Below are 230686 nucleotides of genomic sequence, written 5' to 3' on the forward strand. Positions count from 1 at the left end.
ATCTTTGAGACCGGGGATAGAAGTGATCCTTTCGTTCACATCTTGGAAATAGACGATATATTCTATCCCTAATTGAAAATGCCCGACTAACGCTCCGCCTAAAATTCCCAAAATACTGGAATACACGCAGAGAACCGGAACCATTAAAGAAAAACCTAATACTCTTGGAAAAACCAGAAATCGTATAGGGTCTATAGACATCACTTCAAGAGCGTCGATTTCCTCGGAAACTTTCATTGTACCTATCTCCGCGGCAATGGCGGAACCGATGGAAGCGGCCAAGATAAGCGCCGTCATAAATGGGGACATTTCGCGAGTAAGGGTAATCGTGAGAAGAAGTCCGATCTGTCCCTCGGCTCCAAAATCTTTCAGACCCAATCCTGTGTTTAAAGTGAGAAGCATTCCGGTAAAAACTGCAACCACAGATACCACGAACAAACTCCCGACGCCCGCAATAAACATTTGGTCTAAAATTTCTTTCCGCTTTTCAATCGTGAATCTTAGATTTAAAAAAGTTTCCGCGATCAAAACGATCGTATAACCTGCCGCGTAAAGAGTATCGTTTGCTTTTTCTTTAAAGGATCCCAACATTTCGATTAGAGCCTAATCCACCAAAAAATCTGCACCGTGGTCTTATCCTTACTTCTTTCCAATCCGAATAGACCGTATAAAAATTGATAAGAAGTTTTTTCCGGAGTAGAGCTGTATTCTACGAGCAAAGGTACGTGAATATGCAGTTCTTCTTCGTTCCATCTCTGGGTATAAAGTCTCATTAAAAAAGAGAGCCTTTTTTCTCCATTGGACAATTTTTGATATTCAACGATGGACCAGACCGGATCCCAGATCCTTTCCACAAGTTCCGATTTTATCGGAAATAAAGAAAGAAAATTCCAGGTCAGGTTACCTTCTCTGTCCTCATGCCATCGGAAGAGAGGCCAGAGTTTATAATAATTTTCTTCTCTTCCCCACTGCACGTATGTTCTGTTGGTTCTCCACCAAAACGGGATAAAATAGGTTTCGGAAGATTTGAGATGATGACTGTCAGTGCTCAAGCGAAAATAGAACGGAGTAAAAAATCTGGTCTCCTTATACGCAAATCTGTAATAGCCGTAAAAAGGAAATAAAATTAATTTTCTGTAATCTTCGTCGTCATTATAACCGTATTGAAACAGAAAAAATAGGACATTCAGGTCTTTTTCATGAGTTCTTTTATCGTACCCATACGAGAATAAAGATCCTATAATGGGAAACCAAAAAAAAGCCCGAGCTTTCATATTCCCGAATTCCGAATCCTTGGAAAGGTAAAAAGGCCAGAACATTTTATAAGTAAAAGGTTCCCTTTTATCCTCGTTGATATTTCCCCATTGAAAAAACGGCCAAAGCACAGAATAACGTTCATATTTTCCCTTATGGATCTTGTGAGAATAAAAAGGGAAGATCCTGAGATCATTCCTAACTTCGGAACCTCCCCACATAACGAAGGGCCATAAAATCCCATGAGCGTTATAATTCTTATACTTCCAATTGGAATAAAGAGGGAAGAGTGCAAAATTCAACTCCGAATAACTTGCCTTACCTCTAAGTTTTCCGTATAAGGGAAAAAAACCGAAATAGGATTCTCTAGCCGTTTCACCTTTTCCCCATATCAGAAGTGGGGAAAGAGTGTCCTCGTCCCAACCGATATCGTCGTGGTAGGTTTCCGTTCCACTGAAAAAGAATAAAAAACTCCAAACCCTCCAGTAATCCGTTTTTTCCGAATAGTAGATTGGGAATAAAAAAGTATTATAACGATAATTGGATTTGGTTTCCTTATATGTAGAGAAGAATGGTCTAAAGATCTGTTCTTCTTCTCCCAATCTTTTTTCGGATTGGTATAAGAACCAAAATTGTTTGTATTCGGACGGAAAAGGAGAAACCGGTTTAAAAGGGTATTCCGAAAATAGGCTTTCCGTACAAACTAGGAAGAAAAGGATCAGTATTAGATTCTTATTTATCATTCTTCCCGGAAAATCCTAAAAGCAACAGGGGATAGATCATTGAAAATTGCAGTTTTATTTGGCGGAACTTCCACAGAACACGAAATTTCCCTGCGCACAGGCACTTTCATAAGTAAAACTTTGTCTTCCATGGGACATTCGGTCAAACCCATTCTGATTTCCAGAGACGGCAGATGGGTGATCCCTAAAGAATATCGACCTGAGTTCCCGGAAGGAAATTCCAAAAATCCGGAAGAGTATTTAAAAGAATTCGAAGAACTTCATTCGACTAACGCCGGAGCGTTCAGCTCTTTGGATTGTGATGTAGTTTTTTTAGGATTACATGGAACCAGCGGAGAAGACGGTTCTATGCAAGGTTTTTTAAAAGTTCTCGGCATTCCATTCACCGGTTCCGATGTAAAAGCCTCCGCTTTGGCAATGGACAAGATTAGAGCAAACCGATTATTCCAACTTGCAGGAATGTCCGTTGCACCCTTTTGGGAATTGAGAAAAAAAGAATATTCTGAAAATCCGACTTTGGTCGAAAACTTCGGTTTAGAATATCCGCTTTTTCTAAAACCGGTGGAAGGAGGCTCTAGTTTTCATACATTTAGGATAGAAGGACCCGAAGATCTACGTCATAGATTACCGGAATTTTTCGATGCGGAAGAGCACGCGATCTTACAGAAATTCTTAAAAGGAACGGAAGTTTCCTGCGGGGTTTGGGAAAAGAAAGAAGGTTCCAGAAAAATATTAGAGGCGCTTCCTCCTACGGAGATCATTCCAGGGGGAGAATTTTTCGACGTTGAATCCAAATATAAACCTGGACTTTCTCAAGAAATCACTCCGGCTCGTTTACCGGAAAAGGTCATCTCTAAGATCCAGGAAGAGTCCATCCTTGCTCACAAAACACTTGGATGCGAAGGATATTCTAGAACTGATTTTATCGTCGTTGGGGAAATACCGTTCGTTCTGGAAACAAACACGTTACCCGGAATGACGGAAACAAGTCTAATTCCTCAACAAGCAAAAGCTGCCGGAATACCCATCCAGACATTGTATCAATCTTTGATCGACCAGGCCTTGGAAAGAGCCGGGAAGATTCCAGTAGGTTAATAAAGATAAGAGGTTCGCACGGAGGCCACTGAGTTCACGGAGTAATTATATTTGTTGGAATTCCAATATGCGACTTTCATTGTCTTGTAGGAACTCCTACATTTCCACTCTCTGCCTGAAAAAAAACCTTTGCGTCTTCGCGTCTCTGCGTGAAAAAAACTCTCTGTGTTCTCCGTGCGCTCTGTGCGAGAAAATCTCAGTATTCTCCGTGTTCTCTGCGTGAAAAAATCTTTTAGATTTCTGACTTGATTTTAGATTCACTTCAGTGTATTAATAATTAAGACAATGAATATTCTTCCTAAAATAACCATAGGCGAGATTCAAAATATGCAAATCGAAGAGCAGTTGGATGCTCTTTCCAGTATTTGGGACCAGATTGCTTTAAAAAATCCTGCTATTGAAGTCTCTCAAGACGACAAGCAATTATTGGACGAAAGATTTGCAAATGAACAAAATTCAACCGGAACATCTTGGACAGAGCTTAAAAAACGGATACTAAATTCTAAAAAGTGACAAGTTTAGAAGTCAGAATTAAGCCTAGCGCCCAAGAAGATATTCTTCATTCAGTAAATTATTATAATAGTAAAAAAGAAAATTTAGGTTTCGAACTTATTTTAGAAATCGATTCTTCCTTAGAACGGATCAAGTATTTTCCAGAAATTGCTCCGGTTGTTTATAAAGATTTTAGACAGATATTGACGCGTCGATTTCCATTTCGGATCTTTTATGAGATTTCAGAAAACTATATTGATGTTTATGCCGTTTTACACCAAAGCAGGGAGTTTAGAAGGTTACTTGAGTTAAGTTCGCACGGAGGCCACTGAGTTCACGAAGTAATTATATTTGTTGGAATTCCAACTTGCGACTTTCATTGCGGTGTAGGAACTCCAACATACCTCTGAGGCTTTGTGACTCTGTGTGGGAAAATCTCAGTGTTCTCAGTGAGCTCTGTGCGAAAAAAAAAACTATCTAATCTGAAACAAAGCCAGCTTCGCAAAAAAGTTCGGACTGAATTTTACCTGTTTTAGATCGGTGAAGAATGCTCTATCCTCTACGGTAAAACCTCGAATATCGCAGAACTCCTGAAAATCCAGAACGGAAAGAAAATGTAAGTTAGGAGTATTGAACCAACGATAGGGAAGAAGATCCGTGACCGGAGTTTTCCCTTGGAAAAGGATCCGAAAACGAACTTCCCAATAACCGAAATTCGGGAACACAATAATAACACGTTTACCGATCCTCAAACATTCCTTGATGATATCGCCCGGATGTCTAGTCTCTTGGATTGTCTGGTTTAAGATCACATAATCAAAACGTTTGTCTTCATGGTGACTTAAGCCCTCGTCAATATCCCCATGGTGAACGTAAACACCTTTGCGGATACATTCTACGATTGCATCTTCGTCCTTCTCTATCCCTTGGCCTCGGATCCCTTTTTGTTTTAAAAGATACAGAAGGTCCCCGTTCCCGCAACCAAGGTCCAAAACTCTGGAACCTGGTGAGATCGTATCCAGAATATAAGCGAAGTCCGGTCTTTCTCTTAGAGTAGTGCTACTTAAGATTTTGGAATCTATCATTCGTTCACCGGCATGTTTAAAAAACCTCGGATCACATCCTCTTGTCTTTGGTTGGGAAGAAGAAAACTATCATGACCTTCGTTCGTGGTTAGTTCCACATAAAAAACTCTTTTATCGGAAGCTTCTAAACTTTTAACGATCTCTCTGGATTGAGATGGAGGGTAAAGCCAATCCGAACTATATGAGACCACTAAAAATCTACATTGAGCCGGGCTTAATGCCTTAGTAAGTTCTTGGCCCTTCCCCAGACTGAAATGATCTAGGGCTTTGGTCACATAGATATAAGAATTCGCGTCAAAACGATCTACAAAACTTTCTCCCTGATAGATGAGATAACTTCCCACTGCAAAGTCCGAGTTTAATAGGTTTCCTCTTGGCGGGTTCCTACCGAATTTCTCTCTCATCTTATGGTCGGAAAGGTAAGTGATATGGCCCATCATTCTCGCTAAAGCAAGACCCTTTCTGGGAGTCGCATTCTCATCATACAATCCGTTATTCCAATTCGGATCGGAAAGGATTGCTTGTCTTCCGACTTCATTAAAAGCGATTTGCATCGCTGAATGTTCCGGAGCAGAAGCTAAAATAATACAGTTCTCTAGAACATCCGGATACGATATGCTCCACTGTAAAGCCTGCATTCCGCCCATCGAGCCGCCTGCCACACAGAGTAATCTTTGTATCCCGAAAGATTCCACTAAAAGTTTTTGGGCAGCCACCATATCTTTGATGGAAACGAAAGGAAAACTGGAACCGTAAGGTTTACCGCTGATAGGATTGATACTCATAGGTCCGGAAGAACCCTTACATCCGCCGATCACATTGGAAGATATTACAAAATATTGATTTGTATCAAATGCTTTGCCTGGACCAATATACTCATCCCACCATCCGGGACGTTTTTCTCCCTCGGAATGAAAACCTGCCGCATGAGCGTCTCCTGAAAGAGCGTGGCAGATCAGGATCGCATTATCTTTATTCGGAGAAAGTGTTCCGTAAGTTTCATAAGCAACTACGGTAGGGGAAAGAACTGATCCGTTGTCCAGACGTAGATCACCCAACACTGCGGTTTTAGGTTCTACTATGCCGACGGATTGTTTTGATCCCATGATTTACGTTCCAAATAACTAAGCCACTTTCCTTTTTCAGACGATCCTAAGCAAGCTTAGGAAACTAAAAAGAGAAAGTGGCTGATTTTTAGACGATTTTTTAGACGGAGTCGGAAGTCACACCTTTTTCAGGGCTTCGTCCAGGTCCGTAATAATATCGTCTATATGCTCCAGACCAACCGAGAGTCTGATAAACTCAGGAGTTACACCCGCTGCCAATTGTTCTTCCGGACTCAACTGTTGGTGTGTTGTAGAAGCCGGATGGATTGCTAGGGATTTTGCATCTCCTACATTTGCGAGCAAGGAGAATAATTCCAGACCGTCTATCAACTTCTTCGCTTCCGGAATTCCACCTTTTACGCCGAAACCGATGATCGCTCCGAACAATCCTCTAGTATGGTATTTTTTCGCCAGAGTATAGTTCTTGTCAGTTGAAAGACCAGGGTAGTTCACCCAAGACACTTTCGGATGTTTAGAAAGATATTCCGCCACCTTTTGTGCATTCTGAGAATGTTGGGTCAACCGCAGCGGAAGGGTTTCAATACCTTGGAGGATATTAAATGCATTAAAAGGAGAGATTGCAGGTCCTAAATCTCTTAAACCTTGGACACGGGCCTTTATAATGAACGCAATATTTACTCCTCCAAAAGGTTCAAATTTGCCGAAAACATCCCAGAATTTCAGGCCATGGTAACTTGGATCGGGCTCTGTGAAGTTCTTAAACTTACCGTTCCCCCAATTGAATTTCCCTGAATCCACAATGATCCCGCCGATAGAAGTTCCGTGACCTCCCAAAAACTTGGTCAAAGAGTGAACGACCACGTCCGCCCCAAAATCGATAGGGCGAACTAGATAAGGAGAAGGGAGGGTATTGTCAATCACCAGTGGAACCCCTGCATCGTGAGCCACTTTCGCAACCGCTTCAATGTCCAGAGTATCCAACTTAGGATTTCCTAAGGTTTCGGCAAAGACGGCTCTGGTCTTGTCATTGATCGCTTTTTTGAAATTTTCCGGATTGGACTGGTCCACAAAATGGACTTTGATCCCAAGTTTCGGAAAAGTATAATGAAGAAGGTTATAAGTCCCTCCATAAAGGGAAGAAGATGCTACAATTTCCTGTCCAGCTTCTACTATATTCAAAAGAGCTAATGTTTCTGCGGATTGCCCGGACGCTGTTGCGAGTGCCGCCACTCCGCCTTCTAATGCGGCAACTCTTTGTTCTAAAACGTCGGTGGTAGGGTTACCGATCCTTGTATAAATATTACCGAATTCCTGGAGACCGAATAATCTCGCAGCATGGTCCGTGTCCTTGAAAACGTAGGATGTAGTTTGATAGATAGGCACTGCCCTGGATGTGGTAGTAGGATCCGGAGTTTGCCCTCCATGAAGAACGATTGTTTCTGGTTTATAATTTCTTGCCATCTCTAGGACTCCTTTGTACAAATAGTGGAAATATTTCCTATAATGTCTATCAAAAATTTAATAAATAGGATAGAAAATTCGTTATAGCGAATAGATGCGAGAATCGGAGGAACTCGAAATATTTTACCAAAATTCATCCCTTAAGAAATGAAAATTCAGGTTTTTTGGAAAATATTTTCTGAAATACGAGAAATATTCCTGTTTTATTGGTTTTTCAACGGAAGGTTCTGATAGAATCGGATAGTCATTTAGATTCCACGTAGACGATACGATACTAGTGGTACTATTTTTTGGATGAATTGAAATACAATCCGCGGAGAAATTCCGGCTTAAATATGAAATTAAACTTTTTGAATTTGTGTAAAAGATCTCTTATACTTCCGGGGATTTTACTTCTTTCTTTTTATCTTCTTCCTAGCGAAGAACTTCAGGCCCAACTCTGGATGCCACCTGGAAGACAGTTTATGCAACCTCCTGATCCATTCACATTCGATGCAGGGGTAAATAAGTTTAATAACGACTATTATCTGTATTTTGCTCCAACCTTAAATTTGAATTTTGGGGGAGAATTCGGACTCTCTCTTACTGCTCCAATGAACTTTCTTGCTTACGACCAGGATCCGAAAGATCCAACCTTAAAGGTGGGGAGCATTCGGAAGATAGATTACGACCAAAAAAGCGATTATCTTAGGTTGATTAATAATATTTGGTACGGGACTTACGGACTTTATAAACCCGGGGAGACAACTTTCTCTTTTTATGCCGGAAAACTTTTCGATGGATATATAGGTCACGGAACCATAGTGAACCGTTATGTGAATAACCAAAGGATAGACATTTACAATGTAGGTCTGATGGCGGATTTTAATAACGATTACGGAGGAGTACAGGTATTTACAAATTCCGTTTATACTCACGAGATTGGTGCCGCAAGAGGGTATGTTCGTCCATTTGCAATTGCATTTAAATTATTCGATCTGTTCACCGGAAGATCTCAGTTATTCGGAATGTTACAACTTGGACAAGGAAACGTAGCGGACGAAGCCGGAAGAAAAAAGGTCTACGAAGAAGCCGGAGTGGACCCGGAAGATAGAGAGAAATATAGGGCATTGGTTGAAGACCAAAAGACTCATCAGATGAGAGAAGAAATGATCCCGATCGAGAAAAAGCCGGAATCTCGTAAGGAAAAATTAAAAGAATTCTTTAATCAGGACAATTTTGCAAATAGATTCTCGATCGGATACACAACCGCATTCGACACTAAGGCTCCTACCCAGCTTTCATTCGATACAACGGGACGTTTACGATTGGATTCAAATAATAACCCGTTAGTAGAGCAATCGGAAAGATTGATCATCCAGGGTATGGATGCAGAATACAAACTCATCAGTACCAAATATGTGGAGATCACTCCTTACTATGATGTGAACACCATCAAACTTTTAAATTCCAAGGGAACTCACACCGGAGCAATCTTCCGTTTCGGCGGAAAAGACATCTACGCTAAGATCAAACCGGAATACAGGAATATGGATGCGAATTATATTCCTATGTATTTCGATAGCTTTTACGAGTTGGAAAGATACCAATCTAATGTGAACTCCCAACTTCCTCTGACCAAATTGGAAGCTGCCAAACTTATGGATCCGGATGCCGCAAAGCTGAAAGGTTATTTCACTTCCGTAGTATTCAGTTTTTATAGAATTTCCTTGGAAGCAAACTATGAGAATTATTCGGGCCCGAATAACTCCAGGATCTTTGTTGGTTTGTATTTCCCGATCGGTTCCTTATTTATGATCTCCGGATATTATACGCGTAAGAATTTCGATCAGAATAAAGATGCATTCAAGGTGGATGATAATTCCGTCGGAGCGATAGAAGCCGCTTTGAATTTAGGGTTTATTTCCATCCGAGTGCAAGATATCCGCAGATGGGTGTATGATAGCACCTCGAATAGTTTTGTAGCACAAGACGAACAAAAGATATTGTTTTCTAACTCTTTGTCCTTCTAAAAAGAACCGCTCTATCTTAATGATCTTTATAAAATATTTTATTGTAATGAAGAGTCTTTACCTGAGAGCGAAGCCAGGATTGTGAAGCGCCCCGGAGGTTTGCACAGGACGTGCAAGCGAAGAGGAAGGTAAAGACTCTTTATTACAGGCTATTTAAAAAAAAATTTTGAGATAGCGGTTCTTATGAAAGGACGGAGCTTTCCCATTGAGAAAGGAAGAATGACACTGCCTGTTCGGATCTCAAAATGGAAGAAGAAAGTCTAATTGATGGAATATTTAATTTTTTGAATATTTCCAATTCTGTTTTTGTCCAACCCGGTTCCGGTCCTACTAAAATTGAATATTCTTTTTCCTGAAAGGGAAAAAACTCTCGGATGGCTTTTCCTTTTTTATCCAGATAATAGAACCTATGGGAAGAAGAACGTACTATTTCGGAAATAGAACCTTTCTTCTCAAAACTTGCCTTTTTGCCCGGAGGAACAAAACCGAGTGTTAACTTTGGAAAAAAAATATTCCCACCTTGTTCCATCCCCAGGAGCAGTTTTGCTTTCATATTCTCCTCTTTCCAAACAGGGGAGGTAAGATATTCCGTTCTGGAAAGTGCAGCGAGTCGGAATTCTAAACCGGAAACTCCCCAGACTCCTGATAATTCTAAGATCTTTTCTACCGTCGGGGGTCTTTGGACGGAGACGATCAGTTGGATGCCGGGATTTCTTCTTTTAGGTTTAAGTATGGGAGTGTAAGTTCCCAAAAGTTCCGCTGCGTTTACTTTTAGAATTTTAAAAATCCCTAAACTACTATTTAGGAGGCCGGCTTTGATCTTATCACCTTCCTTCTTTTGTAAAACTTTTAGAATATGAGTGACTCGAACTTGGTTTGAGATCTTGAATTTCCCAGGATCTGTTTCCTGAGAAGGATCCAGTAGAAGATAATTCATAAAAGCCTAAATTTCTACTTGGGGAGCTTTGTCTTCTTCTTCGTGAGGATTTGGACCGGAGGGTTCCTGGGTTTCCGGAGAATCCCAATGCGGAACCGAGTCATTCCAGTTTTGGGAGGAAAAGAAACAGGCTCTTGCGATACCGATCAGGATCAGAATGAATAGAATATATTTTGCGAGTAGGGGACCGAATCCGGTTCGGTGAAGATCACCGTAATTTTCGAAGGATTGTGAAGGTTCTCCGGGGTTTTGCCATCCGTACGTTCGATTCTTTCGGAACTTGGCTTTAAACGATTCGAATTTATCTTCTAAAAAACGAAAAAATCCCCGTACAGAACGAGGATTTTTGAGACCGGAGTTTCCTCCTGGGAGATCGTATCTTCCGCCTCTAAAACTGGCCGGGTCTTCCGGATCAAAGACGAAAGAATGATAACATCTAGGACACCGAACTGTCAGTTTTCCCAAATCTATGGGAATCCTGAGTTCGGTGCCGCAGGAAGAACAAGGAAGAATATACCGCACTTAGTATTTCAGGGATTCCTTGAGCGTGTCTACGTTCTCTTTGTAGTTCTCATTACCCAATTGGTCGTTGTAATCGAAAATTTTGGTAAACAATCTGTCGAATGCATCCAAGTGTTTAATGTAGAACGTCTTTTTGAAAGAGTTGCGGATCGGGTGAGTTTTGGTATTTTCCACGTTTGCAAGAACGTATTTACCGACTCCTTTTTCGCTAGGAGTTTCGGGACGATTCCACTCAGGATAATTGTTCTTTTGGTAGAAAAGTTCAATCTTATCATTGTGTCCTGGCTGGTCGTTTGGGGCCCTGTCAATGATCTCGGAAACCGATTTATCTTCGATCAGGAAGTTATTCTTATAAACTCGGCTGATAATTTTAGCGATTTTACGAGGAGGTTCCATTCTTGGATCCGGATCGTTGGTATTCGGTCCTTCGAAGTAAATCTCCATATACTTGGAAAGTCCGCCTTGAACGACTTTACCTTGTCCTCTTTCCTCATCCTTAATGAAATCGTAAACTTCTACTCGGATACAGTTGTTTGCCGCATCTTCTTGCGCGTTGCTATTAGCAGGCACACATTCGTCGTTGTTTGCTTTTCCTTTAAACAGAACCGTACGGAAAGGAAGAATACGTACTTTCATTTTCATGAGTACTGTATGACGTTTCAGTCTTTCATTTAGAGAGGTAACTCTCTGATCCAGACCTTTTTCAGTTTCGAGAATAGCCGCGCCGACCTGGCCGTCTTCCTTCTTTTGGGCTTGGTTGTCTTGAGCGTTGAGTATGCCTGCGATTGAAAAAATTGCCAGGCAAAATGCGATTTTGCGTTTCATTGTACCCTATTTCCTTGGTCTCTTCTGCGTTTGGATTCCCCGAAAAGTCGAGAATACCCTGTCTCTAGTATCGGTAAAATAGACTCCCGATTAAATCCAAGACTTACATTTTCGCACGGAAAACGTTTATTTTCCGGATTTTGAACTCGTTTCCAAATACAGTTCATAGGGGGGAGGAGTCGGTTTCAATCCTTTTTCGATCAGATTGGCCGCCCATCTCCTTTCTACAAAATCGCAGAAATCCCGTAAATCCCGCCCTGAATAAGAGTCCAGTCGTTGTGAAATTGTTAAACGTTCGCTTTCCTGTAAATGTTTAGCATAATTTCCTAATATCGCAGCCCTTTCTTTTTCATTCGGAAGAGGGAAGAATACCGATCTGTCAAATCTGGAAACCAATGCCTTATCCAGGTCCTGTTTTCTGTTTGTGGCACCCAGGGTAATTGATTTTTGTCCCCCTTCGAAACCATCCAGTTTTCGTAATAATACGGACAGAATATTTCGGGTTGCCTCGAATAGACCATCGTCCCTGGACCCGGCCAAGGAATCTATTTCATCTAAAAACAAAAGACAAGAAGGGAATAGGGAGGCCACGTCGAAGACATAAGCCATGTTCTGCGCGCTTTCCCCATAATATTTACTTAAAATCGATTCCACAGGGACATAGATGAGAGGGATCTCGGTCATACAGGAGATCACCTTTGCCATGCTAGTTTTTCCTACTCCTGGTTCTCCTTCTAAAAGGATCGCCCTTGGTTTTGTCCTGCCGGGGAATTTTCGAGTCAGTTTGGAAAGTTCCTCAAGGGTTTCAGGAGATTTGAGCGGAAGTATAATGGATTCTAAAATTTGCCTTTTGACATCCTCATAACCGGCAATGGTCTCGAACGTCATCCAATCTCCTTTCTTCTTTGCCTCGATCGGATCGAATACGTCTATTCCTAGTCGTAATAATAGTTCTTTGGGATTCTGAACGGATTCTTGTTTGGAAAGTCTGAGATATTTGAATAGATCGATCGCGGAAAAAATTTCCTCTCGATGGAAATCTCCCTTTTTCGTGATCTCAATTTTGCTTTGGTTCCTTCCTGAATAAAATCGGAATTTGGCGTTATCTAAAATGTTTTTAGTTTCGAATAAATTTTCATTCAATGCTTGTAGGCAAACGTATCCAGGTTCAAAAGTATGGATTCGCAGATTTTCTACATGATTCCGAACGATTTGGATACAATCCAGAAGCTGGCTTTTATCCGCACCTGGGATGGGAAATTCGATCCGAAGATCCTTTTTGTCGGGAACAAATGCGGGAAGTTCGACATCCTTGACACCCAGACCTTTTAGTTCCGAATAAAGCAGGTTTTTTGCCTGGGTAAAATCCAGAATATTTCCGGAATTTCGGGTGGATAGCGGGGTCAAATCTTCAGATTTCATTCTTTCTTCCCTAGAATTTCTCTTGTATAATCTTTCGGTTCTGTCGAAGAATTTAGAAAGAACCTTTGGAGGCAAGTCCTAATGGGTGAAGGCTCCCTTTCACAAGACGATATAGACGCATTACTAACCGGGTCCAGTCCGGGAGGGGGGGGCGGCGGCTCTGCTGATTTTAATCTAAGCGGAGAATTGGATTCCCTCTTAGGAGATGCCGGTGGTGGGGCTGGTGCTTCTACCTCTCCTGCTTCCGGAGGAACCCCTTCCTTCGCGGATATTGCTGCCGCTTTGGGACCTTCTTCCACACCTGCTCCGCCAAAGGCAAGTCCTCGCTCTAGCTCCGTTTCTTCCAATACTGCAAACTTAAATCTATTACTAGATGTTAACGTGGCTCTTACTGTGGAATTAGGTAGGACCAATATGTACATTAAAGATGTTCTCGGTTTGAACGAGGGCGCTGTTGTGGAATTAGACAATGCCGTCGGAGAGGATTTGGATATTTTGGCAAACGGTAAACTGGTTGGGAAGGGAAAACTGGTTCTATTGGACGATTATTACGGAATTCGAATTACCGAGATAGTAGATCCTTCCAGAAGAATGATCTAAACAGGATCTACGTATCCGGAAAGAGATTTCCGGATACGATCAGAACGTTTACGCCTTTTTGTCCTCGCTTCCGAGTACTGACTTCATTACGGATTTAAAATTAGATAGGTTTAACGGAAGAACAAGCTCCGTTCCATCCTGCCCGATTTTTTCTACCTCTTTGATAAATCTCTGAGCGATCCTGAGTTTTACCGCTTCTTTTCCACCTTTTGTTTTGATGGAAGAGGCAAGTAGTTGGATCCCTTTTGCGGTTGCAGTTGCAATAGATTCAATTTCCACTGCTAGGCCTTCCGCCTCATTGATCCTTTTCTGCTTTTCTCCCTCGGATTTATTGATCGCTTCTTCTTTAACACCCAAGGACCGATTGATCCTGGAATCTCTATCTCCTTCGGAAAGAGAGATCTGCGCCTTCTTTGTGATCTGCGCTTTTTTCTCTCTTTCCATTGCTTCGATAATGGATTTAGGAGGAGCGATATTTACTATTTCGTAACGATTCACTCGGACACCCCAAGGTTCTGCCGCTTGGTCCAGCACTTCAAGGATCTTGCTATTAATGACTTCTCTTGTTTCGAATGTAGTGTCCAGGTCCATGGTTCCTATGATCGCTCTCATTGTAGTTTGTACAAGCTGAGTGACTGCGAATCTGTAATCTTCTATCCCGTAACTCGCCTTCTGAGGATCAAGAACTCTCAAATAAAGGATCCCGTCCATTTCCACTTTAACATTGTCTTTCGTAATGCAGGTTTGGGGAGGAACGTCGATAGCCTGCTCTTTTAGGGTATGATAGTATGCATCATAATCTATAAACGGGATGAGAATATGAAATCCGGCGTGGAGTGTCCTGCTATACTTTCCGAGCCTTTCTACGATGATACATTCCTGAGCCGACACAATTCTCAAGGAACGATATAGTTTATAGGCAAAGTAGAGTAAAAACCCGAGCCAAAATATCCATAAAAATAATGAAACAAACATATTGAATATTACTCCTTCTCTCCGTCCAGTCCTGGAAATTTATTGGTTACCTTGGAAATCCCTTCGAAAAAACCGACAATGTTTGCCATTTCCGTAGGAAGAACCGTGGTTTTTGCTTTTTCTAAAATGAGTCCAAGGCCTGACAGATAGTCTTCCGTGATTTGAAGATTGACCGCTTCCGGTCCGCCTTCGTTACCGGTGGCTTCTGCGATCATTTGGATCCCTTTTGCTTTGGCTTTTGCAATGAATTCGATCTCTTTTGCTTTACCTTCGGCTTCGTTTACCTTTTTGATCTTTTCCCCTTCGGAAAGATTGATCGCTTCTTGTCTTTCTCCCATGGAACGGTTGATACGAGAAAGTTTTTCACCTTCTGAAATGGTGATCTCTGCACGTTTGACTCGTTCCGCTTTTACTTGTTCTTCCATCTCATGAAGGATTTCTTTAGGAGGAGAAATGTTTTTGATCTCGTACCGAGTCACTTTAATTCCCCAGGGATCCGTTGCCTCGTCTAAAGCTCTCACCACATTCGCATTGATAACGTCCCTTTCGGAGAATGTATGATCCAATATCAGTTTACCTATCTCCGACCGAAGAGTGGTTTGAGCCAACTGAATGGTCGCGTTCCGGAAGTTTTCGATCTCGTAAGATGCTTTGTAAGGATCCATGACTCTGATATACAGGATACCATCCACCAAAATGGAAACGTTGTCCTTGGTAATACATGTCTGGGGAGGAATATCGATCGCGATCTCTTTTAAGAGCTGCTTGTATCGGATCTGGTCCATGATCGGGATAAGAAAATGAAAACCTGCACCAAGCGCTCCTCGGAACACTCCCAGTCTTTCCACGACGAAACTATATGTTTGTGGAACTACGATACAGGTCTTCATAATCAGATAGATCGCTGCGATAACGATTAGCGTAAAAAATAGAAATGGGTCCATTTGTAAATTTCTAACTCCTATTCAATTATGATTATATTTCCGGAAGCTCTATAGGCTCCACAACGAAGGTCAGATTTTCTCTTTCTAAGATCCTCGCTCTTTTACCTGCTTGGATCCGTTTAGATTTACTGATCGCATCCCATTCCGTTCCTTGGAATACGACCCTTCCACCTTTCCTTTCCACAAGAATATCCTTGGAAACTAGAACAATTCTTCCGGGACCTTCCTCAGGAATGAGAGTGGCTTTTTCAGACGAAGAAGGAAAGAATTTTCTTAGGAAACTTCCTCCCAACCAGATCAAAATTCCCGAAAGAGCAGCCCAAAGGATCGCTTGGGTCCAAAATCCAATTTCATAAAAATAGGAAATACTTCCTATGATCGAGGCAGAAAGTCCTAAAAAGAATACGAAGGTTCCCGGAACAAAAAGTTCCGCCACCATTAGAATCACTCCGGAGGCAATCCAAAGATAAGAAAGGTTATGTCCGTCTTGTAAAAAGTCCATGGTTTTAGGTAGAAGAAGGGAGAAAAATTCTATTTTCAAAAACATTCCCGTCCGTATTCTTAGCGGGAGTGATGAGAAAATTTTGGATTCGTCTGGGAATCGGACTATTGATCTTATTCCTTGCTCTTCAGTTAATCCCCGTCCAACCTCCGTTAGGAAAGAATGCTAATGAAATCAAAACGGAAGAACGCGTCAAAAAGATTTTTCGAAAGTCTTGCTATGACTGCCATTCCGATTTGGTGCAATGGCCTTGGTATTCTAAGGTTTTTCCGGTTTCTTTATATATCTCTCATCATATAGAAGAAGGCAGGGAAGAATTGAATTTTTCCGAATGGGAGACCCTAAAACCGGAAAAAAAGGCGGATCTAGCGGAAGAAATTCTAGAAGAAGTGGAAGAAGGCCGTATGCCTCCTAAGGATTATATTTTCTTACATTCTAACTCGAAACTGGATCAGGAAGAGATAGAGGTCCTAAAAGACTGGCTCCAAACGTTTGCGGAAAATCAATAAGGCATCAAAATCATTTTAATGAAAACACCTGAGGACAAAAACTCTAAACTCTGGGGAGGAAGATTTAAAGAAAAAGCTTCTTCTATTATGGAAAGGATAGGAGAATCCATTTCCTTCGACCAAAAATTGTACAAAGAAGATCTAGAAGGAAGTAGGGCTCATGCCAAGATGCTTTCTAGAATGGGTATCTTAAACTCTCAAGAATTGAAAGACATACTAGACGGATTAAATCAGGTAGAAGAAGAAATAGAATCCGGAAATTTCAAATTCAGTTCGGAGCTGGAAGATATTCACATGCATGTGGAATCCAGACTTACGGAATTGAAAGGAGAAGTTGGGAAAAAATTACATACTGCAAGATCCAGAAACGATCAGGTCGCTCAAGACACAAGGCTCTATGTTAGAAACCGGATCCAAGAAATTTTATTTCGTTTGGATTCTTTGAGAGAAGCACTCTACGAACAAGCTTCCAAGAATATAGACACAATCATTCCGGGATATACTCATCTTCAAGTCGCTCAACCGATCCGCGCCTCTCATTTTTTATTGGCATATTTTTGGATGTTTACCCGCGATTTAGAATTTTTTGAATTCGCGGGTAAGACTGCAAACATTCTAGTACTTGGCTCCGGCGCAATGGCTGGGGTGAATTACCAAAACGATAGAGAGTTTTTAGCGTCCGAATTAAAAGCGGATTCGGTTTCTCCGAACAGTATGGATGGTGTTTCGAATCGGGACCATCTGCTTCAGTTCTTATTCGCTGCGGTCCAAACAATGTCTCATGCTTCCCGTTTTTGCGAGGATATCGTTCTATATTCTTCTCAGGAATTCGGCCTTGTAAAGCTGCCTGATTCTTTAACTACCGGATCTTCTATTATGCCCCAGAAAAAGAATCCGGATATTGCGGAGCTTATCCGTGGAAAGTCCGCAAGGGTGGCGGGTAACTTAAATCATCTGATCGGGCTCTTAAAGGGATTGCCTCTTACCTACAATCGTGATTTACAAGAAGACAAGTTAGCCGTTTTTGATGCTGTGGAAACAGTTCTTTTGAGTCTGGAAGGATTAGAGGCAATGGTTTCCGAAATGCAATTCCGACCCGAAAGGGGAGAAAGATCCTTGAAGGAAGGGTTCGCCACCGCGACAGATTTGGCCGACTTCCTGGTAGGAGAAAAAAAAGTCCCATTCAGAACGGCGCATGAACTTGTAGGAAGACTTGTCTCCGAATGTGTGGAAAGAAAGGAGAATTTGTTCACGATCTCCGAAGAGGTCAGAAAGGAAATTTCTCCTTATTTTGTTGGAGAAGAATATTCCAAGGCGGTGAGTCTGGAACTTTCCACGGACAAAAAATCGAGTTACGGTGGAACTTCCAAAACTCGACAGTTGGAACAATTGGAACTCGCGAAACAATCTATTAAATCAATCCAAAGGAATATGAAATGAATTATTGGAATATAAAATCGAGATCAAAGTTAAGGATTACCGGATCTCTAACATGGTTTACGATTTTATTATTTTCTTTTGCCTGTAAGGCAAACCCTTATGCGGAGCAAAGATATGTACCGGAAGCGTATAGTCCGGTCGAAGTTGTCGTTAGAAAAGAAGAAAAACCTCGTACAGCTCTACCTGAAAAACCTGCAATTTATGCTCTAATAGAAACTACACAAGGAAACATGCTTTTCGAACTCTACGATAAGGATGCTTCTAAAACTGTCCAAAACTTCATCGATCTTGCCCAAGGAGAGAAGGAATTTACACTACGAAATGGACAACCTCAAAAAAGACCGTTCTATGATGGATTGGCCTTCCATCGAGTGATCGAAGGTTTTATGATCCAAGGCGGATGTCCTTATGGTGACGGTTCCGGAACTCCGGGGTACAGATTTGCAGATGAGATCAATGCAGCGAGTCTGGGCTTAGACCAGATGAAAATCGGACAATCCCAATATTATACAGGATATTTGTACAGATATATCGGTGGAGAGCTTGGAATTCGTAGCCAAAGAGAAGCGGACGAGAGAAGAGAAGAGCTAGAAAGCAATTTGGAGAAGGCCAAAAATCTTTCCGTCATGGAGATACTCTACAGGTTAGGGTATCGTTATAATAATGTAGTTAAAAGTAAGAAGGCAATCAAAGGCGCATTGGCAATGGCAAATGCAGGACCGAATACGAACGGTTCTCAATTTTTTATCAACCAAGTAGACACTCCTCATTTGGACGGATTGCATACGGTTTTTGGACAGATCGTTCAAGGCTCCGAAGTGGTAGATAAAATTATCGCTTCCGGAAACGGTAAAACTACCATCCGTAAAGTGTCCATCTACGATAAGAGGACAAAATAATGAGTACTTCCCTGGACCAAAATCCACTTTTTCTTTCGGTGGCCCGAGAGATACAGGGCGCCGGGTCCACGGGAAAAATATTAGAAAAACTTTCCGGATTGCAGGTGGATGATTCTCGAGGCGGAGAAATGTTCCCCGAACTCCGGAATAAAAAGGACACTGCTTGGGATTTCCGCTCCGTAATTTCCCTAGTTCGTCTGATACAGCAAAACAGGCAATCTGTCAGCCATTCTTACGAAGAAGCAATGGCCCGTTATAGCAAAGTAAACAACTTAACCGCAAAACGAAAAGCAAACGAGGAAGAGGTTAGGCTCAAACAAACTCTTACCGACTATATCCTAAAAATCGAATCCAATTTTGAAAAGAACGATAGAGCGGATGAATCCATCGTAAAAGAGATGACCCGCTTTTTCGATAGTCTGGAATCAGCGGAAAAACTCTCCGAATCCAATATCGCCAGTTTGAACTTATCTCCCAAATCCGTGGCCCAAATCGGACCAATTCTGGAAAGATATGAGGAATGCTACCAGGAATATAGTAAGCTCAAACCTGTGCTTGGGCGACTGATCCGGATCGCGGACTATATTATAGAAGATGCCGAAGGCTAAAGCCTCTCGTTTACTACATAATTTCTTCGTATTTTTTAGTAGGTTTTGTCTTTTTTTGCCGAAATCTAAAATGTAGAGCTGAAAGCTCCTTCTCTAGGCCCGAGATATCGACGCCTAGAATAGTGGGATTGAAATTTTAGAATGAAACGAATTCTGATCATACCGATTCTTCTGAGTGCATTTGGCCTCGGATCCTATCCGAACAGAAATGCAAGGGGAGAAGTTTCCGAAAATTATATCCAAGCCCAAGGGATTGTGGATATCAAACTTCCTAAAATGCAATTCCGAGAAAAGGAACCGATCTCTGCCGTACTTTCCGTTCGAAATACCGGAAACGAGGTCCTCCGAATTTTCCCTTATGGAAAAGATCTTCGTTCCTTCCAAGTAATCGTAAGAGATGAAGACGGAAGAACCGTCACAAGAATGGAAGAAGAAAGAAAACAAGATCCAGTTTTAAGAAGAAGGAACAAAGTCGAAAATCTTGTCGGAGACGAGGTGAAAGAGATCATTCTTCATAAGGACGAAACATTCTCCAAAGAGATCCGGATCGATCATTTATACGAGTTAGAGCCCGGAAAAAAATATTTCGTAACGGCTTACTTCTATCCTAATATCACCGAATACGGGGACCATTTTGTACGATCGGAAAGCCATCCCTATTTCAGCGTAGAAGAACGTAAAAAAGATTGGGTTGTTCCGGGAGTTCCTTACCAAGATCCAGCAACGGACGGACTAGAACCGGAAGAAGTGATCCATCTATTCTTAGGCGCTGAAAAGAAGAAAAACTGGAAACTCCATTTTAAATGGATCCATTTTCCGGAATACATTCAAGCTTATGACAGATTTGCCAGGGATTGGCAACAATCGGAAGAAGCCGAAAAAGATTTCGTTCTAGAAGAATTTAGAAATTATCTAACGGAAAACAGATCGGGTATGTTACAATACTATAAGATCCTGGGAACGGAAAAGGTGAATTCCAATCTTTCCAAAGTTAGAGTTGCCGTGGAAAGAAGAGTGAATAAGGTTCCTGTTCGATACGAATACGAATTTACTTTGAGAAGAATGCCGGAAGAAACCGGAATGTTTTGGAAAGTAGCTAATCTATTAGCAAAGGTAAGAAAATGACCGAGATATTATCCCAAGACGAGATAGACGCATTATTAAACGCGATCTCCAGCGGAGAAGTGGCCGAAGATGAGTATTCATCCGTAGGGGAACAAAAAAAGGTCAAAATTTACGACTTCAAACGTCCCGACAAATTTTCAAAAGACCAAATCCGCACTCTGCAGATGATGCACGAGACATTCGCTCGTTTGGCAACTACCGGACTTTCCGCTCAGTTACGAGCCTTAGTTCACGTTCACGTGGCTGCTGTGGATCAGTTGACTTACGAAGAATTCATTCGTTCTATTCCGAATCCAACCACACTTGCTGTGATCAATATGGACCCGCTCAGAGGTTCCGCAATTTTAGAAATAGATCCTTCTATTTCATTTACGATCATCGACCGTCTTTTCGGCGGTAAGGGAGAGACTGCAAAGATCTCCCGAGAACTTTCCGAAATTGAGATGAGCGTAATGGAAGGGATTATCGTTCGTATTCTCGGGAACATGAGAGAGGCTTGGTCCACGGTAATCGATCTTCGACCTCGTTTGGGTAACATCGAAACAAACCCTCAGTTCGCACAGGTTGTACCTCCGAACGACATGGTGGTTTTGATCAATTTAGAGACCAAAATCGGAGAGGTAGAAGGTTTAACCAACCTTTGTATCCCGTACATCACGATCGAACCTATCATTAACAAACTTTCCGCTCAGTATTGGTATTCCTCCATCCGTAAAGGTGAATTGGACGAAAACCGAGCGATCATCCAAGAACGTTTGGATCAGGTCCAAATCCCTGTGATCGCAGAAGTAGGTTCGGTAGATATTTCGATTCTAGATTTTATGAACTTAACTGTGGGCGATGTGGTTAAATTGGAAAACACCACAACTAGATCCGATATGCTCGTAAAAGTAGGGGAACGTAAGAAGTTCAAATGTCTTCCCGGACGTGTGGGAAATCGACTCGCTATCCAAATCGGAGATAGGGTAGAAGATATTCCGGACGAATTACTCGGTTCTACCAGGTCGGAACAAGAATACTGATCGAATATTTGTTAATCTGATTTTTTGATCAGGATTAAGGATTCTCACAAAATACAAAAAAAGCGGGAATCATCCCGCTTTTGCTTTTTATAGAATATAGAAATCGGAAAACGATTACTTTCTCCAGTGAATACATTCACCGGGACATTCATCCATCTCTTTCTGAACAGTTTTCCAATCCTCTTCCGGGATCGGAGCTTGGTTTACATTCTCTCCTCCGATATGAGTTTCGGAAGTATCGTTATCGTCCATCTGAAAGTACTTAGGTAGATTGTCTGCACACTGGTTGCAAGAAGTACAGTTGTCCTTATCTACATAGGCTATTTTGGTCATTCTGTCACTCCTTTGGAACTTTTAGTTCGGCTATTTGGCGGTCTAGGGCTACAATTTCTAGACTGGGGCTATGGCGCAATACCTTTTCAATCCGGATTCCCCCATTGATTACCAGTCTCAGCAGGATTTAAGGTATTCTATAAATTAGACAAGTTCCTTCCCGAATAATTCAATCGATCGGTGTAAAAATGTGGACGGAAATTTCTTTCGTCGATATTCTTCCCAAACCTAATCCAAGGGAGAATCAGAACTAAATGAAACGGATTGCCATAACCTTCTTTCTGGCCCTCAGCATTGTATTTGTAGATTGTAAGAAAGCCAAAGAAGATCTCCAAGGTGGAGTAATCACATTCACTAAGGGAACAGTAAAAATTTACGATAATGCCGGGAAAGAAAAACCCGTATCCATAGATACTTTCCTTTTGCCGGAAGACAAGATAGAGACAGGAAAGGATTCTTATGCGGACCTTCAATTGACGGAAGGTGTCCTAGTTAGGATCAAAGAAAACACAAGTCTTACTCTAAAGAAAATTTTTATCGATTCTGCAAACGGAGAAACCTTCGCGGATATGGGACTGACTAAGGGGAAAATTTTCACCAAGGTTGCGGGAAAGCTTAGTAAAACTTCCAAGTTCACAGTTTCCACCCCTACGGTTGTTGCTTCCGTTCGAGGAACCGAGTTCATCGTAGAAGAATCCGGCAAAGGTTCAAGTACCAGAGTCTCCGACGGTTCTGTAGAAGTTGCGGACGCGGATAATCCGGAAAACCAAGCAGTGGCGGATGCAGGAGAAAATGTTAGCTCTAACGGAGATACATTCAAAGAACAACCTTTAACAGAGGATGAAGCCCAAGAGTTAAAGGATGATTCCGCTACCATTCAGTCCATTACGGAAGAACAAAGAGCGCGTATCCAAGAGATCCTGAAAGATTTCCAGGAAAATAAGGCTCGTATCCTCCAAGGATTGGAAGAGCAAAAACAAAGAAATAGAGAACTCATCGAAGGCGCAAAAGAAGAAAATCGAAAACTTTTAGAAGAAGCTAAGAGCGCCGGCAAAGAAGAAAAAGAAGCCATCCAAAAAGCAGGCAAAGAAGAGAAAGAAAAAGTAAAATCTTCTATGGACGATGCCAAAAAGGAATTGGAGAACCAGCGTAAGTCTTTAAAAGACCAGGCAGCTCCTAAATAATTTGGATTTCCATTCTAAAACACAAAGGGCCGTTTTCGAAAGAAAGCGGCTTTTTTTATTCTTCTTCTTTGGAACGAAGTTTGTACCAGAGTATGGTAGTGGTGAAAAGTAAGGTGAATGAGTTTGCCAGAATGATCGGAAAATCATTTTTTAAGACACCGTAACAAAGCCAAAAAAACACTCCCACAGAAAGGACCAGATACATATTCCTGGAAATATCCCTAGTCCTTTTTTCCAAGATCACTTTGATTAACTGCGGAAGAAATGCCAGAGTAGTCAGAGTACAAGCTATAAATCCAAGTAAAGAGATCGGATCCATCATTTGTTTGTATACTCTCTTGTGACGATTGTCTTAATCCCACCTCTCAGGTTATAGTCTCCTTTAACCTTGATATATTTAGGATCCACGGATTGGACCAGATCTTCTAAGATCCGATTTACCACATTCTCATGGAAAATTCCCAGGTTCCTATAGGCGAGAATATACTCTTTCAAGGATTTCAGCTCTATACATTTTGCCTTTGGTATATAGCTGATCTCGATCACTCCGAAATCCGGCAATCCGGTTTTAGGACAAACCGCGGTGAATTCCGGAATGGTAAAATCGATTGTGTAATCCTTACCTTCGTAAACATTGGCGAAAGATTCTATCTCGGGAAGTTTCAGACTGGGGATATGGTCCTGTCTTCCCTCATAAGCGGAAATTCCGATCGACTCTTGTTGATGGCTCATGATTCCCTCTTTAAAACCAGAGTTTTCCGGACTTTGTCTCTGGGAATCTTTTTACATCTCACATAAAGGAAACGTTAAGGATACCTTGGAATGAAGCACCAAAATGTAATTGGGATCGTGGATTTTGGAGGGCAGTACGCCCATTTGATCGCGTCCAGAATTCGTCGTTTGGGGGCTTATTCCGAAATTTTAGGTAACGACGAACCCTTAGAAACGTATTCCAAACTTTCAGGTATTATTCTGTCCGGAGGACCGGAAAGTGTATACGAACCGGATTCTCCCTCTCTGCCTGTCGAAGTCCTAAAACTTGGAATTCCAGTTTTAGGGATTTGTTACGGCCACCAACTCATGATGAAACTACTGGGTGGAGAAGTGAAAAAAGCAGGTATTGCAGAATATGGAAGAGCCGCTTTAGATTTTATCGATACTTCCAAAACGAAATTACTCCAGGGTTTTGCAGGAGGAGAAGTAGTGTGGATGAGCCATGGGGACGAGGTGACTCGTTTGCCATCCGGTTTTACTCGCACAGCATCCAGCCAAGACTGCGAATATGCCGTAGTGGAAAATCCCACCCAAAAATGGTTCGGAATCCAACTCCACCCGGAAGTGACTCATACGGAAAAAGGTTCCGTTCTTCTCGAAAACTTCGTAAAAATTTCGGGAGCGGAAGGCACCTGGGATCTTAAACAATTTTTAGACCTAAAAGAGAAAGAATTACATTCCATCGTTCCTCCTGATAAAAAGATCTTCTTACTCGTCTCCGGAGGAGTGGATTCCACTGTTTCGTACCTTCTTCTTTCCAGAGCTTTAGGAAAAGACAGAGTCAAGGGAGTTCTGATCGATACGGGATTTATGAGAAAAAACGAGGTTTCCGATCTCCAAGCAAAACTTGCTCCGCAAGGAATCCAATTGCATGTGCACGATTCTTCCGAACTTTTTTATTCCGCTCTAAAAGGAAAAAAAGATCCGGAAGAAAAACGTAAGATTGTAGGAAATCTATTCTTACAAGCGCAAGCAGACTGTGCGAAAAGTTTAGGACTGAACGCGGACGAATGGTTGCTCGGACAAGGAACCATCTATCCGGATACGATAGAAAGCGGCGGAACAAAACATTCTCATACGATCAAGACCCATCATAACAGGGTAGAAGCCATCCAGAAATTAATGGAAGAAGGTAAGGTCGTAGAACCGATCAAGGATCTATACAAAGACGAAGTAAGAGAACTTGGAAATTACCTAGGACTTCCGAAAGAATGGACCGGAAGACATCCTTTCCCAGGCCCGGGACTTGTGGTCCGAATGATCGCCCAAGAAAAACCGATCGAGACTTCTGTTCAAAAACAATTGGATGAGCTAGTCGGAAAGGAATCTTCTTTGAGCGCAAAACTTCTTCCTGTAGCCTCCGTGGGAGTGAAGGGAGACCAAAGATCTTACGCACATTGTGCTGCCATTTCAGGCGACAAGACCTGGGACGAGTTGGATAAAATTTCCACAGCGATCACTAACCAAATTTCTTCCGTAAATCGAGTCGTACTATTTTTAGGAAAGTCCGAAGACTTCTCCAAAGCAAATTTCCAATTCCAGGCAATCGACTTGGACCAGAAAGATTCTGATATCTTGAGAGAAGCGGACGCAGCAGTGGAGAAGATACTACAAAAAAGAAAGATCTACGATCAGATCTGGCAAATGCCTGTGGTACTTCTTCCTTTGGGCTCCGAAACAGGAAAAAGAAGTATCGTTCTTAGGCCGGTGGATTCTCAGGAAGCAATGACTGCGAGTTTCTTCCGACTGGAAAAAGATGTTTTGGATGAACTTGTTTCCGAAGTCCTGAAAATTCCGGGGATCGAATATTTGTTTTTCGATCTGACAAACAAACCTCCCGGCACCATAGAGTGGGAATAGTTCGGCTAAGAGATCCCGCTTTTAAAGTTCGGATCGAATTTTGGGATAAGGAACTTTTTACCGTTCCAGATCAGATCCCAATTTTCAGAATTTTCTCTCCATTCCAGTTCCGGATCTAAAAGGATTTCGGTGGAGAGCCTTCCCCAGATCTCACTCCGAAAAGGGTGAAGTAGATTTCCAAATGGATCGAATTTCAAATTTTCCGGCTGGAATTGGATCCCTTTTTCTCCTCCATAATACAGTCGATCTCCGACTCTATGTTTGAACAGAACCGGATAATGTTCCGTTTGCACAAAATTCATTTCGTTGCCGCAAGGAGAGATATAGGAGCATTCTGGGTATTTGCCGGTCCGGTTTTTTTCTAGATGAGTGAAAAAGAAGTCTAAAAACTTTTTGTCCGTAAGTTCGGAATCCTCGTGGAAAAGTCTAGCATTCGAGTCGATTCGATAGAAATAGATCCTCAAAGTCTTTCCTCCACTTTTCTATTGACACCTTGCCCATCCGCAAAATCATACCTCATATCGGCGTCGTGGCCAAGTGGTAAGGCATGGCTCTGCAAAAGCTTGATCCCCGGTTCGAATCCGGGCGACGCCTGGCAGAGTCTCTCAAACGCCTGGATGGTGGAATCGGTAGACACCCAGGACTTAAAATCCTGTGAGTTCACGCTCGTGCGGGTTCAAGTCCCGCTCCAGGTACCAAACTTACTCTAATCTAAAATCGCAAAGATCTCCTAAATCTAAAATTGGCAGATCCATTGTGTTTTCCGGATCGAAACCTCCAAAACGGATCTTAAAACTCCTAAAAAATACGATATCCGGAAAGATCGTAATTTTTGAAAGTTCCATGGTCTCTTTCCAGACAAAGGAATTCCAACCGGGTTTCAGACCCATTTCACGAGTTCCCAAATCATATTTTCTATGAGACCAATAGAGTTTGTCCTCATCAAAAGATTCTTCCGAAAATACAGTGACTTCCATCTTAGTCGGCGGATTTTTCCATTCGGGAGAGATATAGATCCCGAACGAATAATCTTCTTCTCTGCGTTTGGATGGATTTGGGTATTTATGGGTAAGACATCCTTCTACAGAAAATTCAGAATTTCCTTCCGAGGCAGAGACTTGGATCGTTTCTGAAATTCTTTTTTCTCTTTCCTCGGTTTGGTTCCTAAAAGGAAGGATACGCCTTTCTATCTTTTTAGCAAGTGGAGAAGACGAGGCAAAAACCTGTCTTCCATACGCGAGTTCCGCCGGAATAGAAAGTCTCCAGATCCAAAAGGAAGTATTTAAAAGAAATGTAAAACTTAAGAAGATTACAGAAGCTTTGGAAAATTGAGAGGTGGTTTCCTTCTCTCTTCCCCATAAAATCCCGGTCAATGCGAAAAAGGGAAGCGCAACCTCATCGTCCAAAAGATAACATTGGAAAAACCCAGCCACCCAGATGAAGCCAACACCGATCAAAGGAAAATTTCCTTCTTCCAAACTGGATGTTGCGATCTTTCTAAAGAAAAGATAGAAAAAGCCGATCCATAAAATTCCGGAAAGCCATCCGCCCACGATCGCAAATTCTAATATATCATTATGAGCGTGTTTATTCGGAGTAATATACAACTCGTACCAAAGTTGTTCATTCTTTTGGATAAATGTTTTGGAAACCTCTGAACTGGTTTCCTTAAATCTTCCTCCTCCGGTTCCCAAAATCGGATTTTCTGCGAGTAGAGGAAAGCTGAGTTTATAGATCCAATATCTTTGGTTTTCGGGTGTTTGGATCTCTGTGAGTTGGGCGAGAGTTCTTTGTAATAACCAATTTTTTTGATAAAAGAATCGAACTGCTGCTCCGAGTGAGACCAAAACGGAAATTAGAATAAGGACTCGCACCGGTGTGATCTTTGGAAATTTACCTGAGAGATCTTTCCATTTGCTTAGAATAAAATACACAGTGACCGCTAAAACTCCAAGCCATGCGGACTTACTTTGGTTGAGTAAAAACACCCAGGATGCTAATAGGAGAAGGACCCCGAATCCAAAGCTACGTTTTAGATCCTTCTTCTTGATCTTTTGCAAAACAAGAAGTACAAGTCCTGGAATATAAAAAGAAATTAATCCGCCATAGGTTAAATGAGTGTTCATCAAACCGATCGGAAGATACGTTTCTAAACCGAAAAGTGGTCCTGCCGGATGTTGCCTTCTATCTCCGGGCGCAGGTGTAAAACCGTTGGAGATAAATTTTCCGAGTCTATATTCGCTGAATACGGAAGCGATCCCTGAGATCAAAACCAGTAAAAACGAGATCCATAAATATTTATAGATCAGCTTTCTATTTTTTTCGTCGGAGGAATGTACTGCCGCTATCGGGAATAGGATCGAAAGCCAAAAGTCTCCCGCCTCCGATTGTCTTGTGAACGTTTTCCAGAAATGGGAATATTCTTCGAAGTGTACCAGAGAGGAAATGAATACTAAAGTATAAGCACCTAAGATAAACGCCCAGGGCAGAAGATACACTCTGATCTTTTGGAAATTTTCCTTAGGTGAGAATATAAAACAGAAAATGCTCAATCCCGCCAGGATTTGAGAGGCGGAAACGGAAAGTGGAAAAGCTAGTAAGAATAATAATAAGGAATATAAAGAGACTTTTCCGGAGGTCTCGGATATTTGAGAAAAGAAGATACGTTTCACCGGTCCCCAGAGTTTCCTTTTCCTCTCAGATTTCCAGAAAAAACCGCTGACAAAGAAGGAAAACCTCCTATTTTAGGAATTCATTCGCCCCGGCGATATTCATGTATGGCAGAATCCGTTAAAACAAAGGAATCTTCTTCCCCTAAAAAAAAGAAATCCAAACCTAAGACGCCTCTCAGTAGAAACGAGGTCCGGGATAGATTTCTAAAAAAACTTTCCGTTGCGATCATCACCTATAATGAAGAAGCGAATATCGGAGATTGTATCAAATCCTGTAGGGATATCGCGGACGAGATCATAGTTTTAGATTCCAATAGCACTGATAAGACCAAAGAGATCAGCGAGTCTTTTCCTGAGGTGCGTTTTTCCTCTCAGAATTTTAAGGGACATGTAGAACAGAAGAATGATGCGATCTCTCTCTGTAAGAATGAATGGATCCTGTCTTTAGATGCGGACGAACGTCTGAGTGAGGAACTTAAGAGATCCCTTCGTACATTTTTAGAAAGCCCGGAAGATCCGTCTTTGAACGGACTCAAAGTTTCCAGACTTACCTTTCATATGGGAAGGTTTATCCGTTTTTCGGGATGGTATCCTCAGACCAAATATCGTGTTATCCGAAAGTCCAAGTCGACATGGACAGGGGAAAATCCACATGATTACTTGGTGGTGGAAGGTAAGGGCAAAAAGATAAAAGGGGATATCCTACATTATAGTTTTGCGGACCTTGCCCAACAAGTGGATACGATCAATAAATTTTCCTCTATCGTTTCTTGGACTCGTTGGAAGAAAAATAAAAAATTCTCATTAGCCCGAACGATCGTCAAACCGTTCGGCAAATTTGTGGAGATCTACTTTTTCAAACTCGGATTCCTGGATGGTTTCCCTGGATTTACGATCGCGATCTCTTCCGCATATTCCACTTTTTTAAAGGAAGCAAAGATCTACGAATTGGGGAAAAATTTGATAGAACGCCCTTCAAATCTACGAAAAGATTACGGGAAATAAAGATGGCTAAGGGCAAACAAAAATCTGGGTTTTGGAATAAGCTCTTTTTCTGGAGAAAGAAAAAGACAGTCTCTGCCGAAACGGAAAAGGAAGTCGTTAGAGATAGTAGGGGTTATACCTGGGAATTAAAAGACCTAAGAGAAAAGGCGGAGCGCTTTTTTGTGACCCGTAAAAAACTTTCCGGAACTATTTTTGAGAGTCCCTCCCTAAGGCTGACTAAAAATAACCGCAATCTATTTCGTTTAGAAGGGAAAGAAAAATCAGGCAGAGAATATTCTTTAGTAATCTCTACCGGAAACTATCTAACGGAACAAGCAGGAAAGATCAGCGGTGTGATTTTTTTAGGAGAAGCGGAACTAAACCGTTTATTGAGCGGAGACCATAAGAGTCTAAAAAGTATCTTATCCGGGATCAATACTCCGAACTGGGACGAGGAATCATGGGCCGTTCTCCAGGAAGAACCGGACCTAAAACGCTCTGCCGATTCTTGGAAAGAAATTTTAACTTGGGAGCCGATCTGGAAACAACAGATACTCATCAATTTACGCCCAAGTACGATCGCGGTGTTACTGGTATTTTTAGGTAAAGAATTCGAAGATATGTTCCAGGCAAATTCTTCCGAAAGAGTGAAACAAATCGTTTCCAAAGAGCTGTATTTTTTAAACGTAAGCGGGATTAGGAATTCTCCGCATTCCGAAAATTTGACACTGTACGAATTCGATTCCGCTAAAAGGGAATTTGAGTCGGTGCTTTCAAAAATTCGGTCTAAAAAGGATAAATGAGAATGAACTTAAAAGAGATCGCATCCAAACAGATCCAGGACTCGATTGAAACCAAAAAAGCGGTATTGGATACACTTCTTCCGGAGATCGAAGAAGCGGGAAAGATCGCTTCCGAAGTATTAAAAAAAGGGAATACGATCCTTTTTTGTGGGAACGGTGGGTCTTCTTGTGATGCGTCTCATATAGCAGCGGAACTTGTGGTACGTTACAAATCCGGGAACGAAAGAAGAGCTCTTCCTGCATTGGCATTGAACGCAGATTCTGCGGTGCTTACCGCTTGTTCCAACGATTATGGATATGAGTTCGTATTTTCTCGCCAGGTAGAAGCATTCGGAAAACCGGGTGATTTATTGGTTGGACTTTCCACCAGTGGAAATTCCAAAAACGTGATCGCAGCTCTCGAGTCCGCTAAAAAGATCGGAATGAAAACGATTTCTCTTTTAGGAGGAGATGGCGGAAAGATGAAAGGAATGGCGGATCTGGATCTGATTATTCCTAGGAAAGAAACGGCGCGTATCCAAGAATCTCATATTCTGATCGGTCATATTCTTTGTTCCATTGTGGAATACGAACTCTTTCAGTTAGGATAAAACTTGGAAGGTAACCACCAAGCCGAATTAATTCTTTCAATCCAAGACCTGGACGTAAAGATCGGGTCTTCTTATATTCTTAAACACTTCGATTTCCAAATTTCTAAAAAAGAAATCCATGCACTCGTGGGGGAATCCGGAAGCGGAAAATCCACATTTGCAAGTACAGTTCTCGGACTCCTAAATGAAGAAGCTTCCATAACCTGGAAAAATTTTTCGATCTTCTCGCAAAACATACCAAGCGGAGATTTCTCTCTTTGGAAAAATTGGCGAGGAAAACGGATTAGTTTGATCCCACAAACCGCGGCAATCGGACTTCATCCTTTTTTAAGTATCGGTTCTCAGATCCTGGAATATTTTTCACTGATCCACCCTGAGTTTGCGAATGAAGAAACTTGCCTCCGATTATTAAAAGAATTCGGGCTTTCCGATCCCAAAGCTGCATGGAAGGCGAGGCCTCACCAACTTTCCGGTGGAGAAAGACAGAGAATTTTAATCCTATTTTCGGTATATTCCGGAGCGGAACTCATTTTGGCAGATGAACCTACCTCGGCTTTGGACCCGATTACCGGGAAGGCCATCCTAGAACTTTTAAAAACCAGGGTGAAAGATCTGGGAGCGGGACTTCTATTTATTAGCCACGATCTTAGTTCTGCGAGAGAATTGGCCGATACTATAACTGTGATGAAATCCGGAGAAAAACTAGAAACCCTAAAAAGACAAAACGGTCCCTGGGAACCAAGTTTAGAGTATTCCAGAAAACTGTTTACTTTGGATGAAAATCCCGCTTAAATTGCAAAACTTATGATCCGGTCCTTCTACTTATACATTCTGATCGTAGTGGCAAGCGTTTATCCGTCGTTTGTCGGGGCAGAAAGTATCCATTTAGAAGAATATGATATTTCCAGGTATCCTAAAGTAGAATTAAGACTGAGAGCAGGAAAGGGAGTATCCCTAGATCAGGAAATCCTTACCGTTTCGGAACAAAAAGAAAATCGTTCCAGGAGAGTGGGACCGCTCAAGATCCAAAGACCGGATGGCACAAGGCCCATCCATGTATACCTGATCACTCAGATGACGAACTCATTCGATCATAATGTACAAGCCACTGAGATCTTAAAAACAATCGTGGAAAGAGCGGATTCTGCAGACAGATTCAGTTTTGTTTTTTTTACGGACGATGTATTTTTCTCCAAAGACGATTTAAGTAAATCGGATGCCTTGAAAGAAGCCAAGGTTCCGGGTGGGAAGTCTAACAGGAATACTTCCGCCAATCTGGACTATGTTTTCCAAAAGATCTCTCCTCGTTTGAAAGAGACGGATTATATTCTGACAATCTTTTACGATAATGATCTGATCCCATCCAACGAGGCTCAGAACGGGGAATACACTCCGAATATTCCGATCAACGTTCTTACTTTTCCGTCCAACGGGGGGAAGTTTTTAGCCAAAAGATATGGGGGAACATTCTACTCTTTGAACTCTCCTGATTTCAGGACCCAAGTGTTCGGGGACCTGGATTATTTCAGAAAAGAACCTTGGTCCTTAATTTACGAGTCTCCTTTTCAGGACGAGTGGCAATTCCAAGGAAGTGGAAATCTGGAAGTAGAACTGGAGACTAAAAATTCCAGGCGATTGAGTTTTTCGTATGACCTTCCGTTTCGGACAAGGCTTGCGGTTTTCTTATTACATCCTTCTATTTTTCTTCCTAGCTTTACTTTCTTACTCGTTCTCACCTTGGTTGCTCTGATCGTAGTATTAAAAAAGGGCAAAAAGCAGAATCCGGAAGGAACTGTGAGTGCGGAAGAGAGACTTCATACGATTGAATTCGAACAAGACGCGTACCGGAAAATGTACGGTAATCAATACCAGCTTGTTTACTCGGAGGAAGATAGGATCGAGACCGAAAGGGCTGCCCCCGTTGCTTTAAAGGAATTCGAACAAGGTGAATCTTACGAAAAAGCGACCCTAGTTTTTAAAGAAGGAAGAAATCCAGGGAAACAATACTCTCTTGCAAGAGCGGAGACCAATATCGGAAATTCGGATCTTTGCGATTTGGTCTTATACGAACAATCCGTCAGTAAAAATCATGCAAGGATCAGAAAGGTCCGTAACCGCTACATTTTATACGATCTGGTTTCGGAAACAGGGACCTTCTTAAATGGTAAAAAAATTCTGAGACCGAGGATCTTATACGATTTTGACGAGATTGGAATCGGCAAGGCTCTACTCGTTTTCCGAGGCAAGTAATAGATTCGGGGCCTTCTTCCCGGAACCTTCTTTACGAAAAACCCCTGATTTTTAGCATGGAAGAGAACTTCCGTCAGGAAGTCTAATCTTTACTCTTGAATTATCCCCTGGGGGATTTACACACCATGAAAACGATGTTCGAAAAAATCTGGGAAGACCATTTGGTCGGTGAAATGGACGGAGGGTCTTATCTTCTTTATATAGACCGACATCTGATCCATGAGGTAACAAGTCCCCAGGCTTTCGAAGGTATTCGTATGGCCGGAAGAAAGGTTCGTCGCCCGGAAGCTACTTTCGCCACCATGGACCATAACGTTTCCACTCGGATCCGCGATCTGGAATTGGCTGATCCAATCTCCGCTAACCAGATGAAAACTCTGATCAAAAATTGTAATGAGAACGGTATTACTCTTTATGATCTAAACCATCCGGACCAAGGGATCATCCATGTGATCGCACCCGAAATGGGTCTTACTCATCCTGGTATGACGATCGTTTGCGGAGATTCCCATACTTCTACTCATGGCGCATTCGGTGCCTTAGCTTTCGGGATCGGAACTTCCGAAGTAGAACATGTGCTTGCTACCCAAACTCTTTTGCAAAGAAGAGCGAAGACCATGGAGATTAGAGTCGATGGTCAACTTTCTCCTCATGTTACCGCAAAAGATATCGTTCTTGCGATCATTGGAAAGATCGGTACTGGCGGAGCGACCGGATACGTGATCGAATATAGAGGTTCCGCAATTTCTTCCTTAAGTATGGAAGCTCGTATGACTGTTTGTAATATGTCCATCGAGGCGGGAGCAAGAGCAGGACTTATCGCTCCGGACCAAATTACTTTCGATTATCTGAAAGGAAAGGATTTCGCTCCAAAAGGTACGGAATGGGATCTGGCTGTCCAAAAATGGAAACGTTATGTGACAGATGAGGGCGCAAAATTCGACACTAGTATCGTATTAAAAGCGGAAGAGATCGCTCCCCAAGTGACTTGGGGAACTTCTCCTGGGCAGGTAGTTCCTGTGACCGGTATTGTTCCGGATCCGAAAGATGCACCGGATGCAGTAGAAAAGATCAGTATCGAAAACGCATTGAAATATATGGACCTGAAGCCTGGCCAAAAGATGGAAGATGTTTTTGTGAATAAGGTATTTATCGGTTCCTGCACAAATTCCAGGATTGAAGATCTAAGAGTGGCCGCGGCAACCGTAAAAGGAAAGAAGGTTTCCAATAAGGTCCAAGCAATCGTAGTCCCAGGCTCCGGAAGAGTGAAACGCCAAGCGGAAGCGGAAGGTCTGGATAAAATTTTCATAGAAGCAGGCTTTGAATGGAGGCAACCGGGTTGTTCCATGTGTCTTGCTATGAACGACGACGTTTTAGAACCGGGAGACAGATGTGCTTCTACTTCCAATCGTAACTTCGAAGGAAGACAAGGAAAAGGCGGAAGAACTCACCTAGTAGGTCCTGCAATGGCCGCCGCAGCCGCAGTTGAAGGACATTTTGTAGATATTCGGAATTGGAAATAAGGATACTAACTCATGAAACCCTTTACACAACACGAAGGTTTAGCGGTCCTAATTGATCGCCCTAATATAGATACGGACGCAATCATTCCGAAACAATTTTTAAAGAAGATAGAACGTACTGGTTTTGGGACCCATCTCTTCCATGATTGGAGATACCTGGACAACGAGGGAACCAAACCGAATCCTGAGTTCTCTTTGAATTTTGATAGATACAAGGGGGCTTCCATCCTTGTCGCCAGAGACAATTTCGGATGCGGCTCTTCCAGAGAACACGCTCCTTGGGCACTGGAAGATTACGGATTTAGAGCGATTATTGCTCCGTCTTTCGCCGATATTTTTTATAATAATTGTTTCAAAAACGGTATGCTTCCGGTTGTTTTAAAAGCGGAAGAAGTGGACGAAATTTTCAAGATTGTGGATAAGACTCCGGGAGCCAAAATTAAGATCGATCTGGACAAACAGAATGTGATCAGTCCTTCCGGGAACGTCTATAATTTCGAAGTGGACTCTTTCCGTAAATATTGTTTATTTAACGGATTGGACGATATCGGTTTAACTCTACAGCATGCGGCAGAGATCTCTTCCTATGAGGAGAAAAACCGAAAAGATCTTCCTTGGTTGTACGCTCCTCATCAGTAATTTTCTAAATACAATAAGGACCCTAGAAGACTATGTTCGACGAAATTTCCCGTTCCATAGATGAATTCGGCAATAGCCTTCTGGGGGCTTTGAATAATGTACAAAACGCTTTCGGAAGAGAGTTAAGCGTAGCTAAACCCATCAAGGAGAACGTTCTCCAGATGATCGGTAATACTCCACTTATCCGGCTCAACCAGATCGGTTCCCATATTCCGAATGTGGAAATTTATCTAAAAGCGGAGTTTTGTAATCCAACGGGAAGTGTAAAGGATAGGACCGCACTTTCTATGGTGCTTGCCGCAGAAAGAAGAGGGGAACTGAAGCCGGGCGGTTCTATTTTCCAAGCAGGATACAATACTACCGCAATTTCTCTGGCTTGGATCTCTACGCTTCGCCAATACAAATTTAAAGTATTTTTAGCTCCCGATACGGACCAGGAAAAGATCAAAGAATTAAAATCCTATGGGGCCGCTGTGGAAGTGGTCCAGCTTGCAAAAGGGAATTGGGACGATTCTCTTTTAGAAACCGCAAAGGCAGCAAAAGACAAAGAGAAAAACAGCGTGATCCTGAACGAGTTCAAGGATATGGCAAATACGAATGCTCATTTTCTGTTTACCGGTCCTGAGATCTGGAGAGATCTCGCTGGGAATGTCGATGCGTTCGTTGCAGGAGGAGGCTCCGGAGGAACTCTTTCCGGTGTAGGAAGATATTTAAAGAGTAAAAAACCTTCTCTTAGAGTTATCATGGGAGTAAGTAAAAATTCTCGCTTCATCCGTAAGATGGTAAACGGAGATTCCAGTATACGACTTCCTGAATCCTTCGATCCAAAAGTTACGGACCAATATATCGGTGTCGATAGAGACGAGGCGCTTCGTTATCAATCCGAGTTGTACCAAAAAGAAGGGATTTTTGCAGGACTAACTACGGGAACTACACTCGCATCCGCAATTCATTATGCGGAAAGTCTTCCTACTCGTGAGGACCAAAAAACTCCAAGTTATAAGATCGTTGTACTTTCTCCGGACCGACTCTAATTGGAATGGAAGAATCTTATTATTCCGCCTTACGTGAATCTTTAAAAAAAGAAAGAAAAGCGGAGCTGGATAAGTATAAAGAAAAAATTTCTTCCTCCGATCTCAATCAAAGAGTCCAAGACGGTTTCACCGTATTTCCATTAGTATTCGAAGACGCAGAGCTCAGTGCAGACGGAAATTGGAAGGTTTTACTAAAACCGACTAAGTCCAAAAGTATTCCCGAACTATTCAGACCCGGAACTCCCGTACGCATCGTAAAAGAAGCTGAGGAATATATCTCCGTCTTACTAAAAGCGAACGAAGACTCTTACCAGGTCTATATGGAAGAAGTCCCGGACTGGGTAGAAGAAGGTAAACTCGCTTTGGAAATCCTTCCGGATGAAACGAGTTTTAAAGAATGGGATCGCGCATTAGAAAAAGTGATCTCCGCCAAAAAAGGTTCCAGAGAGAAATACTTTGCGGATCTATTCTCCAATCAATTACAAGTTTCTAAACCGAATTTTAAACCTCTTTCTAATCTATCGGAACATCTAAACGATTCCCAAAAAAAAGCTGTATCTGCAATTTTACAAACGGAAGATTTTATTTTAATTCACGGTCCTCCAGGCACTGGGAAGACTAAAACGATCGTAGAAGCGATCCGCATCTTAGCCTCCGAAGGGAAAAGGATATTAGCTTCCGCGCCTACAAACTCCGCATCGGATCTGCTTGTTGAATCATTAGAAAAACTGAAAGTACCTGTTTTGAGGATCGGTCATCCCGCTAGGATGCATCCGGACATTCTTCAGAACTCATTGGAGATGAAATTAAATCGTTCTTCGGAAGCGAAACTGATCGAAAGGGATAGAAAAGAAGTCCAGGAATTATTGAAGAAGGCCCGTAAATACAAAAGAAGTTTCGGAAAGGAAGAGGCGGAGGAAAGAAAAAGTCTTTATAAAGAAGCGGATACATTGCGAAAAAGTATCAAAGAAAGACAGAAGGTGCTGATCCGATATTTATTAGAGTCCCATCCGGTGATCGTATGTACTCATACGGGGGCTTCTTCTTACCAACTTCATAATTTACATTTTGATTATGCGATTTTGGATGAAGGAAGCCAGGCAATCGAACCATCTTCTTGGATCCCCATCTTAAAAGCTGAGAAGTTTGTAATAGCAGGAGATCCGTTTCAGCTTCCTCCTACCGTTATCTCGGAAGATCCATTGCTTAAAGTTTCTTTAATGGAGAGACTTCTTCCCGTTTTCGAAGATAAGGAAAGAGTATTTCTTTTAGACACACAGTATAGAATGACCGATCCGATCCAGGCTTTCCCGAACCGTATGTTCTATCAGAATAAACTAAAATCAGGATTGGAACCAAGTCTTAGGAAAAATATTCCTTTTGATTCCGGAGAGCCGCTCGGCTCTAGCCTCATTTTTTTAGATAGTTCCGGAACGGATACCGCCGAAGAAAATTCGGAAGGTAGTTTGGGGAATCCTTGGGAAGCGAAGTTCACGGTAAATATGGTGAAAAAAATTTTGGATGCGGGATGGTCTCCTAAAAATTTGATCTTACTTTCTCCTTATAGATACCAAAGATATCTTCTGAAACAAAAATTGGAGGAAATACTTCCGGAGTATTCTTCTCAATTGGAAGTGGAGACTGTGGATTCTTTCCAAGGAAGGGAATCGGATGCAGTGGTTTTTAGTTTGGTTCGTTCCAATCCGGAAGGTCAGATCGGATTTTTAGCCGAAACCAGAAGATGGAATGTAGGAATGACCAGAGCTAAAAATCTTTTAGTGATGGTGGGTGACGGTTCCACCCTAGGGCAAAACGAATTTTTTAAAGACTTACTCGAAACTGTAGAATCGGAAGGAGAACTTAGAACAGCCTGGGAGTTTATGGACTAAAACTTACCAACTGAATTTTTTTCGGATGGGAATGTATAATGCCCCGATCCAGATCAATGTAAAGATTACATGCGAAAGTAGAATATGGGAAGGATCTTGAACCGAACATATAAATTTTAAGGATAGATTGGAAGTTGCTAATAAAAGGTTTAAGAATAAAAATCCGGAAAGCCCTGGTCGAGAACTCGCCATTTTTTTTAGGAGAAACCAAGCCCCGGCTCCGAATAGAATGGAAGTCATTGCTAAAGTTCCCGAGCAAAATCCTAAATGAATATGGGCTGAAGTTTCTTCCGTTAAAATTCGGTTTATAATATAAATAGCCCAACCTGCAAGAAAGAGCCCTGAAACCCAAAAAACCCAGACGGAGGTTTCCTCCGGGAAAGCAAGTTTGCTGAAAAGATAAGCGGAGAAGATTCCCCAAACTAATATTAATGCAGGTTCAGGCCACCAACCCGGGAAAGCATGGCTACGGCCAATTACGTTGGAAGCGGACCATCCCAAGGCAATTCCCAAAAAAATTAGACCCAAACAGGAAAGAAAAAGGTTGGTTCTATTCAGACTCCCTTTTTCCAGGTTGGAACTCAATGTTTGAATCAGTTTGTTAGTCTTGTCCGTTTCTGAATTTGACATGCTTCCTCCCGATTTAGATTTTCCGTATGAAAGTAAGAAAGATTGGACATCCTTAAAAAATCCAGTCCAATAGCTTTCTTTATACGACTCACAAATTGATTCGAGTCAAACTGCATAAGGTTACATGGCGGAAAAGCAAGATATCTGGCAAATTCTTTCGGAAAGAATGCGCATGTCCCAAGAAGGCGATTCCAAGGCGTATGAACTCCTACTATCCAAATGCAGGGAAATATTAAACAATCATTTAAGCTCCAAGGTACGTGACAAGGAAGATAGAGAGGATCTGATCCAGGATATTCTAATCGGTATCCACAAGGCTAGGGCTACCTATAGAAGGGAGAAACCGTTTGCACCTTGGTTTTTCTCCATTGCCAGATACAAGACCATAGACTATATCCGCAGAAAAGGGACCAGAGATAGAATAGTCTCTACGGAAATGGAAGGTTTTGCGCAAGAGGAAAAAACCTCCATAGAGGACAGGTGGGAGGTCCTTCAAGGACTGGAATCTTGGCTGAATGTTCTAGACCCTAGACAAAAAAAGATTCTGACTATGGCAAAGCTGGAAGGGAAATCGGTGCGAGAAATCTCCGAATCCACAGGTCTTTCCGAATCCAATATAAAAGTGATCGTCCATCGTTCTCTCGAAAAGTTGAAACGTTTTTTTTCGGAGTCAGAGAGAACGATAGAAGGCTCCAAAACGTCCAAGAAATAGCAAATGCCCGATAAAATCAAGATCGCCAGGATATCCTCTCTCCAAGAAATTTCGGCAGAGGACTGGAATCTTTTAGGAGATCCAGAAAATCCTTTTTCCAATCATGAATTTTTCCATTCTCTGGAACTTTCTTCTTGCGTAGGTAAAAAGACAAGTTGGCATCCGGAGTATTGGATGGCAGAAGACGAGATAGGAATTCACTCCGCTCTTCCTTTTTACCGTAAGTTTGATTCGTATGGTGAGTATATTTTCGATCATTCTTGGGCAAATTTTTTCTCCCAAAACGGGCTTTCTTATTATCCCAAAGGTCTTGTAGCCTATCCATTTACTCCTGTGAACGGTAAAAAAATATTAAGAAGAAATAATGTATCTGCGGAAGAAGCGTTAAATGTATTACTTCCTCCCTTATTAGAAAATGCGAAACAAGAAGGACTCTCCGGTATTCATTTCCTATTTTTAGAGGAAGAAGAGGCTAGAGCTTTAGAAAAACAGGGATTTTCCACTCGGATCACTCATCAATTTCATTGGAAGAACCGGGGTTATACCAGTTTCGAAAATTTTTTAGGGGATTTTAGATCGAAAAAAAGGATCCAGATCAAAAAGGAAAGAGAGACCATCAAAGAATCGGGAATTCGGATCTTATGTAAAGAAGGGAAAGAAATCTCCGAGAAAGATATGGACTCTATCTATACTTTTTATACGGAGACTTATTCCCGAAAATGGGGATCTCCTTACCTGAACCGAAAATTCTTTAAGATCATTTTAGATAAATTTTCACAAAATCTGGTATTATTTTTAGCGGAGAAGGACGGGGATACGATTGGCGGAACATTCAATCTGAAAAAAGGAAAGAAGTTGTATGGAAGATATTGGGGCTCTTCTTCCCATTATCCTTTTCTACATTTCGAATGTTGTTATTACGCTCCTATTGAATATGCAATCAAGAACGGATTTGAGATTTTTGAAGCCGGGGCACAGGGGGAGCAGAAATTTTTAAGAGGATTTCCTGCCGTTCCTACTTATAGCTCCCATTTTATTTTCCATGACCAGGCTCGAAATGCGATTGAACGTTTTTTAGAAAGCGAAAGAATGCATATGCAGGAAATGATAAGGGAAACCAATCTTTCTTCCCCATTGAAAGAAGAGGCCTTGAGGGGAGAATCCGAATACCAATGAGCGATTTAAAAACCGAAGAACAGGTTCTCACAAAGGAGAAACTGAAACTTAAAAAACCGGCAAAGTATAGGGTAGTGATCTTAAACGACGATTATACTCCTATGGAGTTTGTGGTTTGGATCCTCCGCGTGGTATTTTATCGGACTGAAGTCGAGAGCGAACAAATTATGCTGCAGGCGCATACGACCGGAAAGGCTCTTTGTGGAGTCTATTCTCATGACGTGGCTAGAACTAAAGTGAACGAGACACATTTGCTTGCAGAGGAACATGGACATCCGTTGCATTGCCAGATGGAAATTGAAGAAGGGGAAGAATCATGACCTTATCCGAAGAACTGGAAAAATCTCTGGGCCAAGCGAGAACGGAAGCCCTTAGAAGAAGAAACGAATATATAACTCTTGAACATATTCTTCTTTCATTAACCTACGATCCTGTTGCAGCGGAAGTCCTTCTTGCCTGCGGGGCGGACTTAGACCAGTTACGTTCCGAGCTGAAAGAATATTTAGATACCGAAATGGAATCGGTTCCGGAAAGTTTCGGAGAAATAGAGCCCGAATATACGATAGGAGCACAGAGAGTTCTTCAGTTAGCTGCATTTCATGTACAATCCACTCAAAAGAAAAAATTGGATGGAGGTTATGTTCTCGCTTCTCTATTCAGAGAGGATCAGTCCCACGCGGTTTTTTTCTTAGCAAGACAGGATATTTCCCGTTTCGATGTGGTTCGTTATATTTCTCATGGAATTAAAAAATCCGGCGAGAAGGTAGGAGAAGGAGCTCCCGCAGACGAGACTTCCAAAAAACAAAGCGGAGATCCTTTGTCTGATTTCTGTGTAAATTTGACGGAAAAAGCGAGTTTAGGTAAATTGGATCCGCTTGTCGGAAGAGCCGAGGAGATTGAAAGAACCATTCATATTCTCGCGAGACGTCGCAAAAACAATCCGATATTTGTGGGAGATGCCGGAGTCGGAAAGACCGCAATCGTAGAAGGACTTGCACTCCAGATCGTAAACGGAAAGGTCCCGGATGTATTAAAAAATACGAAAGTATATTCTTTGGACATGGGACTTCTACTCGCGGGAACCAAGTTCAGAGGAGAATTCGAGGAAAGACTGAAAAATGTTGTGCAGGCGATTTCCTCCGACCCGGACAATGTACTATTTGTGGATGAGATCCATACGATCATAGGTGCGGGAGCTGTTTCCGGCGGATCCTTGGATGCTTCCAACCTTTTGAAGCCTGCACTTTCTAACGGGGAACTTCGTTGTATCGGAACTACAACATACAAGGAATATAAGGCGATCTTCGAGAAGGACCATGCTTTGTCTAGGAGATTCCAGAAATTAGAAGTAAACGAACCGAGTGTAGAAGAGACCATCCAGATATTAAAAGGACTTTTGCCGAAATACGAACAATTTCACTCCGTAAAATATTCTCACCAAGCGGTAGAAGAAGCGGCAAGACTTGCGGAACGTTACATCTTAGATCGTAAACTTCCCGATAAAGCGATCGATCTCATAGATGAGGCAGGTGCAAAAGTTAAACTAAGGGAAAGTTCCAAGTCTAAGATCGTGAGCGTAAAAGAGATAGAGGAACTTGTATCCAGAATTTCTAAAATTCCTCCTAGAACGGTAAAAGCCGATGATAGGGAAAAACTAAAAGCTTTAGATGAAGAATTAAAACGTAAAATTTACGGACAGGACCAAGCAGTGATAGAGCTAGTCCAAGCGATCCGACTTTCCAGAAGCGGGTTGTCTGAGCCGGGAAAACCCGTGGGTTCTTTTTTGTTCGCGGGTCCTACAGGTGTAGGGAAAACCGAATTATCAAAACAACTCGCGGCAATTTTGGGTGTGGAATTCATTCGATTCGATATGAGTGAATACATGGAGAAACATACCGTTTCTAGACTGATCGGTTCTCCTCCCGGTTATGTTGGCTTCGAACAAGGTGGTCAGTTGACGGATGCAATCGTTCGCACTCCGCATTGTGTTCTTCTATTAGATGAGATCGAAAAGGCGCATGAGGATATTTATAATATTCTTCTGCAGATCATGGATCACGCTACCCTCACGGACAATAATGGTCGGAAAGCGGATTTCAAACAGGTTATTCTGATCATGACGACAAATACGGGTGCCAGAGAAAGGGCTTCCAATCCATTAGGATTCGATAATACAGCTTTGACTGATAGAGGGCTAAAAGCGATCGAAAAGCAGTTTTCTCCTGAGTTCAGAAATAGGCTTACCGCTATTATTGAATTCTCCGCTTTGGAAGAAGGCACCGTTTCTAAAGTGGTTCGCAAACAGCTAGAACTTCTGGAAACTAGACTTAAAGAAAAAAGTATCCAAATCCATTATGGAGAGGAAGTCCTGCATTGGATTGCCAGAAAATCCTATGATCCTCTTTTCGGGGCAAGGCCTGTACAGCGGTGGATAGATTCCAATATTTCCAAAAAACTCTCGGAAGAGATCCTGTTCGGAGAATTAAAAAACGGCGGCGTTGTGAATTTGGAAATACAAAACGAGGAACTAAAATTAGTCTTCCGTTCTAGAGAAAAATAATGTCTTTTAGAACCGTTAGACCTATTCCCAAAAGTTTCCTTCTATTTTTAATTCTACTTCTTTTTACTTCCGTATCTTGCAAGAAGAACGTTCTATTCATCGAGGGAAGGGAAGTTTCCACACAAAATCTTGTTGCTCCCAAGTTCGGCATAGATCCGAACACTTTGTTTGCCCAGTCCAAAAAAATCATGATCTCCACCGATTCCGTAGACGCCTCCAAGGTTGGATTGGAGATCTATAAAAAGGGTGGGAATACGATCGATGTGGCCGTCGCTTCTTCTTTTGCGGTTTCCGTTACACGTCCCTCATCTACAGGAATAGGGGGAGGCGGATTTTTAGTTTATCATCATGCGAAAACCGGAAAATCGTACGCTTTCGATTTTAGAGAAAGGGCGCCTTCTTTAGCGAATCGTAATATGTATAAGGGACGTCCCAAGGAAGAATCCTTGCTCGGATACAAATCCGTAGGAGTTCCCGGAATGGTGGCCGGACTTGTGCAGATCCATAAGAAGTTCGGAAAACTGCCTTTAAGGGAGGTTTTAGCGCCGGCAATTCGATTGGCGGAAGAAGGATTTGTGGTATATCCGGATCTTTCGGAAGCAATCCAAGAATCGGAACAGGACATGAGCCCTGGAATGAAAAAGATTTTTATACCTGGAGGAAAAATCCCGGAATCCGGAGATGTACTCGTCCAGAAAGATCTTGCAAAAACTCTAAGGATCATTTCGGAAACGGGAGACAAGGATTTTTATACCGGAGCAATAGCGAAAGCCTTCGCAGAAGAAGTTTCTGCTAATGGGGGCTCCATTCATTTTACCGATCTGAAAAATTATATGGTAAAGGAGGAAAGACCGTTAGAGATTACTTATAGAAATTATCATATTCTCACTATGTTTCCTCCTTCTTCCGGTGTTCATCTTTTTACAATGCTAAAGATGTTGGAAACGAAAGAACTTCATTCTATGTTCGATTTTTCCACAAGTGATTATTATCACTTCCTAGCGGAAGTTATGAGAAGAGGATATTCAGATCGAGCGGTCCTCGGAGGAGATCCAGGATTTACTAAGATCCCGGTAGACACATTGATTTCTTCCGAGTATGCCAAAGAAAAAATTTCGGATTTCAATCCAGTGAAGGCGACGCCTAGCTCCACATATTTAAACAGACTGAACTTAAAAGCGGAATCTCCCGAAACCACTCATATTTCAGTAGTGGATGCCGAAGGAAATGCGGTCTCAACCACACATTCTATCAATTATCGATTTGGCGCGGCTGTTGTATTGGATGGATACGGATTTGTTCTAAATGACACAATGGACGATTTCAGCCGTTCCCCGGGAGAACCGAACGTCTACGGTCTCATCGGTGCGGAAGCAAATTCCATCCAACCGGGAAAAACACCTCTCAGCTCCATGTCTCCTACCATCGTTCTTAAAAATGGGGAGACATTTTTGGTCACGGGTGCACCGGGGGGGTCGTACATAGTAAATGCGGTTTTACAATCCATATTATTTAATTTAGACTTAAATCTTACATTATATGAATCCGTTGCCAGGGGAAGGATACATCACCAATTCTTTCCGGATGCACTTTCTATCGAAGGGCCCGCGACTGATACTGCAACTTTTAACCAGTTAAAAGCGAAAAAACATGAAGTCCGTCTTGGAAATAATATGGCAAAATTGTTCTGCGTAAAGAGAGAGAATGGTACATTGTATGGTGCGGCAGACCCAAGGGGAGACGGGATCCCTCTGGGGGATTAATATTAAAAAAAAGAAATATAGGAATATAAAATGAATCGATCCGCCAAAACTCCGGTATTTCCGAATCTGCGTCATGCTGTAAAAGCAAAACACGGTTTGGAAAAGGAAAGTATGCGTATATTTTTCGACGGAAGGATTGCTACTACTCCTCATCCGGAATCCTTGGGTTCCAGCTTGACAAACCATTTTATCAAGACGGATTTTTCGGAACCTCAACTTGAATTCGCTACGAACCCTAGACCTAGGATTGAGGCGATCGTAAGAGAATTACAAGATCTGCATATATTCACTTCCAGACATTTGAAAGATGAATGGATCTGGCCTTTTAGTATGCCTCCGATTCTTCCTAAAGAAGATAAGGATATTCCTCTCGGACAATACGGTCATTCTTTTTCCGGAGAATGGAAAACCGTCTATCGGAACGGATTAGGTCTGCGATATGGAAGAAGGATGCAAACCATCTCGGGAGTTCATTATAATTTTTCCTTCTCAAATCTGTTTTTAAAACAAATTTTAGGAAAAGAGATCCATGCATTCACCAAGGAAGAGATTTCGGAATTATATCTTTCCGTTACCCGGAATTTTATGCGAAGGGTTCCTGAAATTTTATATCTAACCGGAGCTACTCCTGTTTTTGACGAAACCTTTCTGCCTGTGAATAGCGATTTCCCTTTTGTAAAACATAAGGAACATACTTATTATGCTCCTTATGCTACTTCGTTGAGAATGAGCGAGATCGGATATACAAGCAAAGTTCAGGATGAACTTCCTATTAATTACAATTCTTTAAAAGAATATATAGACGGGATGTGTTACGCAGTCAGCACTCCCTATTCAAAATACCAGGGATTTGGCGGAATTCCGAACCAACTGAACGACCATTATCTGCAGATAGAAAACGAATTTTATTCTCCGATCCGTCCTAAACAGATTCCTAAAAACGAAGAAAGACCCCTCGACGCTCTCCAAAGCAGAGGAATCCAATACATTGAGATCCGTTGTTTGGATCTCCAACCTGAATCGCCTACGGGAATCCACAAACCAAGTCTTGGTTATATACAAATGGTATTGTTGGATGGTTTGTTAAAGGAAAGTAAATCTATAGACCAAAAGGAAAAACTAAGGATCAGAGAAAATACAAAAAGGATCATTTGGGAAGGGAGAAAACCTGGGCTAAAAGTTTTAGATGATGACGGGCAAGAAGAAGATTTTATATCCCGTGGAAAGGAATTTACCCAAAGTCTTTTACCTATTGCGGAAGAATTGGATCGTCATACGGGAAAAAGATTCTACCAAGAAATTTTAAACATTATGAATAGACGTTGGGAAGACGCTTCGTGTACTCCTTCCGGAAAACTAATGGATCGTATCTTGAACGAAAACTGGGAATTTAGGGATCTTGGGATCCATCTGGCTAAAGAAAATTATAGAAACCAATCACAGATGGAGCTAACTCCGGGCAAATTTAATATGTTTATTAAAGAAGTCCAAAAGTCATTGGCGGAAAAAATAAAAATAGAGGAATCCGAAAAAGTAAAGAAGAACCCGACCGCAAGGATCTGCAACCATTGAAATACAAACTGGAACCGGGACAAAAACTAGATCCGAATGAATTCATCCTGAAAGGATTTGAGGATCTGGAGATTTCCACTCAGATTGTGATCCGAGATGCACTCAACCGGGGATTGGAAGTAGAGATCTTAGATCGTCCTAGCCATTTTATCCGACTTTCAGGAAAAGGGAACACAAGGCTCGTAAAGGAAGCCTCCAAAACGGAGCTGGATTCCTATATGACCTTCCTGGTGATGGAAAATAAGACCATCACGAAACGTATTTTAGAAGAATCGAATATACTTGTGCCCAAGGGAACTGCAGTCTCCGACCTGAATTCCGGACTCGAATTTTTAAACAAAAATTCGGATAGAAAGATGGTGGTAAAACCGGTGACTACAAATTTCGGGATCGGGATCAGTATTCTTCCACCTTCTTCATCAGCGGAAGATAAGAAGAAGGCCTTGGAAATAGCGCTCGGATTTTCAGAAACCGCTATCGTAGAGGAGTTTGCGGAAGGAAACGAATATCGGTTTTTAGTGATCGGGGACGAATGTGTCGCAGTATGTAATCGTATTCCAGCGAACGTTACCGGTGACGGTAAAAAAAACATCCGAGAACTGATCGAGGAAAAAAATTCAGATCCAAGAAGAGGAGTGGGGCATGTGACCCCTCTGGAAAAAATACGATTGGATGAAACTGAACTAAATGTTCTAAACGAGTCCGGCAGAAAACCCGAATCCGTCCCGAAAGCCGGAGAGATCGTATTTGTTCGTAAAAACTCCAATATCAGCACAGGTGGAGATTCAGTGGATGTGACTGATAACGCACATTCTTCCTATAAAAAACTAGCGGTAGAAGCTGCAAAAGCTGTCAAAGCGAAGATCTGCGGTGTGGATATTATAGTAAAGGATCTGGAGTCTGAGGGGGATTATAGGATCTTAGAGTTGAATTTCAATCCTGTATTATATATTCATAATTATCCCTATTTGGGCAAGAATAGAAAGGTAGGAGAAAAAATTTTGGATGTATTAGGTTACGGTCCTTAATTTCTGGATCTTACTTTTTACATAGTCTACGATGTCTCTTGACTCGTACATTTTGATATCGCCGTCTACCAGAAAAGGAACCTGAGAGAGTCCTCCTAAACGTAGGACCTCCTCTCTGCCTGGGGTTCCTCTGCTGGCCTCAACCAATTCGTAGTCCTTACCTTCTTTCAGGCCCATTTCCGAAAAATGACCGCGAACAAAAGCGCAGTAAGGACAAGTATCGTATTGGAAGAGTTTCATCATATTAGGCACCGATCTTTTTTTGGAGTTCTCCGCTTCTTGCCATTTCTACAACGATATCGTGACCGCCGATAAATTCTCCGTCAATATATAACTGAGGAATAGTAGGCCAGTTTGCGAATTCTTTGATCCCTTCTCTGATGGACATATCGGAAAGAACGTTAAACGAGTTATAATCAGCACCCAGGCTTCTTAGAACGTTGGTCACTCCGGCGGAAAAACCGCACATAGGAGCGTCAGGGGTCCCTTTCATAAACAGAAATATTTTTTTAGAAGCGATCAATCCTTCGATCTTATCTTGTAATTCTTTATCCATGATACTTGTTCCTATCTGTTAATAATTATGATACTTTAGTTTCCAGACCTAAGGCATGGACTTCGGCTTTCAGCTCGTCCTTTAACGTGGCGTATACCATTCTGTGTTGTTCCACGACGGACTTTCCGGCAAATCCGGAAAACTTTACGATCGCTTTGATATGTACTCCGTCGTTGTACGGATCTTGGATCTCTACTTCCGAGCCCGGAAGTCCTGCTTGGATTTTTTCCCGAATTTCTTGGACAGTCATCTGTTATATCTTAGACTCTTTTACTATCAGCACTTTTTAGAATCTCTTCCCGGACAATCTTTTTTCTAAGGGGTAGAAGTCTTTAATTCCAAAGCATGGACTCCCCATTCTTTTAGGAATGGATCCATGATCCGGTAAACGGACCTATGCTGTTCCAAAAGGGATTTTCCCCGGAACTCGGGACTCGTGATAAAGATCCGGATATGAGTCCCACTTGTTTTTCCGGTCGGGTTTCCGGAATGACCTGCATGTTGTTCCGAAAAATCCTCTATCCGCAGTTCGGAAGGAGAGAGTCCGTTTCTCAAAAGTTTTTCCATTTCTATAAATATATCTTGCATACCTTTAGGTCCTCGTACCGTATCCACGGCTTAGTAAAAATACGGAGATGGAATAAAGTAGAATGGTCCCTACCACTAAAAGTCCGATAGCTTCTAACGGATCTATATCGCTTACTCCTAAAAATCCATAACGGAATGCGTTTACCATATACAGAATAGGATTGAACTTAGAAATGATCTGCCAAGTGTCCGGAAGCATTTTGATAGAATAGAATACTCCGCCCAAATAGGTTAAAGGAGTCAGTATGAATGTGGGAATGATGGTTACGTCGTCGAATTTTTTGGCATATAAAGCATTCAAAAATCCTCCCATAGAGAACATCAAAGCGGAAAGTGCAACTGTGATCACTACTATTCCCGCGTCGTACAGTTTTAATTCGGTGAAAAATAAGGACACTAACGTTACGATAAATCCTACTAAAACTCCGCGGATCACTCCGCCTATAGAATAGCCAAGCACGATCAAATAAGCCGGAGTAGGGGAAACTAGAAGTTCCTCTATATTCTTTCCGAATTTCGCTCCGAAAAAGGAAGATACCACATTATTGTATGCGTTCAGTATGACCGACATCATTACTAGTCCGGGAACGATAAACTGGATATAGGTATGACCTCCTACATCTCCGATCTGAGAACCCACCAATTTTCCGAAGATCAGGAAGTATAAGGAAATTGTAATACCCGGCGGGATCAATGTTTGGATCCAGATCCTTAGGATGCGGACCGTTTCTTTTCGAACGATTGTGGAGAATGCGTTGAATTTTTCTTGGAAGTTCACAGTTTTTTCTCCACGAGTTTCAAAAATAGTTCCTCCAATCGATTCGACTTATTTCTCATACTTGTGATTTGGATCCCACTTTTGTCTAAAAGTCGAAATAGTTCGTTTAATGAATTGTTCTTTCCGACGTCCACTTCCAAGGTGAGATCATCCACTTTATTCAAATGGAATCCGTTCAGATCTATCGCGGACGAGAGCGGTTGTTGTAGATCCAATACGAATGTTTGAGTATCCAGTTTTACCAAAAGTTCTTTCATGGAAGTATTCTCCACGATCTTTCCTTGGTCTATGATCGCTATCTTCTTACAAAGATTTTCGGCTTCTTCTAAGTAATGTGTGGTAAGAATGATCGTGATCCCGGATTCGTTCAGTTTTACTAAGAAGTCCCAAAGAGAACGTCTGAATTCGATATCAACACCGGCGGTTGGCTCATCCAAGATCAAAACTTTCGGATTATGCACTAAGGCTCTTGCGATCATAAGCCTTCTTTTCATTCCACCGGACAGTCTACCTGCACCTTCTCTTCTTTTGTCGTAGAGTCCAAGTTGTCTTAAATAATTACGGGTTCTTTCTACCGCCACTTTTCTGGAAAGTCCGTAATATCCCCCTTGGTTGATAACTATATCTTCTACTTTCTCGAATATATTAAAATTGAATTCTTGGGGTACCACACCGATATAAGATTTTGCTAATGTAAGGTCCGTGTCTATATCCGCTCCGTAAATTTTCACTTTTCCGGAAGTTTTGTTCACTAAGGAACTTAAGATACCGATCGTAGTGGATTTACCCGCACCGTTCGGACCTAAAAGGGCAAAAAAGTCCCCTTCGTCCACAGTCAGATCGATCCCTTTTAAGGCCTGCACTCCCCCGGCGTAGGTCTTCACCAAATTTTTTATTTCTAAGGCTTTATTCATCCGCGAAAAAACGCTCCAATTCTATGATTTTGAACAAGCCCTGTTTCGACAATCTTTTGGCTTTAGGAAGAGCTTAAGATTTCTTTGGCTTTCCTGGCAGCGTTTCTTGCGATTTCAGGCAAAGCGGGATGAACATAAATCATCTTTAGCAAGTCCTCTAGAGTCCCACCCATAGTCATCAGGAGTATAAAAAGATGAATGAGATTTGACGCCTCTTCTCCTAATATATGGGCTCCGAGTATTTTTCTGGATTTAGGACTTACCAATATTTTGACGAATTGGTCTTCGGATAGTCTAGCCATTCCGGTGGCGCTACTGGAATAAGGATTGATTGCAGAGATATATTCGATCCCTTCTTCCTTTAATTGTTGCTCCGTTTTTCCCACGGCTGCCACTTGAGGGTGTGTGAAGACGGAGTGAGGAACGGGAGGATATTCGACCGGAGTTCTATGTTTTTCTACGTATAAGGAGTTAAATAGAAACTCTCCTTCAAAATTAACGGAGTGGCGGAAGAAATACTTTCCGTTGATATCCCCCATAGCATAAACTCCGTCCGCAGTAGTTTCCAGATATTCGTTGGTTTTGATATATCCTTTTTCATCGGTTTGGATATCCGTATTTTGGAGGTCTAACCAATCCGTATTCGGTTTGATGCCGGTAGCAATAAGAAGTGCATCTCCTTCTAAAGTATACGTTTCTTTAGAATTTTTGCATTCTAAACGGAAGATCCCGTTTTGGTAGTCTACCTTCTTTACTTCCGTTCCTAAACGAACATCTTCTCTTTTAGAAAATGCTTTTTCGAAACCGTCGATGATATCCTTGTCTTCATGAGAGAGCATTCTTTTACGAACAATAAAAGTGGTTTTAGATCCGAAGGCAGAATATGCAAATCCAAGTTCAAGACCGATATAACCTCCGCCAAGGACTAAAAGTTTTTTTGGAAGTTCCGTTCTTCTAAGCGCTTCTCTACTAGTCATATAAGGAGTTCCCGCGAGGCCTGGAAGATCCGGGATAGAAGGCCTACATCCCGCAGCGATAAAAATACGATCAGCTGTGAGTAACTCGCCGTTTACTTTTACTACCTTATTTTCCACGAACCTTCCTTCGTAGGGATAAAAGTCTATGTTCGGATTTTTTTCATAAGCGGGTATGATACTGTCGGAGTCGGCATCCACTGTGGCGGAGATCCTTTCCACCAAAGTTTTAAAATCTACGGTGAATGGACCGGGGATCCCTAACTGGAATTTAGAAGCTTCCTTTGCCTGGGCTAAAATTTCCGCAGGATGGATGAGCATCTTAGAAGGGATACAACCCCTGTTCAAGCAAGTTCCTCCCAAACGATCTTTTTCTAAAATGGCTACCTTATAACCAAGTTTAGAAGGAGGTGTGACTAGTTTTGTTCCTCCTCCTGAGCCTATTACGAGAATATCATACTTTTTCATGGGGTTAATTCAATGGAGAAGGAGAAGCTTTTAAACGAAAAGGATTCTTTTAAAGAGAACCACAGATAATTCCTAAAAATTTACCGGAGTATTCTCTCTTATTTATAGTCCGCTGCGCTGGCTTCGATAGCCTGGTCCCTTGTCTGGGACAGGCTATTATATAGTATTAGATATTGTTTGTACCGAATTCGGAAAAATAAAAAAGAAGTTCTTTTACCATTTATCCCGCAAAGTTCGAAGTGCAATGAATAATGTTTTAGGATCCGAAGCTAAGGATGGGTCTTGCATTTTATTACGTATTCCTGAGACTAAATTTTCTTTCGGGTCAAATACAAGGAAGAAGGGATTGAATGTTCTTTCTTCCGAGAAATTTGTGGTCCAAAATTCTTGGTCTTCCTTTAATTTTTCCGCCTTGGACAATGCCTTTGAAGCCGCTTCATTATAAGGATCAATCGAAAGACTGAATTTCAGATTGTTTTTAAGATAATCATGACCTGGATATAATCTAACGTGTCCGGGAAGATCTTTAAATTCTTTCAGAACAGTTTTGTATAGAGTTTTAGGATCACCGCCTCTAGTACAATTTCCTACCCCTGAATTAAAGATCGTATCTCCTGTAAATGCCGCATATGGGGAGCCGTTCTGTATCTGCAAAAGGCAAACATGCGCGAAAGTATGTCCGGGAGTGTACATAACTTTTAGATACGAATTTCCGTCCGGACTTTCTAAAATTTTTTCTCCTTCTTTTAACGAGTAAGAAGCATGAGGGATTTTTCCAAGTCCAGCGGGGTGAGCCAAAACTTGGGCTCCATATTTGGAAACAAGCCCGTCGTTTCCACAAGTATGATCATTATGTTCGTGAGTGTTTAGAATATAATCCAGACCCCAGGACTTGTTTTCCAGAACTTGGGTGATCTGATCCGGATCATAGGGATCAATAGAAAGTGTTTTTTTGGAATTCGGTTCTCTGACTAGATACGTAAAATTTCGGAGAGGACTATCCGTATAGATCCTTAGAACTTCCAACATGGGTTTTAGACAAGAGTAGAAAAGTGATTATTGGATAATGTCCAGGTGTTTGTCTAGATTCGCGATCCTTAAGATAGTCATCACGTCTCTACTCAGGTTTCTGAGTTTGAGATGCCCGTGCCTTTCTGTGACGTATTTTTGGGTATTGAAGATGGCGCCGATCCCGGAAGAGTCCAAGTAAACATCCCCTTCGAAGTCTAAGATGATATCTTTATGCCCCTCGTCAAACTGGCGGATGATGAGTTCCTTTAACGCAAATGCGTTCTTTAGGCTTACATTCCCTTGGATCTTGACTACACAAGACCCTTGTTCCAGGGATACGTCTGTTTGAAAACCTTCCAATGAGTGGCTCCGATCTCTATTTCTCTGACTATCCTCGGGCTAAGAAAACAACGGATCTTCTCAGAAAACTGAGAATAAATTTCCAAACCGGGAGGGAACCCGATCCATTAGACTAAATTGTGGCAAAGCGGAGGTAAACTCTTTTTTAGAGCAAAATCCGATCTAAATCTATTTCAAATAAAATAAGAAATCGCTCGCAAAAACTACTGATTCGGGAAAACTAAGTGCTCGATTTTGTAGCGAAACTAGAGGTTTCGGACGATATTTAAAACTGTATGCGGATCAAATTCTGGGGAGTGCGGGGCTCCATTTCTTCCCCCGTTCAGGGAGACCTGATTCGATCGAAAATTTTGAGGATACTAAGTCTAGCATCTCCGTCCGACCTGCAAAGTCCGGAAGCGATCGAGGATTTTTTGGATTCCTTGGCGCTTTCCAACTGGAGCACCTACGGTGGAAATACTACCTGTATCGAGATCCGGGATAAGGAAGATAAACTTGTTATCATAGACGGAGGAACAGGACTCAGAGAACTGGGAAACTCCATCTTACATGAGGGTTACGGCTCCGGAAGAGGGAAAGCGATTTGGATCTTCACACACACTCATTGGGACCATATCCAAGGTATTCCATTCTTCGTTCCTTTGTATACTCCAGGCAATAAATTTGAGTTTGTAAGTTCCGTAGAAAATCTGGAAGAAAGATTGAGATACCAACATACATTCACTCATTTCCCTGTTCCTTTCGACGGTTTCCAAGCAGAAAAGACGTTTCGTCATGTACCCGAGGGAAGGGCCTTTCGAGTAACGGATTCAGTCACTGCAATTTCCAAAGCGGTGCGCCATCCGGGAGGGAGTTTTTCCTATCGATTTGAAGAAGACGGTAAGGCACTGATCTTCGCATCCGATGCCGAATTCAATTTGGACGAAATGGAAAATATAGAAGATTATCTGAATTATTTCAGAGGTGCGGACGTTCTGGTATTCGATACTCAGTATACTTTCGAAGAGTCTTTACAAAAGATCGATTGGGGGCATAGCACGGCTTCCATGGCGACGGACATCGCGCTTAGGGCGAATGTTAAAAAATTAGTAATGTTCCATCATGATCCTTCTTACGATGACGAAAAATTGGATGCAGTATATCTGCGCGCGATTAAATACAAAGAAATGTTTGATCCGGATAACCAATTGGAGATCATCATGGCGAGAGAAGGTCTGGAAATCCAAATTTAATCTTTAATTCAATCGATCAGGGAGATATCGAATGAGTGAATATATTATCGGTATAGATGCCGGAACCACCGGTATACGTACTTTTTGTTTTAATAAATCCGGAACAGTGATCTCAAGTGCGTATTCCGAATTTAAACAATACTTTCCAAAACCGGGTTGGGTGGAACATGATCCTGAAGAGATCTGGGCTAAAACGGAAAAGCTCATTCTGAAGGCGATCCGCAACGGGAAGTTAAAACCGGAAAAAGCGGTCGCTATCGGGATCACCAACCAAAGAGAGACCACCGTATTATTCGATAAGGAAACTGGCGTTCCGGTTTACAATGCGATTGTATGGCAATGTCGTAGGACCTCCGACTTCTGCTCCGGATTAAAAAAAGGAGGTTTAGAACCCATCTTCCGAAGAAAGACAGGCCTTGTCGTCGACGCTTATTTCAGCGGTACAAAGATCCGATGGATCTTGGACAATGTAAAAGGTGTTCGTGCAAAAGCGGAAAAAGGAAAGGTTCTATTCGGGACCATTGACACTTATTTATTGTATCGTTTGACGGCGGGTAAAGCGCATAAAACGGATCATACAAACGCGAGTAGAACTCTCATCTTCAATATTGAAAAGAAAGAATGGGATAAGGAACTATTAAAGATCCTGCAAATACCGGAAGCGATCTTGCCGGAAACTCATAATTCCTCAAGCCTATTCGGAAGAACGGAAGGTGTAAAAGGTCTGCCGGATGGAATTCCGATTTCTTCTCTCGTAGGAGACCAACAGGGAGCGCTATTCGGCCAATTATGTACAGAGCCCGGAGAAGCAAAGAATACGTACGGAACGGGATGTTTCCTACTTTTCAACACGGGAAACAAATTACAAATTTCTAAAAATAATCTGATCACAACTCTTGCCTGCGGGCCGGAAGGAAAAACGGTCTATTGTTTAGAAGGTTCCATCTTTATCGGTGGGGCAGTGATCCAGTATCTCCGGGATAATCTCAGATTCTTTAAGGAATCCAAACTTTCCGAAAAGATGGCTGCTTCCGTGACCAAGGAGGATGAGGTAGTATTTGTGCCTGCATTCTCCGGTTTAGGAGCGCCTTATTGGGATATGAACGCTCGAGGTGCGATCTTAGGGCTGACAAGAGATACCACCCAAGAGCAGATCACCAGAGCGGCCTTAAAATCCATCGCATTACAATCTTATGAATTAGTGGAAGCGATGGAGAATGATACCGGTTCCAAATTGAAAGTCCTAAAAGTGGATGGGGGAGCTACTGCCAATAACTGGCTCATGCAGTACCAAGCGGACATTTTAGGAAAGAAGATCGTAAGACCTTCTAATCTTGACACAACCGTTTTGGGTGCGGCGTATCTTGCCGGACTGGAAAGAGGTTTTTATTCCTCCGTAAACGATCTGAAAAAGACCCAAAAAACGAGTAAGGAATTTTCTCCAAAGTTAAGCGCTAGTTTGAGAGAAAAAGAGATCCGAATTTGGAAAAATGCCGTAAAAAGGATTCTTACTTCCGAAACCTAATTAGTATGAAAAAGAGAGCAGGCTAAACTCCAAGGGCTTTCTTTCGGAGTTGATGCCTGCTCCTACGATCAATTTCGCCTGATCGTACCTTGGGATTTCCAAAATTGAATCCGCAGATATTTTAAAAAACTCATACTGGACTCTTTCCTTTTTGGAAAGATAAATATCGATCCGGATCACTTCCATATATTTTAGGAAGCGCAGTAGGATCTTGTCATTTGTAATTGTATAGAGTTCTATTTGGTTAGAACTGCGATTCAGATTGTATTTTTCTCCGGAGATTGCCTTGAATTCTATTTCTATTTTAGAAGTTTCCTCTTCGGCGGAATGTTTATAATCCGCGACGTTGATTTCAAGGGCCTCTACTTTTGGGGAAGGACTCTTATACACGGGGAATGTCCCTTCTTCATAATAGATCCTTCTGGAAAAACGACGGAAAATCTCTTTTTCCACGATTTCCGGAAAAGATTCTCCCGGTTCCGGTTTTTTACTCGGACTTTCTAAGATCTGTTTCCATTTGTTTTTAGAAACATTTTTCTCTACGATTTTTCGGACAGGAGGGGAAAGTTTTGGAACCGAATATTTTAAGATCCTTTCATCCAATTTATTTAAAATAGAATTTAAGAATGGTCCGTGAATAAGCGGAAGTATTTCAATGGAGAAGATCCTATCCCTTAAAAATTTTGCGAATTCTATTTCGTACGTGAAAAGATTGGAGACTAAACTTTGTTCTTCCGTTGGAGTTCCTGCATACAAGATCTTTACCAAACGAAATAGATAGGTTTTACTTTCCCGATCAAAATACAAATCTTCTATTTTTTGGATTACTTTCTCTTCGTTCAGTTCAGGATTCACTATATCTCTGAGAGAAAGATATTTGGTGGAGAACATTCTTTTTCGGAACATTCTGTAGAGTGTAAACGTTCCTGTCTGAACGCTTCCTATTTGGGTTTGTTGATTTTCCCTCAGGATTAGAATAGGAGTTGTTGGAGTTCCTACAACCCTGTAGGGATTGGAACGAATGGGATATCGATCTCCTTCAAAAACTTCCTCCGACTCTTTCGGAAATTTCGAATCTTCAGAATAAAGTAGCCCATTCGTTAACTTCAAATAGGGAGGTGTTTGTATCGCAGAGCTTGGAGTTGTTTTACGATCATACTCCAGCTCATATAAAAATTTAGGAATAATTGCAGGTTGGGAATATAAATAAGGAAGTTCTTCGATCTCGGCGACTGGAAAGTCGTAAAAAGGAGAAATTTTAGAATGGACCCTTGCTACCGAATCCGGATTACAAAATAGAAAATGATAATTCTCTCCCTCGAAATAAATCATGGGAACTTACGAAAAGGTTAATCTTCTTCTATTAATAGGTCCGGATGTAAAACGGAAAGACCTGGTGCCTTCGTTTCTCTTTTGGAAAGTTTGGAAACCAGTTGTTTTTTAAAATTTGTCCAGTCGTAGGTTTCTTTTAAGGAATCCAATTCTTCTTCGAAACCGTACTGTAAAAAGTCCAGTGTTTCTTCTTCCGTGAGTCCTGTGACAAGACTGCTGTCGGAAACCACCCTTAAAATTTTACGAATATCTCTCTCGTTCCAGAGTAGGATTCCGGAAAGTCTTACGACCCAATATTCATGGTCCATTCTTACAGGATCGCGGATTTATTGACTTTCTTCAAGAGTAAATTAGGATCTTAAAATTTTCTGATCACCAAAAGACTCATATCGTCCTGAATCCTTCCACCAGTATGTTTCACCACGTCTAAAAACAGATCGTCTATCAATTTGCGAATATTCTTCTTCGGAGCGGTTTCCAGAAACTTATACAAATTTTCTCCATAATATCCGCCGATACTTCGATTCTTTTGTTCAAATAGACCGTCCGTAAAACAGAATAAGATATCGTCTCTATCCATTTTGAAACTTTGAGAAAGTTTCGGTTTTTTCAAAGGAGAATTCATTACAGTGGAAAGGAATTTTCCGTCCGTACCTACTACCTGAGTTTTATCTTCTTTTCTCTTATATAGAACGAGACTTGGGTGGATCCCTGAATGAGTAAAATTTCCCTTATGATCCGCCTTCATCAATAAGAAAGTAGCGTATAGGCTTCGGTGGATATGGGGATAGGTATTCGTCCTTTCTTCCAGATGTTCCAGTATCTGGTCTATGATCTCATGAGGGGTCTCGAACTTATGGACGAGATGGCTCATTTGGTTCATGATCATTAGGCTGAATAGACCGGCGACATAGCCGTGACCGGAAGTATCTCCGATCCCCATCCAATAATTTCCTTCTTTGTCCTTTAAGAAATTATAGAAGTCGCCGCCGATCGGGTTATAGGTCATACATCTTCCGCGGATCTCGTAATTTTCATCGACGTAGTCCAAAGGTAGAACGTAGTTTTGCATTCTACTATCCCCTCTGCGAAAACGTTTGATGATCTTACCGAATTCCTGTTCTCTTGGAAGGATCTTCTCGGTTAGAAACAAAACGAATGCGGAAAAATTAATGAATATGGTAAAACAACATACTAAGATCAGAACGATCGGTATTTTGACAGGCGGCGTATAAAATTTCAGTCCTATTCCTAAACAGCCAAGAATGGAAAGATTTAGGACGATCAAAACCGGCCAGGCATCTTTCACGTATTGTTTGATCGTAGTGGAACTTCTCATTTTACCTTAAAATAAGCGTGGCCTTGGTATTCCTTCTTGGAATAATTCCTGCGAGCAATCCGGAAAAACTCGTCTTCCGCATACGGAGAATTTGTACCTTCTACAACTCCGAAAGGTTTTTCCCTATATCCGGATTCATAGATCATAGGTATCAATGAATCGTTTGAAGGATCGTAATGATATAATAGTTTGTGAGAAGTTTCCAGGAAATTTATTTCCGGACCCGAGATTTGTTTTCCATCTTTCCAAACGGATTCTTCTTTTTTGATCTTTCGTGTCTCCAGAAGAAGCCAATTTCCTCTGGACTCGTATTGTCCGGTACCTTCTATTTTTATCCGACGGATTTCTCCCTTTTCTTCGATCTCCCTAAAGTAGTATTTTTGGAAAGTTTTTTCCGAATGCGAAAATTCCAATCTTTCCGTTTGGTTTTCCTTATAAGTGACCGAGGTCAAAGGGGAGAAGGGAGGGAGGTTTTTGTTATAGATACCTTTTAATACTATATCGTTAGAAGATTCGGGCCTTTCCGGTAGTTCTCGGATCCAGGAAGGAGGAAAACATCCGATGATATGTGAAAGAAGTACAATTATTCCGAGGAGTCGAAGTCTATCTTTCATAGGAAAATCCGAGAAAAAGAAAATTACATTATTTGAAAGTTTCCTTTTCCGCTTCTACTTCCAAATTCCTTCCAATGCCGGAGAAAGGCAAACCGGAAATTATTCTCCTTCCTCATCGGACTAGGAAACTTGGAGATTTAGGAACAAATTTTAAAACTGGAAGTAAATAAATTCTCCGCCTCCATCCCCGAATATACCCATTAATAAAAGTATAATGATGGAGAAAGAAGGTAATAACCAGCGGAATCTGATCTGTATTTTCTCTTTGATGTTCGGGTAATATTGAACGGTATTCCAGAGAAACGTGAATAGAATGAATGCAGCCAATTCTTCCCAGCGTACCAATGCTTTTCCGCCTATGATATTTAAAAATCCTGTAAAATAGTCCCAAGCTAAATTCAGGGAATTTTTACCGGCTGCTGCCGTTCGGAAGAAGATACCTGAGATCGCAAATAAATGAACGATCAATGCAACTTTCCAGAACCGTTTCCAGCCTTTCGGTTCTTCTTCTTTTTTAGGATCTCCTGGTGAGAAAAATCTTTCCACTCCCAAGATTAGACCTAAATAGGCACCCCAAATTATATAACCGAAATTCGCTCCATGCCATAGACCTCCCAAAGTCATAGTGATCATGGAATTCATTTGGGTTCGCCAAAAACCGCCTCTGCTTCCACCTAACGGAATATAAAGATAGTCTCTTAGCCAAGTGGATAAGGTAACATGCCAGCGTCCCCAGAATTCCCTAAAACTTGGAGAAAGGAAAGGCCCTCTGAAATTTTCCGGGATCTCATAACCTAGAAGGTATGCTGATCCTCTTGCGATATCCGTATACCCGCTGAAATCGCAATAAACTTGGCAGATAAATCCCAATGTGGAAATATATAAACTGAAAAAATTATATTCTCCCGGGTGCTGATAAATCCCGGAAATGATACCTGCGATATTATCCGCAATCACTACCTTCTTAAACAGACCCGACAGAATGAGAAAGATCCCCCATTGTACTCGACTGAAATCGATAGCCGGTTTGTCCAGTTTCGGAAGGAAGTCCGTGGTTCTCATGATCGGGCCAGCGATCAATTGTGGGAAGAATAGAATGAATAAGAAATAATCTAAAGCGGAGATCCTTTCCGGAACATGATCCCTGTGAATATCCACCTGAAGAGCGATCAACTGGAATGTATAAAAACTAATCGCGAGTGGAAGAGGAATATGGATCCCTTTTCCGAATTCGGAAAACTGCAAAGAACCTGTAAAGAAATCCAGAGTGTCCAGGAAAAAGTAAAAATATTTAAAGAAGGCTAGGTTAATAAAATTAAGAATTATGATCCAAACCAGAGGTTTTGTCGTGGATTTTCCTTCTCTTTTATACTTCCAAAGTATGAGTGAAAAATAAAAGTTTAGCGCGATCACTATCAAGAAGTGAATGGAAAAAGCAGGCCCCGAGTAAAAATAGAAAAGAAGAGAAGAAACTAAAAGTAGGGGTTTTCTTGCTTTTTGAGGAAGAGACCAATACAATAAGAAAGTGAGCGAAAATAAAGCTAGATAGGGTAGGGAGTTAAAAAGCATTTTAGATTTTTTTTATGAGAACCTTATTCGGGTGAGAATAGATAATGCAATTTATGGTCCGGAGAGATCCGGAAAGGTAATAATGATTCCAATATCGTAGGACCGGTGTCGGTATCGCTATCTATCTGGTAGAAGTTTTCCGGCTGAGCTCCTTTATAAGAATAGAAAACGATCCTTGGAGTTTGCGAAGATGAAGCTCTATAACCCGGAAGTTTGGTCACTTGCACTACCGCGTCTTCGAAATAACCGATAGAATCTATGAGTCCGGTTTCCAACGCTTGGTTTGCAGAGTAAATTCTTCCATCGGCTAGTTTTCTAAGTTCCGATTCCTTTAATTTAGGTCTTCCTTTTTTGATAATACTCAAAAACCTTTCGTAATTCTCCATGATAATGTCTTGGAAAACTTTCTTTTGTTCCGGAGTAAATTCTTCTACAGGATTTCCGGTGGCCTTGTTCGGACCGGAACGGATCGTGCTGCTTTTAATTCCTAATTTATCCAATGCTTCCTTCGCATTGATCCCGAATCTAAGAACCCCGATGGATCCGGTGATCGTAGTCGGATGGGCCTGGATATGATCCGTGGCCATACTTAAATAATATGCACCGGAAGCTGCCGTGTCCATGAATAGGGAAAGAACAGGGACATTTTTCTTCTTTTTGAATTCTAAAATTTCATGATGGATTAGATCGCTTGCAGTTACGGATCCGCCGGGAGAATCTATTTTTAGGATCACTCCTTTGATCTCAGGATCTCTAGATGCCATGGACAAATAGGTTTTGACCCTGCTGACAATACTGTCCTTTTCTCCGGATAAAAGTCCGCCTGAGGATTTTTTATCGGAAATTTCGCCTTCGATCGGAATAAGTAGAATTTTATCAGGGCTATCCGTAGAAGAACCGGTGACTAATTTTTCTTTCGGGATAGGTGAAGTTTGGTTCGGAAACGAAAGGAACAAACATTGGCTTAAGAACAAGATTCCTAATACAAATAGTAGGGATTTGCGCAATAGGAATTTCATCTGAGAGCCTCGGGCCCATTCTGGGAGGCCTAGGTATCGCTTCAATTCCTTTCCATTTTGTTTGGCGCCCAAAAAAAAGTCTCAGATCCGTTTTTTACTTTCCCTCTCAGCTAGTTTTCCCAACCTCCTTCCCGCAATGTATGAATTTCGGACGGAGAACTCTCGTTTTTTGACCGACGGTACCCAATGGCTTTCCTGGGACTGGACCCATCCGATTACCAAGGAAAGTTTTCCCATCATTCTCCCGTATGATAAAAGTTTAAGTATATTCGAATCCGGTAATTTTCTCATGTTCCCTTGGGTGAACCGCCATGCATCCTCCGAATTCGTTCTAAACGGAAAAGAGTGGCATGCAAAGGAATTGATCCGTGATTCCAACGGCTTTCCGGTTCACGGTTTAGTACATTCTTTAGAAAGAAAAGTTTTGAAACTCAAGAATAACCAGAAGGGTGCGGAGTTCAGAGTGATCTTCCCGGAAGAATGGAAGGATTCTCCGCTTTCCGGAGTTGCCATCCGAGAAGAATATTCAGTCGAAGAGACTTCTTCCGGGACTCTTCTAAGTGTGAAGACTCGATTTAATAATTTAAGATCCGATTCTATCCGATTTGCATACGGTTATCACCCGTACCTAAATTTAGGAAAAAATGATGAAGATTGGAAACTACATATACAGTTGGATAAAAATTTGGAATTAGGGGAGAACTTAGTTCCGATCCAACCTTTGCTTTCCAATCCAATTTCTTCCATTTTGGATGGAGAAAAGATCCCGAACCTAGATCATTTATTCTACGGGAAAGAACCGAGAGTAATTTTGGAAAACCGTATCAAAAAGTACTCTATCACAGTTTTAAGTCCTCCACCGGAAGAAGGACAAATACCATTAAAGTATTATCAAATTTATACAAAACCGGATCGTTCCGCGATCGCTGTCGAACCTTGTAGCTCGCCGGGTAATGCACTTTTGTCCGGACAGGATCTGAAAGAGCTAAAAGGTCACTCCGAGGCATTCGGAGAATTCAGGATTTTGGTGAGATCGTTATGATTCGGCCTTATAATCGCTTTCTTCTTGACAAGGAAGGGGTCATTTTCAGTCTAAGTTTTAGGGGAGATTCCACGCCGTGAGTAAACCGTTAATCGTTCAAAGTGATAAGACTATGCTTTTAGAGGTGGACAATCCTGAATTCGAAGCCTGCCAGTTAGTCGTAGCTAAATTTGCGGAATTGGAAAAAAGTCCCGAATATCTACACACTTATAGAATTTCTCCTCTTTCCTTGTGGAACGCCGCATCGATTAAGATGAGCGCAGACGAGATCGTAGAATGTTTGGAAAAATATTCTAGATACTCCGTTCCGAAAAACGTAGTCAACGAGATCAAAGAACAGATCGGAAGATACGGAAAAGTAAAACTAGTCAAGGAAGAGAACGGAGATCTTTGTATCATCTCCAATGAAAAAGGTTTTTTACAAGAGATCTCCAATCATAGAGCGGTCCAGCCCTATATTGAGAAGACAGAAAACGAAAAGATCTATATCAAAAAAGAATTTAGAGGCCATATCAAACAAGCCTTGATCAAGATCGGTTTCCCTGTAGAGGATCTCGCAGGTTACGACGAAGGAAACAAATACGGATTCAACCTGAGACCTACTACCAAATCGGGTAGAAAATTCGGTATGAGAGACTACCAAAGAGCCTCTGTGGAAGTATTCCATGCGGGTGGAGGGAACGAGGGTGGTTCCGGAGTGGTGGTTCTTCCTTGCGGTGCAGGTAAAACGATCGTAGGGATCGGTGTGATGCAGATCGTGGGAGCGGAAACGTTGATCCTTGTTACAAACACACTTTCGATCCGCCAGTGGAAAAACGAAATTTTGGACAAAACGGATATTCCTGAATCGGATATCGGGGAATACTCCGGAGAAGTGAAGGAGATCAAACCGATCACCATCGCGACTTATAATATTCTCACACATAGAAAGAAAAAAGGCGGGGATTTCACTCACTTCCATCTATTCAGTGCGAATAACTGGGGACTCATCGTTTATGACGAGGTTCACTTACTTCCTGCTCCTGTGTTCAGAATGACTTCCGAATTGCAGGCGAAAAGGAGATTGGGACTCACAGCAACCCTAGTCCGAGAAGACGGGTTGGAAGAAGATGTATTCAGTTTGATCGGACCTAAAAAATACGATGTGCCTTGGAAGGAACTGGAAAGTAAATCCTGGATCGCCGAAGCAAAGTGTAAAGAGATCCGTGTTTCTATGGAAGACGATCTTCGTATGAGATATTCTATCGCAGATGATAGAGAAAAATTCCGTCTCGCCTCCGAAAATCCGGAGAAGCTGAAAGCGATCGGAATGATCATGAAAAAACACTCTGAATCTCATCTACTCGTGATCGGGCAGTACATCAATCAGTTGGAAGAGATCTCCAAGACATTCAAAATTCCTCTGATCACAGGAAAAACTCCTTTGGGTGAAAGACAGGAATTGTACGATGCGTTCAGATCGGGAAGGATCAAGTCCCTAGTCGTGAGTAAGGTTGCAAACTTCTCCATCGACCTACCGGATGCGAATATCGCCATCCAGGTTTCCGGAACTTTCGGTTCTCGTCAGGAAGAGGCACAGCGTCTTGGCCGGATCTTAAGACCGAAAGGTGAGGACAATACTGCGGTTTTCTATTCTTTGATCTCGAGAGATACGAACGAAGAAAGATTCGGTCAGAACAGACAACTTTTCCTTACGGAACAAGGTTACGAATACGAAATATACACTCTAGACCAATTCAGAGAATCCCTCGAAGAAAAAGTCGGAGCATAAATAAAAAGAGAGGACCAAATGGAATGGAACGCAAGAAGGCTAGATGTGATCGAGCCTTCACCCACCCTAGCTATCAGCGCTAAGGCGGCAGAACTAAAAAAGAAAGGCGAAGACATCGTTAGTTTCGGCGCGGGAGAGCCCGACTTCGAGACACCGGCCCATATTAAAGAAGCTGCTAAAAAGGCGATCGATAAGGGTCAGACCCGATACACTGCCGTTTCCGGTACGGTGGAACTCCGAGACGCAATCATCACTAAATTCAAAAGAGATAATGGACTGGAATATACCAGAAACCAGATCATTGTAGGAACCGGCGGTAAGCAGGTTATCTATAATTTCTTCTTAGCTACCTTAAACCCAGGAGACGAGGTCGTGATCCCGGCTCCCTATTGGGTAAGCTATGCGGATATTGTACGCCTTGCGGAAGGTAAGGCAGTCATAGTTCCTACCAGCAAAGAAGATAATTTCCGTATTTCTCCAGCCCAATTAGAAAAAGCGATCACACCTAAAACAAAGGTAGTGGTAATCAATTCTCCTTCTAACCCGACCGGCTCCGCATATTCGAGAAAGGAATTGGAAGCCATCGGAGAAGTGATCTTAAAGCATAAGGTCATGGTTTTAAGCGACGATATTTATGAGAGTATCGTTTTTGACGGATTCCAATTTTCGAATCTGGCAATGCTTTCTCCCGAACTAAAGGAACTTACATTCGTTGCGAACGGTGTATCCAAAGCATACTCTATGACAGGTTGGAGGATCGGTTACGGTGCAGGACCTTTGCATATTATCCAGAACATGGATACCATCCAAAGCCAGTCCACATCCAATCCTTCTTCTATCTCTCAAGCTGCCGCAGAAGCTGCACTTACAGGAGACCAGGCTTGTGTAGGCGAGATGGCAAAAGCATTCCAAAAGAGAAGGGATTTGATCGTAGGACTTTTAAACGTAATCCCGGGTGTGGAAGTAAATATGCCTCAAGGTGCATTTTATGTATTCCCTTACCTCACAGGAGTTTACGAAACGGAAGGTTTTAAAAAATTGCAGGCTACTAGTTCGGAGAAAAGCAAGAGTAAATTATTCTGCGCTCATCTTTTAGATAAGTATAAAGTGGCCGCAGTTCCGGGAATCGCATTCGGGGACGATAATGCACTTCGTCTATCTTATGCCATGGGAGAAGAAGATATCAAAAAAGGTGTCTCTCGTATCTCCGAAATGGTAAAGGACTTGTCCCGTTAAAAGAATGTATTTGCGACGGTTAGTAGTTCTTATACTGATCGTAAGCTGTACATACTCCATTTTTGCGCAAGGCAGAAAGCAGTACATCGTTTTGGATCCGGGAACCGAGCTCTATCTGTTCCCGGAAAAAAAATCGGAAGTATTACGCAAACTTTCCTTCGGAGAGATACTCTCTTCTGAAAATCAAAAAGAAGCAGACTCTAAATTCCAATTACTTACGGACAAGGATGGACTCACCGGTTGGGTGGATTCCCGTGCTTTATTTAGAATGGGAAGTAAAGGAAGTTATCCTGTCATCACTAAGGCAATTGAAAAACTACTTTACCAAGATTCAGGACCGAACGAATTAGAATCCGTTTTTACCTATTTAACAAAAATAGAAGAAGGTCCTATCTTCCAAGGAAACGAGTATTTGTTCCTGAAGATCCGTAGGTTAGTGGTTCTACAAAGATACGCGGAAGTTTTACAATCCCCTGAATACAGATCTAAAGCCAGACAAAAGCTGGAAGATCTTTTAAAGAACAATCCCGCGGAACTCGGGGTATATTCCAAAACAGGAAACTGGACGGATACACTTTCCAATGCACCGGAAGGATCTAAATTAAAAGTCAGACCGGAAACCTTTTGGAAAGTAGCGGAAGCGTATCCGAATTCCAAACCGGGAGACTTTGCAGCATACCTGGCCGTAAAATACACACCCGAGGTCAGATGTGGAAGAGACCCGATCTGCGTTTTGCAAGACGAAGAAAACCGCAGACTAAAATATCTACTTTTACAACCGAACGGGAACTATGCTCCTATCTTCTCTTCCCATTTGGAAAAGAGACTCCTTCATTTTTCCAAGGATAGGGAAACCTTGGTTTGTGATACCAAACTTCCTAAAGAAGCAGTGCTCAAAAATTTCAGGAATAAAGTGCAAGAACTCCCTGCAAGATATGGAAAAAAGTTCTATTCCAAACTCAGAGTGATAGAAGAGGAATGTTTAAAGAAGTGAAACTTTTCTTTAAAGAATATCCACCCAAAGAAACGGCAACTCTTACCACTCCTATCTTAATTTTACACGGGTTATTCGGTTCTTCCAAAAACTGGGTCAGTGTTTCCGATTTTTTAAGCCAGTATTCCAAAGTGTACAGCCTAGATCTTAGAAACCACGGAGATTCTCCACATTCTTCGGAACATTCTTTGAGTGTAATGGCGGAAGATATAAAAGAATTTTTAGAGGATCACGGACTTGAGAAAGTGATTCTACTTGGGCATTCCATGGGCGGCCTAGTCGCCATGACATTCACACTCAGGTATCCTGAAAAAGTAGAAGATCTGATCATCCAGGATATCGCTCCCAGAGATTATGATTTCAAGTATGAAGGGGAACTTACACTTTTAAGAACCGATCTTTCTTCTTTTAAGAATAGACAGGAAATAGATTCGGCTACTTCTCAGTTCGTTACAAATCCGTTTATCCGGAATTTTCTACTCATGAACCTGGACCGAGCCGAATCCGGACAGTATCGTTGGAAATTGAATGTGGATGCCATCTCTCGCTCCAAAAATATGTTCCGTTCGGAGTTTTCCGGAAGACTCAATCAATATTCCGGAAAAGTAATATTTATTATAGGGGGGGATTCCGAATATTTCCATACAAGCGATAAGATCGTATGTTTGGAATATTTTCCAAACGCTATGTTTGAGACGATTCCCGGCGGGGATCATTATATCCATTTTACGAAGGCGGAAGAATTTCGAAAGATACTCGCTTCCTTTATGGATTCTATCGTTTCCGGTTCGGAAAAATAAATCCTGCGAGTAACGCGAAAGTCCAGAATAAGACCATTCCCAGCGGAACAAGAACCGTAAAATTATAGTTTTTTACCGTTCCTGAAATCCCGGTCACCAAGATAGAGCCTGCTAACGCAATCGCCAAACCCAGATCCGAAACGATGACCCTTTTTCTTAAGAACGGGATTACTTCCGTTAAAAATACGGCAACCATAGAACCTACAGTAAATGAGGAAATTTTTAATCCTAACTCTAGGAGTCCTTTTGTATAATTTTCTGGTAGGGAAAAAAAGAAGAAGGAACTAAAAAAAAGTAAGATCCCGAAGAATAGAGAAGAGAGCTTTTGTCCTCCTAGATTCCAACCGAAATCCGCTTTTGCAGTAAGTGAAAGGGAATTTATCGAACTGGATAATGTTGACATAGTAGATGCCAATATCCCGGAAAGTAGAAGTCCTAAAAACGGGGTAGGAACTTCTTCTATTAGAAATTTGGAAAATACCTTGTCTTGAACGATTGTTTGTCCGTTAAATTTGTAGAATAAGAATGTCCCGATTCCTAAAAATAAGATCATCTGAAAAAATACCGCGATACCCGAGCTAATCATCGCCTTTTGGGCATCTTTTACGTTTCTTGCAGCAAGCGATCTTTGGATAAACATCTGGTCCGCACCGTGAGTTCCTAAGCTGAGTAATGCACCGCCCAAAACAGCCCAAGGCAGGAAGTAAGTCGCGGAAGGATTTTCCCATTCTAGAACTTTCAGTTTGTTTCCTTCCCAAGCGGAAGTGAGGACCGTTACAGGGTCGGGACTTGATTGGTAGAGTAGAAGTAATGCGAATACTCCTCCGAATACATAAACAAAATATTGTAATGTATCCACCCATACGACCGATCTGAATCCACCTTGCATCGTGTATAAAACGGTGATCAAGGTTACGATCGCTAAGGTCCAAACTCCGATCGAGTATTGATTGAATGTATACGATAGAATTTTAGGAAGTCCTAATTCTAATAACATTGCCACTGGAAGTGTAGACGCGTAAAGTCTGACCCCATCGCCTAAGATCCGGGTGATGGAAAAAAGCCCCGACATTGTTTTTTGGGATCTTCTTCCGAATCTGGTCCCCACCCACTCATACACGGAAAGAAAATTATGATGATAGGTAAGTGGAATGAGAACTAAGGCGACAACCGTTCTTCCTAAAATATATCCGAAGACAACTTGCAAAAATGTGAAGTTTCCCGCATAAGCAATTCCTGGTACGGAAAGAAAGGTCAATGCAGAGGTTTCCGTCGCTACAATGGAAAGTGAAAGCGGAACCCAAGAAAGAGATCTGTTCGCTAAGAAGAATTCCTTGGATTCGGAACTTTTACGTCCGGATTTGAAACCGGAGTAGAGAATGATCCCAAAATAGAAAAATAAAACCAAAGCGTCTGACCAAGCAAAATGCATACGCGAGCATTCTTTCTTCCGGGAGACTAAGCGCAAATCAGAATTCTTTTTGTTTTAGAAAAGCAAATGACGATCGGACAATTTCCCAAAAGATGGCAGAAAATCCGGATACTCGGTTATGAGCGCGCCAAAGTACAAATTCCAGATCAAGGTCCCGGGAACTTCCGCTAATTTAGGTTCCGGTTTCGATCTATTGGGATTGGCCTTCCAGATTTACAATGAGTTCAGTTTTGAATTCGGAAAAACTTCCGAGTTTAAAAGAAAGATCAAAGGTTCTTCCGCTCCTGTATTTACCGATGAGGAGGACCTAGTTTTACAATCTTATAAAACGTATTTTTCCATATTTGTTTCTCCGCAAACCGTGTCCGCTGCTTCTCCTATTCCTTATTCCGTGACTATGGAGCTTGGACTTCCTTTAAAGGGCGGTTTGGGTTCGAGTGCAAGCGCCGTGGTTGCGGGATTTTCTGCCGCAAGGTTTGCGCAAAGTGTGTATTTTCCGGATACAAAACTTCCGAGTGAGTCTGAGTTCTTGTATCAGCTTGCATTATTAGAGGGTCATCCGGATAATACAACTCCCGCATATTTAGGCGGATTCGTTTTCTCTTATTTTGCCGAGGAGAAACTATATTATTTTAAAAGAAAGTTCCCTAAAAATATACATTGTTTCTTTCTCATTCCCGAATTAGAGATCGCGACCAATCATTCTAGGAAATGCCTTCCGGATACGTATCCGGTTTCCGATATCATTTTTAATATGAGTAGAATTTCCACTTGGTGGGAGTTCTTAGAATCCGGAGAACCTGGACTTCTCAAAAGAGCTTTGGAAGATAAGATCCATACTCCGTATAGAATGAATTCCGAATTTCCACTTTTACCGTTGGTAGAAGAGATCCAGAAATTTTCGATCGGTGTTTCTCTTTCCGGGAGTGGTCCTGCCGTTCTAATTTATACCAGAAGAAAGGATTCCAAAAGGCTGGAGAAAAAATTCTCAGAGATTACGAAACAATTTACTGAAAAATCGGGGATTTCTTGCAGATTAGTGCGACTTTCTCCGGATACAACCGGCGCGAAGAGAACTTTTAAAAAAATATCTTAATCTTCTTCCGAAGCTCTTTCTTTTCCGAAGGAATACAGACCTTTTTTATCTCTGGATCTGGTGGCAAGCCCAGGATGGATCTTTGCGACGGAGAATACGAATCTCATTCTTTCTTTACCTAACTTATTCATAAAGAAGTTGGAAGTGAGTCCTATCTCGAAGTATTGGGTCATACGATCTTTGATGATCTTGTCCGAGATCCTGAAAGACGCGGTTTGTCCTATGATCTCATGACTTTCCAGTTTTTCCTGGGATTCCATTTTGGCGAAATGTTGCATACGAGGAGGTTTCATAATCGCAGGGCCTGAGCGATTGATTAGAATATCGTAATCTTCCGTATCTTTCCCTTTTTTTAAAACGAATACTAGATGTTCGTCCTGTATGGACTTGCAGAGGGTAGGGATATCTCCGTAAACTTGGCCTACCGAAAATTTATAAATTCTTGTACTTTCCGGAACTACGATCTCGTAGATGTCTCCTTCTTCAGGAGGGTCCATTTGGCCTGGACGTGTTTTGGCGGCGTAAGGACGTAGTACTTCCCAATAAAAAAAGAATCCCATTCCTGAAACTGCAATGAGTGTCAGGACACCTAAGGCTAAATCCAGTTTAGGTGAAAATACAAGGCCTAACTCGAAAGCCAATTTTTATCCTTTTAGATCTATTTTACCGCGACCGGTTTTCGTTTCGGAGAAGGAGCTAAATCTGGAACTTACGATCATAGATAAAAGATCTTTCATTTGTTCCGGGCTGATCACTTGGCTCATTCTTTCCTCTGCACTTACTGGGCTCGGTTTCATTACCAATTCATCCGCTCCAAGCTCATTTTTGAGTTTGATTCCTTTCCAATCGGCGCCTTGGATCTCCAGGACGTCGCCGACAGGTTCTAGTTCGGGTTTCGTTTCTTTCTGCACCGGAGACCAAGTCGCCGGATACTGTCCCGAATGTATCCCATTTATGTTCATAAACCTAAACCTCCGTTTTCAGGTCCCTATTAATTCCTATCGGAAATCCAATCGCTTGCTTAATTTTTTTTCGAAATAATTCCTTTATAAGAGTGAATTTGAACTGTTTTTTTCTCCGGGATTCGAATGGATTTCGGCCTGTTTCAGCCCCTGAATTATTCGTTTGCCTCCATTACTCAGCTTTCTAAATTGGCAGCTAGGGGAACTTTTCTCCCCTTGGAAAGGATATTATGTCTGAAGAAACTTCTTCCGCTCAGTTCGATCGACTTTTCGGTCAGAAATTCAAGGATATAATTCCTTGGATCTTTTTAGCTTACGTTCTATTATCGATTTATCCTATTGTGAAGTTCTTTCTCCCGGAACATTATATGAGGATCGGAACATTCGGATTTTATACTCTTTCGGATGTAAAAAGGGAGAACCCGGCTGCTTATCGTAAGTATTTGCAAGAAAACAACCAGCAGATGTACAGACTTTTCTCCCAACTTGCTTCCCAGGAGATCCTAAAAAAAGAAGCGGCCGATAGAGGAGTTCCTGTGGAAGAACTGACTAAGTTCGGAAGAGGTTACGAGCCTGTGCAGGACGAAATTATTGCAGCTTATAATCAATTTAAGAATGAGCCTAGCTTAAAAGGTAAACCTTTAGCTGCTGTTCAAGACGAGATCGTAAAATATTTAAAAGCGGTTCAGGCTGATAGAGAAAGACAATCCTTCTTCGGAAGAATGAGAGAACAATACAATACCGAGATTATCGGACCGGAACTTCCTCCTCCTACCCGTGTTGTGATCGAGCCTAGTGAAAATCCAACCATTGGGCCTTCGGATGCAAAAGTTACAATCGTGGAATTTTCGGATTTCGAATGTCCTTACTGTGCTATGAGCCAAACCACAACTAAGGCTCTTAGAGAACAATATAAGGATAAAATAAAATGGGTCTTTAGGGATTTTCCTATGGATTTCCATAGAAATGCAATGTTTGCTCACGTTGCTGCAAACTGTTCTATTCCTCAGGGAAAATACTGGCAATACAATAGTCTCCTTTTCGAAAACGGAAGAAAATTAGAAAAAGCGAATGTGATCCGATTAGCACAACAAGTCGGTTTGGACATGGGAGCGTTCAATCGTTGTATCGCAGACGAAGACAAGATCAAAAGCGAGATCGAAGCGGATATGGAGGCAGGACAAAGTTACGGTGTGAATGGAACACCTGCATTCTTCATTAACGGTATTTTAGTGGAAGGCAATATGCCGATCCAAAATTTCACGAAAATCATCGACGAAGAGCTGAAAAACAACTAAGCTCAAGTATATAAAAAGTTAGGAGTTTCAAATGGCAAAAACAGTTAAGGTAGCAGTTACGGGTGCCGCAGGGCAGATCGGATATTCTCTATTATTCAGGATCGCATCCGGTCAAATGTTCGGAGCGGATACTCCCGTAGAGATCCAAATGTTGGAACTGGAGGCTGCTCTTCCTGCAGCTAAAGGTGTGATCATGGAACTGGAAGACTGCGCCTTTCCTCTTTTGCAAAAAGTAAGTGTTTCCGCGGATCTAGATGTCGCTTTTAAAGATATCAATTGGGCCTTGTTAGTAGGTTCTGTTCCAAGAAAAGCGGGAATGGAAAGAAGCGACCTTCTCAAAATTAACGGAGGGATTTTCGTAAACCAAGGAAAAGCAATCGAAAAGAACGCCGCCTCCGATGTAAGGGTTTTAGTAGTAGGTAATCCTTGTAATACGAACTGCCTTATCGCTATGAATAACGCGAAAGGAGTTCCTACTGAACGTTGGTTTGCAATGACCAAGTTGGATGAAAACCGTGCAAAATCCCAACTTGCGATCAAATCGGGAAATTTAGTTAAAGACGTTACAAATGTTGCAATCTGGGGAAACCACTCTTCCACTCAGTACCCTGATTTCTATAACGCAAAAATCGGCGGGAAAGTAGCAACAGACGTGATCAAAGACCATGATTGGTTAAAAGGTGATTTTATTAAGAACGTTCAACAACGTGGAGCGGAGATCATCAAAGCTAGAGGAGCTTCTTCCGCTGCATCTGCTGCAAATGGAGTTGTGGATACTGTTCGCCAGATCATCACTCCTACTCCTGCAGGAGATTGGTTCAGCGTAGCTGTGGCTTCCGACGGCTCTTACGGCGCGGACAAGGGACTCATTTTCGGATACCCTGTGAAATCCGATGGAACGAAAATTGAGATCGTTAAGGGATTGGAATTGAACGACTTTGCAAAAGAGAAGTTCAATATCACTCATGACGAACTTAAATCGGAAAGAGACGAAGTTAAAGGGATGTTATAATCCCTCGGAAATCCCGTGCAGGAATCTCCATCCACGAAACTTCCTTTCTTTTCGGAGCTTCCTGCCTTCTTTTCCAGGTTAGAATCTCATAATAGGATCCGAGTTTTGGATCCTCCTTCCGGCCTAGACCTATGCTCCAATGATTATTTGGGGCTTTCAAATCATCCTGAGATCATCCAAGCTTTAAAAGAAGGTATCGATATCTACGGTGCGGGTTCCACTGCAAGCCGTTTAGTTCGAGGTCATAGAAAGGTATTCGAGGAATTGGAAAACGATTTTTCTAATTGGATACATTCGGAAGATTCTCTCTTTTTTGCGAACGGATATGCCGCGAATTTAGGAGCGATTTCCTGTGTTGCCGATCCTTCTTATACGATCTTTTGTGATCGAAAAAATCATGCTTCTCTAATGGATGGGGTTCGGCTTTCAGGAGCAAAAAAAGTATATTATAAACATTCCGACCTAAATGATCTGGAAAACTCCTTAAAAAAATATTCCGGAAACAAACATAAAATGATCGTGACCGAGTCCGTATTCAGTATGGACGGTGACAAAACCGATATAAATGCACTCATTGATCTGAAAGAAAAATACGGTGCTATTCTCTACATTGATGAAGCACATGCAATCGGGCTTTTCGGGAAAGAAGGCGCGGGAGTTTCTTTAGAAGAAAAAATTTCCAGAGTTTCCGAAATAGATTTTAGAATGTCTACTTTTGGAAAAGCATTAGGGTTAGAAGGAGCAGTGATCTCCACAACTAAGGATGCTAGAAAGTATTTACTTCATTCCGCTCGGACTTTCGTGTTTTCGACCGGCCCACTTCCTGCGATCGCTCATGCGGGAAGGGTTGCAATACGTTTGGCAAAACGGATGGAGAATGAGAGAAGAATATTGGCGGAAAATTCCGAATTCTTTAGAACTTCTCTCCACCGGATAGGATATAATACAGGAAATTCTAATACTCAAATTGTACCGATACTTTTGGGTTCGGAAGAAGGAGCATTGGAACTTTCTTCTATTCTAGCGCGGAACGGATTCCAGGCCAAGGCAATCCGTCCTCCAACGGTTGAAATTTCCAGGATCAGAGTCTCTCTCAATTCAAAGATCCAAAGAAATGATCTGGAAAAGTTTGTACAATTGATTCGGGAGAATTAGGTTTGTCCATTTTTGTAACCGGAACCGGGACCGACATCGGTAAAACTTTTTTCTGCTCTCTTATGATGGCGAAATATGCGGAAGAGCTTGGACTTAAATATCTAAAGCCGATCCAAACCGGTACTGATTCCGACCGTGTGAAGATCATGAATCTTACCGGACTAAACGAGTCGTATTTTTTAAAAAATTATTATACCTTCGAGTTACCGGCTTCTCCTCATCTTGCCGCCGAAATGGAAAATACGACTGTGGAGACCGACGAGCTCTCCAGGCATCTTTTCAGCATCAAGGACGCTAAAATATTGGTGGAAGGCGCCGGAGGTGTATACGTTCCGATCAAACGTTATTTTTTTACTGCGGATTTAGTGGAACAGGCAAAACTACCATTGGTATTGGTGGCATCCACTGAGCTCGGAACGATCAATCACACGTTATTATCTTTAGAGGCGCTTCGAAAAAGGGAGATCAAGGTTTTGGGTGTATATTTTATCGGTCCTGAAAACCCTCTTAGGTCTGACAATATCCGGACCATAATAGAAGCAGCTGAAATCGGACTTTTAGGGACATTTCTTCTTCCGGATAGGATATTGTCTCGAAAGCAATTCTTGGATAAGGTTGCAAAAGAATTCGATCCGGATAGAATCCTCCCGGAATTACTTTTCCCTTGATCTGGCATCCGTATACAATCCAACTAGATTCCGATCCTCCTTTAAAGATCGTTTCCGCAAAGGGAGAATTTCTATATGATGAAAACGGTAAAGAATATATAGATGCGATCTCTTCTTGGTGGGTAAGCATCCACGGTCATAACCATCCAAAACTTGTGGACGCAGTTAAAAAACAATTGGAGTCTTTGGACCATGTACTTCTCGCAGGTTTTACCCATCCTCCCGCCCTGGAGCTCGCCCATGAACTTTTAGAATTCACGGGTTGGAATTTTCATAAGGTAGTCTATTCGGACAACGGTTCCACTGCACTCGAGATCATGCTTAAGATCGCTCTTCAGTATTTTAGGAATCAAGGTAGAGAAAAGAAAAAAATATTCATCAACTTCTCCTATTCGTACCACGGGGACACGATCGGAGCGATGAGCGTAGGAGGAGACTCCGTATTTAATAGAGTTTTCCAGAGCCTTTTATTCCAGACTAAAAATTTTCCTTCTCCCGCCTGCCATGATTGTCCCGTTTCCAAATCTCCGCATTCCTGTGCGGAAGATTGTTTGGACGAATTAGAGGCATATTTATCCGCTCACTCGGAGGAAGTAGTGGGTGTGGTGATGGAACCTTTGATCGCAGGAGCCGGTGGAATGTTATTTCATAAGCCGAGCGTTCTGGCAAGACTGAGAGAGATCACGGAACGTTACGATGTACTTCTTCTTCTGGACGAAGTATTTACCGGTTTTGGAAGGACCGGGACCGATTTTGCCTACCAAAAAGCGGGGATCCGACCTGACATGATTGCTCTTGCAAAAGGACTTACAGCCGGAATTTTACCCTTAGCAGTCACTCTTGTTCGGGAAGAAATTTACAAAGAATTCTTATCCTCGGAACCTATGAAGGCATTCTATCATGGACATACTATGACGGGATATCCTCCGGGTTGCGCTTCCGCGCTTGCATCATTACGGATTTATAAAGAAGAAAATAGGTTAGCCGACGTAAAACGATTGGAGTCCTATTTGGAAGAAGGTTGGGCCAGACTAAGGGCGGAATTTCCCGACAAGATCAAAAATACAAGGGTCCTTGGTTCCGTAGGAGTGGGAGAGGTTTTTACCGGTAAATTGAAACCAGGTTACGTGAACCCGTTCGCTAGAGAGTTCCGAAGGATCTGCCAAGAAAGAGGAGTGATCGTCCGACCGCTTGGGAATGTAATATATATAACCCCTCCATACAATATTTCTAAATCGTCTTTAGATCGGGTATTCCAGGCGATCCGAGAAGGTCTTTCCGCTTATAAAATCTTAGATTGACGAACGCCCGTTTTTTAGCCTGAATATAGATTGCCAAGAAAAACACTGCCTCGGAAGCTATCGGCAGAATGAAACTTAGTCTAGAAACTCCCCCAGTTACCGAAGAAAAAGTATTTTCGGAGGTCCCGAGTATAATCGACCGGGAGGAAACGTATGCTATTCTAAGCGGTCAGATCCCGTTGACTGAGGCATTGGACAAGGCATTCAAGGTCCGTGAAAAATACTTCGGTAAAACGGTCCGTATCCACGTTCTAGACAATATTAAGAACGGACATTGTCCGGAAGATTGCGGTTACTGCGCTCAAAGAAAGAACGCGGGCTCCGGCGTTCAGGAATATTCCATGAAGTCTCCTGAGGAAATCTTCCAAGACGCGGTCCAAGCCAAGGAGAACGGTGCATATCGTTTTTGTATGGTCACTGCGGGGACCGGGCCAAATTCCTTAGCGACTGAAAAATTGGCATTCACAATAGAAAAGATCAGCAAAGAGTTAGGCTTAAAAGTATGTTTGTCCGCGGGTCTCTTGGACAGAGAAAAGGCCGAACGTTTAAAGGCTGCCGGTCTAGACAGATACAATCATAATCTGAATACTTCTAAGGCACACTATCCCGAAATCTGTGACACCCACACCTACGAACAAAGAGTGGAGACCATTACCCATTTGATGAAAGCAGGAGTGGGAATGTGTTCCGGCGTGATCGTAGGGATGGGAGAATCTCTTTGGGATCTAACGGATGTTATATACGAGATCAAAAGCTTAAAAGTGATCTCTATTCCTGTGAATTTTTTCATACCGGTGGCAGGGCATGCGATCAAAAATCCTCAAAGTTTAACTCCTGAATTTTGTCTCAGAACTCTAATCGCTTTTCGGTTAGTGAATCCCGATTCAGAGGTTCGAATTGCTGCCGGGAGAGAAGGGCATCTCAGAGGCTTACAAGGAATGGCTTTATATGCCGCGAATTCTTTGTTTGCAAGCGGCTATTTGAACGTAAAAGGTTCCGATGCAGCAGACACGATCCGAATGATCTTAGACTCGGGCTTTTATCCTGAATTTTCTTCCGGGGTAGGAGAAGAAATCGATTGGGAATCCGCTCTTGGAAAAGACCATCCATATGCGCCTGAAAATTTCCCGGAACTTTATAAATATCGGAAATCCTTGAAATAGTTTTTTTGAATTGAGAGCCAAAAATCGTATAGCATTTTCGGACCGAGTATGGGAAGATTCCCAAGCTTGGTGGTTTTCCAATATTAATTTCGGAATAGATTGAAACTCTGGTAGGGATGAAAATCCTGGATATAACGGAGATTGTCGGATGAAATATAAAATAGAGATCAATAAACTAAAAAACGGCTACATAGAAGCCAAATTGATCGATACAGTTTCCAACAACCCAATTGAATTTCGTATTTGTGACACGGAAGAATATCTGCAGGCTCAGATCGCCGACTGGCATAAACGATTTCACATGAAAGAATCCGAGAACTGAGAATTTTAGAGGGACCTAAAATTAAATGAAAGTATTAGGGATTTGTTTTTTTCTCCTTTCCCTAATCTCTTGTTCCGTTTTCCAAACCCGGACAGTATACGATTATTACAATCCTTCTTTCAAATGTGTGGATAAGGTTGGGATCAGGGATTCGGAAGAATGGGAATCCTACCAGAAATTGTATCAGGAAGCGGTTCTGATCTATACGAATGAGAACGAAAAATTAAAAAAGGCGAATATAGTTTTCGTGGGTAATAGTCTGATCGCCGCAATTCCGCCCGATCTGATCCAGACCGACTTTCCAGGTTCCGTGAATCGTGGGATTGCAGGTGATATGACCGAACTTCTCTTGAATCGCCTGGACTCGACTGTACTAAATCTAAAACCTTCTACCATTATCCTAGAGATTGGCGGAAATGATATCCGGGACGGGAAATGTCTGGATTATATAGAAGGGGTCCATAAGCAGTTGGTCCAAACGATCAGGACCAGTCTGCCGAATACAAAACTGCTTATACTCGGGATTCCGCCGGTTTTGAGTCGAAATGTGAACTCCGTATCTCCTATCGTCAATTCCTGGCTGTTGAGGATCGCAAACGAGAACCAGAACGTCCAGTTTTTGGATATCTGGCCGGAGTTCCGACAAAAAGAGATCCCATTCATCCGAGAAGAATTGGCATTTTCTTATGATGGAAAAAAAGACCCGATCCATATCAATAGAGATGCCTATATCATCTGGCTTCGCAAAATTAAATCTCTCGTTCGATAATTTCCGTGATTTTATTTTTTAGTCCTAAAAAAGATTCGGATCCCCAAAGATTATCCGAAGCACTTTCCGATAGATTCGGACAGGCTGTTTTTATAGAAAGAAGGTCCGAAGTTTCCAAAGATTTCGTATGCGATGTCTGGAAAACGGATCGTACATTTCCAAGAGAAGAACTAGTCTATCTAAGACAAGAACTACAAAGATTTAGAAAAATTGATCTCATCCAGATCTCTTCTTTTTTAAAAGATGCTGCCTTATTTTGTTTCGATATGGATTCCACTTTGATAAAGGAAGAAGTCATTGACGAATTAGCAAGATACGCAGGCGTTTATGAAGAAGTAGCACAAGTGACCAAGGAAGCTATGGAAGGAAATCTAAACTTCCATGAAGCTCTCCATAAAAGGTGTTCTTATCTGAAAGATCTTCCTGTTTCCATTTTCGACGACTTGTATTTTAAATTACATCCGAATTATGGAGTTCCTGAATTATTCCAGGAACTTAGGAAGAAGAATGCGAAAACCGCGGTCTTTAGCGGAGGTTTCTCCGACATATTAGAAAGATTTAAACAAGAATATTCCATAGACGAGGTCCGAGCAAATTATCTGGATAGAGCAGGGGATAAACTGCTGGGTACTGTTTCCGGAACTGTGGTGGATAAAAATATCAAAAGGGATTCTCTTTTAGAACTACAATCTCGTTTCCAAATGAGGAAGGAAAATATTGTCGCTGTAGGTGACGGTGCAAACGACCAACTTATGTTAGAGGCTGCCGGGATTGGGATCGGATTTCATGCGAAAGATGGTCTTAAAGCCAATATTTCCAATTGGATCGACTTTGCGTCTATGGATGTTCTTTTGTATTTATTTGAAGAGTAAGATGTTTGAACACATCAAGGAATTCCAACAAGTATCTGTAAAATGTATGTAGGAACTTCAGCACGATATTTGAAATAAACGTTGCAATTCCCACAACGAAGTCTTAAATACGCGAGCTGACTCTCTTCTTCCAATCGTCCAAAAGTTTCAGCGCTTCTATCGGAGTCATCGAATCGATCGGAAGATCCGTAATCTCCTTTTTAAAGTCCTGCCAGAATTGATTGTCCGAATTTGGAGAACCTATATCCTGAAATAGAGAAGGTTCTCTGGTTTGGATGCGGATTTCCTTCTTCCTGGATTCCATGTCTGTGAGAATTTCCGCTGCACGTTTAACAACGGAGTCTGGAACTCCCGCAAGTTGTGCCACATAAATTCCGAAGGATTTTTTAGCCTTACCCGGTTTTACCTTTCGTAAGAAAATTACCTTATCATCCTTCTCCACCGTTTCCATATGAAGGTTCCAAACACCTGGGAGCCTGGAAAGTTCCGTAAGTTCGTGATAGTGGGTTGCAAATACCGTTTTAGGCCTTGGATGCATTTCGGAAAGAGATTCCAAGATCGCCCAGGCAATGCTCATCCCGTCGTACGTGGAAGTTCCTCTTCCTACTTCATCAAAGAGTAATAATGATTGAGAGGTGCAGTTCTTTAGAATATTCGCAGTTTCTTTCATTTCCACGTAGAATGTAGACTCTCCCGCATTCAGATTATCTCCCGCTCCGATTCGAGTGAATAATTTGTCCAAAATCGGGAGTTTAGCGGTTTCAGCGGCCACACTCCCGCCGATCTGGAATAAGATCTGGTTGATCGCAATCTGCCTCATGAATGTGGACTTACCGGCCATATTCGGACCCGTCAAGATGGCGATTGAGTTTTCCTTTCCATCCAAACCTACATCATTCGGAGTGAATTTTGCGCCTACCGGTAGACTTGCTTCTACAACCGGGTGTCTGGAAGATTTCATTTCCAAAGTGGAATCTTCGCTTAGTTCGGGGCGGATCCAACCGAATTTCTCCTCCGCTTTTAAGAGGGAGATTTGGAAATCCAGATCTCCGAATTCTTCGGAGACGATTAACAGTTCGGAAGAATATTCCAAAACGGTTTGGACCATTTTTTCGAATTCCGCTTTCTCCACTTTTTGGATGATCTCGTCCGCTTCTAAAATAGTTCTTTCTATCTCTTCTAATCGGGCAGTGGTAAATCTTTCCGAGGTAACTAGAGTTTGTTTTTTGAGATATTCTTTAGGTGCCTGTTCCGCCTGTACACGGGAGATCTCTATAAAATACCCGACGATCTTATTGTATTTGATCTTAAGAGTAGAAAGCCCTGTTTTCTTTTTCTCTTCCGTTTCCAATTCTAAGATCCAATCCGCACCTTTGGAACCGGCTTCTCTGGCTCTATCTAAGTTTTTATCGAATCCGTCTTTTAAAAATTTACCGTTTCCTAATATAACAGGCAGTTCGTCTGTATGGATCCTTTCTTCTATGTAACTCTTCAGTTTTTCCAATTTATCCGGTTTAGAGATCGGATAGCCAAGAGGGGAAAGGTAACCGATTAAAGAATCCAGGGTTTGGATAGAAGAAAGAATGGTTTTAAAATCACGAGGATAAGCTTTGTTTCCTCTAAATCTGCCAAGGATCCGTTCTAAATCTCCTAAATCTTTGAGTGCCTGGGTTAGATGAGCAAAAGGGATCTTTTTGATAATATCTTGTTTTTCCCATCTGGATTTTAGGATGGCTGGATCCGTTTCCGGAAATAAGATCCTTTGTTTTAATACCCGCTTTCCCTTGGCGGTACTGCAAAAATTCAGAACTGAAAATAGGGTATGGCCTTTTTCTTCTTTTTCGTTTTCGATGAGTTCCAGGTTTAAGATGGTCTCTCTATCCATCTCCAGGTAAGAACCTGTTTGCAAAATACGCGGCTCTCTTAAGGTGAGAGTTCCATCCCTGTAGTTTTCTCTAATATAATATTCTAATGTTTTAGTAACCGTTTGGAATGGATCGTTAGAGTTTTCCGATCCGATTTTAGATGCGTCTAAAACGGTTAGTTCTCTTTCTCCGAAGTTCTGCCAGGCCCTGATCCTTTCTAGGTCTTGGGAGAATACACAGATCTCACTGGGCCTAAATTTTACGAACTCCGACTCCAATACTTGTGTCCTGGAGATCGGAACGGCAAAATGTAAAACTTCTCCCGTGGAAACGTCGGCCATTCCCACAAAGATCAAAGCGGCTTTCGGGACCAAGACGCATAAATAATTGTTTTGGAAACCGGAGAGTAAATGTTCTTCGATGACTGTGCCGGGAGTGATGATTCTCACCACATCTCTCGTCATGAGCTTTGTGTTCCCATCTTCCGGTCTGGATTGTTCACAAACCGCTATCTTCTTTCCAGCAGTTAGTAATCTAGAAATATAACCATCCTTGCTATGGAATGGGATACCGCACATCGGAACGGAGTTTTGTCTTTTGGTTAGCGCTATATCCAGGATTGCGGAAGCAATTTTAGCATCTTCCAAAAACATCTCATAAAAATCGCCCATCCGGAAGAATAGGATAGAATCAGGAAACTTGGCTTTGATCTCCAGATACTGCCTCATCATAGGAGTATCTAGGGCCTCTGTCAGGTCTGGAGAATTAGTTTCCGTTGTAAGAGAATCTTTTTGCATTTCTAATAAAATTCCGAATGAGTTCTTGGTCCTTAATTCCGGGAGAAGATTCCACACCGCTTGCCACATCCACTCCGTAAGCCTTTGTTTGAGCAAGAGCTTGTGCCACATTCTCCGGAGTTAAGCCCCCTGCGAGTAGATAAGGCCTGCGAACTTCGGAGACTTGTTCCCAAGGAAAACTTTCCCCTGTTCCGCCGCCTGCATCCGATTTATAACTATCTAATATCAATAAATCTGAATTTAGGAAATGGAGAGAATCATCGTTTACTTTTCCCCGAACACGATAGGAAATTATTCTTGTGTCTTTACTTTGATACAGTGGAGAAGTTTCCCCGGGAGCCAAAGAGTCGTCGCTAACGTATTGGACATAGTCGTGTTGCAAATTTTTTAAAATCGATTCTATATAATGGGTTGAAGATTTATAAAAAAGGAATACGATCTTTGGACGTAAAAAAGTAGGAACGGAAGTATACAAATAGGTAATCAGTATCTCCGCTTCATTTGGAGAAACAAGTCTTGGACTGGAAGAAACAAAATTGATGCCGATTAGGTCGGCTCCTTCTTCCACACATACCTTCAGATCGTCTACTTTTCGTATACCGCAGATTTTTACTTTAGGGGTTTGGGACATGGGACTTTTTTTCCGGGATTATATTTTGGTTCCGTTTCCGGCTCGAAATATTTCCTCTCTTTTCTATACAAGACCAGGACTTCCCCAAGTCAAGTATGATCGACCATAGATTTTTTCTAGAAGACAAAAGAAGCCTGAGACTTTTGATCCTCGGAAACAAAGACGCTTCCGGAGATCCAAACGATCCCAATTTTATCCGGGAAAGGGTTGCCCAGGCCTCCGGAGTTGCGGGCGCAGATATATTCTTTATGAATCAGGAGCATGGAACTACTGTCCTGGAGGCAAACGGATCACCGAGCGCCGAAATTCCCACTGGGGACGCACTCTTTACCACGGAACCTAAGAAGATCTTAGTCGTAAAAACGGCTGATTGTATGCCTATCTTCTTTTGGACAGGAAGGCCTGCACTAGTCGGAGTGATCCATTCCGGTTGGAAAGGCACTCTTGCAGGAATTACGGAAAAAACCCTGGCCCATGTGCAAAAACGATATGGAGTGGATCCTGAATTGGTCCATTTCTATTTAGGACCGTATGCGACCGGCAAACATTACGAAGTCGGAGAAGATGTAGCTTCTCTATTTAGAAAAGAAGTCCCAAACTCGCTGAAAGTTTTGGAAGAGCCTGGAAAGTTTTTACTGGAACAAAAAACTTTCTTACTTCATAGGATTAAAAGTCTAGGGATCCAACCTTTTTTGGAAACTGCCGGTGTTTGCACCATGTCTCCTAATTCTAAGTTTTTCAGTCATAGAAGGGGGGATACCGGTAGGAATTTGAATTGTATCTGGTTGGAATAAGATCGGACGAATTGTATCAGGATCAGATCTTGATCGTTTTTCGGACGGTAGCGTTTGCTTTTTCTAGAACCTTCTCCCTTTTGATCGGTTTTACTAGATAGTCCATAATACCGTCTTCCGTTAGGGCCTTGATGACTGCAGGTGTGTTTTCATCAGTGATCACGATCACTCGGGGAAGAACTCCCATATCTTTCATTTCGTAAAAAGCCGCAAAGCCGTCTATTACAGGGAGGTGAAGGTCTAAGGTAATCAAATCTACCTTTCGGTTTTCCTTGTACATGTTTAGGAGTTCTTTGCCCGTTTCCGCAAAACCGACCACTTCGTAACCTTCGGATTCCAGGATCTGAGCCAATTGTTTGGCTTGGAATTTAGAATTTTCCGCAATGATTACCTGATAAGGTCTTCCCGATGGAGCTACTCCGCCTTTCATCCAGTCACCGTCCCCGTTAATTCAAGAAATTTCCAGAAAGTTTCGCATATTTAGTATTTATATACGTAAAAATATGAAATTTTCCAAGCATGGAATTCAATTCCAGGCTTTATAAAACCTTCTCAATTTCTATTCCGATTTCTTCCGTTCCCAAAATTTCGGCACCTTTCTCGGCGATATCTCTGGTACGTTTTCCTGCGGAAATCACTTTACGGACTGCCGATTCTATCTTTTGTGCTTCTTCTTCCATAGAGAATGAATAACGTAAGAGTAGGGCACCACTCAAGATCTGAGCGATCGGATTCGCAATTCCTTTGCCTGCGATGTCCGGAGCGGAACCGCCGGAAGGCTCATACAAACCGAAACCGGATTCCGAAAGGGAAGCGGAAGGAAGCATTCCGATGGAACCTGTGATAATAGAAGCCTCGTCGGAAAGAATGTCCCCGAACATATTCTCGCAAAGTATCACGTCGAATTGTTTCGGATTTACGATCAGCTGCATCGCCGCATTGTCTACATAAAGATGGGATAATTGGACGTCTGAAAATTCCCTTTTGTGCAGATCGATCACCACTTCTTTCCAAAAAACGGAAGTGGTTAATACGTTTGCCTTATCGATACTTGTGACCTTATTATTTCTTTTTCTTGCGGCTTCGAAAGCGACTCTTGCCGCTCTTTCGATCTCTCTGCGGGAATATCTCATCGTATCGTATGCGAATTCTTCCGCTCCGCTTCCTTCTCTACCTTTAGGCTGACCGAAATAGATCCCGGAGGTTAATTCTCTTAGGATAAGAATGTCCAAACCTTCTCCAATGATTTCCGGTTTGATCGGAGAAGCTCCCCTGAGTTCCGGATAAATGATTGCAGGTCGTAAATTTGCGAATAGATCGAAATGTTTACGTAAGGGAAGAAGTGCTCCTCTTTCCGGTTGTTTTTCCGGGGGAAGAGATTCCCATTTAGGACCACCAACGGATCCGAACAGGATCGCATCCGATTCTTCACAAAGTTTTAATGTTTCCGGAGGAAGAGGGCTACCGGTTTTATCGATTGCAATTCCTCCTACTAAGCTTTCCGTAAATTGGAAGTCGGAAGCTTTGGAGCCGAGCGCTTTTTTCAGAACGGATAGGGCTACCTTCATGACCTCGGGGCCGATTCCGTCCCCTGCTAATACGGCTACTTTTTTCATAGAGAATATGTTTTCCTTTTTATTTCTGTGATTCGAGGACGGATTCTAAAATATCCAATCCCTCATTCAAATATTGAGTGGAGATCGTAAGCGGAGGCATGATCCGAATGACGGTATCTCCCGTTGCATTTACGATCAGTCCTTTTTCCAGACACAGTTCCGCGATCGGTCTAGACGGAACGGTTAATTCGATTCCGATATGCAGACCCTTTCCTCTGATCTCTTTTATGATCTTATTTTTTTGTTTCATCTGGTTCAGGCGGCTGAACGCGATCTCAGAACAAGAGTTCACATTCGCAAGAACATCTCTGGTTTGAATAACTCTAATCGTTTCATAAGCGATCGCTGCAGCTAAATGGTTCCCGCCAAATGTACTGCCATGAGTGCCTTTCGCTAAAACGTTTTCGTATTTTTCCGCAACGATCAAGGCGCCGATCGGAAATCCGGAACCAAGGCCTTTTGCAAGAGTCATTACATCCGGAGAAAAGCCGAAAGTTTCGAAAGCGAACATGGTACCAGTTCTTCCGAAACCGGTTTGGATCTCGTCTAGAATGAGAAGAGCCTCATTCTCCAAGGTTAATTCCCTCACTAGGTTCATATAACCGTGGGTGAGTGGAATGATCCCGCTTTCTCCAATAATGGGCTCTGCGATGAATGCCACCACTCTACCGGCAAATCTTTCGAAAGCTTCCACCAATTCTTCTTCACTGTTCGGGCTGACGAATTCTATTCCATCCAATAACTTTCCGAAACCTGTATGCATTTTTTTCTGACCGGTCAAACTGATACCGGAAACGGATCTTCCGTGAAAACTTTTGTGGAGAGAAATAATGATCGGATCATGGATCTGTTTCTGTTCCGCATAAGCCCTTGCCAGTTTGAATGCGGCTTCGGTTGCTTCCGTTCCGGAATTACATAGGAATACTTTTCCAGGAAAGGTATTTAGGATGAGAAGTTCCGCTAAACGAGATGCCTCTTCCGAATAGAACCAATTGGAAGTATGCATCAGTTTGTCTATTTGGTTGCGGATCACTTCTATAATATCCGGATCGCTATGACCCAGATTTGTAACTGCGACTCCCGCTAAAAAGTCTATGTATTGTTTATTGTTTTGATCGAATAATAATTCGTTCACTCCGTAACGGAATGCCACAGGGTAACGATTGAATAAGTCTAGAAGATACTTGTCTGTAAGTTCTTTTGTCTTTTGGAATTCGGATGCAGTTTCGTTCATGATAAACCCGCCAATTGTAAAAATAAGGACTCCGTTTCTTTCAATTCTTCTAGTAAACCTTCCGTGAGTTTAGGGAGCTCAGCTTTGGTCTTAGGAGAAGTCCTACTCTTGAAAGAAGAATAAATTTTGATCTTAGGCTCAGTCCCGGAGGGACGGATGGTCAACTTTGCCTGGTTTTCTAATTCTAATTGGATCACATCGGAAGAAGGAAGTCCAGAAAAGGCCGATTTAGAAGCGCTACCTTTTGCGGTCTTATTCTTAAAATCCAAAAATCCGGTGACCTTTCTTTTTCCGATCGATTTCCCGATCAGATCGTTGTCTCGGAGAGATTGGAGCGAGTCTTGGATCTTTTTTTTGCCTGCTAGTCCCTCTAATGTTAAAGACTTTAGACTTTCTTGATACAACCCATATTTTAAATATATATCGTCCATATAGGAAAGAAGGTCTTTTTTTTCGGAAAGAACTTCCATGAGTAGAAGTGCAGAAGACAAGCTGTCCTTGTCTCTAACGAAATCCACTGGTAGATATCCGTAGGATTCCTCTCCGCCGAATAGGAAATACTGGGTTTTATTCTTGTCCAGTTTTCCCATCACTTCCGCGATAAACTTGAAACCGGTTAAAACGTTTTTCAGTGCGATCTTGTTTTTCTTTGCAATCTCGGCTTGTAGGTCTGTAGTTACAACGGTTTTTACAAGGACTGGTTTTTTTCCCTTTTTAGGTTTGGAGCCGACCTTCTCCGCTAAGTACGCTGCAAGAATAGAACCGATCTGGTTTCCATTCAGAAGTGTATATCCGCCTTTTGGATTTTTGACACCGATACCGAGTCTATCCGCATCCGGATCAGTCGCGATGAACGCATCTGCTCCTATCTTTTCGGAAAGTTTTCTACTTAGTTCCAAGGCTTCCGGTTCTTCCGGGTTGGGGAATTTCACTGTTGGAAATTCTCCATCCGGATCTTTTTGTTCCGGGACCAGGGTTACGTTTTTGTATCCGAAGTTTTGTAATAACTTCTTCATATATTTTCCTCCGGTTCCATGGAGGGGAGAATATACTAGTTTAGTTTGGGATCTTTCTTTTGGAGTCACCTTTGTGGATACGATCCCGGATTTTTTAAGAGCTTTTAGATAAGAAGAAAAACAATCTTCTCCCGCTTTTTGGACGAGCTTCTTGTATTTAGGATCTTTGGAAGAAAGAAACGGGATCTCATTCCAATCTTGCACCTTATCGATCAAGGAAATGATCTTTTTATCGTCGGGAGGAGCAAGTTGCTCTCCTTTGGAAAGGTAAGCCTTGAAGCCGTTGTATTCCGGGGGGTTATGAGAAGCGGTTAGGACCACACCTCCCGTTGCCTTATAATAACGGACCGCGTACGATAGTAACGGTGTAGGAGCTACTTCGGAAAATAAGATGACCTTGATCCCGAAAGAGGCAGCCACACCGGCGGTAACCTCTGCGAATTCTCTAGATCTCCTTCTGGAGTCGTATGCGATGACTAAGATCGGCTTTTTGGATTTTTGGACCAGGTATCTGGAAAAGCCGAGGGCCGCTTTTCCAACGGTGAATTCGTTCATTCTGCCGATCCCGTTACCGATCCTTCCCCGCATTCCTCCGGTCCCGAATTCTAAGGGGACGGTAAATGCTTCGATCTCTAAACCGATTGTTTCTCCCTTTTTGTATCTTTCCAGGATCTCTTCTGCTTCTTTTTGCACCTGGGGGGAAAACGGGGCTTTGGTCCAGGATTCTATGTGGGATTCTGTGCTCATATATTTCTCTAGTTCACCCTATACTTGGAATAAAAAATCTAGTTCTTCCTGGTTCAAGACGTTTTTTCGCCGATTCTATTAGTATGGAATCTAATGAAATTTCCCGAGAACAACATAGAGAACTGGACTCACTGAGAGCGGTTTTAAGAAACATTTCCTTTCTTCTCTTTTTACTTTCCGGAATTTTAACATTCGGAGCCTTTTTGAAAGAAGCCCCTGGAAAGATTGTAATCCAAGCTGTGTCGGCGGTTTTGTTTTTTATCTTGGGGATTTTGGGATACGGAGCTTCACTTTCTTTCCGTAAATCCTTGGTTTTGGAGGAGAAGGACCCGGAGCAGATCTTATTCGCTCTCAAGGATCTACGATTTTTCTTAAGTGGGTTAGGTTGGATCTTACTCGGTCTCTTTTTACTTTCCTTTTTTGGAGCTTTTGCATTGCTTCTTTCCTGAGTTAGAAGGGGGAGGATGAAGAAGAAGACCTTTTTCATTCGTCTCTCCTTTCAAACTATGCACGTAATTCAAATACTTTCAATTTTTCGCACAGAGGCACGGAGCACACAGAGTTAAAACGCCAATACCTCTTAAGTCTTTGTGTCTCTGAGTGAAAAAAAAACTTCGCGACTTTAGATAATAACTGAATCAAGATCGAAAATTAGGTATCGCGTGGATTTAAGAGATTTTTTCATAGAAGATCGTCTGGAAAAATTTAGGACGGAAGCGCCCTGTAATCTGGGAGAAAGTGGAATCCGGAATTTGGACCTGGGTGTGCTCTCGGAATATCTGGATTTGGATCTAAAAGAATTGGGGAAACTCTCCCTAGCCGATTCACCCAATTCAGGTAGAAAGGATCTCCGGGAAGAAATTTCAAAATTATATCATCATGTTTCTCCGGATCAGGTTTTGGTAACTACCGGAACCGGAGAAGCGCTATTCATCGCATTTCATTTACTTTTAGAAAAAGGGGACACTACTTCCTTATTTTGGCCAGCCTTTCAGGCATTGTATGAAGTCCCAAGATCACTCGGTGCCAATCTCCAAAAAGTGGATCTTCTGCCAAGATTAGAAAATGAGAAATTAGGATTTGGACAAGAGAACCTAATCAAACTCTTTCAAAATTCTCCTAAGCTAATCGTATTCAATCATCCTCATAATCCGACCGGGATCATAGCGGAAGAAGAGGATAAAAAAGAAATCCAGAGACTCGCCGTAAATTTTCCGAATTGGATCTTATTCGATGAACATTACAGATTTCTTTCGGAAGAAGAAGACCTGGGTTGGAGCGGTTTTGGAATTTGCGAAAATTCAATCTCTACCGGCTCGATCACAAAATGTTTTGGTGTGATGGGACTAAGGATCGGTTGGCTCATCGGTCCAAAAGATTGGATACAAAAAGCAAGATCCATGAAGGATTATTTGACCCATACCGTTTCTCCCATTTCCGAATTTCTGACCTTGAAACTTTTGCAGAATCGTAAAGTGCTACAAAGTAAGATTAGAGAAACATTGCGGGCCAATTTGCGAAGCTTCGCCCATGCAGTCGAAGGCAGACTCCCCGGAATTGCAAGTTTTAAAGAGCCCAGAGGTGGAGTGGTCGGATTTGCTAAATTGCAGTCAGGTTTAGAGTCTAGAAAATTTGCAGACCTTCTGTATGAAAAGGCAGGAGTATTCGTTTTACCTTCCGCTGATTTTGAAACGGAAGGTTATATCCGACTGGGATTCGGGGAAACGGAAGAAAGATTTCGTCTAGGCCTTGCACGTTGGAGTAATTTAGGATCCGAACTGATCGCTCTTTTGAATAAGTAGGCGATCTGTCTGTCCCGGGTAAAAGTTTCGGACTCCAGAGTAAAATAGGATTTTCCTAAGAATATATGAGGACTTTCTAATATACTTTCGAACTGAGAATTTTCTCTGGCAGGTTTCCAGCTCCATTCCAAACCTCGGATCCCTATTTTTAAGATTTCTCCTTGGATTTTCCAATAAGTCTCGCCTGTTCTAAAAGGCAAACCCTGTCTAACTCTAGGATCTTCTCCTTTTAAAAGTTCCGGAGAGATCCAAACTCCTAACGGAAATAGTAAGGGTCTTTCCGGATCGGTTTCTTCTTCTTTTGTGTGTCCATAGACCCAGACTTCCGTTCTATAAACTCTGTTTGGACTTGGATAAGTGTCCTCGTATAAATTTCCCAATTGGTGAGAAAGAACTCTCATGGATTGGATCCGGACCTTCCATTTTCCGGGTTCGCCTACAGGAAGAACGGATTCAGGCAAACAATCTTGGAACAGATCGGAACCAACGGAGGTCTCCCAAATTACGAATGGAGAAAGTGTAAGAGTGCTTGTTTGGGGAAACCAAACTTCCCAGAAATAGGGCTTGTTTCGGAGGTGAAAGTTTTCTTTTTTGCGGACCTTCTTCTTTGGTTCTTCTTGGAATAAATTTTCTCCCGGATGAAACGCTCTAAAAGATGGTTCGGATTCCTGGATCTTAGATTTCCAAGGAAGAAAAAAGAGCAAGGACCAAAGAGATACCCTATGTTTTCGGACTCTATGGAATTTTCTTTTTGCGTTCGGAAATACCTCTTCTGTTTCGGTTTCCGTGAAGGAGAAGGGTGGTAGGTTTTCGGACCAGTCCTCGGTCGTTGCAGAGTCCCTTCCGTTTACATTGCGAAAAAACCAGGATTGAGATTCTCTGGTAACGTAAGGATCGAGTCTTTTTTGGAGTCTGATCCATCCCGCTTCCCATTTGATGGAAAAGTGGAAAAACAAGGACCGGAACCAGGAGAAAATTTTTTCTTTTAAACTTCTTAGTCCGATCATTCTTGGAGATAGGTTAGTAGATAGAGTTGGGAAAGGCAAGCCTAACTTCCCCTAAAAAAAAGGAAAGAAATATGGGAAGAACGTCCTTAGAACATGAAGAGTTTTTAAAATCCATAGATGCGTTCCATCTAAGGGTGCTCGCGGAAATTGATTATCCCCAATCCCTTTTTAGAGAAGGTAAGATCAAGGATACGATCTGTATATTCGGGTCCGCTCGGATCTTAAGTCCCGAAGAATGTAGAGAAAAAGAAACTAGAAATCTCTCCGAATCGGAAAAGAAATTATTCCAAAAACAAAAAGAGATGTCGGTTTATTACGAGGATGCCAGAAAAACGGCAAGCCTCATCACCGAATGGGGAAAAGAAATTTCGAAAGATACCAGAAGAATGGCAGTCTGCACAGGTGGTGGGCCGGGGATCATGGAAGCGGCGAACCGTGGAGCCAAAGAAGCGGGAGGCCCAAGCCTTGGATTGAATATCAGACTTCCTTTCGAACAATTCGTAAACCCGTATGTGGATCCGGAAGTAAGTGTGGAATTTCATTATTTTTTCATGAGAAAACTTTGGTTCCTACGATTATCCATGGGAGTGGTGGCCTTCCCCGGAGGATTCGGAACTGTGGATGAATTATTCGAGACCTTAACTCTCATCCAAACCGGTCGGAATAATCGTAAAATCCCTGTGATCTTTTACGGGACCGAATATTGGAAAGGATTACTCCATCTGGAAAGTATGTTAGAATACGGACTCGTAGATGCCGAAGACTTGGACCTAATCACCTACTGTGATACTCCTGAAGATGTCCTAGAAACATTAAAGAGAAAGGTCCCATTGGATCTGGATTAGATCCAAAAATGGGAGAAATTCGAGGATTTTTCTCGAATCTTTTTCGATTCCTTGACAGACCCGGCTTAGAGAAAATTATGGTCGCGTATGGCCAGAAAATGTGTTGTGACAGGGAAAGGAACGATATCCGGAAACAATGTTTCCCACTCTCACCTTAAAACCCGTAGAACCTGGAAAATCAACCTGATCAAAAAACGTATCTTCTTAGAAGATGAGAATCGTTGGGTAACCGTTCGTATCTCCACTCGCGCTTTAAGAACCCTGAAAAAGAAAGGGATCAAGGCTGCGATCAAAGATAACGGCGAATCACTAAAAGCACTTGCCCCCAAAAAGTACGTCGGAATCCAGAAAAAGGCAGTCTAGTCCTTCTTTTTCTCCGACCCCTGAATATGTATCCCGAATTTACTTCCTACTCAGGAAGGAATTCGGGGACGTAAATTCTCCTCTCCAATATTCCAAAGACTACGAATTTGCGATCTCTGTAATCCTTTCCGCTCAATGTACTGACGAAAGGGTAAACCAGGTAAGCCCTCTTCTTTTTGCCGAGTTTCCCACTCTGGAATCTCTTGCTTCTGCTCCTTTAAAGAAGATAGAAAAGCTTATTTATTCTACCGGTTTTTATAAGAATAAGGCAAAGTCGGTTTCCGGTTTTGCGAACCTTCTTCTCAAAGAATACGACGGCAAATTGCCGAAGAGTATCAAGGAATTGACCAAACTTCCAGGCATAGGAAGAAAAACTGCAAACGTCGTATTAAACGAGATCCATCATATTTCGGAAGGATTCGTAGTAGACACTCATGTAAAAAGGGTTTCTAAAAAGTTAGGTCTTACCAAACAAACCGATCCGGTAAAAGTGGAGAAGGACCTAATACAAAATGTACAACCTGAATACTGGACGGATCTGTCCTTGTATTTTATATTTTTAGGAAGAAAATACTGTAAGGCGCATAGGACATTCTGCGAGACATGTATTCTTAGAAAAGAATGTCCTTCTTCCACTTCACCCAAAGATTAGAGAGGCCAAAATGAGCGTAGAAGTCTTTTTAGATGAAAAACTCCAAGGGATGGAATTAAGCACACAACATATAGTCATGTCCAGGGACTTAAACCAACACGGTTTCCTTTTCGGAGGTCAGATGCTTGCCTGGATCGACGAGGGTTGTGCGATGTTCGTCATCGAAAAAATCGGATATTCAAATCTTGTTACGGTAACGATGGATAACGTGATCTTTAAAAGTCCCGGTTTGCTTGGTGAGATCATTCAAATTTTTTCTAAAATAGAAAAAGTAGGAAAAAGTTCCATTACCATTCGAAGTGCCGCCATTGCCAAAAACCAAATGAAAAAAGAGATAAGAGAAATTATAGATTGTAGGGTAACCTACGTCTGTTTGGACGATTCCGGAAAACCATTTCCTTATTTCAGTCAATTCGATCCGGAAGAATTTTTGAACAAATAAAATGGCTTTCCAATTCCCTGTCTCTCCGGAAAAAGCAAACCTTCTTCTTTCCAGAATGAAAAAGCTGGGCATCCAAGAATCCGATTTGGAAGAAACTTTTGTAAGAAGCGGCGGCAAGGGTGGACAAAACGTAAACAAGGTTTCGACTGCTGTCCGATTAGTGTATAAAAAAACAGGTCTCGAAATTAAATGTTCCATTCATCGCACCCAAGGATTAAACAGATATAAGGCGAGAATCCTTCTCTGCGAAAAATTGGAGGCAGAACTTTTAGAAGCTTCCAAAATAGAAGATCCAAAACTTGCAAAGATCAGAAAGGCCAAAGCCGATAAGGCGAGAAAAGCCAAAAGAAAGGCTGCTTCCAAAACTTTGGCAGGTCTAAAAAGAAAAACCTCTCCAAAAATAGATTGGGGCGAAGAATAGTCCAAGATGCCGGAAGTAGTCAATCATACTCTGATAGTAGAAAAACTCAAAAACCTTACGGGTTCTCCAGGTTGTTATCTCTGGAAAAATTCGGAAGGAGAGGTGATCTATGTAGGCAAGGCCAAAAATCTAGATAAAAGGATCCGTAATTACCTAAAAGAAAAACAGACGGATCTAAAGACCAGATATCTTCAAAGAGAAATTTTCGATCTGGATTGGTTTGCCACCTCTACCGAAAAAGAAGCTTTAATTTTAGAAGCTACACTGATCAAAAAACATAATCCACGTTACAACGTTCGTTTAAAGGACGATAAAAAATATCCGTATATCTGTGTTTCTCTTTCCGAACCCTATCCAATGGTGTTTATCACTCGCAAAATAAAGGATAATGGGGATAGATATTTCGGACCTTATACGGACGTAAGGACCACTCGAGAAATTTTAGACGTGATCCTTCGTATTTTCCCGATCCGAAAAGTCAGACAAAAACTCCCACTTCCTAAACCGAAACGCCCTTGTTTGAATTTCCAAATGGGACGATGCCTAGGGCCCTGCCAAGGAACGGTTCCGGAAGAAGAATATGCAGTTATTGTAAATCAGATCATTCAATTTTTAGAAGGCAAAAAGGAGATCCTAGCAAGCGAGCTCACGAAACGTATGGACGAATATTCCGGAAAACTGGAATTCGAGATCGCTGCCAGATACAGAGATATGCTTGGAAGACTCCAGACTTTCCGGCAAAAACAAACCGTGGTGAGTATGGACGGCGGGGACGAGGATGTGATTGCGTTCGCTCGTAAAGAGGACGAAGGCCAGGTCGTTCTTATGGAAGTTCGGGGCGGACTTCTGGATAATAAAAAATCTTTTCCTCTGCAAGGTGTGCAGAATTCCACGGAAGAGGAAATATTATCCTCCTTCTTCCGGGATTATTATATGGGTGCAGGATTGATCCCTGCCAGTATCGTAGTTCCTTTCGGTTTAAAAGAAGAAGGGGAAACGGTGTTGGACTTCTTACAGGAAAAAACGGGATTTAGACCTAAATTAAGATTTCCTAAAGCAGGAGAGAAAAAATCCCTTTTAAAGATCGCGGAAAAAAATGCGGAACTCGGGCTTACGGAAAGACTTCTCGCAACTCATTATAAGGACCAAACCGTCGCTTTAAAAGAAATACAGGAAATGTTCCAATTGAAGGAACCTCCTCATATTATAGAATGTTATGATATTTCCCATTTCCAGGGATCTTTTCCTGTGGCAAGCGGTGTGATGTTTGTGGAAGGAAAACCTTTCAAACAAGGATATAGAAAGTATAATATTCGAGGATATGAAGGGATTAACGATCCTGGAATGATGCACGAGGTGATTTCCCGAAGACTGCAAAGGATTATTAACGAAGACGGGGTAATGCCCGATCTGATCGTGATTGATGGAGGGCCTACACAGCTCGGGAAAGCTTGCGAGGCTGCTGTGGAAGCAGGTGCAGCGAATCTACCTATGGTAGGGCTTGCCAAAAAAAGAGAAGAGATCTATTTCCCGGGAGAAAATTCTCCTTATAGTTTCGATATGAATTCACCTGGGATGAGATTATTACGCCATCTTAGGGACGAGGCTCATAGATTCGGGGTGGAGCATCATCGTTCCCGTAGAAATCGAGAAGCATTGACCGGTCTCATCCGAGAAGTCCCGGACATTGGTTTAAAAAGAAGTAAACTACTTCTACAATCATTTTCCGGGCAGAAAAAGATAGAAGATGCAAATATTGCAGAACTCATGAAAGTCCCTGGTATAGGGGAGGCGCTCGCTGAAAAAATTTATAATTATTTCCAATCTTCTGCTATCCGAAGCTCCGACACCGGTGCTGACGGAACCATAATTCCGGAAAATTCTCCAACTAATTCCTAAAAATCGCGAGTGATTCGTTTTTCTCCAGACAAGTAGCTCTGGAGGAAAAAATGCGAACAACAATTTACAGTTTCGGCTTAGCCGTTCTTTTCATTTCGGTTTCCTGTACGCAGGACTCCGGTTCCGAATACCTTTGGGTAGACGCAGAAAAATCTATCCAATTCCAATACGATCCATTCTTTAAGAAAAACCCGAAACCGCTTTCAGATCTGGTCCAAAAAAATGGTAATACTTGTTTTGTCTCGGGAGAAGATCCAAATTTTCAAATTCAGCTCTGCATTTCTAAAGAGAGAATTTCCGATTTTTTGCAAATTTTTTCCGCTTGGAAAGACGGTTCATTAGTCTCCGAGTTCGGTTCCGTTCTTTCGGACGGATCAGAATATAGGATCGGAACCTATCCATTTTCCGAAATCAAGAAGAAGGTAGAAGGTTCCAAATTTGCCCTGATTGGGGACAGGCAACTTAAATCCTTGATCGCTCGAGAAGTCGTTTGGGATAGGGCTCGATTCAATCTCAAAAATCATTTTAAAACTTTTAGTATATTCTTTCTTTCTAATGGAACCTCCATCTTGGTGGTTTCTCCATCGGAAGGATCTGAAATTTACTTAGGAATTTCTTTCAAGGCAACCAACTTACAAAAAGAGATCCAAATTCTGATCCGAGCCAAAAACCAAATCGGATCGGAAAACTGTTTAACTTCTCTACCGATCATTACGGAAATTTTCGGAGAAACGAATTCGAGTATTGGCAGATGGATTGAGATCTATAATCCGAATACTTTTTCGATCTGTGAAGAAGGTTTGGAATTAAGTTTATCCGAAAACAAGGTTTCCCTTCCAATAACGACCGGCTTTATTTCACCTTATGAGACTAGGATCTATGCGGAGGATTCTGCTTCTTTAGAAAGGATATCTCTTAGCGGACTGAAATGGGGGGATCTGAAGAAGTCTGGAAAAATTTACCTTGCCCGAGTAGATCAATCCTTTGAGTTCCATCTTCCTGGAGCGGGATATTTATTCGGAGAAACATACTATTCTTGGAAGGGGACTTCTTTCTCTCCCTGTGAAACGACTTCTAAATTCTGTATGGATCCGGGAGAGAATGGTACCTCTACCTCTGCGAGTGATTTTGCGTGCGATCCAAACGATTTCGAAATCGAAGAGCTCAACCCGAACGGATTATTGTATAAAGGAATTTTGCAGGATGATTGGAAGTATTTAGATCTGATCCATAAAGGAAGGAAAATTTGTGATCCTTCTTCTTTAAGAATGCGTTGGGGAAAAAATATTTTCCCGATCAAAAGTTCGAATCGAATTGCAGAAGGTGAGATTCTTAGCGTTGGGAACCTTCCTTTTCTTCTAGGAAATCCTTTATATTCTTTTTCCAATATTAAATCAGTCGCCGTTATCGATATTGTTTCTCTATCGAATTCTAACGGAAAAGAGAAGGTTCTCTGGGACGGGATCTTTAGGACTTCCAAAGGAATTCCGACTAAAATCATACTCGAAAAAACAAATGGGGAAACCGTAAGTATCTGTTTTCGGAATGGAAAGCCGTTTTTGCATCCATATACGGCAGCCGATCCAGATACGAACCTAACTTCTTATTCCGGTATAGAAATTTTTTCCGAAAACCCTAGGACTTCTATCGGGCGAACATTTTGTTCCAAAACAGAGATCCCAAACAAGGTATATTTTTCAGAAGTGTCGTGGATGGGTTCTTACCAAGGGATCGAACCTATCTCAAAAGATCGATTTATAGAGTTTGCATCCGTTACGGAAAATTCTCCCGATTCCGCGTATTTAGAGATCATCCAAGGCAACGGAAGTATAGTCTCTATCCTTCTACCGTTAGAAAAAGAAGGTTTGACCTTACTTTCCTCCGGGAAAGCGATTTGTTTTCCACAAACTGAGTTTTGGCAGGATACAAGTTTTAGTTTACCTTCTTCCGGATCAAATCTTCTCAGAGTGTTTGATCCGTATACCGGAGAATTTTGGGACGAGTTTTCTTATAGTTCTTCCGGTCCGGGGATCAACGATACAAGGAATAAAATTCGAAAATCTGCATATTCTAAATTAGTATCGGACGTTCGAGTTTGGTCGGTAAGTTCCTATGCGGGGCGCCCCGTCAGAGACCCGAATTGCGCTTTGACGGCTGCCCATCCGGGAATTCTGGAATAAGAAGTTCGTTTATGAAAAAATTGGTCTTCTTATTTCTATTTTTATACGCACAAATCGTATCTTCCCAAGAAGTTCGGGATCCCTCTTTGGAGCTTTATTTCCAATGGGTCTTGTTTCGAACCCAAGGACGGATCTCTGAAGAAAAGGAAAATTCTCGTATCGCTGCTTTGGCGTCTCCAGCAGTCCTTGGTTTTAAATTCGAGAAGTATAACGAAAAATTCATTACAAATTTAGAATGGACAATGATAACCACTTCGACCTCGGGAGTGGTGTTTTTACCGGGAAAAAACTCTTATTTTGGGATCCTTTATAAGGGATTTTTATGGGGAGCGGGAAGAAAATCCGACTCGGAAGAATTTCCAGCATGGTCTTCTTGGAAAGACGGGGTGGAAGGTCTGTTTGCGGAGACCGAATCGGATCGGATCAAGATCAGGTTCGATGCTTTGGATCTATACAGAGGATTTCCTTTATTCGAAAATCAATGGTTGAAACTACAAGGAAGAGAGTCATTTCTTCCGAAACAAGCAAGAGATGATCTGATTTCCGAAAAAAATCCTGCGTTTTCTTCCCAGGCAAGGTATAGAGCCGGAATTAGCTTAACCGGAAACATCGAAGATCGTTTTGTATATCGATGTAGGGTGCGTTATCTTTCTTTGGGAGACTGGGGAAGGTTCGGTTCCGATACGAAAGAATCCAAGTCCGAAAGTATAGAAGGGGACAAAGACTATTTAGTTGAATGGAGGCTCGGATTTGGATTTCTCTGGAAGTTCCTTTATATTTCCGGGGATCTTTTCCTTTCCAGAGGATTGGACAAAACCGGTTATCATCCTTCTCGAACGGAACGATCCATCCCGATCAGTGGAGAAGCCCTTCGGATCGATTTAGGTTTTTATAATACGTACGGGAAAATTTCCATTTTTGGATTTGTACCGGATCGAGAAAAAAGATCCTCTCAGGGCGAAATTTTGGAAACGGGTTTTATAGGAATGGGGGCTTCTCCCGTTTCGAATCCGATCTTACAGCAGGTCTGGGGATTTTACCCTTCTGCTTGGATTACGGAACGAGGATTAGAAAGGGAAGAAACCGATTTTCCTGGTAAACGGCCTGCAAATCTATTCGGTTGGAAAGCGGAAGGTACGTTTTTCGGAATTTCTCCAGGGATCCATTTTACTTATATCGGATTTTTAAAAGAGGAGAATTCTTCCTCCGGTCTTTGGTCAATTTCCGGAAACATGAAAAACAAATTTATAAGAGAGGCGGGTGTAAGTATCGCCTGGTCACCCTTGGAAGATGGATCCGCTAAGATCGAATTGGATCTAGGAGGATTTGAGTCGGACCAAACAACCGGACTGAAACAATGGTATATGCTCTTTCGAATCGGAGGAGTTTGGAAATGAAGAAGTTCCTTTTACTCTTATTTACGGTCCTTTATTTCGTCCGTTGCGAAAGAACGGATGAAGAGGTTTCTCTTTTCTGGGAGGAGGAATTCTATCCTAAGGTCTTCTTTTCCTATCCCGGCAGATTTGTTCCGGTCGGCAAAAAGAGAAATGTAAAAGAAGAGATCTTACGTATTATCCGAGAAGCGAAAGATTCAATCTACATGCATATCTATTCTTTCGATGAACCCGAGATAGAATCGGAACTCGTCCAAGCAAACCACAGAGGGGTCCGTCTGGAGCTCATGGGAGAATGGGGAAAAGTATATCCGGATTCAATTCTTCCTTTTTTGAAATATTGGAAAGGAACCGGATTGCAGCATACTAAGGTTTTAATTGCAGATCAGTCCTTAGTGTTTATCGGAACAGGTAATTTTACCTATTATGGTTTGGAACAGGATCATAACGCATATTTGGAATTCAAATTGGATTCCAGAGACTGGGAGAAATTTTATTCTTTTCTCAAAGAAGAATATCCATTTCCTGTTTTGAGAATTGCCGGATTAGAATTTTGGAATTCTCCTTTAGAAGGAGACCTCATCCAGAATCGACTTTTGGATTCCGTTTTGTCTTCTCGGCATTCTATCCGGTATCTGATTTTCGATCATTATGATCCGATTTTAAGTTCGGGACTTACTCGAATAAATCATGGATCTATTAGCGGAATCTATAATCGTCCAGTGGATCCGGAAGGAAATGTTCTATCGAGCTTTCCTGAGATCGAAATATTGGAAGATGGGAATGAAGATATTTTAGACGATCCTACAATCGGTAAAGGAGGACTCCTACATCATAAAACTATGATCATTGATAATCTGGAAGTTTTGACAGGATCTTATAATTATTCTTTAAATGCCAGGGATTCCAATCGGGAGATATTACTCCGAATAAAAGATGCGCGTATTGCAAACGAATTTATAAAAGAATGGGAGAATATACGGAGTAAATCCAAACGAATCGAAGCCTCGGCAGTCGATTTGTTATCGAACACTTTTACTTTTGATCCGGAGAATGATCAGATTTGTAGATTGGAAAGACGACAGGAGGATACTTTCTTAGAGATCGGGTTTGCCTGGTTTCGGTGGAATCATCTCTATAAATGGAAAGAAGAAGTTTGTAAACCTATGGGAGATTATGAATCCATTAGTTCCCGTTATTTTGGAGGCAAAAACGAGTTTCCTGGCTCGCAGGCAGAAGACCTTGGAATACGGCATTTTTCCCGAAAGGGAAAGATCGGATTTTCTATCCAAAGATCGGATTTGATGTCCGAGTTCCGTACTGCTATCTTAAAACCTTCTCATTTTTTAAGACCATTCCAATTTTTAGCGGCGGAAGGAGCCTGGGTTTTTCCGGAAAACTCGGAACTAACGGACCTTCTTCATTTTGAAAATTCTCCGAAACAAGTTTGGCTCTTAGAAAGGGGAAAACTCCCTAAGAAATTGGGGATCTCGGTAGAAGATCGTGTTTTTTATCTTTCGGAAAGTATAAGTTCAAATTCGGGTGTGGTTCTGGTCGAATATGAGAACTTCGGTTTGTATTTTTGTTATAAATCTATTAATTATTCTTTGAACTGGCCGGAGCAGATCTTATTTGCAGCTTATAATTTCCATGGGGGTTCCGGCCTTCTGGAAAAATACTCTAAATCCAATTTGGAATTTTTTGCCGAACCTGGGCTTTCGAACCAAAGAAAGGAAAATTTATGCGTTATCTCTCTTTGATAAAAGGATCTCTCCCTTGACGAAAAGTCCAAGTAAGATCCAGAACAGGATGACTACTTCGTCATCCTGGAAATAACATTGGAATAATCCCGAGACAAAAAATCCGATCAGTCCATAAAAGAATATTATAACCTGAAAGTCTTGCCGGGATTGAAATAGATACCCGAGTAGAATGGCACCCAATCCCAGGTAGATCAATACAGCCGGGAGCCCAAATACGGATGCTAAATGAAAATAATCGTTATGGGCATGTCCTCTTTGGGTGACTTCGTAAAAGTAAGAGAGTTCCGGATATTTTTCGGAATGAGCAATTCGTACTTTTTCGATCTCCTTATTATAATTTCCAGGACCGACCCCGATGATCGGGTGTTCTTGGATCAACGGAAAACTTGAATCCCAGATAAAAGTCCTACCTGAGTCCGTATGTTTTTCTTTTCCGAAGAGTGGGCCTATTATCTTTTTACCGGCGGGACTGAATGCCAACACGAGCCCGATCAAAAACAAAAGTCCTAAAAAAAACGAGGCACCTTTGATCAAAAAGGATTTCGAAAATTCTTTTCGGATAAAGAATAAATGAATGCCTGCAAAGAAGATACTCACTCCGGCTCCGATCATACTGGACCTGGCCTGGTTCAATAAGAATACGAGGCAGTATAAAAAGAGTAACAATCCCGCGATGAGTATCTTCTTTTTATCTCCTTGGATAAGTGTTCGTAAAAAACCGAATACCGCAAACGCGGAGAAAAATTGGAGCAAACCTCCGAAGGTCAAATGTGTGTTCATCAAACCTATGGAAATATACAGAGGGATAGAAGAAATAGACCCTAACGGATGAGTGAATCTATAACTTGTGGAAGTTTTGTATAGATCTGTGATGAGCCTGGAAAGTCGGACTGGGGTAAAACCTCCCACCACTCCAGTGAAAACCAGGAGTAAAAATAGCCAAAAGAGTGCACGATATACTTTGGGTAGATCCTCTTTTGTAGTAAATCCTACGGAGAGTAATCCGAAAAATAAAAAGAAGTCTTTAAGTTCTCCGTTCCAAGCAGACTTTGTGTATTCCGGTCCGGAATTACCAAAGACAAGGTGGATCAGAAATACGATCCCATACCAAAAAAAAAGGGAAATGGAAATTTTAGAAACAGGATGATTCGGTAGGATCTCCTTCCAATTCCCAACTTTGAGTTGATCCGCTAGTCCGAAAAAAAAGGAAAGAACTAAAAACCCCTGGCTGAGGCTGACTGAAATTCCGATCGAAGGAAGGGTAGCGAGTAAACAGAATAGATGTGCCTTTTTCAAAAACTCTTTCATCCGGTTTCTGGAAAGAATCTCACCGATCTATTCTTTGTAAATTCGATTATTTTTCACATAGATTTCTGGAATGGAGTAGCAAAATCCATATTATAAACGAGATTGGTTCCGCATTAGGAACCTAGATGAAGATTCTTTATTTTTCGGACACCTTTTTACCCAAAATTGACGGGGTCGCTATTTCGATGAAAAATTTTGCGGAAGCCCTCGCCGAAAGGGGACATGAATTTTTGATTTGTTGTCCACGTTATGGAGAAGGTGATTTCGACAGGATGGGGGATCGTATCCGATTGGAAAGATTCAGAAGCGGATATCTACCGAGTTACCCTGATATCAAGGTAGTTTTACCATCTCCTTCCAAGATTAAAAGGGCAATCAAGGAATTCCAACCGGATCTGGTGCATATTCACACTCCCGGGCTTATGGGAGTTTATGGGATCAATGCTACCGAAAAATACGGGATCCCAAGCATAGGGACTTATCATACTTTGATGTCCGAACAGGATATGTATCTTTCTTTTTATCGCCTTCTCAAGCTGGACAAACTTTTCATGAGGATCGGAAAGTTAAATAAGAAGATCAAAATAAAGGACTTAGTGAAGTTCGAAAAATTCGACAAGTTCAACATACGCAAAAAAATCATTTTGAAAATTACGAATAATTTATACGATCGTTGCGATTTGATCATTTCTCCTTCTCATCTGATCAAAAAACAATTAGAGGAGTTCGGATTAAAGAAGCCAGTCGCTGTAATTTCAAACGGTCTGGACCTTTCTCAATTTAAGGGAAGTCCTAAAACTCTTACGGAAAGTCCTAAACTTCTACACGTCGGTAGGATTTCTTACGAGAAAAATTGCGATGTGATCATTAATTCTTTCAAATTGATCTTAGAAAAGATCCCGACCGCAACTCTTACGATCATCGGGGATGGGCCCGCTTTACCTTCTCTAAAGGTCCAGGCCCAAAAGCTTGGGATCGACCATGCGATTACTTTTACCGGATTTATAGATAGGGCCGAACTTCCTAAACATTATCCGAAATACGATTTGTTCTTAACGGCTTCTACTATGGAAACCCAAGGACTTGTGATCCTAGAATCCGTGGCCTGCGGTCTTCCAGCGGTTGGTGTGGATTCATTTGCGATCCCGGAATTAGTCCATGATGGAGTAAACGGATTTATCGCAAAACCGTTCGACGTAAAGGATATCGCCGAGAAAACCATTCGTATTTTGCACGATCCCGAGATGTATGCTTCTTTCTCTAAGGAATCCCTTAAAATTTCCCAAAGTCATGAAATGAAGGCTTGCGTGGATAGAATGGAAGAAGTTTATAAATCGGTCGCAGAACAAAAAAATAAGAAGAAAAAGAGATCTTTACTGAATACGATCTTCTCTTTGGATCCTTTCGGGATCATGGGCTGATTCAGAAAAGTGTATTGATATTCTTAATGACGTTGATCCGTTTGATTACGTCTTCCGGAGTAATTCTTTCCATACAGGCAAAATCTTTTCGGTAACATGTCGTATTTCCGTAAATACTACATGGCCTGCAAGGTAGATCTTCTATCTGCAGCACTCCGGTATCTTCCTGACCGAAAGGTGCAAATCCGGAAAGCGGGTGAGTGGTCCCGAATAATGCGATCACGGGGCGTTTGAGAAGCGCTGCGATATGTATATTGGAAGAATCCATTCCGATGATCACATCCATTCTTTCCATAATGCCCAATTCGCCTCGTATTCCCAGTTTACCTCCGGAAACGATCGTCATGGACTGGTCTCCGTTTCTCCATTCTTCCATTTGAACGGCTTCTTGGGAGGAACCGAATAAGAAAATCCGAATATTAGGAAATTCTTCTTTTAGCAGTTTGAGTAGTTCTAAGCTTTTTTCCAACGGCCATTCTTTCAATTTATGGCCTGCAAAAGGTGCGTATCCCACCCAAAGACCTTCTTTTTTGTCTATCTTTCTCGCAAGGAGGAAGTCCTTGGCGTAAATTTTGGATTCAGGGTCTACATTGATCCAAGGACCTTTTCGCACGACCGCAGGAAATCCCGCTTTTTCAAAAACTTTTAGGTATCTGTCCACCGTATGGGGAAGTTTACGCAAAACCTTACGGGTCCTGCGAATTTGGCGCATTTTCTCCCTTCTCCCCTTAATGATCCTAAAAACGGAAACTCCTCTGACCCAAAAGAAAAAACTGATAAAACGGGATCTAACGCTAGAATGTAAGTCCACGATCTTTTCGTACGGACCTAACTTATTCAATTCTTTGAATAAACGATATAAGCCCGAAAGACCTTTGTATTTTTTAAGATTGATCCCGATCACATGAACGTTCGGGATATTATAGAAGAAGGGAGCGTAATTCCCTCTGGTTACTACGGTAAGTTGTATATTCGTATACTTGGCGGCCACGGCGATCAATGCCGGAGCCATCAAGGCGACATCTCCCATCGCTGAGAATCTTAGCACCAAAAGATTCATGCTTGTTTTGTATATAAGGATGGGTTCAGATTTTTGTCGTTATACATTTTCATCTGTCTATACACCTTATAGAATTTATCTCCTTTGGCAAGATCGTCCAACAATTCATCCAAACAATTGGAAAGATCGGCCCTCTGTTCCAGCAAAACATTCAATTTGTTTTGGCAGGTTTGGATATGTTCGGGGCTTACATCCTTTCTTTCCGTTTGTTCTTTCATGTGATAAATTTTAAGTTCCAGGATACTCATCCTATCGATCAACCAAGCCGGGGTTTCCGAGTTCATTCTGGCGTTCGGTTTTTTCTCCACGGACTTGAACATAGCGGAGATCTGATCGTCAATCTGCTCAACTAGGTCGGTTCTTTCCTGGTTCAGAGCGTCGATTCTTCTTTTGAACTGTACGAGGTCCTTATCGGGAAGATCCGGTCTTCTGATCTCGTCCTCCACATGCCATTGAATAGTATCTATCTGGTTTTTTTGGTAAAAAAGGAATTCTAGGGAGGATGGAGGGAAAGGATTAGCAGAAGGAGATTCCTCTTTATGCCAATCCGAGACGGAATTTTTGAATATCTCAACCACTTTGGCCGATTCTAACTTCATCGGAGCTAGAATTTACGCGATAGACCAAAAATCAAGAGGATTTCCTACTGGAAGTCCGTCGGCTAATACCAGAGTTCGATCTAGTTCCGCTTTACAAAATAAATTTCCCAGGTTAGGATTTTGCCCGCATGAAAAAAATAGTTCCTCCGGAAGCGTTGCAATTTTTAGCGTCTATCCCCTTGTTCAAGGGTCTCCCGAGAAAATTACTAGTCTTACTTTATGGTCACATAGAAGAACGAAATATCCATAATCACACTGTCCTTTATTATAAGGGAGAGATCTCCAAGGAACTCTACCTAATCCGACATGGCGAGGTGATGATTACCTTAGGAGAGGCAGGCAAAACGGTTCGATATCTGGGAGAAGGCGACGTATTCGCAGAGAATAGTGTTCTTACAAGGACGGCTCATACAGGTTCGGCAACCGCGATACTGGATACATTATTGTATGTTTTGGATGGTGAATATTTTCTAAAATTAGCCGCTAAAGAAAGAATACTTTCCCAAAACTTAATGAGGCTGATGGGAATGAGAATGAGAGAGGTTATGGAAGATTCTTCCAGCCCCGTCCATACTTCCAGAAGACTTGTATGCCATATCCCTATAGAAGAAGTAGAAGATTTTAAGATCCATTTGGAATCCATAGTCGATAACGGGAGAAAATCCCACGAAGGTCATGTTTCTCTTTTGAGAATGGATACGTTTAAAGGAAAATCGGTTTCCGACATGATCCGAACAATCGCAGGACTTAGAAAAAAGTCTTCCATACTACATCTTTATTTTAAGAACCCGGTGATCCAACCGGAGCTAGATAAGTTAGTACAACAATGCGATCAGATCGTCTTCTGGGAAGAAAAACCGGAAAGAAATCTAAAGCAGAAAAACGAAATCCTCGGTTATTGGGAACCACGCATCCGAAACTTTTCCGGAAGGACTTCTCGTATCATTGTTTCCGAAAACGGATTAAGAAAACATGAAGAATCCGCGAATCAAAAGATATTTTATAAGGGGGAAACATTCGCCAGATATTTGGTGTCTAGGACCCGCGGGCTTGCATTGGGCGGAGGAGGTGCGAGAGCGCTTGCTCATGTAGGTCTTTTGAAAGTTTTGGAGAGAGAGGGGATCCGTTTCGATTTTGTGAGCGGTTCTTCTTTCGGTGCTGTGATCGGAGCGCTTTATGCGAGGGGAGAAAGCACCGACTCCATCTTCAAAATGATCGGGAAGTTTTTCGGCGGAATAGAAAAACCTTTCGATCCTACTATACCGCTTATCTCATTCTTTAAAGGAAAAAGAATGCTTCGAATGTTAAAGGATGCATTCGGAACCCAATTGATAGAAGATCTAAAGATCCCGTTTGCGACCTCCGCAGTGGATCTTCATAGCGGACAAGAATATGTTATGGACCAAGGACCCATTTGGGAAGCGCTTGCTGCTGCAATGAGTTTGCCTGGGATGTTTCCTCCCGTATTCAAAGGAGATCATCTTTTGATAGACGGAGGCGTGATTAATAATGTTCCCGAAAACCTGATCCGAAAAAAAGGAGCCGATGTCATCCTATCCGTGAATGTTTCCCCACTTAGAGACGAGGGCATTGTTCGACTTTTGGAGGATAGAAAAGTAACCGGAAAATCCTTCTTCAAAAATCTTTGGGAAGATATTACGTATCCTCCGATCCTGAAGATCATGGCAAGAGCCATCACACTAGAAGGTAGAGAGATCACTAAATTGAGAAAGGAAAAGATGGATCTTTTTATCAATTTACATATAGAAGAATTCGCTTTTACAGATTTCGGAAAATACAAGGAAATTATAAAGAAGGGGGAATTGGAAACGGAAGCAGCAATCGGGGATATTCGTAAACTATTCTTCCCTTCCGAAAAATAGTCAGAGATAGCTAAGTATCTTTTCCTGGAGCTTATCGGAATGTTTTCTCCAGGAAAGTTTCCATTCTTCGCTTCCTTTTGGGCCAACTTTATTCGTAAGTGCAAATACGGTCCCGAAAGGAATATTAAAAAGATTGCAAACTTTTGCCAGACCGAAAGCTTCCATATTCTCGAAACCTAAACCTTCTACCTTGATCCTCTCCATAGCGCGAGGACTCAAATCTTCCAAAGTAACGGAACCGGTTCCGTTGGTAGCGGATTCTACAAAATCGTTACCATCGAACGGGAATTTTAGGTCGGGGAACTCGTATTTAAAAGTCATACTTTCAGGAAGTCTGATCTTTTTATCAAGGAAGGCGATCTGATAGTTTGCGAATACTTTTGAAATTCCGAATTTACCTTCCCAATCTTTTCGTGGGATCCAGGTATAAACTCCTGCGGATCCTATCCCGAAAATCGCTTTAGGTTTCCAGTTAGAAGGATCCGAGAGATATTTCTGGAGATTAATGGCGGCTTCCAATTCTCCAATGCCTGCCTCGAAGGTGTGGATCCGAGGATCCGATTTTAATTTGTCTATTTCTCCTGCGAAAGCCGCGCAGAAAAGGATGTCCTGGATTTTAAGGTCGCTCATCTGGTTAAAGAAAGATCGTTTTTATCAGATCTGCATAGAGTTCTGCAACCTTATTTCTTTTCACTTTCATGGTTTCGGTCAGTTCTTTTCCTTTTTCGAACTCCTTGTCTAAAAGGCGAAACTCGACTATTTTTTCGAAATTTTTAAATCCGTTCTTTTCGGAGATCGTCTTTTTGATCAGTTCCTTGTAAAACTTAATCACCCTCTGGTCTTTCACGAGTGTCGAATTATCATTCGGCAAAAGGATTCCTTGGTCGGAAAAATGATCCCTGAGTTTAGAAAAATCAGGCACAAGTAAAACCGCCAAAAACTTTTGGTCTTGGCCAAGAACAACTGCAGTCAGGGCCCAACCGGTTTCTAAAATTTTTCCTTCGATAGGTTCCGGTTCCACATTCTCTCCTGACGAAAGAACGATTGTGTCTTTTGCTCTCCCAGCAAATTTTAATTCGCCGGTTTTGGTCCAAACAAATAAGTCACCCGAGTTAAACCATCCATCCGAAAAATTGGATTGGGTCAGTTCCATATTTTTGTAGTAGCCTGCGGTCACATGAGGACCCTTATGCCAAGCGATCCCTTTGTCTCCCGGTGTGGAAACCACTACGTTTTGTTCATTGACTAATTTGATATGTGCACCTGGAAATACGGGTCCAATCGAGCCGGTTTTAGGGATTGGGAAACTTCCTAAGGCTCCCATACCGGTAGTCTCAGTCATCCCATAAGTTTCTATAATCGGAATTCCCATGGAGCGAAAGAAAAATTGGATCTTAGGAGGCATTGCTCCGGCTCCGCAGAATGCGTATCTCAATTGTCCGCCGAATAGGGCTCGGACCGGTGCGAGAACTTTTTGAGCTACAAGATTCAGGGAATAAAAGATAGGAAGAAGGAGGGTAGCAACCAATGTGTCGGTTAACTTCTCTTCTTTATTCTCCTCTTCCGTTTCCGAATAATTACCGGTGATAGTATCCAAAAGAGAATTATAGGTCTCAGCGATCCGAACTGCTTGTTTAAAAATGGTTAGTTTTATAGGAGAGGATTTGGAAACCTTGTCCCAGATCCTCCGGTATAAAGCCTCCCAGACTCTAGGAACTGAAACAAGAACCGTAGGTTTGATGATCTCGAAATCTCTGGTTAGTTGAGAAACATTAGAGCAGGCGAGGGAGGCCCCCCAAGAAAGAAGTGCGGTTTCTAAAATTCTTTCCGCGATATGCCATGGTGGAAGGAACACTACCACTCGATCCGAATAATTTGCAGGCACGAATTGTTGCAGCTGGTCAATCGTCCAGGTAAAAGACCTGTGTTTTAAGACCACACCCTTTGGAACTCCTGTGGTTCCGGAAGTATAGATAATCGTGGCAATATCGTTCTCGCTTAAGGATTCCCCGATTGAATGAAGAAGTGACTTTCCTTTTTTTTCGACCCAGGTTCTTCCCTGAGCGATCGCAGTTTCCAAATCTATAAATTCGATTTTAGGATAGGCTGATTTCAATTTTGGCAATGAAGCAAAATTTTCCTCGGTTTCGATAAGAATTACGGTTTCAAGATGTTTTAATCTGTTTAGGATTTTTCCAAGTTTAACTAAGGTTTGTTCTTTTTCTATGAACGTGATCTTAGATTCGGTATGATCTAGGATGTAAAATATCTCTTCTTCGCTTGCGTCACATCCTCTGGGGACATCCGCGCCGCCGGAACACATTACGGAGAAGGAGCATAATGCCCATTCTGTTCGGTTATCGCAAAATAAGCCTACCTTATCCCCTTTGCCTAGATTTTTTTGTCTGAAAAACCCCGAAAGATTTTCTAGATTCAAAAACCATTCCGAATAAGAGATTCCGGAGAAACTTTTTACTTTTTCATCCCAGATCCATTGGAAGGGTCTATCCTTGTAATGGATGCAAGAGTCTCTGACAAGATGATAGATACTTCTTTTTTCCATTGAGAATTAGGGAAGTAAACCCAGAGCTTCCGGCTCGTTCAACATTAAATTTATATTTTGTAACGCTTGGCTCGCCGCTCCCTTCATTAGGTTGTCTAAGGCCGAAACGATTGTGACATTCTTTCCTCTTTGCCTCAGGCTTATATCCAGGAAATTGGTATGTTGCACTTTTGCGAGATCAATCTCTTCCGGAGTTTTTCTGATCCGGATAAAAGGCTCCGATTTAGAATTTTCCGCAAGAGTCTCTAAAAAAGGCAGATTTTCCGAATTAGCCTCTAGATAGATCGTGGATAGAATTCCTCGATACACAGGAAGTAAATGAGGCACGAATAAAATTTCGGGTTCTAAGAGTCCGGATCCGGTAAAACAATACTCTTGGATTTCCGGTTCATGCTGGTGGGTTAAAATTTTGTAAGCCCTGAAGTTTTCGTATACACCATTGAAGGAAAATCCTCCGTCTTCTACTCTTCCTCCGGCGCCGCTGATCCCCGATTTACAATCAGCGACAATCCTTGGTTTGATCTCTTTTCTAAGCTTACCCAAAAAATACAATGCTAAGATTACGGAAGTGGAGAAACAGCCAGGATTGGAAACGAAGTCCGCACCTTTTAGTCTATCTCTAAATATCTCCGGAATTCCGAAAACCGCTTTGGCAGTGAGAGAAAAACTCGTATGTTTTAACTTATAGTTCGTTTCGAATTTTTCTTGGTTATGAAGCCGGTATACTCCGGAAAGATCGATTACTTTATGGCCTTTGTCCAGGAATTTGGGAGTAAGCTCTAAGGAAGCATCGTTAGGAACTGCAAGAACTACTAGCGAACCTTTCGGAACCTCATCCTCATGTTTTTTAAAAATGAGATCTTTTGGAGCAATTAGATCCGGAAAAACTTCTGAAAGAGATTTGCCTGCAAGTTTATCACTAGTCACATGCACCGCTTTGTATTTTGGATGGCGGGCGAGTAGTCCTAATAATTCTTTTCCCGTAAATCCGCCTGCTCCGATGATGCTGATCTCTGACATGAGTTTTCCTTTTGACTAACGTTTGAAACAATCCTAAAAATCGGGACTAGGCTTGGAATAAAAAAACGCCGGATGAGGTTTCATCCGGCGGTCAATGGTTTCTAAAAAGAAAGCCAGTAGTAATTAGCCTGCTGCTTTTTGGACTTCTTCTGACGGTTGAGCAGGTGGTAATTTTCCGTCAGGTGCTAAAGGAGGTAATCCGTTCAGATCTCTTACCATATTTTCTATTTGGAAGGCGATTTCAGGATTCGATTTTAGATATTCTTTAGCAGCTTCTTTTCCTTGGCCTATCTTTTCCGTATTATAGGAATACCAGGCCCCGGATTTGCTAATAATGTCGTGTTTTACGCCCAAGTCAACGAGAGAACTTTCTCGACTAATTCCGGTGTTAAAGATTATGTCGAATTCCGCCTGACGGAAAGGAGGTGCCATTTTGTTTTTTACAACTTTTACACGTACCCTGTTTCCTGTGGCTTCTTCCTTCTCTTTTAAGGTTTCAATCTTACGAATATCCAAACGGATCGTACTATAAAACTTTAATGCGTTTCCACCGGTGGTAGTTTCAGGAGAACCGAACATAACTCCGATCTTCATACGGATCTGGTTGATGAATACCACAACCGTTTTGGACTTAGAAATGGTTCCGGTCAGTTTACGAAGCGCTTGAGACATAAGTCTTGCTTGCAGACCCATATGGGAATCTCCCATATCGCCTTCGATCTCTGCCTTTGGAACCAATGCTGCAACCGAATCTAGCACCACGATATCGATCGCGTTACTTCGAACTAACGACTCACAGATTTCTAATGCTTCTTCTCCGTTATCCGGTTGAGAAACAAGTAACTCTTCGAGATTCACTCCTAGTTTTTTTGCATAAGCAGGGTCTAGGGCATGTTCTGCGTCTATAAATGCGGCGACGCCGCCTCTTTTTTGGCATTCGGCAATTGCAGAAAGGGTTAGGGTAGTTTTACCGGAAGACTCTGGACCATAGATTTCAACGATCCTTCCTAATGGATATCCACCCACACCTAGGGCGATATCCAAATCTAAGGATCCGGTAGGGATCACAGGGGCAACTATGCTTGCGGATGCGGCTCCTAAACGCATAATAGAGCCCTTACCGAATTGTTTTTCGATTTGGGTCATTGCCTGATCAATTGCTTGGCGTTTGGAATCGTCCAAACCCTGTGCTTCTTCTTTTTGCTTTTTCATGGATTCTTTAGCTCCTTCTCTTGCCAAGACCCGGTTCCCCCTCAGATAAAACTGCGTGTACTTTTTTTATGGGAATCCAATCTTTTCTAATAGGAAGAATACTCTTAGTCCCGGACAAATTCCAGGTCAGATCTAAAAAACCTTCCGATTCCCTGGGAAAAGTTTCCGTTAAAATCTCTCTTATGTCACCCAAAAAATTCGGTCAGGCGTGAAAAAAATACAAATATATGTATAGCAAATGGAGTTGTAGTGAAATTAGCCCGAAAAATCTAGGCTTAATCGGACAAAAATCCCTTCTCGCTCTTCTCCTTATCGGTCAAAAACGTGATTTCCGCCTTATGGCTTCTTCTCGTTTGCTCTAAAAGGAATTTCCAGAACCTTCTGGCATATAATATAAATATAATAAAAGAAGCCAATACTAGGAGTATTTTAGAGAGAAGTAATATATAGAATGCTGAAAGATTATGATTGGGGAAATAGAAGAGTTCCGTTTTGTTTTCGGAAAAGTTTTTTACATTTCCACCGCGTTTTTTGTCTTCTTCGAAATATGTATGCATCTCTCCGATATCCAAATCCTTGATGGGAAAATCAGGGATCGTTTTGTATAATAAAAGTGCCCCCGATTCGGAATAGAGTAGAAAGCTTCCTTGTAGTTTTAATTCTCCCCATTTAGGTAAAGGGCGATAGGGTAAACTTCGGAAAATATATCTAATTGAGACCTGGCCTGTCTCGAATTCATAATAAGAATCCGGGAAATTTCCCTTATCGTAAAATAGGGTCTCCCATTCTTTTCCAGGGAATCGGATTTGAACTCCTTCGAATCTGTCTAGGCTTTCTAGATCTTTTTTTAGTTTTTCCAATCCAAGTTTTTGTTTTTTGTCCGGTTTTAGATCGGTTTTGAGAAACAAATCCAAACTTTGCTCGGAGTCTTTTTTCAATTCGGCAATATATTCGGCACTTAGATTGCGAATGATCCTTTCTTCGGCTAAAATTGGATGTCCGGCCCATATTAAGAATGAATTCCAAAACTCATCCGTGGATTTTTCGGAAGCACTAAGGCTTAAGGGATAGGGAAGAAAGAAAAGCAAAAAGAAGAATCGGAAAACCTTTGACATGGATGGCTTTTATCCTGTAATACTCAAACCATAATCGAAAACCCTGAGCTGAAAAGCTTTAAAAATATGAGCCTCCAAGAACTACACAAAATCCAAACCACTAAATCTTCCTGGCAGGATTTTGTGGAATACAGCATTCATACTCCGTTTTATACCGAAACAAAGGCGAAAACCCAATCCTTAGTAGAGGCGATTCAACTCACATTATTCCATGATTATCTTTCCACTTTTTCTCCGGAGGAAAGATCCGAATTTCTTTCTTCTCCGAATGCGCTCCAAGCATCTGCTGAAAAATTCGTGAATATTTTAGAAGGTGTGCGTTATTCCCAAGATGGATACAATCAAAAGGAAAGGTCCATGTTTTTGGGAATGTTAAAGTCCTTATTGAAAGAATATAAGGTGGATGAGAATGGGGAAAGAAAGGATTTGGAAAGATATCATTTCTATCGTTGTATCATTCGTTTTTGTTCGGATAAGGATTATATCCTTAGAGTGTACGAAAAATACAAATCTTATCTTTCTCAAGGCAGTGGGGTATAATGGCCCATAGGACATTGGTCGTTTCTCCGGATTGTCCTATTTGTTCCGTATTGCGTGGGACAAAGATCCCAGGTTTCATTCACCAAAATTCTTCCTTTATCATCCGACATGCTCCTGAAGATAAAAAAATCCCGGGCTATCTATACATCGAACCGATTTCCCATAGAGAAAAATATTCGGACTGGGACTCTAAAGAGTTCCAGGACTTAGGAGAAACATTTTCTTTTGCGACCGATTGGATCCAAAAGAAATATTCTCCTCCCAAAATTTATACCGTCTTGATCGCGGAAAAAGTGGCACATATGCATTTTCATCTTGTTCCGAGATATGAAGATATCAAAGGACCGGAGTATATCCGATTAGCGTTGGAAGGTTTGGCTTCGGCTCCGGTCGGGATACCATTCCCTACATTCGAATGAGCCTTTTTCCTTCCGTCATTATCAAAAAATTTCTGTCTAAAGTAAAAGGTTATGAATCAATCCAATATAGAAACTCTGATCGACGCCGGTAAAAAAAGAAAAGCGGACTTTGTCGAAATTTATGAAGAAGAATCCAGAAATTCTTCCATAGCACTCAGAGACCAAAAAATAGAACAATCACTTGCCGCAACCGATTATGGGATCGGGATCCGATTGGTGTACGGAACAGACGTATTATATGCATATACAAGCAATGACGACCAACAACATTTACTTTCTTTAATACACTTGCTCGCGGATTCTCGCGGAGAAGTAACCGATGGCTCGGGAGTATTTACACTTCCGGGAGATATTTCCAAATATTCTTTTTCTAAGAATATTCATGATCCAAGAAAGGTTCCTCCTTTCAGAAGGTTGGAACTTCTACAAACTGCGGATTCAGTCGCAAGAAAAGTTTCCTCTAAGATCATACAAGTAGGGGTGAGCGCTTCCGATATAGTTACGAATGTTCTGATTGCTAACTCGGAAGGGCTTTGGGTAGAAGACCTAAGAGTCAGAAGTAGATTTTTTCTCTCTGTCACGGCCGAAAATAAGGGAGAAAGATTCGTAGCAAGCGAATCTCCGGGGGCTCTTAAGGGATTCGAATTTTTCGAAGGATTACCTGTAGAAGATCTAGCTAGGAAAGCGGGAGAAAGAGCTCTCTTTATGTTGGATGCCGGTTATATAGAAGGTAAAAAAATGCCTGTTGTAATGGGCAACGGTTTTGGTGGAGTAATCTTCCACGAAGCATGCGGTCATCCTTTGGAGACGGAAGCAATACGGAAAAAATCTTCTCCCTTCGTTGGAAAACTGGGAGAACAAATCGCAGGATCCTGTCTGACTGCGTATGACGATGGTACGTTAGAAGAACAGTATGGTTCCTTGAAAGTAGACGACGAGGGAATGCCTACACAAAAAACACTTCTGATCGAAAACGGAATTTTAAAGGCTTATCTAGCAGATAAGATCGGATCCATGGAAACAGGTTCACCAAGAACCGCAAGCGGTAGAAGAGAATCATACCAGTATGCACCTGTTTCCAGAATGAGAAACACGTATATCGAAGCAGGAAATGATTCCTTGGAGGAAATGTTTGCCTCCGTGGATTTCGGACTTTATGCAAAAAGAATGGGCGGAGGTTCCGTAAACCCGGCCACAGGAGAATTCAATTTTGCGGTGGAAGAAGGTTATGTGATCCGAAAAGGAAAGATCTCCGAGCCTGTAAGAGGAGCCACCCTGATCGGAAAAGGTCATGAAATTCTTCCTAAAATTTCCATGGTAGGAAAAGACTTGGAATTGGCCGCGGGGACCTGTGGTGCTTCTTCCGGATCAATTCCTGTTACCGTTGGACAACCTTCACTCAAAGTGGATGAGATCCTAGTGGGGGGAAGATAATGGATTTGGAACAAGCAGCCGGATTCGTATTGGAGGAAGGAAAAAGATACGGAATCGATTCCTTCGATCTGATTGCCACAGACTCGGAAGATATCGGGATCGAAGTTTTCAAAGGAAGGATTGTTTCCACGGAAACCTCTCGCTCTCGAGGAGTAGGTATTCGGGTTCTCAATAATTCTCGCCCGGGATATTCTTACAGTGAACGTTTTAGTAAAGAAGCTCTTTCCCGGATGATAAGAGATGCCATGGACCAGACAGAGATCACGGATCCTCTGGACATGGAATTGCCGGGACCAAAACCTTTGGCGGAAGTGGATCTAAAACATTATAATTCCGAATTAGAAAAATTGGATTTTTCCTGGATGAGAGAATTAGGCCAGGCTTTGGACCATGCCTCTTGGGAGTCCGATAAAAGAGTGGAGAATGTTCCGCATGTAGGTGTCGGAAAAAGTTCCACCCAAAGTTTGATTGCAAATTCGAACGGTGTATTCGTTAAAAAAGAATCGAATGTGGCCTATTGTGGGACCGGGCTTGTAGTTGCGGAAGGTGATATCAAGAAGATGGGAAGTTATTATCGCTCCGGCAGAGATATTTCTAAGTTCGATCCATCGTTTATCGCAAAGGAAGCAGCAAATAGAGGGACTGAACTCTTAGGGGCAAAACCTCTTTCCAGTGGTGTGTATACTATCCTTTTAGGAAATCGTATCAGTCCCCAGATATTCGGGATGTTCTCCTCTCCTTATTTTGCGGACGCGGTCCAAAAAGGTTCCTCTCGTTTGGTCGGAAAACTGGGTAGCGAAGTTGCTTCTCCTATATTAAGTCTTTATTGTGAAGCTCATACTCCCGATTATCCGGGTTCCCGTTTGGTGGATGCGGAAGGAATTCCTACCTCGGCTCGCACCAAAGTTTTGGAAAACGGGATACTCAAGTCCTATCTGTATAATCTAGAATCCGCCAAAAAGGACAATGTGTCTCCTACGGGTCATGGTGTTCGTTCTTATTCAGGAAGAGCAGGCACTTCTTTTTCCAATATGATCGTTCCTTTGGGAAATAAGACAAGGGAAGAATTATTAGCATCCGATTCTCATTGTATTTTAGTGACTAAGTTGGAAGGTGGAGCAGGTTGCAGCGCGGTTTCCGGAGAAATTTCCATCGGGATCCAAGGGATCTATTATAAAAACGGAAAGCCGGAACATGCAGTGGACCGTATCACGATGAATACGAATTATTTCGATTTACTTCATAAGATCCAAGGGATATCAAACGAATATTCTGACAGTTACTCTTCTATCAAGATCCCTGATATTTTGATCTCGGAAATTCACATAGCAGGTTAATCATGTCGGAAGAAAGAAATAAACCCGAAACATACTTACTTTCCAGAGAATTAGAGGAAGCGGTCCAAGTTGCCGAGATCACAGCAAGACCCCTATTATTAAAAGGGGAACCCGGAACTGGAAAATCCCTTTTAGCGGATTATCTTTCGTTCAAAACCAAAAAAAAATTATATTCTTGGCATGTAAAATCCACCTCGCTTGCCAAAGAAGGTTTATATTTTTATGATGCCGTTTCTCGGTTGAACGATTCCAGATTTACGGAAGACAAGGAGAAGGTCCGCAATATCGAAAATTATATCCGATTGGGGGCCTTAGGCGAGGCATTTTCCGCGAACGAACCTTCCGTAGTATTAATCGATGAGATAGATAAGGCGGATATAGAATTCCCGAACGATCTACTTTTAGAATTGGACAGAATGGAGTTTGTAATCCAAGAAACGGGTCGTAAGATCAAAGCGGTCCATAGACCTTTAACGCTCATCACTTCCAATAATGAAAAAGAACTTCCGGCGGCATTCTTGCGAAGATGTATCTTTCATTATATCGATTTTCCGGAACCTGCTTTTATGGCGGATATTGTATCGTCTCATTTTCCGAAGATCGAATCCTCCCTTTTGAAAAGGGCGCTCGAATCCTTCTATGTGATCCGAACCATGGATGATATGAAAAAAAAGCCTGGCACAAGCGAACTACTGGATTGGATCCAAATTCTAATTCACATGGGTGCAAAACCTCCGGAAGACGGAAGGATACCTTATATAGGCGCTCTTGTAAAGAATGAAGAGGATCTGAAATTGTTCAGATAAATGTTTTGTTTTTCCCGTTTTTCTACAGACTGAAATCTTCAGGAGTCCCGATCTCAACTGTGGAACTCCTGGATTTTCTCAAAGCGACTGAGGCACTTACCCGAAACAAAACATTTCTCTCTTTAAACGAATTCTATAGAGTTTCCAGACTTTGTCTCGTAAAAGACGTTAAATACTACGACGCGTTCGATCTTGTATTCACCGAACTCTTCGGAGAAAGAGGAGTTCTAAAAGAATCTTTCCGTAAGGAAATGATGGATTGGCTATCTAATATATTCGAAAATCCGAATAAACTTCCACCAGGCATGGTCTCTCCGGAAGAACTCTGGAAAGAGTTTTTGGATAGGCTCCGGAACCAAAAAGGGGAACATCATGGCGGAAATAAATGGATCGGCACAGGAGGAAGTTCTCCTTTCGGTCATTCCGGTGTAAACCCTGGCGGGGTCCGCATTGGCGGAGAAGGTGGGGGTAAATCCGCGATTTTCCAGGCGATGGAAAGAAAATACAAGGACTACAGAACGGACGAGCAGTTGGATGTTCGACAGATCAAGATCGCACTTAAAAAACTCCGGAATTTAAGGAAGGAAGGAATTCCTGAATTTCATCTCCCTAAAACCGTGGATGCTACCTGTAAGAATGCGGGAGATCCAGAACTTGTATTCGATCGTACTAGAAAAAACGGGATCAAAGTACTACTTTTAATGGATACAGGCGGGAGTATGACTCCTTATGCGGAACGAGTGAGTAAACTTTTTTCGGCAGCCCACCAAATGAATCATTTTAAGGAATTCGGACATTATTATTTTCATAATTCCGTTTACGATTCCGTGTATCCGAAGGGAGATTTGAGATATCCGATTCCTCTGAAAAATCTTTTTAAAAAACATAAGGATGATACAAAGCTCATCATAGTGGGAGATGCATACATGGCTCCCTACGAACTCTTGGATCCGGCTTACGGCTTTTATCATTCCAGATTTAGACAAGAAACCAGACTTCCTGAACATCCCGAATCGGGACTAGACAGTTTTAAAAGGATAAAATCGCATTTTAGCAACACGATCTGGATGAATCCCGAGCCGAAACGATACTGGGATGCACCAACAATTTATGAACTGAAAAAAATTTTCCCCATGTTCTTTCTAAGCGTAGACGGACTAGAAGAAGGGATCCGAGAACTTCTCGGAAAAAGATAATTAAAGTTTTGAATAGTCGCTATGCTCCTGTAGCCCGACTCGGTTATTTATAATGAGTCTATTTTTTAAAGTCGGACTATAGTCGCTTTGCTCCTGAAGCCCAACATCGGTTATTATTAATGAGTCTATTTTTTAAAGTCGGACTATAGTCGCTATGCTCCTGTAGCCCGACATCTGTTATTATTAATGAGTCTATCTTTAAGGTCGGACTATAGTCGCTTTGCTCCTGAAGCCCAACATCGGTTATTATTAATGAGTCTATCTTTAAGGTCGGACTATAGTCGCTTTGCTCCTGAAGTCCGACATCTATTACTTTTAATGATCAAGGTCGGACTTTAAACTTATATTCAATAGTAACCTCGTCCTTTGCGGTTGCAAATAATAGACTGGGTCTTTCCACATCAAAATCGCTCATCAAGACCTGGAATGTTCCGGAAAAAATCATCTCTTGCCCTTCTTTTTGAATTGTTGCCGCTGATTTAACGGTTTTGGTTTTTCCTTTGACGGTCAAGTTTCCGGTGATCGTCCATTCGTTTTCTTTCGCAGTGATAGAGGTGCTTGTAAAACTAATATTTGTGATAGTCGGATATCCTAAAGATTCGATAATATGCTCGTCACGGTCCGAGTCTCCGGATTTGATCTCCTTTAGCGGTATCTCGATTTTTATAAGTTTAGGGATTTGTAAACCACTAGGCCCTTGGGTCAAAGTTGTAGGACGTATCGTAGTCCCCGAACATTTTCCATAAACGGTTTTAAACGGATGGATTGCTATAAAATTGATCTGGGATTCCTGTAGTTTTAATTCTTCCGAAAACATGGAAGAAACACTTAAGAAAAATAAAACTAAAAAAAGAAATAGATTAGGCATGTAGATTGCTCCTAAAAATAAACCTGCGATAGAAATATGAAAATCCGCAATATTCTACCCGAGTCTTAAGGCAGATTTCAGAAAAGAAAATCATTAATTTGAAAGAAAAATATAAAGGAATGAATCACTTATATTGAGGAATAAAAAAAGATCCAAAAGAAGGTCGTTTGTTCCCGGATTTTAAGAATGCGGATCTTTCCTATCGTTCTTCGCAAAACTTAGGCGCTTCGAACTATCTTTTACTTTGGACTTTTTTTAATACTTCCGTTACAGCCTGCGTATATCCGTCAAAAACTCCCTTATCATAGTCGGAAAGGGACTTGTATGTTAACCCTGAAAATTCTTTTAGAAGTTTGGAAAGTTCTTCTTCTATTACGTTTTTGCGAATATATACAGTTTCGAAATGGTTCGGATGCATAAAGATTATCCGTAAAATTCTGATTTAAGCCTAAAGCCGATCTCTTTCTGGTATTTCATTAGAAACTTGGGATATTCTGTTTTCAACCAATTTATTGCCTCTCTGTATCTAACGTATTCTTTTTCCTTACGTTTAAATTCGGGACTATGAATGGAGTTCTGCCCGTTTTTGATCCGAGTGGGGAGAATATGATGTAGGATTTCGTGATGTACTACATGCTCCAGAACAAAGATCGGGACTTCCTTATGGTCCAGAATGGGACTGATCCTTATATTCATATTTCGTTTTTCGTAACTACCCAGTCTCCTTTTGCCTAAACGATCCGCCCAGCCTATTGAAAGCAGCTTTGTATCCATTTTAGGAAAGTAAGAAGAAGAAATTTCCTCTAAAATTATCTTAAGATCGTAAACAACTCCGTTTTCCCTCAACTTTTTGAATTTTCCAGGTCCGGATTCGGGGATTGAATTTAAGAAATCCGCAACTTCTTCCTTCCAGATCTGTTTTGGTTTGAGTCCCAATAATTTGGAAATGAGTAAATGTACAAAAGAGAAAATCGTTTTTTCTCCTGCATCCATTAAGGAAGTATGAAATTTGGCGTTTAAGATCCCATTACGATAGGATACAGAGTGATTTCCGTTTTTGTACGGATAAAATTTAAGTTCCACGGATCGGATATTGCTGTCTTTGAAACGTCTGGACCTTACTTTCAAAGAATCCCAACTGGAAATCAAAAGTTCATCCCAGTTCCTGTCGGGAATAAGATTAGGAACCGAAAAACTCTCTAATTCTTTTTCTGGCATCGGAATCATTTGGTTTTTGGTCGTTTTTAGAGGAAGAAGGGCCGCTCGTTTCCTCTTTTTTACTAATAAAACTTTTATCTAATACGTTCTCAGGTTCCTTGATCTCTTCTATAAATCTGGAAACCCGATTGAAATATTGTGAATTTTTCTGTTGAGAGACCTGAGGGTAGGTGAGGACTAATTTTTTCTTGGCTCTGGTTATCCCCACGTAAAATAATCTTCTTTCTTCCTCTAAGTTTTTTTCTCCTCGTCCGGAAGGAAAGGAACCTTCGGAGACATTTAATAATACGACCGTATCGAATTCTAATCCTTTGGAAGAATGGACTGTGGATAATACCAATCGTTCGTCCTCTTCTTCCGGAGAAATTTTATCCAGACTTCGACTAGGACCTTCTAAACTTATATCCACCAAAAACTCGTGGAGAGTCTCATATTTTTGAGAAAGAGTTAAAAATGCATTCAGGTCTTCTAATCTTCTTTTGAAATCATCATATTTTTTTTCGAGTAAAGGAGAATAATAATCTATGAATTTCCCTAAGAGTTTTTTTAGATCTTTTTCGGGTTCATTGATTAAATTGTATAATTCTTTTAGATATGATGCATTGGAGCCTTTCGATTCGGAAACGATCCGGTCCAAATTTCCACCCGATTTTTCCAGGTCCGTCAGAATGGATCTGGCTTTTGCGGCGCCGATCCCGGGCAAAAGAAGTAAAACTCTTAGCCAAGATACCGAATCCGTCTTATTCTCCCTAATTTTTAGAAGAGAAAGATAATCCTTTGCATGTGCGCTTTCTACGAACTTCTTCCCGCCGAATTTTAAGAACGGGATATTTCTTTGAGATAAGACTAACTCCAATTGGTTCGAATTCCACCCGGATCTAAAAAGAACCGCCATGTCTTTTAGCGGGATCCCATCTTCTCTTCTTTCCAAAATGAGATCGGCAATTCCTTCCGCTTCATCCAATTCGTCCGAAAAACCGACTAGCATGGGCTTTTGAAAGTCTTCGTTTTTGGTATAAAGATATTTCTCGTATTTTTCCCTAAAATTAGACAACACCACGTTTGCCAGATTTAAAATGGATGGGGTGCTTCTATAATTTCTTTCCAGATAAATCGTTTTGGTCTTTGGGAATAGTTTCGGAAAATTGAATATTCCGTTAACATCCGCTCCCCGAAAAGAGTATACACTTTGTGCATCGTCTCCTACTACCAAAATGTTTTCGTGATCCAACGCGAGTAGGCAAGCGATATGGGCTTGGATCTGGTTCGTATCTTGGAACTCATCCACCATAATGTATTTGTATTGTTCCGAAACTTTTTTGCGAACCGTTTCGTTTTTATTCAACAGGTCCCTTGTGTAGATTAAAAGATCATCATAATCTAATAAGGATCTTTGTTTTTTATAGGTTGAGAACTCCTGGAAAATTTTGCGAATAGCGGATTCTTGGTCTAAAAATTTAGGATATTCCGCTTCTAATAGTTCTTCCAAAACTTTTCCGCGATTGATAATGGCAGAATGGAGTGAGATTAAAGTATCGTTCGATGGGAATCTGGACCTCTGTTTTGTATATTCTCCTTCAGTTCTCAAAAGTTGGAAAATATCAGAAACATCCGACTCATCCAGAACGGAAAACTGAGAGGAAAATCCAAGCACAGGCGCATATTTTCTGAGGATATGACTTCCGAAAGAATGGAAGGTTCCCCCGTGAACTCTAGCACAACGTTTGTCTAAGAGAGAAACCGCTCTGGAGAGCATTTCTTTTGCCGCTTTTCGAGTGAATGTGAGAAGTAAGATATTTTCGGCTGGAATGCCGGATTCGACCAATTGGGAGAGTCTGTGAACGATCGTTTTTGTTTTACCCGTTCCGGCTCCGGCTATTACTAAAACCGGGCCGTTAAGGGTCTCGATAGCTTCCTTTTGTTTTTCGTTAAGTGACTCTAAGGAGGCAGCCATCGAAGATCAGTGGTGGTGATGTCCCCCCTCACCATGAACGTGTCCATGACTCACTTCCTCGTCGGTTGCAGTCCTGATATTAATGATCTGAACATCAAAGATCAGATCCACGCCGGCTAAAGGATGGTTTCCATCCACAATCACCGATTCTCCCTTGATATCTGTAATCGTATAAACCGTATCCGGTTCGTCGGTTTGGAACATCATTCCAATACTCAATTCTTCGCCTTCCGGGAATTGACTTTTCGGTACGTCGAAAACTAATTCCGGATTTTTTTGCCCGTAAGCATTATCAGCGGAAACAGAAATTACTTTTTTGTCTCCTGCATTCATACTTTTGATTTCATCTTCTAAGCCGGAAATGATCTGTCCGGTTCCTTCCAGATAAGAAAGAGGATGGCTTCCTTGGGAAGAATCGATCTCGTTTCCTTCTTTATCTGTTAATTTATAGTGAAAAGTCACTACTCTTGGGTTCATTTATTGCTCCAACCGGGGTTAAGCCCTTGACGGGTAAGGGAGGAAAGTTCCGGCACGTGATTTAAGTTAGTATATTCTTGGAAGATCCCAGGACAATCAGATTTTTGAGGATCGGTTAAAAGTCGTAGGAAATTTCGACTCCGAAATTCTCCACATCCTTAATAAACTGTTCTACACGATTTGCTAAAAAGAACCACGAATCCCGGTGAACGATATCACTTAGAAAATTCAAAAATCGATTGGTATTCCTAAGAGCAAATTCCCTGTCCTGAGTATAATTTAGAAGAACTGTATATGCCAAAGACTTTAGTACTTTATCATTTGCAGCTAATTCGAAATACCCAGGAATATCAGGCTCGAATAAACTAAGCCTGGTTTTGGCATTGCCTTCCGTTACATATAGATTATAATCTGATGAGTTTGGAACTCTGTCGGCTGAGTATACTTTCATTTTAGGCAACTCCTCGTCCAAAACCAGAGGAAAACTTGGTTTCCATTTATAAACATACCCACAAAAAGTCAACGGGAAAGAATAGTTTTGGCATTTCTTCGCCACAAACAAATCGGATGTTTCGTAACATTTAGAGAATGTTTTACGAAACCTTTCTGGAATTATCTGTTGGACGGAACATTCTTTGCACGTCCAATCCGTAGCTCTCCAGTAAGTCCAAAATTATAACATCCGAAATCCCTAGTCGAAAATAAATTTTTGCTAATAGTACAAGATTCTGATGGTTTTCAGGATCTCTATATAAAAGCTTTTCGGAATATGTTTTAGCTTTCTCCAATTTTCCCGTTTTCCAAAACGCCCAAGCCGTTATATAAGCCAGATCGGTATCGGTAGGATCGTCTATACTTAGTTCGGCGAATAAACCACAAGCGATTTTCTTGTCTCCTTTTTTCCATAAAAGGATCCCTTTTTGGAGTTTTTTCCTCTTGGAAGTCTCTTTCCATATATCTCTGGATTTTTTATTAGGATCTTCTTTTCTAATAATACGGACTAAACTTAGATCATCCATATAATCACCGTACACATTCATTTTGGTCTTTAAAAGGGAAAGATCCGCTTTTGTTTTTGATACTTCCAATAAGAACGGTTCTGAAAAAGAACGTATTTCTTTTGTTCCTGTTTTTAGTCTCAGATCTTCTCTTCCATCTGAGCCGAAAATGAGAGAATCGTTCTCCTTTAAAGAAATACAATATACTTTTGGGATCTCTTTTACGAATGGGATCCCCATTTTGTAAGAGGTCTCTTTTTCTATACATCCTGAAATATTGTTCCTTAGAAGAATGGAAGGCGGATGTTGGGCGTTCAGAAAGAAGATACACGAATTTTCCGAATCTAAAAGGGCCAGGATACCGGTTGCAAATAGGTTTCCATCAAAAATTTGAAATAACCCGTGGATCTTTTCATATAAGGAGACGATCCAAGTTTCAGGAGTATAATATCCGGATGATGAGGCCTCGATATGAGATTTAAACATGGAGTAGGCGAGTAGTGCGCCCGTTGCTCCTTGTAGCGATTTTCCCATAGCATCTGCATTTAGAATAGCTAAGAATGTTCTCGTTCCAATTCGGATCTCTTCTAGACACACTATGTCCCCGCCAATTTCTCCCGGTTTAGATTTGAATTCGAATGTTTTGAATTGAGAGATCAAGGTTTCGATTTTAAAGTCTCCAAAGATCTCGATCTTACTTTTAAAACAAGATTGTAGGATACTACTCATTAGGAAATAATCCCCGTCTTGTTTTTCCTTCAAGCTACTCACATAAGTAAGGCTTTCGAGTAATTCTTTTGTTTTTACTTTCACTTCTTCCTGTAATTTTACGTTCCAACTTTGAAGTTCCTTTTTCATTTCCACAAATCTACTGGAAATCCGAAAAGAGCAGAATAATAAAAATCCCAGAATAGAATATTCCGAACTTCTGGGAAATGTGATCCAGGCCCGAGCGGAAGCAATATCCAAAAGAATAGAAATGACTAAAATACAGACGGCTCCCCAAAATCCGGCACCATCTTGATGTACGGATCTTGCTCTTAAGTTTTTAAAAATGATCCAGATGTATAGGATCCAAGAGGGTTGGAGGAGGGAACGATTTAGTTGGTCTAATTCCAATGGACTGGAGCAATATCCGAATAAAAAGGATAAAAATACACTCCATAAAGCCAATGGAAATTCGAATGGATAATGGCGACCCCGGCAAAAGTCAGAAAAGAAGAACGTAAAAAAAGGAAATAAAAAGCTTAAAGAAATATATTCCACTTTTTTACAAACGAGAAAGTCCCAATCTAATTCGTATTTCCATTCCGACCCGAAAAAGGAAAACTGAAAGAAAAGGATCAGAAATATCCCGAAGTTGAAATGGGTTCCTAGTTTTTTTTCCTGTATGGAGAGAAATACCAAATAGATCCCGAGTATTAGAAATGTAGAGATGAGAATTAGATAGTAGATCTGAAATGTATAATGTTTCCGGAGGACCACCTTTAGATTTCCAATATTTGGGACTACTTCTAAAATTCCGAGTTCGTTCTCAAAATATTCCGAAACTAAAATTTCTAGTCTGTTTTCCGTTTTAGCTTGGTGGATCTTGTAAATTTTCTTCTTATCATAACTAAAATTAAACTGCTTGTTTTCCTCGCTTCTTTCGGTAAGAAGGACTCCATTCCAAAAAACTTTTGTACCTTCGGAAGTTTTTCCAAGAAGTAGAGCGATATCGCAGCTAGGAATTTCTGAGAAATGGATCGTTTTGGAAATGTGAAGAACGGAATATCCTAAACCGGAAAAATTACCGGGCAAAAAAAAGGTACCGATCTTCTTGCCGGAAAGATCTGCAACTTGCCAACCGGATTCCAAAAAAACGGAAGATTTACAGGGATCCGTTCCTTTATTTGATGGGAATAGACTTGAATGGATCCATTCTCCGTATTCCAAAGAATGAAATAATAGGTTTGTTCCGATACTGATCAGAACGGAAAATACGCAGATGCCTATTTTTGATTTCATACCTGCCTCCAAGAAGACCGGTATGAAATCGATTGTACTGATCGTACTTTTTTAGTTTTGTTCCGTTCCGATCCTGGTGGCCGCTAAATAACCTTCTAACATGGCTCTTTTGGCGTCTATTCCGGAAGCGTCTTTTGCACCGCCGATCAGGTACGAAGGAATATTATTTCTTTCCTTTCTGAACGTTTCGTATAAGGAAGCGTCACTTGTTTGTCCGGCGCAAAGAATGATGGAATCACATTCTAAAGTTTTGGCTCCTTCTTTTTTGGTCTCGATCACAAGACCTTTTTCGGTTACTTCCTTATAGGTGAGCGAGGAAAGGAAATCCACTCCCTTGGATTGTAATTCTTGCAGAAGTGCCCAAGAGGTTGTCGCTCCAAGGCCTGCTCCCACTTTGCCATTCCTTCTTAAGATGGAAACTTTTCTGTGAGCGGTTTCCGGTTGGATCGCAGCCTGTGTATAAGAGTTCACATTGTACTTATCAAAGTAGGTGGAAATATCCGGATCCTTCTCTTCGGTAAGTTTATGAGCTACGTCTACACCGATCCCACCGCCACCAATGATGGCAACCTTGGAACCGGGTTTGAATGTTCCGTTTAAGAACTCCACATAACTTGCATGCGGTTTTTTTTCCAAACCGGGAAGATTTAAATTCCTTGGAAGAACACCGGTCGCAAAGATTACCGCATCCGGTTTTAACTCATCCAATAATTTAAGATCCGCTTTTGTACTCAGACGGATATCCACTTTTAAACGAGGAAGTTCGTTTTTGAAATAGCGGATGGTTTCAAAAAATTCGAATTTACCAGGAATCGCAGCCGCAAGATTGAGCTGACCTCCTAGTTTTTCGGAAGCTTCTAAAAGAATGACCTCATGACCACGTAATGCTGCCACTCTTGCGGATTCCATTCCACCCGGACCGGAACCGACAACTACCACTCTTTGTCTTTTTGCCTGAGGAAGAGATTTCCATTCCAGCTCCCTATTTGCGGAAGGGTTTACTAAACAAGAAACCATTTCTTCTTTGAACGTATGATCCAAACAAGCTTGGTTACAAGCAACACAAGTATTCACTCTTTCTGTTTGGTTTTCTTTGATCTTATTTACGATATCTGCATCCGCTAAGAATGGTCTTGCCATACTCACAATATCCGCTTCACCTGCATTCAATACTTGGATGATCGTCTCCGGCATATTGATCCTGTTGGAAGCGATGATCGGAATTCCTGGAACTGCATTTTTTATTTTTCCGGCGATCTTTGCCCAAGCACCTCTTGGAACAAGCTGAGAGATGGTAGGAATACGAGACTCATGCCAACCGATCCCGATATTGAGCGCGTCCGCTCCTGCTTCTTTTAACTCGGTGGCAAGTGCGATCACTTCTTCAAAGCTAGGATTGCCTGGGATGAGATCGATGCCTGACATTCTTACGATAACCGGGAAACCTGGTCCTACTTGTTTACGGACTTCCTTCATTGTTTCGATCGCAAATTTTCTGCGGTTTTCAGACGAACCACCGAACTCGTCGGTTCTTTTGTTGGTTACTTCGGAGAAGAATTGGTTTACCAGATATCCTTCGGAAGCCATCACTTCCACCGCTCTAAAACCAACTTGTTTTGCGCGTAATGCAGACGATCCGAAATCGCGGATGGTTCTCCATGCATCGTCCGTAGAAAGTTCTTTTGGTATGAAACGATTGATAGGGGCGCGTAACGCAGAAGGAGCCACGAGTTCTCTGTGATAAGCGTACCTTCCCGCGTGGAATAACTGAGCGCAGAAAATTCCCATCGGTTTTAGAACGGAAGCGACTCTTTCAAGCTCTACACAATCTTCTTCCTTCTGGAAATCGAAAAATATATTGGAGCCTTTGCCTTCCGCATTCACCGAAATTCCTCCGGTGGTGATCAGTCCTACTCCGCCTTCAAACCTTTTGCCATAGAAGGCAGCCATTCTATCTGCGGTTTGGGGCATCCCCTCTAAACCCAAGTGCATGGATCCCATGATAATACGATTCGGTATAGTTTCGGCTCCGATGGAGATCGGGCGAAAGATTGGAGAAATATCTAAAGAAGACATTCACAGTCCGCCTTTCTTTTTATTTGAGTAGAACAGTCGTTCTACTAAGAAAGATTTTTAACTGAATTTGGAAATGGCAACGGTTTTTCTCGGAAATTTGAAAATAGATACCGAACATGATTCGGCAAATCGATTTCAATTTATGGAAAAACGATTTAACGCGGAGATATACGCTTGAGAACAAGCCTCAATAATATCGGTAGAGCTTGCTTTTCCTACGACTCTTTCTCCATGTTTTTCTAAAGTAACGGAAGCTTCTGCCAAAGCGTCTTGACCTTCCGTTACCGGAGAGATCACGAGTTTAATGAGTTCCACATCGGAGATAGTTGCCTTTTGGATCGCTTTAAAGATAGAATCCACAGGACCGTCACCCGTTGCCGATTCTTCTTTTATATTTCCTTCAATAGACAGTCGGATACTTGCGGTAGGTGTACTTTTCGTTCCCGTAGTTACATGAAAACTTTCTAATACGTATTTGTCGTTGGAGGACTTTCTGGATTCGTCCGCGAATAACGCACGGATATCCTCGTCGAAAATTTCCTTTTTGCGGTCCGCGATCTCTAAAAATCTTTGGTAAGCCGCTTCCAATTCTTCCGGATGAGGACTAAATCCCAAACGAACGATCCTGTCTTTGAAACCGGCTCTTCCACTATGTCTGCCGAGTACCATTCTGTTAGAATGGATCCCCACACTTTCCGGCGTCATGATCTCATAGGTTTCTCTATTTTTCAAAACACCGTCTTGGTGGATCCCGGACTCATGGGCAAATGCGTTCGCTCCTACAATCGCTTTATTAGGTTGAACCACCATCCCGGTGATCGTTTTGACCAAATAAGAAGCCTTAGCGATCTCTTCTGTTTGAATCCTAGTTTGTATCCCGAATTTGTCCTTCCGCGTACGAAGAGCCATTACGACTTCTTCCATAGCGGTATTGCCGGCTCTTTCTCCGATCCCGTTTACGGTACATTCTACTTGCCTTGCTCCATTCTGGATCGCAGCGAGACTATTGGAAGTGGCAAGTCCTAAATCGTTATGGCAATGTGCAGAGAAGATCGCTTTCTCACTTCCTTTCACATTTTGGATCAGGAATTTGAATAATTCTCCGTATTCATACGGTGTTGTATATCCTACGGTATCGGGAATATTGATCGTAGTCGCACCGGCTTCTATCACTGCCTCGCAGAGTTCTCTTAAAAACGCAGGCTCGGAACGAGTCGCGTCTTCGGGGGAAAATTCCACATCGTCCACATGATCTCTGCAAATCTTGACCGCTTCCACAGCCATTTTCAAAACCTCGGAAGGATCTTTTCCCAGCTTGAATTTCATGTGAATGGGAGAAGATGCGATAAAAGTATGAATTCTTCTTTTTTTGGCGGGGATGATTGCTTTGGCAGCTGCCTCTAAGTCGGGACGAACGGCTCTTGCGAGTGCCGCGATAATCGGACCTTCTACCTCTCTGGAAATTCTTTGCACTGCCTGCAATTGGACCGGGGAAGAAACCGGGAAGCCTGCTTCGATCACGTCCACATTCATTTTGGCGAGTTGGAGTGCGATCTCTATCTTCTCATTCTCGCTCATTGCCGCACCTGGGCATTGTTCTCCGTCCCGGAGAGTGGTATCGAAAATCCGAACAAAATCCAAATTTGAGTTCATATGCTTGGAAAACTTCCCTAACTCCAAAATTATAGTCTGAATTAGGCCGTAAACCGAATAATAAACGGTTTTTGGCTTTCGGAGATTAGACTCAAGATCATGTCTCAAAACTTTCTCAGTTTCTATGGGGCTAGCTTACAAGCGGATGATTGTGCGGAAGCAGCAAGGCTTTACTTGGATCTTTTTGGCGGGGAAGTCCAGGTATCAACTCCAGGCCATGCGGAACTTCTTTTTGCAGAAAAGCAAAGAGTGATCTTTATTAGAGAAACGGAAGAATGTCCCGTGTCTCCTGGAACCTTAGTTTGGAAAATCCGAAAGGAGAAGGTCCCAGCTTTCGAAACTCGACTGTTTGGCTCTGGATTTCAGAAGGAATCTACATCCGAGAAATACTCATCTTACTTGGACCCTTGGGAAAATCGAATCTGGTTGTATTACTAAAGCGAATGAGCTAATCTCCGTGTCCTCGGTGATCTCCGTGTGCACCCTAAAAATATTAAGAAGGTTTTTCGCACAGAGGACACAGAGTTCACTGAGGGGTGAAACAAAACTCAACCCGGATAAGGCTGGACTTCTTCTTTACCTTCTTTGAGAGCCGCTTCTGCCATTTTATGGGCATCTTCTCCTAAATACCTTTCGATCAGGTAATGGGCGAGGTAGATCAAAGGTGTGATCCCTATCGCTATGAAGATCTTGTATCCGAAGTTGGTATAAGAGATGGAATTTAGAGTTTGGAAATCGTACGTTCCCCAATACGCCACAAAGATCACGACATAAGAATCCAAAAGCTGGGAGAAGATGGTAGAACCGGTCGCTCTCAGCCAAAGAAATTTGTTTTTAGTCCTCTTACGGATCAAATGAAAAACTTGGATGTCTACAAGCTGGCCGATCAAGTAGGCCACGATCGAACCTGTGATCACTTGCCCGGTATTAAAGAATACTACCTGAAAGGAATGGTCGTCCACGGGGGAATTCCCTGCTGCCGGAATGGCCATGTCTAATTGAAGAAGAAAAAAAGCTAAAACGATCATTACCATTCCGACTAAAGTTAGGTATCTAACACCTCTTCTTCCATAATACTCATTCAAAAGGTCCGTTACGATAAACGTAATGGGGAAGGGAATCACACCCAAAGTCATGGTCAACGCCTTGTTCCCGATCAAAACTTGAAACCATTTGGAACCAGTCACCTCCGCCATCAAAAGGAAGGTAATGAAGATGGAACCTAAAACGAAAAATAGTTTGAAGGGTCGGTGAAACTGCATCTGTGGAAAAATCTTGCGATTTCGGTGTCTGTCAATCAAAGAACAGGAGGGATTCCCACAAACGTTTGACAGACTGATTCATTATAAATCATTGGAAGACAGTCGGTGCTTTACTTTTAGCCCCCGCGATTCGATAAATATATAGAGATCAAATGAATCCAAACGATGAACCTTACACCCCAGAGGACCTAATCCGTCCTGTGCCATACCAACCTAAAAAACAACCTCTCTGGCAAACAAGCCTAGTGAGCCTGACCTGGTTTGTACTTTCCGGAATTTCTTTTTATCTAGGACTCCAGGCCTTAAAGGCGGATTCTAAACCTGTATCGGTCCAATCCGGGACGGAACAGGTGGCATTCCAAAATACTACACTAAAATCGGACCTGGCCCCTTCGGAGGGGGTCTGGGAATCTTGGAAGAAATGGTGGAACTCCGACAATCCTTCTTCCGAGTCGGATGGAACTTCTAACCCAGTCAGTATTTCTGAGCCTGAATCCGAAGACGATCCTGCTTTTAGGGCTTCTACTTGGTTTTCCGACTATGAAGCGATGAAACGTACTGTTCATCTGTACAATGAGATCCATCCGTTTATTTATGGATTCAAAGGAAGAGAGACGAATAACGGAGATCTATATTCTCTTTGGGGATCCGCTCAAAAACATGCGCGTGTTGCGGAACTCAAATCTCTAAATCCAAAAGTTAAGATCATTCCTACGATCTTCCGTTGGGAAAATAAGAACGAGAAGATCTCCGAGAATATAGGCCTAAACGGACGTAACGATATCAGAGACAAACATATCCAGAACATACTGTACGAAGTAGACACGTACGGTTTCGACGGTATCGATATCGATTACGAAGGAATGAGCTGCGAAAAAAAAGAGAAGTTTGAGGAGTTCATCGTTCTTCTTTCCAAAGAGATCCACAAACGTGGTAAACTTCTTTCCGTTGCAGTTCATCCTAAAACTGCCGCTAAAAGGTCTGGCCTAAAAGTATGTAAGGGTTTAAAAGAAAAAATTAATATGGACTTTGCCGAGAATTGGAGAGGTCCGATGACCCACGATTACGCTTTTTTGGCAAAACACGCGGACCGTGTAAAAGTGATGGCTTACGAACTTCATCCTCGTAAGTATAGAAACCCGGGACCTGGACCTCAGGCTCCGAATGTTTGGATCAGAAATATCATCACTTATGCAAAAGAAAGAGTTCCTGCCAAAAAATTGTATATGGCAATCCCAACGTACGGATACGATTGGGCTCTGAATTGTAATGCAAAGATCAAGTCCGTCTATTGGTCGGATGCTTTAAAGCGCCAACAATTAGGTGTGACAAAACAGCCTACGAATATCAGCCAAGTTTTAGCGGATAATAAAAACTCCGGTTCTTGGACGAATCTTTCCAAGTTTAGCTGGGTTCACGAAGGTAAAACTTACGAGGATCCAAGTATTTGGTACAAATCCGAAGGTTGTGACCGAGTAGCATTCTTCATGAACAGAAAAGCTTTCGAAGAGAAAATGACCTTATTACGATCTTATGATATAGGCGGATTTTCTTTCTGGCAATTATTGTCCGATAACGATCCGGGTATCAATGATTATCTAGAGTTACTTGTGACAAATAAACTTCCTCCCGTTCCAAAGGCGAAACAACCTGTGGTTCCGAATCCTGACGTAAAACAAACTCCTCCGGAGGAAAGTCAGGAAGAGGCCAAAAATACAGAGGATCTTGTCAAAAAATAAACCGACAATCATCACGGATGATCCTTCCCTTGCCGCAAAAGTATTAAAAGAGGGAGGGATCGTTTTATTCCCCACAGAGACTGTATACGGTCTTGGTGCAGACTCAAGAAATCTTCCTGCTTGTTTAGAAATTTATAAAATAAAAAACCGCCCTGCGGATAATCCTCTCATCGTTCATTTAGGAAATCCGGCTCTCATTCCCGATATTGGAGAAGTTCCGGAAACTGCAAAAATCCTCATCAGGCAATGTATGCCCGGACCTTTAAGTTTGGTATTAAAGAAGAAGGATAAGTCCGTTTTTTCTACCGGACTGACTACGATTGCGGTTAGAGTTCCTTCTCATCCAAAAGTTTTGGAAATGCTTTCTTATTTTGGAGGACCGGTGTCCGCTCCTTCTGCCAATCTTTCGGGACAACCTTCTATCACTAGGTTGGATGATGCGATCTCCGAGTTTGACGGAAAGGTAGATCTGATCTTAAAAGGTACGGATCCCGAAATAGGTTTAGAATCGACAGTTGTGGATTTTTCCGTTTCTCCGCCGAAACTCCTTCGACCGGGATATTTTGGCTGGGAAGAATTACACAAATATGTTCCGGATCTAGAAAACTACAGCGAGTTAAAGGAAGGGGAATCTCCTTCTAGTCCCGGGATGAAATACAAACATTATTCTCCTAAGGCAAAGGTGATCTTTACGGAAAACCAAACTCCTGATAGAGAATCGGCGGCGATCGGGATCGGTTTGACCCGCGGTTGGAAATTCGCTTTGGATTTAAGGAATAACACGGAGTATATGAAAAATTTATACTCCTTCTTTCGAGACTGCGATCGACTAGGAGTTTCTACAATTTATTGTTTTCCTCCTGCAAATTCCTCCGGTAAAGAAGCACTCTTAAACAGAATTCTGAAGGCACAAGAGTAGCGCAGGTTCACACAGAGCCCACTAAGTTCACGGAGAATTTTATAAAGGTTGCAACTCTGTGATCTTCGTGTTCTCCGTGCGAAACAAATTAAATATTAGATAATTGTTGAGCGATTTCGGATAGATGTAAGACTTCCAACGGGTTTTGCTTCTTCTCCGCATTTAACTTAGAGAAAAAAGAAAACTTGGAAAACTGCATTCCGGGTTTTAAGTCTTGGACCAAGTCCTTCCAATTATAAGTTCCAGGCAGATAACGCACATCTATCTTTTTGGATTTGAGTTCTTCTTTCAGATTTTGTAATGTATCTAAGAAAGAATCGCAGGAGTCCAAAAATCCTGATTTACGGAAAGTTTCTCCGGAAAAGATGCGGCCTTCTCCATAATTTTTTTCTAATTCTTGAAAGGTTGTTTTTCTGGACTCGATGACTCGGTTATAAAATAGATCCCTGGATCTTAAAACTTCTTTTTTTAAGAACTGTTCCGACTTGGGAGAAAGTTTACCGTATTCGGAAAGAATATCTCTGTGAGGGTAAAATCCGATCCTTTCCTTTTGGACCCCGAATTTATCGTACAATTTCTTTAATTCGAATCTCATCATTACCGCGCCTATGGAGCCTACGATGGAATAAGGTGTACCATGGATTTTTTGGGTGGCGCAGGAGAGATAGTATCCGCCGGAAGCGGCAACATTCAATACGTAAGTGATGACCGGTTTTTTCTCGGAAAGTTTTTTGATCTCTCTATATAAAAGTTCGGAAACAAGTGCGCTTCCGCCGGGAGAGTTCATTTCCAGGACAACAGCAGCTATCTTCGGATCTTCCTTTAAGTCCTTAATAATTTCCTGATAGTATCGGAAGGAGACTTGCCTGGAACTGAAATCTTCTTCTCTTCCTAAATCCGGTAGAATATTTCCTTGGACAGGAAGAACGGCAACGATCGGAACCGGTTTAGAGATCAAAGTGAAATTGGATTTTTTATGGTAAACTCTGAAACCTTTGGGGCTTAGTTTTTTGTATTTAGGTTTATCCGTTTCCTTCTCTTTTTTATAGTCCTCGAATAAATAGTTTTCTTCAAAATCGTCTTCTTCTACGAATTCAGTGAGAAATCCAATTTTTTTAAGTTTTTCCGCGCTTAAAATCGGCTCTTCTAAAACTTTTAGATCTAAATTGGAGGACTTCTTAAACTCCTGCGAAAGTATGTCTTTATAATCTCCGAGCAAAGCTTCTAAATTTTTTCGAGCAGGAGCGGAGAAGGATGTCCTTTGGAAAGTTTCTCCGAATGATTTAAATGCTCCGCTTGCATACGTTTCGACAGCCACACCGAACTTTTTAGCTGACCCACCGAAGAAGTAGGGTTCTGCGGAAGGAAGTATGGGAAAGAATTCGGATGCGGAAGAAGAATATCTGTATTTACATTGAGAGAGTAAAAGTAATGCTTTTGTTCCTCCACCTAAACAGAAACCGGAAGTCTCAATTCCTTTTTCGTTTAATGTTTGGATCGACTTACAGATATTCCAAACTTCTCCAAATCCGTATTCGGGATTAGAAATATGGAAAGAGACTTTTTTTAAACCCGGGACCTTAGTTAAAGCCTTCAGTCCTAATAAAAAATCCACTAAGAAGGGAGCTTCTTCTTTCGAGACCAACAGTTTTACGAAAAACGATTTTTTATCAAAGGAGAAAGAAGGGGGAATTTCCATATAGAAATGATCTCCCTTGCGAATGGTCCAGGATAAGATCCTAATTCCTTGGAACAAAATCCGGATCGGTAAAAAAACAAGAGAGAATAGAATTCTAAACATTGGGAAATCCTTTTGGCGACCAAAGTAAAACGGACATTTATTCCGGAAAACGTAAAATTACGGAAGGAAAACCGCTTTTCAGCCTGGCTTTCCGGAAATTATCTGAAACCTAAGAGAGGGTTAATCGTTTGGATCATATCCGCATCCGAGGAGCTCGGGAGCATAATCTTAAAAATATCAATGTGGATATTCCGCGGGACAAACTCGTGGTTATCACCGGACTTTCCGGTTCCGGTAAATCTTCTCTTGCATTCGATACGATCTATGCGGAAGGACAGAGAAGATATGTCGAAAGTCTCTCCGCGTATGCCAGACAATTTTTGGGCCAGATGGAAAAACCGGATTTGGACCTGATCGAAGGTCTTTCTCCTGCGATTTCTATTGAGCAAAAGACCACTCATCGAAACCCTAGATCCACTGTAGGAACTGTAACGGAGATCTACGATTACCTGCGTCTTCTTTACGCGAGGGTAGGAAAGCCCCATTGTCCGATTTGTGGAACCCCCATCCAATCTCTCTCCATTGATCAAATCACCGAAAGGATCCTCAATTTTCCGGAAGGAACTAAGATCCAGATTTTAGCTCCTATCGTTTCCGGCAAGAAGGGGGAGCATAAGGATGTTCTGGAGAAGATTAGAAAGGACGGATTTAACAGAATACGATTAAATGGTGAGATCAAAACTTTGGACGAAGAGATCGTTCTGAAAAAAAGTTTTAAGGCAACGATTGAGATCGTAGTGGATCGTCTTGTGATCAAGGACGGAATCCGTTCTCGTTTGACCGATTCGGTGGAGACCGCTCTCAAACAATCGGAAGGGATCCTTCTCATGGACGACGGAAAGAAGGACCATACATTCTCCCAGAAACTTTCCTGTCCGAATCACCCGGAAGAATCTTTGCCGGAACTCTCTCCTAGATTATTTTCCTTCAACTCACCGTTCGGCGCCTGCGAAACCTGCGACGGACTTGGGAGCCTTTTGGAATTCGACGAGGATCTTTTAATTACGGATTCTGAACTTTCTCTCGTAGAAGGTTGTATAGAAGCCTGGGCAGGTGCAAAAAGTAATAGTTACTGGTTTTTAACAACCGTACATTCTTTGGCTAAAAAATTAAAATTCGATTATAATACCGCATGGAAGGATCTTCCTAAAAAGGTGAGAGACACCATTCTGTATGGAGACAAAAATCTCAAAATAGATTACGATTTTAGAAATGAAAAATCGCATTATGAATTCAGTAGAGAATTCGAAGGTGTGATCCCGAACTTAAAAAGAAGATATAAAGAAGGTTCGGAAGCAAGACGCCAGCAGTTGGAAGGATATATGACAAATCATCATTGTCCTGCCTGCGAAGGAAAACGTTTGAAACCCGTTAGCCTTCATGTGGAAGTAAACGGTCTGACCATTGACAAGTTCTCCGCTTTCAGTGTGGAAAAGGGATTAGAATTCGTAAAATCCATGAAGCCTAAGGGAAGCGAAGAAGTGATCGCAAGACCGATCTTGAAGGAAATCCAACAAAGACTTACCTTTTTGAACGATGTGGGTGTCGGGTATTTAAGTTTGGAACGTGCTGCTGGAACTCTTTCCGGCGGAGAGGCGCAAAGGATCAGGCTTGCTACTCAGATCGGATCTAGACTACAAGGTGTATTATATATTTTAGATGAACCTTCGATCGGTCTTCACCAAAGAGATAATACAAAATTGGTCAATACTCTCAAAGAACTGAGAGATCTTGGAAACACAGTTTTAGTCGTTGAGCACGATCAGGAAACAATGGAAGAGGCGGACTGGTTGATCGACATGGGACCTGGCGCGGGGGTTCATGGTGGAACAATCGTTTGTTCCGGAACTCCGGAAGAAGTTGCCAAAAACAAAAATTCGCTTACGGGTAAGTTTTTATCCGGCAAAGAATTTATCCCGATCCCTAAGACTGTGAGACCGGGGAATGGGAAAAAGCTCAAGATCGTAAACGCAAAAGAAAATAATCTGAAAAACGTAAGTGTCGAGATCCCTCTTGGAAAATTGATCGTGGTGACCGGTGTATCCGGTTCAGGAAAGTCCACTCTGATCAACGATATCTTATATAACGCAGCGGCTCATAAAGTAATGAAGATGAGAACCGTTTGGGGAAAACATGAGAAGATCACTGGATTGGAAGACATAGATAAGATCATCAATATTGACCAATCACCGATCGGACGAACTCCTAGATCTAACCCGGCTACTTATACGGGACTTTTTACCGTGGTTCGCGACATGTTTGCTCAGTTGGAAGAATCCAAACTCCGAGGCTATTCTCCGGGAAGATTCAGCTTTAATGTGAGCGGGGGAAGATGCGAGACTTGCGAGGGAGACGGTATCCTAAAAATAGAGATGCATTTCCTTCCGGATGTGTACGTTACCTGCGATGTTTGTAAGGGGAAACGGTACAACCAAGAAACTTTAGAAGTTCGTTATAAAGGCAAAAATATCTATGAGATCTTGGAGATGACTGTCGAGAATTCGATCCCATTCTTCGAAAATATTCCCGCATTAAAACGAAAACTGGAAACCTTGGACGAAGTTGGATTAGGTTATATCAAACTAGGGCAGCCGGCCACAACATTCTCCGGCGGTGAAGCACAAAGGATCAAATTGGCTTCCGAATTATCCAAAAGACCTACCGGAAAAACATTATATATTTTGGACGAACCCACGACCGGACTTCATTTCGAAGATGTTCGGCATTTGATGAGTGTTTTACATACGCTTGTGGATCGCGGAAATTCGATGATCGTGATCGAACATAATCTGGATGTGATCAAACAGGCGGATTGGATCATAGATTTGGGGCCCGAAGGAGGGGATGGAGGCGGCAAAATTATCGCAGAAGGAACTCCCGCAGAGGTCGCAAAGATCAAAGAATCATTCACCGGACAATATCTGAAAAAAGTTTTAGGAAATTCTGGAAAGAAGGCTGGTTAAATTTTCCTAAGATGAAAGAACTAAGAGAGAAACTTTCTTCCTTTCCTCCGGGAGAATTTAGATCCGTTTATAAATCCGTTTTGCCTATTATTGCGAAGGCAGGATTACTCAATGCCTTAAAAGACGGCGGATTCAGAGCATTTCACGAAAAGTTAATATTTCTTCCTTCTTTCCCTCACGGGATCGGGGTGGGGGTAGGGCTCATGGCCCAAACCAATGTGGCCGGAAAGATCTTGAAACTCGTACTCGGTTCCGAAGAGGGAGCTTCTATCAATGAAAAAGCCAGAAATTTAGCCTTAGAACTTCAGGATCGATTAGTAAACGGTCTTGGGATCATAGGACTTGGTGTAAGCGAACCAGGCTGGATGGGAAAACTCACCAATCTTAAATCTTCAGCAAAAATACTGCCTAACGGCGAAATTGAATTAAATTTTCATAAAGGTTTCGTGACTAACGGAGCCGACGCAGAAGGTTACTTGGTCGTTGCCAAGGAAGAGGAGAAAAATCGGTTCGGAGTATTTTTTATCCCCAGAGATTTTCCCGGTTTAAAGATCGAGGAAGTGTATCTAGATGTCGCACGAGAAGCCACTCATTGTAAGATCACGGGCGAAAATTTCAAACTACCGTCTCATTATCATTTTATAGAGGATTATACCAAATTAGGGGCCGATATCCATCTTTCCGAAATGTTGTCCGCTGCCGTTCTATTCTGTGGTGCGATTCGTAAAATTGTTTCCGATTTAAGTCAGGGAAGCGAATCCAGAGAAAGATTTTCAGTTTTAGGGAAACTCTGGGACCTAAGCGGACTTCTCTACGGAAAATGCCTAGAAATTTCCGACAAGAAGGACAAGGACCCGAATTATAAAATAGAAGAAGATCATCCGTACGGGTACGAAGCGATCTTGGATGAATGTATTTCCATTTTGGAATCCATTCCTAACTTCGATCATAAAAAAGAATATCCTGACCTGGGTCTTTTTTGCACTATCCACCCTGCCAGAAGCCCGGTTTATATTAAGAACAGGCTCAAGCAGTCTAAAAGTTGGAGAAAATTCGGGAATCTTTAATGATGATGAGCCGGATGGTCATGAGTATGGTGGTGATGTCCCCATTCTTCCGAATTAATGTCATGTAAGGTTTTTGCAATGATCCCATCAATTGTATGAGTGGTAGTCGGGTCTTCCAATTGCAAATAGATCTGTTCGAACTTCCATTCGCTTCTCAATAGTTCGTAGGCTTCCTTTAGGATCTTTTTATGATCGGATCCGTTTATAATTTGTATTCTAAATGCACAAGCATGGATCCCTTTTGTTAACGTCCAGGTGTGAGCAGAAAGAATTGAATCCACTCCTTTGATATGCAACAGATCCTTTTTCAAATGATCCCATTCATCAAAGGTGGGAGAAGATTCCAAAAGGATCAAAAGACTTTCCTTCAAGATGACAATGGCAGCCCTTAAGATAAAGATAGAAAGCGCCAGACTGAGCAGTGGATCGATCCATGTCCAATCAAAGAGTCGGATCAAAATTGCTCCCACTAAAACAGCAATCGTTCCGAATAGATCATTCAAAACATGAAGATAAGCCGTCCTTAAATTGATATTATCTGCGGATATCCTTTTTAATAGCCAAACAGAGATCAGATTAAGGCCGATGGTTCCTAAACTGAAAATCAGCATCGATTCGGTGCCAATTTCTTCCTGATGACGGAATCTTTGGATAGCTTCGTATATGATAAAAATAGAAATTCCTGAGATCAAAATGGAATTTAGAAATGCTGCAAATACTTCCACTCTGAAAAATCCGAAGTTCATCTTTGCATTCGGTTTTTTGTCTGAGACTAAAACTGCAAATATACTCAATAAAAAGGCGAATGAATCCGAGATCACATGACCAGCATCCGCTAGAAGCGCCAAACTTTTACTTTGAGCGGAACCGAATATTTCCCAGGAAAAGATCCCAATGGAAAGTAAGAATGCAAAAACTAAACTACGTAAGGTATTCTTACTTTTGGGACGAAGGATTGCTTGTCTCCCAAAAGGTTCGAAATTAGAAGATGAAGGATTGTTTTTTTCCAAGAAATAGAAGCCTATTTAGTGACTCTTTCCGCTCTGCGGTTCTAGAACGATATCCACTCTTCTATTCAAGGAACGGTTTTCAGGAGTATCATTGGAAACGATCGGTTGGTGTTCTCCATATCCTGCTACGGAGAAGTTCCTTGCGTCTAAATTTTTACTCTCTAATAAAAATCGAACTACGGAAAGCGCTCTCTCCGTTGATAACTGCCAGTTATCGTTAAATTTTTTATTACGTATCGGAATATTATCCGTATGGCCTTCTACTATGATCAGGTTACCCGGATATTTTACTAGGATCTCTTTGATCTTGTCCAAAGCTGGAAAGATCTGTTTTTTCAATTCGGCTGAGCCTGAATCAAAAGAGATCTGATCGTCTATATTGATGACTAGTCTATTATGAAAACGTTTTACTCGGATCTGGCCCTTGGCAATCTCACCGGATAGTTTGGATTCTAGTTCGGTTGCTTGTTCTGCCAGACGATTTAATTCTCTTTTTTGATCTTCATTTAGATTTTTGAGTTTGGAAAGATTATCTTCTAATTCTTTGATCCTTGCTTCCAGACCTGCAATTTTGGACTCATATTCTCTTTTGAGTTCATCCATTTTCCGGATACAACCCAGTCTTTCTTTTTCAAGTTCGGACTTTAATTCGGAGAGGAGTTCCTGGTATTTTTTGGACTGCTTTTCGTTCTCTTCTATCAGTTCTTTTTCTTTATTTCCACTTTTGGCTTTTAGAAGAGCAATCTGGTTTTCCAAAGCACGGATCTGCTCAGCTGAAATTTCTTTGTCTCTTTCTCTGAAGGATTTTTCGCCTGCGAGCTGCTCTTCCAAATTTTGGATCCTGGCATCTAGGCTTAGTTTTTCCTTTTTAGAGTTTTCGGTCTCGTTTCTATAACGAAGTCTAAGAGAATCCAACTCAATTCTCAAGGTGGCGTTCTCATTAAAGAGTTTGTTGTATTCCCAAGGGAAATAAAATGCGTCTGAAAACAGCGGCAAAGAAAATAAGAATAGAAGAACGGGAGTAAGTCGTAAAAGAGAAGGTTTCATAGTCGGATAGGGGGAACTAGGTTCTATTCTAAGGCTGCAAGCCCCCAGTCAAATGAAAAACTCTTGTACCAAAAAGCAGGAAATTCATTGAACCGATGAATTCTATCAGGATTCTGTCATAGGGGGAGGTTGCCTATATGGACGAAACAAATAGCACGAAGGAAATTTCTTCCCTGAAGGCAAATCCGCAATCCGCAGACTGGATGGATTTTTTCCTCGAAAAGATAGAAAAAAAGGACAATAAGTTCTTACTCGACTTCACTTCTTCCAATCACCCGGCGGATATAGCCGAGGTCCTGGAAAAGCTGGATATTAACGAAGCATTCTACGTATTTAAACTTTGTGATTCCGAACAGCAGTCCGAAATTTTAGTCGAGTTCGACGAGGATAGGCAGGCGGATCTGATCTCCCGCCTGAATATGAAGGAGATCTCTCCTATCGTCGAAAATCTGGAACCGGACGACGTTACAAATCTGATCTCTGAGATCCCCAAGGCAAAAGCCGAGGAAATCCTGAACTCTTTGGATCGGGAAGATTCTTCTCAGATCCGAAAACAGCTGAATTTTAGGGAATATACTGCCGGTCGTTTGATGACGACCGAATTTGCATCCGCGTATGAGACCGACACGGTCAGAAAAGCGATCATCAAATTAAGAAGGATCGCCAAAGAGACGGACGATATCTACCTTCTTTATGTTACCGACGCGGAAAATCACCTAAAAGGTTTTATCAGACTCAAAGACCTATTTCTTGCACCTCTTAACCAGAAAGTGAGTCGGCTTGTAAAAGAGGAAGTATTCTCCATACATTATGATACGGACCAGGAGGAAGTTGCCCGAATATTCAGGAAATACGACTTAGTTTCCGCGGCAGTGGTTGACGATCTGGATAGGATCATAGGCAGGATCACGGTAGACGATATCTTGGATATCGTTCAGGAAGAAGCGTCCGAGGACATTTTGCGGATGGGGGGTGTTTCAGAGGAAGAACGGTTGAATACTTCCATCTGGGATTCCATTCGAAGGAGATTGACCTGGCTTGTGATCAATCTAGGAACCGCCGTGGTAGCTGCGTCTACAGTCGCTCTTTTTGAAGACACAATCCAATCCTTTGTATTACTTGCGAGCCTAATGCCGATCGTAGCCGGGATGGGTGGAAATGCCGGTACCCAATCTATTACTGTAGTCGTACGAAATATCGCTACGGGCGATTTGAGCCAATCCAACTGGACGGTTGGTTTTCGAAAAGAAGGGATCATAGGTTTAATCAACGGTCTCACGATCGGTTCGATCACAGGACTTGCCGTATTTTTTTATACGGGAAAACTTGCCTTGGCGATTGTTATCTTTTTGGCGATGCTCGCAAATCTGATCGTAGCAGCCATTGTAGGAGCTTGTATCCCTATGTTACTAAAAGTAGTCGGGATCGATCCTGCAATTGCATCTTCCATATTTGTAACAACTACCACGGATGTGTTCGGCTTCTTTTGTTTCTTGGGGCTTGCCACACTATTCTTGCAATATTTGGTATAGTTGGAATATTCGCATAAAATCATAGATTTCCTCGTATAGGAGAGGCCAATGTTTCGCGTTTCGGTTTTCCGAATTTTTTTAGCCGGTTTTGCGGTTCTGTTTTGTTTATACTTTATTTCCTGCATTAGCACCGGAGGACCAAGCACCCAAACTCCGGAAACTCCTAAGGGAGAGATCCTCCCCAATCCAGCCGGAGAAAACGAGGAGATCATAGACGAAGACGGTAAAGAAGTGAAGATCACCTCCACTGATCCTATTTCTTTCCAGAGCCAGTCCAAAGACAGTGCGGAATATTTTCGAGTGTATATTACAAGCGATTCTTACCAGGTTCGCCAGATTAGAGGTTCCAAATATATCCGCAGAAAAGTGGATAAGGGAGGAGATGCACTCATCAGTGAAGAATTAGTAAAATATAATAGGATCAATTTCAGCGACGATGGGATTATATTAGTGATCCTGAACGGAAACACGGGTGCCGTCGAAACGATCCGTTTTAATACAAGAGTTCCGAGAATAAACAATTTAGCCAAGATCATCCAGAATGATGTGACCCGTTGGTCTATGGAACATTCGGAGGAAAAGCCGGTGGTAACTAAATACCAGATCCACTATACGATCAAATTGGAAAATAAATCCAATACCACCAGAGACACGGTTAAGGAAGAACTGAAGGGAGAGGTAAAGAAGAGATAATTTTTTCCCTTCAACTTCTTATACTGTACAGATAGATACGTAGTTTAGGTATAAAAATGAAAGCAATCGTATATGAAAATTATGGGTCCCCGGATGTTCTTCAAATTAAAGAAGTAGAAAAGCCTAATCCTAAAGAAAACGAGATCTTAATAAAGGTTCGGACTGCTTCCGTAAATGCGGCTGATTGGCGAATGATGAGGGCTGATCCTTTTTTAGTACGCTTATATGCCGGGCTTTTTAAACCTAAAAAAATCTCCATATTAGGTGCAGATGTTGCCGGGACTGTCGAGGCAGTCGGCAGGAATATTACGAAATTCCGCCCAGGTGACGACGTATTCGGAGATGTTTCTGCAAGCGGCTTCGGCGCGTTCGCAGAATACAAATGTAGTAAAGAGGATGAGTTCGTTTTAAAACCGTCTAACTTGTCCTTCGAGGATGTAGCGGCTTTACCTTTGGCTGGAATGACTGCTTTGCACTCTATACGAGATTTCGGTAAGGTCCAATCCGGGCAAAAAGTTCTGATTAACGGTGCTTCCGGAGGAGTAGGAACTTTTGCGATACAGCTCGCGAAATATTTCGGGGCCGAAGTGACGGCAGTTTGTAGTACTTCTAAAAAGGATACCGCTGTATCTTTAGGAGCAGATCACGTTATCGACTACACGAAGGAAGATTTCACTCGGAACGGAAAAAAATACGATCTAATACTTGGTGTAAATGGGTTTCATTCCATTTTCGAATACAAAACTAGTTTAACTCCCAAAGGGCGATACGTTATGGCTGGAGGAGGGACGGCTCAACTCTTCCAAGCTTTACTTCTGGGACCGTTTCTTTCACTCTTTAGTGATCGTAAGATCGTGACTGCTTCTTCTCAGCCGAATCAAAAGGACCTTATTTTTCTGTCAGAACTTCTGCAATCCGGAAAGATCAAATCCGTGATCGATAGACGATATACGTTGGACGAAGTTCCGGAAGCGGTACGTTATGTTGAAGCAGGCCATGCAGGCGGTAAAGTAATCATTCAAGTGAGTTCCTAACTTTCCGCCGATTCGAAAATTCCTCTTTCGATAGAAATTCCAAGTCTTTCTAGCATTCCCGGCATATCGAATCCTTCTTTTTGGTAGGATGCTAAAACTTCCTTTTTAGCGTTGGAAATTGCGTCTTCATTTTCCCAAACGGCTACAGTCACAAATTGGATCTCATCTACGCTTTTTTCACGGATGTAAGCCGAATCTTGCAGAAAACCGGGAAGATTTTTGATCAAGCTTCGATTCACCTTGACTCGGCTGAAAAATTCTTCCTCGGCTTTTTTAGGAACGATAAACGTATCGATCAGGACTTTTTGCATTCTTATTCTCCTTCTGGAAAAAGAATACTCCATCCAGGAAATCTAAAATTGTAAAAATTCAGAATTTTACCAGTAGGGAGTCGAAAGTTTAAAAAACCGTTTCGGAGTCTCGTCAGTAAAAGTTTTAAAATCCTTAATAAAATGGGCCTGGTCAAAATATCCGGATTCCTGAGCGAGATCTGTAAAACTGATCTTAGAAGAGTAAGAATCTATAATATTTCGCATTCTTACGAGGTTTGATAATTGTTTAGGACTGGTCCCGATCACTTCTCTAAATCTTTTTTCATACGAATCTCTACTGATTGGCATTCCTTTTAGCAAATCAGCGATCTTTAGATTTCCATTCGATTTTCTGATCCTATGGACAGAATCCAGAATTAGTTTGTCTTCTTTCGACCCGACCCATTCAGAAATTAGGAATTTTTCGATTATGGAGATTTTTTCAAGATTCGTTCTTGTGTGAAAAAGTCTCTGTTCCGTTTCCCGAACCTTCTTTGCAGAGATCAAATAATCCAAAGATAGATTCAATTCGAATAAATTGTGAAGTGGTTCTTTGAGAAAATTGACAGCTCCACCTTCTTTAAAAATTACAAGTAGAGTAGACGTGTTTTTGGAATATTCGATCAACCTAGGATTACGTCTTAGTCCCGCAATTCCGGAATTAGGAAGAATACTCTCTCGATCTCCTTCTTTGGGACTGATTTTACCCTTAATCCTGAAGGAGATCACTAAGGAAGACCCGGGTAAAATTTTATTCCGCATTCCGGTATCACTTCCTATGATCAGGTACTGGCGGATATACGGTTGTAAATTTTTACTCGGTAAAAATGTCTCAACATTCACACAAATATGCTCCTTCTACATCGAAAACTCTCAAGCAAAAAATCGGATCTTTCTAATTTCCCAAATTAATCCGGAGGCAAGTCCCAACACGATGGAAAGAAGCACCCAGTCGGAAGATATTTTTTGAAAACCGAATAACCGAAGGCTAAATTCGAACTGAAAACTTGCGATCAACGCGGAAGCCGCTAAAAAGAAAACCCAGAATACGCTAGAATGTAAAGATCTCAAAATGGAGATGAATCCTCCTTTATGAGTTAAATTCGTAAGCATCAGACTGAAATTAGATACAACAAGAAAAATAAAACCGAAAGATCGGATCTCATTCTCGTTATAACCTTTTTGTTTCATCCAGAAATATAAGGTTAATAATAAAATTAGGACCATTATCCCTTGCAAAAAGGAGAGGGAGAATTTGGAAATAGTAAGTAAATCCGAATTTTTTCTCCTTGGACTGGAATAACGATCCCCTTTTTCCAGCTCCAACGACTCAAAAACGATGGAACAAATTGGATCTACTATCAACTCCAAGACCATAATATGTGCCGGAAAAAAGAAAAGCGGATCTCCAGTGAAAGCCGGTAATAGAGACATTCCTATGATAGGCACGTGAACCGAAAGAATATAAGAGATACTTTTTTGTATATTCTCGTAGATCCTTCTTCCTAAAAATACGGATTTCACAATAGAGGAAAAATTATCATCCAATAGTACCAGATCGGAAGCTTCTCTTGCTACGTCGGTTCCCCTTTTTCCCATAGAGACCCCAATATGAGCCGCTTGCAATGCAAGAGCGTCATTTACTCCATCTCCCGTCATTGCGACGATCTCTCCCTTTTTTTGAAATCCTCTGACTATCTTTAATTTTTGTGCAGGTTTGATCCGCGAAAATATCCCAACGGTATCTAATTTAGAATCCAATTCTTCTTCAGTGAGTTTTTCCAGTTCGTCTCCGGTTATACTTTCAGTATGTCCTTCTAATCCAATTTTAGAAGCTACGGCTTTAGCAGTTCCCGCATGATCTCCCGTAATAATAATGATCCTTATCCCTGCTTTAATACATTCTGAGACTGAAGCAGGGACAGTTTCTCGGACCGGATCCTCGAGTAAGATCAAACCTAAAAATTCAAATTCCAGATCATGTTGGTTTTCAGGAAGAGAAGAATTTGAAATTTTCGATCTTGCCACTCCGATCGCTCTATATCCTTGGAGGGAATAAGTTTCCGTGACCTTCTCCCAGTGTTCTGTTCTTTCCATAGAAAAATGGCAAAGATCAAAGATCGCTTCCGGTGCTCCTTTCGTACCGATCACGAATGTGCCCGGATCTTCCGAATTCCAGGCGTAACTAAGTGCAAGTAATTTGGGGGAAAGTGGATATTCCTTTTCTAACGTCCAATTTGCATGAAGATGTTCGGTATCGTATAGAAGATTGATCCCTAATTCTTGGATCGCTTTCTCCATAGGGTCGAAAGGATCTTTTTTGGAGGCAAGAATGGAGAATTCCAATAGAAGATGAAATTCTTCCTCGACTTCCGGAGTATTAAATTCAAATAAACTATTTTCAGCGGAAGAAATTAAACCTTTCACCTTCATTTGGTTTTCGGTCAAGGTCCCTGTTTTATCCACGCACAGTACAGTCGCCGCCCCAAGTGATTCTATAGAGCTCAGGTTCCTTGCCAAAACTCCGCTTTTGGAAATTCTCCAAGCTCCTAAGGAAAAAAATATGCTTAGTACTACTGGAATTTCTTCCGGCATTACCGCCATTAAGAACGTAAGCGCCGCTAAAAAGGCCTGCATCCAATTTCCGTTCCGTATTCCGAGACCATATATTAGAAAAACGGAAAATACCAAAGCTCCTAAAAAAAAGAATGTGGTAAATCTTTTGGCTTCCTTTTGGAGAGGGCTTTCCGATTCGGAAATTTCACCCATTTCTTTTCCGATAGAACCGAGAGATGTGGAGTCTCCCGTGAATAATACTTTAATGATACCTTCTCCGGAGACAACCTTGGTTCCCGAAAACAATTTTTGGAATTCGGAAAAAGGTCCGGGACTGTAGAAATCCGTTTCTTCTTTTAAGACCGGAACAGATTCTCCGGTCAAAAGAGATTCGTCGGCATGCAGATTTAATCCATCTACCAAATACCCGTCGGCCGGAACTTTATCTCCTTCGGATAAAAATATAAGATCTCCTGGAACGATTAGGGACGAATCTATCTCAATTTTTTTCCCCTCTCTTATCACCTTCGCCTTTTGAGGGGAAAGTTTTCTAAGAGATTCCAAGGCCCGTTCCGATTTATTCCTCTGGTAGATGGTTAGAGAAATAACTGCAATCACACCGATAGAGAGTGCGGCTGCTTCATCTAAGTCCCCGAGTAAGGCGTAAATAAAACCGCATGCCAGTAGTAAGGATAGCATCGGTTCGGAAAGAATAGAAAGACTGATCCTCCAAAAGGAGGTTTTTTTTAACTTGGACTCATTTGGTCCAAACTTTTGGAGAAGTTTGGAGGCTTCCGAAAAACTTAAACCTTGATAAACAATCTCCTGGGTTGGGGGCATAGAATAGAAATTGCTATAATCTACTCCACTTTGGCAAGACCTTTCTTAGCAAAGTGGAGTAACGAGAAGTCTATGATCTTTTGGAATGGGTCCTGGTATTCCAGCCGAACAGGGAATAAATTGGACACCAACCCACAATTCCCGTTGCAAGTATAACGAAACCCACCGCGAAAATCGCAAGCTTGTACAGATCCTCTATATAAAAAGCCCAGGTAATTAAGGAAGTACCTAATACCACTCTGAAAGCTCTATCCCAAAAGTTTGAATTTATAAATTTCATATGGAACACCTATTGATCGTATCTCGACTAGAAATATTCTTACTTTCTTAAATCCTTGTCAATGATTGGACAGATACAAATCCGTTCTGAATGGCTGATAATTATCAGGTATAAATTCCCTTTTACAATTTCGATCCATCTGAAATACATGTAAAAGATTTATGAAAAAAATCCTGATCACCGGTGGAGCCGGATATATCGGCTCTCATATGAATAAATATCTCCACAAACTAGGCGTGGACACGGTTGTATTCGATAATCTTTCCAACGGTCATGAAAAAGCGGTCAAATGGGGAAAGTTTTTCAAGGGAGATCTATTAGAAAAAGCCGACCTGGATCGAGTATTTTCGGAACACGAGTTTGAAGCGGTCATTCATTTTGCCGCGCTTGCCTACGTGGGAGAATCGGTCACCGATCCTCAAAAATATTATATCAATAATGTTGTGGGAACTCTCCAACTATTGGAAGTAATGAAAAAATATGGAGTCAAATACTTCATATTTTCTTCTACATGCGCTACGTACGGAGCCGTGACAGAAGTTCCGATCTTGGAGACCACACCCCAAGATCCGATCAACCCATACGGACAATCCAAGTTGATGATCGAAAAAATTTTGGCCGACTATTCGCGCGCGTACGATCTGAAATTTGTTGCTCTTCGCTATTTTAATGCTTCCGGCTCCGACTTGGATATCGGAGAAGAACATGACCCAGAGACTCATCTTCTTCCGATCGTAATTGAAAAAGCATTAGGAAAAAGAGATTCACTTACTGTGAACGGAAATGATTACGATACACAGGACGGAACGGCGGTCCGAGATTATATCCATGTAATGGATTTAGCCCAGGCACATTATCTTGGTTTGGAATATCTAAAAAAAGGAGGGTTATCCGACTTTTTCAATTTAGGGACAGGGCAAGGGTTTTCCATTTTGGAAATTATTAAAACAGTGGAAAAGGTCTCGGGAGTGCAGATCCCGTACAAGATCGGACCAAGAAGAGAAGGGGATCCTGCAAAATTGATCGCAGACAATACGAAAGCTAAAAAGGTTTTGGGTTGGGATCCTAAATTCGCAAAGATAGAGGATATAGTTTCGAGCGCCTGGGAATTTCACAAAAACCATTCTCATTAAAAAGAAAAGGCTTCTTCCCTGTTGGGAGAAGAAGCCGGAAAGATCGGTTAATAGTGATTAAAATTCCGCCGTTTCGTTCTCTTCAATGACGGACCACGCACCCGTAATCTTATTCAATTTATATTTGTAAGTTAACTGTTTTCCACAGGTGCTTACACTTCTATTTAGATTACGTGTTCTTAATACGGTTCCATTCAATTTCAGATCGAAATCCAACGCTGTCCCAAAACAATTCGAGTTATACAATTCCACTGTGAACTCATGTTCTGAACCGACACTCATTGCATTATTCAGATTGATCTCAGGTCCCGTATAAATATCCGCCTCCGGATTTGTGGAGAAGAACTCCTGCCCATCCATTAGGAAACGGACCTTATCATCCACTTTTCCGAGTTTTGCAGTGAATACCTGAGGATTTTCGGAATAAGTAGCTTCACAATCCCGTTGGTCATACACGGTTGTATAACTCATTTTAGCAACAGATCTGTCCTTCAGATAGTTTAATGTATAAGCGATAGGAACTCCAGGGTTTGCAGCGGAATAATTTGCCGCTTCCGGATTCGCTAAGAAATTACGGATTGCTTGGTACATACTTCCTGGAGTAGCGGAATCAGCCGCGCTGATCGGGGCAAGGGCCAGACCTGCATTCCCGCCTCTTACGAAATACGCGATCCTAGTCCTGTCTAAGACCTGTTCATGAGTGACGGAAACTTCTCCACCGATCGGAGGAACGGGAGAAACCGCGGAAAGAATCCCAGGATCCCAAGCGACTTCCAATGCGGTTTTGACTTGGAGTGCGGTATATTCGGATTCCAAAAGGAAATACACCACTCTTCCGTAAGATACTTTAGAAACATATAATGGAGGATTATTTGCAGCGATCTGTCCTTCCGGATCTTGGAAATTCGCTCCGTCCTTAAATACGGAAGTAGAAAGTGTAGGATCTTCGAAGTTTACGTCGTAGAACTTCTGGGTAAACTTCATCAGTATATAATTCTTTTTACCCAGATTGTCGATCCCAAGGTTGACTTTTAGGCCCACATCGGAGAAACGTGCGTCCAATCCAAGATTGAATAGTAAATGATTTTCGTTATACACCTGCTCTACACTGAAGGAAGCGTCCGCCGCAGTTCCGACAACATCCGTGGATAGAATATCTTGGATCCCTTGTTGTATATTAGAAGCACTTACTTGTGCTAATTCTTTAGAGTAGATCGCGTTCGGGCTAAGTTTCAGACCGGTAAGGAAAATTTTACCTCCGGATCTTGGGATGGTAACCGGAGTATAACCTCCCGCTTCTAAAAATTTACCTTGTAATAAGGACCCAGGGTAGATCACTTCGGAGCCTTGGTTTAGAATGGCCCGATCCACAAGGCTTCTCACCTCGGAGGCTCCCCACTTCGTAGTGGTGCAAGCGTAATGGCCTGTCTTTGATTCCGGAACAGGAATCCCTGCAGGGAAAGGAGTAATCGCTTCCCTACTGGAAGAAGAAAGAGCCTGCCCGTAGGAGGGTTCCGTATACAATTCGCCTGCATCCGCGATCTTAAGTGCTCCTGGACCGGTTTCTTCCACTTGTTTGGAAGAGCCCGAGCCCGCTAAAAACCCGAGCAAACCGCTTAAGTTAGATTGATTCGGGGAACAGCTCGCTAAGTAACCGGCAGTTAAAGCCACTGCTACAGAAGGTTTGATCCAATTTTTCACTATCTTCATTCTTTCAAAATACCTTGTATTCTATTTCAAACTCCCACAGATTTATCTGCCCAAATTTTTGTAGCAAGCGCTAAAATAAAATCATGAGATTTTTATTTATTATTAAATTATAATATATAAGAAGAATGAAAAACGATATGTAAGTCTTCTTGATATAAAGTAAGAGAAGGTTTAAAATATAAGTAGGATTTAAGTGCTTATTTTTAGGGGGATTTTTGAATGAAAAATTCGATTAAAGAGAGGTTAAGGAAAGAAGAATTCGGGAAACTGCGGACCTTCGATCCGGGAGACAGAATAAGAAGATCCGCAGATATATATTATTTTTTTATAAAGGTCAAAAAATGTTCCACTTCTTTTTTTGATCCTACTACGAATGTTGTCCTTTCGTGAAGTTCTTCCGGTTCCAGATCAAGGATCCTTTTACCTTCCACTGTCACAGCCATTCCGCCCGCTTGTTCGGCGATTAGCGCCATGGGTGCAACTTCGTATAAAAGTCTAAGCTTTCCTTTCGGATATTTGGAAGATTTGGTATCGTTCGGGTATAAGAAGATCCCACCTTTCAATAAGTTTCTATGGAAGTCGGCTACAAGCGAACCTATATAACGTAAAGATTGAGGTTTACGTCCCCCTTCGATGGACTTGATGTTTCGGATATAATTTTTCACTTCATCCGACCAGTAGTCGTAGTTCCCTTCATTGATGGAATAGATCCCTCCCGATTCGGGCATTTTCATTTCGGGATGAGAAAGAATAAATTCTCCACAGGATGGATCTAATGTAAATCCGGAGACTCCTTTTCCTACACAAAGTACAAGCATGGTAGAAGATCCGTAAACGATGTAACCTGCTGCTCTTTGTTTAGATCCTTTTTGTAAAAGATCTTCCTTAGTTCCCGGAGTTCCTTGGGGAGAAATTCTCAAGTGAACCGAAAAAATAGTACCAATGGAAACGTTTGCATCAATATTGGAAGAACCATCCAAGGGATCGATTGCGATCGTATATTTTCCGATCTTGTATCCCGTCGGGATATTGATGATCTCTTCCTGTTCTTCGCTTCCCATCACACATAAATGCCCGCAACGAGTGAGTGTATGCGTAAAGATCTTGTCCGCGTATTCATCCAGTTTCATGACTGTTTCACCCTGGACATTGGTTTGGTCGGTGGAGCCCAGAATATTTTCCAAAAGACCGGCTTTTCGAACTTCTCTAGAAACAATTTTTGCGGCGTATACGAGATGGCTCATGAGTGCCGTAAAATCCCCTGTTGCTTGGGGAAGTTTGAGTTGTTCCTCGATTAAATATTGGGAAAGACTCATTAATTGGGTAGGGTGGGCGCTCACGATGGGTTCTCCTTTTTGCTTTTTAGCTATACCGGATATAAAATCGCTCCTGAGCAGGTTGACAAGCCTGAAAAAATCGGTTTTTCGCAGGGTATCCGGTCGATATTTCTAAAAGAGATGGAAACAACGAATCAAAGGCCGCCGATCCCGGATGTATTCGAAGAATTTACGAATCAGTTCTTACGAGACGTTAAAAATTCACTCAGCACGGAAATGGTGCTGACCCATTTTTATTTCCAGGACTTGTCCCAGTATTTCAAACTATTGGGAGAACAAAAATCGGGAGAAATTTTAGAAGAATTAAAATCTGTGATCCAAGCCCATCTTCGGCCGTATGATAAATTGTACGTTCTGAATTCCAGGTCTTTCTTAACCTTTTGTCCCGATTGTAGATTGGATATCGTAAAAAGTAGATTCGACGAAGTTATCTTCCAAGTGAATCATCTCATCATAGACTATGAGATTAAATTTTTAGAATTCACAGAACCTTTGGATTCCTTCCAACCTGTTTACGAAAAATTACTCAAAGCCCATTTCTAAAATTTCCGTAAGGACCGTTTCGCACAGAGAACACTGAGTTCACGAAGAATTGTACGTATCAAATGTGTACCTAACTCGGTGCTCTCTGTGGGCTCCGTGCGAAAATAAATTAAATCTCTCCTAAAAAAACTCTATCGAGAAAATGAACGGTTGTACCGTAAATGAAAACGTATGGGAGGAGAAGATGAAAGACAGGGCAAAACGATTTAAGGATACCTTGGAACGTTATATTAACTACCGTGGAATAGATATCATTCTCACTCTAAAAGACGGAACCGTGATCGAGCTGGATAAAAATAGAAAAATGAACGGTGACGTGGTGATCAAAAACGGCGACTTCGGAATAGAAGCAGAAATCGAGATTTCTTCGATCCAAAAAGCGGATTTTTTTGCAGCTTAAATCATTCTTTAGTTCTTGTCCGACCTAATTTTATAGACTACAATTTTTCCCTTCGAGCGGGAGGAATTATGGAAGCGATAGGATTGATCTTCTTGGCCGGCTTTGTCGGAACCGTTTGTATGTTTCTTTCGATGTGGTCCATTCACTATGCAGGCTCCGTCAACGCGGATATGATCCGAGCCGTAGGAAGTTTTTTCACAAAGGATATGAATAGGGCCTTAGTCCCTGGGATAGTGACTCATATTCTCGTCGGGATCATATTTGCATTTCCCTATGCTTTCTTGATCAATCTAGCCCCTCATATTTTAATCGCTTCTATTGTAACAGGAGGGGCAGTGGGATTCTTCCATGGATATTTGGTAGGATTTCTTTTGGTGGTATTAGTCGCGAGAAATCACCCATTAGAACAATTTAGAGAAGCAGGGATCAGTGTAGCTGCAGCTCACGTTTTCGGCCATTTGATTTATGGAGTTGGGCTTGGAGTCATACTTGGTTTATACGGATACGGTTGGACCTCCATTTTGGCCATATAAGGTCATTTCGTGGATTTCTAAGTTTCGGACCTGAAAATCGGCCAAATGGCCTTGACTTCCCACCCAGTCAACAGAAATTAGTAAATACGGGGACTTTTGTCCTCAGACTCCGGACCTCTGTTCTTGCAGTGGGTCGGTATCGTTTTTTTTGCGATATTGTTTATCCGGTCCTAAAACAATCCAAACAGGAGAAATCCACCGAATGGTAGGAATCATTGTAAAGGAAGGCGAGTCCATCGAATCCGCTCTCAAACGTTTTAAGAGAGATTGTGCTAACGCCGGAATCATGAGCGAGATCAAAAGACGTGAATTCTACGAAAAGCCTAGTATCAAAAAGAAAAAGGCTTTAGAATCCGCAAAACGCAAATTAGAAAAGAAAAAACGTCTCTTCTCCCGCAAAGACCGCGGTTAATCCTCGGTCTTAGGTTCCTAAGAGATAGGGGAACGGGCATGTCCCTGCAATTAAAAATAAATACCGACCTGAAAGAGGCTATGAAAGCAAAACAAGAGCCTCTTCTCTCCACCTTACGCCTACTCAAGGCCGATATTCAATACGAGCTTACGAAAAACGGAGCCCAGGAATTAAGCGATGAGCAGATCATCGTCCTGATCAAACGTGGGTATGCAAAACGTACTGATGCAATCCAAATGTACGAAAAAGCGAATCGTACCGATCTTGCAGAAAAAGAAAAGGGTGAAGCTGAAATCTTAAAATCATATCTTCCGCCAGACGTACCCGAAGATCAAATCATCGCCGCCGTAGAAAAATTTGTTATAGAACTCGGAGCATCCGGACGCAAAGACATAGGAAAGGTTATGGGAAAAGTAATGGCTGAGTTTAAAGGCGCGAACATAGACGGATCAAAGGTTTCTGCGATCGTAAAATCTAAACTTTCCTAAGCTGGTATACCTTGCAGTTCCAAAGGGAATTTATCGACCGTATTCGTAGGGAAGTTCCCATCGAAAGTTATATCAGTCGATTTGTACCCTTACAAAAAAGAGGGAGAAACATGGTGGGTCTTTGTCCATTCCACCAAGAAAAATCTCCGTCTTTTAACGTTTCCTTAGATAAACAATTCTATCATTGTTTCGGATGTAAGGCCTCCGGAGATCTATTCCAATTCGTGATGAGTTACGAAAGAGTGGATTTCCAAAGAGCGAAAGAGATCCTTTCCGAGTATGCAGGTATCCCGATCCAGGAAAAAGCGAAAGAAGAAGTAGAAAGAACCGAACTCCTTTATAAAGTAAATAAGAAGGCTCTACTTTTTTTCCAAGAAAATCTGCGGGGACCTCAAGGTCTTGCAGCAAGAGAATATTTAAATTCCAGAGGTCTCGGAGAAGAGATCCAAAAATCATTTCAACTCGGTTATGCTCCCGGCGGGTTTAATCATTTAACCGGAAAAGTTTTTAATACAAAAGAAGAGATCAAGGCAGCTTTGGAAGTGGGCCTCATCCGCGAATCCGAAAAGGGAAAAGAACCTTATGATTTTTTTAGAGATCGGATCATGTTCCCTGTTTTCGATCTTTCCGGAAGAGTCATCGCATTTTCCGGACGAATTTTAGGCCCAGGAAAAGAGTCTAAATATGTGAACAGTCCTGCTTCTTCCATATTCGATAAAGGAAGAACGTTTTATCACCTTCACCAAGCAAAAGAATCCATCCAAAAGTCCAGGACTTCGATTTTAGTGGAGGGATATTTGGATGTGATCGGTCTCGTTGATAAGGGGCTAGAAAATACGGTCGCTTGTATGGGAACCGCTGTGACTGAAAATCATATCCGGACCATGAAAAAGTTCTCCGACAAATTCCTTCTCGTTTTGGATGGGGATTCGGCAGGCAGAAAGGGTGCGTTACATGCTGCGGAACTTTGCCTCAAGGAAGGCCTGGATTGTTTTGTTATATTATTACCGGAAGGAAAGGATCCTTTCGATATTTCCAAGGAATTGAATCGCCAAGAATTGCATAAACTATTGGAAAACCAGATCCCAGCTTCCTCTTTTGTAGTGGAAGAACTTTTGGATAAGGCGGATTCCCGCGCTCTTCCGGAAAAGAAAAGAAGGGCATTGGACAATCTTTACCAATTTTTGAAAGGATTCAATCGGGACTCCGATAGGGAGTTTTTTTTAGGGTTAGGGGCAAGAAGGCTCGGGATCAGCATGGATGCAGTTTTACGGGATTATAAGGGCGGAGGAGCCAAGTTTGCCTCTCCAGGGTCCGATAATAATAAGGATAAATCCGCCAAACGAGTATCAGGCCCGAACCCCGCCGAAAAATGCGAAAGAGAGATCATTGCCTTACTTGTGAAGGCGAATCATTTATTTCGTTTTTCCGAAGAATTATCCGGACTGGAATTCTTAGACTCTAAAAGTGCGTTTTTATGGGACTTTATATATACGAGATACGCAAGCGAAGAAGAAGTTTCTCCCGCTTCCGTGATTTCTTCCGAGATCCCGAACGAATTTAAGGAATCTATAGCGCCGTTCCTGATATCGGAAGCGGATATGAGTCCGGAAGATTCCGTGAAGGTATTTAAAGGATTATTAAATCAACAGAAACTTTTCGTGATCGATAAGAGAATGGAAGAGTTGGACTCGGGCTCACCTTTGGATGATCCCGAACATTTTACAAAACTGGCATATTATAAGACCGAGAAAGCAAAATTATTGGAATTTATCCGTAGTGAAAACTCGGGCGTAAGATAGGGGACCGCAGAATGGAAAATCTACAAAGCATGCCGGAAGTGCAGAAGATCATCGCGATAGGAAAGGCGAATAGCGAAATTTCCTACGACGAGATCAACGAAATTCTTCCGGATAAGATCTTAAACTCGGAGAAGATTGACGATGTATTCACGCTTCTTCACGAGATGGGAATAGAGATCGTAGAAGAATATACTAGAAAATCTTTGGAGCCGGCTTCTTCTATCCTGCCTAAAGACGATCCAGCTCTTCCGGTAAAACCTGCCCGCAAAAAGAAAGAAACGGCATCTTCAGCCGGCGGCTCGGAAGATCCGATCCGTTTGTATTTGAAAGAGATCGGAAAGGTAAATTTGATCTCCGGAGAAACGGAAGTATTTCTCGCTAAAAAAATTGAAAAGGGCGAGAAGATCATAGAGGAAACTATTTTAGGTTCTTCTATTTTAAGAGCGAACTTCATCAAACTTCTTCCTAAGATCCGTAGTAAAAAGACAAAAGTATATGATCTTGTTCGAGTAGACAAGATGTACGCGATGAACGCGGAAGAAGCGAAGAAGTTGGAAGAACTTTTCTTCAAAAACATCTCCGTCATCCAAGAACAGGAAAAAGTTTTACAAGAAGCTCAGTCTAGGATCCGCAAATATTCCGAAAACTCCAAAAAGTATAAAGAGTTCAAAGAGAAAATCGATATCTCGAAAGGTATCATCGACACTGCCGTTAGGGAACTTGAAGTTTCTCAAAAAGAGATTCAAAAAATTTCCCAAAAGATCAAATCCATGGTCTTCCGAATCAAGGAGATAGATCGTCATTTCTTAAAGATCAAAGCCCAATACGGTTACGACGTTAAGGACATCAAAGCGTTCAACCGTTTCATCGAGAAAAATGAAAAGTTAGAAGATATCGAAAAGATGATGGGAGTCTCTATCGACGAGGTTCGCGAGGTCATTAAGGATATCCGAAACAATGAGCGTAAACTTCGCCGTATGGAACAGGAAGCGGGTTCTTCCGTCCAAGAGATCAAGGACTGGGGCGAAAAGATCATCAAAGGTGAAAGAGAGATCGCTCAGGCCAAAAAAGAACTCGTTAAAGCAAACCTTAGACTTGTGGTTTCCATTGCAAAACGTTATGCAAACCGAGGAATGCATTTTTTCGACCTGATCCAAGAGGGAAATATCGGTCTCATCAAAGCTGTGGACAAATTCGAGTATAAGAAAGGATATAAATTCTCCACGTATGCTACTTGGTGGATCCGTCAGGCAATCACCCGTGCGATTTCCGACCAGGCGAGAACGATCCGTGTTCCGGTTCACATGATCGAACAAGTGAATAAAGTCATCCGTGAGACTCGTTTGTTCGTGCAGGAATTCGGTCGCGATCCGTCCAATGAAGAAATTGCGGAACGTTTAGGCTGGCCTGTCCAAAAAGTAAAAGCGGTTAAGAACGTAGCAAGAGAACCTATCTCTCTCGAGATCCCGGTCGGTTCCGAAGAAGATTCGGAATTAGGAGACTTTATCGAGGACAAAGATGTGGAATCTCCAGTGAATTCCGCAGCTTCCAGTATCTTAGCGGAACAAATCCGACAAGTCCTTCATACTCTTCCTGCAAGGGAACAGAAAGTGATCCGTATGCGTTTCGGTCTGGACGACGGTTATCCTCAAACTTTGGAAGAGGTCGGTTATCAGTTCAAGGTAACCAGGGAAAGGATCCGTCAGATCGAAGCAAAAGCTCTTCGAAGACTACGTCACCCATCTCGTTCTAAAAAATTAAGAGACTATATCGATTAAGATAGTTTCGCACGGAGTTCACTGAGGGTTTGTTTTAAGTGAAACTCAGTGTTCTTTGTGGGCTCCGTGCGAAATGATATCTTCTTTTCTTTGCGCCTTCGCGTGAGACTTTATTACTTACCTTTACCTTCGTAGGTAGATCTCAAAGACTCAATGAGTGCGATTGCCTCTGATTCTTTTTCTTTTCTCTGCGCGTCTTTCCAACCAAGTTGTTTCGCCAAGATCTGGGAAACAGGTGTTGCGAGTTTTGCCGCAAATTTTAGATCTAAGAACTGGACTCTAAATCGTCTTGCAAGAACGTCCGTCACTGTAAGTGCAAATTCTTCTTTTACGAACCACTCCACTTCTTCTTGGAAATATTCCGCACCTTTTAAAAGGGGAGTCGGCTTTTTACCGAGTATGATGAACACTTCTCCGCCATAAAAATTTTGGAGACGTTTAGCGGATACTTCACTTACCTTATACATTTTTTGAATCTCTTTGTAAAGATCTTCGGAATATCCAACTTTTCCTGGGAAGGCGTATTTTGCGGTTCTGCTCGAGCCGAATTCTTCTAAGGAAGCTTCTTTCAAAACTCGATCGATGAGATCCTCGGCCATCTTTCTATACGTAGACCATTTTCCTCCTCCCATTGTGATGAGTCCGGAAGGAGAAACAAGGATCACTTCTTCTCTGGAAATACTTTTTGTGTCTTGGTTTCCTTCCGGAGAGATGAGAGGTCGGATACCTGAGAAGGCGGAGATAATATCTTTTCTTTGAAGAGGTGAGGCTAAATATTCGGAACCTGTCTGCAATAGGAACTCCACTTCAGACTCCAAAGGTAGAGGATCTTGGCTAACTTCATGAATCGGTGTGTCTGTGGTTCCCAAAATTACATGGTCTTCCCAAGGAATGATAAATACGACTCGCCCGTCTTTCGTTTTAGGAATGATGAGCGCTGTATTACAAGGGATGATTTCTTTTTTGAAAACCAGATGGATACCTTGGCTAGGAGAAAGCACACGATAGGTTCTTGGATCGTCCTTTAGGCGCACATCATCCACCCAAGGACCTGTTGCGTTTACCACCACTTTTGCTTTTACGTTATAGGTTTCCCCGCTGATCAGATCTTTTACCTTTCCTCCCACAATTTTGCCGTCCTTCTTCTGGAAGGATAGAAGTTCCGTTTGGTTGAGTACCAGAGCGCCTTCCTTAGAAGCTGCGCGTGCCAGATTTACGTTCAATCTCGCATCGTTGAACTGAGAGTCGTAGTATAAGATCCCGCCGGTTAAACCCTTTGTTTGGAGAGCCGGAAAATCTTTTTCTACTTCTTCTTTCGAAACTCTTTTGTGAGACGGTAGATTTCCCTTCCAAGCCAGGATATCGTACATAGTCATTCCGATACTGTAATACGGTTTTTCATACAGTTTGTATGTAGGAAGAATGAACGGAAGAGGTTTGACTAGGTGAGGTGCGTTTTCCAAAAGTCTTTGTCTTTCCGTGAGTGCCTCATGTATCAATTTAAAATGGAATTGTGCGAGATACCGCACACCTCCGTGAATGAGTTTCGTGGAACGCGAAGATGTCCCGGCGGAAAAATCCGATTTTTCTAAAAGTGCTACTTTCAGTCCTCGAAGGCTTGCATCCAGCGCAGCCCCGGCTCCGGTGGCTCCCCCCCCTAAAATCAGGAGGTCAAATTGTTCTTCCTTTAATTTTTCAAAGCGGCTTTTGCGATCGTGTTTTTGCATCTACAAGGTCTTCCTGCTTTACAGGCTGATTTCGCCGGGTGAAATTGCAATAAAAGAGCCAAATGGAACCTAAAAAACAAATCGAATTGATACGACGCGGGACGGTCGACCTAATCAGCGAGGAGGAACTTACCTCCAAACTTACCAAAAAAAAGTCCTTAAAAATCAAAGCCGGTTTCGATCCGACAGCCCCAGACCTTCATTTGGGGCATTTCGTTTTGCTTAGAAAATTAAAACATTTCCAGGATCTGGGTCACGAGGTGAATTTTCTACTCGGGGATTTTACCGCGATGATCGGAGATCCTACAGGCAAATCCGAAACCAGAAAAAGACTCTCTAAAGAAGAAGTCCAAAAAAATTCAGAAACCTACCAAAGCCAAGTTTTTAAGGTTTTGGAAAAGGAGAAGACCAAGATTGTCTATAATTCCCGTTGGTGTTCCGGGATGAATTTTGAAGATGTTCTCGTCCTGACCTCAAAATACAGCGTTGCCCAGATTTTGGAAAGGGACGATTTTAGCAAAAGGTATAAGGGCGGACAACCTATCTCTCTTATCGAATTCCTATATCCTTTAGTCCAAGGTTACGACTCCGTAGAAATGGAAGCCGACGTGGAATTGGGAGGGACGGACCAAAAATTCAATCTGCTTGTTGGTCGGGAATTACAAAGAGAATACGGAAAAGAAGCACAATGTGTGATCACTCTTCCGCTTCTTGTCGGTCTGGACGGGGTTAAAAAAATGTCCAAGTCTCTCGGTAATTACGTTGGGATTACTGAGGAACCGATAGATATGTTCGGAAAACTCATGTCCATTTCGGACGATTTGATGTGGAATTATTTCGAATTGTTAACGGATCTTCCTCTAGAATCCGTTACGGAACGTAAAAAAGGGATCCAATCCGGAGAACTTCACCCGAAAGAAGTCAAAACGGAACTTGCAAAATTAATAATGGACCAGTTCTCTTCCCCGGAGGCAAATTCCGAAGCGATCGAAGAATGGAATAAGGTCCATAATCCGAAAGCAAGAGCTATCCCGGAAAATATTCCGGAAACAAAACTTGGTCCCGAATTTTTCCAAGAATCCGAGACTCCGCAGTTGATCTGGGTCCTCGCCAAACTAGGATTTGTTCCATCAACCTCGGAAGCGAGACGGCTCATCAAGTCCGGGGGGATTTATGTCGACGAAGAGAAACTTTCGGATGAAAAATTTACCGTTAGCAAAAACGCAGAATACTTGATTCGCCAAGGCAAAAAAGGAAAATTCATCCGTCTGGTCAGTTGACCGAAATCAGAACATGCTCAGCGAAGAAGAATCCACAGTACTTTCCAAGACGATCAAAGAGATCCAGGACAACGAAGTAGAGTCGGAAGTCCTGGAAAAAAAGTTTCGTCAGATCCGGATCGGTTCCTCCGTTTTCTTCTTCCTAACCTTAAGTATCACCACCGTTTTTGCTTTGGCAAGAAGGTTGGATTCTCTCCAAAACACGGTTCAAAAACAAAACGAAGTTATCTCCGTTCTCTCGGAAGATATTACAAGTTTACGATTGGAAGAACAACAAAGGGAAGAAGAGGTGCTTCGTTTTAAGTCCTCCATTCTGGACGATGTTCCTGACGGGGATCTAAGTGAAGAAGTTAATAAAAACCTAAATTCTTTACAAGCAGTCATCCCGAAACCCGGGACGGGAAAAAATATCAGCAGAGGAAATCCGAATTTTAAGGAAATTTCCCTTACATTCGATTTGGGTACCGGCGAGGATCTGCAAATACTTTATGAATTTATGATGAGGTTCCCGATCAAGGTGACCTTATTCGTTTCCAACGAGAATCCCGCTAAAAAAGGAGGATCTTTATTCTCCAAAACTAATATAGTATATCTGAAAAAATTAGCAGCCTTAGACGGAAGAGTGGTCTTCGGAAATCATACCTGGAGCCATTTTAATTTACCTAGAAGTTTAAAAGAATCCTCTCTTAGAAAAAGAGCACTTTTAAGCTATGTGGCTGACGAGATCCCTGATTTTAACCTTCTTTTGGAAGAACTTACGTCCGTAGAGGATAAATTCAGGACCATTACCGGACTTACACTTACCAAGTATTACAGGTTACCGTACGGTGCGGTTGATCAGATCATCTTGGATGTATACGCCACCCAAGGTTACGAAAATCATATTTTCTGGAGTAATAATACGGTAGGTTCCTTGGATGTTCCCGACTTCGTATATAAAAAATATATTACTAAAAAAGATACCGCTACCGGAAAAACAAAACTAGTACAAAATCCTCATTATAAAACCAAAGAGGAGATGTTGGATTTTTTATATCGCTGGGAAACTTCGGACAAAAATGGAATGAACGGTGCGATCATTTTGATGCACTTGGGTTCGCCTAGACAATCCGAAAAATTGATCTATATACTTCCCGATTTTATCCAGGCGATGTTAAACAAGGGTTATAAATTCGTAACCGTTCCGGAAGTATTGAACGAAAAGCAGGATTAAAACGCCACTTTTCGTTTTTAATTTACTTCTTTCTTTTACCTCTAGTATTCGTTACGATCTTCTCAGGTTCGCTTGCAAATTCCGGGCTTGGGAAATATACCGTTCCCCGTTGAGAACTCTTTTTTCCTGCAAAAATCCGATCCAACCAGGCTCTTAAATTTTCCATTCTTTTGGAAAACCAACTCTGGAAATTATACAGGTGAAGATAAAAGACGGGAACCATGATCAATGTGATGATACTTGCGAAAGCAAGTCCCCAGCCGAAGGCCAAAGCCATTGGAACTAGGAATGGATCGTAACCTCCGATTCCGTACGCGGTAGGCAAAAGTCCAAGAACTGTAGTTACGGTAGTTAAGGTAACTGCTCTTAGTCTTAAATTACCCGTATCTACTAGGATTTCCTTAATGTCCTTATTCGGATTTTCTTTTCGAAGAGTGTTTGCAAAGTCAACAAGAACGATGGAATCATTAACCACAACTCCCGCAAGTCCCACAATTCCGAGCATCGCTAAGAATCCGAAAGATTCTCCGTGGCTTACAAATGCTAAGATTACTCCGATAAAGGAGAAGGGGATGGCGCTTCCTATCACGAGCGGTTGCATCAAAGATCCGAATTGAGACGCAATGATGATGTACATGATTAGTAAAGCCATGAAGAATAAAAATCCTAAGGAACCCATGGATTCTTCCGTGTCTTTATTCTCTCCGCCGAAACGGACCATATAACCCGGGTATTTTTCGATAATCTTTTCTTGGTCCGCTAATTTTTTAGCGAAAGCATTTGCCTCGCTGGAATTGGCCTGTTTTCCACCAGCTAAGTTTGCTGTGACTGTGACTAAACGTTTTCCATCCAAGTGATTGATATTGGAAACCCCGGGAAGTCTTTGCATCGTGACGAGTCGGGATACCGGGATCATTTTGCCGATGGAATTCGAAACATATACATGATTTAAACTATCCACTGACTTCCGGTAAGATTCGGGAAAACGTACCTTTACTTCTACTTCTTCGTCCGTTCTTTTGATCTTAGTGGCGACAGTCCCTTGGAATGCGGTATTGATCGCTTGCGCGACCCTGGCTACCGAAACTCCAGCGGTGGAAGCAAGCGATTCGCTCACCCGGATACGGACTTCGTCCTTACCCTCGTTGAAGTCGTCTGCAATATCTGTGACTCCTTTTACTTTTCCGAGTACACCTTTGTATTCGGAAGCGATCTTCAGGAGAGTATCATAACTATCTCCTCTGATCTCGATCGCCACAGGTTTTCCGACCGGAGGGCCTCCGGACACTTTTTCATATTCTAAGGCGACCAATTTCCCTCTAAGAGATTCAAACTCTTCGGGAATAACAACAGGTTCAGGAACATCGCAAGGATTTTTAGCTTCCAGTGCTTCTTTTTGGATTTTATCCTCTTCTATTTTGCGAGAAGTTTCGTTGAGTAACCAGAGAGTTTTTCTTCTAATTTTCTGGATGATATCGTCCGTTTTGTGACATTTTTTACGGTTTTCTTCCGCAGTTAAATATGCCATTACCATTCCGTAATGTTTTCCTCTTTTGGTAAAAGGATCATTCGGATTAGCTTGGATGATCCCTACACGAGTCGCATAATTTTCCAGATCTTCCTGAGGGACTTTTGCGATCTCTTTTTCGATCACCTCTAAATAACGATACGTCTCATTTAGACTTGCACCGGTTTTTGCGGTGACCTTTACGTAGAACTGATCCACGGAACCGGGGAATAATTTAAACTTAGAGAATAATATCTGGATGATAAAACTAACGATCAACAAGAAAACAATCCCTATCGTCATTTTCCAAGGATTGTTCAATGCGAAACGAAGTGCAGGAACATATTTCGTATTTCTAAACTTAGAGAACCATCCGGATTCTTCCTTAATTTCTCCAGCTTTTACTCCGCCTTTATTGATATCGTATAAGTGATTCGGCAGAATGAAGAACGCCTCTGCAAGCGAGGCACAAAGTGCAATGATCACAACAAGCGGAATACTGAATACGAACTTACCGAAAATACCAGGCATGAATAGAAGTGGGGCAAATGCAGCGATAGTCGTAGTAACGGTTGCTGTTACCGGAGAAACCACTTCCAAGGTTCCCTTTAGAGTCGCTTCATAAGGAGGAAGTCCTTCTTCTATATATCGATATACGTTTTCACAGATGATGATCGCATCATCCACCAGGATCCCGACTACAAGGACCAAACCGAACATCGAGATTAAATTTAGGGTGAGCCCGAATTGGTCCATGATGAAGAATGTAGCGCCGAATGATACCGGGATCCCAAGAGCGGTCATCAAAGCCACTCTCCAGCCTAAAAAGAAGAATAAAGATCCTGTAACTAAGATCATCCCGAATGTAGCGTTGGAAATAAGAACGTTCAACCTGCGTCGAATGTATTTAGAAAGGTCGTTTACGAATGCGTATTGGAATTCAGGAGAACCTTGGCGAAATTTTTCTACGGTGGCTTTTACATTGTCCACTACCTTGATCGCATCCGCACTTTGTCTTTTTAAGACTGTAAGAGCTACGGTTTTGGTTCCGTTTACATTTTCAATATAATCCGCCTCCCGCAAACCTTCCGTTACTCGGGCAACATCCTGGACTTGGATCGCATTACCGATCTCGTTTCCTCGAACATGTACTCTGGAAATTTCATCCGGAGTATCGAATTCGCCGATCGTCCTAAGAATGATCTCCTTATCCAGACCGGTCACATTTCCGCCAGGAACGTTAACGTTACGATTTCTTAATGCGTTAATTACGTCTTGGCCCGTAAGATAAAATCCGGACAAACGATTCGGAAGAATATCCACTTGCATTTCGGTCTCTCTCCAACCCCTACGAGAAACCTTTGCTACACCCGAAATATCCAAAAGCGCCTGCTCTACGATCTTTGCCTGGGCACGTAATTTTTTCTCAGCCTCGACAGATCCATCATCCTCTTTTAATGTGATAGAAACCTCGATCACCGGTGTTCTTGCGGTCGTGATCTCCGTTACAATTGGATCTTCGGCTTCTTCCGGAAGGTCTTCTACCCGGTCAATGGCGGATTTGATATCATCCACCACCTTTTGGGTATCTTTTGTATCAGGATCCAAAGTAATCACTATACCGGATCTACCTTCGATAGAAGCGGATCTATATTCTTTGATCCCATCCACTTCTTTGATCGCTTTTTCCAGAGGATTTGTGACTAGTTTTTCTACCTCTTGGGGAGAGGCTCCCAGATATAATGTGGAGATGGAAACTATGTCGAAGTTGATATTCGGGAATGCTTCTCTATTCATCTTAACGGCCAGGAAACTTCCGGAAAGAATAATGAGTACTGTGAGTAAATTTACGAAGATACTTTTCGAGAGGAAATATTCGATGATACTTTTCATAGGGGCTTCCGCTTGAGGATTTAGGGGAGAAGTTATTTTAGTCCAGGATAGGACCGCTTAATTCCATGGAGTCGTTGAATCCGAACATTTTTGTACTTTTTAATCTATCTACGTACAAAACTCCGTTTAGATGATCGCATTCATGTTGGTATACGATCGCGGAATATCCTTCGATCGTTTCTTCGTGGGAGTTTCCTTTTTCATCCATCCATTTCATTTGGATCTTATTAGGTCTTTCTACAAAACCCCTCATTCCGGGAACGGAAAGACAACCTTCCCAATTACCGTCTACCGAATCCGTGATCGGTTTGATCTCCGGATTGATGATAATCCTTTCCGGCACCCTAGATGGACTATCATCTTCAGGATCGGAACCCACAACCACGATCTTTTTCATGATACCGATTTGAGGAGCAGCCAAGCCCACACCGTCCGCATGTCTCATCGTATCGAACATGTCTCGGATCAACTTTTTGAACTCTTTGGTTCCCAGTTCGTCGGGATGGACATCTTCGCTTGTCTTTCTGAGGAGGGGATCGCCGATTTTGAGAATTTTACGTACTGACATTTTCAGAACCTTGTCCTAGAGCTATCCTTCACCGGTTTTTGCCCACCAGATTTTAAGAACTGTTCTAGGATTTTAGACAGCATTCCAGCGGTCGGTTCCGAAAATTTGGGATTTTGAGCTTCCCATCTGAACACCGAGGTTGCCACAGAAAGGTTTTGTAAAATTTCGGCTTGGTCAGCTAAGGGGCCTACGGTTCTGGGAAGAAGTAATCCTACAGGACATTTTGCTTTTTGGGAATAGAGATCTTCCTTCTCCAAACCGTTCCAGAGTTTTTCCAATCCAAAAGGATCCCAAAAGAACTTAGGGATCTGGGTTAAATTCCGCAGAAACCAATCCGTTTTTTCCAAAAGGGACGTGGAGTATCCGGACGCCGGCATAGGATTCGGGAAGATCAGAAATGTAGAAAATATTTTATCATTCGGCTGGGTGAGAAGGGGCCATACCAGTCTCGTAGAAAATCCTTCCGCAACGAGAATCTGTTTCTTCTTTCGTTTTTTCAGAAAATCCAGAATATCGTCGTTGGTAAATCCGGAGAATTTTTCCGGACCCTCCGCCACAGTAAGATAATATTCGGAGGAAAGTTCCGGGCTAAAAGAACGATCGAAAGAATGTAAGGGGTCCCGAAGCCAAAGCACCTCGTCTTTTTTGGGATTTCCCCGGCTGGTAAAAGTCCAATGATTCTCTCGCATTAGTCTTGACAGTGATTAGGAATGGAAACTATCTATTAGGTTCGGCTTGAGGTGGTGGAGACGAGGGGAATCGAACCCCCGACCTTTTGAATGCCATTCAAATGCTCTCCCAACTGAGCTACGTCCCCTTTGATTCCAGCTTGGTGTCCTTGGGCATGCTGTCAATATATATTATTTTAGGAGCAATCGGATGAGCGATTCCGTCGATGAGCTACAAAAAAAAATAAAAATCCAAAACGATATCATCAAAGGTTATGAAAAAGTTTTAAGATTGAACGAGCAAGAATTGGAAAATGCGGACGAGATCATTCGTATGTACGAGACTATTATCCAGTATTCCGGACAAGAATTGAAGGATGTTAAAGAAGCTTTCGATGCGACTTCAATCGTGACTAACTTATCCCGGGATGAATTAATATCCGCAATGAATCGGATCAAAGAACTTGAACACGCTAATAAAAAATTAAGGGAAGAATCCCTTAAATTCCAATCCTAATTTTTTAGACCTTGACCCAGATCAAAAAACAGGAGACCCTTCTCAGAAGTCGAAGTGACGGTTCCTTCTTTTTAGAAGAAGGTTTAGGGGTCTCCTCTATCTTTGATAGTTTTTTGAGAGAGGCAATTGCCCTCACTCATGCAGAATTAGGCGGTATATTTTCGACAACAGAGTCTGCCAATATTCGACAAATTTCGGGTCGTAACGAAAAGGAGCTGGTAGAAGCCGCACATTGGGCATTCTCTCAATCCGGAAAAGACCTACTTTTAGAAAGAGGTAAAACACCACCTTGGGCTAAAGTACCAAGCAGCTTTCCACTTTTAGTGGTCCGATTGAAAGTAGATGACCTCGATTCCAGTCTTAAAACAAATCGTGCCAGTTACGCAGTCTTAGTCTTACAAGGAAAAACGACAGCGGATCGTTTTTCGAAGACCGATTTTGAACTTCTCCGTACTACTTGTAAAACGGTAGGAAGACTATTAAAGGAATCTCATGTATCCGGGGACGCTTCCTTAGTCACTCTTTCCTTACTTGCGACCACTCAGTTGGTATTGGAAGCGGCACAGGCGAAAAGACAGTCGGAACGTTTCGACTTCCTACTTACCGAAGTGATCCGTGTTTCCGGACTGATCAATTCTTCTTTAGATCTTTCCCAATTATTAGAAGCGATTATGCTTTCTTCAAAGACGGTGTTTAGGACCGAAGCTTGTAGCGTTCTTCTTCTGGATGAATCCAAGGAATATCTCTACTTCCACACTGTGCTTGGAGAAAAAAGTGAAGCTGTCACAAAGATGCAAGTTCCTGTAGGAAAGGGCGTGGCAGGTTTAGTCGTTCGAGAACGTAAACCGATGATCATTAACGACGCTCAAAATGATGATCGAGTTTATAAAGAAGTGGATAAAGCGTCACAATTCACTACTCGCAATATCATGGCAGCACCCTTAGTCGCCAACGACGAAGTTATCGGTGTGATCGAAGCGATCAATACCGTGGACAGAGAAACGTTTACAGGAGAAGATCTGGAACTTTTTTTAAGTTTTTCCGGGACTTCCGCACTTGCCATTCAGAAGACGGGACTCTTACAGAACTTAGAGAATGCAAATAAGGACCTTCGCAAAAAAGTCTCCGAATTGGAATCCTTATTCGAACTCTCACAAGCAGTCAGTCTTTCTACAAATCGGTTAGGTCTAGTTCGAAAATCCATCCGGTTGATCATCCGAGAGCTGGATGCGAGTGTTGCGGGTATCTTCTTATACAGTCTTACTAAAGAAAATTTTATCAACTGTGCTTATTACGACGGGGAAACGGAAAAAATAGACAGGGTACAGGAAGAAGAAATTTCCGGAACCCAAGTATTATCCAGCATCAAGGAAGGTCTTCCTGTTTTAAAAAGGGATATTTTGGACCAACCTTTCCCTCATGAGTTGGACAGAAGATATTTAAAAGGTTCTTATATTATCGTGCCCTTATTCCTTTCCAGTGGAGAACCTTACGGGGCCTTGACTGTTGCAGATAGAAAGGATAAACTTTCTTATCAGGATTCGGACTTCCGATTATTACAAACCATGGCTTCCCAGTTTACCAAGGGATTCGAAGCATTCCGTCTCAGAACGGAGATGTTGGAGAAAAAAGCGATCCAACAAGAAATGGAAATTACCCGGAAGATCCAGCAGAATATTCTTCCCTCCGAAAAAGTATTTCATTCCAACTTTGACCTAGGTATTTTTTCCGTTCCAGCAAAAGATGTTTCCGGGGACTTTTACGATTATTACCAGTACAGCGACGGGCAATATTCCTTTCTGATCGCTGATGTTTCCGGGAAAAGTCTTCCGGCAGCACTTTTTATGGCGATGAGTTCTTCTATCATCCGAACCCTTGCGAGAAATCACGATCTCAGTCCCGAAGAAATTTTAAGACAGGGAAATGAACTTATCTTCGAAGATTCCCATTTCGGAATGTTCGTCACCGCATTCTTCATTCATTATAACCCTTCCTTGTTTACGATTGAATACGCCTCCGCAGGTCATAACGATCAGGTCTGGATCAAGGAAGACGGCTCTTACGAGTTACTAAAAGGACAGGGGCCTCCGCTCGGTGTGATCCCGACCGCTAAATACAAGGGCGGAAATTTTACGGTCAAACCGGGAGATATTTTCGTTCTTTATACGGACGGTGCGGTAGAGGAAAAAGACGCCCAAGGAAATGAGTTCGGTCTGGAAAGAATGATAGAAGAGATCAAATCCAGAAGACATCTTCCCGCCCAGAAAATTGTGGAAGAATTGTACGCTACCATTCGAAAATTTTCCGCCGGAAAAGAACCTTTCGACGATTTCACCGTGCTTCTATTGAAGTACAATAATGATTTCCAATTTTTCAGGACATTCGATGCAAATACCGCGCAAATTCCGATCTTTAGAGAATTTATATACGATGCGATCAAGGTCAGAAATTTACCTGATTTTTTAAGAGACGATATTCTTTTAGCGGGGGACGAGGCAGCCACAAATATTGTGATCCACGGATATAAAGATACTCTGCTCAGAAATCCGAAATTCGATTGTAAAATTCGGTTCACTGAAGATTCTATCACGATCGTGCTGACCGATTCCGGAAAAGGATTCGACAGAACGAACGTGAAAGACCCGTCCATCGAGGAGAACCTCTCCGGAAAAAGAAAAGGCGGATTCGGTGTGTATCTGATAGAGACATTGATGGACGTGGTGGATTATAAAATGGAAGAGGGAAGAAACATACTCACTCTCCAAAAATTTTTCCGCTAACGATGGGGGCAAAATGGAACTGACGGTAGAAATCAAAGGAAACTCAAGAGTGATCCATCTAATTGGAAATATGGACGTTCACAATACCCATAAGGTGGAACAGGCGTTCATGGATCATATCCGAAAAGCCACTGAGTCCAATATCGTCCTGGATATGTCCAATGTAGAGTTTGTTTCCTCCGCCGGTTTAAGAGTTATCGTAGGTTCCTTAAGAGTTTGTAAGGAAAGGGAGATACAACTTAAGCTAGCGGCATTGCGTCCCGCAGTTCGTAAGGTTTTTGAGATCATAGATATGGATTCCCTTTTTCGGATCTATGATACTGTGGATTCTAGCCTCCAATAAATCGGTCTACCGAACCGCGGTTTTTAGCTTTCCTCCCTGGCCTTTCTCTAAAAACTGTGTACCGTATGTCGGAACAAGCGTACTCTTTAGATAATCCGTTTCACACTTCTGAATCATCGGAATCCCAACCCGTCTCCAGTATTTACGACGATGCCAATGCAATGGGCAAAGAATTATTGGAAAAACCTCTGCAAGGAGGAGGAACGGATAGGATCCTAGTACAACATTCCAAAGGAAGAATGACCGTTTGGGAAAGGATCAAGGTGCTTACCAATTCGGAACCCAATATTCTCTACCAAAACTGGGGAAAAAATTTAGACGGGGCTTCCTTAATCACAGGTATTTTAAATATTAACGGAAGGGACGTAGCAATTTACGGACATGACTTCACTCTTAGAGCTGGGTCCATGGACGCTACGAACGGAAATAAACTCGCAAGACTTATCTATATGGCAGGGGAACATGGAATTCCCCTGATCGGAATGAACGATTCGGCAGGTGCATATGTTCCTGCAGGAGTAGGTGGTCTGGACGGATATTCGGAAGCATTTACCGCACTCCGAAAGATCAGCGGTGTGGTTCCTAGCTTAATGCTTATGTTCGGATTTAACGCGGGTGGTGGAGCTTATCTTCCAAGACAAGGTTCCTTTATGATCCAACCGGAGAATACATTCTTCGGATTGACCGGACCTGGAGTCGTTAAATCGGTTTTAGGCGAGGATATCAGCGCGGACGATTTGGGAGGACCAAAAGTCCATGGACAAAGCGGGGTAGTGGACCTAGTTACGAACGACGAATTAGGAGCATTGAGGACAGCACTTAGACTTCTATCTTATATTCCCGATAATAGCTCTAGTGCAGCACCTTTCCATCCGACTTCGGATCCTACGGACCGATTTATCTACGAAGAAGAAATATTATTCAAAAAGACATTCAATTCTCCGACCGGGATGAACACTCCTTTCGATATCACATTGTATATTCAGAACATTTGTGACCATGGACAATACTTCGAGATCCAGCCTCAAAGATCCAGAAACCTGGTCACCGCATTCGGTAGATTGGGTGGGCATGTAGTAGGATTCGTAGCGAATAATTCCGCCGTTTCTTCAGGTCAGATCGATATCGGTGCGGCAAGAAAAGGTACAAGATTTATCCGCTTTTGCAATGTATATAATATTCCTTTAATATTCTTAGAGGACACCACCGGATTTTTGCCCGGAAAAGAGCAAGAGCAGAACGGTATCGTTTTGGAAGGAAGAAAACTTTTGGATTCGATCATTGATATTCGTACTCCAAGATTGACTCTGATCATCCGAAACGCATTCGGTGGAGCTTACGCAAGTTTTAACTCTTATCATACGGGCGCAGACATGGTGTTTGCACTTCCGACCGCAAGGATTGCGGTAATGGGACCTGCAGGTAAGGATTACGTCTATAAGGACGAGATTACCGCAATCCAAAAAGAATATAAGGAAAATCTGAAGAATGGCGTTTCTGAAAAGGATGCCGCAGCGACCAGGGATAAAAAACTGCAAATTCTCTCTCTAAAATATGAGAAAGATCTCATGAACCCTAAGGAAGCTTTATCTTTAGGCTCCGTTTCTAGGATCGTTCTTCCGGGAACCACGAGAAACATCCTATTCCAAAATCTAGATTATTTAATCCGACACTATAAACCCGGACCAATGTCCGGACCTCAAAGGGAATTCGAGTAAACAAAGATGATCGACTACCAAAATCGGCGCATTACATTTCGCGAATCTACTTCTCCTTGGATCCATTCATTCTCATTGCAAACGATCAAATGTTTGATCGTTTGCCGAGGCCCAGTCCGAAAAGAGGCAATGGAAATTTTCGACCAAATAGGGATCAGAGAATACGGTATCTTGCTTTCCGAAAAAGACTCAGTCGTCTATCCGATGGCGCTTGCTCCGGAGCTGAGGGACTTCAGATTTCCTTCCAATATTCACAGAGTTCCAGATTATATGGGAGCCGGTGCGGAAGAAAAAGCAGCTAGGATCAAACAAATCATCCAGATCGCAAAAGAGAACGATTACACTCATATTTTTGCCGGTTACGGATTTATGGCGGAAGATTCCGAGTTCATAGAGGCGATCGAGGAGAGCGGAATTACATTCATGGGACCTTCTTCCCATGTTGCCCACCAGGCGGGCTCAAAGGACGAGGCAAAAAAGCTCGCTCGTAAGCTGAATGTTTCCGTGACTCCGGGTGTTGATACGATCTCCGCTACTTGTCTTCTCAAAAAAGCAAAAGATGAAAAGGCGTTAACCGCTCTTGCGAAAGAAAAAGGATTGGACTTTACTTATAATCCTTCCGTCTCCTTAGAAGAAAATGCGGAAACCTTATTATATGCCGGATACGAAAAGATCGTAGAATTAGTTACCATTCCCGAATTACAGGCTCAGGCTGAAATTGAAGCTTCGGAGATCTGGAAAAAATATCCAAGTAACCGAATTCGTTTTAAATACGTGGGCGGAGGCGGCGGAAAGGGCCAAAGGGTAGTTTCCAAACCGGAAGAAGTAAAAACGGCAGTACAGGAAATTTTATCGGAATCTAAAGTAACCGCTCCCGGTTCCAATCGGAACTTTTTGATAGAATTAAATATCGAAAAGACCAGACACAACGAGATCCAGTTGATCGGTAACGGAGAGTGGTGTCTTGCTCTCGGAGGAAGGGACTGTTCCGTTCAAATGCATGAGCAGAAACTTTTGGAGATATCTCTTACCCAGGAACTTCTGCAAAACGAGATCGCAGTACTTGAAAAAACATCTCCTAAAAAAGCGGAGATCATAAAAGCCGATCTTCAAGTCCTGAAAGAAATGGAAGAACAATCCGAGAGGTTTGGACAAGCTGTGGCTTTAAATAGTGTGTCCACCTTCGAGTTGATCGTAGAAGGAACAAACCACTTCTTCATGGAAATGAACACCAGGATCCAGGTAGAGCACAGGGTCACAGAGATGGTGTATTCATTAAAGTTCACAAATCCTGAAAACAAATCCGAATTTTTTATCGTAGATAGTTTGATCGAAGCAATGGCACTTATTTCGCTTCACGGGAAAAGACTTCCGAAACCGGAACGTATCGTAAGAAATATTTCCGGCGCGGAAGTTCGTATCAATGCTACTAATAAGGCGATCCAGCCGCACGCTGGTGGAGTTATTTTAGGTTGGTCTAAACCTCTACCGGAAGAGATCAGGGACGACCAAGGCATCTCCGTTAGAAACCCCGATACAGGCTTATTCGTACACTATAAAGTGGCCGGAGCTTACGATTCCAACATAGCACTTTTGATAACTTATGGTACAAGTAGGGAAGATAACCTTCGCAGACTTGGTAATATTCTCAGAAAGACGGAACTTAGAGGCCAAGATCTACAGACTAACTTACTTGTTCATTATGGTTTGATCCATTGGATCTTAGGAAAAGACCCTTTATTCAAACCTTCTACAGCATTTATGATCTCTTATCTGGCGGCAGTCGGTGCATTAGAGAGCCTAGGCAAAGATGTGGATCTGGAAGTAGCTTGGACAAAAATCCTTTCGAATGCTCCCGCGGAAGGAAAGAAGGTTCTTTCCCGTAAGCTCACCTTGATCACAAGGCCGATCAGTGAGTTGCTTGCAGATGCGCATGTATTAGCCGGATTCTTAGGATATCATGAGAATACTTCCTGGAAGATCGAAAAAGACCAAGTAGTTTGGCTTAGAAACCCGGTCCATATTCTTTCCGATCTATACTATTATCTGCACATGGAAGGAGAATTACACCAATCACCTTCCGAACAGATTTGGGATCATGACCAGAAAGTTTTGCAATCTGCATTATCTTTTTATAAAGAACTAGAAAAACTGACCGGTAAGAAAGCCGATTCTCCGGATTGGGATTCTATCCTAGAAGGAAAGGCTCCGGCCGGAGTGGATGCATCCGTTTGGACAAAAGCAATTTCCTCTCATAAAGGTTTCCAGATCGGATTGGAATTGTTGAAACTTATTCCGAATCTTGGAAACAAATCCGGTTTCTATAAACTGGGAGTGGATGAGAACTTAGAGCCTGTGATCCCTGAGGAATTTAGAAAAGCGGAAACAAGAGACGCATATATTAAATTTTTGGCGCCTGCTCCGAAAGCAAGTTCCGACGAGATCGTTTCACCAATGGGTGGAATGTTCTATTCGAAAGAAGCTCCGGATCTACCTCCTATGGTTAAAGAAGGCGAGCATTTTAAAGCTGGCCAACCTTTATTTATCGTAGAAGTTATGAAAATGTTCAATAAGATCACCGCTCCATTCTCTGGGACCATTAAAGAAGTGATCCTGAAGGATAGCGACGGAAAGATCATACAAAAAGGACAGACCATCTTCAAGATCGTTCCGGACGAGGTCTTAAAGGTAGAAACTCCGGAAGAGATCCAAGACAGAAAGAATAAAGTGACTTTCTCCCTTCTTTAAGTTACTAATATCCGAGATTCTTGCGGGAATTTTAACCTGTGAGAATCTCGGCAGGTATATCGTTTAAGGAAAGTATCTTTTCCGCAGCCCCTCTTTCTATCGCTTCCTTTGGCATACCGAATACGACAGAACTTGTTTCGTCTTGAGCAATCGTTCTTCCTCCGGCTTTTCTGATCTCTAAGAGACCTGCAGCACCGTCGGCTCCCATACCGGTAAGTAGAAATGCCTTTGCGTTTCTCCCCACATTTTTTGCAACAGAATGGAATAATACATCCACGGAAGGTCTATGACGATTTACTAATGGACCATCCGAAATCCTTACGATAAATTGCGCTCCACTTCCAATAACTTCCATATGTTTGTTCCCCGGTGCAATGAGTGCGACTCCTTCTTGGACCCTGTCCCTGTCCCGTGCTTCTTTTACCGTAATTTTACACATCTTATCTAACCGATTCGCAAATGCCTCCGTAAATTTTTCAGGCATATGTTGTACAATGACTATTCCGGGACTATTAGCAGGAAGGGAAGTGAGAATTTCCTCTAAAGCGATCGTTCCGCCCGTGGAAGTTCCTATTGCCACTATCTTGTCGGTAGTTGCAATTTTCGTAAAATCAAGTCCATCCGTTCTGGCAGGAGGAGAAAAAATTTGATGTTTCAGCTTGGAAATGGAAGCAGAGCGTACACATTCTCCCAGATAGATCGCAGAATCTTCTAAAAAATCTTTAAGACCAATTTTCGGTTTCGTAACAATTCCTACAGCTCCTTCTTTTAATGCGATCCAAGCCGTTTCGGAAGCTTCTTCCGCAAGAGAAGAGCAGATCAATACGGGAGTAGGGTGGGTATGCATGATCTTTTTTAAAAAACTGATCCCATCCATTCTTGGCATTTCGATATCCAAAACAATTACGTCCGGCCATCTCTCCGACTTTCCGAGTTTTTCCAAAGCAAATACCGGATCGGGAGAAGATCCGATCACTTTTATATCCGAATTCATTTCCAGAACCTGTTTGAGTACGGATCGGACCACTGCGGAATCGTCGATAATATATACGTATATCATGTTTTACTAACTTTTTGGATTTTCCATGTATACTTCTCCGTCCCAAAGGGAGAAATATATTTTTCGGTGAGATTTACCTCCGATATTGGAAGCTGTTAGATCTATATTCGCTTTGCGGACTAAATCCAATACGGATTCCACATTCTTTTCGCCGATTTCCACGATCCTCTTTACTTCCTCAAGTTTATCTTCTTCTGGGGAGAACATGGACGCACCTCCGAAAACTTTGCAAACGAATCTGCCGGGTCTTTCTCCTAATTTTTGGAATTGTTTTAGGAAAGTTTCCAGCGCATCGTCCGCATATTTCGGATGGGGCTCCGTAATATGGGAGGGTCTTTTCGGTAACATAATATGAGCCATTCCGCCCACTTTGGAATAAGGATGCCAAAAACATAATGCTACGCAGGAACCTAAAAGTGTGCGGATCCTTGTACCATTTTCCCCCCAATAGAAACCTCCCGGTTGTAGGAAAATATCCCGTACGATCTCAGGTTCCATTTTTTAGCCGGCAGATACTACGTTAGCCGCTTCTTCCCTTGTCTCTTCTAATGCGGTCAGTTCTTCTACGGTCAATAAGCGGAGAAGGTTCAATAAAAGAATAAATCCGGTTGGCTGCCTCGCCATTCCGGATAGAAAATCAACACGTATCCTGGAGCCGAACGTGGGAGGCGGTTCGATTTCGTTGGAAGGTATCCCCAATACTTCGTAAACGGATTCGACGATTAGACCTATATCCATACCGGCTCCGTTTATCGATTCAGGAACTTCCACGATCACGATACAGGTCCTTTTGTCCGGAGAATGTTTTTTCCTGAAAAACTTATCGCATACATCCAAAACAGGGACCACATTTCCTCTTAGATTGATTACCCCCGGTATAAAAGTAGGCATCATAGGAACGGTGGTCACATGAGTGTATTCTAGGATCTCTTTTACGTTCAAAAGCCCTATTCCGAAAGTTTCTTCTCCGATCTTAAAGGTCAAATACTGGTTATCTTCGAAAGTGCTCAAGCGTTACTACCTCAATATTTCTCAAACTTAGGCTTATCAGGGATACTTACAGTCCTCACGGCCGCAATACTCTTGGCACCGTTTCCAGCAGTCTCCTTTCCTAACGATTCCTTGTTCAATCGGAAGAATAATACGGACTCCCTCAAGGATTCAGCCTGACTATTCATTTCTTCCGCAATGGCGGCTAACTCTTCCGATGCGGAAGCATTTTGTTGAGAAACTTGATCCAATTGACCCATTGCTTTATTGATCTCGACCACTCCGGAAGCCTGTTCTTCGCTGGAAGCCGTGATCTCTTGCACCAAGTCTGCCGTTTTCCTAATATTCGGAACAATCTCACTTATGAGTTTTCCCGCTTTTTCGGCGATTGCTACCGACGAGACCGCAAGACTAGAGATCTCATTTGCCGATTTTTGGCTTCTTTCCGCTAATTTTCTAACCTCCGAAGCAACGACTGCAAATCCTCGTCCGTGTTCGCCCGCTCTCGCAGCTTCGATAGCGGCGTTCAATGCGAGTAGATTTGTCTGGTACGCAATATCCTCAATGATGGAAATTTTCTCAGCGATCTGTTTCATTGCAGTCACAGTTTCCGTTACTGATTTTCCACCTTCTTCCGCATCCTTAGAAGATTGACTAGCAATCTGTTCCGTTTGTTTGGAATTACTCGCATTTTGGTCGATAGAAGCTGTCATTTCTTCCAACGAAGATGTTGTTTCTTCGACGGAGGCGGCTTGTTCGGAAGCTCCTTGGCTAAGAGAATTCGCTGTGGATGAAACCTCCGTAGCAGAACCGACTAAACTTCCGGCTTTCATAACGATATCGCCCATGATCTCGTTCAATTTATCCACGGTAGTATTTCCGTATTCTTTTAGTTTGCCGAAAGTTCCGTAGTATTCGTTCTCTATTTTGGAAGTCAGATCTCCGTTGGCCAATCTTCCCAAAGCTTCTACCACTTCATTAAGTCCGGTCTCGCTGACCTGTAAGAATGAATTAATCCCTTCCCCCAAGGTCCTAAAGAATCCTTCTTTACCTTCTAATTTTACTCTAGTTTTAAAATCTCCTTTTGCGGCGGCACCTACGATCTCCTCTATTTCTTTTTGGACCGCAAGCTCCGCAGTGACATCGTACCATTCCACCACAGCTCCCAATCTTTGTCCTTCGGAACTTAAAATAGGATTTGCGATCAGATTGAATGACCTTCCTCCGATGGTTATGGAAGACTCATACGTGCTATTCAAATTCGCGAGCAGGTTTCTTTGATGAGCAGGGTTTTTATGGAAAGTATCGATATTAGTTCCAAGCAAACTTTGCAAGTTAAATGCGCTTAATTGTTTTCTAATATCCCCCTCGCTATTTTGGAACATCTTATATACTGCCTTATTCATATACTTGATGTTAAATTCGTTATCCGCGATCATCACATTCGTGGAAGCGTTGTCCAATGCTACCTTGATCCGAGTAAGCTCGTCATTTTCTAGTTTCCTAGCTGCGGTCAACTTTTTCTGCTCGGTTACATCCGACCATTCCACCACGGCTCCTAATCTATCTCCGTTTTCAGTAAGAATAGGGTTTGCAATGAGATCGAATGTCCTTCCTCCAATTTCTATGCTGGATTTGAAAGTATTCGTAAAGGAAGCAAGTATTCCTCTTTGATGCGATGGATTTTTGTGATAAGAATCTATATTCGATCCGAGAAGTTTATTCAGATGGAAATTGTTGAGTTGTTTTCTAATATCGGTTTCACCTATTTCAAACATTTTCATTATCGCTTTATTCATATATTTTATATTCAGATGGGTATCCGCGATCATGATGTTCGTACTGGTATTATCTAATGCCACTTTGATACGGGTCAGTTCTTCATTTTCCTGGCGTCGGACTTCCAACAATTTTTTCTGTTCCGTTACGTCCGCCCATTCCACAACCGCTCCCAGTCTATCCCCGGATTCGGTCAGGATCGGATTTGCTATAAGATCAAAACTTCTCCCTCCGATCTCGATACTGGAACGGAATGTTTGGTTCAGATCCTTTAAGATGTTTCTTTGGTGAGCGGGGTTTTTATGGTAGCTATCAATATTAGAACCCATCAAAGATTCCAATCGGAACTGGCTAAGTTGTTTTTTGATATCATCTTCCGCATTTCCGAACATCTTTCGTATGGACTTATTCATGTATGTGACCTTTAAGTTTTGGTCGGCCATCATGATATTTGTAGTCACATTGTCCAAAGCTGTCCTGATTCGAATGAATTCTTCCGAGTCGGACTTACCGTTGGAAATAATAGTTCCGGAAGAGAAAGGTTTTAGGTAAATCACCAGTGCAGGTAGCAGAAGGGTCCCGAATATTGCGAACAGGAAATGAAAATAGAAGGGGCCTTCTTGCCGAACAGGGGTAGGAACGGAGACTGAAAATTTTTCCCAATCGGATTTCAACTTTTCGAATTTAGGCAGGGAATTATCCGTAATCTGGTTTAAAAACATCTCTTTAGTATCCTTTGCCTGGATCCCTAAAATCCCTTTTGCAGTTAGGATACTTTCCTGAAGGGACTCGAGATCCTTCTGGAATTGTTGCAGGTCTTTCGGATCCGTCGTACCCGATGAATATTCATTTATATCCGACAAGATCGTTGCTTGGATCGATTTCAGATTTTCTAATTTAAAAAAAAGGGATTCTCTAGTTTGGTCGGGGAGAAATAGAGAATATAGACCTGATTGATAATCCTTTAATTCCGAGTGTATTGTTTCGGAAGATACCGAAATTTTATTCGAAGATCCCGTTTCAAAACCGTGATCATATAAATAACTCCAACCGGATGATCCGAATGTGAGAAATATTCCCAACAGCAAAGACCAAACAAGCACACTTAGTTTTAATTTACCCTGTTCCATACGATTTACCCACGCTATAAATTAATTATTTCCTTATCGATCGCAGTTTTTTCAACGTGCGAATGTTCTATCTCTTAGATTAGTTCTTTGGATTTTTAAAAGGGAATGAAGACCAGGTACGTCCAGAATGAACGCGATCTTTCCGGTCCCTAAAACGGATGTTCCGCTGATACATTGGATCCCTTTGAAAATTTCATTCAAAGGTTTGATTACGGATTGAATTTCACCAAGTAAGTCATTGACTAGTATCCCGAAATTCCTGCCGTCATGTTCGAGAATGAGTACGTTTTTTCTTCCTTCATCCGGATCGGGGAGTCCTAAAAATCTTCCCAAATGTAGAATAGGGAGAACTTCCCCTCTTAAATTAATAGAACCTGAAATCTCGTCAGGAAGAAGTAGGAGCTCCGACTCCATGGTCTCTCTTACCCAATCCATCGGTACTACAAAATATGAATCACAAGATCTGACTAAGAACCCATCGATGATCGCAAGTGTAAGCGGAAGACGAATGGAGAATACACAACCTTTTCCGAATTCCGACTGTACGTTCACGGATCCTCTTAAGGATTCGATATTTCTAAGTACCACATCCATTCCAACACCTCTGCCTGAAAGGCTAGTAACGGATTCCGCCGTTGAAAATCCGGGCTGGAAGATTAAATTAAAAATTTCTTGTTCGTTTAATACTTGGGTTGATTCTATTAAACCTTTTTCGATCGCTTTCTCTCTGATTTTTTCATGGTTGATCCCTTTTCCGTCATCCGAGATCTCTATCGAAATACTTCCTGTCGAGTGGGAGGCTTGTATCTTTAATTTTCCTCTTTTTGACTTTCCTAGATTCGTTCTCTCTTGGCTGGGTTCTATTCCATGGTCCAATGCGTTCCTCAATATATGAACGATCGGATCGTTTATTTTTTCGATCACGGACCTGTCGAGTTCCGTTTCTCCGCCTAAAATTTCGAAGTCGACTTCCTTTCCGAGCTCCAAAGAAATATCTCTAACGGTCCTTCGATATTTTTCAAAAAGTTCGCCGATAGGAACCATCCGAAGTGCCATCGCTGTTTCTCGGATCTCTCCCACAAGCCTGGATAATAATTCAGCCGATTCGTTTAAGTCTGAGTCTTCTTTTTCAGCAAGTAAACGACCAAGGCTTGCCTCGGAGATGATCAATTCTCCGACAAGGTTTACTAATTGGTCCACTTTCGCGGAGTCGATACGGATCAGCTTAGGAACGATCTGCGTAGTTTGTGATTTTTCACCTTCCGACTTTTTAGAAGAAGTTTGTTCTTTCGGAATTTCCGAAGAATGTACGGAAATTGGCGCTTGGATGTGAAGCCCTTGTAATTCCAATGCCTTAAAATATTCTTCTTTTTTGCAAGGTATCTCGTTTGCGATCGAATAAAATATCTCTTCCGAAGAATGCGGAGATACAATCTTTAAAAAGGAAGAATCCTTTACGAAAGAAAAAATCGATTCCAGATCCTTCCGCTCTGAGTTAGAATCAAGCTGAACCTCGTAACCTATGTAACAATTTTCAGGATCCCAACTATTCCAATCCGGCAGTTTTGTCTTATAAACGTATAAGTTTTTGATCTCACCGATCTTTCTCAGGTATTTCAAAAAAGAGAACGGATCCATTCCGTCTTTAAAGATATTTGCACCTGGAAAAAATGTGACTTGCCAGTAAGAGTTAACCGCTCCTTTTTTCTCCGAATTCTCTCCAGTTGGATGTTCTACCGGATCGTTTGTTTTCTTTTTGTCTGAGTTTTTTCCCGTAAATCCTTGAGCTTCTCTTAGAATTTTTATCTGTTCCGCATCCAATTCAGGAGGTAAATTATTACCCGGGGTTGGATCTCCTACAATTCGTTTTAAATGATCTATTGCCCTTAACAAAAAATCTATCTTAGTCGGGTCTAATTCGGTTTTTCCCGACCTGGCAAGATCTAATAGAGTTTCCAACTCATGAGAACATTCTTCTATGGATTCATATCCGAACATTCCAGCGGTTCCTTTTACGGTATGGACAGACCGGAACATAGAATGAATTGCTTCTTCGTCGAAATCTCCTTTTTCCATACGCAAAAGAAACAATTCGGCTCCGGATAATAATTCGAGAGATTCCTGTATAAATGCTTCTTTGATTTCGGAAAGGTCCATCACACTTTCTCCAATCCGTAAGAGAACTTAAATTCAGAAGAATCTTTTTTGGATATTCTTATACGATCCTGAAAGAAGCCGATCAAACCGTATAGATCATAAAATTCTAATAGACACTTCGGATGATTTAATATGGCGAGATCCCAAGATCTATCCAGGGAATCCTTTTTTAGCAAAATTAAAGATTGAACAAAACTGGAGTCTACCTTTTCCAAAGAAGAAGTATCGATCTCGATCCGGATCGGATTTTTATCCAAAAGAGATTGTATTTTGGATTTCCAATCTAATACAAAATAAATAGAAGCCTCTCCTGAAAGTTCCAAATGAAAGATTGGTCTGGAGTTTTTTTGGCCGAGTTCTGATACTTTTATTTCCAAAGACATAACATTTTCCCGTGATTATACGAGTAAAACCTGTATGGTTTTTAAAAGTTCTTCGGGAGAAAAAGGTTTAGTAAGCCAAGCTTTTGCACCGGCTTTTAAACCTTCATTTTTCAGCTCATCTTGTGATTCGGTGGTCAGCATGATGATCGGAACAAATTTATGGTTTGAGTCTTCCTTGATCGCCTTTACAAACGATATACCGTTCATATTAGGCATATTCATATCGCTAACTACGAGATCCACTTTGCCTTCTTTCAACTTTTCAAGACCTTGTAATCCGTCTTCCGCTTCAATAACGGAAAAGGAAGCCTGAGAAAGATGGAGGGTAAGTATCTTTCGGAATACGGCCGAATCATCAACGATTAAGATTTTTTTCATATTCTCCTTCTTATCATTTTCATTGAATGGGTAATAATAGTTCACTCATTACACATAACCTTACCTGTTCTCCGGTGTGGTCTTTTGCATTATGAATAAAAAATAGACCGTTATGTTTTCTGAGGATTTGATCTACCGCAGTTAGCCCCAGACCTAGACCGAACCTTTCCAAATGGGAAACACTTTCTACGGGAGGATGAATTCGGAAGAACGGTTGTAAAACCAGGTTCTCATATTTTTCGTCCACACCTCCGTAAGGTTTTTCATCCACTATATTCTTTACAACGACGCAGAAATATCCTTGATTGATGCTCGTGAACACCTCTAAAGAAGTTTTTGGAGCACAATACTTATAAGCGTTTAAGATCACTTCCTCTAAGGCTAATAGGAATAGATCGATCTCTATTTCCAACTCGACTTCCTTTTTTAAAATGGGTAGAGCAAGTCTGAGTCCTTTTTTTTCCAAATAAGGTTGGATGAACTCGCCGGAATGTTTTATTCTATCCACTAGTTCGGATGCCTTGATCTTTTTCTTATCAAGATTCCGATTGATAATTTCTAATAACTGAGTGAGTCCTTTTAATAAATTTTTGGTGATTTCCTGATTTTCCATCACCATATTCATCATATTTTTATTAATTAGATAATTTTCACCTTCCTCTTTCATTTCGGTCTTGATCATATCCAATAAACTAATAATCGCTCCGATCCCGGAACCTTGGGATAGGGATGTCTGCAAGGAATGAATGGAGGATTTTTCCCAGGATTCGTCTCCGGCTTTTCTTCTAGTTTCCTTATAAGTCAACCATTCCAACTGGTTCCTAAGTTTCAGACTTTCCGCTTCTATGATCGCGGCTTCGCTAGCCTTCAGAAAACGATAGTCTACTGCCTTATTTAAAGCCTTATGAAATTGATCCGGAAGGATAGGTTTGATTATATAATCGAATACTCCGAGTTTCATCACTTCGATCACCGTATCCGTTGAATCGAGTGCTGTTTGTACCAGTACAGTGGCATCGGGTTGGAATTCCTTTAGTCTTTGGATGAAAGTGGGCCCATCCATCACAGGCATCATAAGGTCCACTATATAAAAAGAATATTTATTGGCCTTGGCCATCTCCAAGGCCTCTTCTCCGTTGGTAGCGGAGTGATACTGGATCCCGAACTCATCGCAAAGAGCTTCAAGCATGAGAGTATTCTCTAACTTGTCCTCAACTAGAAGTATAGGATCTCGTACTACACTCTTTCTCTCCTGCTTACTTTTAATTACGGAACTTGTTGCGTTAGTCATTGATCTGCTCCGCCAATTCTTCTAATACTAATTTTAATTCATCCAAGGAAATAGGTTGGGAGAGAACGAAGTCGTAATTCTCCTTGGAAAATTTTTTTTCAAAATCCTGCATTTCTTCGGGGAGAATAAAAACTGTTTTCCAAATTTCCGATATTCTATCCTTTACGGAAGAATTAGAATCTTGGAATAAAACGATTTTTTTGTCCTTTCTAAGTTCCCGGAGTAACGGTTGGTTTTGTTTCTTAAAAAAATGAGTGAGTAGTTCTGCGTTCTTCTGATTGGATAATTCCAATTGGATAAAGCAGAAATTTTTTAATTTATCAGGATAGGCTCCCGCAAAATTTTTTCTCGGCTTGGATTCTTTAGAAGTTTGTTCCAGCCTGGGAAGGTTTAGATAAAAAGTGGTCCCGGTCCCATGCTGGCTTTTTACCCGAATACTTCCCCCGTGCGCCTCTACTAATTTTTGAACGATAGAAAGGCCAAGCCCTGTTCCTTCCGTCTCCCTGGATCCGGAATTTCGAACCTGGTAGAACGTATCGAAAATTTTTTTCTGTTCCGATTCCGGAATTCCGATCCCCGTATCCGTAATCTCCACTACCCAATCTTTTCCTTCCGTATGTGTAGAAAGATAGATTGAACCTTGCTCAGCGGTAAATTTGACAGCGTTCCCAACTAGGTTCAAAAATATCTGACGGATCCGCTTGGGATCTCCCCAGATCATAAAAGAAATATCTTCCGGATCATTCCAGACTAGGTGGATATGCTTTCTTAGAAGTTCCGGCTCTAAAAATTCTACGACTTGTTCCAATTCCTTTCTAAAATCCAATTCTGAAAAATAGAATGAGGACTTTCCTGCATTCAGTTTTGAAAGTTCAAGAATATCATTAATTAAACCTAATAAATGTAATCCTGATTTATGGATGAGATCCAAGTATCTTTTATCGTTGGAATTTTCGTCCTGTATCTTGATCAGCTTAGAAAGCCCGATGATCGCGTTCAAAGGAGTACGGAGTTCGTGGCTCATGTTCGCAAGAAAATCGCTTTTAGCCGTGCTTGCCGCTTCCGCCTTTTCCTTTTGGACGGAAAGTTCTTTGGTTCTTTTGATAACAGTTTCTTCTAAATTTTCCTTATGGAGCTTCAATTCCTCTAATATGGATTTTCTTTCTAAATAAAATCCGATCAGATCTGCGAAAGTGCGAAATGTAAATTGTTCTTCCGGACCGGATTCATGTTGGAAGAATTCCATTCCCAAAAATCCGAACCAGTCTCCGGACATTCGTATCGGAAAGAGAAAAATTGTATCCGTTCTCCTTCCCTGACAAAAGGCCATTTCCGATCCGGAAAGATCTGAAGTCCGAAACTCCACTATATCATTTTTAAGTAGGTATTGTTTCCATCCGGCAAATTTGGTGGAGAGTGAAATTTCGGGATGAGTTTCAGCAAGAGTCGCGCTGGAGTAGGGGCTTTTGATCTCCGCTTGTAATGCTAACACGTCCGGATTAGCTGTTTTTTTATATAAGTAGATCCTTTCGGCTTCCACCAATACCAAAAAATGTTCGATCGCTCTTTCTATCGTAAAACTTTCATGGGTCGTATTCAGTAAGATCTGAGAAGCCGCCGTAAGGCCCATTTCGGATCTTAGTCTTTTGGCCGCGAATTCCTCTCGGATGATTTTTTCACTGCTATCTCGCTGAATAGATAATAAATTTGTAATATTACCGTTCTGATCTTTTACGGGAGAAACTTTCCATTCGGAATAATATTTAGTGCCGTCCTTTTTGTAGTTAATTGTAGAGGAAGAATAGGAATCTCCCCGCAATAAGCAATCTTTAAGATTTTGTAATATTCTTTTGTCCGTTTCTTTACCGAACAAAATTTTTGGAGATCTGCCAATCAGCTCTTCCGGGTTATATCCGGTTAATTCACAGAATGCGGGATTTGCAAAAACGATAGAAGGTCCGTTCTCATTTAGAACGGCGTCTGTAACAAGAATTGCGTCGGAAGTTTGGGAAACAATAATTTGAAATAGTTCGGTTTCTATATCGAACTGCAGCTCTTCCCCAACCATATAGGCCAGAAAATTTACGCGAAAATAAACTTAATTCAACCATTTTAGGAGAAAATTCCACAAAAATGACTTACTCTGATGTAAATCGTTCATTTTTGCGAGATCCGAGACATAACTTAAATGTCGAAGTGACTACATGAGGAGATTTGCAGGCAATTTAAAGCTCATGGAGTCCTCCCTCGAACCGGGGAAAAGATCCAGAACAGCTTCCGGATAGAATTGTATGAGCTTGGAAATGATCTCATCCACTAAGATCTGGGGAGTAGAAGCTCCCGCTGTGATCCCCAGGATCTTGATCCCGGAGTCGGCTATATAATCCTTATTTAATTCTTCTAAAGAACTGACCTTGAAAGAGGAAGGTTTGGATTTTTTGGCCAATTGTAGGAGCCTAAGTGAGTTGGAACTATTATCGGCCCCGATCACCATCATTGCGTCTATCGTTTCCATCATAGAAGAAACAGCTTCTTGCCTTTCCGTAGTAGCGTAGCAGATATCGTCTTTCGCTGGATGCTCAACACTTGGGAATAATTCCGCAATCTTTTCCACTACCAATTTTGTATCCGCTACGGACAAAGTAGTCTGCATCAGATACGTAATCGGTTTGCTTGTGTCCAATTTTCCGACTAGTTTTTGGACATCTTCCGGGGATTCCACTAAGAACATCCTGGCTTCTCCCATAGTTCCTATTGCTTCGTCATGACCCTGGTGGCCTATATAAATGATCTGGTGAGAATCCTTATATCTACGTGCTTTTCTGTGAACTCTAGTCACCAGGGGGCAGGTGGCGTCCCCAATCTTCATTCCTCTACGCTTCGCTTCTTCTACCACTTCTGGAGAAACTCCATGAGCGGAGAAAACCACTGTGGAGCCGTCCGGTGCTTCCCCCAGTTCGTTAATAAATTTGATCCCTCTTTTTTTCATATCTTCCACGACTCTTCGGTTATGGACGATCTCTTTGCGGACATAGATCTGTTCCTTGGAATTGGATTGGACCTGTTCCACATAAGAAATTGCGTACTTAACTCCGGCACAGAAACCGCGGGGATTCGCGAGATAGATTTTTTCGAGCATCTACTTTCAGGCTGTTGCCTGGTCCCGTCGGAGGCAAGCATTTTCGTGCCGGTATCCGCAATAGAGATGCAAAAGGCGACATATACACTTACAAAAGGAAGGTATCTTTTATCCAACTTTGGCAGAAAAAAGTATCTCTTCCAATTCCCAAATCTTCCCGATTTTCAAGGGGAAGAGGTCAAGGAAGACCTCTAGGAAAATCAAATTCTCTTTTCGGAGAGATTCGGATTCAAGGAGGAACCGAATGATTATTAACCACAATATCAGTGCCATCTTCGCTCATAGAACTTTGAAGTTCAATAGCGAAAGCATGAACAAAGACATCGAAAAGTTGTCTTCCGGTATGAGAATCAACCGTGCAGGTGATGATGCATCCGGTTTGGCTGTGTCTGAAAAAATGAGAACACAGGTCGGAGGTTTACGCAGGGCGGAACAAAACACTGAAGACGGTATGTCTTTGATCCAAACAGCGGAAGGGTATCTGCAAGAAACCCATGAAGTTGTTCAAAGGATCCGCGTGCTTGCAGTACAAGCAGCGAACGGTATCTACACCGAAGAAGACCGTCAACAAATACAAGTAGAAGTATCTCAGTTGGTCGACGAGATCGACAGGATTGCTTCTCAGGCCGAGTTCAACAAAATGAAACTCCTTACGGGAGCTTTCGCTCGTTTGAACCCGACCGCAAGTATGTGGTTCCACATGGGTGCTAACATGCACCAAAGAGAAAGAGTGTATATCGAAACGATGAACACTGCGGCTCTGGGATTAAGAAACCCGACCGTTCTGACTTTCATCTCTCTTTCTACGGCGGGAAAAGCGAACTCCGTAATCGGTCTTGCTGACGACGCTCTTAGATTAATTTCTAAACAAAGAGCCGACTTGGGAGCTTATTACAACCGTCTGGAACATGCTGCTAAGGGTTTAATGAACGCTTACGAGAATATCCAAGCGGCTGAATCAAGAATTCGTGATACTGATATGGCTGAGCAAATGACCAGCTTTACCAGATATCAAATTCTGACTCAAGCTGCCACTGCGATGCTCGCTCAGGCGAACATGAAACCGCAAACCGTGCTCCAGCTACTGAAGTAATTCAGGTAGCTAACTTGCCGGTTTGACTTAAGTAGTATTCCGGCAGGGGAGCTGGCTCTAAGCTAATGTTGGTTCTTTCGACGGGACCACGGATTTATATTTATTATAAATCGCCGTACGACTCTGAAGCCTAACTTCTCGTAAGCGAAAGTTAGGCTTTTTTTTTGTCTTCATCCTTTTTTTTATAAATAAAGATCGTTAGATCATTTACCGGAGTTACAAGTAAAACGCAAAATTCATATCGTTCTCGCGAAACATATAGATTGAAATGTAATTTTAACCCGCAAGCTTCGTACCAAATCCTAATTTTTATCCGATTTGTAACCGAACACCAATTCTAAATTTTAGTTTTAGAATGCAGAGCTGTATTTGTTTCTTTTTTTGGAATTGGAAAGTGATTCTTTCCAAGGAAGATTCGTTTGTTGCTGCGAAATTGGTTTTTACCTCTGACAATTCCTGTGTATCTGGGCTTATTACTTTTCGGTTTAGGAAGTTTCTCTCTCATCGATTGGGACGAGAATATTTACGGTGCGGCTTCCAAATCCATGTTGGAAACCGGAGAATATTTTAGGATCCAAATCAACGGGCAACCGTTCAGTGAAAAACCTCCATTTTACTTTTGGCTCGCAAATCTTTTTTACAAAGTTTTCGGACTCTCCGAATTTTCCACAAGGCTTCCGTCCGTTTTTAGCGGGATCTTATCCTTTTGGATCTTAGTTCGATTCGGAACAATCTTACATTCTAAAAAATTCGGTTTCCTGTGGGCGTTTTTATATTCCGCTTCCTTTTTACCACTTTTACTTTCCAGAACCGCATATATAGACCATCTATTCAATACATTCATCTTCGCATCCGTCCTTTCTTTGTATTTATATGAAACAAAGGAGAAGGGAGACTTTCGTTCTAGGGCGATCTGGATCTTCTCCGCTGCTTTCTTTGGTGGAATTGCCGTTTTAACAAAGGGTCCTTTAGGTTTAGCAATCCCGCTTTTTATTTTTGGGGTAAATAGGGTTTTTGAAAGAAACTTTAGGATCAGGATCTTGGATTTGATCCTATTTGCGATCGTTTCGATCTTCGTATTAAGTACCTATTATCTCACAAATTTTATACTGTATGGAAACGAGTTCTTAACACAGTTCTTCGATTTTCAGAAAAAACTTTTGACTAAATCCTTAGAATCACATACTGGACCTTGGTTCTATCATTTTATCGTAATGTTTCTCGGATTCTTTCCGTGGACAGCGCTTCTATTTCCGATTATTAAGAACTGGAGAAGGTTTACTGCTCCTAAAATTTCCAGGATCTCCCGCTACTTTCTGCTTTGGTTGGGGATTGTTCTACTCATCTTTTCTATCGTTCAAACCAAATTGCCTCATTATTCTTCTTCTATCTATTTCCCGTTATCCTTTTTTGGGTCCTACTTACTCTTAGAAAAGCCGGAAGTGTTAAAATCCAATATATTCTCATCTTCTTTTTTAGGATTAGGTTTTGTCATTGGAGCGATCTTCCTGCTTTTGCCGTTTATTTTAGAATATTCCATTCATTCACTAGGACTTGGGAAGGAGCAATTGCCATCCTTCTCCCTCTCGGATTCGTTACCTGGGATACTTCTTCTTTTAGGAATTTTGGTCGGATTTATAAGTTTGCAATTTTTCAAAAAGGGGACCGAAGAAGGAAAAGATTTTTTCCTAGTTTCAACCTGGGCATCCATGTTGATCTTTGTAGGAGTTCTATCATTTACGATCACTCCTAAGATCATTTCTTTTTTGCAAGATGGAAATCTTCGTCTTTTCGATAAGGCCGCAAAGTTTGAAAATAAAATCGTATATTATAAATATTTATCCTTCTATCCAATGTTCTATCGAGACAAGAAGATCCATATAATCGGAAGTTATAAATTCAAAGACGAAACATCCCTTTTACAGTCTAAAGAAAGACTTTCCGTCATATCCAATAAAAACAGCTTATTGGAGTTAGTCTTAACCTATCCGCAAAGAACGTTTCAGGAAGTTTCTTCTGAAAACGGGGTAATTCTTCTGGATACTTCTCCGAAGTAGAGGAAATAGGAAAACAAGAAGGAAACGATAGATTCAGAACTTAAAAGTGGAATCCGGAATCTCCATTCCATTTTTATAAAGCAGAATTTGGATTGAAAGAATACCTTTTTTGTGATTTATGAATGCCGACTCTCGCCCACGGGCCACACCCCTCCACCCAAAATTCGGGCGGGGGCGAACAATTGCTGTAGGAATTCCAACAAGAGTGAATGATTTGGGCGGCTCACTCGCTATCGCTCGGATCGCGCTGCTTCGATTTCGCGCATTCGCGCTCATCCGGGCTCTGCCCGGACTAAAGATCTACGCATCGCTGCCGCGGGAGTAGTCGAAGTTATTTGCTTCCAGATCGGAACTTCCATTCCGTATTGAATTAATCTTAATTCAAAATTGGTTCTTTGGATTTTAGAAACCGTATGCAGAATAAGTCCGATCGAAATTTGGATCCAGGAAAACAGCATCAATCCAGTGGCTAAAATTGCTAAAGGAACATGATATACATATTTATATTCGATATAATCTATTACGGGCGGAATACCGGCAGCTATAGACAAAGCCGCTGAAAGGACGGAAAAAAATCCGAAAAAATGCATCGGTTTATAATCTTTAAAGATCCATAATATGTTTTGAACGACTTTGTAACCGTCTCGGATGGTATTCAATTTGGAAAAACTTCCGGCTGGTCTATCTTTGTAAGGAACAGAGATCTCTTCCAATCTGAATCTTTTATCCAATGCATGTAAGGTCATTTCTATCTCTATCTCAAAGCCGGACGTAAGCACCGGATAGTTTTTTATGAACTTTCGAGAAAATACTCTATATCCGCTCATCGGATCTTTTAGCTTGGCGGCGAATAGAAAATTGATCAAAGTAAGAACAAGTTTATTCCCTGTGGAATGGAATCTTCTTTTATTCTCCCTTCCATAATCTCCCTCGCTCAAACGATCCCCCACCACCATATCTAAATCTTTATCCTTTAGAGCTTGGATCATAGTGTGTATCTTGAAAGCGGGGTAGGTCAGATCCGCATCGCACATGATATATATTTCCGCATCTATCTTAGTAAATGCAGATCGGATCGCATTTGCTTTTCCTTGCCTCGGTTCAAAGATCACCTCTCCGGAGATCGTATGTTCTGCTAGGACGTTTTTCGAGATCTCAGAAGTTCTGTCCTTGGAATTGTTATCAACGATCACAAAATATGCGTTTGGGATCTCTTTATAAAATTCCAAGATTGTTTTTTCAATCGTTAACTCTTCGTTATATGCCGGGAGAACCAAAACAAGCGGGATCGGTTTCATTCTAAATTAGAGTTCGTCCAAGAAGGGCCGAAGAATCATCCAGAATTCGGATCTTCTCTGTTACAGATCAGTGAATCTACAAGATCCCTCATTCGAAATCGTATACAAGTTGTAACATTCTAAACAACGAATTCTAGTTTTCGGTTAAACCCCGAAATTTTGTACTAGCGATAGAATGAAAAGAAGTACACTATTCTTCTTAGTTTCTATCTTTTTAGGAATACTTTTACTCGGAAATCTGTTCACTTGGGCGATTTTCAGAGCGGATACTTTTAGGTCATCGATTGATTGGGAAAAATATTCCAATCCTTATAAAAGAAATACCACACTCAAACTCCAAAAGACGGGGATTCATTTACATACCAACCGTACTTGGTTTACTCCCGGTAGGAACACCCCGGAAGAGATTGAGACTATTTATGCGGCAAACGGATATAAAATTTTAGGCTTCACCGATTACGAAAGGATCACTAGTCCGGATTCTCCGAAACTTGCTCAGATCAAAGGATTCGAATGGGGAACGAATCTTAGAAAAAGACATATGAGCGTCTTAGGTTTGGAAGAAGCGAGTTACGATCTATTTCCTCTCTATGCGGATCCTGAAAATTTACAGTGGGTGATCGATAAATTACGATCCAAAGACGGCTTCGTAGTGATCAATCATCCACTTTTGAATGAATCTTTTCCCTTACGACTACTTTCCCAGCTGAAAGAATACGATGCATTAGAAGTAATGAGCCCATTCGGTGATATTCCTAAATTTTGGGACAAACTATTAAGCGAGAAACGTCCTTCTTTCTGTATGGCATCCGATGATCTACATTACCTTCCCAGAGAAGAATATTTAAGAGTCAGGACTTCCGGGATCCCGAATTGGAGAGACCTAAGTTCCGAAATTTACAAACAGGAAGGAGAATCTTTGATGAGATATCTTCTTGTGAATACCGACAGTCTAGATGAAAGGGAAGTCCTTAGATCCTTGAAAGAAGGAAACTATCTTTGTGTTCGCAAAATGGAAAGAAGTTTAGAAGAACCTAAATTAGGACCCATAGGATTAAATTCGGAAAATGAGATCCATTTCGATTTCGAGGATACTCCGATCAGCGTTGACTTTATCGGCCAAAATTCTGAAATTCTATCTCATACTTCCTATCAGAACAAAGGTTCTTATAGATTAAAACCTACGGATCTATATGTAAGAGTCCAGGTGGTTTATCCAACGGCGGTCATTTTGAGTAATCCTTTTTTCCAGAAGCCGTAAATTTGTTTTTTGGGAATTCCAATAATAATCTTATACGATCGCCTGTATCCGTCGGTTCTATGAAGAAATATATCCTCTTTCTTTTTTTCTTGACTTTTCTTGAAAATCTAGAGTCAGATAGAAAAGGCTTATGAGTTTGGGATCTAAAAAGGCGATCGGCTTTATACTCGCGCTTGGATTTTTTCTCCAAATCGCCTGCGTATCCATTTATAGCCTAACCGGAAATTGTCCGGTGAGCATGTCCAATCTTGCAGAACAAAAGCAGACTTCTCAAACTCCTCCCTGCCATCGATCAGAAAAGCCGGAAAAAAAGAGCGAATCCTCCACCAACGAATGTTGTCCTAAAGAGAGTAGCCTCGTATCTCTGGATCTTTCCAAACTTTTGGATTGGGAAAAGTTGGGATTACATAAGGTTCTGATCTTTTTGTTTATTTCAGAACTGAATTCTCCTCAGATCGTATTAGAAAACGTCATTTTAAACGATTCTTATATTCCGATCCCGTCCTCAAATTCTCTTAGTTTAAGCACTCTCCAAGTTTTCCTGATCTAATCCATATTTTCTCTCATTTAATCTTTAGGAGGAAATATGAACGCAAGACTTATTGTCTTAATATTAATTTATACATTATTTTCATCCGCATTATACGCGGACAAAAAGAACTTAGAAGAGATCTTGGATGTTTTAGTAAAGGAACATCCTGAATCCAAGTCTTTGGCCGGACTTTCGCAGGCCCACAAATCCCATTCGGAAGGTACAGGAATATTACCGGATCCTAAAATAGGAGTTGCTTTCCGAAATTATCCCACCCGAGGAGGATACTCTACCTCCGATCGGGCATTGGACACTCCTACAATGACAGGGATAGAATTGTCCGTGTCCCAAGAGTTTCCTTTCCCGGGAAAATTGAGCACCGAAAAAAAGATCTCCAAACTCATGCAAACCGAGTCCAACTTTGCTTATATAGCAGGTGTAAATAGGATCTTAGGGGATTTTTTTGTTCGATTAAACAAATACAAATATTCTGAAAAGAAGAAGGTGATCAATGAGAGAATATTAACTCTCCTTGGCGCTCAAAAGTCCATTAGTGAAAGTTCATATTCATACGGTGAGAACACTTTATCCGGCGTATTAAAGGCGACGGTTGCAAAAACGGAAGCGATCGAAAAAGAAACGGAATACTCGACTCAATTGAAAGATCTGAAGTCTCAACTCGAGTATTATCAGATCTCCAACAAGATTACCTTCTCCGATCTATATTCAATAGATCTGGATTCTTTTTTAGAAAATAAAAATGAGGAGCTCTTAGCCTTAGTCGCTGCACAAACTTCATTGATCGAGGATTCGCCGGAATATAAAATACAAATGGAAGAAGAAAAACGATTAAAGGAGCAGGCAAAACTAACCAAGTATTCTCTGGCACCTCAAACCGAAGTCTTTTTTTCCTATATGAAACGTAGATCCCAAACTTTCGCTTTGGACCAAGGTCCCTTAAATTATGGGCTTATGGACACCACGGAATATAGGGGAGATCTTTTCAGTTTTGGAGTGAATATGAGAGTTCCGGTTTGGTCGGCTCTCAAATGGAATTCCATAACGGGAGAGACGGAACATCTTGCAGAAGTAGGAAAAGACTCCGTCGAAAAAACAAGGGTCCAAATGATGTCGGAATTAAATCGGAATCTCGCCTATATCAAAGGTGTTTCCGACCAAATACGGTTGGTAGAAAAAAGACTCATCCCTGAATTGGAAAAATCCGCAAGGGCCGGCTCCTTCCAATATACTTCCGGAAAAGTCAACTTGCAGGACACTCTTCTTGCCCAAACGGAAATACTAAATGCAAAAATACGTTTAGAAGATCTGAAAGAACGTAAGAACGAATCCATTCTCAATACTTTAAAACTTTTAAGTTTTATCTATAAAGACAATAAAACTCCGGAACATGACAAACATAACTGAGGACAACCCAATGAATAAATTACATTATATATTACTAATATTCGTCCTGATCGCAGGTAATCTTTTCGCTCATGAAGGAAAAGAAACTTTCGTCCTAAGAGAAGTCGCCAAGATCCATTCTTCCATTTATTCGGAAACCGCAGGAAATTTGGATGTGCGAACATTAGTTAAACTTTTGAAAGAGGATGCAGACCATAAGAAGGATTCTGAAAAATTCAGAAAGGCGTTACCGATTGCCGAAGAACTCGGAAAAACAACCGATCTATCCAAAAAAAGAGATCTATTCGAACGTTTATCCAAAGAGTTGGAATCCGTTGTGGGACATCATGATAAATCCGGCGTTTCCGTTTTCTATTGTCCAATGCTTAAGAAAAAATGGTTGGCATCCGGAAAAGAGATCAAAAATCCATACGACTCTAAGATGAAAAAATGCGGAGAGATTATCTATGAAGCCAAATGATCTTCTCGCAAAACATTCTTTTTGGTTGGGACGGATCGGAATACTTCTAGCCGTTCTGATGATAGCAGCTTTGGTAGCAAACTGTTCTTCTAAAAAAGACATCTATTATTGTCCGATGCATCCTCACTATACTTCGGATCGTCCAGGAACCTGTCCTATCTGCAATATGGATCTGGTCAAAAAGGAAGATCCATCCGAGCATAAGGATCATTCGAATTCGAACATTTCTTCGGAGGTAGTAGCCGGATCTAAAGAAGAAGATCATACTTCTCATCTGCCCGAAACTTCTTCCGATAAAAATTCAAAAGATTTAATTCTTTCTTTCGAAAAACAACAATCGATCGGGATCAAAACCGAATTAGCGAGTAGAAGGAACCTGATTAAAAAGATCAGCGCTTATTCTAGCGTTGCGTATGATCCGGAATTGTATTCTGCGCTGAGCGAATACAAAGAGGCGGTTCGTTCTTCCGAATTTCTTTCTGCTGAGATCATTCGAAATCTACAGCTAAGACTCAAACAATTGGGCTTAAGTCAGGATCAGATCCGAGTTTGGACATCCGGTGCTAGAGATCCGTCCGAGTTGATCTTGGGAGGAAAATCGGGTAGGGCACATATCTATTCTCAGATCTATGAATCCGATTTCACTACTGCCAAAGTTGGACTCCCTATCAAATTTAAAACGGATGTATATCCTGAGAAAGAATTTATAGGAAAGATCAAAAGTATAGATGTAATCTTGGATAAAAACAATCGCACTCTTAGGCTTCGCAGTGAGGTTTCGGATCCAAGCCAACTTTTAAAACCGCAGATGTTCGGAGATGCAATGATAGAAGTTTCACTTCCGAAAGTTTTATCCGTTCCGACTTCTGCGATTTTGGATACCGGGAAACAAAAGATCGCTTATGTGCAAACTGCTCCAGATAAATTCCAAGCGGTTTCCGTCCAAACAGGTAAAAATATAGAACCCTGGGTGGAAATTTTATCCGGCGTCCAAGAAGGCCAAAGAGTGGTGACTGAGTCTACCTTCCTAATCGATTCGGAAGCGAAAATCAGATTCGGCTCCGAATCTCACGCTCATTAAGGAAAGCTCTATATGATCCAATCTATCATTCGATTTTCCGCAGAAAATAAGTTTTTAGTTCTTCTGGTCACCCTTGCGATACTCATCGCATCTTATGTGTCTATGAAAACCATTCCTTTGGATGCGATCCCGGATCTATCCGATACCCAAGTGATCGTATATTCTCGTTGGGACAGAAGTCCGGATATCATGGAGGACCAGGTCACTTATCCGATCATCACGTCACTCTTAGGCGCTCCTAAGATCAAAGTGGTTCGTGGATTTTCGGATTTCGGTTTTTCCTATGTTTATGTGATTTTCCAGGATGGCACGGATATCTATTGGGCCAGATCCAGGGTTTTGGAATACCTTTCACGAATACAACCTTTACTTCCTTCAGGCGTAAAAACGGAATTGGGTCCGGACGCAAGTGCAGTCGGATGGGTGTACCAATATGCATTGATAGACCAAACGGGAAACAATTCCTTGGTCGATTTAAGGACGTATCAGGATTTTCATCTGCGATATTTATTAAATTCGGTTCCTGGAGTTTCGGAAGTAGCAGGGATCGGAGGTTTCAAAAAACAATACCAAATCACGATCCATCCAAACGCTTTAAGATCATATAATGTGGATTTTGAAACGGTTATACAAAAGGTCCGAGAAAGTAACCAGGAAACCGGAGGACGCCTACTGGAAATCTCCGGCGCAGAGTATATGGTGAGAGGGAGAGGTTATCTTTCTTCTTTGACTGATATAGAAAATATTCCTCTTTCCACGGACATAAACGGAACTCCGGTGCTTCTAAAAAACGTGGCTTCCGTCCAATTCGGACCTGATATTCGTAGAGGGATTGTGGATCTAAACGGAGAAGGGGATGTAGTCGCAGGCACTATCGTCATGCGTCATGGAGAAAACGCATTATCGGTTATCGAAAGGGTCAAAATAAAGTTAGAAGAAATTAAAAAAAATCTACCGAAAGGTGCGGAGCTAATCACCACTTATGATCGATCCGAACTGATTGAACACGCAATCAGTAATTTGAAATTCAAATTGGTCGAAGAGATGATCATTGTCTCGATCGTGATCCTCATTTTTTTATGGCATTTCCCTTCTGCCATTATTCCGATCCTAACCATACCGATCTCGGTCATCATCGCGTTTATTCCGATGAATCTACTGGATATAAACGCCAATATAATGTCTTTAGCCGGTATGGCAATTTCTATCGGGGTATTAGTGGATGGGGCGATCGTAGAAGTAGAAAACGCATACAAAAAATTGGAAGAATGGGAATCAGGCGGGAGAATAGGAGATTATCACAAAGTCAGATTGGAAGCACTACTCGAAGTGGGTCCTTCCGTATTTTTCTCCCTACTTGTGATCGCTGTCGCCTTCTTCCCGATCTTCACACTTGTAGACCAAGAAGGAAGATTATTTCGTCCGTTGGCTTATTCTAAAAATATTGCGATGGCTGTTGCTGCATTCTTGGCAATCACGTTGGATCCCGCAGTTAGAATGTTATTCACGAGAATGGAGCCTTTCCAATTTAAGAACGCTCTTCTTTCCAAGATTGCAACTACTATGTTTGTCGGAAAATATTATCCGGAAGAAAAACATCCGGTTAGTAAGATCCTATTCAGATTTTACGAACCAGCTTGCCGTTATGTTCTTCATAGACCGAAAACGATCATAGCTTCCGCGTTCACTTTGGTGATCCTGACCATTCCTGTATATTTTAGTTTGGGCTCGGAATTTATGCCCCAGCTATATGAGGAATCCTTTCTATACATGCCGACTACCTTGCCAGGGATATCGGTAGCGGAAGCGGAAAAACTCATGATCGCTATGGATAAAAAACTGAAAAGTTTTCCAGAAGTGAAACGAGTTTTTGGAAAAGCGGGACGTTCCGATACAGCTACAGATCCCGCACCATTCTCCATGATGGAAACTGTGATCCTTTTGAAACCGCAAGATGAATGGAGAAAGGCAGACAGATTCTATTCCAATTGGCCAAGGATCTTCCAATATCCGTTTCTTCCTTTTGTATCGGAAAGACTGACCAAGGATGAGTTAGTAGAGAAGATGAACAAGGAAATGCAATTTCCGGGGGCCACAAATGCCTGGACCATGCCGATCAAAACTCGGATCGATATGCTCAGTACCGGAATGAGGACACCGATCGGAATTAAGATTTTAGGTTCTTCTCTGGAGGAAATAGAATCCATAGGGATCAAAATAGAAGCACTTCTAAAAACGGATAAAAACGTCAGAAGCGTATTTGCGGAAAGAACCGCTGGAGGTTATTTCCTAGATCTAAATTTAAGAAGAGAAAAATTAGCAAGATATAATATTTCCGTAGAGACCGCTCAACAGATCATTGTGGCGGCTATCGGAGGAGAACCGATCACCCAAACGGTAGAAGGAAGAGAGCGTTTTTCGGTAAATGTGCGCTATCCCAGAGAACTTAGGGATTCTCTGGACAAGATCAAAACAATACTCGTTCCCACAAAAGAATTCGGCCATATTCCTATCTCTGAAATAGCAAGTATAGGTGCCAAAACAGGTCCTTCAATGATCCGGGATGAGAACGGGTTTTTGGCAGGTTACGTGTATGTGGATCCTTCAACTTCCGATATCGGTGGTTTTGTGGATAAAGCCAAGAAGAAGGTTTCAGAATCGATTCTTCTTCCTCCCGGGTATTCCATAGTTTGGAGCGGCCAATACGAGAATATGATACGAGTGCGGGAAAGAATGATGTACATCCTGCCTTTAACGATCTTTATTATATTTTTGTTATTGTACTTCAATACAAAATCCTATATAAAGACATCGATAGTACTTCTTGCAGTTCCATTCTCCTTGATAGGTGCAGTCGGACTTTTGTACATCCTGGATTACCAGATCTCAGTTGCCGTATGGGTGGGAATGATCGCACTCATGGGGTTGGACGCGGAAACGGGAGTATTTATGCTTTTGTATCTAGATCTTTCTTATGAGGACGCTAAGAAGAAGGGAAGACTACATACCAAGGAAGATCTGATAGAAGCGATCATACATGGGGCAGTGCATAGGATCCGCCCTAAGATCATGACCGTTCTTGCCGCAATGATGGGGCTTTTACCGATTATGTGGTCCGCAAGCACAGGTTCGGATGTGATGAAAAGGATCGCAGCTCCTATGGTTGGCGGATTAGTAACCAGTTTTATTCTGGAACTTTTAGTATATCCGCCTATATACATGCTTTGGAAAGAAGGAAAACTGCAAAATATAATCCCGATACTTCCTTCCATTAAGAAAAAACGAACGAAATCAATTTAAATAAAAGGAAACAAGTAATGAACAACACCACCAAAAAACTCATCATAGGAGCGGCAATCTCCGGGTTATTTTTATCGGGAGAAGTATTTTCCGAAAAACAGGAAGCCGGTTCCGATAACGTAAAAGGAGAATGTCATGGGGTCAATTCCTGCAAGGGAAAAAGCGACTGCCATTCGAACGGAAATTCCTGCTCAGGACAAAACTCCTGCAAAGGGAAGGGATGGATCTCCTTAACGAAAAAAGAATGCGATGCTAAAAAGGGGGATTTTAAAAAATCATGACATGGATTAGTTGATTAAAATCACTTCGTATTCCATAGATTGTTAAGACAATTCTATCAATTTAATATTGACTGTAAGAGCGTATGCCCATAAAATTAGTGGGCGCATATAATAGGAGTTCGTATGAAAAAAACTTTAGCAACCATTCTTTTTTCCCTGATCCTGGCAGGTAATATTTCCGCATTTACCGAACTGGACAATCTGCTCATCGCGGAGGCTACTACCCCGGATCTGAAAAAGATCGCGAAAGAGTATTTTTCCAAAAAGGCAAAAGACCATAAGGAATTAGCGGAAAAATATAAATCTTTGGCTAGCCAATCTCATGGTGGAAAGGCTACCACAGACGCGGCAGAAAAGAAGAAGTATGAAAAACTCGTAGATCATTGCGAAAAAGAAGCGGCTGCTTACAAGGCACAAGCTGATAAATTCTGATCTTTGATTGCTCCCATCGAATAAAAAACCCGTCCTCTCGGACGGGTCTCGTCTAATTTTCAGAAAATTAAATATCCTTTTATAGTCTGTCCCAAACCTAGATTATCGTTAGGTATCTAACCTATGACTTCAAGAGCCTGGGACAGGCCCTTATCCGAATCTTTCGCTCAGAAGTTTTACCACCTGCTCCGGTCTCATGTTTGCCTGGGCAAGCATTGCGACCCCGCTTTTGGTCAAGATCTGATTTTTGGTATAGTCGACGATATGTTCCGCCATATCCGCGTCCCTTACTCGGCTTTCTGCAGAAACCATATTGATATAATTTGACTGCAGTCCTTCTGCTGTAATTTCCAAACGGTTATAATAAGCTCCTAAATCGGATCTTTGTTTATTCACCCTTTGGATCGCATTATCAAGAATACCGATCATGGCATTGGAAGAAGCGGGAGTAGACAAAGTCTGCTTTTTCCCGTTAGTCTCCAATTGAAGCGCACCTGCATTCATAGCATCTACGAAAATTTCCAGCTTCTCGTTTTGATTCGGTCCCACATGCAACTGGATCGGATTTTTGGAATCCTTAGAGTAGGCTCCGCTCAATGGACGGATCTTATTGAACTCGGCAGTTTTACCTAGCCTGTCCACTTCGTCTATGAGTTGGTCTACTTCCAGTTGAACGAGTTTACGATCATCGTCCGAGTATATCCCGTTGGAAGTTTGGATGGATAATTCTCGGAGTCTTTGGAGAATATTATTCACTTGTTCCAAGTTACCTTCCGTAACCTGAATAAATGAGACTCCATCCATTACGTTTCTTTCAGCTTGAGCAAGACCACGGATCTGGGTGCGCATCCTTTCGGAGACCGCAAATCCCAATGCATCATCTCCGGCACGATTGATCCTCATACCGGTAGATAATTTTTCTGTAGTTTTGTCTAGCTCGTTATTGACTGTCTTCAGTACGTTGTTCGCACGAAGAGCACTGATGTTGTGATTGATAATCATCAACAACCTCCCTGTAGCTAGAGTTCGGATCCGTCCGAACTATTAGGCCGGGCTTTTAGGAGGAGAGAGCCTCCCGGGCAACCCGGATATCCACTGCGAATTTCACTCCCTTATTTTTATGGGGAGATTTTTTTTACGATTTTCCCTAAAGACTAAAGTCGTAAACGACGATAATCCAAAAGAGGGAGAATCTGCCCTTATTCTACCATCCACTTTGGCCATTTCGCAACTTTTTTTCAGTTAAAACCGCTTTTCTTGCGGGAATTTTCCGAAGTTTTTCGAATTCTGTCCCCTAAATTCAGGCTGAATCATGAAAATTTACACCAAAAAGGGCGACTCCGGCACCACATCCTTGGCTTCCGGAACCAGGGTTTCTAAAGCTGATCCTAGGGTAGAGTTGTATGGGACCGCAGACGAATTGAATTCCGCAATCGGAGTCTCAATTTCTTTCCTAACAAAAAATTCCAAACTAAAGGACTCACTCGAAAGGATCCAAAATTTACTGTTTGAATTGGGTTCAGAACTCGCAGGTTATAAGAAGAAGGACGATTCTTCCTGTATCTTAGAAGAGGATATTTCCCAACTAGAAAAAGAAATAGATCTCTGGCAAGATTCACTTCTTCCTTTGAAAAATTTTATCCTACCTGGCGGATCTTCCGCTTCTTCTTTTTTACATGTGGCCAGGACCTTGGCCAGAAGATTAGAAAGAGACCTAGTACGGTATAAAGAAGAAGGCCACGAGATCTTTGCAGAAAATCTTACATTCATGAATAGACTTTCTGACCATCTATTCGTTGCCGCAAGATACGCTAATTTTGAATCCAAGATCCCGGAACCGGAATGGAAATCCAGAGCCAAAGGCAAATAACTCATCCTAAAGGTTTGTACGTTCTCTTCTTCGTGGAAATGTGGGAGAGATTTTCTTTTTACGGAATGAGAGCGCTTCTTGTTCTATTTCTTACCAAAGAACTTTTGATGCAAGACGCTCAGGCGGGGAGAATATACGGATTTTATAATGGATTCGTGTATCTGACCCCCATTTTGGGAGGTTTACTAGCGGATCGAGTTTTAGGATACAAACGTTCCATCTTTTTGGGCGGAATCCTTATGATGTTCGGCCATCTTTCCTTGGCGTTTAACGGTCTTTGGACTTTTTACTTGGGACTTGGACTTTTGATCGCAGGAAACGGTTTTTTCAAACCTTGTATTTCCACCGTTGTAGGAAGAATTTACGAATTAGAAGGGAAACCGGAGTTAAAAGATTCCGGTTTTACGATATTCTATTTTGGGATCAATTTAGGAGCGATCCTGGGAACCTGGGCCTGCGCCAATCTTGCGGAATACAAAGGTTGGCATTACGGTTTCGGGATCGCAGCAGCAGGAATGCTCATTGGTCTTATTATCTTCGGAGTTTTAGGAAGAAGAGTCAATCCGGACGCATTCCTAGCGAATGGAAATCAGTCGATTTCCGATCCGAAAAAAGAAGATCCAAAACAAAACAGAGAAAGGATTTTTGCGATCCTGGTTTTTTCAGCAGTTACGATCACATTCTGGGCTTCTTACGAACAGATCGGTTCTTCTTTAAGCCTGATCATAGACAGATATGTGGATAGGAATATTTTAGGTTGGGAAATCCCAGCAGCAAATTATCAATCTCTCAACCCACTTTTTGTGGTGAGTTTAGCTTTGGTCATTTCTTGGATCTGGAAAAAATTCGAGGAATCGGGCAGGCATATTTCGACAGTGACCAAGTTTTGTTTAGGACTAATCGTTTTAGGATTCGGTTACCTTCTTCTTTCTTTGGTAACTTTCGGATCGACTGAAAAATTTTCTTCCATTTGGATCATTCTTTCGATTCTACTTTTAACGATCGGAGAATTATTCCTCTCGCCTGTAGGTCTTTCTTTGGTTACAAAATTAGCGCCGGTCAAAGTCGCTTCGATGATGATGGGATTTTGGTTCTTGGCAAACTTCTTCGCGCATGTTCTTGCGGGTGAATTGACTCGTTATATGGGAGGAAGGGAATCCTTATCCGGTTTTTTTCTGATCTTTTTCTTTCTTCCGATGATCACTGCGATCGGTTTATTTTTATTCCGTAAAAAATTAGAATCTTGGATGCATGGTGTAAAATGAGAGTTCGGATCTTCGTAGTTACTATTCTTCTTTTTTTCTCCTGTTCCGTATTTGCAGATCCTTTCGAGGATCTATTAAAAGCGGATTGGGATCGTTCTCAGACACTTCTTATCAAAAACTCCGTTTTTCAAAAATTAGGACAAAGAGCCGGAAGTAAGGAAGTGCTGAAGATCACGAAAAATGTGATCCCTTGGGCGATCTTAGAAGGTGTAAGTCCGGAAAAAACGGCGGAACTGATAGTGAACCTGGACTACGCAGTCAAAGAAGGACTCACTTTCGAGGAAGCGGAAGACGCAATTCCTGTCGTTTCCAAAAGGGAAATCTCCAAAGAAGATTTCAGTTATATAGGTTTGTATTTTAAAGAAACCAAAAAAGCCGGAATTAGAGAAGAAGTCAGAAACCGTTTTGTAGAAGCCGCCATGGAAAAAAAATGGGACGGTTTTTCGGTACTTGCAGGTGGAAGGGCACTTATCGCAGGAAAGTTAGTGGATTTTCCGGAAAACCGTTTGGCATCCAAAATCCTTACCCAATTCCCCGCTAAAGGGAGAAGTATTGCTTTTGCAAAAACGGAAAACTCTTTCAAATCCGTGCTGGATTCAAAATTGGACGGTGCCTCTTATATCCTTCTTTCTAATTTAAAAAAATTGCATGAAGGAGAGAAGGTCGCTTCTCCTCAAAAATTCGCTTCCGCTCGTGCGGTAGAAACTTCGTTAGAGGAAGTGGGTGGGATCGTAATCGGGGACAGACCAAGAATCGAACCGTTGCCGGATCCGCCCTTGGTCCCAAATTTACCGGAACCGGGAGAACCGACAGAACCTGATAAGCCAAGCAAAGAAGGTTGGGAGACTTTATCTTCCAACGTGCTACAAAAGGTTGCAAAAGAATGGATAGGAACTCCTTATAAATGGGCGAATGCGGCTAAAACTGGAACCGACTGTTCCGGTTTTACGTATAGAGTTTTAACGGATGGTCGTATCGGCGTTCCAGAAAAAATGGTATCTCGCGCTTCTAGTGCACAAACCAAAATAGGTATCGGAGTTTCTCATAATGAAATGAGATCAGGAGACCTCATTTTCTTTTCCGCTTCTCCCAATCAGTCCAAAGTGACTCATGTAGGTATGGTCTTAAACGGAGAGGAATTTGCGCATGCTTCTTCCACTCGTGGAGTAGTAATAGATAAGATCCGGATGAAATGGTGGTTAGACCGTTTTGTGTTATCACGCAGAGTATTTAAGAAAGTTGTGAATTAGTTTTTTATTTCGCACAGAGCCCACGGAGATCACAGAGATGGGGCTCACGCGAAGCCGTGAAGTTTAGAAGAGATTTTTAGAATTTCGAAACCTATCTTTTTATCTTTGCGCCGTGGCGTGAAAAACTCTGTGTTCTCTGTGAACTCAGTGCGAAAATACCTGCGAAACTATTCCCCTAAATTCATCTCTTCCACAATGCCGACAAGCAGTTGTGCTTTCAGGATTTGATCCGTGCTGGAAAGGATCTCCTGCTTCTTCTTAAAATTGAAATTTAAAATAGAAGAAATAAAATCCACCGGGAAAGGATGAGACCAGAGATCGTTCATTCGGAGGATCAGTTCTTCCTTAGCGCCTTCTGAAAGTAGAATTCGTTTAGTAAGATACAGGATCCGATCGAAAATCTCTACAAAAAGTTTGTCTTCGATGTATTTGGAATCAGCTTCTATCTTTTCTACTAGGCCGATCCGGAAAGGCTCCATGGTATCGTAAGATTCTAATTTTGCGATACCTTTGCCTTCAAGTAGAATATTGGATCTTCCGTCGGGAAGTGGGTCTCTTCTGACAATCGTACCCCAACCGAAAATAGTTTCTATTTCCGGCTGAGGATTTTTTAAATTATCGGGATCCATTTTGATCGGCGCGATCGCCATTTCTTCGCCGGACTCGGAACAATAGTCCAACATCATCCTGTATCGAGGCTCGAAAATATGAAGGGGAAGAAATGTGCCTGGAAATAAGATGACTTCGGGAAGAGGAAAGATCGGAATTGTAGTTCTTGACACCTAGGATTTATCCTAACCTGTTGAAGTGAAAACGCAAATCAAATTGTAAGACCGGTTTAAAATTGTATTACTTAGATAAAAAGCGATATTTGGAAGCGGCTTCTAAATTAAAAACCACTAAAATAATCGTGATCGGAGATCTCATCCTGGACGAGTATCTGATCGGAGAAGTGAACCGAATTTCTCCGGAGGCTCCCGTTCCGGTGGTCTGGGTTCGTAATGAAAAAACCACTTTGGGTGGTGCTGGGAATGTGGTAAAAAATCTTTCCAGTTTAGGCGTTCAATCTTTTGTATTGGGCAGAGCGGGTAACGACCCTGCCGCAAAAACTTTGGATGATCTTCTTTCCACCGAAAACACAAACTCTTCCAAGAACACAATTATTCGTTCCGAAATCGTACCTACCATTCTAAAAACTAGAGTGATCGCAGGTCACCAGCAAGTTTGTCGTATCGATAGGGAAGAAACATTTCCACTCAGTGATTCGGAAGAAAAACAATTACTGGAAAGTTTTTCCAAGATCATCCAAGAAGCGGATGCAGTTATTCTTTCCGATTATGATAAAGGAACTCTGACTGCAAGTCTCATCCGCAAAACAATCGATCTGGCCGTCCAACATAAAAAGATCGTAACAGTGGATCCGCAAGTGTCTCATTTTTTCCAATATGAAAAAGCTACCGTCATGACCCCGAACCACCACGAAGCAGGAAAGGCTCTCGGGAAAAAATTAGAGACGAATGCGGAAGTGGAAGAAGCAGCGGGGAAGATCGCGGAAAATCTACATTCACCTTCTATGATGATTACTCGGGGAGAAAAGGGAATGAGCCTTTACATTTCTTCTGAATCCAAGACGTATCATATTCCAACAGTCGCTAAGGAAGTATTCGACGTAACCGGAGCAGGGGATACTGTGATCTCCGTTTATACTTCCTTTTTAGCAGCAGGTTTGGGAGAATTAGAAGCGGCAATCGTTTCGAACGCGGCAGCAGGTGTGGTTGTCGGAAAATTGGGTGCAGAAACCGTTTCTTTAGAAGAACTTTTGGAAGCTTTAGAGAAAAGAGGAAGTTTTCTGTGAAGTCTTCTTTCTCTTCCTGTATCGAGAAAATTATTCCTTTTACGGAGGTAAAGAATGTTTCGGAGAAGATTCGCTCTCACCAAAAAATCGTTTTTACAAACGGTGTATTCGATCTAGTTCATAAAGGCCATTTAACGTATCTTTCGCAAGCAAAAGATTTGGGAGACGTTCTTTGGGTAGGGATCAATTCCGATTCTTCTGTCAAAAGACTGAAAGGACCGGAACGTCCTGTCAATCCGGAAGAGGACCGGGCATTTCTTCTTTCCTGTCTTTCTTTCGTAGACTATATTAGTGTGTTTTCCGAAGACACTCCCTTAGAGCTGATCTCAGAGGTAGCACCTCATATTCACGTAAAAGGGGGAGATTACGATCTAGAAGCTCTTCCGGAAACTCCCCTTGTTCGCAAATTAGGCGGAGAAGTGAAAATTCTACCATTTGTTCCTGGATTTTCCAGCACGGATCTGATCCGGCGCATTCGCCAAAAACCCTAGAATTCCTTCTCAATTCCGCGAAATTCCGAGTTGGATTTTCCGAGACTGAAGAAAACTCTGTTCAGCAGGTAGGAGATCGGTTTGTCCAAAACTAAATTTATTTTCGTGACCGGAGGTGTTTGTTCCTCCCTTGGAAAGGGTGTATCCGCAGCAGCCCTTGGATGCCTTCTGGAAAGTAGGGGTTATTCCGTTTCCCTGCAAAAAATGGATCCTTATATCAATATAGATCCTGGAACCATGAGTCCGTACCAGCACGGAGAAGTGTATGTGACCGAAGACGGAGCAGAAACAGATTTGGATCTCGGGTATTACGAAAGATTTACCAAATCCAAGTTTACACGTAAAAATTCCGTCTCCACCGGACAAATTTATAATACCGTAATCCAAAGAGAAAGAAAAGGGGATTATCTGGGAAGAACAGTTCAGGTAGTTCCTCATATCACGAACGAGATCCGAAATAGGATCTATACTCTTGCCAGAGAAAATGCGACCGACTTTGTGATCGTTGAGATCGGCGGAACAGTGGGTGACATCGAGTCTATTCCATTCTTGGAAGCGATCCGTCAGATGAGATACGAGCATGGACCTTCTCAAGTTTTATTTATCCATGTTACTTTAGTTCCAACCATCACAGTAGCCGGGGAAGCAAAAACAAAACCTACCCAACACTCCGTGAAAGAACTTTTAGCGCTCGGGATCCAACCTGATATTTTGATCTGCCGTGTGAACCAACCGATGCCAAAGGAGATGAAAGGAAAAATTTCCTCCTTCTGTAACGTAAAAGAAGAAAATGTGATCTCCGCTTCCGATATCAGCACTTCCATTTACGAAATCCCTAAAATGTACAAGGAAGAAAAATTGGACCAAGTAGTTCTAAAAACATTAGGACTTGAACTTGGAAAATCCAATTTTACGGAATGGGAGAAGATCATAAAAAGTCTTCAATCCGCAAAACAAACCGTCCAGATCGCAGTAGTCGGTAAGTACATCTCCCTTCATGATGCGTATCGTTCCGTTTACGAAAGTTTATCTCATGGCGGGATTGCAAACGAAGCAAACGTGGAATTTATCAAAGTAGATCCTGAAAAACTGGATAAAACGAATGTGAAGGATGTTTTAAAATCCGCTCATGGTGTTTTAGTTCCGGGTGGATTCGGGGACAGAGGGATAGAAGGTAAGATCGCCGCAATCCAATACGCAAGAACCAAAGGAATTCCATTCTTCGGGATCTGTCTTGGAATGCAATGTGCAGTGATTGAATACGCAAGGAATGTGCTCGGTCTTAAAGATGCAAACTCCACTGAATTTAGGCCGGACTCTCCGGACCCGGTGATCTCTCTTATCGAAGAGCAGATGGATATCGATCAGATGGGTGGGACCATGCGTTTAGGATCTTATCCTTGTAAGATCAAAAAGAACACCTTAGCATTTAACGAATACAAACAAGAGCTGATCTATGAGCGACATAGACATAGATTCGAGTTTACCAACAAATACAAACAAAGATTCGAAGAGAAAGGAATGATCCTTTCCGGTATTTCTCCGGATGAAAACCTGATTGAAATCGTAGAAATTCCGGATCATCCTTGGTTTATTGGAGTTCAATTCCATCCTGAATTCACTGGAAAACCTACAAAACCGCATCCGTTATTCGCCGGATTCATCCGTGCTGCGGTCAAATTTGCAAGGAAGGCGTAATGAGCGATAAAACTGCCCAAGAAAGGGATTTTTTAAGCGGCAAAAAGATCGGAGGAAAAAATCCATTCTTCTTGATTGCCGGTCCTTGCGTCATGGAAAACAGGGACCTACTCGAAAAAGTCTGTGCGGAGATGTTAGAGATCACCACCGAACTTGGCATCCCTTATGTTTTCAAAAGTAGTTTCGACAAGGCAAATCGTTCCTCCGTTACTTCGTATAGAGGTCCCGGACTTACGGAAGGGATCAAACATTTAGAACATATTAAGACAAAATTTAACGTCCCGGTGTTAACCGATATCCATGAGACTTCTCAAGTTGGTCCGCTGAAAGATGTGATCGATATGTATCAGATCCCGGCATTCTTGAGTAGACAAACGGATCTAATCGCAGAATCCGCTAAAACCGGAAAATGGGTGAATGTCAAAAAAGGACAGTTCTTAGCTCCTTCCGATTGTAGACATATCAAAACAAAAATCCAAGAATCCGGCTCCGAAAAGTATATGGTTACCGAAAGAGGGACCACATTCGGTTACGGGAATTTGGTATTCGACGGAAGAACCGTCCCTATATTACATAGTTATGATATTCCGGTAGTATTCGACGCCACTCACTCCGCACAATTGCCTGGAGCGGCGGGTAATATCACCGGAGGGCAGAGAGAATATATTCCGAGTATGACAAGGAGTGCAGTGGCGCTCGGGATAGAAGGTATCTTTATGGAGGTGCATCCAGACCCTGCCAAAGCGCTTTCCGATGCTACCACTCAATATCCTCTCTCAGAAATTAAATCCTTATTAAAGGAATTGGTCGGTTTAGATCGTTACGTAAAACAGGAAATCCTAAACCGCTAATCGATAGAACCTTGTATTCCCGCATACTCACTCTACTCAAATTAGACCCGGAAACCGTTAGAAAATATGGTCCGGGCCTAGGAGTAGGACTCGGAATTTTATTCTTAGTTCTTTTCTTTTATTCCGGCGGAAAATCGGACGCTAAATACACTCGTGTAGAAGAAGAAAAAGAAAAAGGTTCCACAGTTTCTTTCAAAAATTTTGCAAAGGATCAGTACGACGGAAACGGAACTATATTATGGAAATTGAAAGCGGAAGAGGCCTATCTTTACGCAGACGAAAAAAGATACGTTCTGTATGGGATCAATTTCGACCAATATGAGAACGGAAAGTTTAAGTCCAAACTCACGGGTGATAAGGGAGAGATCAACCAGGTCAAAAAACTGATGAAAATTACCGGGAACATTCTTCTGAAAACGGAAGAAAATCGGACTCTTAGAGCAAGATCATTGGATTACAACGACGAGACTAAGGAATTAACTTCCAACGAGGAAGTGATCATTGACGCAAATGGAACACATATCAGAGGAGTGGGGCTCAGAGCTGACAAGGATCTGAATAAGTTTACTATTTTAAAACCGACTGCTATTACCCAAGGTGGTTCCAATCCACTTTCTTCTTCCCCTAAAGAAAAATGAAACGTATCCTGGTCTCATTCTATCTATTTTTTTTATTTTATTCTCCTGCAGGATCTCACTCCAGGCCTCCGCTTTTATTTTCTGCGGAAACATTGGACCCGAAAAGTTTCCAAGGGATCGGAGAAGTCGATCCGAAACGTAAGGAAAGTTTTCCCACATATTGGGGAGCAAGTGCGCTTACCCAAGAAGATAGAGAAATCCAGGGATTAAAAGTCACAATATTCAGTTTGGAAGGTGGTGCCTGGATCCAACATAAAAAAGTAAAATTGGGCGCAAACAGGATCGAGGTCTATGGAAAAGAAGCATATAAGGCTTTTTTAAAGAACGGAGTCCATATAGAAGACCAGGAGAACGGGACCGTGATGAGAGCGGGAGTAGGGGAATACGATAAATACTCCGAAATGGTCTATATCAAAGAAAGACCTAGGCTTAGCTTTCGGGATAAAACAGGTAAAACGACGGTCATCTCCGCAAAACAAATAGACCGAGAATTAAGCACGAAAATTACAAAGCTGCATGGAGGAGTGATCGTAAATCATCCGGAAGTTACGATCTTCTGCTCGGAAGCAGTTTTTAAAGAATCGGAACATCTAATCACTACCGATCCGAACCCGATCCTGATCTCCAAGAACAGATATTTGAGCGGAAAAAAATTATCCTTCTACACAAATGAAAGTAGGATACTTTTAGAAGATAACACTGTACTATTTCAATCCTCGGAAGAGACTAAAAAAGATCCGGAAGGAAACGAGAAAAAACAGACAATTCTCACCATCCTAAAAGGGGATAAAATAGAAAGTCGTCCCAATGAAGAGAACGATCGCACTGTACTCATCAGCGGGAATGCAACAGTACTACGAAAAGACCTGAAGATCACATCCGATACAATCGAGTCCGTAGGAAAAGATTCACGTATCATCAAAGCAAGAAAGAATATTAAGGTACATGATCGAGAAAATCATCTACTTCTTTCGGGTAACGTATTCGATTACTTTCGAAACGAAAACTATCTCCACCTGACGGACGAAGGTAAAATGGAATTTTTAGAAAAAAATTCCGATCGAGTGACAAGCACAATCACCGCACAAGAATTCGAACGTTTTTTGGATCAAAAAGAAACGGTGATCCGAGGAAATATTTGGATCAAATCCAAGTCGACAGAAGCGCAAGGCGAATACGCCACTTATTTTGAAAACGAAGAATCGGTTACTTTAGAAGGAAATCCAAGGATTAACCGAAGCGGTAAGATCCTAAGGGCGGGAAAAATCGTCTTTTATCCAAGAGAAGGAAGATCAATTCTGACAGAAGGAGTCCATTTAGGAAATTAGGCTTGCATAATGGGACAAAGGATCCGGTGCCAAAACTTAATCAAAATATACAATAAGCGTAAGGTTGTAGACGGAGTCAGTTTCGATGTTCGTAAAGGAGAAGTCGTAGGTCTCCTTGGTCCGAACGGAGCCGGAAAAACCACTTCCTTCTATATGTCCGTCGGTTTCGTAAAACCCGATTCAGGTCATGTATTCATAGACGACCAAGACGTAACGGACGCTCCTATGCATACTAGAGCCAAATTAGGAGTAGGATATCTTGCGCAAGAAGCTTCCATCTTTAGAAAACTCACCGTTGCTGAAAATCTGGAAGCTATCCTTGAAACTCTAAACATTCCTAGATCCGAAATCATTCGCAGAAGAGACGAACTACTGTTAGAATTGCAGATTATGCGAGTCGCCAACCAAAAAGGTTTTACTCTTTCCGGTGGGGAAAGAAGAAGATGCGAAATTGCTAGAGCATTAGTCACAAATCCGGATTTTATCCTTCTTGACGAGCCCTTCGCAGGGGTCGACCCTATAGCAGTTAAAGATATTCAAACTGTTATAAATAGTTTAAAGAAAAAGGGACTGGGTATATTAATCACCGACCATAATGTTCGAGAAACACTAAAGATCACTGACAGAGCGTATATCATGCATAGCGGTCGGATCTTAATCGCGGGAACTCCGAAAGAACTCGTGAATGATAAAGAAGCTAAGAGAATGTATCTAGGAGAGGACTTCAAGCTGTGAATCTGAACCACCAGTTAGTACAGAAGCAGACACAAAAGCTTGTCATGACGCAGGATTTGCGTCAGTCCATAGAGCTTTTGCCTTTGTCAACTCTGGAATTAGCGGATAGGATCAGCGCAGAACTGGTGGAAAATCCTATGCTGGAAGAAGAGCCAGGCTCGGAACGAAGTAAAAGTCCGGAACTCTATTCGGTAGACGATCTGAAAAGAAAAGAGAAGAACGACTTTCTCAAAAATTCGGATCCGGGTTGGCAGGATTCTTTCAGCTTAGACAAACCTCAGTATCGAGGCACCGATGCTTCCGATAGAAACCAAAAATATATCGAATCCTCTCCCAACACACAATCCCTTTCGGAACATTTACTTTGGCAACTCAGGATCTCTTCTTTAAAGGGAAAAGAAATGGAGATCGCGGAAATTCTGATTTCCATGCTGGACGATAGAGGATTTATTTCGCAAACTCAAAGCGAACTTGCCGCGGAGATAGGAGTTTCTGTCAAAACGATCAAAAAGGTTTTGGAACAAATCCATCAATTGGATCCACTCGGAATAGGCGCCGGAAGCATTCAAGAAACATTATATATCCAGGCAAAGATCGTTAAACCGGAAGATAAAAACCTTCATGATCTTATCTTAAATTACCTAAAAGACCTCGAAAAACTGGATTATAAGGGAATTTCCAAAAAAATGGGTCTTCCTGTGGAAGCGATCGAAGCAATGGCGGCTGAGATCAAAAAACTGGAACCTTTCCCCGCAACATTATACACTCCCCAAAAACCGGATTATATAGTTCCCGATGTAATCATCAGGGAAATAGAAGGCGAGTTCAGCATATTGCTGAACGACGAATGGCTTCCTAAATTAAAAATTAATAAAGAATATAAGGGTATGCTCAAAAAAGGGGCCGGGGCTAAGGATTCAGATAAAGAATATATTTCCACAAAGCTGAATTCAGCAGAGTGGCTCATCCGCTCCGTAAACCAACGAAGACAGACCCTCTATAGAGTTGTATCTGCGATCATCGAACTCCAAACAGAATTTTTCCGAAAAGGTGTGAGATTTTTAAAACCTCTCACCTTAAAAGATATCGCAGAAAGATTGGACCTACATGAATCCACAGTCTCGCGGATCACTTCGAATAAGTATGTCCAAACTTCTTGGGGGATTTTAGAATTAAAATGGTTCTTCTCTTCCGGATTAAAATCCAAAAGTTCCGAAGGTGGAATGGAATCTTCCAAAACCATTCATGACATTATACGTATTCTAGTAAAAGAAGAAGATCCGGAAAATCCCCTCTCCGACCAAGATATAGTCGAAAAAATAGAAAGTAAAGGGATAGAGATCGCCAGAAGAACCGTTGCAAAGTACCGTAAAATCCTAAAAATTTTACCATCCAACCAAAGAAAAAAAGTAAAATCTCTGGAAGCAAGGTAACTCATGTCCGTTCCCGGAATTAATGTTTCTAATATTCTAAAAGATCATCCGGAGTTAGGTTTAAAACTCATTGCAGGAGAAAATGGGCTCCAAAACCGGATCCATAGTTCTGAGATCAACCGTCCCGGTCTTTCACTTACTGGTTTTTACGAAAGTTTCGCCCATGATCGTATCCAAATTTTTGGAAAAGGAGAATGGGCCTATATCACTTCTAAAGAAGGTGAGGAAATGGAAAAACTCGCCGCAGACTTTTTCCATTTTCATTTGAACTGTATCATATTCACTCACGGGAATGTTCCTCCTCCTATCTTTATAGAATACTGCGATCGTCTGAATATTCCACTATTGGGTTCCGATGTTTCTACTCATAAGTTCATCACACTCATTTCTCAAATTTTGGACAGAAGTCTTGCACCTAGGACCATGAGACACGGAGTTCTGATCGAAGTATTCGGGATCGGGATACTTCTGTCCGGTAAAAGTGGTGTGGGAAAAAGTGAAACCGCACTCGAACTTATAGAAAGAGGACACCGATTGGTCGCAGACGATATGGTGGAGATCAGAAGACTTTCCGAAAGTTATTTGATCGGGACTTGTTCGGACCTTCTACGACACCACATGGAGATCAGAGGATTAGGAATTTTGAATATAAAAGATATATTCGGGATCGGATCCGTTAGAGACCATAAACTTATTGAACTTATCATCCATCTGGAAGAATGGACCGAAGAAAAGGAATTCGACAGAACCGGACTTGAAAATAGAACGGAAGAAGTTCTCGGAGTCAATATTCCATTGATCAAACTTCCGGTCCGACCGGGAAGAAATATACCGATCATCGTGGAGACCGCTGCAATGAACCAAAGATTAAAAAAGTTGGGAAAAAATGCGGCGGCGGAATTCAGCCAAAAATTAAATATTTATCTACAGCAAGGAAAAGTTGAAAGAAATCCACCTCAAAATTAACGAAAACGGCGCAGGGATGCATGCTCGTCCCGCCTCTGTCTTTGTGAATTGCGCGGCAAAATACTCCTGCGAAGTTCTAGTCTCAAAAGACGGTGTGGAAGTAAACGGTAAAAGTATCATGGGACTTATGATGTTGGCATTAGCCCCCGGCGCTGAATTTTCCATCAAAACCGAAGGTCCACAGGAAGAAGAAGCGGCGGATGCTTTGGCAAAATTAGTGGAAGGCGATTTTGCCGTATGAAATGGTTTCCATTTCGGATAGAGGAGGAAAATCGATATTATCTTCGAGATCTTCTGATTTTATCCGGAGTGATCTTTATAGCAGTTCTCGCTGCTGAACTCATTCATTTTAGAAATTCGGAAAGTATAGATATAGTAGATCGAATATTGATCTACGTATATTATACGGTTCCATTAGTCGTACTATTTTTAATCCTTTCCTATTTTTATAGGAATCGCAGGAATTTGGAGACTGGAAGGCTCAAAAGTTCCATCCGATACAGGCTTTCTCTATCCTTTTTGTTCATCGCGATGCTTCCCTCTTTTCCGGTATTTCTTCTCACTTCTAATGTGATAGGAAGAGTATTCGAAGGATTTTACGGTTTGGATATCGCGCAAGCTCTGGAAGCGGGGGATCACTTCGTTCGAAAGGAACTGGAACCGGAAAAGAATAATCTATTAGAAAAGGCTAAACTATTTAGAAATCTTGTCAAAAGGGAAAATCCAAACCCGAATCTACTCACAAATCGTGCGAACGAATTAGATCTGATCTCGAACCCGAATTATTATGTGGGTTGGTACGATAATAATGTACCCGCACTCGAAAACAGATCATTAAAACTGACAATCTCTCCGGAAGAATTTACCTCTTTCGGAACGGAAGGAATCTCGGAAAAATTAATATTGAGCCAAAGTTTAAGCTTTTATCTGCTCAAAATAGAATCCTTAAATCCTTCAAAGTTCTTAATATTAGGAAAACGTGTTTTTCACGGAGAAGAATCCAAAGCATATTCTTTTATAAATACCAGGAAAAATTATATCACTGCCGATCTGACAAAAGAAAAACTTCCGTACGAGGTCAGGCTTACGATCACTTTATTGACCGTATTCGCATTTTTACTTTCCATTTTTTTCTCCCTTGTATTCGCACGAAAAATCTCCAGACCGATCATTGATCTTGCCAACGCCACTCAAAAAGTCTCATTAGGAGATACCGACATCAATCTTCCGCTTACGGAAGGAGGAGAGATAGGAGCCTTGGTAGAATCCTTCAACCAGATGGTGAAGGACCTAAAATCCAAGAACGAGGAATTGATGCATTCTCAAAGGATCGCCGCCTGGAAAGAAGTGGCTCAAAGAATGGCGCACGAGATCAAAAATCCTCTGACCCCAATCCAACTTTCGGCGGAAAGAATACGTAGGAAACTGAACTCTGAAGTTCCGGAAGAATTCCAAGAAATCGTAACAAAAGGTAGTGAAACAATTGTCGGTCAGGTAAAAATTCTGGAACATCTGGTAAATGAATTCTCGGAATTTGCGAGAATGCCCGCACCTAGGCTGATCAACCAACATTTGGAACCGGTCGTGTTAGAAAGTGCAAAACTTTTCGAACACACTCCAGGAATCCAAATAGAACTAAACTTCGCTAAAAATTTACCCGAAATCTTTTTGGACAAAAAACTGTTTTTAGGGATCATGAACAATCTTTTTAAAAATGCGGTGGAAGCCATCGAAAAAAGAAGACAAAGAGGCGATTCCAGTTTTTTCCAAGGAAAAGTCCGTATCTCCACCGTATTAGAAAAAAGGATCATGAGACGTTCAGTGGTTTTACTTGTGGAAGATAACGGGATCGGTATCACTCCAGAATACAGATCCAAAGTTTTTGAACCGTATTATTCCACCAAGGACGAACATGTATCAGGGATAGGACTTGCAATCGTACAAAAAACGGTGATCGATCATAACGGTCATATTTCTGTAGACTCTTCCGAATTAGGCGGATGTAAATTCAGGATAGAACTTCCGGTAGCTTAAGATGAGAATATTTATAGTAGATGATGAACCGGAAATCCGCAAATCCCTCCAAGATATTTTGGAGGACGAAAATTACGAAGCGGAACAATTCTCTTCCGGAAAAAACTTCTTAAAACACCTTAAGATAGAAAGACCAAGTCTTGTTTTGCTGGATGTTTGGCTCGGAAAAGAGGACGGACTAAGCATCCTAGATGAGATCAAAAAAATTTATCCGACTGTCCCAGTGGTCATGATCTCAGGACATGGAACGATAGAACTTGCAGTACAAGCCACCAAAAAGGGTGCATTAAACTTTTTAGAAAAACCATTATCGATAGCAAAAGTTTTAGAAGCGGTAGAAGAAGCTTTAGTATATTCCGGAAAGTCGGAAGTTCCTGAAATTAAACTGGAATCGGATGAAATTTTAGGAAATTCTCCCGCCATCCAAAAAGTTAAATTTTCCATAGCTCAGGCGGCAGCCACAAACGCAAGGGTGTTCATTTACGGAGAGAATGGAACGGGAAAGGAATTGGTCGCCAAAACTATATTCAAAAATTCTAAAAGAAAAGATCAACCCTTCGTAGAGGTCAACTGTGCCGCTCTCCCAGAGGAATTGATAGAGTCGGAATTGTTCGGATATGTAAAAGGTGCATTCACAGGGGCTACGGACACAAGGATCGGAAAATTCGAGGCTGCCAACGGAGGCACATTATTCCTGGACGAGATCTGCGATATGTCCCTATCCACCCAGGCAAAGGTACTTCGTATCCTCCAAGAACAAAGATTCGAAAAGTTGGGAAGTACGGAACAAGTATCCGTAGATGTTCGAATTATCGCAGCGACTAATATACCGGTGGAAGAAGCGATCAAAGACGGAAAGTTCAGAGAAGATCTATATTACAGATTAAATGTGATCCCGATTACGATCCCTCCGTTACGCGATCGAAAATCCGATATTCCACTTTTAGTGGATCATTACGTAAGACAAACGATCGCGGAAAATAATCTTTCTCCTAAAATTATAGAGAAAGAAGCGGTCGCCATCCTAGAAAACCATTTTTGGCCTGGAAATATCAGAGAATTAAAGAACGTGATTGAAAGACTTTGTATCATGACCGTAAGCGATATTATCCGGGCCCAAGATGTGAAAGATTCCATGACCGGATTCGTGAAGGCAAACGATCTGGTGGAAAAAGGGGACTTCAAAAAGGCAAAAGAAGAATTTGAAAAACAGTATATTCTAAAAACCTTACAGACGAATGAAGGAAACGTCTCCAAAACCTCCAAGGCGCTCGGAATCGAAAGATCCCATTTATACAGAAAAATGAAATCTTTAGGAATACAGGCGGAGGATATCCATGACTAAGCCTGGAATTTTTACAGAGCTGAAAGGGATCCTGCAGGACTTTAAATTTTTAGTCCAAAACGGAGAATTCCCAATCATAAGAAAACAGGGAGAAAAAGATCCCCAGGATCTGGACTTAGAATGGAAAGATTCCTGGAATTGGTCCTCCATCGGATCGAAAAAAGAAAAAGAGACTTCCATTCCCGGGATCCAAATGAGGATCCCTCCGAAAAAAGAGGACAGAAACTTCTCCTGCAAATTATGCCCTGACCGTTTGAGCGCAGTTCGTCATTTTATCATCCGGGGTAGAAAAAAAATATTAGTATTACATTATACTGGCGAAACGATCTCGGGAAAACAATCGTACGTAAAAACATCTCCCTTAAAAATTTTCAGGACCAGCGAAGCGGAGGATGTATTCGATAGAATGATCCAAAAAGTATTCGGATTTACGATGAAGGAGTTCTATTTCCAAGAATTTCCGGGATGTTTATTTTCCCAAGACAGATCGAATGAAGAAGATTGGAAAAGAAGGACCCAGAACTGTAAGGTCCAAGTGCAGGAAACCATCCAAGAAGAAAATATACAAGGAATTATACTGTTAGGCGCCGCAGCCACTCTATATTTCGGAAAAGAAGAGGCCCTCAAACAAATGGGCAAAACTTTAGAGTTCCAACCAGGTATCCCGATGGTGGTGCTTCGTTCTCCGGAAGCGATCTTAGCGGCGGAACAAAAAAGAAAATCCAGTAAAGCCGATTCTATCGAATTCCAAGAAGCCAAGAAGAAGGAAATAGAAGTCAAAGAAAGTATCCTCTCCCAACTCGGGATCTTTCATCAGGAGATTAAAGAGAAAATTTGATCCAATATGCAGAACTAGCCTTCGATCTTCCGATCTTAGAAGATACATTCACCTACGAGGTCCCTTCTGGCACACAAATCGGAATGAGGGTAGAAGCCAAACTCAGAGGAAGAAAAGAAGAAGGGATCGTATTATCCTTACATCATAATGAACCCAGCTACGCAGTCTTACAAGTAGATCGGGTCATAGACAAAATTCCTGTCATCAACGATGAGCAGATCCAACTTGCCTATTGGGTAAAAGAACAATACCTCGCATCTCTCGGGGAATGTATCCACAAGATGATCCCGTCGGGGAGAAGGCATTCCAAAGTAAAACTAACCGAGGGACTCTCGGCTTCGGAACCGTTTCCATTAAACGAAGAACAGGAAGCGGCATACCGAAATATCAAAGCGGATTTTGGAAAAGACTCCATACATCTTCTATTCGGAATAACGGGAAGCGGAAAAACCGAAGTGTATCTGCATTTGATCCGGGACATTCTACAAAACTCAAACAAGGGAGTTTTACTTTTAGTTCCGGAGATAGGTTTGACCTATCATATCATCCGCAAATTAGAAGCGGTATTTCCGGGAGAGATCGCATTATTACATTCCGCATTAAAAGTTTCGGAAAGATTCAAAGCATATACGGACCTAATTCAAGGGAAAAAAAGGATCGCAGTAGGAACAAGATCCGCCGTATTCGCACCCGTTTCAAACTTGGGACTCGTCATCATAGACGAAGAACATGACGGTTCTTTTAAAGAACATTCTACACCTAGATACCATGCAAGACAGATTGCGCTACAACGTTGCAGAACAAACAAAGCGGTATTGGTCTTAGGATCGGCAACTCCTTCTTTAGAAGTATATCATTTGGCAAAAACGGGAAAAATCGGTCTACAAACTCTGACCAAAAGACCGGGAACCGCAAAACCTCCGACAGTTCGGATCGAAGAAAATAAAAAAGATGCAAGGCTTCTCGGTTCGGAACTTACATTTGCGATCAAGCAGAGGTTGGATAAAAAAGAACAGATCATTCTTCTTTTAAACAGAAGAGGATATAGTCCTTTACTCTATTCCGAAAAGGAAAAAACGTACATCCCTTGCCCGAACTGCACATCTCATCTATGTTATCATAAAAAAGGTACCGTTATCTGTCACCTCTGCGGATTTTCGGATTCTCTCCAAAGATTGGAATCCAAATTGGGAGAAAAACTCGTCATGATGGGAACAGGCACCCAAAAACTAGAAGAATTCCTTTTAGAAACTTTTCCGGGTGCGAAAGTAGAACGTTTAGACCAGGATTCCATCCAGGACAAAAGTGTTCTCACAGATGTGATCGGAAGATTGGTAGACGGAGAGATCGATATTCTCACCGGAACACAAATGATCTCCAAGGGTTTAGATGCGGCAAGGGTCACTCTCGTTGGAGTGTTAAATGCAGGGATCGGCCTCGGACTTCCGGATTTTCGAGCAGGGGAAAGAGTATTTTCTCTTTTGACACAAGTTGCGGGAAGAGCAGGACGATCGGATCTTGCCGGAGAGGTTTTGATCGAAACAAACACAGTCGATCATCCGATCATTCGAATGGCATTGGACCAAGACTATATTCGATTTTATGAATCCGAGATCAAAACCAGAGAAGAACTTTTTTACCCGCCATTCTCTCGACTTGTACGTATCTTATCCAGATCCAAGGATGAAAGTCTTTCCCTCAAAACGATTGAAGAAGTTCACCAAGTTTTAAAAAAACATCTGCCCGAACCGAACACAGTCGTACTAGGTCCAGCTCCTTGTCCTTTCTATAAGATAGATGCGAATTTCAGAAATCATATACTCATCAAAACGACTGTACAGAACAAATGGAGAGAGATCCTAAAAAAAGAGATCCGGCCGCTTAAAATTTCTAAAAACGTTTACCTGGAATTGGATTTTGATCCATTGGATCTTGTCTGATGAAAATCGCATTTTTTGGAACCCCGGAACCTTCTGCCAAACTTTTGCAGGCGTTACTACAAGAGCCTGAGATCCAAGTACAATTCGTGGTCACAAATCCCGATCGTCCCAAAGGAAGAAGTAAAACCCCTGTTCCAAGCCCGGTAAAAGATATTGCATTATCTGCAAATCTTCCGGTCTTCCAATACGAATCCATAAAGAGGGAAAAAGAAGATGCGCTCCAAAATTTTTCCAAGTTCGATGCGGAACTCTACGTGGTATTCGCTTACGGTTCTATTCTACCTAAAGAAATTTTCTCTCATCCTAAATTTGGTTCCATTAATCTACACGGATCCATTCTGCCTGACTTAAGAGGTGCTTCTCCAGTCCAAACCTCTCTTTGGAAAGGGTATACGAAAACAGGGATCAGTATCCAATACCTGGGAGAAAAAATGGACGAAGGAGATATCATCTCCATCCAAGAAGTGGATGTGGATCTGGAGGACGATACCGGAACCCTGATGGAAAAGATCACCCAAGCTGGGATCCAAAGCCTAATCCCGCTTTTAAAAGGTCCAAGAACTTCTCCCTTTGAAGCTTCTCCGCAAGACCATTCCAAAGCCACTTATTGTACGAAAATCCAGGCCGAGGACAGGGTCTTAGATCTAAAACTTTCCGCCATGGAAGTGCATAATCGAATCCGAGCCTTAAGTCCGGATCTAGGCGGCTACTGCCGTTTTCGAGACAAACGTTTGGTTTTGTGGAAAACAAGACCGGTAGATTTTTCCGAATCGCCGATAGAGCCGGGCAAATTGAAACGAATGGACAAAAAGGCCCTTATTTTCCAGTGTGGAGATGGCCGTTTCTTAGAGATCCTTTCCGTGCAACCGGAAAATAAAAACAGAATGACTGTGGCAGATTTCATGAACGGTTTCCGTATTTCGGACGAGGATCGTTTCGAGTGACCAAGGAAGAACTCCGCTCTAAATATCTCCCTATCGGGGGTTACTTTTTTTTCATCGCATTCGGCTTAGTAGTCTTCTTCATAGCCGCATTCTTAGTAGTATTTGTTCGTACCAAAAGTGCAAGCATGGTGGTCATGCCTGATGTGGTAGGTAAACCGTACAACGAAGTCCATAACGAGTTAATGCGTCTCCAGTTAAAAGTCAGATTGGAGTCCAAACGATATCCGGATAAAACGGACGGTATCATCATCTACCAATCCATTCGTCCCGGAAGAGAAGTGGAAGCAGGTTCCAAAGTTTCTCTTACGGTCAATATCGGTTTAGACAGGATCGATATGCCCAACCTAAAAGGTCAAAGTTTAGTCTCCGCTAAAAACTCCATGGAAAAAGTCCTCTCCGGAGAGACCTATGTTTCTCTGACCTTAGGCGGGATCACCTACGTCGAAGTGAAAGAAGGAGAACAACCTGATACCGTAGTGGACCAAATCCCGGAAGCAGGTAAAAACATCACCGCGGGCGAAAAAGTATTCTTACTTGTTACAAAACCTTCTACCAAGAAAAAAGAAGGGGAGCCCCAGGCAGGATTAGATTTTAAACCGGGCGATTCTTTCGCTTTCGCGCAAAGAGCGTTGGTAAGAGCAAAAATTTCCTCCAAGGCGGAAGTGGTAGTCACCAAATTTCGACCCGACAACGGAAAGATTGAATCCGTCCAAAAAGTAGGAAACGAATACAAGTTTAAGGTATTTTATTTCGAGCCGGAAGACAGGGTAGAAAGCGGATACGAAAGTTTCGTGTACGAGGCTCCTGAAAACGGAACGTATTCCTTAATCGTAAAAGACCAAAAAGACGAAACGAAACAAATCGAGATCAGCGCTCCCACAACCTACCAAGAGGGAGAAAAAATCCAGACCGTCTTTTACAGAACGGGAGACGTGACACTGGTTCTTTTGGACGAGAAAGGTTCGAAAGTAAAATCCAAAGACTACGAGAACGAATTTTGAAAATCTCCGCTTCTATTCTTGCCACCCAACTTACAGCACTCGCGAATACTGTTCCCAACTTTAAAAAGGAAGGAATAGACCTAGTCCATATGGACGTGATGGACGGAAACTTTGTACCTCAGATTAGCTTCGGCGAAGCGGTCAATAAAGAGATCAAGGCAATGACCCAGATCCCTTTAGATGTTCACCTTATGGTGGAGAAGCCTGAAAATCATGTTCACAAATATTATGAACTAAATCCCTACTGCATTACATTTCATGCGGAAACTACCCATTTCCCGATCCGTCTCGCTCAGGAAATTAAGAAGAATGGACCGAAAGTTGGAGTTTCCCTGAATCCCGGAACGCCTGTTTCCGCGTTAGAAACACTTCTACCTTATATTGATCTAGTACTTATCATGACTGTAGAGCCTGGCTTCTATGGACAGAAGTTCGTGGATGGGGGAATGGACAAAATCAGAAAAGTGAAGTCTTTGATTTCTCCATATCCGATCGAGTTGGAAGTAGATGGGGGAGTCAATGATACAAATATCAAAGAACTCGCTCAGGCGGGAGTGGATATCTGTGTTGTAGGAGCCGGTTTATTCAAATCCGGAGACCCAAGCGAGAACGGAATCCGCTTAAAAAGCCTCGTAAAGTAATAATATTATTAAATATTGACAGCCCGGCTTTCCGGCAAATTATGGCGTATTAGGGCGAGCCGTACGGTGAGCCATCCTTATTTATTCGAAGGAATTTTACTTTGGTTAAGATCAGACTACAAAGAACCGGAGCCAAAAACAACCCTCACTATCGGGTCGTGGCTGCAGATGCCCGTTCCCCTAGAGACGGTAAATTTATCGATATTCTCGGACACTATCACCCAGCAGAGGTGAAAAGCCAAACAGTCCTGGATAAAGAGAAAATTTTAGGCTGGCTCAGCAAAGGTGCTCAACCTACCGGAACCGTTCTAAACCTCATTAAACACGAGGGAATCTGGGCGGAATATAAACAATCCCTGAAGAAGTAATGGAAGAGCTGATCCGCTATATCGTTACTTCTCTAGTAGATCATCCGGAGGAGATTTCCGTTAAGGAAATCGAGGGCGACGAACAAACCGTCCTTGAACTCCGGGTTTCCCCGAAGGATGTGGGGAAAGTGATCGGCAAAAACGGAAGGATCGCAAAGTCCTTAAGAGCGATCTTAACCGCAGCATCCATCAAAGCCGGAAAAAATTTCTCCTTAGAAATTATTGACTGAGACTCGTATCCTAACCGGACATTTAGGAAAACCCTTCGGACTGAAGGGTTTTGTCAGACTGGTTGCAGAGGACAGTTCCGTTCCGGAACTAAAATTTCCCATCCAAGCCACCTTAGAATTTCCCTCTCGGGAACCTGTACCCGTTAAGATCCTGAAATCGACCATACAATCGGGTAAGATCCTTTTACAATTGGAAGGGATCAATTCTCCGGAAGAAGCATCTTCCTTAACAGGCGGGAAACTTTATATCGATCGCTCCTATTTTCCCAAATCCAAAAACGAAGAATATTATCTCTTCGAGTTAAAAGGTCTAAAAGCCGTCAGTGAAGACGGAAAAGAACTTGGCTGGGAATTGGTGGACATTCTAGAAAATCCGGCACATTCTATCTTAGTCTTTCAAACCCAAGATTCTGAGGTCTTAATTCCCTATGTGGAAAAACATGTAGGCAAAGTACTCTTGAAAGAAGGTAAGATCGTTTTAAAAAACCCTGAGGATTGGAATGAAATTTAATTTTATTACCTTATTCCCGTCCAAGATCCAAGCGTATTTTTCAGAAGGGCTACAAGAGAAGGCAATCCAAAAGGGAGTATTCTCCGTAAACATTGTACATCTGCGGGACTTCTCCAATAATAAACATCTAAAGGTAGACGACACTCCTTATGGTGGAGGTCCAGGAATGCTCTTAAAAGTAGAGCCGATTGACCTGGCATTAAAATCATTGGGAGAAGATAGAGGACTCGTAATTCTTACCACTCCATCCGGAATTCCATTCGACCAGAACGTTGCGGAGAAATTATCCAAGCTCCAAAAACCGATCACTCTCATATCAGGATACTATGAAGGAGTGGATCATCGGGTTACAGAGCATCTTGTTGACATAGAACTGTCCCTTGGAAATTATGTAATTTCAGCCGGAGATTTGGCTAGCCTCTGCATAACGGATGCTGTGTCCAGGCTTTTGCCCGGCTTTTTAGGCGACCGAGAGAGCCTGGAAGAAGAATCTCATAACGAAAGGGATATTTTAGAATATCCACAATATACGAAACCTTCCGAGTATAATGGCTGGAAGGTTCCCGAAGTTCTCTTGGGCGGAAACCACGCGGCGATAGAATCTTGGCGCAAAGCCAATCGAAAGAAAGTCGACCCTGATATTACGAGGAATTTATGAAAGAACTTTTAAAAGGCGGACTTCCAACAGAAGCGAATCGTACCCTAAATTTCAATGTTGGGGACACTGTAAAGGTCCATTATAAAATCCAAGAATCCGGTAAGGAAAGGGTCCAGGTTTACGAAGGAGTTGTGATCTCCATCTCTAACGGCGGAAACGGAAAATCCTTCACCGTTCGTAGGATTTCTTACGATGTAGGTGTAGAAAGAGTATTCCCACTGTATTCTCCTCGTATCGCTAAAATTGAACTAGTACGTAAAGGTAAGGTTCGTCGTTCTAAGCTCTTCTTCTTAAGAGAACGTTCCGGAAAATCAGCTCGTATTCGCGAGTTGAAAGGCGGAAAAGTTTTAGTAGCAGAGGACAGAAAACGCCAAACAGCAGAAGAAGCAAAAGCAGCTGCTCCTGCACCTGCTGCCGAATAAGAATCTTTTTCATTGCGGCGGAATTCTCTGCCGCAAGTATCTCTTTCCTTCTTCTCCTTTTTCCCACCTTAAAATCCAATGCCTCTCGCAAATTTCGAACCGGAAGAATTGAAATTTTTTCCAGAACATCTTCCTTGCGGGATAGACGAAGCAGGGCGAGGTCCCTATGCAGGTCCTTTGTCCGTAGCAATGGTTTTATTCACCCCCGAGGTCCTGGAAAAAATCTATTCGGGACAGATCTTAAAAGGACTAAACGATTCTAAAAAACTCTCCGAGTCCAAACGTGAGTCTCTATTCCAAGAAATTATGGAATCCGCCCATAAAACCGCCCACAGTTTCTTATCTCATACCTATATAGATCATTATGGGATCAATAGAGCGGTTTTAGAAGGTATATTGAAATGTTATAGAAAGGGTTCCCAAGGTCCGATAGAAAATACGGGAAGAAAACTTCTGCTCTTAATCGACGGAAACTATAATTTTTCCAAATACAAGGAATCGGAAGAGGTAAAACGCCAGTCTTATTATTATAAAAAAGGAGATTCCAGGATCGCAAGTATCGCGGCCGCATCCATAATCGCAAAAGTAAAACGGGATCGTTTTATGAAAGCAATCGCTTCCAAGTTCCCCGGTTACGGATTCGAAACGCATAAAGGATACGGCAGCGCGGGACATGAACAAGCAATCCGGGATCTGGGACTAGCAAGAATCCACAGAAGATCTTTTACGAAAAAATTCCATGTTTCCCATCCCTCCCCCCAATCCGATTGATAAAAACCAAAATCCTCAGGTCCGTAAAACGGATCGAGTCCCGGAATCCCATAAAATATCCTTTTTTATAGATTCTTCCAACAAGATCCAAAACCCGGAACTATTCGAAGGGGAATCCAAGGATGCTCCATTTTTTAGGGTTTGGGTAAAAGAAGGTACGAGGGATGGAAAGGCAAAACTTGTTTGGAACGGAGAAACATTCGAAGCGGAAACTAAAACCAGCCTTCTCACAGGGGAACAATTACTTTTATCTCGAACCTTATCCGGTACTAACTCCGAATGGAAAATACAGGAAAGGAAACTAACGTTAGAAGAAGGTGATTCCAAAATATTCTCTCCCTTGGAAAAAGGACTCACAGGGGTTTTGGAGAAAGTACTACATAAAGAAGAAGGTCCCATCTCGGAAGATAGTATTCTGGCTTTCTTGAAGAGTTATTTTCCACATTTCGAATGGAAATCCGAGACTCCTTATTTCGAGTGGGAATGGGAGGGAGGAAATGCGGAAGGGTATTTGGGTGGAACCGATCCGGGGCGAATATTTGTGCTCTTTATGGAGACTAAAGAAGACGGCCCGAGTCTTTACAGATTCCATTGGAAAAAAGAAGACGCGTCGGACCTGATTCTAACCGCTATTTATACTAGTTCTAAATTGTACTTGCATATAGGTCGGAATCGTAAAAAATTTATGCAGTTCTTAGAAGAATCGGGAGTTAGATTCCAAGAACTCAGGATACAATATAAGCCCTCTTTACAGAGAAGGGAATGGACTGCGTGAAATTCGGAATCGCCCTTAAGTTTACACCGGAAGAAAATAAAGGCCCCAAAATCCTAGCCAAAGGAGAAGGTCTTTTAGGTGAAAAGATCAAGGGTGTGGCAAAGAGACACGGGGTTCCTATAGTGGAGGATGCTCCTTTGGCCGAGGCACTTTCTCCGATACCGGTAGGTCAGGAAATACCGGAAAATTTATACAGAGCGGTTGCGGGTGTTTTTGCTTTCGTACTAAACCAAAAAGCGGAAGCAACAAGGGAATTTGAAAAATGAAAAAATTGAACGTGTCCGAATTGAAGCCGGGTATGAGATTCACAAAACCCGTTTATCTGGACAAAGAAAATCTGTTCATCACTTCCAATACTCCGATCACTGATTCGGATCTGGAACGTTTGAAAAGATTCGGGATTACCGAGGTATTGACCCACGGAGACATCCTAGTGATAGATGTGGATCCGGAAAGATTGGAAACCCAATTGGAGGATTTTATCATCAGTACCATCGTAGACGAGGATCTTCTTCCTTTAAAAGGGATCTACGATAACCTAAATCGAATTAAGGTACAATTTTCCAACCTATACAAAAACACATTCGCACTTGTTCAGGATGTTTATAGAAAAGTTGCAGACGATAAGGTATTCGATTTCGGTCCTGTGAGAGAACAAGGCGAGACATTGGCGGACTTTGTTAGAACCCATAATAATCTTTCTTACCTGATCCTCGGAATGAATAATCCGGGGTATTATCTATATAATCAGATCACTACATCCACATTCTATGCTTTGATTATAGGAAAACTTCTGGACTTCTCCCGTCCTAAGATGGTGGATCTTGCGATCTCTTGTTTGGTAGCGGATGTGGGAATGACAAAGGTTCCCGCAACCATCTCCGAAAAAACGGACCAACTCACGGACGAAGAATATAAATCCATCTTAAAACATACGATCATAGGGTATCAAGTCCTTACCCAGAGAATCAAAATTAAGAATAGTTTGGCGGTAGTAGCACTCCAACATCACGAACGTTTCGATGGAAAAGGTTACCCTCAAAAGATTGCGGCAACTGCAATCGAGGAAAATGCGAGGATCTATGCGATTGCGGATAATTTTTCAGCTCTTATCACAAACAGACCCCATAGGCAGAGAGTCCTTCCACACGAAGCAATCAAGTCTATGATCAGTATGGATGTGGGTAAGTTCGATCTCAAGATCGTAAGAACATTCTTAAACCAGGTTTCCTTATATCCGGTAGGTTCCTGCGTGGAACTTTCCGACAAAAGAGTAGGGATCGTTCTTGCCGCCAACGCGGACAAACCCTTACGTCCTTCGATCCGTATTATAAAAGACGAATATGGGACTTTCGTGCGAAATCTTATCCTAGTGGATCTGGTAAAAGAAAATCATTTATTTATCGTGAAGGCATTAGATCTACAAGAAGCCACTGCAAATTCCTAATTTTTTCGGATTTATCTTTTTAGATCCAAAAACTTTTCTCCATTCTTCTTTTTCGAAACATGTCTCCGTATGGGACCCGTCTCCAAATATAAAGTACGAAAAGGAAAAGAAGGAGAGAATCTCGCCGTCGAATTACTTCTTAAGCAAGGTCATAGAATTTTAGAAAGGAATTTCCGGATCAAAAAGGGAGAAATCGACATAATTAGTGAGAAAGAAAACGTCCTATATTTTACGGAAGTGAAGTACTGGGCCAAAATTTCGCCGATTCATCCTTTGGAAATATTCCACCCGGCTAAGATGAAAAAAATGAAAACGGCAGCCGAGTATTATTTGAGTAAAAACGTTTCGTTTAGAGATCATTTTGTCTCCTTCTCCTTGGCCCT

Annotated in this window: 216 protein-coding genes and 3 tRNA genes (2 of these 219 running past the window's edge); 131 read left to right on the forward strand and 88 right to left on the reverse strand. The window is 41.8% G+C overall.

Annotation, left to right across the window (positions count from 1 at the left end; all coding sequences use genetic code 11):
• Both LEP1GSC192_RS01945 and LEP1GSC192_RS01950 read right to left on the reverse strand, forming a co-directional pair.
• On the reverse strand, positions 1-591 hold the 5' portion of the coding sequence (locus LEP1GSC192_RS01945; protein ID WP_020768061.1) for an ABC transporter permease. Its footprint begins 189 nt before the window's first position; only the first 591 of its 780 coding nucleotides appear in the window; its start codon is at positions 589-591; the stop codon falls past the left edge of the window.
• Between the two features lie 5 nt (positions 592-596).
• Positions 597-1997, reverse strand: a complete 1401-nt coding sequence (locus LEP1GSC192_RS01950; RefSeq protein ID WP_036088687.1) for a hypothetical protein — start codon at positions 1995-1997, stop codon at positions 597-599.
• A gap of 39 nt (positions 1998-2036) precedes the next feature.
• On the opposite strand from LEP1GSC192_RS01950, the gene LEP1GSC192_RS01955 reads away from it, so the two are divergent.
• The 3 genes from LEP1GSC192_RS01955 (at position 2037) to LEP1GSC192_RS01965 (ending at position 3916) form a co-directional block, all read left to right on the forward strand.
• On the forward strand, positions 2037-3092 hold the full coding sequence (locus tag LEP1GSC192_RS01955) for a D-alanine--D-alanine ligase (RefSeq protein WP_020768217.1): 1056 nt from the start codon (positions 2037-2039) through the stop codon (positions 3090-3092).
• A gap of 327 nt (positions 3093-3419) precedes the next feature.
• Complete coding sequence (locus tag LEP1GSC192_RS01960; protein ID WP_020768257.1) at positions 3420-3605, forward strand: hypothetical protein; 186 nt, start codon at positions 3420-3422, stop codon at positions 3603-3605.
• Positions 3602-3916 (forward strand): type II toxin-antitoxin system RelE/ParE family toxin, encoded by a 315-nt coding sequence (locus LEP1GSC192_RS01965; RefSeq protein WP_020768458.1) that lies wholly within the window; start codon positions 3602-3604, stop codon positions 3914-3916. The genes LEP1GSC192_RS01960 and LEP1GSC192_RS01965 overlap by 4 nt, the downstream gene beginning before the upstream one ends.
• Positions 3917-4057: 141 nt before the next feature.
• Here the strand turns inward: LEP1GSC192_RS01965 and metW are convergent, their stop codons facing one another.
• From metW to LEP1GSC192_RS01980, 3 genes are all read right to left on the reverse strand, one after another.
• Positions 4058-4669, reverse strand: coding sequence for a methionine biosynthesis protein MetW (gene metW, locus LEP1GSC192_RS01970; protein ID WP_020768310.1), 612 nt, complete (start codon positions 4667-4669; stop codon positions 4058-4060).
• Positions 4666-5775: a homoserine O-acetyltransferase gene (locus tag LEP1GSC192_RS01975; RefSeq protein ID WP_020768258.1), complete on the reverse strand. Its 1110-nt coding sequence runs from the start codon at positions 5773-5775 to the stop codon at positions 4666-4668. Before LEP1GSC192_RS01975 ends, metW begins: the two co-directional genes overlap by 4 nt.
• A 117-nt stretch (positions 5776-5892) precedes the next feature.
• A complete protein-coding gene (locus tag LEP1GSC192_RS01980; RefSeq protein WP_020768355.1) occupies positions 5893-7197 on the reverse strand; it encodes an O-acetylhomoserine aminocarboxypropyltransferase/cysteine synthase family protein in 1305 nt (434 codons plus the stop codon).
• Positions 7198-7553: 356 nt separating this feature from the next.
• Here LEP1GSC192_RS01980 and LEP1GSC192_RS01985 point away from each other — a divergent pair, with 356 nt between their 5' ends.
• Positions 7554-9209: a hypothetical protein gene (locus tag LEP1GSC192_RS01985; protein WP_369749978.1), complete on the forward strand. Its 1656-nt coding sequence runs from the start codon at positions 7554-7556 to the stop codon at positions 9207-9209.
• Positions 9210-9390: 181 nt separating this feature from the next.
• Here LEP1GSC192_RS01985 and LEP1GSC192_RS01990 read toward each other — a convergent pair whose 3' ends face one another.
• The 4 genes from LEP1GSC192_RS01990 to LEP1GSC192_RS02005 form a co-directional block, all read right to left on the reverse strand.
• Positions 9391-10146 carry an RsmE family RNA methyltransferase gene (locus tag LEP1GSC192_RS01990; protein WP_020768070.1) on the reverse strand — a complete coding sequence of 252 codons (756 nt, stop codon included), beginning with the start codon at positions 10144-10146 and terminating at the stop codon, positions 9391-9393.
• A 6-nt stretch (positions 10147-10152) separates the two neighbouring features.
• The gene (locus tag LEP1GSC192_RS01995) at positions 10153-10668 is read right to left on the reverse strand and encodes a zinc-ribbon domain-containing protein (protein WP_257588078.1); all 516 of its coding nucleotides are present in this window, start codon (positions 10666-10668) and stop codon (positions 10153-10155) included.
• A complete protein-coding gene (locus LEP1GSC192_RS02000) occupies positions 10669-11493 on the reverse strand; it encodes a hypothetical protein (protein ID WP_020768201.1) in 825 nt (274 codons plus the stop codon).
• 126 nt (positions 11494-11619) lie between these two features.
• Positions 11620-12915 carry an ATP-binding protein gene (locus tag LEP1GSC192_RS02005; RefSeq protein ID WP_020768173.1) on the reverse strand — a complete coding sequence of 432 codons (1296 nt, stop codon included), beginning with the start codon at positions 12913-12915 and terminating at the stop codon, positions 11620-11622.
• An 81-nt stretch (positions 12916-12996) separates the two neighbouring features.
• Here LEP1GSC192_RS02005 and fliN point away from each other — a divergent pair, with 81 nt between their 5' ends.
• The gene (fliN, locus tag LEP1GSC192_RS02010; protein ID WP_020768371.1) at positions 12997-13515 is read left to right on the forward strand and encodes a flagellar motor switch protein FliN; all 519 of its coding nucleotides are present in this window, start codon (positions 12997-12999) and stop codon (positions 13513-13515) included.
• Between the two features lie 48 nt (positions 13516-13563).
• Here the strand turns inward: fliN and LEP1GSC192_RS02015 are convergent, their stop codons facing one another.
• Genes LEP1GSC192_RS02015 through LEP1GSC192_RS02025 form a run of 3 tightly spaced genes read right to left on the reverse strand, consistent with a single transcriptional unit; the run spans position 13564 to position 15936 of the window.
• A complete protein-coding gene (locus tag LEP1GSC192_RS02015) occupies positions 13564-14490 on the reverse strand; it encodes an SPFH domain-containing protein (RefSeq protein WP_020768510.1) in 927 nt (308 codons plus the stop codon).
• An 8-nt stretch (positions 14491-14498) separates the two neighbouring features.
• Positions 14499-15434, reverse strand: coding sequence for a stomatin-like protein (locus LEP1GSC192_RS02020; RefSeq protein WP_020768337.1), 936 nt, complete (start codon positions 15432-15434; stop codon positions 14499-14501).
• A 31-nt stretch (positions 15435-15465) separates the two neighbouring features.
• Positions 15466-15936, reverse strand: coding sequence for an NfeD family protein (locus tag LEP1GSC192_RS02025; RefSeq protein ID WP_036088813.1), 471 nt, complete (start codon positions 15934-15936; stop codon positions 15466-15468).
• Positions 15937-16007: 71 nt separating this feature from the next.
• Here LEP1GSC192_RS02025 and LEP1GSC192_RS02030 point away from each other — a divergent pair, with 71 nt between their 5' ends.
• The 6 genes from LEP1GSC192_RS02030 to fliM all read left to right on the forward strand — a co-directional run bounded on the left by LEP1GSC192_RS02030 (position 16008) and on the right by fliM (position 21539).
• Entirely contained in the window at positions 16008-16445 is a 438-nt protein-coding gene (locus LEP1GSC192_RS02030; protein ID WP_020768331.1) for a heme-binding domain-containing protein, read from the forward strand.
• Positions 16446-16463: 18 nt separating this feature from the next.
• Positions 16464-17885 carry an argininosuccinate lyase gene (gene argH, locus LEP1GSC192_RS02035; RefSeq protein WP_020768320.1) on the forward strand — a complete coding sequence of 474 codons (1422 nt, stop codon included), beginning with the start codon at positions 16464-16466 and terminating at the stop codon, positions 17883-17885.
• Positions 17882-18784 carry a peptidylprolyl isomerase gene (locus LEP1GSC192_RS02040; RefSeq protein ID WP_020768211.1) on the forward strand — a complete coding sequence of 301 codons (903 nt, stop codon included), beginning with the start codon at positions 17882-17884 and terminating at the stop codon, positions 18782-18784. The genes argH and LEP1GSC192_RS02040 overlap by 4 nt, the downstream gene beginning before the upstream one ends.
• Positions 18784-19392 (forward strand): hypothetical protein, encoded by a 609-nt coding sequence (locus tag LEP1GSC192_RS02045; RefSeq protein ID WP_020768109.1) that lies wholly within the window; start codon positions 18784-18786, stop codon positions 19390-19392. Before LEP1GSC192_RS02040 ends, LEP1GSC192_RS02045 begins: the two co-directional genes overlap by 1 nt.
• 141 nt (positions 19393-19533) lie before the next feature.
• Positions 19534-20517 (forward strand): hypothetical protein, encoded by a 984-nt coding sequence (locus tag LEP1GSC192_RS02050; protein WP_020768041.1) that lies wholly within the window; start codon positions 19534-19536, stop codon positions 20515-20517.
• A complete protein-coding gene (fliM, locus tag LEP1GSC192_RS02055; RefSeq protein ID WP_020768525.1) occupies positions 20514-21539 on the forward strand; it encodes a flagellar motor switch protein FliM in 1026 nt (341 codons plus the stop codon). Before LEP1GSC192_RS02050 ends, fliM begins: the two co-directional genes overlap by 4 nt.
• Positions 21540-21653: 114 nt before the next feature.
• Here fliM and LEP1GSC192_RS02060 read toward each other — a convergent pair whose 3' ends face one another.
• Positions 21654-21872 carry a ferredoxin gene (locus LEP1GSC192_RS02060; RefSeq protein ID WP_008589921.1) on the reverse strand — a complete coding sequence of 73 codons (219 nt, stop codon included), beginning with the start codon at positions 21870-21872 and terminating at the stop codon, positions 21654-21656.
• 254 nt (positions 21873-22126) lie between these two features.
• On the opposite strand from LEP1GSC192_RS02060, the gene LEP1GSC192_RS02065 reads away from it, so the two are divergent.
• Entirely contained in the window at positions 22127-23056 is a 930-nt protein-coding gene (locus tag LEP1GSC192_RS02065) for a FecR domain-containing protein (protein ID WP_020768203.1), read from the forward strand.
• 55 nt (positions 23057-23111) lie between these two features.
• Here the strand turns inward: LEP1GSC192_RS02065 and LEP1GSC192_RS02070 are convergent, their stop codons facing one another.
• Together LEP1GSC192_RS02070 and queF are read right to left on the reverse strand one after the other, a co-directional pair.
• A complete protein-coding gene (locus LEP1GSC192_RS02070) occupies positions 23112-23375 on the reverse strand; it encodes a SemiSWEET transporter (RefSeq protein WP_036088819.1) in 264 nt (87 codons plus the stop codon).
• Entirely contained in the window at positions 23375-23788 is a 414-nt protein-coding gene (gene queF / locus LEP1GSC192_RS02075; RefSeq protein WP_020768230.1) for a preQ(1) synthase, read from the reverse strand. The genes LEP1GSC192_RS02070 and queF overlap by 1 nt, the downstream gene beginning before the upstream one ends.
• 90 nt (positions 23789-23878) lie before the next feature.
• Between queF and guaA the strand changes: the two genes are divergently transcribed.
• Positions 23879-25690: a glutamine-hydrolyzing GMP synthase gene (gene guaA / locus LEP1GSC192_RS02080; RefSeq protein ID WP_020768295.1), complete on the forward strand. Its 1812-nt coding sequence runs from the start codon at positions 23879-23881 to the stop codon at positions 25688-25690.
• A gap of 5 nt (positions 25691-25695) precedes the next feature.
• Here guaA and LEP1GSC192_RS02085 read toward each other — a convergent pair whose 3' ends face one another.
• On the reverse strand, positions 25696-26154 hold the full coding sequence (locus tag LEP1GSC192_RS02085; RefSeq protein ID WP_020768375.1) for a DUF4505 family protein: 459 nt from the start codon (positions 26152-26154) through the stop codon (positions 25696-25698).
• Positions 26155-26213: 59 nt separating this feature from the next.
• On the opposite strand from LEP1GSC192_RS02085, the gene LEP1GSC192_RS02090 reads away from it, so the two are divergent.
• Positions 26214-26284 (forward strand) — tRNA-Cys (locus tag LEP1GSC192_RS02090).
• A 17-nt stretch (positions 26285-26301) separates the two neighbouring features.
• Positions 26302-26388, forward strand: a tRNA-Leu gene (locus LEP1GSC192_RS02095).
• Between the two features lie 3 nt (positions 26389-26391).
• Here LEP1GSC192_RS02095 and LEP1GSC192_RS02100 read toward each other — a convergent pair.
• A complete protein-coding gene (locus LEP1GSC192_RS02100; protein ID WP_020768477.1) occupies positions 26392-28362 on the reverse strand; it encodes an O-antigen ligase in 1971 nt (656 codons plus the stop codon).
• A 105-nt stretch (positions 28363-28467) separates the two neighbouring features.
• Here LEP1GSC192_RS02100 and LEP1GSC192_RS02105 point away from each other — a divergent pair, with 105 nt between their 5' ends.
• The 9 genes from LEP1GSC192_RS02105 (at position 28468) to LEP1GSC192_RS02145 (ending at position 38074) form a co-directional block, all read left to right on the forward strand.
• On the forward strand, positions 28468-29367 hold the full coding sequence (locus tag LEP1GSC192_RS02105) for a glycosyltransferase family 2 protein (protein ID WP_020768499.1): 900 nt from the start codon (positions 28468-28470) through the stop codon (positions 29365-29367).
• Between the two features lie 2 nt (positions 29368-29369).
• Positions 29370-30149, forward strand: a complete 780-nt coding sequence (locus tag LEP1GSC192_RS02110; protein WP_020768090.1) for a hypothetical protein — start codon at positions 29370-29372, stop codon at positions 30147-30149.
• 2 nt (positions 30150-30151) lie between these two features.
• Positions 30152-30739, forward strand: coding sequence for a D-sedoheptulose 7-phosphate isomerase (gmhA, locus tag LEP1GSC192_RS02115; protein ID WP_020768146.1), 588 nt, complete (start codon positions 30152-30154; stop codon positions 30737-30739).
• 3 nt (positions 30740-30742) lie between these two features.
• Positions 30743-31531: an ATP-binding cassette domain-containing protein gene (locus LEP1GSC192_RS02120; protein WP_020768004.1), complete on the forward strand. Its 789-nt coding sequence runs from the start codon at positions 30743-30745 to the stop codon at positions 31529-31531.
• A 12-nt stretch (positions 31532-31543) separates the two neighbouring features.
• Positions 31544-32989: an FHA domain-containing protein gene (locus tag LEP1GSC192_RS02125; protein WP_020768358.1), complete on the forward strand. Its 1446-nt coding sequence runs from the start codon at positions 31544-31546 to the stop codon at positions 32987-32989.
• A 125-nt stretch (positions 32990-33114) separates the two neighbouring features.
• Positions 33115-34512 carry a 3-isopropylmalate dehydratase large subunit gene (gene leuC, locus LEP1GSC192_RS02130; protein ID WP_020768082.1) on the forward strand — a complete coding sequence of 466 codons (1398 nt, stop codon included), beginning with the start codon at positions 33115-33117 and terminating at the stop codon, positions 34510-34512.
• Positions 34513-34524: 12 nt separating this feature from the next.
• Complete coding sequence (gene leuD / locus LEP1GSC192_RS02135) at positions 34525-35151, forward strand: 3-isopropylmalate dehydratase small subunit (protein ID WP_020768397.1); 627 nt, start codon at positions 34525-34527, stop codon at positions 35149-35151.
• Positions 35152-35183: 32 nt separating this feature from the next.
• Positions 35184-36185 carry a PLP-dependent cysteine synthase family protein gene (locus tag LEP1GSC192_RS02140; protein WP_020768250.1) on the forward strand — a complete coding sequence of 334 codons (1002 nt, stop codon included), beginning with the start codon at positions 35184-35186 and terminating at the stop codon, positions 36183-36185.
• 5 nt (positions 36186-36190) lie between these two features.
• Entirely contained in the window at positions 36191-38074 is a 1884-nt protein-coding gene (locus LEP1GSC192_RS02145) for an AAA domain-containing protein (RefSeq protein ID WP_020768054.1), read from the forward strand.
• A gap of 3 nt (positions 38075-38077) precedes the next feature.
• On the opposite strand, the gene LEP1GSC192_RS02150 is transcribed toward LEP1GSC192_RS02145, so the two are convergent.
• A complete protein-coding gene (locus LEP1GSC192_RS02150) occupies positions 38078-38704 on the reverse strand; it encodes an NrsF family protein (protein ID WP_020768357.1) in 627 nt (208 codons plus the stop codon).
• Positions 38705-38828: 124 nt separating this feature from the next.
• Here LEP1GSC192_RS02150 and LEP1GSC192_RS02155 point away from each other — a divergent pair, with 124 nt between their 5' ends.
• Genes LEP1GSC192_RS02155 through gshAB form a run of 7 tightly spaced genes read left to right on the forward strand, consistent with a single transcriptional unit; the run spans position 38829 to position 47515 of the window.
• Complete coding sequence (locus LEP1GSC192_RS02155; protein WP_036088693.1) at positions 38829-39416, forward strand: sigma-70 family RNA polymerase sigma factor; 588 nt, start codon at positions 38829-38831, stop codon at positions 39414-39416.
• Positions 39417-39419: 3 nt separating this feature from the next.
• Positions 39420-40592: a GNAT family N-acetyltransferase gene (locus LEP1GSC192_RS02160; protein ID WP_020768426.1), complete on the forward strand. Its 1173-nt coding sequence runs from the start codon at positions 39420-39422 to the stop codon at positions 40590-40592.
• Positions 40589-40912 (forward strand): ATP-dependent Clp protease adapter ClpS, encoded by a 324-nt coding sequence (gene clpS / locus LEP1GSC192_RS02165; RefSeq protein WP_020768389.1) that lies wholly within the window; start codon positions 40589-40591, stop codon positions 40910-40912. The genes LEP1GSC192_RS02160 and clpS overlap by 4 nt, the downstream gene beginning before the upstream one ends.
• On the forward strand, positions 40909-43152 hold the full coding sequence (gene clpA, locus LEP1GSC192_RS02170; protein ID WP_020768020.1) for an ATP-dependent Clp protease ATP-binding subunit ClpA: 2244 nt from the start codon (positions 40909-40911) through the stop codon (positions 43150-43152). The genes clpS and clpA overlap by 4 nt, the downstream gene beginning before the upstream one ends.
• Positions 43152-44915, forward strand: a complete 1764-nt coding sequence (gene ggt / locus LEP1GSC192_RS02175) for a gamma-glutamyltransferase (protein ID WP_020768183.1) — start codon at positions 43152-43154, stop codon at positions 44913-44915. Before clpA ends, ggt begins: the two co-directional genes overlap by 1 nt.
• Positions 44916-44945: 30 nt before the next feature.
• Entirely contained in the window at positions 44946-46487 is a 1542-nt protein-coding gene (gene gshA / locus LEP1GSC192_RS02180) for a glutamate--cysteine ligase (RefSeq protein ID WP_020768157.1), read from the forward strand.
• The gene (gene gshAB / locus LEP1GSC192_RS02185; RefSeq protein ID WP_036088695.1) at positions 46475-47515 is read left to right on the forward strand and encodes a bifunctional glutamate--cysteine ligase GshA/glutathione synthetase GshB; all 1041 of its coding nucleotides are present in this window, start codon (positions 46475-46477) and stop codon (positions 47513-47515) included. Before gshA ends, gshAB begins: the two co-directional genes overlap by 13 nt.
• Here the strand turns inward: gshAB and LEP1GSC192_RS02190 are convergent.
• The 9 genes from LEP1GSC192_RS02190 to LEP1GSC192_RS02230 all read right to left on the reverse strand — a co-directional run bounded on the left by LEP1GSC192_RS02190 (position 47498) and on the right by LEP1GSC192_RS02230 (position 53164).
• Positions 47498-47758, reverse strand: coding sequence for a glutathione S-transferase N-terminal domain-containing protein (locus tag LEP1GSC192_RS02190; RefSeq protein WP_036088697.1), 261 nt, complete (start codon positions 47756-47758; stop codon positions 47498-47500). The two genes, gshAB and LEP1GSC192_RS02190, sit on opposite strands and share 18 nt — an antisense overlap.
• Before the next feature lies 1 nt (position 47759).
• Positions 47760-48071: a Grx4 family monothiol glutaredoxin gene (grxD, locus tag LEP1GSC192_RS02195; RefSeq protein ID WP_020768119.1), complete on the reverse strand. Its 312-nt coding sequence runs from the start codon at positions 48069-48071 to the stop codon at positions 47760-47762.
• Between the two features lie 25 nt (positions 48072-48096).
• Positions 48097-48321 (reverse strand): BolA/IbaG family iron-sulfur metabolism protein, encoded by a 225-nt coding sequence (locus LEP1GSC192_RS02200; protein ID WP_020768343.1) that lies wholly within the window; start codon positions 48319-48321, stop codon positions 48097-48099.
• Between the two features lie 65 nt (positions 48322-48386).
• On the reverse strand, positions 48387-48659 hold the full coding sequence (locus LEP1GSC192_RS02205) for a BolA family transcriptional regulator (RefSeq protein WP_020768413.1): 273 nt from the start codon (positions 48657-48659) through the stop codon (positions 48387-48389).
• A 4-nt stretch (positions 48660-48663) separates the two neighbouring features.
• Positions 48664-49437 (reverse strand): ABC transporter permease, encoded by a 774-nt coding sequence (locus LEP1GSC192_RS02210; protein WP_020768241.1) that lies wholly within the window; start codon positions 49435-49437, stop codon positions 48664-48666.
• A complete protein-coding gene (locus tag LEP1GSC192_RS02215; protein ID WP_020768300.1) occupies positions 49434-50351 on the reverse strand; it encodes an ABC transporter ATP-binding protein in 918 nt (305 codons plus the stop codon). Before LEP1GSC192_RS02215 ends, LEP1GSC192_RS02210 begins: the two co-directional genes overlap by 4 nt.
• Positions 50352-50413: 62 nt before the next feature.
• Positions 50414-51793 carry a dihydrolipoyl dehydrogenase gene (locus LEP1GSC192_RS02220; RefSeq protein WP_020768470.1) on the reverse strand — a complete coding sequence of 460 codons (1380 nt, stop codon included), beginning with the start codon at positions 51791-51793 and terminating at the stop codon, positions 50414-50416.
• 213 nt (positions 51794-52006) lie between these two features.
• Positions 52007-52822, reverse strand: a complete 816-nt coding sequence (locus LEP1GSC192_RS02225) for a hydroxyacylglutathione hydrolase (protein WP_020768483.1) — start codon at positions 52820-52822, stop codon at positions 52007-52009.
• Between the two features lie 27 nt (positions 52823-52849).
• Positions 52850-53164 carry an STAS domain-containing protein gene (locus LEP1GSC192_RS02230; RefSeq protein WP_020768055.1) on the reverse strand — a complete coding sequence of 105 codons (315 nt, stop codon included), beginning with the start codon at positions 53162-53164 and terminating at the stop codon, positions 52850-52852.
• A 275-nt stretch (positions 53165-53439) separates the two neighbouring features.
• Here LEP1GSC192_RS02230 and LEP1GSC192_RS02235 point away from each other — a divergent pair, with 275 nt between their 5' ends.
• Together LEP1GSC192_RS02235 and glpK are read left to right on the forward strand one after the other, a co-directional pair.
• Positions 53440-54396, forward strand: a complete 957-nt coding sequence (locus tag LEP1GSC192_RS02235; protein WP_020768012.1) for an MBL fold metallo-hydrolase — start codon at positions 53440-53442, stop codon at positions 54394-54396.
• A 31-nt stretch (positions 54397-54427) separates the two neighbouring features.
• Entirely contained in the window at positions 54428-55921 is a 1494-nt protein-coding gene (glpK, locus tag LEP1GSC192_RS02240; RefSeq protein ID WP_020768195.1) for a glycerol kinase GlpK, read from the forward strand.
• On the opposite strand, the gene LEP1GSC192_RS02245 is transcribed toward glpK, so the two are convergent.
• From LEP1GSC192_RS02245 to sppA, 6 genes are all read right to left on the reverse strand, one after another.
• The gene (locus LEP1GSC192_RS02245; protein WP_020768176.1) at positions 55922-57253 is read right to left on the reverse strand and encodes a hypothetical protein; all 1332 of its coding nucleotides are present in this window, start codon (positions 57251-57253) and stop codon (positions 55922-55924) included.
• A 17-nt stretch (positions 57254-57270) separates the two neighbouring features.
• Positions 57271-57561, reverse strand: a complete 291-nt coding sequence (locus tag LEP1GSC192_RS02250) for a hypothetical protein (RefSeq protein WP_020768382.1) — start codon at positions 57559-57561, stop codon at positions 57271-57273.
• A gap of 50 nt (positions 57562-57611) precedes the next feature.
• The gene (locus LEP1GSC192_RS02255; RefSeq protein ID WP_020768383.1) at positions 57612-58592 is read right to left on the reverse strand and encodes a PP2C family protein-serine/threonine phosphatase; all 981 of its coding nucleotides are present in this window, start codon (positions 58590-58592) and stop codon (positions 57612-57614) included.
• On the reverse strand, positions 58589-59206 hold the full coding sequence (locus LEP1GSC192_RS02260; protein WP_020768302.1) for a hypothetical protein: 618 nt from the start codon (positions 59204-59206) through the stop codon (positions 58589-58591). Before LEP1GSC192_RS02260 ends, LEP1GSC192_RS02255 begins: the two co-directional genes overlap by 4 nt.
• A 150-nt stretch (positions 59207-59356) precedes the next feature.
• A complete protein-coding gene (locus LEP1GSC192_RS02265) occupies positions 59357-60775 on the reverse strand; it encodes an MBOAT family protein (protein WP_020768436.1) in 1419 nt (472 codons plus the stop codon).
• Between the two features lie 23 nt (positions 60776-60798).
• A complete protein-coding gene (sppA, locus tag LEP1GSC192_RS02270; protein WP_020768087.1) occupies positions 60799-61794 on the reverse strand; it encodes a signal peptide peptidase SppA in 996 nt (331 codons plus the stop codon).
• Positions 61795-61963: 169 nt separating this feature from the next.
• On the opposite strand from sppA, the gene LEP1GSC192_RS02275 reads away from it, so the two are divergent.
• From LEP1GSC192_RS02275 to LEP1GSC192_RS02295, 5 genes are all read left to right on the forward strand, one after another.
• The gene (locus LEP1GSC192_RS02275; protein ID WP_036088823.1) at positions 61964-62836 is read left to right on the forward strand and encodes an aldose 1-epimerase; all 873 of its coding nucleotides are present in this window, start codon (positions 61964-61966) and stop codon (positions 62834-62836) included.
• A gap of 76 nt (positions 62837-62912) precedes the next feature.
• Positions 62913-64607 carry a DNA repair helicase XPB gene (locus LEP1GSC192_RS02280; protein WP_036088699.1) on the forward strand — a complete coding sequence of 565 codons (1695 nt, stop codon included), beginning with the start codon at positions 62913-62915 and terminating at the stop codon, positions 64605-64607.
• 18 nt (positions 64608-64625) lie between these two features.
• Positions 64626-65843: a pyridoxal phosphate-dependent aminotransferase gene (locus LEP1GSC192_RS02285; RefSeq protein WP_020768356.1), complete on the forward strand. Its 1218-nt coding sequence runs from the start codon at positions 64626-64628 to the stop codon at positions 65841-65843.
• Between the two features lie 4 nt (positions 65844-65847).
• Positions 65848-66837, forward strand: a complete 990-nt coding sequence (locus LEP1GSC192_RS02290; protein ID WP_020768351.1) for a hypothetical protein — start codon at positions 65848-65850, stop codon at positions 66835-66837.
• Positions 66822-67637 (forward strand): alpha/beta fold hydrolase, encoded by an 816-nt coding sequence (locus tag LEP1GSC192_RS02295; RefSeq protein ID WP_036088700.1) that lies wholly within the window; start codon positions 66822-66824, stop codon positions 67635-67637. Before LEP1GSC192_RS02290 ends, LEP1GSC192_RS02295 begins: the two co-directional genes overlap by 16 nt.
• Here LEP1GSC192_RS02295 and LEP1GSC192_RS02300 read toward each other — a convergent pair.
• Positions 67612-69069, reverse strand: a complete 1458-nt coding sequence (locus tag LEP1GSC192_RS02300; protein WP_020768393.1) for a transporter SSS family — start codon at positions 69067-69069, stop codon at positions 67612-67614. The two genes, LEP1GSC192_RS02295 and LEP1GSC192_RS02300, sit on opposite strands and share 26 nt — an antisense overlap.
• 118 nt (positions 69070-69187) lie before the next feature.
• Here LEP1GSC192_RS02300 and thrB point away from each other — a divergent pair, with 118 nt between their 5' ends.
• A complete protein-coding gene (gene thrB, locus LEP1GSC192_RS02305) occupies positions 69188-70165 on the forward strand; it encodes a homoserine kinase (protein WP_020768305.1) in 978 nt (325 codons plus the stop codon).
• On the opposite strand, the gene LEP1GSC192_RS02310 is transcribed toward thrB, so the two are convergent.
• Together LEP1GSC192_RS02310 and LEP1GSC192_RS02315 are read right to left on the reverse strand one after the other, a co-directional pair.
• Positions 70162-70806: a hypothetical protein gene (locus tag LEP1GSC192_RS02310; protein ID WP_020768139.1), complete on the reverse strand. Its 645-nt coding sequence runs from the start codon at positions 70804-70806 to the stop codon at positions 70162-70164. The two genes, thrB and LEP1GSC192_RS02310, sit on opposite strands and share 4 nt — an antisense overlap.
• A gap of 3 nt (positions 70807-70809) precedes the next feature.
• The gene (locus LEP1GSC192_RS02315) at positions 70810-71127 is read right to left on the reverse strand and encodes a hypothetical protein (RefSeq protein ID WP_020768240.1); all 318 of its coding nucleotides are present in this window, start codon (positions 71125-71127) and stop codon (positions 70810-70812) included.
• A gap of 230 nt (positions 71128-71357) precedes the next feature.
• Here LEP1GSC192_RS02315 and LEP1GSC192_RS02320 point away from each other — a divergent pair, with 230 nt between their 5' ends.
• From LEP1GSC192_RS02320 to serB, 9 genes are all read left to right on the forward strand, one after another.
• Positions 71358-72425, forward strand: a complete 1068-nt coding sequence (locus LEP1GSC192_RS02320; RefSeq protein WP_020768464.1) for a thioredoxin domain-containing protein — start codon at positions 71358-71360, stop codon at positions 72423-72425.
• A 31-nt stretch (positions 72426-72456) separates the two neighbouring features.
• A complete protein-coding gene (locus tag LEP1GSC192_RS02325; protein WP_020768255.1) occupies positions 72457-73437 on the forward strand; it encodes a malate dehydrogenase in 981 nt (326 codons plus the stop codon).
• Between the two features lie 15 nt (positions 73438-73452).
• Positions 73453-74592, forward strand: a complete 1140-nt coding sequence (locus LEP1GSC192_RS02330) for an 8-amino-7-oxononanoate synthase (protein WP_020768066.1) — start codon at positions 73453-73455, stop codon at positions 74590-74592.
• Positions 74593-74594: 2 nt separating this feature from the next.
• A complete protein-coding gene (bioD, locus tag LEP1GSC192_RS02335) occupies positions 74595-75260 on the forward strand; it encodes a dethiobiotin synthase (RefSeq protein WP_020768404.1) in 666 nt (221 codons plus the stop codon).
• The gene (gene bioA, locus LEP1GSC192_RS02340) at positions 75257-76561 is read left to right on the forward strand and encodes an adenosylmethionine--8-amino-7-oxononanoate transaminase (protein WP_020768222.1); all 1305 of its coding nucleotides are present in this window, start codon (positions 75257-75259) and stop codon (positions 76559-76561) included. Before bioD ends, bioA begins: the two co-directional genes overlap by 4 nt.
• Before the next feature lie 68 nt (positions 76562-76629).
• Positions 76630-77724 carry a biotin synthase BioB gene (gene bioB / locus LEP1GSC192_RS02345; RefSeq protein ID WP_020768039.1) on the forward strand — a complete coding sequence of 365 codons (1095 nt, stop codon included), beginning with the start codon at positions 76630-76632 and terminating at the stop codon, positions 77722-77724.
• A 148-nt stretch (positions 77725-77872) separates the two neighbouring features.
• A complete protein-coding gene (locus LEP1GSC192_RS19895) occupies positions 77873-78046 on the forward strand; it encodes a hypothetical protein (protein WP_008591702.1) in 174 nt (57 codons plus the stop codon).
• A 25-nt stretch (positions 78047-78071) separates the two neighbouring features.
• Complete coding sequence (locus tag LEP1GSC192_RS02350) at positions 78072-78815, forward strand: GDSL-type esterase/lipase family protein (RefSeq protein WP_020768349.1); 744 nt, start codon at positions 78072-78074, stop codon at positions 78813-78815.
• A 5-nt stretch (positions 78816-78820) separates the two neighbouring features.
• Entirely contained in the window at positions 78821-79687 is an 867-nt protein-coding gene (gene serB / locus LEP1GSC192_RS02355) for a phosphoserine phosphatase SerB (protein WP_020768504.1), read from the forward strand.
• A gap of 103 nt (positions 79688-79790) precedes the next feature.
• On the opposite strand, the gene mutS is transcribed toward serB, so the two are convergent.
• The gene (gene mutS, locus LEP1GSC192_RS02360) at positions 79791-82349 is read right to left on the reverse strand and encodes a DNA mismatch repair protein MutS (protein WP_020768138.1); all 2559 of its coding nucleotides are present in this window, start codon (positions 82347-82349) and stop codon (positions 79791-79793) included.
• Complete coding sequence (locus LEP1GSC192_RS02365; RefSeq protein WP_020768506.1) at positions 82318-82980, reverse strand: phosphoribosylanthranilate isomerase; 663 nt, start codon at positions 82978-82980, stop codon at positions 82318-82320. The genes mutS and LEP1GSC192_RS02365 overlap by 32 nt, the downstream gene beginning before the upstream one ends.
• 95 nt (positions 82981-83075) lie before the next feature.
• On the opposite strand from LEP1GSC192_RS02365, the gene LEP1GSC192_RS02370 reads away from it, so the two are divergent.
• Positions 83076-83774: a polyphenol oxidase family protein gene (locus tag LEP1GSC192_RS02370; protein ID WP_020768493.1), complete on the forward strand. Its 699-nt coding sequence runs from the start codon at positions 83076-83078 to the stop codon at positions 83772-83774.
• 22 nt (positions 83775-83796) lie between these two features.
• Here the strand turns inward: LEP1GSC192_RS02370 and LEP1GSC192_RS02375 are convergent, their stop codons facing one another.
• From LEP1GSC192_RS02375 to LEP1GSC192_RS02390, 4 genes are all read right to left on the reverse strand, one after another.
• Positions 83797-84204, reverse strand: coding sequence for a response regulator (locus LEP1GSC192_RS02375; protein WP_020768332.1), 408 nt, complete (start codon positions 84202-84204; stop codon positions 83797-83799).
• Positions 84205-84313: 109 nt separating this feature from the next.
• Complete coding sequence (leuB, locus tag LEP1GSC192_RS02380; RefSeq protein WP_020768412.1) at positions 84314-85390, reverse strand: 3-isopropylmalate dehydrogenase; 1077 nt, start codon at positions 85388-85390, stop codon at positions 84314-84316.
• A gap of 19 nt (positions 85391-85409) precedes the next feature.
• The gene (locus tag LEP1GSC192_RS02385) at positions 85410-86624 is read right to left on the reverse strand and encodes an aspartate aminotransferase family protein (RefSeq protein WP_020768243.1); all 1215 of its coding nucleotides are present in this window, start codon (positions 86622-86624) and stop codon (positions 85410-85412) included.
• Positions 86621-88387: a phospho-sugar mutase gene (locus LEP1GSC192_RS02390; RefSeq protein WP_036088702.1), complete on the reverse strand. Its 1767-nt coding sequence runs from the start codon at positions 88385-88387 to the stop codon at positions 86621-86623. Before LEP1GSC192_RS02390 ends, LEP1GSC192_RS02385 begins: the two co-directional genes overlap by 4 nt.
• Before the next feature lie 83 nt (positions 88388-88470).
• Here LEP1GSC192_RS02390 and LEP1GSC192_RS02395 point away from each other — a divergent pair, with 83 nt between their 5' ends.
• Positions 88471-88836, forward strand: coding sequence for a hypothetical protein (locus LEP1GSC192_RS02395; protein ID WP_020768199.1), 366 nt, complete (start codon positions 88471-88473; stop codon positions 88834-88836).
• A gap of 213 nt (positions 88837-89049) precedes the next feature.
• Positions 89050-90189, forward strand: a complete 1140-nt coding sequence (locus LEP1GSC192_RS02400; protein WP_036088704.1) for an aminotransferase class I/II-fold pyridoxal phosphate-dependent enzyme — start codon at positions 89050-89052, stop codon at positions 90187-90189.
• On the opposite strand, the gene LEP1GSC192_RS02405 is transcribed toward LEP1GSC192_RS02400, so the two are convergent.
• Positions 90087-91235, reverse strand: a complete 1149-nt coding sequence (locus LEP1GSC192_RS02405) for a hypothetical protein (RefSeq protein WP_157186880.1) — start codon at positions 91233-91235, stop codon at positions 90087-90089. The genes LEP1GSC192_RS02400 and LEP1GSC192_RS02405 overlap by 103 nt on opposite strands.
• Before the next feature lie 32 nt (positions 91236-91267).
• On the opposite strand from LEP1GSC192_RS02405, the gene LEP1GSC192_RS02410 reads away from it, so the two are divergent.
• The 9 genes from LEP1GSC192_RS02410 (at position 91268) to LEP1GSC192_RS02450 (ending at position 101152) form a co-directional block, all read left to right on the forward strand.
• Positions 91268-92041 carry a TIGR00730 family Rossman fold protein gene (locus tag LEP1GSC192_RS02410; RefSeq protein WP_036088830.1) on the forward strand — a complete coding sequence of 258 codons (774 nt, stop codon included), beginning with the start codon at positions 91268-91270 and terminating at the stop codon, positions 92039-92041.
• An 87-nt stretch (positions 92042-92128) separates the two neighbouring features.
• Positions 92129-92404: a 50S ribosomal protein L28 gene (rpmB, locus tag LEP1GSC192_RS02415; RefSeq protein ID WP_020768365.1), complete on the forward strand. Its 276-nt coding sequence runs from the start codon at positions 92129-92131 to the stop codon at positions 92402-92404.
• A complete protein-coding gene (gene nth, locus LEP1GSC192_RS02420) occupies positions 92361-93056 on the forward strand; it encodes an endonuclease III (protein WP_020768415.1) in 696 nt (231 codons plus the stop codon). Before rpmB ends, nth begins: the two co-directional genes overlap by 44 nt.
• A 10-nt stretch (positions 93057-93066) precedes the next feature.
• A complete protein-coding gene (locus LEP1GSC192_RS02425; RefSeq protein ID WP_020768424.1) occupies positions 93067-93498 on the forward strand; it encodes an acyl-CoA thioesterase in 432 nt (143 codons plus the stop codon).
• A gap of 1 nt (position 93499) precedes the next feature.
• Positions 93500-93919, forward strand: a complete 420-nt coding sequence (locus LEP1GSC192_RS02430) for a peptide chain release factor-like protein (RefSeq protein ID WP_020768127.1) — start codon at positions 93500-93502, stop codon at positions 93917-93919.
• 6 nt (positions 93920-93925) lie between these two features.
• Positions 93926-95818 (forward strand): excinuclease ABC subunit UvrC, encoded by a 1893-nt coding sequence (gene uvrC / locus LEP1GSC192_RS02435; protein ID WP_020768233.1) that lies wholly within the window; start codon positions 93926-93928, stop codon positions 95816-95818.
• 50 nt (positions 95819-95868) lie between these two features.
• Entirely contained in the window at positions 95869-97998 is a 2130-nt protein-coding gene (locus LEP1GSC192_RS02440) for a hypothetical protein (protein WP_020768032.1), read from the forward strand.
• A gap of 11 nt (positions 97999-98009) precedes the next feature.
• Positions 98010-99395, forward strand: a complete 1386-nt coding sequence (locus tag LEP1GSC192_RS02445) for a hypothetical protein (RefSeq protein ID WP_020768274.1) — start codon at positions 98010-98012, stop codon at positions 99393-99395.
• Positions 99392-101152, forward strand: coding sequence for a phospholipase D-like domain-containing protein (locus LEP1GSC192_RS02450; protein WP_020768512.1), 1761 nt, complete (start codon positions 99392-99394; stop codon positions 101150-101152). Before LEP1GSC192_RS02445 ends, LEP1GSC192_RS02450 begins: the two co-directional genes overlap by 4 nt.
• Here the strand turns inward: LEP1GSC192_RS02450 and LEP1GSC192_RS02455 are convergent.
• A complete protein-coding gene (locus LEP1GSC192_RS02455; RefSeq protein ID WP_036088708.1) occupies positions 101132-102463 on the reverse strand; it encodes an O-antigen ligase in 1332 nt (443 codons plus the stop codon). The genes LEP1GSC192_RS02450 and LEP1GSC192_RS02455 overlap by 21 nt on opposite strands.
• Before the next feature lie 125 nt (positions 102464-102588).
• Here LEP1GSC192_RS02455 and LEP1GSC192_RS02460 point away from each other — a divergent pair, with 125 nt between their 5' ends.
• Positions 102589-103884, forward strand: a complete 1296-nt coding sequence (locus LEP1GSC192_RS02460; RefSeq protein WP_020768452.1) for a glycosyltransferase — start codon at positions 102589-102591, stop codon at positions 103882-103884.
• 1 nt (position 103885) lies between these two features.
• On the opposite strand, the gene LEP1GSC192_RS02465 is transcribed toward LEP1GSC192_RS02460, so the two are convergent.
• Together LEP1GSC192_RS02465 and LEP1GSC192_RS02470 are read right to left on the reverse strand one after the other, a co-directional pair.
• Positions 103886-104944 carry a glycosyltransferase family 9 protein gene (locus LEP1GSC192_RS02465; protein ID WP_085988898.1) on the reverse strand — a complete coding sequence of 353 codons (1059 nt, stop codon included), beginning with the start codon at positions 104942-104944 and terminating at the stop codon, positions 103886-103888.
• Positions 104941-105543, reverse strand: coding sequence for a DUF4254 domain-containing protein (locus tag LEP1GSC192_RS02470; RefSeq protein ID WP_020768221.1), 603 nt, complete (start codon positions 105541-105543; stop codon positions 104941-104943). The genes LEP1GSC192_RS02465 and LEP1GSC192_RS02470 overlap by 4 nt, the downstream gene beginning before the upstream one ends.
• A gap of 128 nt (positions 105544-105671) precedes the next feature.
• Here LEP1GSC192_RS02470 and LEP1GSC192_RS02475 point away from each other — a divergent pair, with 128 nt between their 5' ends.
• Positions 105672-107426 carry a patatin-like phospholipase family protein gene (locus tag LEP1GSC192_RS02475; protein WP_020768479.1) on the forward strand — a complete coding sequence of 585 codons (1755 nt, stop codon included), beginning with the start codon at positions 105672-105674 and terminating at the stop codon, positions 107424-107426.
• On the opposite strand, the gene LEP1GSC192_RS02480 is transcribed toward LEP1GSC192_RS02475, so the two are convergent.
• The 5 genes from LEP1GSC192_RS02480 to LEP1GSC192_RS02500 all read right to left on the reverse strand — a co-directional run bounded on the left by LEP1GSC192_RS02480 (position 107427) and on the right by LEP1GSC192_RS02500 (position 113336).
• Positions 107427-108056: a phosphorylase gene (locus LEP1GSC192_RS02480; protein WP_020768129.1), complete on the reverse strand. Its 630-nt coding sequence runs from the start codon at positions 108054-108056 to the stop codon at positions 107427-107429.
• 4 nt (positions 108057-108060) lie between these two features.
• Positions 108061-109989: a long-chain fatty acid--CoA ligase gene (locus LEP1GSC192_RS02485; protein WP_020768197.1), complete on the reverse strand. Its 1929-nt coding sequence runs from the start codon at positions 109987-109989 to the stop codon at positions 108061-108063.
• 6 nt (positions 109990-109995) lie between these two features.
• On the reverse strand, positions 109996-111009 hold the full coding sequence (argC, locus tag LEP1GSC192_RS02490) for an N-acetyl-gamma-glutamyl-phosphate reductase (RefSeq protein WP_020768267.1): 1014 nt from the start codon (positions 111007-111009) through the stop codon (positions 109996-109998).
• A 123-nt stretch (positions 111010-111132) separates the two neighbouring features.
• A complete protein-coding gene (recA, locus tag LEP1GSC192_RS02495; protein WP_036088836.1) occupies positions 111133-112221 on the reverse strand; it encodes a recombinase RecA in 1089 nt (362 codons plus the stop codon).
• A gap of 275 nt (positions 112222-112496) precedes the next feature.
• Positions 112497-113336 (reverse strand): hypothetical protein, encoded by an 840-nt coding sequence (locus LEP1GSC192_RS02500; protein ID WP_020768079.1) that lies wholly within the window; start codon positions 113334-113336, stop codon positions 112497-112499.
• Between the two features lie 66 nt (positions 113337-113402).
• Here LEP1GSC192_RS02500 and LEP1GSC192_RS02505 point away from each other — a divergent pair, with 66 nt between their 5' ends.
• Genes LEP1GSC192_RS02505 through LEP1GSC192_RS02530 form a run of 6 tightly spaced genes read left to right on the forward strand, consistent with a single transcriptional unit; the run spans position 113403 to position 119068 of the window.
• Positions 113403-113876, forward strand: coding sequence for a hypothetical protein (locus LEP1GSC192_RS02505; RefSeq protein ID WP_020768166.1), 474 nt, complete (start codon positions 113403-113405; stop codon positions 113874-113876).
• Positions 113876-114295: an HIT family protein gene (locus tag LEP1GSC192_RS02510; protein WP_020768204.1), complete on the forward strand. Its 420-nt coding sequence runs from the start codon at positions 113876-113878 to the stop codon at positions 114293-114295. Before LEP1GSC192_RS02505 ends, LEP1GSC192_RS02510 begins: the two co-directional genes overlap by 1 nt.
• A gap of 51 nt (positions 114296-114346) precedes the next feature.
• The gene (locus LEP1GSC192_RS02515) at positions 114347-115729 is read left to right on the forward strand and encodes a TldD/PmbA family protein (RefSeq protein WP_020768194.1); all 1383 of its coding nucleotides are present in this window, start codon (positions 114347-114349) and stop codon (positions 115727-115729) included.
• Complete coding sequence (locus LEP1GSC192_RS02520; RefSeq protein WP_020768153.1) at positions 115729-117066, forward strand: TldD/PmbA family protein; 1338 nt, start codon at positions 115729-115731, stop codon at positions 117064-117066. The genes LEP1GSC192_RS02515 and LEP1GSC192_RS02520 overlap by 1 nt, the downstream gene beginning before the upstream one ends.
• 2 nt (positions 117067-117068) lie before the next feature.
• Complete coding sequence (locus tag LEP1GSC192_RS02525; protein WP_020768455.1) at positions 117069-117872, forward strand: MoxR family ATPase; 804 nt, start codon at positions 117069-117071, stop codon at positions 117870-117872.
• Positions 117873-117877: 5 nt separating this feature from the next.
• Entirely contained in the window at positions 117878-119068 is a 1191-nt protein-coding gene (locus LEP1GSC192_RS02530; protein WP_020768275.1) for a hypothetical protein, read from the forward strand.
• Between the two features lie 322 nt (positions 119069-119390).
• On the opposite strand, the gene LEP1GSC192_RS02535 is transcribed toward LEP1GSC192_RS02530, so the two are convergent.
• The 9 genes from LEP1GSC192_RS02535 to LEP1GSC192_RS02575 form a co-directional block, all read right to left on the reverse strand.
• Positions 119391-119936, reverse strand: a complete 546-nt coding sequence (locus LEP1GSC192_RS02535; RefSeq protein WP_020768064.1) for a YceI family protein — start codon at positions 119934-119936, stop codon at positions 119391-119393.
• 232 nt (positions 119937-120168) lie between these two features.
• On the reverse strand, positions 120169-120354 hold the full coding sequence (locus tag LEP1GSC192_RS02540; RefSeq protein WP_020768520.1) for a hypothetical protein: 186 nt from the start codon (positions 120352-120354) through the stop codon (positions 120169-120171).
• Positions 120355-120359: 5 nt separating this feature from the next.
• Positions 120360-121163, reverse strand: a complete 804-nt coding sequence (locus LEP1GSC192_RS02545; protein WP_020768208.1) for a SprT-like domain-containing protein — start codon at positions 121161-121163, stop codon at positions 120360-120362.
• On the reverse strand, positions 121117-123108 hold the full coding sequence (locus LEP1GSC192_RS02550) for an ATP-dependent helicase (protein ID WP_020768237.1): 1992 nt from the start codon (positions 123106-123108) through the stop codon (positions 121117-121119). Before LEP1GSC192_RS02550 ends, LEP1GSC192_RS02545 begins: the two co-directional genes overlap by 47 nt.
• Positions 123109-123114: 6 nt before the next feature.
• Positions 123115-123585 (reverse strand): peptidylprolyl isomerase, encoded by a 471-nt coding sequence (locus tag LEP1GSC192_RS02555; protein ID WP_020768513.1) that lies wholly within the window; start codon positions 123583-123585, stop codon positions 123115-123117.
• A gap of 115 nt (positions 123586-123700) precedes the next feature.
• Positions 123701-124036, reverse strand: a complete 336-nt coding sequence (locus LEP1GSC192_RS02560; RefSeq protein WP_020768422.1) for a hypothetical protein — start codon at positions 124034-124036, stop codon at positions 123701-123703.
• Positions 124037-124178: 142 nt separating this feature from the next.
• Entirely contained in the window at positions 124179-126590 is a 2412-nt protein-coding gene (locus tag LEP1GSC192_RS02565; RefSeq protein WP_020768209.1) for a PP2C family protein-serine/threonine phosphatase, read from the reverse strand.
• Positions 126591-126641: 51 nt separating this feature from the next.
• Positions 126642-128666, reverse strand: coding sequence for an FAD-dependent oxidoreductase (locus tag LEP1GSC192_RS02570; protein ID WP_020768362.1), 2025 nt, complete (start codon positions 128664-128666; stop codon positions 126642-126644).
• 135 nt (positions 128667-128801) lie between these two features.
• On the reverse strand, positions 128802-130319 hold the full coding sequence (locus tag LEP1GSC192_RS02575) for a 2-isopropylmalate synthase (RefSeq protein ID WP_020768122.1): 1518 nt from the start codon (positions 130317-130319) through the stop codon (positions 128802-128804).
• Positions 130320-130418: 99 nt separating this feature from the next.
• On the opposite strand from LEP1GSC192_RS02575, the gene LEP1GSC192_RS02580 reads away from it, so the two are divergent.
• Positions 130419-130757: a hypothetical protein gene (locus LEP1GSC192_RS02580; RefSeq protein ID WP_020768001.1), complete on the forward strand. Its 339-nt coding sequence runs from the start codon at positions 130419-130421 to the stop codon at positions 130755-130757.
• A 110-nt stretch (positions 130758-130867) separates the two neighbouring features.
• Here LEP1GSC192_RS02580 and LEP1GSC192_RS02585 read toward each other — a convergent pair whose 3' ends face one another.
• Positions 130868-131581 (reverse strand): queuosine precursor transporter, encoded by a 714-nt coding sequence (locus LEP1GSC192_RS02585; protein WP_020768437.1) that lies wholly within the window; start codon positions 131579-131581, stop codon positions 130868-130870.
• A gap of 152 nt (positions 131582-131733) precedes the next feature.
• Between LEP1GSC192_RS02585 and LEP1GSC192_RS02590 the strand changes: the two genes are divergently transcribed.
• Together LEP1GSC192_RS02590 and LEP1GSC192_RS02595 are read left to right on the forward strand one after the other, a co-directional pair.
• On the forward strand, positions 131734-133320 hold the full coding sequence (locus tag LEP1GSC192_RS02590) for a glycosyl hydrolase family 18 protein (protein WP_036088712.1): 1587 nt from the start codon (positions 131734-131736) through the stop codon (positions 133318-133320).
• Positions 133307-134239, forward strand: a complete 933-nt coding sequence (locus LEP1GSC192_RS02595) for an L-threonylcarbamoyladenylate synthase (protein ID WP_020768322.1) — start codon at positions 133307-133309, stop codon at positions 134237-134239. Before LEP1GSC192_RS02590 ends, LEP1GSC192_RS02595 begins: the two co-directional genes overlap by 14 nt.
• Before the next feature lie 88 nt (positions 134240-134327).
• Here LEP1GSC192_RS02595 and LEP1GSC192_RS02600 read toward each other — a convergent pair whose 3' ends face one another.
• Positions 134328-136040 (reverse strand): S49 family peptidase, encoded by a 1713-nt coding sequence (locus LEP1GSC192_RS02600; protein ID WP_020768319.1) that lies wholly within the window; start codon positions 136038-136040, stop codon positions 134328-134330.
• 128 nt (positions 136041-136168) lie between these two features.
• On the opposite strand from LEP1GSC192_RS02600, the gene uvrA reads away from it, so the two are divergent.
• Together uvrA and LEP1GSC192_RS02610 are read left to right on the forward strand one after the other, a co-directional pair.
• Positions 136169-139003 (forward strand): excinuclease ABC subunit UvrA, encoded by a 2835-nt coding sequence (gene uvrA, locus LEP1GSC192_RS02605; RefSeq protein ID WP_020768485.1) that lies wholly within the window; start codon positions 136169-136171, stop codon positions 139001-139003.
• An 11-nt stretch (positions 139004-139014) separates the two neighbouring features.
• Positions 139015-140070 carry an acyl-CoA dehydrogenase family protein gene (locus tag LEP1GSC192_RS02610; protein ID WP_020768466.1) on the forward strand — a complete coding sequence of 352 codons (1056 nt, stop codon included), beginning with the start codon at positions 139015-139017 and terminating at the stop codon, positions 140068-140070.
• On the opposite strand, the gene LEP1GSC192_RS02615 is transcribed toward LEP1GSC192_RS02610, so the two are convergent.
• Together LEP1GSC192_RS02615 and LEP1GSC192_RS02620 are read right to left on the reverse strand one after the other, a co-directional pair.
• Positions 140067-141080, reverse strand: coding sequence for a cation diffusion facilitator family transporter (locus tag LEP1GSC192_RS02615; protein WP_020768438.1), 1014 nt, complete (start codon positions 141078-141080; stop codon positions 140067-140069). The genes LEP1GSC192_RS02610 and LEP1GSC192_RS02615 overlap by 4 nt on opposite strands.
• A gap of 15 nt (positions 141081-141095) precedes the next feature.
• Complete coding sequence (locus LEP1GSC192_RS02620; RefSeq protein WP_020768011.1) at positions 141096-142127, reverse strand: OmpA family protein; 1032 nt, start codon at positions 142125-142127, stop codon at positions 141096-141098.
• Positions 142128-142264: 137 nt separating this feature from the next.
• Here LEP1GSC192_RS02620 and mgtE point away from each other — a divergent pair, with 137 nt between their 5' ends.
• From mgtE to LEP1GSC192_RS02635, 3 genes are read left to right on the forward strand one after another with little or no spacing between them, the layout of a single operon-like run.
• Positions 142265-143659: a magnesium transporter gene (mgtE, locus tag LEP1GSC192_RS02625; RefSeq protein ID WP_020768185.1), complete on the forward strand. Its 1395-nt coding sequence runs from the start codon at positions 142265-142267 to the stop codon at positions 143657-143659.
• Positions 143660-143707: 48 nt separating this feature from the next.
• Entirely contained in the window at positions 143708-144352 is a 645-nt protein-coding gene (locus LEP1GSC192_RS02630; protein ID WP_020768352.1) for a hypothetical protein, read from the forward strand.
• A 56-nt stretch (positions 144353-144408) separates the two neighbouring features.
• Positions 144409-145386: an NAD(P)-dependent alcohol dehydrogenase gene (locus LEP1GSC192_RS02635; RefSeq protein WP_020768521.1), complete on the forward strand. Its 978-nt coding sequence runs from the start codon at positions 144409-144411 to the stop codon at positions 145384-145386.
• Here the strand turns inward: LEP1GSC192_RS02635 and LEP1GSC192_RS02640 are convergent.
• The 4 genes from LEP1GSC192_RS02640 to LEP1GSC192_RS02655 form a co-directional block, all read right to left on the reverse strand.
• The gene (locus LEP1GSC192_RS02640) at positions 145383-145697 is read right to left on the reverse strand and encodes an antibiotic biosynthesis monooxygenase (RefSeq protein WP_020768296.1); all 315 of its coding nucleotides are present in this window, start codon (positions 145695-145697) and stop codon (positions 145383-145385) included. The genes LEP1GSC192_RS02635 and LEP1GSC192_RS02640 overlap by 4 nt on opposite strands.
• A 66-nt stretch (positions 145698-145763) precedes the next feature.
• Complete coding sequence (locus LEP1GSC192_RS02645; protein WP_020768410.1) at positions 145764-146540, reverse strand: helix-turn-helix domain-containing protein; 777 nt, start codon at positions 146538-146540, stop codon at positions 145764-145766.
• A gap of 30 nt (positions 146541-146570) precedes the next feature.
• Positions 146571-149093, reverse strand: coding sequence for a cation-translocating P-type ATPase (locus LEP1GSC192_RS02650; protein ID WP_020768344.1), 2523 nt, complete (start codon positions 149091-149093; stop codon positions 146571-146573).
• 70 nt (positions 149094-149163) lie between these two features.
• A complete protein-coding gene (locus tag LEP1GSC192_RS02655; RefSeq protein WP_020768359.1) occupies positions 149164-149373 on the reverse strand; it encodes a DUF2892 domain-containing protein in 210 nt (69 codons plus the stop codon).
• A gap of 161 nt (positions 149374-149534) precedes the next feature.
• On the opposite strand from LEP1GSC192_RS02655, the gene galE reads away from it, so the two are divergent.
• Positions 149535-150506, forward strand: coding sequence for a UDP-glucose 4-epimerase GalE (galE, locus tag LEP1GSC192_RS02660; protein ID WP_020768272.1), 972 nt, complete (start codon positions 149535-149537; stop codon positions 150504-150506).
• Positions 150507-150563: 57 nt separating this feature from the next.
• Here the strand turns inward: galE and LEP1GSC192_RS02665 are convergent, their stop codons facing one another.
• Both LEP1GSC192_RS02665 and fbp read right to left on the reverse strand, forming a co-directional pair.
• Positions 150564-152216, reverse strand: a complete 1653-nt coding sequence (locus LEP1GSC192_RS02665; protein ID WP_020768232.1) for a thiol-activated cytolysin family protein — start codon at positions 152214-152216, stop codon at positions 150564-150566.
• A gap of 317 nt (positions 152217-152533) precedes the next feature.
• Positions 152534-153556 (reverse strand): class 1 fructose-bisphosphatase, encoded by a 1023-nt coding sequence (gene fbp / locus LEP1GSC192_RS02670; protein WP_020768169.1) that lies wholly within the window; start codon positions 153554-153556, stop codon positions 152534-152536.
• Between the two features lie 117 nt (positions 153557-153673).
• Here fbp and LEP1GSC192_RS02675 point away from each other — a divergent pair, with 117 nt between their 5' ends.
• The 7 genes from LEP1GSC192_RS02675 (at position 153674) to rpoD (ending at position 159509) form a co-directional block, all read left to right on the forward strand.
• Positions 153674-154096 carry a hypothetical protein gene (locus LEP1GSC192_RS02675; protein WP_036088840.1) on the forward strand — a complete coding sequence of 141 codons (423 nt, stop codon included), beginning with the start codon at positions 153674-153676 and terminating at the stop codon, positions 154094-154096.
• A gap of 142 nt (positions 154097-154238) precedes the next feature.
• Positions 154239-154496: a hypothetical protein gene (locus LEP1GSC192_RS02680; protein ID WP_020768026.1), complete on the forward strand. Its 258-nt coding sequence runs from the start codon at positions 154239-154241 to the stop codon at positions 154494-154496.
• Positions 154497-154564: 68 nt separating this feature from the next.
• Positions 154565-155029, forward strand: coding sequence for a hypothetical protein (locus LEP1GSC192_RS02685; protein ID WP_020768063.1), 465 nt, complete (start codon positions 154565-154567; stop codon positions 155027-155029).
• Positions 155030-155231: 202 nt separating this feature from the next.
• Entirely contained in the window at positions 155232-155441 is a 210-nt protein-coding gene (gene rpsU, locus LEP1GSC192_RS02690; RefSeq protein ID WP_008591132.1) for a 30S ribosomal protein S21, read from the forward strand.
• 38 nt (positions 155442-155479) lie between these two features.
• Positions 155480-155929: a GatB/YqeY domain-containing protein gene (locus tag LEP1GSC192_RS02695; RefSeq protein ID WP_020768132.1), complete on the forward strand. Its 450-nt coding sequence runs from the start codon at positions 155480-155482 to the stop codon at positions 155927-155929.
• Between the two features lie 11 nt (positions 155930-155940).
• Positions 155941-157731 (forward strand): DNA primase, encoded by a 1791-nt coding sequence (gene dnaG, locus LEP1GSC192_RS02700; RefSeq protein WP_020768341.1) that lies wholly within the window; start codon positions 155941-155943, stop codon positions 157729-157731.
• A gap of 11 nt (positions 157732-157742) precedes the next feature.
• Entirely contained in the window at positions 157743-159509 is a 1767-nt protein-coding gene (gene rpoD, locus LEP1GSC192_RS02705) for an RNA polymerase sigma factor RpoD (protein WP_036088715.1), read from the forward strand.
• A gap of 113 nt (positions 159510-159622) precedes the next feature.
• Here the strand turns inward: rpoD and LEP1GSC192_RS02710 are convergent, their stop codons facing one another.
• Entirely contained in the window at positions 159623-161236 is a 1614-nt protein-coding gene (locus tag LEP1GSC192_RS02710; protein ID WP_020768148.1) for a glycerol-3-phosphate dehydrogenase/oxidase, read from the reverse strand.
• Positions 161237-161298: 62 nt separating this feature from the next.
• Between LEP1GSC192_RS02710 and tyrS the strand changes: the two genes are divergently transcribed.
• Together tyrS and LEP1GSC192_RS02720 are read left to right on the forward strand one after the other, a co-directional pair.
• Positions 161299-162516, forward strand: coding sequence for a tyrosine--tRNA ligase (tyrS, locus tag LEP1GSC192_RS02715; protein ID WP_020768409.1), 1218 nt, complete (start codon positions 161299-161301; stop codon positions 162514-162516).
• Between the two features lie 13 nt (positions 162517-162529).
• Positions 162530-163729: a polysaccharide deacetylase family protein gene (locus LEP1GSC192_RS02720; RefSeq protein WP_020768028.1), complete on the forward strand. Its 1200-nt coding sequence runs from the start codon at positions 162530-162532 to the stop codon at positions 163727-163729.
• A gap of 22 nt (positions 163730-163751) precedes the next feature.
• Here the strand turns inward: LEP1GSC192_RS02720 and LEP1GSC192_RS02725 are convergent, their stop codons facing one another.
• The 4 genes from LEP1GSC192_RS02725 to LEP1GSC192_RS02740 all read right to left on the reverse strand — a co-directional run bounded on the left by LEP1GSC192_RS02725 (position 163752) and on the right by LEP1GSC192_RS02740 (position 168514).
• Complete coding sequence (locus LEP1GSC192_RS02725) at positions 163752-167129, reverse strand: efflux RND transporter permease subunit (RefSeq protein WP_020768522.1); 3378 nt, start codon at positions 167127-167129, stop codon at positions 163752-163754.
• Between the two features lie 37 nt (positions 167130-167166).
• Positions 167167-167697, reverse strand: coding sequence for a peptide deformylase (def, locus tag LEP1GSC192_RS02730; protein ID WP_020768433.1), 531 nt, complete (start codon positions 167695-167697; stop codon positions 167167-167169).
• Between the two features lie 2 nt (positions 167698-167699).
• A complete protein-coding gene (locus tag LEP1GSC192_RS02735; RefSeq protein ID WP_020768391.1) occupies positions 167700-168386 on the reverse strand; it encodes a hypothetical protein in 687 nt (228 codons plus the stop codon).
• Between the two features lie 52 nt (positions 168387-168438).
• Positions 168439-168514: transfer RNA gene (locus LEP1GSC192_RS02740), tRNA-Ala, on the reverse strand.
• Positions 168515-168576: 62 nt separating this feature from the next.
• Between LEP1GSC192_RS02740 and LEP1GSC192_RS02745 the strand changes: the two genes are divergently transcribed.
• The 5 genes from LEP1GSC192_RS02745 (at position 168577) to LEP1GSC192_RS02765 (ending at position 176471) form a co-directional block, all read left to right on the forward strand.
• A complete protein-coding gene (locus LEP1GSC192_RS02745; RefSeq protein ID WP_020768405.1) occupies positions 168577-168882 on the forward strand; it encodes a hypothetical protein in 306 nt (101 codons plus the stop codon).
• Positions 168883-168893: 11 nt separating this feature from the next.
• Positions 168894-171662, forward strand: coding sequence for a SpoIIE family protein phosphatase (locus tag LEP1GSC192_RS02750; RefSeq protein ID WP_020768225.1), 2769 nt, complete (start codon positions 168894-168896; stop codon positions 171660-171662).
• A 13-nt stretch (positions 171663-171675) separates the two neighbouring features.
• On the forward strand, positions 171676-172005 hold the full coding sequence (locus LEP1GSC192_RS02755; protein ID WP_020768281.1) for an STAS domain-containing protein: 330 nt from the start codon (positions 171676-171678) through the stop codon (positions 172003-172005).
• 65 nt (positions 172006-172070) lie between these two features.
• Positions 172071-173723 carry an acyl-CoA carboxylase subunit beta gene (locus LEP1GSC192_RS02760; protein WP_036088716.1) on the forward strand — a complete coding sequence of 551 codons (1653 nt, stop codon included), beginning with the start codon at positions 172071-172073 and terminating at the stop codon, positions 173721-173723.
• 6 nt (positions 173724-173729) lie between these two features.
• On the forward strand, positions 173730-176471 hold the full coding sequence (locus LEP1GSC192_RS02765) for a biotin/lipoyl-containing protein (RefSeq protein WP_020768162.1): 2742 nt from the start codon (positions 173730-173732) through the stop codon (positions 176469-176471).
• 31 nt (positions 176472-176502) lie between these two features.
• Here the strand turns inward: LEP1GSC192_RS02765 and LEP1GSC192_RS02770 are convergent, their stop codons facing one another.
• The 10 genes from LEP1GSC192_RS02770 to ispH all read right to left on the reverse strand — a co-directional run bounded on the left by LEP1GSC192_RS02770 (position 176503) and on the right by ispH (position 188778).
• Entirely contained in the window at positions 176503-177531 is a 1029-nt protein-coding gene (locus LEP1GSC192_RS02770; RefSeq protein ID WP_020768399.1) for a chemotaxis response regulator protein-glutamate methylesterase, read from the reverse strand.
• A 6-nt stretch (positions 177532-177537) separates the two neighbouring features.
• Positions 177538-178029: a chemotaxis protein CheD gene (locus LEP1GSC192_RS02775; RefSeq protein WP_020768486.1), complete on the reverse strand. Its 492-nt coding sequence runs from the start codon at positions 178027-178029 to the stop codon at positions 177538-177540.
• Between the two features lie 3 nt (positions 178030-178032).
• Positions 178033-178542: a chemotaxis protein CheW gene (locus LEP1GSC192_RS02780; protein ID WP_020768261.1), complete on the reverse strand. Its 510-nt coding sequence runs from the start codon at positions 178540-178542 to the stop codon at positions 178033-178035.
• An 11-nt stretch (positions 178543-178553) separates the two neighbouring features.
• Entirely contained in the window at positions 178554-181430 is a 2877-nt protein-coding gene (locus LEP1GSC192_RS02785; protein WP_020768386.1) for a methyl-accepting chemotaxis protein, read from the reverse strand.
• Positions 181431-181481: 51 nt separating this feature from the next.
• Positions 181482-183587 carry a chemotaxis protein CheA gene (locus LEP1GSC192_RS02790; protein WP_020768297.1) on the reverse strand — a complete coding sequence of 702 codons (2106 nt, stop codon included), beginning with the start codon at positions 183585-183587 and terminating at the stop codon, positions 181482-181484.
• Complete coding sequence (locus tag LEP1GSC192_RS02795) at positions 183587-183970, reverse strand: STAS domain-containing protein (RefSeq protein WP_020768163.1); 384 nt, start codon at positions 183968-183970, stop codon at positions 183587-183589. Before LEP1GSC192_RS02795 ends, LEP1GSC192_RS02790 begins: the two co-directional genes overlap by 1 nt.
• A gap of 15 nt (positions 183971-183985) precedes the next feature.
• On the reverse strand, positions 183986-184348 hold the full coding sequence (locus tag LEP1GSC192_RS02800) for a response regulator (RefSeq protein ID WP_008591692.1): 363 nt from the start codon (positions 184346-184348) through the stop codon (positions 183986-183988).
• Between the two features lie 19 nt (positions 184349-184367).
• Positions 184368-185639, reverse strand: coding sequence for a response regulator (locus LEP1GSC192_RS02805; RefSeq protein WP_020768481.1), 1272 nt, complete (start codon positions 185637-185639; stop codon positions 184368-184370).
• Positions 185632-187707 (reverse strand): ATP-binding protein, encoded by a 2076-nt coding sequence (locus LEP1GSC192_RS02810; protein WP_020768449.1) that lies wholly within the window; start codon positions 187705-187707, stop codon positions 185632-185634. The genes LEP1GSC192_RS02805 and LEP1GSC192_RS02810 overlap by 8 nt, the downstream gene beginning before the upstream one ends.
• Before the next feature lie 132 nt (positions 187708-187839).
• Positions 187840-188778: a 4-hydroxy-3-methylbut-2-enyl diphosphate reductase gene (gene ispH / locus LEP1GSC192_RS02815; protein ID WP_020768124.1), complete on the reverse strand. Its 939-nt coding sequence runs from the start codon at positions 188776-188778 to the stop codon at positions 187840-187842.
• 244 nt (positions 188779-189022) lie between these two features.
• Here ispH and LEP1GSC192_RS02825 point away from each other — a divergent pair, with 244 nt between their 5' ends.
• Positions 189023-189871, forward strand: coding sequence for a flagellin (locus tag LEP1GSC192_RS02825; RefSeq protein ID WP_010515586.1), 849 nt, complete (start codon positions 189023-189025; stop codon positions 189869-189871).
• 419 nt (positions 189872-190290) lie between these two features.
• Positions 190291-191928 carry a glycosyltransferase family 39 protein gene (locus tag LEP1GSC192_RS02830; RefSeq protein ID WP_020768202.1) on the forward strand — a complete coding sequence of 546 codons (1638 nt, stop codon included), beginning with the start codon at positions 190291-190293 and terminating at the stop codon, positions 191926-191928.
• A gap of 272 nt (positions 191929-192200) precedes the next feature.
• Here the strand turns inward: LEP1GSC192_RS02830 and LEP1GSC192_RS02840 are convergent, their stop codons facing one another.
• Complete coding sequence (locus tag LEP1GSC192_RS02840) at positions 192201-193226, reverse strand: glycosyltransferase family 2 protein (RefSeq protein ID WP_020767998.1); 1026 nt, start codon at positions 193224-193226, stop codon at positions 192201-192203.
• Positions 193227-193401: 175 nt separating this feature from the next.
• Here LEP1GSC192_RS02840 and LEP1GSC192_RS02845 point away from each other — a divergent pair, with 175 nt between their 5' ends.
• The 8 genes from LEP1GSC192_RS02845 to LEP1GSC192_RS02880 all read left to right on the forward strand — a co-directional run bounded on the left by LEP1GSC192_RS02845 (position 193402) and on the right by LEP1GSC192_RS02880 (position 201998).
• A complete protein-coding gene (locus LEP1GSC192_RS02845; protein ID WP_020768278.1) occupies positions 193402-194487 on the forward strand; it encodes a hypothetical protein in 1086 nt (361 codons plus the stop codon).
• A gap of 130 nt (positions 194488-194617) precedes the next feature.
• Positions 194618-195037: a hypothetical protein gene (locus LEP1GSC192_RS02850; protein WP_036088723.1), complete on the forward strand. Its 420-nt coding sequence runs from the start codon at positions 194618-194620 to the stop codon at positions 195035-195037.
• A 36-nt stretch (positions 195038-195073) separates the two neighbouring features.
• Positions 195074-196444 (forward strand): TolC family protein, encoded by a 1371-nt coding sequence (locus tag LEP1GSC192_RS02855; protein WP_020768062.1) that lies wholly within the window; start codon positions 195074-195076, stop codon positions 196442-196444.
• Positions 196445-196454: 10 nt separating this feature from the next.
• Positions 196455-196904 (forward strand): DUF3347 domain-containing protein, encoded by a 450-nt coding sequence (locus LEP1GSC192_RS02860; RefSeq protein ID WP_020768076.1) that lies wholly within the window; start codon positions 196455-196457, stop codon positions 196902-196904.
• Entirely contained in the window at positions 196891-197985 is a 1095-nt protein-coding gene (locus LEP1GSC192_RS02865; protein ID WP_020768406.1) for an efflux RND transporter periplasmic adaptor subunit, read from the forward strand. Before LEP1GSC192_RS02860 ends, LEP1GSC192_RS02865 begins: the two co-directional genes overlap by 14 nt.
• Before the next feature lie 12 nt (positions 197986-197997).
• Positions 197998-201285: an efflux RND transporter permease subunit gene (locus tag LEP1GSC192_RS02870; RefSeq protein WP_020768282.1), complete on the forward strand. Its 3288-nt coding sequence runs from the start codon at positions 197998-198000 to the stop codon at positions 201283-201285.
• Positions 201286-201302: 17 nt separating this feature from the next.
• Positions 201303-201566: a hypothetical protein gene (locus tag LEP1GSC192_RS02875; protein ID WP_020768480.1), complete on the forward strand. Its 264-nt coding sequence runs from the start codon at positions 201303-201305 to the stop codon at positions 201564-201566.
• A gap of 123 nt (positions 201567-201689) precedes the next feature.
• On the forward strand, positions 201690-201998 hold the full coding sequence (locus LEP1GSC192_RS02880; RefSeq protein WP_020768133.1) for a hypothetical protein: 309 nt from the start codon (positions 201690-201692) through the stop codon (positions 201996-201998).
• Positions 201999-202148: 150 nt separating this feature from the next.
• Here the strand turns inward: LEP1GSC192_RS02880 and LEP1GSC192_RS02885 are convergent, their stop codons facing one another.
• Positions 202149-203000, reverse strand: a complete 852-nt coding sequence (locus LEP1GSC192_RS02885) for a flagellin (protein ID WP_036088726.1) — start codon at positions 202998-203000, stop codon at positions 202149-202151.
• A 310-nt stretch (positions 203001-203310) separates the two neighbouring features.
• On the opposite strand from LEP1GSC192_RS02885, the gene LEP1GSC192_RS02890 reads away from it, so the two are divergent.
• From LEP1GSC192_RS02890 to LEP1GSC192_RS02900, 3 genes are read left to right on the forward strand one after another with little or no spacing between them, the layout of a single operon-like run.
• On the forward strand, positions 203311-203868 hold the full coding sequence (locus LEP1GSC192_RS02890) for a cob(I)yrinic acid a,c-diamide adenosyltransferase (RefSeq protein WP_020768340.1): 558 nt from the start codon (positions 203311-203313) through the stop codon (positions 203866-203868).
• Positions 203841-205133, forward strand: coding sequence for a peptide MFS transporter (locus tag LEP1GSC192_RS02895; protein WP_020768023.1), 1293 nt, complete (start codon positions 203841-203843; stop codon positions 205131-205133). The genes LEP1GSC192_RS02890 and LEP1GSC192_RS02895 overlap by 28 nt, the downstream gene beginning before the upstream one ends.
• Positions 205130-206383, forward strand: a complete 1254-nt coding sequence (locus LEP1GSC192_RS02900; RefSeq protein WP_020768476.1) for a C40 family peptidase — start codon at positions 205130-205132, stop codon at positions 206381-206383. The genes LEP1GSC192_RS02895 and LEP1GSC192_RS02900 overlap by 4 nt, the downstream gene beginning before the upstream one ends.
• 167 nt (positions 206384-206550) lie before the next feature.
• Here LEP1GSC192_RS02900 and LEP1GSC192_RS02905 read toward each other — a convergent pair whose 3' ends face one another.
• A complete protein-coding gene (locus LEP1GSC192_RS02905; protein WP_020768249.1) occupies positions 206551-207165 on the reverse strand; it encodes an LON peptidase substrate-binding domain-containing protein in 615 nt (204 codons plus the stop codon).
• A 62-nt stretch (positions 207166-207227) separates the two neighbouring features.
• Here LEP1GSC192_RS02905 and rfaE1 point away from each other — a divergent pair, with 62 nt between their 5' ends.
• The 27 genes from rfaE1 to LEP1GSC192_RS03040 all read left to right on the forward strand — a co-directional run.
• Positions 207228-208238 (forward strand): D-glycero-beta-D-manno-heptose-7-phosphate kinase, encoded by a 1011-nt coding sequence (gene rfaE1, locus LEP1GSC192_RS02910; protein WP_020768186.1) that lies wholly within the window; start codon positions 207228-207230, stop codon positions 208236-208238.
• A complete protein-coding gene (rfaE2, locus tag LEP1GSC192_RS02915) occupies positions 208235-208729 on the forward strand; it encodes a D-glycero-beta-D-manno-heptose 1-phosphate adenylyltransferase (protein WP_020768374.1) in 495 nt (164 codons plus the stop codon). The genes rfaE1 and rfaE2 overlap by 4 nt, the downstream gene beginning before the upstream one ends.
• Positions 208730-208810: 81 nt before the next feature.
• Positions 208811-210427: a CTP synthase gene (locus LEP1GSC192_RS02920; protein WP_036088728.1), complete on the forward strand. Its 1617-nt coding sequence runs from the start codon at positions 208811-208813 to the stop codon at positions 210425-210427.
• Positions 210427-211278: a 3-deoxy-8-phosphooctulonate synthase gene (kdsA, locus tag LEP1GSC192_RS02925; protein WP_020768273.1), complete on the forward strand. Its 852-nt coding sequence runs from the start codon at positions 210427-210429 to the stop codon at positions 211276-211278. The genes LEP1GSC192_RS02920 and kdsA overlap by 1 nt, the downstream gene beginning before the upstream one ends.
• Positions 211279-211289: 11 nt before the next feature.
• Entirely contained in the window at positions 211290-211916 is a 627-nt protein-coding gene (gene lptC, locus LEP1GSC192_RS02930) for an LPS export ABC transporter periplasmic protein LptC (RefSeq protein WP_020768098.1), read from the forward strand.
• Positions 211913-213244, forward strand: coding sequence for an LptA/OstA family protein (locus LEP1GSC192_RS02935; protein WP_020768168.1), 1332 nt, complete (start codon positions 211913-211915; stop codon positions 213242-213244). Before lptC ends, LEP1GSC192_RS02935 begins: the two co-directional genes overlap by 4 nt.
• A gap of 9 nt (positions 213245-213253) precedes the next feature.
• Entirely contained in the window at positions 213254-213979 is a 726-nt protein-coding gene (lptB, locus tag LEP1GSC192_RS02940) for an LPS export ABC transporter ATP-binding protein (RefSeq protein WP_008590112.1), read from the forward strand.
• Positions 213976-215412, forward strand: coding sequence for an RNA polymerase factor sigma-54 (rpoN, locus tag LEP1GSC192_RS02945; RefSeq protein ID WP_020768111.1), 1437 nt, complete (start codon positions 213976-213978; stop codon positions 215410-215412). The genes lptB and rpoN overlap by 4 nt, the downstream gene beginning before the upstream one ends.
• Before the next feature lie 3 nt (positions 215413-215415).
• Positions 215416-216378 (forward strand): HPr(Ser) kinase/phosphatase, encoded by a 963-nt coding sequence (gene hprK, locus LEP1GSC192_RS02950; protein ID WP_020768439.1) that lies wholly within the window; start codon positions 215416-215418, stop codon positions 216376-216378.
• On the forward strand, positions 216353-216619 hold the full coding sequence (locus LEP1GSC192_RS02955) for an HPr family phosphocarrier protein (RefSeq protein ID WP_198289287.1): 267 nt from the start codon (positions 216353-216355) through the stop codon (positions 216617-216619). Before hprK ends, LEP1GSC192_RS02955 begins: the two co-directional genes overlap by 26 nt.
• Positions 216620-216636: 17 nt before the next feature.
• Entirely contained in the window at positions 216637-218412 is a 1776-nt protein-coding gene (locus LEP1GSC192_RS02960) for a PAS domain-containing sensor histidine kinase (RefSeq protein ID WP_036088848.1), read from the forward strand.
• Between the two features lies 1 nt (position 218413).
• Positions 218414-219757: a sigma-54 dependent transcriptional regulator gene (locus LEP1GSC192_RS02965; RefSeq protein WP_020768218.1), complete on the forward strand. Its 1344-nt coding sequence runs from the start codon at positions 218414-218416 to the stop codon at positions 219755-219757.
• Positions 219750-220595 (forward strand): hypothetical protein, encoded by an 846-nt coding sequence (locus tag LEP1GSC192_RS02970; RefSeq protein ID WP_020768149.1) that lies wholly within the window; start codon positions 219750-219752, stop codon positions 220593-220595. The genes LEP1GSC192_RS02965 and LEP1GSC192_RS02970 overlap by 8 nt, the downstream gene beginning before the upstream one ends.
• On the forward strand, positions 220592-222535 hold the full coding sequence (priA, locus tag LEP1GSC192_RS02975; protein WP_020768084.1) for a primosomal protein N': 1944 nt from the start codon (positions 220592-220594) through the stop codon (positions 222533-222535). The genes LEP1GSC192_RS02970 and priA overlap by 4 nt, the downstream gene beginning before the upstream one ends.
• Positions 222535-223479, forward strand: a complete 945-nt coding sequence (fmt, locus tag LEP1GSC192_RS02980) for a methionyl-tRNA formyltransferase (protein ID WP_020768000.1) — start codon at positions 222535-222537, stop codon at positions 223477-223479. Before priA ends, fmt begins: the two co-directional genes overlap by 1 nt.
• Complete coding sequence (locus LEP1GSC192_RS02985; RefSeq protein ID WP_020768446.1) at positions 223476-224480, forward strand: PASTA domain-containing protein; 1005 nt, start codon at positions 223476-223478, stop codon at positions 224478-224480. The genes fmt and LEP1GSC192_RS02985 overlap by 4 nt, the downstream gene beginning before the upstream one ends.
• Positions 224477-225121 carry a ribulose-phosphate 3-epimerase gene (gene rpe / locus LEP1GSC192_RS02990; protein WP_020768025.1) on the forward strand — a complete coding sequence of 215 codons (645 nt, stop codon included), beginning with the start codon at positions 224477-224479 and terminating at the stop codon, positions 225119-225121. The genes LEP1GSC192_RS02985 and rpe overlap by 4 nt, the downstream gene beginning before the upstream one ends.
• Positions 225122-225222: 101 nt before the next feature.
• Entirely contained in the window at positions 225223-225489 is a 267-nt protein-coding gene (gene rpsP, locus LEP1GSC192_RS02995) for a 30S ribosomal protein S16 (protein WP_020768224.1), read from the forward strand.
• Positions 225489-225719, forward strand: a complete 231-nt coding sequence (locus tag LEP1GSC192_RS03000; protein ID WP_008591501.1) for a KH domain-containing protein — start codon at positions 225489-225491, stop codon at positions 225717-225719. The genes rpsP and LEP1GSC192_RS03000 overlap by 1 nt, the downstream gene beginning before the upstream one ends.
• Positions 225712-226230, forward strand: a complete 519-nt coding sequence (gene rimM, locus LEP1GSC192_RS03005) for a ribosome maturation factor RimM (protein ID WP_020768350.1) — start codon at positions 225712-225714, stop codon at positions 226228-226230. Before LEP1GSC192_RS03000 ends, rimM begins: the two co-directional genes overlap by 8 nt.
• On the forward strand, positions 226220-226888 hold the full coding sequence (gene trmD / locus LEP1GSC192_RS03010; protein WP_020768492.1) for a tRNA (guanosine(37)-N1)-methyltransferase TrmD: 669 nt from the start codon (positions 226220-226222) through the stop codon (positions 226886-226888). Before rimM ends, trmD begins: the two co-directional genes overlap by 11 nt.
• Positions 226885-227310, forward strand: coding sequence for a 50S ribosomal protein L19 (rplS, locus tag LEP1GSC192_RS03015; RefSeq protein ID WP_020768447.1), 426 nt, complete (start codon positions 226885-226887; stop codon positions 227308-227310). The genes trmD and rplS overlap by 4 nt, the downstream gene beginning before the upstream one ends.
• Before the next feature lie 78 nt (positions 227311-227388).
• Positions 227389-228081 (forward strand): ribonuclease HII, encoded by a 693-nt coding sequence (locus tag LEP1GSC192_RS03020; RefSeq protein WP_020768071.1) that lies wholly within the window; start codon positions 227389-227391, stop codon positions 228079-228081.
• Entirely contained in the window at positions 228050-228856 is an 807-nt protein-coding gene (locus tag LEP1GSC192_RS03025) for a hypothetical protein (protein ID WP_020768046.1), read from the forward strand. The genes LEP1GSC192_RS03020 and LEP1GSC192_RS03025 overlap by 32 nt, the downstream gene beginning before the upstream one ends.
• Complete coding sequence (locus tag LEP1GSC192_RS03030; RefSeq protein ID WP_036088732.1) at positions 228844-229122, forward strand: EscU/YscU/HrcU family type III secretion system export apparatus switch protein; 279 nt, start codon at positions 228844-228846, stop codon at positions 229120-229122. The genes LEP1GSC192_RS03025 and LEP1GSC192_RS03030 overlap by 13 nt, the downstream gene beginning before the upstream one ends.
• Positions 229119-230303: an HD-GYP domain-containing protein gene (locus LEP1GSC192_RS03035; RefSeq protein ID WP_020768210.1), complete on the forward strand. Its 1185-nt coding sequence runs from the start codon at positions 229119-229121 to the stop codon at positions 230301-230303. The genes LEP1GSC192_RS03030 and LEP1GSC192_RS03035 overlap by 4 nt, the downstream gene beginning before the upstream one ends.
• A gap of 69 nt (positions 230304-230372) precedes the next feature.
• On the forward strand, positions 230373-230686 hold the 5' portion of the coding sequence (locus tag LEP1GSC192_RS03040; protein WP_020768143.1) for a YraN family protein. It continues 46 nt past the right edge of the window; the window shows 314 of its 360 coding nt (coding positions 1-314); it begins with the start codon at positions 230373-230375; the stop codon falls past the right edge of the window.

The sequence above is a fragment of the Leptospira sp. B5-022 genome, assembly GCF_000347035.1.
GTDB classification, from domain to species: Bacteria; Spirochaetota; Leptospiria; order Leptospirales; family Leptospiraceae; genus Leptospira_B; species Leptospira_B cinconiae.

Excerpts from the sequence above, each read along its gene's own strand:
- galE (WP_020768272.1), top strand. The coding sequence starts at position 149,535 with ATGAAAAAAATCCTGATCACCGGTGGAGCCGGATATATCGGCTCTCAT.
- LEP1GSC192_RS02460 (WP_020768452.1), top strand. The coding sequence starts at position 102,589 with ATGAAGATTCTTTATTTTTCGGACACCTTTTTACCCAAAATTGACGGG.
- LEP1GSC192_RS02325 (WP_020768255.1), top strand. The coding sequence starts at position 72,457 with ATGGCAAAAACAGTTAAGGTAGCAGTTACGGGTGCCGCAGGGCAGATC.
- LEP1GSC192_RS02855 (WP_020768062.1), top strand. The coding sequence starts at position 195,074 with ATGAACGCAAGACTTATTGTCTTAATATTAATTTATACATTATTTTCA.
- LEP1GSC192_RS02215 (WP_020768300.1), bottom strand. The coding sequence starts at position 50,351 with ATGAATAAAGCCTTAGAAATAAAAAATTTGGTGAAGACCTACGCCGGG.
- fliM (WP_020768525.1), top strand. The coding sequence starts at position 20,514 with ATGACCGAGATATTATCCCAAGACGAGATAGACGCATTATTAAACGCG.
- LEP1GSC192_RS01975 (WP_020768258.1), bottom strand. The coding sequence starts at position 5,775 with ATGGGATCAAAACAATCCGTCGGCATAGTAGAACCTAAAACCGCAGTG.
- LEP1GSC192_RS02760 (WP_036088716.1), top strand. The coding sequence starts at position 172,071 with ATGTCGGAACAAGCGTACTCTTTAGATAATCCGTTTCACACTTCTGAA.
- LEP1GSC192_RS02680 (WP_020768026.1), top strand. The coding sequence starts at position 154,239 with ATGAACGGTTGTACCGTAAATGAAAACGTATGGGAGGAGAAGATGAAA.
- argH (WP_020768320.1), top strand. The coding sequence starts at position 16,464 with ATGAAAACACCTGAGGACAAAAACTCTAAACTCTGGGGAGGAAGATTT.
- LEP1GSC192_RS02455 (WP_036088708.1), bottom strand. The coding sequence starts at position 102,463 with ATGAAAGAGTTTTTGAAAAAGGCACATCTATTCTGTTTACTCGCTACC.
- LEP1GSC192_RS02385 (WP_020768243.1), bottom strand. The coding sequence starts at position 86,624 with ATGAACGAAACTGCATCCGAATTCCAAAAGACAAAAGAACTTACAGAC.
- LEP1GSC192_RS02005 (WP_020768173.1), bottom strand. The coding sequence starts at position 12,915 with ATGAAATCTGAAGATTTGACCCCGCTATCCACCCGAAATTCCGGAAAT.
- LEP1GSC192_RS02890 (WP_020768340.1), top strand. The coding sequence starts at position 203,311 with ATGAAAATTTACACCAAAAAGGGCGACTCCGGCACCACATCCTTGGCT.
- LEP1GSC192_RS02805 (WP_020768481.1), bottom strand. The coding sequence starts at position 185,639 with ATGACTAACGCAACAAGTTCCGTAATTAAAAGTAAGCAGGAGAGAAAG.
- LEP1GSC192_RS02235 (WP_020768012.1), top strand. The coding sequence starts at position 53,440 with ATGCGGATCAAATTCTGGGGAGTGCGGGGCTCCATTTCTTCCCCCGTT.
- LEP1GSC192_RS02475 (WP_020768479.1), top strand. The coding sequence starts at position 105,672 with ATGAAAAAAATAGTTCCTCCGGAAGCGTTGCAATTTTTAGCGTCTATC.
- LEP1GSC192_RS02725 (WP_020768522.1), bottom strand. The coding sequence starts at position 167,129 with ATGAAAAGTATCATCGAATATTTCCTCTCGAAAAGTATCTTCGTAAAT.
- lptB (WP_008590112.1), top strand. The coding sequence starts at position 213,254 with ATGGGACAAAGGATCCGGTGCCAAAACTTAATCAAAATATACAATAAG.
- LEP1GSC192_RS02655 (WP_020768359.1), bottom strand. The coding sequence starts at position 149,373 with ATGAAATTTATAAATTCAAACTTTTGGGATAGAGCTTTCAGAGTGGTA.
- LEP1GSC192_RS02965 (WP_020768218.1), top strand. The coding sequence starts at position 218,414 with ATGAGAATATTTATAGTAGATGATGAACCGGAAATCCGCAAATCCCTC.
- LEP1GSC192_RS02410 (WP_036088830.1), top strand. The coding sequence starts at position 91,268 with ATGGGAAGAACGTCCTTAGAACATGAAGAGTTTTTAAAATCCATAGAT.
- LEP1GSC192_RS02450 (WP_020768512.1), top strand. The coding sequence starts at position 99,392 with ATGAAGAAGTTCCTTTTACTCTTATTTACGGTCCTTTATTTCGTCCGT.
- LEP1GSC192_RS02560 (WP_020768422.1), bottom strand. The coding sequence starts at position 124,036 with ATGAAAGTATACTCAGCCGACAGAGTTCCAAACTCATCAGATTATAAT.
- LEP1GSC192_RS02685 (WP_020768063.1), top strand. The coding sequence starts at position 154,565 with ATGGAAGCGATAGGATTGATCTTCTTGGCCGGCTTTGTCGGAACCGTT.
- LEP1GSC192_RS02220 (WP_020768470.1), bottom strand. The coding sequence starts at position 51,793 with ATGAAAAAGTATGATATTCTCGTAATAGGCTCAGGAGGAGGAACAAAA.
- LEP1GSC192_RS02390 (WP_036088702.1), bottom strand. The coding sequence starts at position 88,387 with ATGAGCACAGAATCCCACATAGAATCCTGGACCAAAGCCCCGTTTTCC.
- LEP1GSC192_RS02470 (WP_020768221.1), bottom strand. The coding sequence starts at position 105,543 with ATGAAGTTAGAATCGGCCAAAGTGGTTGAGATATTCAAAAATTCCGTC.
- LEP1GSC192_RS02865 (WP_020768406.1), top strand. The coding sequence starts at position 196,891 with ATGAAGCCAAATGATCTTCTCGCAAAACATTCTTTTTGGTTGGGACGG.
- LEP1GSC192_RS02570 (WP_020768362.1), bottom strand. The coding sequence starts at position 128,666 with ATGTCTTCTTTAGATATTTCTCCAATCTTTCGCCCGATCTCCATCGGA.
- LEP1GSC192_RS02590 (WP_036088712.1), top strand. The coding sequence starts at position 131,734 with ATGAATCCAAACGATGAACCTTACACCCCAGAGGACCTAATCCGTCCT.
- LEP1GSC192_RS02030 (WP_020768331.1), top strand. The coding sequence starts at position 16,008 with ATGAGAAAATTTTGGATTCGTCTGGGAATCGGACTATTGATCTTATTC.
- LEP1GSC192_RS03025 (WP_020768046.1), top strand. The coding sequence starts at position 228,050 with ATGTTTCCCATCCCTCCCCCCAATCCGATTGATAAAAACCAAAATCCT.
- LEP1GSC192_RS02500 (WP_020768079.1), bottom strand. The coding sequence starts at position 113,336 with ATGTCAAAGGTTTTCCGATTCTTCTTTTTGCTTTTCTTTCTTCCCTAT.
- LEP1GSC192_RS02430 (WP_020768127.1), top strand. The coding sequence starts at position 93,500 with ATGGCTTTCCAATTCCCTGTCTCTCCGGAAAAAGCAAACCTTCTTCTT.
- rpsU (WP_008591132.1), top strand. The coding sequence starts at position 155,232 with ATGGTAGGAATCATTGTAAAGGAAGGCGAGTCCATCGAATCCGCTCTC.
- LEP1GSC192_RS02485 (WP_020768197.1), bottom strand. The coding sequence starts at position 109,989 with ATGGAAAAAAGAAGTATCTATCATCTTGTCAGAGACTCTTGCATCCAT.
- fliN (WP_020768371.1), top strand. The coding sequence starts at position 12,997 with ATGGGTGAAGGCTCCCTTTCACAAGACGATATAGACGCATTACTAACC.
- LEP1GSC192_RS02025 (WP_036088813.1), bottom strand. The coding sequence starts at position 15,936 with ATGGACTTTTTACAAGACGGACATAACCTTTCTTATCTTTGGATTGCC.
- LEP1GSC192_RS02480 (WP_020768129.1), bottom strand. The coding sequence starts at position 108,056 with ATGAGCGACCTTAAAATCCAGGACATCCTTTTCTGCGCGGCTTTCGCA.
- def (WP_020768433.1), bottom strand. The coding sequence starts at position 167,697 with ATGTCAGTACGTAAAATTCTCAAAATCGGCGATCCCCTCCTCAGAAAG.
- LEP1GSC192_RS01960 (WP_020768257.1), top strand. The coding sequence starts at position 3,420 with ATGCAAATCGAAGAGCAGTTGGATGCTCTTTCCAGTATTTGGGACCAG.
- LEP1GSC192_RS02200 (WP_020768343.1), bottom strand. The coding sequence starts at position 48,321 with ATGACTGTCCAAGAAATTCGGGAAAAAATCCAAGCAGGACTTCCGGGC.
- LEP1GSC192_RS02315 (WP_020768240.1), bottom strand. The coding sequence starts at position 71,127 with ATGAACATAAATGGGATACATTCGGGACAGTATCCGGCGACTTGGTCT.
- uvrC (WP_020768233.1), top strand. The coding sequence starts at position 93,926 with ATGCCGGAAGTAGTCAATCATACTCTGATAGTAGAAAAACTCAAAAAC.
- LEP1GSC192_RS02970 (WP_020768149.1), top strand. The coding sequence starts at position 219,750 with ATGACTAAGCCTGGAATTTTTACAGAGCTGAAAGGGATCCTGCAGGAC.
- LEP1GSC192_RS02665 (WP_020768232.1), bottom strand. The coding sequence starts at position 152,216 with ATGAAGATAGTGAAAAATTGGATCAAACCTTCTGTAGCAGTGGCTTTA.
- LEP1GSC192_RS02585 (WP_020768437.1), bottom strand. The coding sequence starts at position 131,581 with ATGCAGTTTCACCGACCCTTCAAACTATTTTTCGTTTTAGGTTCCATC.
- metW (WP_020768310.1), bottom strand. The coding sequence starts at position 4,669 with ATGATAGATTCCAAAATCTTAAGTAGCACTACTCTAAGAGAAAGACCG.
- LEP1GSC192_RS03035 (WP_020768210.1), top strand. The coding sequence starts at position 229,119 with ATGAAAAAATTGAACGTGTCCGAATTGAAGCCGGGTATGAGATTCACA.
- LEP1GSC192_RS03020 (WP_020768071.1), top strand. The coding sequence starts at position 227,389 with ATGCCTCTCGCAAATTTCGAACCGGAAGAATTGAAATTTTTTCCAGAA.
- LEP1GSC192_RS02600 (WP_020768319.1), bottom strand. The coding sequence starts at position 136,040 with ATGTTTAGAATTCTATTCTCTCTTGTTTTTTTACCGATCCGGATTTTG.
- LEP1GSC192_RS02540 (WP_020768520.1), bottom strand. The coding sequence starts at position 120,354 with ATGCATCCGAACCATTTCGAAACTGTATATATTCGCAAAAACGTAATA.
- LEP1GSC192_RS02555 (WP_020768513.1), bottom strand. The coding sequence starts at position 123,585 with ATGAACCCAAGAGTAGTGACTTTTCACTATAAATTAACAGATAAAGAA.
- leuC (WP_020768082.1), top strand. The coding sequence starts at position 33,115 with ATGAAAACGATGTTCGAAAAAATCTGGGAAGACCATTTGGTCGGTGAA.
- LEP1GSC192_RS02580 (WP_020768001.1), top strand. The coding sequence starts at position 130,419 with ATGTCTCAAAACTTTCTCAGTTTCTATGGGGCTAGCTTACAAGCGGAT.
- rpmB (WP_020768365.1), top strand. The coding sequence starts at position 92,129 with ATGGCCAGAAAATGTGTTGTGACAGGGAAAGGAACGATATCCGGAAAC.
- recA (WP_036088836.1), bottom strand. The coding sequence starts at position 112,221 with ATGAAAAAGCAAAAAGAAGAAGCACAGGGTTTGGACGATTCCAAACGC.
- LEP1GSC192_RS02735 (WP_020768391.1), bottom strand. The coding sequence starts at position 168,386 with ATGCGAGAGAATCATTGGACTTTTACCAGCCGGGGAAATCCCAAAAAA.
- LEP1GSC192_RS02445 (WP_020768274.1), top strand. The coding sequence starts at position 98,010 with ATGAAAAAATTGGTCTTCTTATTTCTATTTTTATACGCACAAATCGTA.
- LEP1GSC192_RS02040 (WP_020768211.1), top strand. The coding sequence starts at position 17,882 with ATGAATTATTGGAATATAAAATCGAGATCAAAGTTAAGGATTACCGGA.
- LEP1GSC192_RS03030 (WP_036088732.1), top strand. The coding sequence starts at position 228,844 with ATGGACTGCGTGAAATTCGGAATCGCCCTTAAGTTTACACCGGAAGAA.
- gshA (WP_020768157.1), top strand. The coding sequence starts at position 44,946 with ATGAATCGATCCGCCAAAACTCCGGTATTTCCGAATCTGCGTCATGCT.
- LEP1GSC192_RS02190 (WP_036088697.1), bottom strand. The coding sequence starts at position 47,758 with ATGATGAAACTCTTCCAATACGATACTTGTCCTTACTGCGCTTTTGTT.
- LEP1GSC192_RS02610 (WP_020768466.1), top strand. The coding sequence starts at position 139,015 with ATGAAAGAACTAAGAGAGAAACTTTCTTCCTTTCCTCCGGGAGAATTT.
- LEP1GSC192_RS02070 (WP_036088819.1), bottom strand. The coding sequence starts at position 23,375 with ATGGATCCGATCTCTTTACTTGGATTTATAGCTTGTACTCTGACTACT.
- rpoD (WP_036088715.1), top strand. The coding sequence starts at position 157,743 with ATGGAAAATCTACAAAGCATGCCGGAAGTGCAGAAGATCATCGCGATA.
- LEP1GSC192_RS02300 (WP_020768393.1), bottom strand. The coding sequence starts at position 69,069 with ATGCATTTTGCTTGGTCAGACGCTTTGGTTTTATTTTTCTATTTTGGG.
- LEP1GSC192_RS02125 (WP_020768358.1), top strand. The coding sequence starts at position 31,544 with ATGATCCGGTCCTTCTACTTATACATTCTGATCGTAGTGGCAAGCGTT.
- gmhA (WP_020768146.1), top strand. The coding sequence starts at position 30,152 with ATGAACTTAAAAGAGATCGCATCCAAACAGATCCAGGACTCGATTGAA.
- LEP1GSC192_RS02050 (WP_020768041.1), top strand. The coding sequence starts at position 19,534 with ATGAAACGAATTCTGATCATACCGATTCTTCTGAGTGCATTTGGCCTC.
- LEP1GSC192_RS02650 (WP_020768344.1), bottom strand. The coding sequence starts at position 149,093 with ATGCCCCCAACCCAGGAGATTGTTTATCAAGGTTTAAGTTTTTCGGAA.
- LEP1GSC192_RS02885 (WP_036088726.1), bottom strand. The coding sequence starts at position 203,000 with ATGATTATCAATCACAACATCAGTGCTCTTCGTGCGAACAACGTACTG.
- LEP1GSC192_RS02060 (WP_008589921.1), bottom strand. The coding sequence starts at position 21,872 with ATGACCAAAATAGCCTATGTAGATAAGGACAACTGTACTTCTTGCAAC.
- LEP1GSC192_RS02045 (WP_020768109.1), top strand. The coding sequence starts at position 18,784 with ATGAGTACTTCCCTGGACCAAAATCCACTTTTTCTTTCGGTGGCCCGA.
- LEP1GSC192_RS02565 (WP_020768209.1), bottom strand. The coding sequence starts at position 126,590 with ATGAAATCAAAAATAGGCATCTGCGTATTTTCCGTTCTGATCAGTATC.
- LEP1GSC192_RS02365 (WP_020768506.1), bottom strand. The coding sequence starts at position 82,980 with ATGTCCCAAACCCCTAAAGTAAAAATCTGCGGTATACGAAAAGTAGAC.
- LEP1GSC192_RS02710 (WP_020768148.1), bottom strand. The coding sequence starts at position 161,236 with ATGCAAAAACACGATCGCAAAAGCCGCTTTGAAAAATTAAAGGAAGAA.
- ispH (WP_020768124.1), bottom strand. The coding sequence starts at position 188,778 with ATGCTCGAAAAAATCTATCTCGCGAATCCCCGCGGTTTCTGTGCCGGA.
- glpK (WP_020768195.1), top strand. The coding sequence starts at position 54,428 with ATGAGTGAATATATTATCGGTATAGATGCCGGAACCACCGGTATACGT.
- LEP1GSC192_RS02800 (WP_008591692.1), bottom strand. The coding sequence starts at position 184,348 with ATGAAAAAAATCTTAATCGTTGATGATTCGGCCGTATTCCGAAAGATA.
- LEP1GSC192_RS02000 (WP_020768201.1), bottom strand. The coding sequence starts at position 11,493 with ATGAAACGCAAAATCGCATTTTGCCTGGCAATTTTTTCAATCGCAGGC.
- leuD (WP_020768397.1), top strand. The coding sequence starts at position 34,525 with ATGAAACCCTTTACACAACACGAAGGTTTAGCGGTCCTAATTGATCGC.
- LEP1GSC192_RS02520 (WP_020768153.1), top strand. The coding sequence starts at position 115,729 with ATGGATTTGGAACAAGCAGCCGGATTCGTATTGGAGGAAGGAAAAAGA.
- LEP1GSC192_RS02550 (WP_020768237.1), bottom strand. The coding sequence starts at position 123,108 with ATGGCTGCCTCCTTAGAGTCACTTAACGAAAAACAAAAGGAAGCTATC.
- LEP1GSC192_RS02065 (WP_020768203.1), top strand. The coding sequence starts at position 22,127 with ATGAAACGGATTGCCATAACCTTCTTTCTGGCCCTCAGCATTGTATTT.
- LEP1GSC192_RS02465 (WP_085988898.1), bottom strand. The coding sequence starts at position 104,944 with ATGAATCTTTTGGTGCTAAGATTCTCAGCGATGGGAGATGTCGCCTTG.
- LEP1GSC192_RS02515 (WP_020768194.1), top strand. The coding sequence starts at position 114,347 with ATGAATCAATCCAATATAGAAACTCTGATCGACGCCGGTAAAAAAAGA.
- LEP1GSC192_RS01980 (WP_020768355.1), bottom strand. The coding sequence starts at position 7,197 with ATGGCAAGAAATTATAAACCAGAAACAATCGTTCTTCATGGAGGGCAA.
- LEP1GSC192_RS02140 (WP_020768250.1), top strand. The coding sequence starts at position 35,184 with ATGTTCGACGAAATTTCCCGTTCCATAGATGAATTCGGCAATAGCCTT.
- LEP1GSC192_RS02895 (WP_020768023.1), top strand. The coding sequence starts at position 203,841 with ATGGAAATCCAGAGCCAAAGGCAAATAACTCATCCTAAAGGTTTGTAC.
- LEP1GSC192_RS02205 (WP_020768413.1), bottom strand. The coding sequence starts at position 48,659 with ATGCAAGATATATTTATAGAAATGGAAAAACTTTTGAGAAACGGACTC.
- LEP1GSC192_RS02845 (WP_020768278.1), top strand. The coding sequence starts at position 193,402 with ATGAAAAGAAGTACACTATTCTTCTTAGTTTCTATCTTTTTAGGAATA.
- LEP1GSC192_RS02020 (WP_020768337.1), bottom strand. The coding sequence starts at position 15,434 with ATGGACCCATTTCTATTTTTTACGCTAATCGTTATCGCAGCGATCTAT.
- LEP1GSC192_RS02155 (WP_036088693.1), top strand. The coding sequence starts at position 38,829 with ATGGCGGAAAAGCAAGATATCTGGCAAATTCTTTCGGAAAGAATGCGC.
- tyrS (WP_020768409.1), top strand. The coding sequence starts at position 161,299 with ATGGAACCTAAAAAACAAATCGAATTGATACGACGCGGGACGGTCGAC.
- LEP1GSC192_RS02620 (WP_020768011.1), bottom strand. The coding sequence starts at position 142,127 with ATGAAACCTTCTCTTTTACGACTTACTCCCGTTCTTCTATTCTTATTT.
- LEP1GSC192_RS02425 (WP_020768424.1), top strand. The coding sequence starts at position 93,067 with ATGAGCGTAGAAGTCTTTTTAGATGAAAAACTCCAAGGGATGGAATTA.
- LEP1GSC192_RS02375 (WP_020768332.1), bottom strand. The coding sequence starts at position 84,204 with ATGAAAGGCGGAGTAGCTCCATCGGGAAGACCTTATCAGGTAATCATT.
- trmD (WP_020768492.1), top strand. The coding sequence starts at position 226,220 with ATGAAATTTAATTTTATTACCTTATTCCCGTCCAAGATCCAAGCGTAT.
- LEP1GSC192_RS02785 (WP_020768386.1), bottom strand. The coding sequence starts at position 181,430 with ATGGAACAGGGTAAATTAAAACTAAGTGTGCTTGTTTGGTCTTTGCTG.
- kdsA (WP_020768273.1), top strand. The coding sequence starts at position 210,427 with ATGAGCGATAAAACTGCCCAAGAAAGGGATTTTTTAAGCGGCAAAAAG.
- LEP1GSC192_RS03000 (WP_008591501.1), top strand. The coding sequence starts at position 225,489 with ATGGAAGAGCTGATCCGCTATATCGTTACTTCTCTAGTAGATCATCCG.
- ggt (WP_020768183.1), top strand. The coding sequence starts at position 43,152 with ATGTCTTTTAGAACCGTTAGACCTATTCCCAAAAGTTTCCTTCTATTT.
- fmt (WP_020768000.1), top strand. The coding sequence starts at position 222,535 with ATGAAAATCGCATTTTTTGGAACCCCGGAACCTTCTGCCAAACTTTTG.
- LEP1GSC192_RS02850 (WP_036088723.1), top strand. The coding sequence starts at position 194,618 with ATGAGTTTGGGATCTAAAAAGGCGATCGGCTTTATACTCGCGCTTGGA.
- LEP1GSC192_RS02545 (WP_020768208.1), bottom strand. The coding sequence starts at position 121,163 with ATGATTCCGATGCCAGAAAAAGAATTAGAGAGTTTTTCGGTTCCTAAT.
- LEP1GSC192_RS02870 (WP_020768282.1), top strand. The coding sequence starts at position 197,998 with ATGATCCAATCTATCATTCGATTTTCCGCAGAAAATAAGTTTTTAGTT.
- LEP1GSC192_RS02635 (WP_020768521.1), top strand. The coding sequence starts at position 144,409 with ATGAAAGCAATCGTATATGAAAATTATGGGTCCCCGGATGTTCTTCAA.
- LEP1GSC192_RS02105 (WP_020768499.1), top strand. The coding sequence starts at position 28,468 with ATGGCAGAATCCGTTAAAACAAAGGAATCTTCTTCCCCTAAAAAAAAG.
- bioB (WP_020768039.1), top strand. The coding sequence starts at position 76,630 with ATGAAACTTAGTCTAGAAACTCCCCCAGTTACCGAAGAAAAAGTATTT.
- thrB (WP_020768305.1), top strand. The coding sequence starts at position 69,188 with ATGAGCGCGCCAAAGTACAAATTCCAGATCAAGGTCCCGGGAACTTCC.
- LEP1GSC192_RS02755 (WP_020768281.1), top strand. The coding sequence starts at position 171,676 with ATGGAACTGACGGTAGAAATCAAAGGAAACTCAAGAGTGATCCATCTA.
- argC (WP_020768267.1), bottom strand. The coding sequence starts at position 111,009 with ATGTCAGAGATCAGCATCATCGGAGCAGGCGGATTTACGGGAAAAGAA.
- LEP1GSC192_RS02110 (WP_020768090.1), top strand. The coding sequence starts at position 29,370 with ATGGCTAAGGGCAAACAAAAATCTGGGTTTTGGAATAAGCTCTTTTTC.
- clpA (WP_020768020.1), top strand. The coding sequence starts at position 40,909 with ATGACCTTATCCGAAGAACTGGAAAAATCTCTGGGCCAAGCGAGAACG.
- LEP1GSC192_RS02825 (WP_010515586.1), top strand. The coding sequence starts at position 189,023 with ATGATTATTAACCACAATATCAGTGCCATCTTCGCTCATAGAACTTTG.
- LEP1GSC192_RS02145 (WP_020768054.1), top strand. The coding sequence starts at position 36,191 with ATGGAAGAATCTTATTATTCCGCCTTACGTGAATCTTTAAAAAAAGAA.
- hprK (WP_020768439.1), top strand. The coding sequence starts at position 215,416 with ATGTCCGTTCCCGGAATTAATGTTTCTAATATTCTAAAAGATCATCCG.
- LEP1GSC192_RS02765 (WP_020768162.1), top strand. The coding sequence starts at position 173,730 with ATGATCGACTACCAAAATCGGCGCATTACATTTCGCGAATCTACTTCT.
- LEP1GSC192_RS02795 (WP_020768163.1), bottom strand. The coding sequence starts at position 183,970 with ATGTCTTTGGAAATAAAAGTATCAGAACTCGGCCAAAAAAACTCCAGA.
- LEP1GSC192_RS02525 (WP_020768455.1), top strand. The coding sequence starts at position 117,069 with ATGTCGGAAGAAAGAAATAAACCCGAAACATACTTACTTTCCAGAGAA.
- LEP1GSC192_RS02260 (WP_020768302.1), bottom strand. The coding sequence starts at position 59,206 with ATGAAAGATAGACTTCGACTCCTCGGAATAATTGTACTTCTTTCACAT.
- LEP1GSC192_RS02720 (WP_020768028.1), top strand. The coding sequence starts at position 162,530 with ATGCTCAGCGAAGAAGAATCCACAGTACTTTCCAAGACGATCAAAGAG.
- LEP1GSC192_RS02160 (WP_020768426.1), top strand. The coding sequence starts at position 39,420 with ATGCCCGATAAAATCAAGATCGCCAGGATATCCTCTCTCCAAGAAATT.
- LEP1GSC192_RS02770 (WP_020768399.1), bottom strand. The coding sequence starts at position 177,531 with ATGATATACGTATATATTATCGACGATTCCGCAGTGGTCCGATCCGTA.
- LEP1GSC192_RS02395 (WP_020768199.1), top strand. The coding sequence starts at position 88,471 with ATGGAATCTAATGAAATTTCCCGAGAACAACATAGAGAACTGGACTCA.
- LEP1GSC192_RS02285 (WP_020768356.1), top strand. The coding sequence starts at position 64,626 with ATGGAATGGAACGCAAGAAGGCTAGATGTGATCGAGCCTTCACCCACC.
- mutS (WP_020768138.1), bottom strand. The coding sequence starts at position 82,349 with ATGCAAAAAGATTCTCTTACAACGGAAACTAATTCTCCAGACCTGACA.
- rplS (WP_020768447.1), top strand. The coding sequence starts at position 226,885 with ATGAAAGAACTTTTAAAAGGCGGACTTCCAACAGAAGCGAATCGTACC.
- LEP1GSC192_RS02505 (WP_020768166.1), top strand. The coding sequence starts at position 113,403 with ATGAGCCTCCAAGAACTACACAAAATCCAAACCACTAAATCTTCCTGG.
- LEP1GSC192_RS02695 (WP_020768132.1), top strand. The coding sequence starts at position 155,480 with ATGTCCCTGCAATTAAAAATAAATACCGACCTGAAAGAGGCTATGAAA.
- LEP1GSC192_RS02675 (WP_036088840.1), top strand. The coding sequence starts at position 153,674 with ATGGAAACAACGAATCAAAGGCCGCCGATCCCGGATGTATTCGAAGAA.
- LEP1GSC192_RS02575 (WP_020768122.1), bottom strand. The coding sequence starts at position 130,319 with ATGAACTCAAATTTGGATTTTGTTCGGATTTTCGATACCACTCTCCGG.
- LEP1GSC192_RS02225 (WP_020768483.1), bottom strand. The coding sequence starts at position 52,822 with ATGTTGGAAGTTCTAAGGATCTATACGGATAGTCCTCTCCGAAATTTT.
- LEP1GSC192_RS02630 (WP_020768352.1), top strand. The coding sequence starts at position 143,708 with ATGTTTCGCGTTTCGGTTTTCCGAATTTTTTTAGCCGGTTTTGCGGTT.
- LEP1GSC192_RS02350 (WP_020768349.1), top strand. The coding sequence starts at position 78,072 with ATGAAAGTATTAGGGATTTGTTTTTTTCTCCTTTCCCTAATCTCTTGT.
- LEP1GSC192_RS02810 (WP_020768449.1), bottom strand. The coding sequence starts at position 187,707 with ATGGTTGGGGAAGAGCTGCAGTTCGATATAGAAACCGAACTATTTCAA.
- LEP1GSC192_RS02440 (WP_020768032.1), top strand. The coding sequence starts at position 95,869 with ATGCGAACAACAATTTACAGTTTCGGCTTAGCCGTTCTTTTCATTTCG.
- LEP1GSC192_RS02150 (WP_020768357.1), bottom strand. The coding sequence starts at position 38,704 with ATGTCAAATTCAGAAACGGACAAGACTAACAAACTGATTCAAACATTG.
- LEP1GSC192_RS02290 (WP_020768351.1), top strand. The coding sequence starts at position 65,848 with ATGTATTTGCGACGGTTAGTAGTTCTTATACTGATCGTAAGCTGTACA.
- clpS (WP_020768389.1), top strand. The coding sequence starts at position 40,589 with ATGAGCGATTTAAAAACCGAAGAACAGGTTCTCACAAAGGAGAAACTG.
- LEP1GSC192_RS02935 (WP_020768168.1), top strand. The coding sequence starts at position 211,913 with ATGAAACGTATCCTGGTCTCATTCTATCTATTTTTTTTATTTTATTCT.
- LEP1GSC192_RS02250 (WP_020768382.1), bottom strand. The coding sequence starts at position 57,561 with ATGGACCATGAATATTGGGTCGTAAGACTTTCCGGAATCCTACTCTGG.
- LEP1GSC192_RS02255 (WP_020768383.1), bottom strand. The coding sequence starts at position 58,592 with ATGAGAAGTTCCACTACGATCAAACAATACGTGAAAGATGCCTGGCCG.
- LEP1GSC192_RS02860 (WP_020768076.1), top strand. The coding sequence starts at position 196,455 with ATGAATAAATTACATTATATATTACTAATATTCGTCCTGATCGCAGGT.
- LEP1GSC192_RS01950 (WP_036088687.1), bottom strand. The coding sequence starts at position 1,997 with ATGATAAATAAGAATCTAATACTGATCCTTTTCTTCCTAGTTTGTACG.
- LEP1GSC192_RS02880 (WP_020768133.1), top strand. The coding sequence starts at position 201,690 with ATGAAAAAAACTTTAGCAACCATTCTTTTTTCCCTGATCCTGGCAGGT.
- LEP1GSC192_RS02745 (WP_020768405.1), top strand. The coding sequence starts at position 168,577 with ATGAGCGATTCCGTCGATGAGCTACAAAAAAAAATAAAAATCCAAAAC.
- LEP1GSC192_RS02875 (WP_020768480.1), top strand. The coding sequence starts at position 201,303 with ATGAACAACACCACCAAAAAACTCATCATAGGAGCGGCAATCTCCGGG.
- LEP1GSC192_RS02640 (WP_020768296.1), bottom strand. The coding sequence starts at position 145,697 with ATGCAAAAAGTCCTGATCGATACGTTTATCGTTCCTAAAAAAGCCGAG.
- LEP1GSC192_RS19895 (WP_008591702.1), top strand. The coding sequence starts at position 77,873 with ATGAAATATAAAATAGAGATCAATAAACTAAAAAACGGCTACATAGAA.
- LEP1GSC192_RS02535 (WP_020768064.1), bottom strand. The coding sequence starts at position 119,936 with ATGCCTAATCTATTTCTTTTTTTAGTTTTATTTTTCTTAAGTGTTTCT.
- LEP1GSC192_RS02775 (WP_020768486.1), bottom strand. The coding sequence starts at position 178,029 with ATGGAACCTGAGATCGTACGGGATATTTTCCTACAACCGGGAGGTTTC.
- sppA (WP_020768087.1), bottom strand. The coding sequence starts at position 61,794 with ATGAAATTCCTATTGCGCAAATCCCTACTATTTGTATTAGGAATCTTG.
- LEP1GSC192_RS02510 (WP_020768204.1), top strand. The coding sequence starts at position 113,876 with ATGGCCCATAGGACATTGGTCGTTTCTCCGGATTGTCCTATTTGTTCC.
- grxD (WP_020768119.1), bottom strand. The coding sequence starts at position 48,071 with ATGGATAAAGAATTACAAGATAAGATCGAAGGATTGATCGCTTCTAAA.
- LEP1GSC192_RS02265 (WP_020768436.1), bottom strand. The coding sequence starts at position 60,775 with ATGCTTTTTAACTCCCTACCCTATCTAGCTTTATTTTCGCTCACTTTC.
- LEP1GSC192_RS02900 (WP_020768476.1), top strand. The coding sequence starts at position 205,130 with ATGAGAGTTCGGATCTTCGTAGTTACTATTCTTCTTTTTTTCTCCTGT.
- queF (WP_020768230.1), bottom strand. The coding sequence starts at position 23,788 with ATGAGCCATCAACAAGAGTCGATCGGAATTTCCGCTTATGAGGGAAGA.
- leuB (WP_020768412.1), bottom strand. The coding sequence starts at position 85,390 with ATGAAAAAAGTAGCCGTATTAGCAGGGGACGGAATCGGCCCCGAGGTC.
- LEP1GSC192_RS02370 (WP_020768493.1), top strand. The coding sequence starts at position 83,076 with ATGATCGACCATAGATTTTTTCTAGAAGACAAAAGAAGCCTGAGACTT.
- LEP1GSC192_RS02840 (WP_020767998.1), bottom strand. The coding sequence starts at position 193,226 with ATGAAACCGATCCCGCTTGTTTTGGTTCTCCCGGCATATAACGAAGAG.
- LEP1GSC192_RS02320 (WP_020768464.1), top strand. The coding sequence starts at position 71,358 with ATGTCTGAAGAAACTTCTTCCGCTCAGTTCGATCGACTTTTCGGTCAG.
- LEP1GSC192_RS02790 (WP_020768297.1), bottom strand. The coding sequence starts at position 183,587 with ATGGACCTTTCCGAAATCAAAGAAGCATTTATACAGGAATCTCTCGAA.
- LEP1GSC192_RS01990 (WP_020768070.1), bottom strand. The coding sequence starts at position 10,146 with ATGAATTATCTTCTACTGGATCCTTCTCAGGAAACAGATCCTGGGAAA.
- LEP1GSC192_RS02245 (WP_020768176.1), bottom strand. The coding sequence starts at position 57,253 with ATGATTTATTTCGAGGGAGAGAATTATCATTTTCTATTTTGTAATCCG.
- LEP1GSC192_RS02295 (WP_036088700.1), top strand. The coding sequence starts at position 66,822 with ATGTTTAAAGAAGTGAAACTTTTCTTTAAAGAATATCCACCCAAAGAA.
- guaA (WP_020768295.1), top strand. The coding sequence starts at position 23,879 with ATGAAGCACCAAAATGTAATTGGGATCGTGGATTTTGGAGGGCAGTAC.
- mgtE (WP_020768185.1), top strand. The coding sequence starts at position 142,265 with ATGGACGAAACAAATAGCACGAAGGAAATTTCTTCCCTGAAGGCAAAT.
- LEP1GSC192_RS02015 (WP_020768510.1), bottom strand. The coding sequence starts at position 14,490 with ATGTTTGTTTCATTATTTTTATGGATATTTTGGCTCGGGTTTTTACTC.